This window comes from Occallatibacter riparius, from assembly GCF_025264625.1.
Taxonomy (GTDB): Bacteria; Acidobacteriota; Terriglobia; order Terriglobales; family Acidobacteriaceae; genus Telmatobacter; species Telmatobacter riparius.
Genome location: NZ_CP093313.1, coordinates 5,871,444 through 6,102,129 on the forward strand (window position 1 = coordinate 5,871,444; position 230,686 = coordinate 6,102,129).

At 59.1% G+C, this 230,686-nt stretch carries 168 protein-coding genes and 3 tRNA genes (1 of these 171 running past the window's edge); 75 read left to right on the forward strand and 96 right to left on the reverse strand.

Annotation, left to right across the window (positions count from 1 at the left end; all coding sequences use genetic code 11):
* Positions 1-121: 121 nt before the first annotated feature.
* Positions 122-1,000 (forward strand): hypothetical protein, encoded by an 879-nt coding sequence (locus tag MOP44_RS24055; protein ID WP_260792952.1) that lies wholly within the window; start codon positions 122-124, stop codon positions 998-1,000.
* Between the two features lie 1,728 nt (positions 1,001-2,728).
* Here the strand turns inward: MOP44_RS24055 and MOP44_RS24060 are convergent.
* Both MOP44_RS24060 and MOP44_RS24065 read right to left on the reverse strand, forming a co-directional pair.
* Positions 2,729-2,938 carry a hypothetical protein gene (locus tag MOP44_RS24060; protein WP_260792953.1) on the reverse strand — a complete coding sequence of 70 codons (210 nt, stop codon included), beginning with the start codon at positions 2,936-2,938 and terminating at the stop codon, positions 2,729-2,731.
* Entirely contained in the window at positions 2,935-3,231 is a 297-nt protein-coding gene (locus MOP44_RS24065; protein WP_260792954.1) for a hypothetical protein, read from the reverse strand. The genes MOP44_RS24060 and MOP44_RS24065 overlap by 4 nt, the downstream gene beginning before the upstream one ends.
* Before the next feature lie 299 nt (positions 3,232-3,530).
* Between MOP44_RS24065 and MOP44_RS24070 the strand changes: the two genes are divergently transcribed.
* Both MOP44_RS24070 and feoB read left to right on the forward strand, forming a co-directional pair.
* On the forward strand, positions 3,531-3,806 hold the full coding sequence (locus tag MOP44_RS24070; RefSeq protein ID WP_260792955.1) for a FeoA family protein: 276 nt from the start codon (positions 3,531-3,533) through the stop codon (positions 3,804-3,806).
* A complete protein-coding gene (gene feoB, locus MOP44_RS24075) occupies positions 3,803-5,722 on the forward strand; it encodes a ferrous iron transporter B (RefSeq protein WP_260792956.1) in 1,920 nt (639 codons plus the stop codon). Before MOP44_RS24070 ends, feoB begins: the two co-directional genes overlap by 4 nt.
* On the opposite strand, the gene MOP44_RS24080 is transcribed toward feoB, so the two are convergent.
* A complete protein-coding gene (locus MOP44_RS24080; protein ID WP_260792957.1) occupies positions 5,719-6,225 on the reverse strand; it encodes a PilZ domain-containing protein in 507 nt (168 codons plus the stop codon). The genes feoB and MOP44_RS24080 overlap by 4 nt on opposite strands.
* Before the next feature lie 165 nt (positions 6,226-6,390).
* Between MOP44_RS24080 and MOP44_RS24085 the strand changes: the two genes are divergently transcribed.
* The 4 genes from MOP44_RS24085 (at position 6,391) to MOP44_RS24100 (ending at position 12,716) form a co-directional block, all read left to right on the forward strand.
* Positions 6,391-6,939, forward strand: coding sequence for a glutathione peroxidase (locus MOP44_RS24085; RefSeq protein WP_260792958.1), 549 nt, complete (start codon positions 6,391-6,393; stop codon positions 6,937-6,939).
* Positions 6,940-7,834: 895 nt separating this feature from the next.
* Positions 7,835-9,295 carry a tetratricopeptide repeat protein gene (locus tag MOP44_RS24090; protein WP_260792959.1) on the forward strand — a complete coding sequence of 487 codons (1,461 nt, stop codon included), beginning with the start codon at positions 7,835-7,837 and terminating at the stop codon, positions 9,293-9,295.
* Between the two features lie 398 nt (positions 9,296-9,693).
* Positions 9,694-10,020, forward strand: coding sequence for a PadR family transcriptional regulator (locus tag MOP44_RS24095; protein ID WP_260792960.1), 327 nt, complete (start codon positions 9,694-9,696; stop codon positions 10,018-10,020).
* A gap of 8 nt (positions 10,021-10,028) precedes the next feature.
* Entirely contained in the window at positions 10,029-12,716 is a 2,688-nt protein-coding gene (locus MOP44_RS24100; protein WP_260792961.1) for an ABC transporter permease, read from the forward strand.
* Positions 12,717-12,974: 258 nt separating this feature from the next.
* Here MOP44_RS24100 and MOP44_RS24105 read toward each other — a convergent pair whose 3' ends face one another.
* Together MOP44_RS24105 and MOP44_RS24110 are read right to left on the reverse strand one after the other, a co-directional pair.
* Positions 12,975-14,360, reverse strand: a complete 1,386-nt coding sequence (locus MOP44_RS24105) for an ATP-binding protein (protein WP_260792962.1) — start codon at positions 14,358-14,360, stop codon at positions 12,975-12,977.
* On the reverse strand, positions 14,353-15,057 hold the full coding sequence (locus tag MOP44_RS24110; RefSeq protein WP_260792963.1) for a response regulator transcription factor: 705 nt from the start codon (positions 15,055-15,057) through the stop codon (positions 14,353-14,355). Before MOP44_RS24110 ends, MOP44_RS24105 begins: the two co-directional genes overlap by 8 nt.
* A 189-nt stretch (positions 15,058-15,246) precedes the next feature.
* Here MOP44_RS24110 and MOP44_RS24115 point away from each other — a divergent pair, with 189 nt between their 5' ends.
* The 5 genes from MOP44_RS24115 (at position 15,247) to MOP44_RS24135 (ending at position 22,981) form a co-directional block, all read left to right on the forward strand.
* Positions 15,247-15,672 carry a hypothetical protein gene (locus MOP44_RS24115; protein ID WP_260792964.1) on the forward strand — a complete coding sequence of 142 codons (426 nt, stop codon included), beginning with the start codon at positions 15,247-15,249 and terminating at the stop codon, positions 15,670-15,672.
* A gap of 43 nt (positions 15,673-15,715) precedes the next feature.
* Positions 15,716-16,495 (forward strand): DUF4383 domain-containing protein, encoded by a 780-nt coding sequence (locus MOP44_RS24120; protein ID WP_260792965.1) that lies wholly within the window; start codon positions 15,716-15,718, stop codon positions 16,493-16,495.
* Positions 16,496-16,862: 367 nt separating this feature from the next.
* Positions 16,863-19,868 carry an arabinofuranosidase catalytic domain-containing protein gene (locus MOP44_RS24125; RefSeq protein WP_260792966.1) on the forward strand — a complete coding sequence of 1,002 codons (3,006 nt, stop codon included), beginning with the start codon at positions 16,863-16,865 and terminating at the stop codon, positions 19,866-19,868.
* 102 nt (positions 19,869-19,970) lie between these two features.
* Entirely contained in the window at positions 19,971-20,312 is a 342-nt protein-coding gene (locus tag MOP44_RS24130; RefSeq protein ID WP_260792967.1) for a PadR family transcriptional regulator, read from the forward strand.
* Complete coding sequence (locus MOP44_RS24135; RefSeq protein WP_260792968.1) at positions 20,309-22,981, forward strand: ABC transporter permease; 2,673 nt, start codon at positions 20,309-20,311, stop codon at positions 22,979-22,981. Before MOP44_RS24130 ends, MOP44_RS24135 begins: the two co-directional genes overlap by 4 nt.
* On the opposite strand, the gene MOP44_RS24140 is transcribed toward MOP44_RS24135, so the two are convergent.
* Positions 22,921-23,922, reverse strand: coding sequence for a helix-turn-helix domain-containing protein (locus MOP44_RS24140; protein ID WP_260792969.1), 1,002 nt, complete (start codon positions 23,920-23,922; stop codon positions 22,921-22,923). The two genes, MOP44_RS24135 and MOP44_RS24140, sit on opposite strands and share 61 nt — an antisense overlap.
* A 406-nt stretch (positions 23,923-24,328) precedes the next feature.
* On the opposite strand from MOP44_RS24140, the gene MOP44_RS24145 reads away from it, so the two are divergent.
* Complete coding sequence (locus MOP44_RS24145) at positions 24,329-25,120, forward strand: alpha/beta hydrolase (protein ID WP_260792970.1); 792 nt, start codon at positions 24,329-24,331, stop codon at positions 25,118-25,120.
* A 47-nt stretch (positions 25,121-25,167) separates the two neighbouring features.
* Here the strand turns inward: MOP44_RS24145 and asnB are convergent, their stop codons facing one another.
* The 3 genes from asnB to dnaE form a co-directional block, all read right to left on the reverse strand.
* Complete coding sequence (gene asnB / locus MOP44_RS24150) at positions 25,168-27,153, reverse strand: asparagine synthase (glutamine-hydrolyzing) (RefSeq protein WP_260792971.1); 1,986 nt, start codon at positions 27,151-27,153, stop codon at positions 25,168-25,170.
* Positions 27,154-27,267: 114 nt separating this feature from the next.
* A complete protein-coding gene (locus MOP44_RS24155) occupies positions 27,268-27,831 on the reverse strand; it encodes an RNA 2'-phosphotransferase (protein WP_260792972.1) in 564 nt (187 codons plus the stop codon).
* 30 nt (positions 27,832-27,861) lie between these two features.
* The gene (dnaE, locus tag MOP44_RS24160) at positions 27,862-31,398 is read right to left on the reverse strand and encodes a DNA polymerase III subunit alpha (RefSeq protein ID WP_260792973.1); all 3,537 of its coding nucleotides are present in this window, start codon (positions 31,396-31,398) and stop codon (positions 27,862-27,864) included.
* 265 nt (positions 31,399-31,663) lie between these two features.
* Between dnaE and MOP44_RS24165 the strand changes: the two genes are divergently transcribed.
* The 4 genes from MOP44_RS24165 (at position 31,664) to MOP44_RS24180 (ending at position 37,286) form a co-directional block, all read left to right on the forward strand.
* On the forward strand, positions 31,664-32,725 hold the full coding sequence (locus MOP44_RS24165) for a lysozyme family protein (RefSeq protein ID WP_260792974.1): 1,062 nt from the start codon (positions 31,664-31,666) through the stop codon (positions 32,723-32,725).
* Positions 32,726-32,865: 140 nt separating this feature from the next.
* A complete protein-coding gene (locus tag MOP44_RS24170) occupies positions 32,866-34,083 on the forward strand; it encodes a glycoside hydrolase family 5 protein (RefSeq protein ID WP_260792975.1) in 1,218 nt (405 codons plus the stop codon).
* 86 nt (positions 34,084-34,169) lie between these two features.
* Positions 34,170-35,504 (forward strand): dipeptidase, encoded by a 1,335-nt coding sequence (locus MOP44_RS24175; RefSeq protein ID WP_260792976.1) that lies wholly within the window; start codon positions 34,170-34,172, stop codon positions 35,502-35,504.
* A 153-nt stretch (positions 35,505-35,657) separates the two neighbouring features.
* Positions 35,658-37,286 carry a S10 family peptidase gene (locus MOP44_RS24180; RefSeq protein WP_260792977.1) on the forward strand — a complete coding sequence of 543 codons (1,629 nt, stop codon included), beginning with the start codon at positions 35,658-35,660 and terminating at the stop codon, positions 37,284-37,286.
* A 39-nt stretch (positions 37,287-37,325) separates the two neighbouring features.
* Here MOP44_RS24180 and queD read toward each other — a convergent pair whose 3' ends face one another.
* Genes queD through MOP44_RS24200 form a run of 4 tightly spaced genes read right to left on the reverse strand, consistent with a single transcriptional unit; the run spans position 37,326 to position 40,111 of the window.
* Positions 37,326-37,682, reverse strand: coding sequence for a 6-carboxytetrahydropterin synthase QueD (gene queD / locus MOP44_RS24185; protein ID WP_260792978.1), 357 nt, complete (start codon positions 37,680-37,682; stop codon positions 37,326-37,328).
* Between the two features lie 8 nt (positions 37,683-37,690).
* Positions 37,691-38,329 (reverse strand): 7-carboxy-7-deazaguanine synthase, encoded by a 639-nt coding sequence (queE, locus tag MOP44_RS24190; RefSeq protein ID WP_260792979.1) that lies wholly within the window; start codon positions 38,327-38,329, stop codon positions 37,691-37,693.
* Positions 38,329-39,045 (reverse strand): 7-cyano-7-deazaguanine synthase QueC, encoded by a 717-nt coding sequence (queC, locus tag MOP44_RS24195; protein WP_260792980.1) that lies wholly within the window; start codon positions 39,043-39,045, stop codon positions 38,329-38,331. Before queC ends, queE begins: the two co-directional genes overlap by 1 nt.
* 58 nt (positions 39,046-39,103) lie before the next feature.
* Positions 39,104-40,111 carry a hypothetical protein gene (locus MOP44_RS24200; protein WP_260792981.1) on the reverse strand — a complete coding sequence of 336 codons (1,008 nt, stop codon included), beginning with the start codon at positions 40,109-40,111 and terminating at the stop codon, positions 39,104-39,106.
* Positions 40,112-40,357: 246 nt separating this feature from the next.
* Between MOP44_RS24200 and MOP44_RS24205 the strand changes: the two genes are divergently transcribed.
* The 3 genes from MOP44_RS24205 (at position 40,358) to MOP44_RS24215 (ending at position 48,199) form a co-directional block, all read left to right on the forward strand.
* Positions 40,358-41,665, forward strand: coding sequence for a glucoamylase family protein (locus MOP44_RS24205; protein WP_260792982.1), 1,308 nt, complete (start codon positions 40,358-40,360; stop codon positions 41,663-41,665).
* Between the two features lie 176 nt (positions 41,666-41,841).
* Positions 41,842-43,704 carry an ABC transporter ATP-binding protein gene (locus MOP44_RS24210; protein ID WP_260792983.1) on the forward strand — a complete coding sequence of 621 codons (1,863 nt, stop codon included), beginning with the start codon at positions 41,842-41,844 and terminating at the stop codon, positions 43,702-43,704.
* 7 nt (positions 43,705-43,711) lie between these two features.
* Positions 43,712-48,199 (forward strand): glucoamylase family protein, encoded by a 4,488-nt coding sequence (locus tag MOP44_RS24215; protein ID WP_260792984.1) that lies wholly within the window; start codon positions 43,712-43,714, stop codon positions 48,197-48,199.
* Between the two features lie 8 nt (positions 48,200-48,207).
* Here the strand turns inward: MOP44_RS24215 and MOP44_RS24220 are convergent, their stop codons facing one another.
* Positions 48,208-49,704 carry a GH39 family glycosyl hydrolase gene (locus MOP44_RS24220; protein ID WP_260792985.1) on the reverse strand — a complete coding sequence of 499 codons (1,497 nt, stop codon included), beginning with the start codon at positions 49,702-49,704 and terminating at the stop codon, positions 48,208-48,210.
* Positions 49,705-49,833: 129 nt separating this feature from the next.
* Between MOP44_RS24220 and MOP44_RS24225 the strand changes: the two genes are divergently transcribed.
* Entirely contained in the window at positions 49,834-51,051 is a 1,218-nt protein-coding gene (locus tag MOP44_RS24225) for an MFS transporter (RefSeq protein ID WP_260792986.1), read from the forward strand.
* Here the strand turns inward: MOP44_RS24225 and MOP44_RS24230 are convergent.
* Together MOP44_RS24230 and MOP44_RS24235 are read right to left on the reverse strand one after the other, a co-directional pair.
* On the reverse strand, positions 51,048-51,452 hold the full coding sequence (locus tag MOP44_RS24230) for a DUF6496 domain-containing protein (protein WP_260792987.1): 405 nt from the start codon (positions 51,450-51,452) through the stop codon (positions 51,048-51,050). The two genes, MOP44_RS24225 and MOP44_RS24230, sit on opposite strands and share 4 nt — an antisense overlap.
* 27 nt (positions 51,453-51,479) lie before the next feature.
* Positions 51,480-51,629, reverse strand: a complete 150-nt coding sequence (locus MOP44_RS24235; protein WP_260792988.1) for a hypothetical protein — start codon at positions 51,627-51,629, stop codon at positions 51,480-51,482.
* 154 nt (positions 51,630-51,783) lie between these two features.
* Here MOP44_RS24235 and MOP44_RS24240 point away from each other — a divergent pair, with 154 nt between their 5' ends.
* Together MOP44_RS24240 and MOP44_RS24245 are read left to right on the forward strand one after the other, a co-directional pair.
* Positions 51,784-52,284, forward strand: a complete 501-nt coding sequence (locus MOP44_RS24240) for a ferritin-like domain-containing protein (RefSeq protein ID WP_260792989.1) — start codon at positions 51,784-51,786, stop codon at positions 52,282-52,284.
* Between the two features lie 89 nt (positions 52,285-52,373).
* Entirely contained in the window at positions 52,374-53,087 is a 714-nt protein-coding gene (locus MOP44_RS24245; RefSeq protein ID WP_260792990.1) for an HAD family hydrolase, read from the forward strand.
* 12 nt (positions 53,088-53,099) lie between these two features.
* On the opposite strand, the gene MOP44_RS24250 is transcribed toward MOP44_RS24245, so the two are convergent.
* The gene (locus MOP44_RS24250; RefSeq protein WP_260792992.1) at positions 53,100-55,316 is read right to left on the reverse strand and encodes a GMC oxidoreductase; all 2,217 of its coding nucleotides are present in this window, start codon (positions 55,314-55,316) and stop codon (positions 53,100-53,102) included.
* A 316-nt stretch (positions 55,317-55,632) separates the two neighbouring features.
* Between MOP44_RS24250 and MOP44_RS24255 the strand changes: the two genes are divergently transcribed.
* The 6 genes from MOP44_RS24255 (at position 55,633) to MOP44_RS24280 (ending at position 62,543) form a co-directional block, all read left to right on the forward strand.
* Positions 55,633-56,730: a lipase family protein gene (locus tag MOP44_RS24255; RefSeq protein ID WP_260792993.1), complete on the forward strand. Its 1,098-nt coding sequence runs from the start codon at positions 55,633-55,635 to the stop codon at positions 56,728-56,730.
* Between the two features lie 158 nt (positions 56,731-56,888).
* Positions 56,889-59,588, forward strand: a complete 2,700-nt coding sequence (locus MOP44_RS24260; RefSeq protein WP_260792995.1) for a TonB-dependent receptor — start codon at positions 56,889-56,891, stop codon at positions 59,586-59,588.
* Between the two features lie 158 nt (positions 59,589-59,746).
* Positions 59,747-60,298: a hypothetical protein gene (locus tag MOP44_RS24265; RefSeq protein WP_260792996.1), complete on the forward strand. Its 552-nt coding sequence runs from the start codon at positions 59,747-59,749 to the stop codon at positions 60,296-60,298.
* A gap of 210 nt (positions 60,299-60,508) precedes the next feature.
* Positions 60,509-60,886: a hypothetical protein gene (locus MOP44_RS24270; RefSeq protein WP_260792998.1), complete on the forward strand. Its 378-nt coding sequence runs from the start codon at positions 60,509-60,511 to the stop codon at positions 60,884-60,886.
* A gap of 5 nt (positions 60,887-60,891) precedes the next feature.
* Entirely contained in the window at positions 60,892-61,560 is a 669-nt protein-coding gene (locus MOP44_RS24275) for a TetR/AcrR family transcriptional regulator (RefSeq protein WP_260793000.1), read from the forward strand.
* Entirely contained in the window at positions 61,560-62,543 is a 984-nt protein-coding gene (locus MOP44_RS24280; protein ID WP_260793001.1) for a TIGR01777 family oxidoreductase, read from the forward strand. The genes MOP44_RS24275 and MOP44_RS24280 overlap by 1 nt, the downstream gene beginning before the upstream one ends.
* Before the next feature lie 89 nt (positions 62,544-62,632).
* Here the strand turns inward: MOP44_RS24280 and MOP44_RS24285 are convergent, their stop codons facing one another.
* From MOP44_RS24285 to MOP44_RS24300, 4 genes are all read right to left on the reverse strand, one after another.
* A complete protein-coding gene (locus tag MOP44_RS24285) occupies positions 62,633-63,091 on the reverse strand; it encodes a hypothetical protein (RefSeq protein WP_260793003.1) in 459 nt (152 codons plus the stop codon).
* Between the two features lie 473 nt (positions 63,092-63,564).
* Positions 63,565-64,278, reverse strand: coding sequence for a Crp/Fnr family transcriptional regulator (locus tag MOP44_RS24290; RefSeq protein WP_260793005.1), 714 nt, complete (start codon positions 64,276-64,278; stop codon positions 63,565-63,567).
* Positions 64,279-64,280: 2 nt separating this feature from the next.
* Positions 64,281-64,508 carry a hypothetical protein gene (locus MOP44_RS24295; RefSeq protein ID WP_260793007.1) on the reverse strand — a complete coding sequence of 76 codons (228 nt, stop codon included), beginning with the start codon at positions 64,506-64,508 and terminating at the stop codon, positions 64,281-64,283.
* Positions 64,509-64,932: 424 nt separating this feature from the next.
* A complete protein-coding gene (locus MOP44_RS24300; protein WP_260793009.1) occupies positions 64,933-67,275 on the reverse strand; it encodes a sigma 54-interacting transcriptional regulator in 2,343 nt (780 codons plus the stop codon).
* Between the two features lie 291 nt (positions 67,276-67,566).
* On the opposite strand from MOP44_RS24300, the gene MOP44_RS24305 reads away from it, so the two are divergent.
* Positions 67,567-69,189, forward strand: a complete 1,623-nt coding sequence (locus tag MOP44_RS24305) for an AsmA family protein (RefSeq protein ID WP_260793010.1) — start codon at positions 67,567-67,569, stop codon at positions 69,187-69,189.
* 403 nt (positions 69,190-69,592) lie between these two features.
* Here MOP44_RS24305 and MOP44_RS24310 read toward each other — a convergent pair whose 3' ends face one another.
* A complete protein-coding gene (locus MOP44_RS24310) occupies positions 69,593-70,954 on the reverse strand; it encodes an aminotransferase family protein (protein WP_260793012.1) in 1,362 nt (453 codons plus the stop codon).
* A gap of 87 nt (positions 70,955-71,041) precedes the next feature.
* Here MOP44_RS24310 and MOP44_RS24315 point away from each other — a divergent pair, with 87 nt between their 5' ends.
* Positions 71,042-71,170, forward strand: a complete 129-nt coding sequence (locus tag MOP44_RS24315; protein ID WP_260793013.1) for a hypothetical protein — start codon at positions 71,042-71,044, stop codon at positions 71,168-71,170.
* 102 nt (positions 71,171-71,272) lie between these two features.
* Here the strand turns inward: MOP44_RS24315 and MOP44_RS24320 are convergent, their stop codons facing one another.
* On the reverse strand, positions 71,273-73,738 hold the full coding sequence (locus MOP44_RS24320; protein ID WP_260793014.1) for an ATP-dependent Clp protease ATP-binding subunit: 2,466 nt from the start codon (positions 73,736-73,738) through the stop codon (positions 71,273-71,275).
* A 298-nt stretch (positions 73,739-74,036) separates the two neighbouring features.
* On the reverse strand, positions 74,037-74,831 hold the full coding sequence (locus MOP44_RS24325) for an ABC transporter ATP-binding protein (RefSeq protein ID WP_260793015.1): 795 nt from the start codon (positions 74,829-74,831) through the stop codon (positions 74,037-74,039).
* A gap of 118 nt (positions 74,832-74,949) precedes the next feature.
* Between MOP44_RS24325 and nhaA the strand changes: the two genes are divergently transcribed.
* Entirely contained in the window at positions 74,950-76,314 is a 1,365-nt protein-coding gene (gene nhaA / locus MOP44_RS24330) for a Na+/H+ antiporter NhaA (RefSeq protein WP_260793017.1), read from the forward strand.
* Here the strand turns inward: nhaA and MOP44_RS24335 are convergent.
* From MOP44_RS24335 to MOP44_RS24345, 3 genes are all read right to left on the reverse strand, one after another.
* Positions 76,311-77,750 carry an NCS1 family nucleobase:cation symporter-1 gene (locus MOP44_RS24335; RefSeq protein WP_260793019.1) on the reverse strand — a complete coding sequence of 480 codons (1,440 nt, stop codon included), beginning with the start codon at positions 77,748-77,750 and terminating at the stop codon, positions 76,311-76,313. The genes nhaA and MOP44_RS24335 overlap by 4 nt on opposite strands.
* Before the next feature lie 91 nt (positions 77,751-77,841).
* A complete protein-coding gene (locus tag MOP44_RS24340) occupies positions 77,842-78,420 on the reverse strand; it encodes a nucleotidyltransferase family protein (protein WP_260793020.1) in 579 nt (192 codons plus the stop codon).
* On the reverse strand, positions 78,417-78,914 hold the full coding sequence (locus MOP44_RS24345) for a DUF2165 family protein (RefSeq protein ID WP_260793022.1): 498 nt from the start codon (positions 78,912-78,914) through the stop codon (positions 78,417-78,419). The genes MOP44_RS24340 and MOP44_RS24345 overlap by 4 nt, the downstream gene beginning before the upstream one ends.
* Positions 78,915-79,047: 133 nt before the next feature.
* Here MOP44_RS24345 and MOP44_RS24350 point away from each other — a divergent pair, with 133 nt between their 5' ends.
* Complete coding sequence (locus MOP44_RS24350) at positions 79,048-80,379, forward strand: amidase (RefSeq protein ID WP_260793023.1); 1,332 nt, start codon at positions 79,048-79,050, stop codon at positions 80,377-80,379.
* Between the two features lie 66 nt (positions 80,380-80,445).
* Here MOP44_RS24350 and MOP44_RS24355 read toward each other — a convergent pair whose 3' ends face one another.
* Positions 80,446-81,237, reverse strand: coding sequence for an NIPSNAP family protein (locus MOP44_RS24355; protein ID WP_260793024.1), 792 nt, complete (start codon positions 81,235-81,237; stop codon positions 80,446-80,448).
* Positions 81,238-81,333: 96 nt separating this feature from the next.
* Positions 81,334-81,786, reverse strand: coding sequence for a nucleoside deaminase (locus tag MOP44_RS24360; RefSeq protein ID WP_260793026.1), 453 nt, complete (start codon positions 81,784-81,786; stop codon positions 81,334-81,336).
* Between the two features lie 223 nt (positions 81,787-82,009).
* Between MOP44_RS24360 and MOP44_RS24365 the strand changes: the two genes are divergently transcribed.
* From MOP44_RS24365 to MOP44_RS24390, 6 genes are all read left to right on the forward strand, one after another.
* Positions 82,010-82,444: a MerR family transcriptional regulator gene (locus MOP44_RS24365; protein ID WP_260793028.1), complete on the forward strand. Its 435-nt coding sequence runs from the start codon at positions 82,010-82,012 to the stop codon at positions 82,442-82,444.
* 375 nt (positions 82,445-82,819) lie between these two features.
* Complete coding sequence (locus tag MOP44_RS24370) at positions 82,820-83,548, forward strand: (2Fe-2S)-binding protein (RefSeq protein ID WP_390905455.1); 729 nt, start codon at positions 82,820-82,822, stop codon at positions 83,546-83,548.
* A 22-nt stretch (positions 83,549-83,570) separates the two neighbouring features.
* Entirely contained in the window at positions 83,571-84,566 is a 996-nt protein-coding gene (locus tag MOP44_RS24375; protein WP_260793030.1) for an FAD binding domain-containing protein, read from the forward strand.
* A gap of 18 nt (positions 84,567-84,584) precedes the next feature.
* Entirely contained in the window at positions 84,585-86,885 is a 2,301-nt protein-coding gene (locus MOP44_RS24380; protein WP_260793032.1) for a xanthine dehydrogenase family protein molybdopterin-binding subunit, read from the forward strand.
* 11 nt (positions 86,886-86,896) lie between these two features.
* Positions 86,897-89,137, forward strand: coding sequence for a xanthine dehydrogenase family protein molybdopterin-binding subunit (locus MOP44_RS24385; RefSeq protein WP_260793033.1), 2,241 nt, complete (start codon positions 86,897-86,899; stop codon positions 89,135-89,137).
* A gap of 83 nt (positions 89,138-89,220) precedes the next feature.
* Complete coding sequence (locus MOP44_RS24390) at positions 89,221-90,357, forward strand: XdhC family protein (protein WP_260793035.1); 1,137 nt, start codon at positions 89,221-89,223, stop codon at positions 90,355-90,357.
* Between the two features lie 45 nt (positions 90,358-90,402).
* Here MOP44_RS24390 and MOP44_RS24395 read toward each other — a convergent pair whose 3' ends face one another.
* The gene (locus MOP44_RS24395; protein ID WP_260793037.1) at positions 90,403-90,993 is read right to left on the reverse strand and encodes a DJ-1/PfpI family protein; all 591 of its coding nucleotides are present in this window, start codon (positions 90,991-90,993) and stop codon (positions 90,403-90,405) included.
* A gap of 146 nt (positions 90,994-91,139) precedes the next feature.
* On the opposite strand from MOP44_RS24395, the gene MOP44_RS24400 reads away from it, so the two are divergent.
* The 7 genes from MOP44_RS24400 to MOP44_RS24430 all read left to right on the forward strand — a co-directional run bounded on the left by MOP44_RS24400 (position 91,140) and on the right by MOP44_RS24430 (position 101,099).
* On the forward strand, positions 91,140-91,877 hold the full coding sequence (locus tag MOP44_RS24400; protein WP_260793038.1) for a uracil-DNA glycosylase: 738 nt from the start codon (positions 91,140-91,142) through the stop codon (positions 91,875-91,877).
* Positions 91,874-92,704 carry a 5-dehydro-4-deoxy-D-glucuronate isomerase gene (gene kduI, locus MOP44_RS24405; RefSeq protein WP_260793040.1) on the forward strand — a complete coding sequence of 277 codons (831 nt, stop codon included), beginning with the start codon at positions 91,874-91,876 and terminating at the stop codon, positions 92,702-92,704. The genes MOP44_RS24400 and kduI overlap by 4 nt, the downstream gene beginning before the upstream one ends.
* A 35-nt stretch (positions 92,705-92,739) precedes the next feature.
* The gene (locus MOP44_RS24410; protein WP_260793041.1) at positions 92,740-93,216 is read left to right on the forward strand and encodes a cupin domain-containing protein; all 477 of its coding nucleotides are present in this window, start codon (positions 92,740-92,742) and stop codon (positions 93,214-93,216) included.
* Positions 93,217-93,658: 442 nt separating this feature from the next.
* Entirely contained in the window at positions 93,659-97,060 is a 3,402-nt protein-coding gene (locus tag MOP44_RS24415; RefSeq protein WP_260793042.1) for a DUF1553 domain-containing protein, read from the forward strand.
* Between the two features lie 12 nt (positions 97,061-97,072).
* Positions 97,073-98,617 (forward strand): DUF1501 domain-containing protein, encoded by a 1,545-nt coding sequence (locus tag MOP44_RS24420; RefSeq protein ID WP_260793044.1) that lies wholly within the window; start codon positions 97,073-97,075, stop codon positions 98,615-98,617.
* Positions 98,614-100,044: a c-type cytochrome domain-containing protein gene (locus MOP44_RS24425; protein WP_260793045.1), complete on the forward strand. Its 1,431-nt coding sequence runs from the start codon at positions 98,614-98,616 to the stop codon at positions 100,042-100,044. Before MOP44_RS24420 ends, MOP44_RS24425 begins: the two co-directional genes overlap by 4 nt.
* A complete protein-coding gene (locus tag MOP44_RS24430; RefSeq protein WP_260793047.1) occupies positions 100,041-101,099 on the forward strand; it encodes an NHL repeat-containing protein in 1,059 nt (352 codons plus the stop codon). Before MOP44_RS24425 ends, MOP44_RS24430 begins: the two co-directional genes overlap by 4 nt.
* Positions 101,100-101,171: 72 nt before the next feature.
* Here the strand turns inward: MOP44_RS24430 and MOP44_RS24435 are convergent, their stop codons facing one another.
* On the reverse strand, positions 101,172-102,158 hold the full coding sequence (locus tag MOP44_RS24435; protein ID WP_260793049.1) for a YncE family protein: 987 nt from the start codon (positions 102,156-102,158) through the stop codon (positions 101,172-101,174).
* A 214-nt stretch (positions 102,159-102,372) separates the two neighbouring features.
* Here MOP44_RS24435 and MOP44_RS24440 point away from each other — a divergent pair, with 214 nt between their 5' ends.
* Together MOP44_RS24440 and MOP44_RS24445 are read left to right on the forward strand one after the other, a co-directional pair.
* Positions 102,373-103,152: a ThuA domain-containing protein gene (locus MOP44_RS24440; RefSeq protein WP_260793051.1), complete on the forward strand. Its 780-nt coding sequence runs from the start codon at positions 102,373-102,375 to the stop codon at positions 103,150-103,152.
* Positions 103,149-103,934, forward strand: a complete 786-nt coding sequence (locus tag MOP44_RS24445; RefSeq protein ID WP_260793053.1) for a ThuA domain-containing protein — start codon at positions 103,149-103,151, stop codon at positions 103,932-103,934. The genes MOP44_RS24440 and MOP44_RS24445 overlap by 4 nt, the downstream gene beginning before the upstream one ends.
* A 21-nt stretch (positions 103,935-103,955) precedes the next feature.
* Here MOP44_RS24445 and MOP44_RS24450 read toward each other — a convergent pair whose 3' ends face one another.
* From MOP44_RS24450 to MOP44_RS24460, 3 genes are read right to left on the reverse strand one after another with little or no spacing between them, the layout of a single operon-like run.
* Positions 103,956-105,821, reverse strand: a complete 1,866-nt coding sequence (locus MOP44_RS24450; protein WP_260793055.1) for a glycoside hydrolase family 9 protein — start codon at positions 105,819-105,821, stop codon at positions 103,956-103,958.
* Positions 105,818-108,019 (reverse strand): glycosyl hydrolase family 18 protein, encoded by a 2,202-nt coding sequence (locus tag MOP44_RS24455; protein ID WP_260793056.1) that lies wholly within the window; start codon positions 108,017-108,019, stop codon positions 105,818-105,820. The genes MOP44_RS24450 and MOP44_RS24455 overlap by 4 nt, the downstream gene beginning before the upstream one ends.
* A gap of 32 nt (positions 108,020-108,051) precedes the next feature.
* Positions 108,052-108,774 carry a GntR family transcriptional regulator gene (locus tag MOP44_RS24460; protein ID WP_260793058.1) on the reverse strand — a complete coding sequence of 241 codons (723 nt, stop codon included), beginning with the start codon at positions 108,772-108,774 and terminating at the stop codon, positions 108,052-108,054.
* Positions 108,775-109,157: 383 nt separating this feature from the next.
* Here MOP44_RS24460 and MOP44_RS24465 point away from each other — a divergent pair, with 383 nt between their 5' ends.
* Positions 109,158-112,589 carry a TonB-dependent receptor gene (locus MOP44_RS24465; RefSeq protein ID WP_260793059.1) on the forward strand — a complete coding sequence of 1,144 codons (3,432 nt, stop codon included), beginning with the start codon at positions 109,158-109,160 and terminating at the stop codon, positions 112,587-112,589.
* 90 nt (positions 112,590-112,679) lie between these two features.
* Entirely contained in the window at positions 112,680-113,624 is a 945-nt protein-coding gene (locus MOP44_RS24470) for a tetratricopeptide repeat protein (protein ID WP_260793061.1), read from the forward strand.
* A 37-nt stretch (positions 113,625-113,661) separates the two neighbouring features.
* Here MOP44_RS24470 and MOP44_RS24475 read toward each other — a convergent pair whose 3' ends face one another.
* Both MOP44_RS24475 and MOP44_RS24480 read right to left on the reverse strand, forming a co-directional pair.
* The gene (locus MOP44_RS24475; protein WP_260793062.1) at positions 113,662-114,291 is read right to left on the reverse strand and encodes a carbohydrate-binding family 9-like protein; all 630 of its coding nucleotides are present in this window, start codon (positions 114,289-114,291) and stop codon (positions 113,662-113,664) included.
* Between the two features lie 102 nt (positions 114,292-114,393).
* Positions 114,394-117,594 (reverse strand): DUF5107 domain-containing protein, encoded by a 3,201-nt coding sequence (locus tag MOP44_RS24480; protein ID WP_260793064.1) that lies wholly within the window; start codon positions 117,592-117,594, stop codon positions 114,394-114,396.
* Positions 117,595-117,970: 376 nt separating this feature from the next.
* Here MOP44_RS24480 and MOP44_RS24485 point away from each other — a divergent pair, with 376 nt between their 5' ends.
* Positions 117,971-120,775 carry a glycoside hydrolase family 9 protein gene (locus MOP44_RS24485; protein WP_260793066.1) on the forward strand — a complete coding sequence of 935 codons (2,805 nt, stop codon included), beginning with the start codon at positions 117,971-117,973 and terminating at the stop codon, positions 120,773-120,775.
* A 299-nt stretch (positions 120,776-121,074) separates the two neighbouring features.
* The gene (locus MOP44_RS24490) at positions 121,075-122,586 is read left to right on the forward strand and encodes a CRTAC1 family protein (RefSeq protein ID WP_260793067.1); all 1,512 of its coding nucleotides are present in this window, start codon (positions 121,075-121,077) and stop codon (positions 122,584-122,586) included.
* Between the two features lie 105 nt (positions 122,587-122,691).
* Here MOP44_RS24490 and MOP44_RS24495 read toward each other — a convergent pair.
* Both MOP44_RS24495 and MOP44_RS24500 read right to left on the reverse strand, forming a co-directional pair.
* A tRNA-Gly gene (locus tag MOP44_RS24495) sits at positions 122,692-122,766 on the reverse strand.
* A 627-nt stretch (positions 122,767-123,393) separates the two neighbouring features.
* Entirely contained in the window at positions 123,394-127,305 is a 3,912-nt protein-coding gene (locus MOP44_RS24500; protein ID WP_260793069.1) for a N,N-dimethylformamidase beta subunit family domain-containing protein, read from the reverse strand.
* A 632-nt stretch (positions 127,306-127,937) separates the two neighbouring features.
* On the opposite strand from MOP44_RS24500, the gene MOP44_RS24505 reads away from it, so the two are divergent.
* On the forward strand, positions 127,938-129,311 hold the full coding sequence (locus MOP44_RS24505) for an aminotransferase family protein (protein WP_260793070.1): 1,374 nt from the start codon (positions 127,938-127,940) through the stop codon (positions 129,309-129,311).
* A 57-nt stretch (positions 129,312-129,368) separates the two neighbouring features.
* On the opposite strand, the gene metA is transcribed toward MOP44_RS24505, so the two are convergent.
* From metA to MOP44_RS24545, 8 genes are all read right to left on the reverse strand, one after another.
* Complete coding sequence (gene metA / locus MOP44_RS24510; protein ID WP_260793072.1) at positions 129,369-130,424, reverse strand: homoserine O-succinyltransferase MetA; 1,056 nt, start codon at positions 130,422-130,424, stop codon at positions 129,369-129,371.
* A gap of 60 nt (positions 130,425-130,484) precedes the next feature.
* Positions 130,485-131,810 carry an O-acetylhomoserine aminocarboxypropyltransferase/cysteine synthase family protein gene (locus MOP44_RS24515; protein WP_260793073.1) on the reverse strand — a complete coding sequence of 442 codons (1,326 nt, stop codon included), beginning with the start codon at positions 131,808-131,810 and terminating at the stop codon, positions 130,485-130,487.
* Between the two features lie 11 nt (positions 131,811-131,821).
* Complete coding sequence (locus MOP44_RS24520) at positions 131,822-133,159, reverse strand: pyridoxal phosphate-dependent decarboxylase family protein (protein WP_260793074.1); 1,338 nt, start codon at positions 133,157-133,159, stop codon at positions 131,822-131,824.
* A gap of 210 nt (positions 133,160-133,369) precedes the next feature.
* Positions 133,370-135,175 carry a long-chain-acyl-CoA synthetase gene (locus MOP44_RS24525; RefSeq protein ID WP_260793075.1) on the reverse strand — a complete coding sequence of 602 codons (1,806 nt, stop codon included), beginning with the start codon at positions 135,173-135,175 and terminating at the stop codon, positions 133,370-133,372.
* Positions 135,172-135,906 carry an SDR family NAD(P)-dependent oxidoreductase gene (locus MOP44_RS24530; RefSeq protein ID WP_260793077.1) on the reverse strand — a complete coding sequence of 245 codons (735 nt, stop codon included), beginning with the start codon at positions 135,904-135,906 and terminating at the stop codon, positions 135,172-135,174. Before MOP44_RS24530 ends, MOP44_RS24525 begins: the two co-directional genes overlap by 4 nt.
* Positions 135,899-137,095: an ANL family adenylate-forming protein gene (locus MOP44_RS24535; RefSeq protein WP_260793078.1), complete on the reverse strand. Its 1,197-nt coding sequence runs from the start codon at positions 137,093-137,095 to the stop codon at positions 135,899-135,901. The genes MOP44_RS24530 and MOP44_RS24535 overlap by 8 nt, the downstream gene beginning before the upstream one ends.
* Positions 137,096-137,358: 263 nt before the next feature.
* Positions 137,359-137,616: an acyl carrier protein gene (locus MOP44_RS24540; protein WP_260793080.1), complete on the reverse strand. Its 258-nt coding sequence runs from the start codon at positions 137,614-137,616 to the stop codon at positions 137,359-137,361.
* A 203-nt stretch (positions 137,617-137,819) separates the two neighbouring features.
* The gene (locus tag MOP44_RS24545) at positions 137,820-138,485 is read right to left on the reverse strand and encodes an iron-containing redox enzyme family protein (protein WP_260793082.1); all 666 of its coding nucleotides are present in this window, start codon (positions 138,483-138,485) and stop codon (positions 137,820-137,822) included.
* A gap of 421 nt (positions 138,486-138,906) precedes the next feature.
* On the opposite strand from MOP44_RS24545, the gene MOP44_RS24550 reads away from it, so the two are divergent.
* Positions 138,907-141,096: a glycosyl hydrolase family 18 protein gene (locus MOP44_RS24550; RefSeq protein ID WP_260793084.1), complete on the forward strand. Its 2,190-nt coding sequence runs from the start codon at positions 138,907-138,909 to the stop codon at positions 141,094-141,096.
* A 27-nt stretch (positions 141,097-141,123) separates the two neighbouring features.
* Here MOP44_RS24550 and MOP44_RS24555 read toward each other — a convergent pair whose 3' ends face one another.
* The 16 genes from MOP44_RS24555 to MOP44_RS28210 all read right to left on the reverse strand — a co-directional run bounded on the left by MOP44_RS24555 (position 141,124) and on the right by MOP44_RS28210 (position 159,644).
* Positions 141,124-142,455, reverse strand: coding sequence for a glycosyltransferase family 4 protein (locus MOP44_RS24555; protein WP_260793085.1), 1,332 nt, complete (start codon positions 142,453-142,455; stop codon positions 141,124-141,126).
* Between the two features lie 131 nt (positions 142,456-142,586).
* Entirely contained in the window at positions 142,587-143,675 is a 1,089-nt protein-coding gene (locus MOP44_RS24560) for a hypothetical protein (RefSeq protein ID WP_260793086.1), read from the reverse strand.
* A gap of 20 nt (positions 143,676-143,695) precedes the next feature.
* Positions 143,696-144,457, reverse strand: coding sequence for a polysaccharide deacetylase family protein (locus MOP44_RS24565; protein ID WP_260793088.1), 762 nt, complete (start codon positions 144,455-144,457; stop codon positions 143,696-143,698).
* 135 nt (positions 144,458-144,592) lie between these two features.
* Positions 144,593-145,489: a glycosyltransferase gene (locus MOP44_RS24570; RefSeq protein WP_260793090.1), complete on the reverse strand. Its 897-nt coding sequence runs from the start codon at positions 145,487-145,489 to the stop codon at positions 144,593-144,595.
* A 43-nt stretch (positions 145,490-145,532) separates the two neighbouring features.
* A complete protein-coding gene (locus MOP44_RS24575) occupies positions 145,533-146,138 on the reverse strand; it encodes an acyltransferase (protein ID WP_260793091.1) in 606 nt (201 codons plus the stop codon).
* A gap of 103 nt (positions 146,139-146,241) precedes the next feature.
* The gene (locus MOP44_RS24580; protein WP_260793093.1) at positions 146,242-147,480 is read right to left on the reverse strand and encodes a glycosyltransferase family 4 protein; all 1,239 of its coding nucleotides are present in this window, start codon (positions 147,478-147,480) and stop codon (positions 146,242-146,244) included.
* Positions 147,481-147,537: 57 nt separating this feature from the next.
* Positions 147,538-148,896 carry an O-antigen ligase family protein gene (locus tag MOP44_RS24585; protein WP_260793094.1) on the reverse strand — a complete coding sequence of 453 codons (1,359 nt, stop codon included), beginning with the start codon at positions 148,894-148,896 and terminating at the stop codon, positions 147,538-147,540.
* A 70-nt stretch (positions 148,897-148,966) separates the two neighbouring features.
* Positions 148,967-150,295: a lipopolysaccharide biosynthesis protein gene (locus MOP44_RS24590; protein ID WP_260793095.1), complete on the reverse strand. Its 1,329-nt coding sequence runs from the start codon at positions 150,293-150,295 to the stop codon at positions 148,967-148,969.
* 14 nt (positions 150,296-150,309) lie between these two features.
* On the reverse strand, positions 150,310-151,233 hold the full coding sequence (locus MOP44_RS24595) for a polysaccharide biosynthesis/export family protein (RefSeq protein WP_260793097.1): 924 nt from the start codon (positions 151,231-151,233) through the stop codon (positions 150,310-150,312).
* Between the two features lie 91 nt (positions 151,234-151,324).
* The gene (locus MOP44_RS24600; protein WP_313901030.1) at positions 151,325-153,643 is read right to left on the reverse strand and encodes a GumC family protein; all 2,319 of its coding nucleotides are present in this window, start codon (positions 153,641-153,643) and stop codon (positions 151,325-151,327) included.
* 21 nt (positions 153,644-153,664) lie between these two features.
* Complete coding sequence (locus MOP44_RS24605; protein WP_260793099.1) at positions 153,665-154,888, reverse strand: DegT/DnrJ/EryC1/StrS family aminotransferase; 1,224 nt, start codon at positions 154,886-154,888, stop codon at positions 153,665-153,667.
* Positions 154,881-155,393, reverse strand: a complete 513-nt coding sequence (locus tag MOP44_RS24610) for an acyltransferase (protein ID WP_313901031.1) — start codon at positions 155,391-155,393, stop codon at positions 154,881-154,883. Before MOP44_RS24610 ends, MOP44_RS24605 begins: the two co-directional genes overlap by 8 nt.
* A 73-nt stretch (positions 155,394-155,466) precedes the next feature.
* Positions 155,467-156,570 carry a Gfo/Idh/MocA family protein gene (locus tag MOP44_RS24615; protein WP_260793101.1) on the reverse strand — a complete coding sequence of 368 codons (1,104 nt, stop codon included), beginning with the start codon at positions 156,568-156,570 and terminating at the stop codon, positions 155,467-155,469.
* A gap of 100 nt (positions 156,571-156,670) precedes the next feature.
* The gene (locus MOP44_RS24620; RefSeq protein ID WP_260793102.1) at positions 156,671-157,816 is read right to left on the reverse strand and encodes a sugar transferase; all 1,146 of its coding nucleotides are present in this window, start codon (positions 157,814-157,816) and stop codon (positions 156,671-156,673) included.
* A gap of 269 nt (positions 157,817-158,085) precedes the next feature.
* On the reverse strand, positions 158,086-158,676 hold the full coding sequence (locus MOP44_RS24625) for a UpxY family transcription antiterminator (protein ID WP_260796700.1): 591 nt from the start codon (positions 158,674-158,676) through the stop codon (positions 158,086-158,088).
* A 383-nt stretch (positions 158,677-159,059) separates the two neighbouring features.
* Entirely contained in the window at positions 159,060-159,644 is a 585-nt protein-coding gene (locus MOP44_RS28210) for a PilZ domain-containing protein (RefSeq protein WP_390905456.1), read from the reverse strand.
* Positions 159,645-159,849: 205 nt separating this feature from the next.
* On the opposite strand from MOP44_RS28210, the gene MOP44_RS24630 reads away from it, so the two are divergent.
* The gene (locus tag MOP44_RS24630; protein WP_260793104.1) at positions 159,850-160,596 is read left to right on the forward strand and encodes a response regulator; all 747 of its coding nucleotides are present in this window, start codon (positions 159,850-159,852) and stop codon (positions 160,594-160,596) included.
* Between the two features lie 297 nt (positions 160,597-160,893).
* Entirely contained in the window at positions 160,894-161,475 is a 582-nt protein-coding gene (locus tag MOP44_RS24635; protein WP_260793105.1) for a hypothetical protein, read from the forward strand.
* Positions 161,476-161,564: 89 nt separating this feature from the next.
* On the opposite strand, the gene MOP44_RS24640 is transcribed toward MOP44_RS24635, so the two are convergent.
* A complete protein-coding gene (locus MOP44_RS24640; protein ID WP_260793107.1) occupies positions 161,565-166,685 on the reverse strand; it encodes a glycosyl hydrolase family 18 protein in 5,121 nt (1,706 codons plus the stop codon).
* Between the two features lie 812 nt (positions 166,686-167,497).
* Between MOP44_RS24640 and MOP44_RS24645 the strand changes: the two genes are divergently transcribed.
* Positions 167,498-168,643, forward strand: coding sequence for an aldose 1-epimerase (locus tag MOP44_RS24645; protein WP_260793109.1), 1,146 nt, complete (start codon positions 167,498-167,500; stop codon positions 168,641-168,643).
* 809 nt (positions 168,644-169,452) lie between these two features.
* Positions 169,453-170,076: a hypothetical protein gene (locus MOP44_RS24650; protein WP_260793110.1), complete on the forward strand. Its 624-nt coding sequence runs from the start codon at positions 169,453-169,455 to the stop codon at positions 170,074-170,076.
* A gap of 219 nt (positions 170,077-170,295) precedes the next feature.
* On the opposite strand, the gene MOP44_RS24655 is transcribed toward MOP44_RS24650, so the two are convergent.
* The 4 genes from MOP44_RS24655 to selD form a co-directional block, all read right to left on the reverse strand.
* Positions 170,296-171,462 (reverse strand): Gfo/Idh/MocA family protein, encoded by a 1,167-nt coding sequence (locus MOP44_RS24655; protein ID WP_260793112.1) that lies wholly within the window; start codon positions 171,460-171,462, stop codon positions 170,296-170,298.
* 104 nt (positions 171,463-171,566) lie between these two features.
* Complete coding sequence (gene selB, locus MOP44_RS24660) at positions 171,567-173,477, reverse strand: selenocysteine-specific translation elongation factor (RefSeq protein WP_260793113.1); 1,911 nt, start codon at positions 173,475-173,477, stop codon at positions 171,567-171,569.
* On the reverse strand, positions 173,474-174,892 hold the full coding sequence (gene selA, locus MOP44_RS24665) for an L-seryl-tRNA(Sec) selenium transferase (RefSeq protein WP_260793115.1): 1,419 nt from the start codon (positions 174,890-174,892) through the stop codon (positions 173,474-173,476). The genes selB and selA overlap by 4 nt, the downstream gene beginning before the upstream one ends.
* 7 nt (positions 174,893-174,899) lie before the next feature.
* Positions 174,900-175,988: a selenide, water dikinase SelD gene (gene selD, locus MOP44_RS24670; protein ID WP_260793117.1), complete on the reverse strand. Its 1,089-nt coding sequence runs from the start codon at positions 175,986-175,988 to the stop codon at positions 174,900-174,902.
* Positions 175,989-176,029: 41 nt separating this feature from the next.
* On the opposite strand from selD, the gene MOP44_RS24675 reads away from it, so the two are divergent.
* Positions 176,030-176,123, forward strand: a tRNA-Sec gene (locus MOP44_RS24675).
* Positions 176,124-176,202: 79 nt separating this feature from the next.
* Here MOP44_RS24675 and MOP44_RS24680 read toward each other — a convergent pair.
* From MOP44_RS24680 to MOP44_RS24710, 7 genes are all read right to left on the reverse strand, one after another.
* Entirely contained in the window at positions 176,203-178,446 is a 2,244-nt protein-coding gene (locus MOP44_RS24680; protein WP_260793118.1) for a polysaccharide biosynthesis protein, read from the reverse strand.
* Between the two features lie 219 nt (positions 178,447-178,665).
* Positions 178,666-178,742, reverse strand: a tRNA-Asp gene (locus tag MOP44_RS24685).
* A 161-nt stretch (positions 178,743-178,903) separates the two neighbouring features.
* Positions 178,904-179,719 carry an IclR family transcriptional regulator gene (locus tag MOP44_RS24690; protein WP_260793120.1) on the reverse strand — a complete coding sequence of 272 codons (816 nt, stop codon included), beginning with the start codon at positions 179,717-179,719 and terminating at the stop codon, positions 178,904-178,906.
* Between the two features lie 178 nt (positions 179,720-179,897).
* The gene (locus MOP44_RS24695; protein ID WP_260793121.1) at positions 179,898-181,757 is read right to left on the reverse strand and encodes an ABC transporter ATP-binding protein; all 1,860 of its coding nucleotides are present in this window, start codon (positions 181,755-181,757) and stop codon (positions 179,898-179,900) included.
* 33 nt (positions 181,758-181,790) lie between these two features.
* Positions 181,791-182,171, reverse strand: a complete 381-nt coding sequence (locus MOP44_RS24700; protein WP_260793123.1) for a hypothetical protein — start codon at positions 182,169-182,171, stop codon at positions 181,791-181,793.
* Positions 182,172-182,242: 71 nt separating this feature from the next.
* A complete protein-coding gene (locus MOP44_RS24705) occupies positions 182,243-183,325 on the reverse strand; it encodes a sugar kinase (protein ID WP_260793125.1) in 1,083 nt (360 codons plus the stop codon).
* Positions 183,326-183,385: 60 nt separating this feature from the next.
* Positions 183,386-184,285 (reverse strand): SCO family protein, encoded by a 900-nt coding sequence (locus MOP44_RS24710; RefSeq protein ID WP_260793127.1) that lies wholly within the window; start codon positions 184,283-184,285, stop codon positions 183,386-183,388.
* A 64-nt stretch (positions 184,286-184,349) separates the two neighbouring features.
* On the opposite strand from MOP44_RS24710, the gene MOP44_RS24715 reads away from it, so the two are divergent.
* Complete coding sequence (locus tag MOP44_RS24715) at positions 184,350-187,034, forward strand: PD-(D/E)XK nuclease family protein (protein WP_260793128.1); 2,685 nt, start codon at positions 184,350-184,352, stop codon at positions 187,032-187,034.
* The gene (locus MOP44_RS24720; RefSeq protein ID WP_260793130.1) at positions 187,027-190,656 is read left to right on the forward strand and encodes a UvrD-helicase domain-containing protein; all 3,630 of its coding nucleotides are present in this window, start codon (positions 187,027-187,029) and stop codon (positions 190,654-190,656) included. The genes MOP44_RS24715 and MOP44_RS24720 overlap by 8 nt, the downstream gene beginning before the upstream one ends.
* Positions 190,657-190,662: 6 nt before the next feature.
* Here the strand turns inward: MOP44_RS24720 and MOP44_RS24725 are convergent, their stop codons facing one another.
* The 5 genes from MOP44_RS24725 to pstC all read right to left on the reverse strand — a co-directional run bounded on the left by MOP44_RS24725 (position 190,663) and on the right by pstC (position 195,988).
* The gene (locus tag MOP44_RS24725) at positions 190,663-192,414 is read right to left on the reverse strand and encodes a MutS-related protein (RefSeq protein WP_260793131.1); all 1,752 of its coding nucleotides are present in this window, start codon (positions 192,412-192,414) and stop codon (positions 190,663-190,665) included.
* Positions 192,415-192,550: 136 nt separating this feature from the next.
* Positions 192,551-193,264, reverse strand: coding sequence for a phosphate signaling complex protein PhoU (phoU, locus tag MOP44_RS24730; protein WP_260793132.1), 714 nt, complete (start codon positions 193,262-193,264; stop codon positions 192,551-192,553).
* Positions 193,261-194,019, reverse strand: a complete 759-nt coding sequence (pstB, locus tag MOP44_RS24735) for a phosphate ABC transporter ATP-binding protein PstB (protein WP_260793134.1) — start codon at positions 194,017-194,019, stop codon at positions 193,261-193,263. The genes phoU and pstB overlap by 4 nt, the downstream gene beginning before the upstream one ends.
* On the reverse strand, positions 194,020-194,880 hold the full coding sequence (gene pstA / locus MOP44_RS24740) for a phosphate ABC transporter permease PstA (protein ID WP_260793135.1): 861 nt from the start codon (positions 194,878-194,880) through the stop codon (positions 194,020-194,022). It lies immediately after the preceding gene.
* Positions 194,881-194,896: 16 nt separating this feature from the next.
* Complete coding sequence (gene pstC, locus MOP44_RS24745; RefSeq protein WP_313901032.1) at positions 194,897-195,988, reverse strand: phosphate ABC transporter permease subunit PstC; 1,092 nt, start codon at positions 195,986-195,988, stop codon at positions 194,897-194,899.
* A 126-nt stretch (positions 195,989-196,114) separates the two neighbouring features.
* Between pstC and MOP44_RS24750 the strand changes: the two genes are divergently transcribed.
* Positions 196,115-198,661: an alpha-L-rhamnosidase-related protein gene (locus MOP44_RS24750; protein WP_260793139.1), complete on the forward strand. Its 2,547-nt coding sequence runs from the start codon at positions 196,115-196,117 to the stop codon at positions 198,659-198,661.
* A 106-nt stretch (positions 198,662-198,767) separates the two neighbouring features.
* Entirely contained in the window at positions 198,768-199,838 is a 1,071-nt protein-coding gene (locus MOP44_RS24755; RefSeq protein WP_260793141.1) for a LacI family DNA-binding transcriptional regulator, read from the forward strand.
* Positions 199,839-200,247: 409 nt separating this feature from the next.
* Here the strand turns inward: MOP44_RS24755 and MOP44_RS24760 are convergent, their stop codons facing one another.
* The 3 genes from MOP44_RS24760 to MOP44_RS24770 all read right to left on the reverse strand — a co-directional run bounded on the left by MOP44_RS24760 (position 200,248) and on the right by MOP44_RS24770 (position 204,759).
* Entirely contained in the window at positions 200,248-202,926 is a 2,679-nt protein-coding gene (locus MOP44_RS24760; protein ID WP_260793143.1) for a S9 family peptidase, read from the reverse strand.
* A gap of 270 nt (positions 202,927-203,196) precedes the next feature.
* A complete protein-coding gene (locus MOP44_RS24765) occupies positions 203,197-203,403 on the reverse strand; it encodes a hypothetical protein (RefSeq protein WP_260793144.1) in 207 nt (68 codons plus the stop codon).
* Between the two features lie 81 nt (positions 203,404-203,484).
* On the reverse strand, positions 203,485-204,759 hold the full coding sequence (locus MOP44_RS24770; RefSeq protein WP_260793146.1) for a homoserine dehydrogenase: 1,275 nt from the start codon (positions 204,757-204,759) through the stop codon (positions 203,485-203,487).
* Between the two features lie 114 nt (positions 204,760-204,873).
* Between MOP44_RS24770 and MOP44_RS24775 the strand changes: the two genes are divergently transcribed.
* Together MOP44_RS24775 and MOP44_RS24780 are read left to right on the forward strand one after the other, a co-directional pair.
* A complete protein-coding gene (locus MOP44_RS24775; protein WP_260793148.1) occupies positions 204,874-205,227 on the forward strand; it encodes a hypothetical protein in 354 nt (117 codons plus the stop codon).
* A gap of 92 nt (positions 205,228-205,319) precedes the next feature.
* Positions 205,320-207,620 carry a TonB-dependent receptor gene (locus MOP44_RS24780; RefSeq protein ID WP_260793149.1) on the forward strand — a complete coding sequence of 767 codons (2,301 nt, stop codon included), beginning with the start codon at positions 205,320-205,322 and terminating at the stop codon, positions 207,618-207,620.
* A gap of 48 nt (positions 207,621-207,668) precedes the next feature.
* Here MOP44_RS24780 and MOP44_RS24785 read toward each other — a convergent pair whose 3' ends face one another.
* The 5 genes from MOP44_RS24785 to MOP44_RS24805 form a co-directional block, all read right to left on the reverse strand.
* Positions 207,669-207,803, reverse strand: coding sequence for a hypothetical protein (locus tag MOP44_RS24785; RefSeq protein ID WP_260793151.1), 135 nt, complete (start codon positions 207,801-207,803; stop codon positions 207,669-207,671).
* A gap of 310 nt (positions 207,804-208,113) precedes the next feature.
* On the reverse strand, positions 208,114-208,830 hold the full coding sequence (locus tag MOP44_RS24790) for an SIR2 family NAD-dependent protein deacylase (RefSeq protein WP_260793153.1): 717 nt from the start codon (positions 208,828-208,830) through the stop codon (positions 208,114-208,116).
* A gap of 91 nt (positions 208,831-208,921) precedes the next feature.
* Positions 208,922-209,896 (reverse strand): quinone oxidoreductase family protein, encoded by a 975-nt coding sequence (locus tag MOP44_RS24795; protein ID WP_260793155.1) that lies wholly within the window; start codon positions 209,894-209,896, stop codon positions 208,922-208,924.
* A gap of 165 nt (positions 209,897-210,061) precedes the next feature.
* Entirely contained in the window at positions 210,062-211,054 is a 993-nt protein-coding gene (locus tag MOP44_RS24800) for a glycosyltransferase family 2 protein (RefSeq protein WP_260793157.1), read from the reverse strand.
* Positions 211,055-211,139: 85 nt separating this feature from the next.
* Positions 211,140-211,451 carry a tetratricopeptide repeat protein gene (locus MOP44_RS24805; RefSeq protein ID WP_260793159.1) on the reverse strand — a complete coding sequence of 104 codons (312 nt, stop codon included), beginning with the start codon at positions 211,449-211,451 and terminating at the stop codon, positions 211,140-211,142.
* Positions 211,452-211,615: 164 nt separating this feature from the next.
* Between MOP44_RS24805 and MOP44_RS24810 the strand changes: the two genes are divergently transcribed.
* The 7 genes from MOP44_RS24810 (at position 211,616) to MOP44_RS24840 (ending at position 217,366) form a co-directional block, all read left to right on the forward strand.
* The gene (locus tag MOP44_RS24810; RefSeq protein WP_260793161.1) at positions 211,616-212,155 is read left to right on the forward strand and encodes an acyl-CoA thioesterase; all 540 of its coding nucleotides are present in this window, start codon (positions 211,616-211,618) and stop codon (positions 212,153-212,155) included.
* Positions 212,156-212,295: 140 nt separating this feature from the next.
* Positions 212,296-213,126 (forward strand): Mrp/NBP35 family ATP-binding protein, encoded by an 831-nt coding sequence (locus MOP44_RS24815; protein ID WP_260793163.1) that lies wholly within the window; start codon positions 212,296-212,298, stop codon positions 213,124-213,126.
* Positions 213,127-213,132: 6 nt separating this feature from the next.
* The gene (locus MOP44_RS24820) at positions 213,133-213,585 is read left to right on the forward strand and encodes a GNAT family N-acetyltransferase (RefSeq protein ID WP_260793165.1); all 453 of its coding nucleotides are present in this window, start codon (positions 213,133-213,135) and stop codon (positions 213,583-213,585) included.
* 12 nt (positions 213,586-213,597) lie between these two features.
* On the forward strand, positions 213,598-214,278 hold the full coding sequence (locus tag MOP44_RS24825; RefSeq protein ID WP_260793166.1) for an adenine nucleotide alpha hydrolase: 681 nt from the start codon (positions 213,598-213,600) through the stop codon (positions 214,276-214,278).
* A gap of 39 nt (positions 214,279-214,317) precedes the next feature.
* Positions 214,318-214,788: a VOC family protein gene (locus tag MOP44_RS24830; protein WP_260793168.1), complete on the forward strand. Its 471-nt coding sequence runs from the start codon at positions 214,318-214,320 to the stop codon at positions 214,786-214,788.
* 99 nt (positions 214,789-214,887) lie between these two features.
* The gene (locus MOP44_RS24835) at positions 214,888-215,652 is read left to right on the forward strand and encodes an ABC transporter ATP-binding protein (RefSeq protein WP_260793170.1); all 765 of its coding nucleotides are present in this window, start codon (positions 214,888-214,890) and stop codon (positions 215,650-215,652) included.
* Between the two features lie 4 nt (positions 215,653-215,656).
* Complete coding sequence (locus tag MOP44_RS24840; RefSeq protein ID WP_260793172.1) at positions 215,657-217,366, forward strand: hypothetical protein; 1,710 nt, start codon at positions 215,657-215,659, stop codon at positions 217,364-217,366.
* Between the two features lie 10 nt (positions 217,367-217,376).
* On the opposite strand, the gene MOP44_RS24845 is transcribed toward MOP44_RS24840, so the two are convergent.
* From MOP44_RS24845 to MOP44_RS24855, 3 genes are all read right to left on the reverse strand, one after another.
* Complete coding sequence (locus tag MOP44_RS24845) at positions 217,377-218,906, reverse strand: choice-of-anchor tandem repeat GloVer-containing protein (protein ID WP_260793174.1); 1,530 nt, start codon at positions 218,904-218,906, stop codon at positions 217,377-217,379.
* A 147-nt stretch (positions 218,907-219,053) separates the two neighbouring features.
* On the reverse strand, positions 219,054-220,115 hold the full coding sequence (locus MOP44_RS24850) for a threonine aldolase family protein (RefSeq protein WP_260793176.1): 1,062 nt from the start codon (positions 220,113-220,115) through the stop codon (positions 219,054-219,056).
* Between the two features lie 105 nt (positions 220,116-220,220).
* Positions 220,221-221,234 (reverse strand): hypothetical protein, encoded by a 1,014-nt coding sequence (locus MOP44_RS24855; protein ID WP_260793178.1) that lies wholly within the window; start codon positions 221,232-221,234, stop codon positions 220,221-220,223.
* Between the two features lie 140 nt (positions 221,235-221,374).
* Between MOP44_RS24855 and MOP44_RS24860 the strand changes: the two genes are divergently transcribed.
* On the forward strand, positions 221,375-222,172 hold the full coding sequence (locus MOP44_RS24860) for a hypothetical protein (RefSeq protein WP_260793180.1): 798 nt from the start codon (positions 221,375-221,377) through the stop codon (positions 222,170-222,172).
* An 8-nt stretch (positions 222,173-222,180) separates the two neighbouring features.
* Here MOP44_RS24860 and MOP44_RS24865 read toward each other — a convergent pair whose 3' ends face one another.
* The 6 genes from MOP44_RS24865 to MOP44_RS24890 all read right to left on the reverse strand — a co-directional run bounded on the left by MOP44_RS24865 (position 222,181) and on the right by MOP44_RS24890 (position 227,155).
* Positions 222,181-223,080, reverse strand: a complete 900-nt coding sequence (locus tag MOP44_RS24865; RefSeq protein WP_260793181.1) for an inositol monophosphatase family protein — start codon at positions 223,078-223,080, stop codon at positions 222,181-222,183.
* Positions 223,077-223,385 (reverse strand): RNA chaperone Hfq, encoded by a 309-nt coding sequence (locus tag MOP44_RS24870; RefSeq protein ID WP_260793183.1) that lies wholly within the window; start codon positions 223,383-223,385, stop codon positions 223,077-223,079. The genes MOP44_RS24865 and MOP44_RS24870 overlap by 4 nt, the downstream gene beginning before the upstream one ends.
* Before the next feature lie 56 nt (positions 223,386-223,441).
* Positions 223,442-224,059 (reverse strand): protein-methionine-sulfoxide reductase heme-binding subunit MsrQ, encoded by a 618-nt coding sequence (locus MOP44_RS24875; RefSeq protein ID WP_260793184.1) that lies wholly within the window; start codon positions 224,057-224,059, stop codon positions 223,442-223,444.
* Positions 224,056-224,586, reverse strand: coding sequence for a DUF1801 domain-containing protein (locus tag MOP44_RS24880; protein ID WP_260793186.1), 531 nt, complete (start codon positions 224,584-224,586; stop codon positions 224,056-224,058). Before MOP44_RS24880 ends, MOP44_RS24875 begins: the two co-directional genes overlap by 4 nt.
* Positions 224,587-224,629: 43 nt before the next feature.
* Positions 224,630-225,616 carry a protein-methionine-sulfoxide reductase catalytic subunit MsrP gene (gene msrP / locus MOP44_RS24885; RefSeq protein ID WP_260793187.1) on the reverse strand — a complete coding sequence of 329 codons (987 nt, stop codon included), beginning with the start codon at positions 225,614-225,616 and terminating at the stop codon, positions 224,630-224,632.
* A gap of 69 nt (positions 225,617-225,685) precedes the next feature.
* Positions 225,686-227,155 carry an APC family permease gene (locus tag MOP44_RS24890; RefSeq protein WP_260793189.1) on the reverse strand — a complete coding sequence of 490 codons (1,470 nt, stop codon included), beginning with the start codon at positions 227,153-227,155 and terminating at the stop codon, positions 225,686-225,688.
* A gap of 46 nt (positions 227,156-227,201) precedes the next feature.
* Between MOP44_RS24890 and MOP44_RS24895 the strand changes: the two genes are divergently transcribed.
* Positions 227,202-230,063, forward strand: a complete 2,862-nt coding sequence (locus MOP44_RS24895) for a PIG-L family deacetylase (RefSeq protein ID WP_260793191.1) — start codon at positions 227,202-227,204, stop codon at positions 230,061-230,063.
* Between the two features lie 326 nt (positions 230,064-230,389).
* Positions 230,390-230,686, forward strand: the start of a protein-coding gene (locus MOP44_RS24900; RefSeq protein ID WP_260793193.1) for a hypothetical protein. Its footprint extends 1,491 nt past the window's final position; the window shows 297 of its 1,788 coding nt (coding positions 1-297); it begins with the start codon at positions 230,390-230,392; its stop codon lies off the right edge, out of view.

The following is a 230,686-nucleotide window of genomic DNA, read 5'->3' on the forward strand; positions in this document are numbered from 1 at the left end:
TAAGGCCTGATGTCAACAGTTAAGACTTGAACCTATCGGATTATTAGACCGTATGGAGCCTGGGGTATACCCTTAAAAGCAATCAACGATGCCTTCAAATTCTGCTCGGGAGAGCGGTTCAATGTTGCCAGATATTCATCGCAAGGTGATGTACGCCAAATACGTACTTGAGAAGGCGATCACAATGCAGACTGATAGCAATGAGATGAGCTATTCCATTTCTTTGCTGTTGATCCATGATGCGGCGGAATTGCTTATGCTCACTGTGTTGGATCACTTGAAAATCACGCCCGCAAAGAAAAGAGATTTTTTGGATTTCTGGACAGAGATCAAACCGCCAGACTATGCTACTCCACCCGACAAAATTCCACTTGATAAACTCAATCGATTGAGAGTCGCTTTGAAGCATAGCGGCGCTATACCCAATTCGCACGAGGTCAAGAACCTAACGCCACGGGTTAGGGGCTTCTTCGAAAACGTTCTAAAGATGTATTGCGGGACAGAATACCGCGATATTTCCTTGCTGGATCTTGTTCCAAATGCTGAAGTGCGATCGTTGTTAGTTAGCGCACGCACAAAATTTGCAGAAGGTGACAAGGCTCAGGCAATGACGGACCTAAAGATTGCACTTCACAAGATGGAAAATCCGTCTGACCAATATTTGCCCTTCATTGATGCTCCAGCACAGCCAAACGTGTCCGGAGATTTTGGGTTGAGAAGGTATTTGGCAGATCTTCATGCGTTTCTTGACCAATGCGCCAGCAAAATCAATGCAATGACGATTGGCATAGACCCTGTCAAGTACGCCGAATTCATGAAAGCTGGACCCGGCGTTCTGTGGAGCATGACAGGCCAACCATTTGTGTCGCACTGGAGCGTTACTTACGATCACGTAACGGAAGAGCGGTTTAGTTCATTTATAGATTTTTTGGTTGATTACGCGCTCAAAGCGAGTGATGTTTATATCCCGCGACCGTTGCGAAGCGCTCTATCGCAGTAGAGGACGCAGCGCGTTCATAGCTGCCCTTGTGCGTCTTTATTATCCTTTGGCAGGTGCCCATGGACTCGCCATGCGAAATTGCCCACCCAGGAGGGGTGCCCACGGTCCCTCGCGCTTAGGGACCGTGGAGGCCTCGACCTCAACGGCCGTAAATAAGCCTGAATTGATCGCCATCGGTAATGAAAAACGGGTATGTCGCCGGGGATGCGTGTCAATTTACGCATGGCCGCCAAATCGCGTTTTCAGTCGCCAAGTGTGCTGAAAACGTGCGTTGGGCTGTTGGCACCATTGAGATCCGGCTCGCGTAGATTCTGGGGAGCCTCAGCAGACTGCCCCGGCTGGTTCATCACCGCCCGCCGCAGCCATCGCTTTGAACTGCCCGTAGGTTTTCGCGACCGGAGGCATCCGGATTTCGATTGGGGGGGCGTCCCCTCGATAGATGCTCTCGTCGTTGTTGCCCAAGACGATTGATCGGCGCCCCATTACGATGGCGTGCATATGTCTGCTGATTCCGGCGTGCGGATGATTAGCCAAACGCTGCGAGATTCTGAAACTAAGATTCTGTGCCCAACCGTGCGGTCCAGCCACGTTCGCCTGAAGGATCGAAGCGTGCACGCTCCACTTGAAAAGTGGTTTAAGGCTCCGATGGTACTCTGAGACACGTGCCCCGCTACCGATGCTGCAAAGCTTAATCGGCTTGGTCATTATCCCCGGTCTAAAGTCTGGCTCAGAGAACCGCGTGAAGTAAAACTTAGCCCCTAGTCCAACATTCTCGGTTGGCGAAGCGGCGACCATGAGAATCCGTGCGCCGAGGCGCTGTTCAGAGCGATCGGCATTCTGGAACACGGATCTAGCGAGAGGAGCCCAATTCTCGGAAACCCAGCCGGGATCCCATCCTACAAGGTCTGGGTCGACCTCCGGAGGAAATTTCAGAAAGCTTGCCAAGCTCTCTACGAGACTGAATCCAATTCGCACAGATCCCGCGAACCCAGCCGCGATTGAGTTTGTCAGAGGAAATGCTTTCTGAACGAGGTCCTTCGTCTTGCCGTCGGAGAAGGTAACCTGTACGTCCGAATACAGCGCACACCCTCCGGTTATGCTCGAAACTGCGCAGATCCAAGTCAATAGAAGCTCTCCGCCTGGAAATCATTTTACGAAGATGTTGCTCCCCAAAACACCCAGTCACATCAGCATTGCTTACGCGCGAAAGAAATAGCTCCGGCACTTTCCAATACTCGGCTATTTCTGGAATCGCTGAGAGATACCACCAGCTATCTCAACAAGCGCAAAATCGCCTACGCACTCACACAGTAACTCGGCAGTTCCGATTGAGGTACCTCCTGTCAGGCAGGAGTTACTCGAACCTGCCCTCACACTCGCATCCGGGATTCGGTCGGCCCTCACCCGTGACCACCATCACAGACTCAGCCCTCAAATTCGCCTACCCTTCTCACGTGAGTCGTGGTGTGCCTGGGCTCCGCCCGCAACCAAAGACGTACTGCCGGGGAGTGACGAATAAGGGACTGAGTTTACTAGAAAATTAGCTACCCCTCCCCCTGTTTTTACTTCTCCGTATCTTCGCTTTTTGAAGCACTCTATTCGCGTAACTTACAAATCTAAACAGATTAAGGCCGATTCAAAAATTCATATATTTCCAAGGCGATGAAAAGGCGAATCGCTGAGAAATGTTACATCCGAGTAAACAGATTTCCCTCGCTACCAAATCGCTCAAGCCGCCTTTAGCGCCCGACGAATCGCCAGCGTCAGCATCAGGCGCGTCATCCCGTTCATCAGCAGATTGAAACCGACAAACACTCCTATGATCCACATCGCGCTGCTCGGCCAGTGCCGCCAGATCAGAAGGCCGAGCAGCAGCGTGAATAGTCCATCCAGCAGCAGCCACACGGGCTGGCAAGCACGCACAAACAATGCCGTCACTCGGCCGTCAGTCCCTCGACAAGCGCGTTCCATTCAGACTCAAGCGCAGGCCGGTAGAAGTCCTTCCCCGACCGCTTGTACCAGTACTCGGCGTTCCAGTCCGCACCCTCCTTCCGGTGCAGATAAGCATGAACCGCCATCCCATCGGGAGTCTCCAGCTCGTCCACCAGCCCATGAGCCCTGGCCCAGTCGCCCTTGGCGTCCCACCACAACGCCTCCAGCGTTGCCGGCAGTCCTGCGGGTGGTGCCTGGCCCCCTAGTGTCCTGAGAAATGCCTCTGCATTCATGCCCATTCTTGTACCACTTCCGCTCCCGGACAGCGATGAAAAATTCGCTGCAAATCGCGTGATTTGGGTCACATCCTGGAAGCTCCGACGCTGCTACAAAGGACTCAACGATTCGATAAGAACCGTGAGGGATCCGCTAGGGGAGAAGAAGGCGCCGGCACCCCACCCCCTCCCTTTTCCGGAGGTCAGTGATGTTCGGATTTGTGGTTTGCAACTCAGACCGAATCGGTCGTATACTTAAATCCGACCTGATTGGTCGCAGTTCGAAGGTGCTGCCCTTTCGGCGGCGCTGCGGAGTCCGGCGGGTGAGCGTGCTAAGCGAATTGAGTGTTGGTGAAACTGCGATGGTGGTCGCCCTTGACCTGCCCGAATCTGTGCAGAACCACCTCATGCATATGGGCTTTGTTCCTGACGCCAGTGTTACCGCGCTGCGCCGCGCTCCAGCCGGCGACCCCACTGTCTACGGTATTGACGGAATGGAGATTGCCCTCCGTCGCGAGACAGCCGATTCCATCCATGTCCGCAACGCCGCCCTCGACCTGCAAGATGAAGAGCGCGAACTCCTCGAGGCCGGTCGATGAATCCATGCTGTGAAACGCCGGCCTTCGAAGCTCCGAAGACGTCGGCCCCCGGTCAGTTGCGGACAGTCGTTCTGATTGGCCCCCCCAACGCCGGAAAATCCACCCTCTTCAATCGCCTTACCGGACTCCGCCAGAAGGTGGCAAATTATCCCGGCGTGACCGTCGAGCAGCGCATGGGACTCATGGCCGGCGTTGGTCGTGATGATCTCACGCTCGTCGATCTTCCTGGCGTCTACTCATTAACTCCGTACTCCGAAGACGCCCGCGTCGCTGTCGACGTCCTCAAGGGCAAGATGCCCGGAACCCCCAAGCCCGACGCGGTTCTGCTGGTTCTCGATTCCCTGCACCTGACTCGGCAGCTGATGCTTGCGGCCCCCGTCCTTTCGCTGGGACTGCCCACTCTGGTCCTCCTCAACATGAGCGACTTAATGGAGTCGCGCGGCGGCTCTATCGACACCCTCAAATTGGCACGTGAATTGGGAGCACCGGTCGCACAGATCAGTGCCACCCACGGCACAGGCCTCGATGCCGTACCCCTCTTCCTGAACCAGTGCGCCCTGCCGCGTACCGCGCAAAAGGCGGACCAACTGCTGACGCTGCCTGTCCTCGGGAACGCCGCCAGCACGCACAAATGGGCGGCTCAGGTCAGCCGCAAAACCGATTACAAGGCCCCCCTGTCCGCCGAGAGCAGCCGCAAGCTCGACAACATTCTGCTGCACCGCATTTGGGGACCGCTGCTCTTCCTCGTCGTCGTCATCGGCGTGTTCGAAGTGGTGTTCTCAATCGGGCAGCCTCTTTCGGATGGATTCGGTGATCTACTTGGCGATATCGGGACTTGGGTTCGCCCCCTCATCCCCCTCACCTGGTTGCAGTCGCTGCTTCTTGACGGCGTATGGAAGGGTATCTCATCTGTCCTCGTGTTCCTGCCGCAGATCCTTCTGCTGTTCCTCTTCATCGGAGTCTTGGAAGATTCCGGCTATCTGGCTCGCGCCGCGCTCATCGCCGATCGCGTGATGCGCACCGTCGGGCTGAACGGTAAGGCATTCATTCCCCTGCTCTCGGCTTACGCCTGCGCGGTACCAGCCATCATGGCCACCCGCACCATCGAGAATCGTCGCGACCGCATCGCCACCATCCTGGTGACCCCGTTCATGACGTGCTCGGCGCGTCTGCCGGTCTACATGCTCTTGATTGCGGCCTTCGTTCCAAATCGCTCATACCTGCACGGATTCCTTGGGCTGCGCGCGATGACGATGCTGGGCCTGTATCTCGCAGGATTCGTAGCGGCTATGACGACAGCGCACCTGCTCAAGAGCTCTATTCTCAAATCGAGCGAGACGCCGTTCATCCTTGAACTTCCCCAATACCGCCGGCCCACACTGCGATCGCTTGCGCTGCGGCTGCTCGACCGCGCTCGCATTTTCCTGCGCCAGGCGGGAACGGTCATCCTCGCCGTCACCATGGCTCTGTGGGTTCTGGCTCACCTTCCCATCATTCATACGGCCCAGGGCTGGACGATCCCCGAGCTCGCCGAAAGCCTCGTCGGGCGACTTGGACACTTCATTGAGCCGGTCATCGCGCCGCTCGGTTTCAACTGGAAGATCGGCATCGGCCTCATCTCCAGCGTCCTGGCCCGTGAAGTAATGGTGAGTACCATGGGCACACTTTACGGAGCCGATCCCGGAACCCAGGCGCTGAACCTTCAGACTGCGCTGCACCACGACATGACGCTGGGCGGGGCGCTGGCGCTGATGATCTTCTTCGCATTCGCGATGCAGTGCACCTCGACGATGGCCGTGGTTCGACGCGAAACGAATAGCTGGAAGTGGCCCGCACTGCAATTCAGCTACATGCTGGTTCTGGCGTACGTCTCAGCGTTCGTAGTGAATCACGTCGTGACGGCGCTTAATCTCTAGCCTCGATAGAAGCGCAGCAGCTTGTTGAACACCGGAGCATCGATATTCTGCTGCTCTCTCTGGATGTTCTCCACCAGACTTCGACTCTCACTTCCGCGCGTCGGAGGCGGCGGCGTTGGCGCGTGGGCGACCTGCTTCTGCTTGTCCAATTCAAATAATTCGCTGATTAGCAGGTCGATCTGCTCGCATTTGCGCGCCGATAATTCTACGAACTCGATTCCCGCGCGATGTCCCTTGTCGATGCGCCGGACGATGCCGGGCAGCCGCAGGTCAATTCCCTTCACCTTGAGGTGAATTTCGATGGCTGATCCCGACTGGCCAGAGAGAAGTTTGTCAGCAACAAAGAGGCAGCCGCGCTTGCTCAGATTCACCAGGCTGCCCGTTTGGTTGGTGCCTTCCGGCAGGACGCGGATGCGTGCGATGCCGGTGCATGACAGCCGCGGGTGACGGCGGTTGTCATCGCCTTGATCTTGCGCCTCCGCTTTCCGTTCCGAATCAGCCACGGTCTCCTCGTTTCGCGTGCCCGCGCAGGACCTCGCGAGACCCGGTCCATGCCTTACATTTCGGCAAGTCGATGAGAATCTTCGCGGCGCTTGTTTCGTCGGTAATTGGAGACGACTGAGGAAGCTGGCCTTTTATGATGGGAGTGAATCTGGAAAGGATCGAAGATGGCTTCCGTATACGACATTCCTGTACGCACGCTGGGGGGCGCGGACTCGTCGCTCGCGCAGTTTAACGGCAAGGTGGTTCTCATCGTCAACGTGGCTTCGAAATGCGGACTGACGCCGCAGTATGAGGGGCTCGAGGCGCTTTACAGGAAGTACAAGGATCGCGGGTTCGTGATCGCCGGGTTCCCTTCCAACGACTTCGCCGGGCAGGAGCCGGGGACGGCGGATGAGATTCAGTCGTTCTGCTCGCTCAACTACGGCGTGGATTTTCCGCTATTCGAGAAGATCCCGGTGGTGGGGCCGGAGAAGCATCCACTGTATGCGGCGCTAATTGCGGCGAAGCCGGAGGCGACAGCTACAGGCGATGTGCCGTTCGCCGACAATCTGCGGAAGTATGGGATCAATCCGAACCCAGCGCCGGAGGTGCTTTGGAACTTTGAGAAGTTCCTGCTCGACCGGAGCGGCAACGTGGTGGCCCGGTTTGCTCCCGATACCAAGCCGGATGATCCGAAACTTGTTGAGGCGATTGAGGCGGAATTGGACCGGTAAAGTCTGCAATTGCGCTAAGTTACTGATAATACATAAGGGGTACGGGGGGGGGGGGCAGATCCCGTGCCCCTTTGCCATGCCCGATTCACCTCTCACGAGGGGGAGGGGTGGGGTATGTCCCTACCCCCTTTGACGTGCGCGGATTCACCTCCCGGGCCGGGGGGTGGGGTTCCCGGGGCTGTCTTCTCCCTTGCAGAACCGCCCCGGGGGGGTGGGGGGTGGTGCCTGCTGACCTCCAGGGCTGATCCATTCTGGAGTGATCGGATCCTGGTCGGAACTCCCGGCCGCCGTAATGGGGAGGGGGGTGGGGGGGTGCCTTGCATGTCGATGGCGCAGGTTCTCCAACCTGGCGGTGAACCGCCTCTCGATGCCGGGGGGGGGTGGGGGTACTTGCCGGAGCGGTGCGCCGATTCCATTTTGGAGTGGCCCGGTCCAGTGTCGTGATCTCTGCCGATCCGCTGGAAGGGGGAGGGTGCCTGGGCGCCATTGTTCTCCGCAATCGATTCCGGTTTGAGTCTCGCCACTTTCTTCCTTGTTTGGAGGGGGTGGGGGGAGGGGTCGCCTCCGGACGGCACCTGTCTGCATAAGCCGCCCTTGCCGTTCGGGAGGGGGGTGGGGCGCCCGCTGCTCGCTCGCCGATACGATTTGGGTTGATCTCAGGCGAATGGGCATAACTCTCCCTTGCCGCCGCGGAGGGGCAGGAGAGAGATTATGGCCCAAGCTGAACTCTGGTTCCTGTGCCGGCCGTCACAGTCTATCGGCGCTAGTGGAGAGGCGATCTTCCGTCGAGGTCTGATGAGCGCACGGGCGCCGGTTACTCCATATTGATTGTTGTCGTCATTGAAGAAGGAGGGGATCCTTCATCGTAGAATCGGGAATCGAGGAAAGGGAGACGATGCGATTTCTCATTCTGTTATTCCTGGTTCCGGCCCTTGGAAGCGCCCAGGAGCATAACCACCCCGCGCCCGAAAAGCTGGGAGCCGTCTCCTTTCCCACCTCTTGTCAATCGCGCATGCAAACGGAATTCAATCGCGCGGTCGCCCTCTTGCACTCCTTCGCCTACCCGTCGGCCGAAAGCGCGTTTCGAACCGTGTCGAAACAGGATCCCCAGTGCGCTATGGCCTATTGGGGCATGGCGATGACTCATTTTCACCAGCTTTGGGACCTGCCGCCTTCGCCCTCTGATACATCCACCGCGCAGGAGGAACTCAAGCAGGCTGCGATGCTGGAAGAAGCTTCTCCGCGCGAGCGTGGCGCCATTCATGCGCTGAGCCTAGTGTTCAACAATCCTGAGAACCTCCCGTTCAGCGCGCGCGCGTTGCAATACGAAGCCGCCATGCGTGAGCTTGCAGCAGCAAATCCCGGCGATGTCGAGATCCAGGTGTTTTACGCGCTCGCTCTGATCTCCAACGCATCCCCTTCCGACAAGGAACATCGAAGGCAGAAGCAGGCCGCCGATCTGCTTGAACCGCTTTACCGCCAATATCCGAATCACCCTGGAATCGCCCACTATCTCATTCATGCCTGCGATAATCAGGAACTCGCCGCCAGGGGTCTGCCCGCTGCCAGAGCGTATGCGACGATTGCCCCCTCGGCCCCGCATGCCCTCCACATGCCTTCGCATATCTTCACAAGACTGGGTCTGTGGGACGATTCAATCGCATCGAACCTCGCCGCCAGGAGCGCCGCACAACTGCAGGGTGATACCGGCGAGCAATTGCATGCCATGGATTACCTGGTCTACGCCTACCTGCAGAGCGGACGCGACCAGGATGCCCTCCGCGTTATTGAGGATCTCAATCGAATGCAGAATCTCAACCCTGCCTCGTTCAAGGTCGGGTACGCTGCGACGGCCATGCCGGTCCGGTACATAGTCGAACGCCATCAATGGAGCGACGCCGAGAAAATCACCGATCCCGCAGATTCCGCCCCGCCACAAGTGCTCGCGATCTCGGTGTGGGCTCGCGGTCTCGGATTCGCCCGCAATAAGCGCATCCCGGAAGCCGAAAAGGAAACCGGGACTCTGCGCCAGATAGAAGAGCGGCTCCGCGCCTCCGGAAACACCTACTGGGCGAGTCAGGTCGGCATTATGAAACTCGAAGATATGGCCTGGTCGGCGCAGGCCGCGAACAAGCCCAAGGAAGCTGCAGAATTGATGCGCAAAGCCGCCGATGACGAGGATGGGATTGAGAAGTTACCGCTCACGCCGGGGCCCATCATCCCCGCGCGCGAACAACTCGGATACCTGCTACGAGAGCAAGGAGATATCAACTCGGCAACCGAGGCATTTCAGCTTGCCCTGGTAAATGCTCCCGGTCGGCGAGGAGCACTGCAGGGGGCTCAGCGCTCTCACTGAACGCAACATCGCGAAAGCGCTCAAGGAGCCAAATCTGGAATGCCGGGCGAATGGGCCGCCTCGCGCCGACTAGAGGTACCTCGATGATCGGTTTAGCCTGCGCCCGTGCGGTTTCGGGAGGGGGCACCTCTGCTTCCTCGCCGAAAGGGTATGCGGGGGGATTTCTATGCGTGTGCCGGCGGTCACAGTTCGCCGACTCATCCGGATAGGCGAGGTTTCGATGAGCTCTCGCCTGAACTCATGATTCCGGATTCCCGCACCTTCGCGTTTTTGGAGCTTGCTAATAAGCAGGTCAGCGTGGGAGTGGCTCGAATGCTGCTCGCTCTCCCCTTGACATCTAGGGTAGGCTGGCGCTAGCCTCTGTCTTACCCTTGCTGTCTAGGGTAAGACAGAGGCTTATGGCAAAGAATGACCTGCAGGGCGCGCTCGATCTCCTGATTCTCAAGACTCTCTCGCAACTTGGGTCCATGCACGGCTACGGCATCCTGATGCACATTCGGCGCGTCAGTGATGAGCTCCTCATTGTAGAGGAGGGCTCGCTCTACCCCGCACTACACCGAATGGAGCAAAACGGCTGGGTACGCGCCAGCTGGGCCATGACCGATTATGGGCGCAAAGCCAAGTGGTACGGATTGACTCGTGCGGGCCGGGAACAACTAGCCAGCCGCGAAAAGAACTGGGCGCAGGTCGTTAAAGGCGTCGATGCAGTTCTGCGTTTTGCATGAGGTGAACGATGGCACTCTTCCGACGGATCCTATCGCTGGGCAGCCGCGCACGCATCGAGGACGAAATCGATGCGGAGTTGCGGGAACACATGGCCATGTGCGTCGACGACAACGTGGCCCAGGGCATGAGCCGCGAAGATGCGGAACGCGATGCGCGACGGCGCTTCGGCAATCCCAGAGTCATGCGGGAGCGTGTCTCCGCGGAAGATGCCTCACTAGGCCTCGTGAGTCTCTGGCAGGATGTGCGGAGCGCCGCGCGGGTCTTTATCAAAAGCCCAGGATTCTCCCTCGTTGTGGTCGCTACGCTAGCGTTAGGCATTGGCGCCAACACTGCTATCTTTCAGTTGATCGACGCGGTATTGCTGCAATCGCTGCCAGTGAAGAATCCGCGGGAATTAGTGCAAGTGCGCGTCGTCAATTCGGATGAAGCGCGCGGAAACCGTACCACCGGCTATCCAGCGGTAACTAATCCCATATGGGAAAAGCTGCGCGAAGACCACCAGGGGCTCTCCGGAATCGCGGCGTGGCGGGATACCGGTTTTTCTCGTGATTCGGGCGGTGATTCCCGTTTTGTAGATGGCCTCTATGTAAGCGGCGGGTTCTTCGACGTGCTCGGGGTCAGGCCCATTGCGGGGCGGGTCTTCACAGCGGCGGACGACCAGCCGGGGTGCGGATTGCCGGGTGCGGTAATCAGCTATGGTTTCTGGCAGCAGGAGTTTGGCGGCCGCCCGGCGCTCGGTCAAAAGCTGAAACTCAACGACAAATCCGTAGAGATCATCGGCGTTACGCCGGCGAACTTCTTCGGTGTTGCCGTGGGAAACGACTTCAAGGTGGCGGTGCCCATCTGCTCGCAACCCTATCTTGAAGCGAAGAATGTTCTGAACGCGAGCACCCAGTGGTGGCTTTCCATCATTGGAAGGCTCGATCACGCGTCGTCGGTTCAGCAAGTGGCAGCGCATCTGGGGACCATCTCGTCGAGCATCTTCGCATCTACGATACGGGCAGACTATCCATCGGAAAGCATAAAAGACTATCTCGCGATGAAGCTCACCGCTGAGCCTTCGGCGGCTGGCGTTTCCATGCTGCGCACCACGTACTCCAATCCCCTGCGGTTCTTGTTGGCTATTGCAGGCGTGGTGCTGCTGATCACGTGCGCCAACCTCGCCAGCCTGATGCTGGCCCGGACCACCGCGCGCGAACGGGATATGGCGGTGCGGCTGGCCATAGGCGCGAGCCGATGGCGGCTGATCCGGCTGGTCCTAGGCGAGAGCTTGCTGCTGTCAATCGCCGGAGCTTTGGCCGGTGCAGCCCTGGCTCAAGCGTTGAGTCGCGGGCTATTGGCATATCTGAAAATTTCTCTCGACTTCAGGCTGGACTGGCGCCTCTTTGCCTTTCTGCTCGCAATCTCATTCCTTACGTGTCTGCTCTTCGGGTTGGGCGCGGCACTGCGGGCTTCGCGTACACCTCCGGGAGCGGTTATGAAAGCGGGAAGCCACGGCATGACTGCAAGCCGGGGGCGGCTAGGCTTTCGCGGAGTGCTGGTCGCGTCGCAGGTGGCTCTCTCCCTTGTCCTGCTATTCAGCGCGCTCTTGTTCACTCAGAGCCTGCGCAAACTGATGACCGAGGATCCGGGCTTCCAAGCCAAAGGTGTGCTGATTACGTGGTTGGATTTCGCGCGTTTGCAGATACCCATTGATCGGCGAGCCGCATTTCAGCGTGAGTTGCTGGATCGAATCCGATCCACAAGCGGCGTGGATAAGGCAGCCAACACCAGCATCGTGCCGCTGGGGGGCGCGGGATGGGACAACGCAGTGTGGATTGACGGCCGTGACTCACCCCAACGGCAAGACTCGAATTTCAGCAGCATCAGTCCGGACTATTTCAACACGTTACGCATTCCTATCGTCGCCGGGCGCGATTTCAATGATCACGATTCAAGCCAATCTCCTCGAGTGGCCATCGTGAACGAAGCTTTCGCCAGGAAGCTCGGGCTGGGCGCAAATCCGATTGGAGCGCGCTTCTGGCGTGAGGCAACTCCGTCACACCCTGCACAGCTAAACGAGATCGTCGGGCTGGTAGGGGATACGAAATACCACAATCTCCGCCGACCCGCCGAACCGATTGCCTATCTGGCCATCGCGCAGGATAGCGATACGGGGACTGACATGCAGGTCCTGGTCCAATCCAGGCTGCCGCTAAATACGGAGGAGCAGGCGATCCGCCATACGTTGCAGAACGTGAGCTCAGCGATAAGCTTCCAGTTCGATGGGCTGCAAGATCAGATTCAAGGCTCACTGCAGGCCGAGAGTCTGCTGGCAACGCTCTCAGGATTCTTCGGCGCGCTGGCTGTGCTGCTCACCATGACGGGGCTGTATGGCGTGATGTCTTATACGGTGGCGGAACGGACGACGGAGATTGGCATTCGCATGGCTCTCGGCGCGCAACGCGCAAGCATCACGGCTTTGATTCTCAGAAAGGCTGCATGGGTTCTGGTTGTTGGCTTGGCGCTGGGTGCGTGCATATCCCTCGCAGCAGCCAGCGCCGCCGGCTCGCTCCTCTTCGGATTGAAGCCTCGCGATCCCGCTACTCTGGCCGCCGCTGCATTGCTCCTGACGGCAGTTACGCTGCTGGCCAGTGTCGTTCCTTCCATGCGCGCGGCCAATGTGAATCCGATCGACTCCCTCCGCTCTGAGTAAGCAGGCGGAGGAAGCTGCTCAGCCGATGAAAGTGTTAATTCATGCGTAATCGCCAAAGTACTCCCCGACACCTAAGTGAGATCTTCATATCTCCGTTCGCGGTGTTCTGTGCGGCATCGCGCGCATCGATGTTCTTCGTTATTTCGGTGCTGCTCGTATCGGTGGCATTTCTGGCGTCGTGCATCCCGGCTCGGTGCGCAATGCGGGTTGAACCTGTTGAAGCACTTCGGTGCGAATGAGTTCTGTCAATCCGGAGTTTCAAGATGCTGTCGCGTTCGGCCCGGAGGACTGAGGGAGAAGGATTTCTATTCTCAAGCCGCGAGGCGTGGCGAGTTCTGCATGGATGGTTCCACCGTGCATGCGAACGACGCGGTCAGCGATGGCCAGACCTAAGCCCGTGCCGCCTGACTGCCGATCGCGGGCTGTGGCGACTCGATAGAACGGCTGAAAGATGTTGCTGAGCTCAGAGGCTGGAACGCCGGGGCCGAAGTCGCGCACGCTGAGGCGAATGCTGGGCTTGCCTGACAGAGTCTCGCACTGCAGGCGAACTTCGACGGTGGTTCCGGCGTCGGTATAACGAATCGCGTTGCGGATGACATTCTCGATGGCGCTGCGGAGCAACTCCGCGCTGCCCCACACCAGGCATTGCCCGGTGGACGTGAAGCTGATGGCTCGGTTGGATTGCCGCGACTCGAATTCGGCGTCGCGGACAATCTGCGACAGAAGATCCGTTAGATCGACTTCGGCCATTGGCTCCTGCGGCGCTCCGATGTCGAGTTTTGCGATGGTGAGCAGGCGGCCGACCATCTCATCGAGGAGCGTGATGTCGGCCTCCATCTGATCAAAGGCTGGATCGTCGCCTTTGCGCTGGCGACCCAGATCGAGAGCGACATTCAAGCGCGCCAGGGGCGATCGCAACTCGTGCGAGACATCGGAAGTAAGCTGCCGCTGGCGTGAGATCAGTTCTTCGATACGGGAAGCCATGGTATTGAAACCGCGAACGAGCTCTCCGAATTCGTCGCGGCGCTCGGAGAGCTCGGGGCCGGCGCGCACGCTGAGATCGCCAGAGGTGAGCCTCTGCGACATTTCCTGGAGCCGCAGAATGGGAGTGGTCAGGTAACGAGTGAGTAGAGAGCAGATCAATCCCGAGACGAGCAGAGCAACGCCCCACTGCAGAAGGATGGCATTGCGATTCATTCCGACCGCTGCGCGAGGACCGGCGGGAAGCTCCGTTGCGAAGATGTAGCGGCTGCCGCTTGGGCCCGAGATCATCGACGCCGCTCGCGCGATGCCGTACTTCATGCTGAAGTCGGAATCGCGGGAGACGGTCACGCGGGACACCATGTCACGAAAATCGTCACAGCGGGTTCCGGCCAGGACTTTTCCCGCGGAGTCGAAGAGGCAGGAAGCCAGGTGCGTCTGCTGCGCAATTCGATCGAGATAGGCTGATGCAGAGCCGATGCCATTCCGTTCGGCTGTCTCGACTGCGACCGTTCCTGTGTAGCGGGCCGTGTCGCTCAGAGTGGTGTGCCATCGCGAAGGGACGCTTCGCGGCTCAAGGATGAATGTGAGTAAGAGCGCAGTGCCGGTGGCAATGACAGTTACCCAAAACGCCAGAAATATTTTTAGAAAGAGGCTACGCATGATCGGCGTCCTTTGGGTGGGATCGCGGCGCAAACAGGTAGCCACTGCCCCGAACGGCCTTGATCCGTTGGCCGTCTTGCGGTACGCCCAGTTTTCTGCGCAGATTGCTCACGTGGACATCAATGACGCGATCGAAGGGGCCGAGCTTCCGGCCTAAGACGGATTCGGTGAGCCGTTCGCGTGAATGAACGCGGCCCGGTTCGCGCATGAATACGTCGAGCAAGGTGAATTCCGCGCTGGTGAGGTTCAGCGGAGAGTCCGCCAGCCAGGCTTCGCGCAGCGCAGGATCGATGCGCAGATCGCCGACAGCCAAGGGTCCGGAAGGGGCTTCGGCTCGGGCGGTGCGGCGCAGGATAGCGCGAATACGGGCGATGAGTTCGCGGGGATTGAACGGCTTGGGCACGTAGTCGTCCGCACCCATTTCCAAGCCCTGGATGCGATCTGAGTCTTCACCGCGCGCGGTGAGGATCAGGACGGGGATGGGCGAGGTTTTGCGCAGCTGCCGCAACACGTCAAGGCCACTCATGCCGGGCAACATGAGATCGAGGACCACGAGCTCGTATTCCTTGGAGAGGGCGCGTTCAAGGCCGCGTACTCCGTCGTGCACCGTGTCGATGGTGTAGCCCTCGGTTGCCAGCCGTTCAGCAAGCAGTTTGCCCAGTTGAACGTCATCGTCGACGAGGAGAACCCGGTCCATTTCCTAAACGCCTCTAACCCGGATCGTAGTTCATCCGGTAACTCAGCGGGGCGGACTTTACCTAACTTTACTTTTCTTCACCAAGCTATATCGCACGCTCCTCCAACCGCTGCTGGAATCGAAATGTGGCCGATGCATCGATTGCCGCGAGCAAGAGGCACAGCGCAATGGCCCACAGGAGGAGAACTCATGACACGGTCATTTTTCGCAAAATCGATGTTCGCGATTGCGATCGCCGGTGCGGCAATCTCACCCAGCATGCAGGCCCAGAACGATGCCGTCACTGTGACGGTTCCGTTCCAGTTCGCCATGGGCACGCAGAGCATTGCGCCGGGCACCTACCAATTCAGTCTCACATCGAGTCAGTACGTACTGTCCGTCGTCAACTTGAAGACGGGGCATGCGGAGATCTTTAACGTGCGTCCTGAGCGGCGAAGCGAAACGGAAAAGCGCGGGAATCTTATCTTCCGCAACTCCTCGGGCGGACGCGTTTTGAGCGAGGTTCACTTCCCTGGCACCGATACATTTTCAGAGGTAATCGAGCGGCGTCAGTCCGCCAGGACCGAAACAGCGCGGTCGGCGACGAGCAATTCAGGATCTGTGGGGCGGCGCTGACGGTGGAGCTGACGACTTCGACGAGTTCTGGAGAACTGACGACATGAAAATAAATTTATCCAACCTGACTCTTCCAACCAAGTTGACCATCGCGGGCCTGATCGGGTGTGCGCTTGCGATCTGGGTGCAGTGGGTGTCGGGCGATGCTTCGTATCCGAAGTTCCCACCAGGGCCGGTGTTCTTTATCGCTGTGGCAGCCATTGTGGCGTTTGCCGCGCGATGGTGGTGGACTCCGCTGATGGGTTCGCTGATTGCGCTTCTTGTCACGACAGGGTGGTTCGCACGGCTGCCGAGAAACATGCAGCATCTCACGCACCCCGGGAGCATTGGACACTTCGCTCCCGGAATCTTTCTGGGCATGCTGGCACAGATCCTCTCGCTGCTGCTTGCGGACGTGGCGGGGCTGGTTGCGACGGTGGTGAACTATCGACAGAGAGAACACGGAACCGATAGCCCGAAGATGGTGCTTCGATTCTTCGGCGCCATCTTTGTGCTGATGGGTGTGGTGGTTGTGGCAAGCCGCCTGCACAGCGATCGCTATCACAACATGATGCACATGGTTTGGGGAGCGCTGGCAGTAGGAGCGAGTTTCCTCTCTCTGAAAGCGGCGAAACTGTACTGCATCGGGTCAGGGTTCTTCTATCTGACGCTGGCAGTACTCGGATTAAGCCTTGGCGATTCCGCCGCCGGGAAGGCATGGCAGGCGGGACCAATGTTGCTGCACACTGGGGATCATATTTTCCATTTGGCACTCGGCGGCGTCTTTTTTGGCTTTGGGTTGATTTCGGGCCGAGAGCGGCGGTATCAGGAAAAACCCGCATGATTGGCGATCTTCCTCGGCTCAGCGACTCTGCTGACAGCCGAGCAACTCCGGTTTGGGCCAGCTAATTCTCTTTCGCGGGCCGAACATGTCGGACGCGCAGTTCGACTCCGACGGCCTGATTTGTGCAGCGCGATCAGAACGGACTGAAGAAGGTGCTCGAACGATAGTGCTGCATTTGGATTCGGGGTAGATGTCCGAGGCCAAACGGGATAAGTGCGGGCTGGAAGGCCTGAGTAAACGATTGCCGGTCGAAGAATGCTGATCTCGCCTTTATACTTCGTTGACAGTGGGAATTGCCGAGTAAACGCTTGCTCGTAAACTACCACTCCCTCGCTCAGAGGCACATTGGCAGACAGGTGGGATCAGCATGAATCGTTTCGTGATCGCGTTCGCATTGGCTCTGGTTGGCACGGCATGGATGAGTTCACAGCAGTCGTCAAAGGGCGCTCCGCCGCGGCCGAAGGGGCCGTGCGACATCTACGTGGCTGCCGGCGATCCGTGCGTTGCGGCGCACAGCACCACGCGAGCGCTGTATGCGTCCTACAAGGGACCGCTTTACCAAGTGCTGCGCCAGTCCGACGGCAAGACGCTCGATATCGGCGTGGTGGAACCCGTCGCGGGGGCGCACCCGGATGGCGGCGGATATGCCAATGCGGCCGCACAGGATGCGTTCTGTGCTCATACCTACTGCTGGATCACGAAGGTGTATGACCAGTCGCCCAAGCACAATGACTTGACGCAGGCGCCGCGCGGCGGATTCAGCGGGCCGGCCCTGGGCGGGTTCAACAATCTTCCCCTCGCCGACATGGCGCCGATCACCATCATGGGCCACAAGGCTTATGGCGTGTTCATTGCCCCGGGCATGGGCCTGCGGCAGGACGACCCGAAGGGGACGGCTGTCGACGACCAGGCAGAGGGCCAGTACTGGGTGATCAACGGGCTGCACTTCAACGACGGCTGCTGCTTCGACTATGGCAACGCGGAGATCGACAGCCGCGATGACGACAACGGCACCATGGAAACGACCTACTACGGTAATGCCCTGCCCTGGTTTCACGGGCAGCCTCCAGGGCCGTGGGTGATGACGGACCAGGAAAACAACCTGGTTGGCTGCGTCAACGAAGACCGGACGAAGCTTTGCAAAGACCTGCCCACTGTGACGTGGCGTTTTGTGACCGCAATGGCCAAGGGCGAGCCGCACCACTGGACATCGATGGGCGGCGATGCGCACAAGGGTGAGCTGCGAGTGATGTTCAACGGCGGCCGCGTGGATGCTACGTATGACCCGATGCGAAAGCAGGGCGCAATTCTCCTGGGCAACGGCGGCGACAACAGCAATGGATCGCAGGGCACGTTCTACGAAGGCGCGATGACGGCCGCAGGCACTTTTCCGACCGATGCGACGGATCAGGCCGTGCAGGCGAATGTAGTAGCTGCTCACTATGATGTGCCGCGTCTGATGATCGCGCCGGCTTCCAATGTTGCGAAGCCCTCGGGACTACTGACGTTCACGCCGGGGGCGACGCAGAATGTCACGGTAACCTTCACCAATACGACCGATGCGCCGGCGACTGGTCTGAAACTCGGCCTTACGACGCCGAAGCAGTGGAACGCGGTGGTTGAGGGTACCGCGGAAACAGTAAAGACGTTTCCCGATCCGATTGCGCCGGGTGGAAGCGTGAGCGCGACGTTCAAAGTTACATCAGGGGCTGCGAACTACAACGGCGACTTGCTCGGCGAGGCTGCGTGGACAGATTCGACCGGCGGTACGAAGCAAACCGAGAAGATTGCCGCCAAGGTCCGGAGCGCGAGCGCGGTGAAGATCAACGAATTTCGGATTGCGTCGGGGTCAGCGAATCCTACGGACTCGTTCATCGAGCTCTATAACGCGGGCGACAAAAGTGTCGACCTCTCCAACTGGACTCTGACCGAGCACGTCGCGCAGCAGGCCATCTTCTCCGCGATCAAGATACCCGCGGGAACGCAACTGGCGGCTCACAGCTCCTACCTTCTCGGGCTTGCGAACTCCGGGCTGGCAGTGGCTGCGCGGCCGGGTGATTCCACGATTTATGTACGGAACACGAAGGGGATTTCAGCCGGCGATACCATCGACCTGGGGATTGGCGCAGAACAGGAGACGCACAAGGTCAAGAGTGTGGGAACAGAAGCCGGCACCGCCACGACGGTGTGGCAGCCCTTGCCCGATGGCCCGGTGATCACGATTCCAGCAGGTTCAACCAATGTGCCGGTGATGAGCACGAAGGGCTTTGAGGTTGGGCAGAAGATCGCGATTGGCTACGGCGCCACGTATCCCGCAGTAGCCAGAGGAGTGGAGCACTACGAGGTGGCCACAGTGACGGCTGTCGGCAAGCCGGGCACCCAGGCCTACCTGGCCGCAGATGCGCCTGCGGGCTCGACCAGTATCAAGGTGACGTCTGTTGCGGACATCTCCGTAGGCGACAAGATCAGGCTCGATATCGACAGTAAGGGCCACGGGATTGAGACTGTGTCGGTGACTCGCGTCGGTACCCAAGCGAAACATACTAATCTGGCGGCGAATGCCAGCGCGGGCGCAACCAACATCAAGGTGCGGAACGTGAGCGATTTTGCTACGGGCGACACCATCACCATCGGCACTCCCGCAAACCATCAAACGGTCACGATTGGCTCTGTCGGCAGCCGCGGACCGAACGGAACCGGCATCGAGTTTTCTCCTGCGCTGGAGCAGGCCCATGCGAAAGACGAGGGGGTGGTGGAGCCGGGCAGCGGTCTGGAGCTCGCAGCGCCGTTGAAGTTCAGCCATGCCGCGAATCTTCCGTTCAGCGCGCGAGGGACGGGAATCACGTTCAAGCCAGCGACTGCGTTTGCGCATTCCAGCAACGAACCTGTGCGGCCGCTTGGCACCGGCATTGAGCTCGATCAGCCTGTGGCAAAGAATCATGCGATCGACACAGCAGTTCGCGATGCGCAGGTGAAGACGGCGGGATATCAGGGCAGCCCGGAGCCCAATCAGTGGTTCGGTGGGCCGGAGTTGAGCGCGACGTATGTGCGGTTCGGCCGCGTCACTCCGATCAATGAAGGCAACATGGTGCTGCGCGATGGCGCTGGCCTGGTGGTCGACAGCCTCAACTACGGCGGGCTCGTCGATCCATGGGCATCGGAGGGTTACCAAGCTACTTCGGGCGCGCACCAGGGCGGTTGCTACGTTCCATCGCCTGTGGGGACGGGCGGATCGAAGATTCCGGCGGGCATCACCAATCCCAGTGCGAGCCGTTTTCCTGACGGAGCGGACACGGACAGTAACTGCGCTGATTTCACGGTGCAGTCGGCGACGCCTGGCGCGCCGAATAGCGGTGCCGGCAAAGCGCAGTGAATAGCCGCTTCTGAAGCTGCGTCTTTCAGGGATCTGATTTTCTTCCCCTTGACAGTTTAGGAGAGTCCGCTGTACAGTCCTAAGTTATTTAGGGGTGATGGCGTGGGTGATCAGGCGCAGCTTCTTCCGGGGACTCTCGATCTGCTGATTTTGCGGGCAGTGTCGCTTGGTCCATTGCATGGATATGGCATTTTGCTGCGCATTGCGCAGATTTCAGGACAGGCCCTGATGGTGGAGCAGGGGGCGCTGTATCCGGGGCTGTTTCGGCTGGTTCGCCAGGGGCTGCTGAAGGCGGAGTGGGGCGTGTCTGAGGCAAATCGGCGGGCCAAGTTCTACGAGCTGACGGCGGCGGGACGGAAACGGCTGAAGGATGAAACGGAAAGCTGGAATCGGCTGGTGGCGGCCATTGCGAGTGCGCTTGCGGCGCAACCGGGGGAGATATGAGGGTCTTCGACAACTCGCTCTGGGATGCAATGCGGGCACGCTGGTCGGCGCTTCGGCACCGCTCGGCAATGAGGAGAGAACTGGGCGAAGAGCTGCACGCGCATATTCAGCATCGCGCGGACGATCTGGAGCGCGGCGGGATGTCGCGGGTGGAAGCGGAGCGGCAGGCGCGGGTGGAATTTGGCGGGTTCGAGCACTACCGGGAAGAATCGCATTCGGCGCAGGGATGGCACTGGGCGGAAGCGCTCTTGCGGGATGTGCGGTTTGGGCTGCGGGTCCTGATGAAGTCGCCGTCGTTTACGGCGGCCGCAGTGATTACGCTGGCGCTGGGGATTGGCGCGAATACGGCGCTGTTCACGCTGGTGCGGGGCATTCTTCTGCGGCCGTTGCCGGTGCGCGCGGGGCATCGGCTGGTGGTGGTGTGGGACAGCAATCCGGGAGTGGGGTTGAGCCGGGTAGGGCCGAGCGGGCAGGATTACCTGGACTGGAAAGAGCAGGGGCTGCACTCATTTGAGGATCTGTTTCTGTTCGAGCACGGCACGGGCACGGTGACGGGAAATGGGGATCCGGAGCAGCTGGCCGGGCTGCGCGTGACCACCAACTTTGGAGATTTCTTCGGAATTGTGCCGGTGGTGGGAAGGACGTTTCTGCCAGAGGAGAAGAGTGCGCGGCACACGCTGGCGGTGCTGAGTTATCGCTACTGGAAGAGGAAGTATCAGGGCAATGCGGCCGTTTGCGGGCAGAGCATGACGTTGAACGGCGAGAACTACACGATTATCGGAGTGCTGCCGGCGTCCTTCGATGAGATGTTTCCGGTGGATGTGGTGGTTCCGTTTGACGATGGATGGGTGCGGAGGGCCGATTCCGATCTAGGCGTTTTGGGAAGACTGCGGCCGGGGGTTACGGTAAGCCAGGCATCGGCTGAGATGAACCAGACGATGGCGCGCGTGGTGCGGCAGCGGCCGGAGCGCAAGGGGTTCGGCACGGTGATGGTGCTGCTGGAGTCGGTACGGATGGAGTACATTCGGCCGGCGCTGCTGGTGCTGCAGTGCGCGGTGGCGTTCATTCTGATCCTTGCGTGCGCGAATGTGGCGAACCTGATGCTGTCGCGCGGGACGAGCAGACGGCAGGAGATTGCTGTGCGGATTTCGCTGGGAGCCACGAGGAAGCAGATCGTGAGGCAATTCCTGGTGGAGAGTTCCCTGCTTGCAATGCTCGGAGGGATGCTGGGGCTTGGACTGGCGTGGGTCAGCATGCACTTGTGGGCGCGGTATGGGCCAGCGCAGATTCCTGTTCCGAACGCCGCGTATGAAGTGACATTGCCGGCAGTGCATCTGGGGGGAAGCGAGGTTGTGTTCGCGCTGGTTGTGTCGCTGGCGACGGGGATTCTGTTTGGGTTGATTGCGCCGCTGCGACTGTTTACGGGCAATACGCAGGATGCGCTAAAGAACGGCGGGCGCGGAACGATTGGGGCAGTGCGCGGACGTGGAACGCGCGCCGTGCTGGTGGTGGTCGAAGGAGCGCTGGCGCTGGTGCTGGTGGTAGGTGCTTCGCTGATGATCAAGAGCTTTTCGCGGTTGCTGGCGGTGAATCCCGGGTTTGATGCGAACAGGCTTTTGACGCTGCGGATCAAGTTGTCAGCGGACGCGGCGGGTTCTGCTTATCGCGATCCAGCGAAGCGAGCCGCGGCGTTCCATGATTTCCTAGAGCAGGTTCGCGGGGTGCCCGGCGTGGAGTCTGCCGCGTTCACGGAGATTGTGCCGCTGAGCCAGGACGATATGGATCGCGGGCCGTTCGTGATCGAGGAGAAGCCGATGGGGGACGTGAAGCCGTCAGCAGATTATAGGGATATCAGTCCCGGATATTTTGAGACGATGCGGATTCCTTTGCTGCAGGGGCGGAGTTTGACGGAGGAAGATGACGCACAGCATCCGCGAGTGGTGGTAATCGATCAGACACTGGCGCGGGAGTATTTCGGGACGGAGAACCCGATAGGAAAGCATGTGGTGCTACCGTACGGCTCACGTGTTCCGCGGATGGTGGTGGGGGTGGTGGGCGCGGTGCATGACTCGTCGCTGAGCGGGGCTTCAGAGGCCACGATCTACTTCCCGTATATGCAGGGTCCGAACCAGACGATGAGCATGGTGGTGCGAACAGCACAGCCGGAGGACGTTGTTCTGCCGGGAATTCGGAATGCGATTCTGTCGGTGGATAGGAATCAGCCGGTGTTCGAAGAGAGGCCGATGGCGGAGATCATGGGGAATGTGACTTCGGCTCCGCGAATGGCTTTTATTCTCCTGGACGTTCTGGCGCTGGTGGCGCTGGTTCTGGCGGCAGTGGGAATCTATGGCGTGACTTCGTATCACGTAGGACAGCGGACGCAGGAGGTTGGAGTTCGGCTCACGTTTGGGGCGACGCCCGAGGGGATTCTGCGCATGCTGGTGCGGCAGGCGACGACGCTGACGCTGGCCGGCGTGGGGGCTGGGCTGGTTTGCGCGTTGCTGATGACGCGGCTGATGTCGAGCCTCCTTTATGGAGTGAGCAGCACGGATCCGGTCATCTTCGTGGGAGGAGCGGCGCTGGTTACGCTGGTGGCGACGATCGCATGCTATCTTCCCGCACGCCGTGCTGTGCGGGTTGAGCCGCTGGCAGCGCTACGGTCAGAGTAGTCAGTCCGGGGTGACGCCGAGCCTCTTTCACGAGTCGTCGCGCGTCGCCACTGGCCGGGACTGATTCCGTGAATTCGTCTGAAGGAACGATTGAGTGCAGACTGATCGGCAAAGCCACACTGAATGGCGATGTCAGCGATGGGGAGGTGACTATTTGTCATGAGATCCTTCGCCCGGTCAATGCGGCGTTCAATCAACCACCGATGCGGTGGTTTGCGAAATGTTTCTTTGAAGGCCCGCGTATAATGACTCGTCGATAAGCCACATGCCTCCGCAAGATGCCGAAGGGGGATGTTGCCGTCGAGGTTCGCTTCGAGCAATTCTTTCGCTCGCCGCATGAGTGCCGTTGAGAGCCCACCTCTGAATTGCGCAGCAGATGTTTTCACGCCGCCATAGGAGGAGACCAGATGACAATTCAAGGCATGCAACACGTGATCCAGGAAGATCTTTGAGGCGTGACGGGGGTGCTCAAGCGAAGCACTGAGGGTCTTTGCCAGGTGATAAACAATCGGATCCGGATGCCCGTGAGTCCCACGCAATTGTTCGACTGGTGGTGAACGATGCTCATAGGCGATATCTGCCAACGCGCCGTGAGTGACATACACGATTACCGTGTCGAAGGCATGGGGGAGGAGAACTGCAGGTTCATCGCGCAGATCGATTGCGCTTACCCCGCCGGTCGGATAAGAACCACTCGAAACCTTCCGTTTGCCAAAGAATTGCTCGATGTAAGGTATAGCTGCAAGTTGTACCGGAACTATATAGCCGCTCTCACCTGTGGTCGGCCGTGCAATCTCGGGGAGGCCGCGGTCGCTTCTGAGCCGAGCAAACGAGAACGGCGCAACGTTTGAAATTCTGACTTCAGCCGTTGGCAGATGATTGAGATACATCGTGTCGGCGAGTTGGTTCCACACCGTCGGAAATTTGTGGCCCATATCCATGCGGGGATCTCCCTTTCTCAAGCCAACAGGCTCTGCTCTGCTTAGTTAGAGTACGGTCGTGCTCTCAAAGAGCCAGATTATTTCGAATCCGACCTCCGAATTTGGCTTCCGCGTTCCGGATTTGGGCAGGAATGGGCAGCTTTTGATCGTTTTCGCCTAGATGCTCCATTTATCCGAAATTATGCTGGAGTGAAATCAGCTCGGCAAATGCACGACTGCCAGCATTGTTTGGGCCCACTGCCGAAAGCAGGACTTCGGGGTCCGAGCACGCGAAGGCCGCGTTGATTGCCCCTTCGGAACTCGAAACAATTCATTTTCCGTGAACAAACCACGACAGGCCACTGGTTCTGTCCATCGCACGGGTTGATCGCTATTCCCCGGGAAGCGATGAATCCAGGAGACTTCTATGAAATCGATGATCGCGTTCCTCAGACGTGGCGCCATTCTCACGGCGCTTATTCTCGCCGCAAGCGCTCTGCAATCATCCGCGCAGAAACAAGTGCCTGCGATCAAGAACATCATTCTTGTGCATGGCGCATGGGCAGACGGATCGAGCTGGGCCAAAGTGATTCCGATTCTGCAAGAGCGAGGTTTTCAGGTTACGGCAGTACAACTCTCGCTGGCCACTCTTGACAACGACGTAGCGATCACGAAGCGTGCTATCGCGCTCGCAGATGGACCGGTGCTTCTGGTTGGCCATTCTTATGGCGGAGCGGTGATCTCCGAGGCCGGGAACGATCCGAAGGTCGCGGGACTTGTTTTTGTGGCTGCATTCGCGCCGGATACGAATGAATCATCTTTGTCTCTTCTGCAAGAGGGCCCTCCGCCTCCGATTGCGAATGAACTTCGGCCCGACAGTTCGGGCTTCGTCAAGTTAACCGAAAGGGGAGTTTTAGAGGATTTCGCACAGCAGCTTACCCCGAAGGAGAGGGAGATCCTCTTTGCCACCCAGGGACCTGCGGCGTATGCCGCATTGAACACGTCTCTCGCTGGATCTCCGGCGTGGAGAAGCAAACCGGACTGGTACATCGTGGCCGCCGACGATCGCGCCATCCCGCCAGATCTGGAGCGCACAATGGCCCAGCGCATGGGAGCAGTCACCATAACCCTTCCGTCCTGCCACGTACCTATGCTGGCGGAACCTGAAGAAGTGGCGAGATTCATTGTTCGTGCGGCTTCAGGTGATCAAGGAAAGTGAGCGGGGTGTAGGGCCTGGCATCCAGCCAGGCCCTAAGTTCTTAGTACTCAGTCTGCGGGGACGCCGACCTCCAGCGGGATTTCGGCTTGCGCTTCGGCGGCGGGGCTGGTTGCGACGCCGAGGCGGTCCTGGAGGACGCACATGCTGACGATGTGCATGAGGATCTGGTCGTTGGCGGTGCGGGCGCCTACGTCCATGCTGGGGAGGCGGTCGAGAAGGGACACGATGGCCTTCTGATCGAAGAAGGGCATGGAGCGGAGGGTTTCGCCGCGCAGCGTGTCCTGGACGAAGGTCTGGAAGGTGCCGTCAGGGTGGACCGTCGCGGGTGGGCTGAGGAACGGGTGCTTCTGGCGGCGGTAGACCGTGTCAGTGATGACGTCGCGGACCGCTTCGCGGAGGACGAACTTCTCTGTCATGCCGCGGATCTTCATGTGTACAGGCTGCGAAACGATGACGTCGACTAGCTTGTGATCGAGGAATGGGACGCGGCCTTCGATGGAGTGGGCCATCTCCATGCGGTCGCCGAGCATGGTGAGGATGTAGCCTGCCATGACGGTTTTAGACCACAGGTAGAGCGACTGGTGGATGGGGTCGCGGCCGCGAAGCTGCGTGAGGACGTTGGTGTCATCGAGGATGTTGTATTCGCCTTCGCGGTGGCCGTAGCGCTGGTGGAAGTCGGGGGCGAAGAGCGGACGGACTTTGACGGCGCGCGAGGAGAATGTCTCGATCCACGAGGGGACGTAGCCGAGGACGCGCTTGACCGCGCTGAGATCGCCGATTTCGCCGTCGGGGAGAAGGAGGCCGCGGCTGACGGTGTTGTGCTCGTCGAGCCAGCGCAGGAGTTCGTTGATGGCGGCTTCGCTCTGGCCTTCGCGGTTGTAGAGAAGCATGTCACGGCGGAAGTGCGGGTAGCCGCCGAGGATTTCGTCGGAGCCCTCGCCGGTTATGACGACCTTGTATCCGGCATCGCGGACGGCCTTGCTGAGCAGGTATTTGGCGACACCATGGGCGTTGATGCAGACGGTTTCAGTCTGGGCGATGGCGTCGGCGAAGTTGTCGGCGAGGTTGCGCTGGTTGATGGGGATGGCGTGGAACTCAGCGCCGGCAAGGGCGGCCATCTCGCGGGCAATGGGACCCTCGTCGTAGGCTGCGTCTTCAAAGGTGAGGGTGAAGGCCTTGATGGGGTCGGGATGGTGGCGGGCGGCGAGACCGAGGACCGAGCAGGAGTCGAGTCCGCCGGAGAGATAGACGCCTACGGGAACGTCCGCACGGAGGCGGATGCGCACAGCTTCATCAATGGCGTGGCGGAATTCAGCGATGTAGTCGGCGTCAGAGCGCGCGGCGAGGGCCTGGTCGCGGCGGGGATAGTTGAAGTCCCAGTACTGGTTGAGCTGGACATGCTTGTCGGTGACAAGCATGTAGTAGCCGGGCGGGACCTGGAAGACCCCGTCGTAGAGGGTGCGCATCTGGTGGCCGCCAAAGGCCACGGAATGGAAGACGCTTTCTTCATCCCAGCGCGCGGGAACGCCGGCGGCGAAGAGGGCTTTGACTTCGGATGCGAGGTAGAGCTTGTCGTTGTGCCAGGCGTAGAAGAGCGGCTTGATGCCGAAGCGGTCGCGGGCGGCGAAGAGGCGGCGGCGGTTTTCATCCCAGAGGACGAGGGCGGACTCGCCGCGCAGATGCTCGAGGCAGTGGGGGCCTAGTTCTTCGTAGAGGTGGAGGGCGATTTCGCTGTCGGCTTTGGTGGCGAGATGGTGGCCGCGCTGCTGGAGGTCGTGGCGGATGCTCTCGTAGCCGTAGAACTCGCCGTTGACGACGACGTGCGTGCGGTTGTCTTCGCTGGAGAGGGGCTGGTCACCGGTGGCGAGGTCGATGATGCTGAGGCGCGTGTGGCCGAGGCCGACCCGGCGATCAGGGGAGATCCAGTGACGCTGGCCGTCAGGTCCGCGGTGATAAAGGCTGTTGGTGGCACGCTCAAGCGCAGCGGGAGAAACGGGTTCGCGACGCGAATAGACTCCGACGATTCCGCACATCTGTATTTGTCCTTCGTTCAGGGAAGAAGCCTAGATGTAGTCTGGGGAGAACCGTCGGCCATTATTCCACTGAGAGGGGATGGGGGGCTAGAGAATTCGTGCGTTTGGGAATTCCTATCTGGTTGTCTCGGGGAATCGCAGGTACACCGGTGGCACCGCGTCGACGAGCCAGACTCCATTCGCAGCCCTGTAAAACGGCGTACCGGAGCGATGCATTTCGCCCGCACGAACTCCAAGAACGACGGGCTTGCCATGGCGCTCGCCCACCTTCAGCGCGGTCTCGTGGGTCGCAGACAAGTGAACGAACTGGCGGGACATTTTGAGCAATCCCTGTTGCTTGATGGAATCGAGGAAGCGGGTCGCGGTGCCGTGGTAAAGCACTTCGGGAGGCGTCTGCGCCTGGTAGTCGAGGTCGACGTCAAGACTGTGTCCCTGCACGGCGCGAATGCGAGCACCGTCCTCTGAGAACTGGAAGCGCTTCTTGTCGTTTTGCTCCACAACTCTCGCGAGGTCGTCGCGCGATATCTCATAGCAGTGCGATGTGCATCCTTGTAGCAACGCATCAACGGCGCACCAGCCTGCTTCATCGAGAGTGACACCTGCCGCGTCGGGCTGATGCCTCAGAACGAGGCTGAGGAACTTGCTGACGCGAACCTGCTCTGTCTTACTGATGGCCACTAAGTGGCTCTCCCATGATTTTGTCCACTGCTATCCGACTATCTGAACTGTACCGCGGCCGGTGAGGTCTTCTACGCGCTCGATCCAGCCTTTGTCGGCGGCGACGGCCATCTGATCGGGTTCGAGGATGACGGCGAACTGGCCTTTCTGTTCGAGTTGAAGCATTACCTTGCCGGGGCCGGGTGCGGCGTCCGCTGCGGACTTGAGGGTGGCGAAGATTTCCTCGGTGGCGCGATCGAGATTGATGCGGATGCGGATGCCGCCTGGGAGCTTGACCTTCATGGCATCGAGAGGCTGCACACCACTGATGGAGATCTTGGGCGCTGAGTCTTCTTCACCCATGAGTACGCCGCGGATGACGACGGGAGCTTCAGTCTTGAGCTGCTCGCCGAGGCGTTCGTAGTCGCGCGAGAAACAGATGACGTCGATTTTGCCGGAGGCGTCTTCAAGGTGGCCCATGGCGTAGATTTTGCCGTCGCGCTTGCTTTTGCGCGGGGCCATGCCGAGGAGTGTGCCGGCAACCTGGATTTCATCGGTGGGATCGCTCTGCTTGCCCCAGACACGCTCGGGCGGCTTGCGCTCTAGGGCTTCAGCTACCGAGATGATGCCGGGAAGGTTGCGGAGTTTTTCGGCGTACTTGTCGAGCGGATGGCCGGAGACGAAGAAGCCGAGGACTTCTTTCTCGTTGGCGAGGCGCTCGCCCTCTTCCCAGTCGGGGACCTTGGGCAGGTCGTCGCCGTTCTTCTGGCCGTGCGCGGGTGTGTCGTCAAAGAGGCCGAAGAGACCGTGCTGGCCTTGCTCGCGATCGCGCTGGGCTTTCTGCGCGCGCTCCATTGCTTTGTCGACTGCGCCGTACAAGGCGGCGCGCTTGCCGAGCGAGTCGAGGGCACCGGCTTTGATGAGCGACTCGATGACGCGCTTGTTCATTACGCGCAGGTCGACCTTCTCGCAGAATTGCCAGAGGCTTTCGAAGCGGCCACCCACTTCTTCGCGGGCCTTCATGATGGATTCGATGGCGTTGCCGCCGACGTTCTTGATTCCGGCGAGACCGAAGCGGATGGCGTCGCCGTGGGGCGTGAATTGCGCGCCGGAGATTTGCACGTCAGGCGGCTCGACGGCGATGCCCATCTCCTTGCACTCAGCGATGTATTTGACGACGTTCTCGGGCTTGGAGACTTCCGAGGTTAGCAGGCCGGCCATGAATTCGGTGGGGTAGTGCGTTTTGAGATAGGCGGTCTGATAGGAGACGAGACCGTAGGCGGCGGAGTGCGACTTGTTGAAGCCGTAGCCCGCGAACTTCTCCATCTGGTCGAAGAGCTCGGCGGAGATGTCTTTGGGGTGGCCGTTGGCGACTGCACCGGAGATGAAGCGATCGCGCTGCTTGGCCATTTCTTCGGGCTTCTTTTTGCCCATGGCGCGGCGGAGCAGGTCGGCTTCGCCGAGCGAGTAGCTGGCGAGGACGTTGGCGATCTGCATGACCTGTTCCTGGTAGACAATGACGCCGAGGGTCTCCTTGAGCAGGGTTTCCAGCTCGGGTAGCATGTACTCGACTTTGCGACGGCCCCACTTGCGCTCGATGAAGTCTTCCATCATGCCGCCCTGGATGGGGCCGGGGCGGAAGAGCGCTGTGAGAGCGGTGAGCTCTTCGAGCTTTTCAGGCTTGTAGCGGCGGAGCATGTCGCGCATGCCGCTTGATTCAAACTGGAATACGCCCGAGGTGAGGGCCGCCTGGAAGACTTTCTTGAATGTCTCTTCGTCATCGAGCGGGATCTTTTCGATGTCGACGTCGATGCCGCGGTTCTGCTTGATGAGCGTGAGGCAGTCCTCGATGACGGTGAGGGTGGCGAGCCCAAGAAAGTCCATCTTGAGCAGGCCCATTTTTTCGACGGCCACCATGTCGTAGGCGGTGACGATTTCGTCGTTTTTCGTTCTTGCAACGGGGACGAGTTCAGTGAGCGCGCGCGGAGCGATGACGACAGCGGAGGCGTGCACGCCCTGGCCGCGGACGAGGCCTTCGAGTTTTTTGGCAGTGTCGATGAGCTCGCGGACGGGTTGCTCGGTCTCGTAAATTTTGGCGAGGTCGGGCACTTCTTCGAGCGCCTTGTCGATGGTCATGCCGACGGTGGCGGGAATGAGCTTGGCGATGCGATCGACGTCGCCATAGGGCATGTCGAGGGCGCGGCCGCAGTCTTTGATGGAGCCCTTGGCGGCCATGGTGTTGAAGGTGATGATCTGGCTGACCTGCTCGCGGCCGTATTTGCCCACCACGTAGTTGATGACTTCGCCGCGGCGGTTCATGCAGAAGTCGACGTCGATATCAGGCATGGACACGCGCTCAGGGTTGAGGAAGCGCTCGAAGAGGAGGACGTTCTGCATGGGATCGATGTTGGTGATCTCCATGCAATAGGCGACGAGCGAACCTGCGCCCGATCCGCGGCCGGGGCCAACGGGGATGCCGTGGTCGCGCGCATATTTGATGAAGTCCCAGACGATGAGGAAGTAGCCTGAGTACTTCATCTGGTGGATAATGCCGATTTCGTAATTGAGGCGTGCCTCGTACTCGGCGAGGGACTTGCGCAACTGGCCGGTGGCCTGGAGGTGGCCGATGGCGGTGTCGCGGCGCTTCTTGAATCCCTCGCGGCATATGAGCTCGAAGTAGCTGTCGACAGTGTGGCCTTCGGGAACATCCATCTGCGGGAAGGGATTGTCGACGGGGTGCAGCTTGAAGTTGCAGCGCTCGGCGATCTCCATGGTGCGGGAGAGGAGGCTGGGATTGTCGGGGAAGAGGCGCGCCATTTCGTCGCCGGATTTGACGAAGAACTGGTCAGAGTCGAACTTGAACCGGTCGTTGTCGTGGATCTTAGCGCCGGTCTGGACGCAGAGCATCACATCGTGGGCGTGAGAGTCTTCGCCGCAGAGGTAGTGCGAGTCGTTGGTGACCAGCATGGGGATGTCGAGTTCTTTTTCGAGGCGGAAGAGATCGTTCTGGATCTTGCGCTCGGCTTCGAGGCCCTGGTCCTGAATTTCCAGATAGAAGTTGCCCTTGCCGAAGATGTCCTGGTACTGAAGGGCTGTGGCTTTGGCCTTGGCGTAGCCGGTGGCGGCGTCCCATTTGCCGTGCTCGTTGTGGAGGTACTCGCAGAGCTCGCCCGAGAGGCAGCCGGAGGTGGCGATGAGGCCCTCAGAGTGCGCGGCGAGATATTGCTTGCTGATGCGCGGCTTGCGATAGAAGCCGTAGAGGGAGGCCTCAGACGTGATGCGGATGAGGTTGCGGTAGCCCTCTTCGTTTTCCGCGAGGACGAGGAGGTGGTTGTAGTCGTCGCCCTGGGCAGGAGCGCGGTGGTCCTCGTTCTTGCACACGTAGAGCTCGCAGCCAAGGATGGGCTTGATTCCCTTCTCTTTCGCGGCGTTGAAGAAGTGTACGGCGCCATAGATGTTGCCGTGGTCGGTCATGGCGACGGACTTCTGGCCGAGCTTGGAGACGCGGTCGACTAGCTTTTTGACGTCGCAGGCGCCGTCGAGGAGGGAGTACTCGGTGTGCAGATGGAGGTGGGTAAATTCGGCCATGGTCTAGTTCGATTTTAGTTCCGGTGCGGTTCGGAGGGATGGCGGGATCGGTTGAGGAAAAGCAGGTACGGAATGTGCTGAATCCGTTCCTTTTAGGTCGGGCTTGGGTTTGTGACAGCGATGAGGCGTCAGGGTGGGCGGGCCGCGATTTGGGATTCTCTGATGACCACTTGCATTCGATGATGCTATTAGGTCATTGCCAAATCTGCCGATTTTGAGGCATGTTGATGCTACTGGGTCGTGATCTGCGGGGTTTTCGGGGGAAATGAAGAGCTCTTTCACTGTTTTGGCATTCGTGTTTCTGGCTTCACTGGCGGCTGGGGGGCAGACCGTGCAGCCGGCACTTCCGGCGCCTGCCGCGCCCGCTCAGGCGCCGATGCAGGTGGCTCCAGCGCTGCCCGGGCAGTCCGACGTTCCGGCGCCTACTACGATTCCCGGCGCAATTGTTCGGGCGAGCGAGGAAGCGGCAGCGCTTCCTGACGCGGTCAAGATTCTCACCGCCTTCCAGCCCTCGGACGTGAAGTTTGATGTCGATGACCTCATGGACCTTCTGCGGGACAAGCGGCATGAGGGCTGGGTGCTGGCCGCTTATCCCGATCCCAAGACGGCGCAGCCGCTGATCGGCGCGGGGTTCAGTCTTGATTTGCCGGAGCGGATCCATCTCCAGCACGATGGTCTCAATCCGCATCCTTTCCTGGAGCCGTCTTCGGCGGATCTGTGGCAGGCGGCCGGGCTTGAGCCGGCACGGCTAGACACGATCCTCGCGCAGTTTCACGACCGGCTGGACGCGTGGAACAAGAAGGGCTTCCGGAAGCAGATATGGTCGCTTGAGCCGCAGATTACGGAGGCCGACGCGAATGCGCTGCTGCGGATCGGCATTATTCAAGCCGCGTATAACGCGAAGGCCTACTGCCGGAACTTCGACCGCCTGAGCGCCAGCCAGCAGATGGCGATGACGCAACTGGTTTACCAGATGGGCGTGAATCTCGAACAGTTCTCGACGTTTCTTGGGCTGATCAATCGCGACAGCGTGGGTGCGGACGGTACCGCGGCGGCGCGCGCCGATGCGAAGTACTGGCATGAGGTGCAGCTCAGCCTGGTGCAGAGCCAGTGGGCGCGGCTGTATCGCGACCGTGCACGGAACGTGATTGCGATGCTCGATCCGAATTATGTGGTGAATCCGGCGGGAGCGGAGCACTCGGTGGGTAGGGTGCTGCCGGCGCGCTCGCGGCATGCGCATAGGTCTACGCTGCGGAAAGCATCGTATTCTTCGAAGCGTCATGGAGCGACGGCGCGGAAACGGGCTGCGCGGACGAGGAAAGATTAAGCGGCTGATGCGCGGAGAGGACCTTTCCCTCAGGGGCTAAAGCCCCGCCCGCCTATTCAGTCGCAGCAATCGGCACGGCTAAAGCCGTGCCCTTTCAAGACCCAATGTGGCGGGCCGGCGGGTCGTATACTCGGGTTGCTATGTCGATCCGTAAATTCTGCTCTGTTCTTTTTTGCCTTGGTCTCTCTGTGAACTCGGCCCTCTTCGCACAACGCGGGTTTGTACATACTTCGGGCGCCAATGTCGTGGACGGCAGCGGCAAGACGATCATGCTGCGCGGCACGAATCTCGGGAACTGGCTTGAGCCCGAAGGCTACATGTTTCACTTCGATGGCGGGCCGCAGTCGCCGAGCGAGATTGAAGCACTGACGCGGGAGTTGATCGGGCCATCGAAGTCGGAGGCGTTCTGGAAGCAGTGGCGCGAGACGTATATCACGCAGGCCGACATCGATCGCATTGCGAAGATGGGCTTCAACTCCGTGCGCGTGCCGTTTCACTGGAAGTTCTTTGCGACCGATAACGCGGAGGGATTCCGGTATATTGATCAGCTTGTGCAGTGGGCGCGCAAGGATCACATCTACATCGTTCTCGATTTGCACTGCGCACCGGGTGGACAGACCGGTACCAATATCGATGACAGCGAGGGGTATCCGTGGCTGTATACGGACACCGAGGCGCAGGCGCGCACCGTTGAGGTGTGGCGGCGGATTGCGAAGCACTACGCGAATGAGTCGATCGTTCTTGGCTACGACCTGTTGAATGAGCCCATACCGCACTTCCCGCAGTTGCAACGGTACAACAAAGACCTGGAGCCGCTCTTCAAACGGCTCGTCGCGGCTGTTCGGGAAGTGGACAAAAACCATATCGTGATTCTAGGCGGGGCGCAGTGGGACTCGAATTTCAAGGTGTTCGGGCAGCCGTTCGATAAGAACGTGATGTACACGTTCCACAAATACTGGACCGCGACGGATGTGAGCGTGATTCAGGAGTATCTCGATTTCCGCGACAAGTATCATGTGCCGATATGGCTGGGCGAGTCGGGCGAGAACAAGGATGAGTGGATCGCCGCGTTTACGAAGACGCTCGAGGACAATCACGTTGGCTGGTGCTTCTGGCCCTATAAGAAGATGGATGCGAATTCGAGCCCGGTGACGTTCGACCGGCCGGAACACTGGGATGCGGTGGTGAAGCTAGCCGCGATGGCTCCGGGAACTGGGAACGCGGAGAAGCGCATTGCGGCGCGGCCGTCTCCGGAAGAGGCGCAGGCCACGTTCGATGATCTGCTGAAAAAGGTGCAGTTCTCCAGCGAGCGGGTGAACGATGGGTATCTGCGTGCGCTGGGTTTGAAGCCGCAGTAAGAGGAGGACCGTGCGGGTCGGGAGACCCGCACGACAGCCGGTCTGGAGACCGGCGTTACGGGGGCGGCTATACTGACGCCAAGCCTATGAGCAACCGCCTGCTGATCGCCACGCTCGCCGTTTGCCTGCCCACGATGATGATAGGGCAGGCTCCAGCAAATCAGAAACCGGCCAAGCCTTCCCCAAAGATGACACAGAAACTTTCCCCTGAAGCTGTGCACCAGTCCTCGCTTGTGATCGATACGCATGCCGACACGACGCAGCGCTTTGTCGATGAGAACTTCGACATGGCCGATCCGCTGAAGGGCGGCAATCTGAATTTTGAATCGGCCAAGAAAGGCAACCTGGGCGCCGAGTTCTTTTCGATCTGGGTGGAGCCGGAGCTCTACAAGGGGCACTATGCGAAGCGGACGCTGGTGCTGATTGATGCGGTGAAGCAGCAGGTGGCGAAGCATCCGGACAAGATGATGCTGGCCGTGAGCCCAGAGGATATCGAGAAGGCGCACCGCGAGCACAAGCTGGCGGCGCTGATGGGTATCGAGGGCGGGCATTCGATCGAGGACTCGCTGGCGCTGCTGCGGCAGTATTACGACCTAGGCGTGCGGTACATGACGCTGACGTGGTCGAACTCGAACGGATGGGCCGATAGCTCGGGCGACATCGACGATGCGAAGGTGCAGCACACGCAGGACGGGCTGAGCGAGTTTGGCAAGGACGTGGTGTATGAGATGAACCGGCTGGGCATGATGGTGGACATCTCGCATGTCTCGGATAAGACGTTCTTCTACACAACGCGGATTACGCGGGCTCCGCTGATTGCATCGCACTCGTCGGCGCGGGCGCTCGATGATCATCCGCGGAACATGACGGATAACATGCTGCTTGCGGTGGCGCGATCGGGAGGGCCTGAGTCGAAGGGCGGCGTGGTGCAGGTGAACTACTATTCGGCGTTCCTGTCACAGGCTTATCGTGATGCGGCGAAGGCGCAGAAGCCGGAAGTGGATAAGGCTGTGCAGGAATTCAAGGACAAGGAAAAGGCCGCCGGGCGCGAGCCGAATTACGAGGAGATTTCGAAGATTCAGCGGCAGTTTGCCGATAGGATTCCGCGGCCGCCGCTGTCGCTGCTGATCGACCATATCGATCACATTGCGAAGGTCGCAGGGGTGGACCATGTCGGGCTGGGGTCTGATTTTGATGGCGTGGACGGGCAGTTGCCGGAGGGCATGGACTCGGCTGCCGACCTGCCGAAGATCACGGCGGCGTTGATGGAGCGGGGCTACTCTGCCGAGGACTGCCGGAAGATTCTGGGCGGCAATTTGCTGCGCGTGTTTCGTGAGGTGCAGCAGGTGAGCAAGCAGTTGCGGGCGGAAGAACGGCCGAAGATCTCTGACAAGCAGCCATTCGACAAACCGCAGAAGTAGGAGCCTCGGGCAGAACTTCAGAATCTGGGGCGCGATTCGTTTGGATCGCGCCCTTTGCTTTGCTCGGTGTTCGGAAACGGACACTGGCAGACGCGCGACATATACTGGCTTTTCACGGTCACCCAACAAATTACAAGTCACTGGAGTTCACGTATGCGATTTTCTGGTCGCCTGGCGCTTTGCCTGCTTTCCGCTTCCCTGCTCGCTTCGACTGTTTTCGCGCGGGCGGATGATGACAAAAAGAAGGATGAAAGCAAGCCTGCCGAAAAGCCCGCTGCAACCGAGGTCACCACGCAAGGGTCGGTGGATGTGGGCGGTCAGCATATTCTGTATAACGCGATTGCCGGCACGATTACGGTGGGCGCGACGGACGTGCAGGATGCGCAGCTTGGCCTCGACGGCAAGCCTGAGCCGGGCAGCCAGCTTGCGCTGAACGAGCCCAAGGAGGCGAAGGATGCGCCGCCGACTGCGCGCATGTCGTACTTTGCTTACTTCAAGAGGGACGCGAAGGCGGAAGATCGGCCCGTCACGTTCTTCTATAACGGCGGCCCAGGTAGTTCGACCGTGTGGCTGCACATGGGATCGCTGGGGCCGAAGCATGTTGCCACTTCCGGCGATCAGCACCTGGCCGCGGCTCCCTACAAAATGGTCGACAATGCGAACTCGCTGCTGGACGTGAGCGACCTCGTGTTCGTCGACATGCCGGGCACGGGGTTCGGACGGCTGATGGGCAAGGACCCCGAGAAGGCGTTCTGGGGCGTGGATGAGGATGCCAATGCGTTCGCGCGGTTCATCGTTCGGTTCATTACGAAGTACAGCCGCTGGAACTCGCCGAAGTACATTTTTGGGGAAAGCTATGGGACGACGCGGTCGGCGGTTCTCGCTGACGTTCTGGAGAACAACAAGAACATCGATCTGAACGGCGTGATTCTGCTGTCGCAGATTTTCAACTTCAGCACCGACATTGATTTCCCGCAAGGCAATCCGGGGGTGGACCTGCCTTATGTGCTTGCGCTGCCCACGTACGCGGCGACTGCCTGGTATCACAAGAAGCTGCCGCAACAGGCGCCGGCGCTGGAGCCGTTTCTGAAGGAGGTGGAAGACTTTGCCATGGGCGCTTACAGCCACGCGCTGGCACAGGGCACGGACATCTCGGCAGAGGAAAAGCAGGCCACGGCGGAGAAGCTGCACAACTATACGGGCCTTCCGACTACGTACATTTTGAAAGCGAATCTGCGCGTGAATGGCGGGGAATTCGAGAAGACGCTACAGGATGACCAGGACCTCACGACCGGCCGTTTGGATACGCGCTATTCCGGGCCGTCGATTGATCCACTGAGCCAGTTTGCCGATTACGATCCGCAGAGCTCGGCGATTTCGTCTGCGTACGTGTCGATCTTCAACGATTATGTGCGCAAGGATCTGAAGTACGGCGAGGGACAAACGTATCTGCCCGAGGCGCTGTTCGGCGGAGCGCAGTGGAGCTTCCTGCATCGCGGTAATCCCATCGCGCTGAATGTGGCGGTGGATCTTGCGGAGGCGATGAAGACGAATCCGCGGCTGAAGGTGATGGTGAACGGGGGCTACTACGATTTGGCCACGCCGTTCTTTGCCGCGATCTATGAAGAGAAGCACCTGCCCATTCCGCAATCACTTGCGAAGAATATCGAGTACTCGTTTTACGAGTCGGGCCACATGGTCTATGTGCGCGATGAAAGCCTGAAGCAGTTGCACGATCGAGTCGCGGCGTTCATTACCAAGACGCAGACTGACGGGAAGTAGCCAAGCAGAGCGGGCATCATGCACCGATGCCCGCTTGATTTAATCGCCCTGGTAGACGCATCCGCTGGTGCAGGTCTCGCGAACCACGATTTTGCTGAGAGCTGGAAGGTCAGCGCGCAGATGGTTCCAGATCCAGCGCGCGAGGTTCTCGCTGGTGGGATTCTCAAGGCCTTTGATGTCGTTCAGGCATCGATGATCGAGCTGATCCTCGATGGTTTGAAAGGCGGCCTTGATGTCGGCGAAGTCCATGACCCATCCGAGATGCTCGTCTACCGGGCCGGCAACGTGGACTTGGATTTGGAAGCTGTGCCCGTGCAGACGCCGGCACTTGTGCCCCTCAGGCACGTGCGGCAACCAATGCGCCGCTTCGATTGAGAACTCCTTGAAAATTTCCATGCCAATCCTTACGGAATGCCGACGATTTTGTGCGTTTGCAGGCTGAGTCGCCACTGCGGATGATCCATGCAGAACCTGACCGCCAGCTCCGTGTTTACCGCGCGATCAGGGCCGTCCATGGGCTGCAGAAAGAAGTGCCTGAAGGCGAGCCCCTCGTACTCTTGCGGAGGGATCTCCTTCTGCGGATAGACGAGCTTCAGTTCGTCGCCCGATCGTTGGACCAGCTTCGCACCGGCCTTGGGACTGACGCAGACCCAGTCCAGCTCAGGCGGGGCTGCGATTGTGCCATTGGTCTCTACCGCGACCTCAAACTCGCGAGCGTGGAATGCATCGATCAGCGCCGCGTCCAGCTGCAGCAGGGGTTCGCCGCCCGTACAGACTACATATCGCCGGCCGTGTCCATTGCTGCTGGGCCACGTTTTCGCAACTGCGTCGGCGAGTTCGTTCGCCGCTTCGAACTTGCCACCGCCGGGGCCATTCACGCCGAGGAAGTCCGTGTCGCAGAACTTGCATACGGCTGCCGCGCGATCCTTTTCAAGTCCCGACCAGAGATTGCATCCTGCGAAGCGGCAGAAGACCGCGGCCCGGCCGGACTGCGCTCCTTCGCCCTGCAGGGTGTAGAAGATCTCTTTGACGGCGTAACTCATCACTGCACCTGCGCGGGATCGCGGTATTGCAGAGGATCGGCCATGCCATTCTCCGCGAAGCCTTTTTGCCGGAGGAAGCACGAGTCGCACTGTCCGCAGGGGGTGCCGTCGGGAGAGGGGTCGTAGCAACTGCTGGTCAGGCTATAGTCGACTCCAAGCTTCATGCCTTCGCGAATAATTTCGGCCTTGGTCATCTGCATGAGGGGTGCGTGAATGGTGAGCTTGTGATGTTCTTCGGCGCCAGCTCGTGTCGCAAGGTTCGCCATCTGCTCGTAGGCGCGGATGAACTCCGGGCGGCAATCGGGATAGCCGCTGTAGTCGAGAGCGTTGACACCGATGAAGATATCGCTTGATCCCAGGACCTCAGCCCAGGCTAGCGCGAAGGAGAGGAAGATCGTGTTGCGCGCAGGCACGTACGTGACGGGAACGCCGTGGCTCATGTCTTCGGCGTCGCGTCCCTTGGGTACGGCGATGTCGTCGGTAAGCGCAGAACCGCCGAATGCACGCAGGTCGATTGTGGCAACCCGGTGCTGCGCGGCACCTCCGGCTTGGGCCACGCGGGCTGCTGCCTGCAGTTCCCAGCTATGCCGCTGGCCATAGGAAAACGACAGCGCATACGCTTCGAAGCCCTGGCTGCGCGCAATGGCCAGTACGGTAGCTGAATCGAGTCCGCCGCTCAGCAGAACGACGGCTCGCTTTTTCGCCAGTATATCCATCCTTATTCATGGTAAAGCAAACGCGAAAACGAGACGAAGGTGCGGGTATCGAAAGGACTTAGAACCGGTAGCCGGGTTTGAGTTCGCAACGGTAAACAGTGGAGCTTGCCGCGTCGTGACTGGAGCGCGAGTTGCAAGCCGCCCAGCTCAGATACATCTCCGGACCGAGTGGAAAAACGATCGGAGTGCCATCGATATCGGCCTCGATGCTCACGCCTTCCTGCGTAGCTGGGAGCACGAAGTTGAGGGTTCGGCCGAAGATGACTGGGTAGGATTCGCGCACGCTCGAATTGATGGATTTTCGAAAGACCTCGGCTTCGAGAAGGAAGGTGGCGGTGTCAGACCAGTCGAGGGCGCTGGCCGTAATCATGCGGCCGCCGTGTTCGAATCCACTCGAATCAATGCGCGTGAACGGGCAGGGGCCGGCAATGCAGGAGGCGCGGGCGTTGCGGAATTCGTTGCCGGTGCCGGCGTCGAGCGTAACCGAGTTGACAGCTGCTTTCCACTTTCCGTCGGGCGAACACGGTCCCTGGCCGTTGCAGGGCACATTGCCCTGGTTCACCACCTGGAACGTCTTGACGGCGCTGGCGATATTCTCGTCGCCCTCGGTATTTTCGGTGAAGCGGATGCGGACGTTGCTTACGACGGAGAGCTTCTTACCTGTGTTGGCTTCCTTCTCCTGGACGACCGGTTTGAGCATGGCTACGTAGACCTTGTCGCCGGCACCCCGGTAAGTCATGGGAACAGTCAGGTCGTAGTCTCTGTAGTCCGGCTTGCGAAACATCAATTGCAGCGTATGCCCGGGCCAGAGTCTCTCACGGAATTTGAGCTTGAAATACCCGGAGGCGTCTGACTCGCCGCTCGTGCTCATCATTCCATCTGTTGCCGTGACGGACACTCCCGCGACTGGCAGTTGGCGTCGCGGATCAGGGTCGTCGCGCAGGACTGCACCTTGCAACGTTATGGTTCTCGGTCTCCAGCGGTGGACGCGCGCGATCACCGCCCACGTAATGAGCGCCGCACAAGCCACCACCGCGATCCAGAGGCTAAGCTTTCTCCATCCCATTGATTCGCCTGAGAGTATTGGACGCGCTTCGGCCGGATTTCGCTGTCCGCGGAAACCCACCGGGCCGCGTTTTCTGCATCTAAACAGAGTTGGCAGCAGACATGTTCTGGTTTACACCGGCTTCCGCACGGAGAAAGTGAATTGAAGCTATTGCACGAGAGAGGTGATCTGCAGTTCCGGGATCGCCCAGGCGATTCCTCGCAACTTGATCCGCGGGCCTTGTCTCGGCGAGCGGTGTTGCGCCAGATGGCTACCCTTTCCCTTGCGGGGGCGCTGCCTTTGAGCGCTCTGGATGCGTTTGCCGGTCAGGCGCAGGCCGCGCAGCCGGCCCCGCCTATTCCCGAGCCACTCTCACCCCAAGATGACCAGTTCCTCAATGACCTGGAGCATGCCAACTTCCTCTTCTTCTGGGAACAGGCGAACCCGCAGACGGGTCTGATCAAGGACCGCTGCAACGTGCGGGAGAACGACAACAGCCTTGCCGCCAGCATTGCCTCAGTCGGGTTTGGCCTGACGGCTATCTGCATCGGCCATAAGCGTGGCTTTATCGGATATGAGGACGCGCGGCGACGGGTGGTTCAGACACTCTCGTTCATTTGGCACAAACTGCCCACGCATCGGGGATTCTTCTATCACTTCGCCAACATTAATACCGGGGAGCGCGTTTGGGACTCCGAAGTGTCTTCGGTCGATACGGCCATGATGCTTTGCGGTGCTCTCATGTGCCACCAGTACTTCGACGACAAAGACATTCGCGATATGTCCCATGCGATCTTCGATCGTGTGGAGTGGAACTGGCTGGCGGAAGACACTGCCCTGCTGTCACATGGCTGGACGCCGGAGATGGGCTTCATCCACTCGCGCTGGGACTACTACAGTGAACTGATGATGATGTACCTGCTGGGCATGGGCTCCGTTTCACATCCGCTGCCGAGTGACGCCTGGTTCGCATGGAAACGGCGAGTTTTCGAGTACGATGGCCTGCGGTATATCGGGTCTTTTGCGCCTCTGTTCGTTCACCAGTACTCGCAGGCGTGGTTCGACTTTCGCAACAAGCGGGACAAATTCGCTGACTACTTCCAGAACTCGGTTATCGCCACGGAAGTGCATCGGAGGTTCTGCATCGAGCTGAATCCACAATATTCCGACTACAGCAACGCTCTGTGGGGTATTACCGCATCGGACTCGGCCCGTGGGTATGTGGCTTGGGGCGGACCGCCGGCGATGGGTCCGATCGATGGAACGGTGGTTCCCGCTGCCGCCGGCGGATCAATTCCCTTTTTGCCGGGCGCTTGCATGAGGGTACTGCGCACCATTCACGACAGGTATCCCAACGCATGGTGCCGCTACGGGTTCGTCGACGCGTTCAACCCCCTCACGAATTGGTATGACACAGATGTGGTGGGGATTGATACTGGAATCACCATGCTAATGGCGGAGAACGCTCGGACGGGATTTGTCTGGGATGTGTTCATGAAGAACGTTGAGGCCACCCGAGGCATGGATGCGGCGGGTTTCAAGCCCTATACGCCTCCGCCCTTGCATCTTGAGTAGAGTGCCCGCACTCGGCGCATTATGGGACGCAAAAACAACAGATGGGCCGTTCCGGCGCATCGTATCCTCTAGACACGGCTCTCGTTGTAGATAGCTTCCCTTGGATTTTGAGCTTTGTCCGCGCTCGGGCGCTTACCTACATCGCACTCATAACCTAACAGGAATGTCAGAAGTCAATGCCTTCCAAGATCGACGAGAAGAAAGATTGCGGCACCAGTGTGGATGAAGCTCAGCCACGCGAAGGCGGCGCGTGGGCGGAACGCATTCGTGCGTTGAAGAACGTCCCTCCCGTCCTGCATTTTGTCTGGGAATCCGGTCCCTCCGTCGTCTTCTGGAACATCACCATCCGCATCGTGGTGGCGTTTTTGCCCGTCGGCATCGGCATCATCGGCCGTTTCATCATCGACGGGGTGAACCGCCTGCGCATGCAGCAGCCGCTGCCTGCACACTTCTGGTGGCTTGTGGGCAGCGAGATGGCGCTCGCGGTCCTGACTGGCATCCTCACGCGCTCTGTCGACTACTTTGACAACCTGCTTGCCGATCGCTACACGCATCACGTGAGCGTCGAGGTGATGCGCAAGGCTGCGGCGCTCGACGTTACGGTGTACGAAGATCCCGTGTTCTACGATCGGCTGGAGCGCGCGCGGGTTCAGGCTACCGACCGGCTTGCAATGATCCAGCAGATGGGCCGGTTGATTCAGCAGTCGGTCACTGCGATTGCGTTCTCGATCGTTCTCATCAAGTATTCGCCGTTCCTGCTCCTGCTGCTGGTCGCCGGAATTCTTCCAGCATTCCTTGGCGAAAGCCACTTTGCGTTTCTGACCTATGCGAAGAACTTCCGTCAGACTCCGCTGCGCCGCCAAATGGACTATCTGCGCCAGGTGGGCGGCAGCAAGGAAGCTGCGAAGGAACTCAAGCTTTTCAATCTGAGCGAGTACCTTACGAATCGCTTCTCCGCGCTGTCGCAGACCATATACGAGCAGAACGTGGCGCTCAACAGACGGCGGCTGTTCTGGGGTGGGATTCTCGCTATCATCGGCCAGCTTGGCTACTACGCCGCTTACGGCTATAGCATCTGGCGCACGATCCAGGGCCGCTACAGCATTGGCGACCTCACGCTCATCACCACCGCAATCATGCAGGCGATGGGTAATATTCAACAGGCTTTCTCGACAGCATCCGGCGTGGCCGACCAGGCTCTGTTCCTTACGGACCTGCTGGCGTTCTTCGAGATGAAGCCGCGGGTGCAAAACAAGGAAGGTGGCTTCAAGGTCCCGCGTCCCATCCGCCACGGATTCGAGTTCAGGAACGTGTCTTTCACTTATCCGGGCACCGAGCGCCGTATCCTCAAGAACTTCAACTTCTTCCTCGAGCCGGGCGAGCGGATTGCCCTAATTGGTGAAAATGGCCAGGGCAAGACGACTGTCGTGAAACTCATCACGCGGCTTTACGATCCCTCCGAGGGTCAGATACTGCTCGATGGCGTTGACCTTCGCGAGTATGACCTGGACGACCTGCACGCCGAGATGGGCGTGATCTTTCAGGACTTCATGCGGTACGAGATGACCGCGCGGGAAAACATTGCTGTGGGGCGTGTCGAGGTTCCTCACACGGAAGAGGAGATCCGCTACGCTGCCGAGAAGAGTCTTGCCGCCAGCGTGGTGGGCAAGCTTCATGGCGGCTATGAACAGATGCTCGGCCGGCGGTTCGAAGGCGGCGTGGACCTATCGGGCGGCGAATGGCAGCGCATCGCTCTCGCGCGCGCTTACCTCCGCGATGCGCAGCTCCTCATTCTCGATGAGCCTACTGCCGCGCTGGATGCACGGAGCGAGTTGGAAGTGTTCGAGCGCTTCGCCGAACTTACTGAAGGCAAGATGGCGCTGCTCATCTCGCATCGATTCTCGACCGTTCGCATGGCTGACCGCATTGTCGTTCTCGAAGGCGGCCGCCTGGTTGAAGAAGGAAACCACTCGCAGCTGATGGCTCTCGGCGGCCGCTATGCGGCTATGTTCGAAATGCAGGCAGCCAGTTACCGTTGAGACCCCAATGACAGATACTGTGACCATTCTCGACCCGCAGTACTCGATTCCCGCCGAAGCGCGCGAGGCCTTGATGAAGGCTGCCGGCGCGGCGGCGCGCTGGAACGTCACTCTGCGCCCCAATAAGCCCGGCTCGTTCAGACGCCGAGTTGCAGCAGCGCGGTCTGCGGTGCAGAACCTTGAACACGAGTTGGCGAAGTTGCCGGAGTCAATCAACGACAGCGATCACCGGATCATTGGGCTGCTGGATCTGCGCGGTAATCCCCGCGTACTGCGTTCGGCCGTGACCGGTGTGGAGCCCAAACCTCGCGAGCGCGATGCGCTGCCCCGCGTCACCATTACCGAGCATCAGGACGAGCCTCGGGTGGCTACTTTGTCCGCGACATATCTGCTCGCCATCAAGGGCCAACCTGATGCCGTCACCTTCCCGATCTATCTCCGCGAATTGCAGGCACACGAGCCTCTCACGCTGGATGAGATTTGGAGCATTCCGGCATACCTGCGTTTCTGCATGCTCGAAGCGATCCTCGCTGAATCCGAAACAGCACTGCGTGACCGCAGCAATGAAGCAGATGTGCGGGTGCAGCGTCTTTTCTCAGGCTTGCGGGATCTTGGAAACATCGACTGGTCCGGTGTGCTTGAACCATTGATTGTCTTCGATGCAATTCTGCGCAAGGATCCGACCGGCACGTATTCAAAGATGGACTTTGAGACGCGGGACATGTACCGCACTCGTGTCGCGTTCATGGCTCGCCACTCGGACTGCACGGAGTTACAGGTCGCGGAGAAGGCGCTCGATCTGGCCATCGAAGCTTCGCATCAGCCATACAAGGACCCCCGCATACAGCAGCGTTGCAGCCACATCGGATATCACTTGGTGAGCCGCGGCATCTCGCGGCTGGCAGAGCGCATCAACTTCCACGCGCCGCCCTCTTATCGCATTCGGTCGGCAATTCGCGCTAATGCAGATGATGTTTACATCACGGGGATCGAGCTCATCACCATCTTCTTCATTGCTGTGATGCTGTTCCCGCTGCTGCCTAGCTATCCAGTATTTCCCAAGCTGGCCATTACATTCGTGCTCATGATCATGCCGGTGATGCAGTGCGCGGTCGAGTTGATGAACAACTCCATCACGGCGATTTTTGACGCCGAGCCGCTGGCCAAAATGGACTATGCGCAGGCCATTCCCAATGAGTGCGCCACGCTGGTTGCAGTGCCAACGCTGCTGCTGAACGAGAAGCAGGTACGCGATCTTGTGGATGAGCTCGAGGTCCGATATCTTGCCAATCGCGACCCGAACCTGCATTTCGCGCTTCTAACTGACCTACCGGACTCTGTCAGCAAGCCGCACGAAAAGGATTCGAATCCTCTGGTCGATCTCGCCATTCAACTCATTAACGGCTTGAATGCGCGCTACGGCTCCGCCCACAAAGGCGGATTCCTCTTCTTGCATCGCCATCGAATCTTCAATATCCGGCAAGGCGTTTGGATGGGATGGGAGCGCAAGCGCGGCAAGCTGCTCGACCTGAATAAGCTTCTCGTCGGCGAGTATGACGCATTTCCGATCAAGGCGGGCCGCCTTGATGTGCTTAACAATATTCGCTACATCCTCACGCTCGATTCCGATACGCAACTTCCGCGCGGCACTGCGGCCAGAATGGTCGGCGCCATTGCACATCCTCTGAATCAGGCCATCATCGATCCCAAGCTGCGCATCGTGGTCGAAGGCTATGGCATCCTGCAGCCGCGCGTTGGCGTCAGCGTCAGTTCGGCTTCGCGCACGCGCCTGGCGTCGCTTTACTCGGGGCAGGCTGGATTCGATGTCTATGCGCGCGCTGTGTCCGATGCCTACCAGGATCTCTATGGTGAAGGCATCTTTACCGGCAAAGGCATCTATGAGGTCTCTGCGCTTCACGCAGTGCTGAACAAGCGGTTCCCACGCAATTCCCTGCTCAGCCATGACCTTATTGAGGGCGCATACGCGCGGGCCGGCCTGGTTACGGACGTGGAAGTTATTGACGATTATCCTTCGCATTACAGCGCCTACACGCGCCGTAAGCATCGCTGGGTTCGCGGCGATTGGCAGATTGCGCAATGGATGTTCGCGCGCGTTCCTGACGAGTCCGGCAAACTGACGGCCAGCCCGATTTCAACTGTATCGCGCTGGAAGATCTTCGATAACCTGCGGCGCTCGCTGGTAGAGCCGTTCACATTCATTTTGTTTGTGGCGGGCTGGCTGTGGCTGCCCGGTGGTCCACTTTACTGGACCATCCTGCTGTTTATGCTGTTCATGTTTCCAACGATCGTGCAGTTTGCGTTCGGAGTGGGGCGGGCAATCGTCAGCAAGCGGGAAGGTGCGGTGTCACAGGCTCTGGAAGGTTCTGGCGAGGCGACACTGCTGGCGCTTCTCAACTTGTCGTTCCTGCCGCACCAGGCGATGCTTGAGATCGACGCCGTCGTACGAGCTTTGATCCGCCGGTTTATCACCGGGGAGCGTCTGTTGGAATGGGAGACCGCGGCGGAGGCCGAGTCGCAAACGCGCAAGCTCACGCCAGTCGACCGCTATCTCGCGCTCATGCCGCTCGTCGCTTGTGTGCTGGCTGTCATTGTTTACTTCTTCGCGCATCAGCGCTTCGCGTTCCTTGTGGCCGCGCCGATGCTTCTGCTCTGGTGCATGTCTGCGGTTTTGACGGCATGGTTGAACCGGCCACCACAGGAAGCAGTGAAGATCAACGCTGCGGACCGGAGCCTTTTGTTCTGTCACGCGCTCCGCATCTGGCGTTACTTTCATGAGTTTGGAACGGAGCGACACAACTACCTCATTCCCGATAACGTAGAAGAGAACGGCTTGTTCGAAGCAGCGCGCGTGTCACCGACCAATGTTGGGCTGCTGCTCAACTCGCGGCAAGCCGCGGTTGAATTTGGCTTCCTGTGTCTGCCCGAATTCGCTCACCTCACGGAAGAGAGCCTCGCCACAATTGGTCGCCTAGAGAAACACCGCGGACACCTTTACAACTGGTACGACACTCACACGTGCGCGCCTCTGGAGGCCAACCCGTTTGTCTCTTCGGTAGATAGCGGGAACTTTGTCGCTTCACTCTACACGCTGCACACCGGAACGCTGTCGCTGCTGCGGAAGCCGCTCGTATCGCGCACGTTGTTTACCGCCTTAACACCCTATTGGGAAATGGCGCAGCACCAAGGCAAGCTTTCCGGCCCCATCGCAAAGCTCGCAATGCCCAGTTCTAATGCGAGTTTGTCGGACTGGTTGAACTGGGCGGTGAATTCACAGGAGGCGTTCCGCGCGTCCTCAGTGCTTGGGCTTAAGGATGCCTGGTGGCAGCAGGAGATGCACAAGAGGATCGATGCGATCCTGCATGTGGTCCGCAACTATGTTCCGTGGCTCGATCCTAGATTTGCGCAGCTCCGCGAGACCCCAGAATTCGGAATCACCCCTGAATCCGATCACCTCAACGTCGATGATGCGGCTGCGTTTTGCGTTAAGCTTCAGAAGACGCTGTATCAGGCGCCAGTGGCGACCAATGCGCGCCAGGTGCTCGCAGCGCAACTGCGCGAGATGCTGCCTAACACGGCCCGGAATCTGAACGATCTATCCCTAAGGCTGCGGGGAATTGCTCAGCAAGCTGAACGGTTTGCGGAAGAGACAGACTTCAGCTTTCTCATCAGCCCCGCTCGTCGCATTCTCTCGATCGGCTATGACGTGCGCAAGCAGCGTGTACATGAAGCCTGTTACGACATGCTTGCTTCAGAAGCGCGAACTGCAACCTTTCTGGCCATTGCGCGTGGCGATATCGGCCAGCAGAGTTGGTTCCGTTTAGGACGCGATTTCACATTCGCGTTTGGAACGCATGTCTTGATGTCGTGGACGGGAACGATGTTCGAGTACTTGATGCCGGCGCTGTGGATGCGACGGTACCCGAACACTCTCCTCTCCGACACAGTGACGGGCGCGGTCCGCGTGCAGCAAGCTTTTGCGCGGTCGTTGGGATTGCCGTGGGGGATCTCGGAGTCGGGCTCGTCGCGCAAAGACGACGCCGGTCACTACAGCTATCACGCGTACGGAGTGCCGCATCTCGCGCTCTCATTCGAGGCAACTGCAGGGCCCGTAGTGTCGCCCTACTCGACGTTCCTCGCGCTCGGCGTAGATCTCGAAGAATCGATACGCAACTTGCGCCGCATGGCTTCGGCAGGTTGGGTGGGCGCATTCGGTTTCTACGAGTCGGTCGACTATTCGACGGGTATCCACAATGGAGAAATTGTCCGCGAGTGGATGGCTCATCATCAGGGTATGTCGCTGCTCGCATTGCTTAATTGCCTCTGCGATGACGTCGTGCAGCACTGGTTCCATTCGAACGCGCTGGTTCAATCAGCAGAACTGCTGCTGCATGAAGTGCCACGTAGCAAGGCCGCTCTCAGAGCGATGATGAAGGACTTCGCCTTTGTTCGGCAGAAGTACGCTGACGCAGCATAGAGCTTAGTTCAGGGTCGCACTTTAATCAGTACGAGTGAGTTTGGTGAAAGGGTCAGGCTCAGCTTGCCATCGTGCAGCGTTGTCTGCTGCGGTGGGGATAGCGAAGATTCACGATTCAACTGCTCAACCTGCGCCGGAGTCGGATCCTCGGGGCTGCCCATCGCCTTGTAATAATGCAGCACATCGCCGTGTTCCTGATCGATGCGCTCAATGCTTAGGTGCGCGTTCGGTGACATATGTGCGAACGTCAGGTCGACGTTGCGTGGGCCGCCTTGCGCATCGGGATCGACGAGATTCCAGAGTGCAATGGCGAGTCCGGCGCCGGGCGTCTTCGTGGCAATCACATTTTTGGATTCATTCGCGATCCGTTGATCGCCGAGATCGTGAAGCAGTCCATACGCGTAGTAACTTGGCTTGTTGATGCCGCCCTTGGCGCGCAATCCAAACATTCCGATGAAAGGCCTGGGAATAGGACCACCCTCTTCGAATACGTCGGAGAAGGTCCACCACGACATCACGTTGACCTGGCCGTCGCACTGGCGAATCGTGTTTGCCAGTCCCGGGCCCACAAAGATGGTGTCGCGAGATTCCTTCATGCCCTGCACGTTCCACTCAGTCCAGAAGAGCGGGAGGTCGGGCGTGCTCGAGTGTTTGATCTCGTCACGGACCTTCTGTACTGCCCGGCAAACGCGCTCGTCCATCGGGATAGCGAGGTCCTTGCCGAAGAGATCGAGTGTGGTGTCATCCGCATATCCGTGAGTGGAGACGAAGTCGACCGGAATATGGTTCTCAGATGTGAACTTGAGGAAATCGCTCACCCACGCGGCTGCCGCCGTGGCCGGACCGCCCACACGTAGTCTCGGATTAACAGCCTTCAGGTCTCTTGCTGTGTGCGCGTAGAGATCGAAGTACGACCGATCTCGCGGAATGCCATTCCAGAAGTCGATGTTGGGCTCGTTCCAGACTTCGAAGTACCACTGCGCCACCTCGTCGACTCCGTAGCGGTCGACCAGGTGCTGCGCGAAGTGCTTCATGAGATCATCCCAGCGTTCCATGCTTTTCGGCGGTGACACATTCTGCTTGTACCAGAACGGATGCAGGGCATCCGGATTGAACGCCAGCTTCTTCGGCATGAAGCTGATCTCGACGAAAGGTCGAACGTCATTCTTCAGGAGGCCGTCGTAGATCTGATCGACGTAAGAGAAGTTGTAGACAGGATTGCCATGCTCGTCCTCGTTGTAAACTCCCACTTCGTCGTGCAGGATAGCGTGGAATCGAACATATTTGAAGTCGGCGACCCTTTTCACGGCGCGCAGATCGTCCCGATAGCTCTCACGAAGAGTGAGGATTGCGCGGCCGGATCCGAACATCTGCTCCCAGAAGTGCGGGAATGGAGTAGTCGCCGCCTGCGAATCGATGGTAATGCTTTCTCGTGCCTGCGCACCTATTGCTTGCGAAGGCAGGCAAAACACGAGGGTCATAACTGCAGCTCGCCAGCGCGTCATTAGGGCTTCTCCTGTTCAACACGAGTCTACTCGCTTCTACAAATGCTATCCGGACAAGCTATCTCGGCCATTTCCAACTCTATCGGCATTCTGCTAGCGTGAGAAGGTTGCGATCCGAGGGACTTAAGCATGTCCGAAAACGAAATCGAAACAACGAACCGCAGCCATCCACCCGCTGTGATCGCCGGCTTCTCCGCCTGGCTGCTCGACGCGTTCGATTTCTTTTTGGTCACGTTCTGCCTCACCGCGATGGCGCACGATTTCGGCAAGACTGTCCCACAGATGTCGTGGGTGATTGCGATGACCATGATCCTGCGGCCGGTTGGAGGAGCCCTCTTCGGCCTGCTCGCGGACAGGTATGGCCGCCGCATTCCGCTCATGATCAACATGGGCTTTTTCGCCGTCGCGGGCGTGCTTACGGGCATTGTGCCCAACTACACCGCACTCCTCATTGTGCGGGGCCTGTTCGGCATCGTTATGGGCGGCACCTGGGGCGTGGGCGCCTCGCTCGCCATGGAAGGCGCACCGACTCATCGGCGCGGTCTGCTATCAGGCCTGCTGCAAGAGGGCTACGCTGCGGGGAACGTGCTCGCCGCTGGCTTTTACTTCTTCTGCTTTCACAGCCTCGGCTGGCGCATGCTTTTCATCCTGTCGAGCGTGCCGGCAATTCCGCTTATGCTCTACGTCCTGTTCTTCGTGAAGGAATCCGCGGTCTGGAAGCATTCCAAAACGCCCCGGCTTACGTGGTCAGAGCAGCACCAGGAAGTGCTTCGCCATTGGAGGCTCTTCGTTTACCTGCTCATCTTTATGACGGCTATGCTGTTCGCGTCGCACGGCACGCAGGACTTGTACCCCACCTTCCTCGAGCGCCAGTGGCACTTTGGACCCGAGCGCAAGGCCGCGATTACGGCGATTTCGGCTGTGGGAGCGATTCTCGGTGGGCTAGTATTCGGCTGGTTCTCTGATAGAGCAGGACGCCGCCGCGCCATCATTACCGCGTTTGTGCTGGCTGCACTCGTGATTCCCATCTGGGCTTACGCGCCCAACCAGGCGCTGCTCATCACCGGCGCATTCCTCATGCAGTTCATGGTGCAGGGAGCGTGGGGAGTGATCCCAGCACACCTCTCCGAGCTCTCGCCTGACTCCGTTCGAGCATTATTGCCGGGCTTCGCGTATCAGACTGCGGGCGTCATCGCGAGCGCGGCTCCGCCCATTGAGGCGCTTTACGCGCAGAAGACCAGCTATGGCACAGCGCTCGCGCTCACCGCCATTGTTGTCTTTGTCGTTGCTTCGGTCATGGCGTGGCTCGGGAAGGAGCGCCACGGGCAGCGCTTCGGCGCGGCCTAGCTGGTCTTTCGCTTGCGCGCCGCGCTCTTCGCCTGCCGTGACAGCGCCTCGTGACTCACCGTCGACTTCGGCTCGCGCTTCAAGACCTTCTCACGCGCACGGCTCCGAGCGTTGCTCTTCTCCCTGGTTTCGGGATCTTTCTGGCCCTTCTCATAATCGCGCTCGGCTTTTTGCCGGGTCGATGCGCTCGCCTTGCCCTTCGCAGGCGGTTTCAGCGGAATCCCCGCCCGGCGCGCCTCGCTTAAACCGATGGCTATCGCCTGCTTCGCAGAGCGTGCGCCGTGCTTTCCTTCGCGCACATGCTGAATTTCCTCGTGGACAAACTCGCCCGCTGCGGTTGTGGGAGACTTCCCTTCCCGCAGATCTTCTTTCGCCCGTTCAACTGTCTCCTTCTCCGGCATGGTGTACTCCCTCCGTCGACCCTGTGGTCAATGCTTCTTGAAGTACTGGACCTCGCGTTCGTGCTGCCGCGCCTTTTCAAGGCTCGAGAACGTGCCGAGGTTACGGCGCTTGCCGGTCGAGGCGTCCTTCTTCCGGCTGTAGAGGCGATACTCTCCCGATTTGAGTTTCCTGATCATGTTCTGAGTAGATGCGGGGCCGATTTTGGAGATCGCTTCGTCTGCCGGATTCCAGCGACGCCCGGCCCATTCGCCGGCCAGGAGAGTCCATCGGCAACATGGCGCCTTCGGCGTGCATCCCACAACGCGAGGGGAACCCCTGTGGAGGAACGATATGCCGAAAGTCGACACAGTCGATAAGTTGTTCATGAACGAGTTGAAGGATCTGTATTCAGCAGAGAAGCAAATCACGCGGGCATTGCCCAAAATGGCGAAGGCCGCTACGACAGAGGAATTGCGGCAGGCATTCGAGACCCACCTGGAAGAGACGCGGGGCCATATCGAGCGCCTCGACCGGGTGTTTGAGATTCTCGGCGCCAAGGCGAGCGCCAAGACCTGCCAGGGTATGAAGGGTCTCATTGAAGAGGGCGCCGAGATGATTGAAGAGGCGGAAGAAGGCGAGGTTCGCGATGCCGGCCTCATCTCGGCTGCGCAGCGCGTCGAGCATTACGAGATGGCTGCATATGGCACCGTGCGGACGATCGCACAGCAGATGGGCCAGCAAGAAGTGGCGGACCTGCTGCAGCAGACACTGGATGAAGAAGGCAAGACGGACAAACTGCTGACCAAGATCGCCATGCGCGTCAACAAGGAGGCGCAGCGGAAGGCAGCCTGAGGGATGTGACTCGGTTTTCGGTCGTCAGCCTCAGCTGCGGCAAACAGCTGAAGGCTGATGGCTGAGCCGTCTCCTTATACACTTGCAGCATGATCCAGGTCCTTCGTCCCATCCCCGCTGAACAAATCAAGCTCATTGTCTTCGACCTGGATGGTACGCTCATTGATTCTGCGCGCGACCTCTGCAACTCCGTCAATGCTGCGCTGGAGCACATGGGCCGGCCGCACCTGGATGATCACATCATTGCAAGCTTTGTGGGCAATGGCGCCCCCATGCTGGTGAGGCGCTCACTGGCGGTCGAGAACGGCGTCGCGCCCGACGAGATCCATGACGAAGAACTCGCCACGGCATATAACTTCTTCCTCACCCACTACCGTGAGCACAAGCTCGATTTCACTTACGCGTACGAGGGCGTGCTTGATTCGCTAGCCGCGCTCGCCGCGCCGAACGGCGTCGCCAGAAAGCTTGCTGTGCTGACCAACAAGCCTGTACGCCCTGCGCGCGCCATCTGCGAGGGGCTTGGCATGAATTGCTTTTTCCGGATCTATGGCGGGGATAGTTTTCCCCTCAAGAAGCCGGATCCCCTGGGACTTCGCACCATCATGCAGGAGGCCGCCGCGGCACCACACGAGACGCTCATGATCGGGGACAGCAAGGTGGACGTGCTTACCGCGCGCAACGCCGGCGCGTGGAGCCTCGGCTGCCATTTCGGTTTCGGCCCGCAGAACCTGATGGAAGTCCCGCCCGATGTCGTGGTGGATTCGGCAGCCGAGTGGACGGCGGCGCTTGCCGCCGGACATTGAGTCAGGGATGAGCTATTCAGGCCGCAGAACCCGTCGCTCCTGACGGGGGGTCTCCTCGAAGCGCAGAGGCCCAGGTTCATCCAGGCCTTGTATCAGGCGCTCGGAGAAGATCTTCGCGAACGTGTAGATGGCCTGCATGGGGTTGGCACCTACAGATGTAGGGAAGATGCTGCTGTCCATGACGTATAGATTGGGAATCTCCTGCTGAGTCTGCACATTCCACACGCGCTGCCTTGCTGACACTACTGAAGTAGCTGCCGAGCTTCCGCTCTTATTCGAGGCTTGTAAGTGGGCCGAGGTGAGAAGCGTGCGATTCGGAATGAACTGCAGGTTCGTTTCGACCATGTCGGCCTGTTCAATGCTAGTGAGATAGACGCCGGTCATGGGATCGAAATTATCAGCGCCAAGGAAGTTCTCATTCGATGGGATGATGACCTCGTAGGCGCCCGCGAGGAACATCATGCGGATGGCAAGCGCAACGCCCGTGCGGAAGCGCTGTTTGTCTCCCTCGCTCAGCGCATAATCGAGGACCACGGAACCATCTGAATCGAGCCGCACGCGGTTATCGTCAGAGGGGGTGTCGACGAGCATCACGCCGAAGCCGGCTGACTGGTTGAACTGGGTGATGCGATTGTAGACTTGTTCCCCACTGCCAGGAATCAGCAGCGCGCCATAAGCCGGCAGTCCCGACATAGTCTCAAAGATGAAGCCAGGAGCGACTCCGAAGGCGTCGAGGAATGTTGCGCTGTCGAGGCCGTCGAGCAGGTTGATCGTTTCATTGAACCTGCCAATCAGCGGGAACGATGGGTGCATGATCAACCCGCGCCCGATGCGAGGATTGTCCACCGCGGGCGTGTTCTTCGCCGAGTTCAGGAGGATGCGCGCCGAGCCGATGGTTCCTGCCGAGAGAATCACGTTTCGCGCATTGATGGTAACGGTGAACCCCTGCGGGAGACCGAGCTGACAGGGATCGACGATGGTGTTTCCATATGTGGTCCATGGCACATTCGCCACGAGCGACACACCTGATGCACGCACGGAGCCATCGGGGCCATCTGGAGCAAACAAAACATCCTGCACACTCACGTCAGGAATCACTGCCAAGGGATTCTCTGGCACGCCCATCGCTCCAACAATCAACTGCCGCGCCGCATCGCGCTTACAGGTGACCGGCGACGGAGATAGGTCGGACTGAAATCGGTTCAGGTGGTATAGCGATGGATTTACTCCCAACCCAACCGCGCCATCCCAAAGTACGCGGTTGTCTCGATTCAGTTCACACTGGGTTACTTCGCGCGTAGCGATTGCGTTGCGGACCCACTGGTACGCCGCGGCGAGCCGTTCCTGGGTGTAGAAGCGACCATCGATCCATCCCTGGTCGATCCAGTTCGCGATGCGAGCCTGAATGGTCCCTTCGAGGGGTGAAAAGGCAAGGTCGATGTTGACCGTCGTTCCGCCGCCCATGGCCTGCCCACTCCGCACCAGGACTCCGTTGTCAGAAGTGGCAGCGATGTTGTTCTTGTACATCAGTGCGGAGTAACTCATAGTGTCCATCGATCCCCAAACCACGAAGGGCCCCTGCTCGATGAGAACCACCCTCTTGCCGGCCTTCTGTAACTCTGTCGCAACCGTGGCACCGCCGGGCCCGCTGCCGATGACGAGATAGTCGATGACTCCGTCTTTGGCGGATATAGTCTTTGTGGCCGAGTCATAAGTTAACCAGTTCGGACCGATAGCCGGATAATTGAATTTCGAGTAGATGGCAATGTCATCGACAAAGGTCTTCGGGTTGTCGATCGCCGTGAGCGGAACGGCCAGGGGCAGGTCCCAGATACCCGAAAGATAGGCTTCGCGAATCAGCATGGCGAACCTGACCGATTCCGGCCCGCACTCGCCTTCGAAGAGGTATGAGAGCACCTGCGATGCTGCCTCCACCGGCAGGCTGCCGATGCCTCCTGGAGTTGCCAGCCACTGCTGTACCGATGAATTGGTCGAATTCTGCAGACACTGATAGAAAGGGAGGCCCTGCGGCGCCGTCATCCCTTCGAGGACTCTCAGAAAGGTTGACTGGCTGAAGGCTTCCAGCATGCCCGCGCTTACCTGCGTCGCGATCGCCTGAATTTCGGGGAGTATCTGCGGCGGGATGGGAAGTTGTTCAACCGGGAACCAAAGGGTAAAGAGGACTGCATGCGTCTGCGCCACAGGCGCAGGAACTGACGACGTACCCATAAACACCTCATCGGGATAATTTGAGGGTAACAACGTCTGGGGAAAGATGCGGAAAGGAATTCAGGCGAGACTGCAACGAGCTCAAAAGTGCTGTCAGCATACCACCTGAAAGAAGAGTCGGCAATCAGCCCGGCTGTTACCTGTGAATAGAGCATGAACAAGCGGGTGAGTTAGACGTTAGTCAGAGGCCATAGATGAATTTATTTGTCCACACTGCTACGCGGTGTTATGATTCCGTTCTCCCCGGATCCGACCGTTATTCACTCACAGACTATTACTGCATGACTCAGCATTGAGCATCCGAATGGAGAATGCAATGGCTAACGCCTGGCCGGACTCTGCCATAATGATGACGCTTGCCGGAATCGCCTATTCGAGCGATATTCCAGGGCAGCTCAAGAACACCGACTACGCAACCCAGGGCGACTGGTCGGTTGTTTGGGGACCTGTCGACGACTCCTATGGGAATCTGGCGTACGTTGCAGTAAGCGCATCGACGGGGAAGTATGCGTTGGTAGTGCGTGGCAGCGAAACCAGCTTCAGCTGGGACACGCTCTACAACTGGTTCTACAACCTCTACGTGACGTGGCAAAACCCCTGGCCATATTTCCCCACCCAACCTCAGGCCATGCTCTCCTACGGCTCTTGGGTGCAGGCGACGCAACTCACCCTTGCCTCGTGGAACGGCCAAACGCTCGGCCAGTTTCTCACAGAGAGCGTGCCCAAGGACGCTGTTCTGGCTCTGACCGGACACAGCCTGGGAGGCAATCTGGTATCTGTGCTGGCCTCATGGATCTCGTCTCTTCGTGGACCTGACGGCTCGCAACCTGATCCCAACACGGAGGTCTACACCTTCGCGGCGCCGAGCGCTGGAAACGAAGCGTTTGCCATTGGTTTCAATGCGCGTTTTCCGAAGAGCTACCGCTACTGGAACACTCTGGACGCGGTTCCTCACGCGTGGGATCGGCTGCTCGATCTGCTCTCCCTCTATGACAGCATCGGGATCACCACTCCTTCTTGGATTTGGGATGCGGTGGTGGGGCTCGAGACTGCTTTGGTCGCCAGCGAGGTGTACTACGGCTCCTACTATCTGCAGCCAAATGCGAACGGCAATCCGCTCACCGGGAGCCTGATCGAGTTGAACAGTGACTACCTGGCAGAAGTCGCATATCAGCATGGTACAAACGTATACCTCGGGTTGTTGGGCGCGCCACTCCTGAAGCAAAGGATAAACATCCTGGCGGCGGCGGCATTCGAGCCCACCGCGCATCTGCCGCGGCCAAAACCAATTGAGCGCGCAGCCGTACGGGCTTCCACCGCCAAGCCGCTCGCCGGACTGCCGAACCCTGGACTGAGTGGATTCCCCGGGATCAGGACCTTTGCTGGTCATCCCCGAAACCGCTCTGGCTTCTAGCAAGTCTAAAGTCCCGATCTGGGCACAGCTGCGCGCATCCGTTTTGACGGGATGCGCGCAGTGGCGCGTTTGCAAAACTTAACATCCGGCGTAACCTGCCAATTGATAACCTTTACATTGCTGTCATGTTCTTTTGAACCTCTCGTCTGGAGCTGGTAATGCTTCGCTCTCTTGCCCTGGCACTCATCCTCGGGCCCTCGTTCGCCGCGGCACTTAATTCCTCTGCGGCACCTGCACCTGCCGCCCCGGCGCCTATCACCGGTGTTGTCGCAGACCCCTCGGGCGCCATCGTCCCCAATGCCCAGATCGACCTGGTGGAGACCAACGGCAGCGTGGCCGGCAGCTTCCACTCCTCTGGGGACGGGAGCTTCCAGATTCGCGCACCGCACGCGGGCAGCTTTACTCTCGTCGTGTCTGAGCCCGGCTTTGATACGGTGAAGACTCCGGTCGTCGTCGCGACGCCGGCAGCCGTCGCATCCGCTGCCGCGCCGGTTCGACTTAATGCCGCGCCGCTTAAAATCGTGCTACCCATCGCTGCGCTCTCGACCAACGTGCGGGTGAATGCGGACAGCGACGAGGACCTTACCGCCGGCGATGAGAATCACGACGCATCTGTGATGACTGCGGCAGACATCAAGCAGCTTCCAATTTTCGACAACGACCTGCAGGGCGCAATGAGCGCGTTTCTGGACGATTCTGCAACGGCCACGGGCGGCTCGGGTCTGATTGTGGATGGCGTTGAGGCCAATCGCGCCACAGTCTCCCCGTCGGCCGTACAGGAGGTCCGCATCAATCAGGACCCCTACTCCGCGCAGTATTACCGGCCTGGTCGCGGCCAAATGGAGATCATCACCAAGTCTGCGGCCGACGCTTACCACGGCCAGTTCAACTTCCTCTTCCGCGATGCCGCGCTGAACGCGCAGAACGCGCTGGCTCCATCCAAACCGCCGGAGCAGCGGCGCATCTACGAAGGCAGTGCCACCGGGCCGATCTTCTTTGCCCCAAAGAGCAGCTTCCTCGCGTCCTTCAACCGTGCGGAGGAGGATGTCTACTCTGTTGTAAGGGCCATCGGCGTACCCACTCCCGACAACCCTGACGGCTCGCTCGCGGCCAACATTTCGTCCCCCACACGCGATACGGAGTTCAGCGCCCGGGCCGCCCACCAGTTCACGGATCGCCACTCCGCCTACGCGCAGTACAGCTACGAAGACTGGAATGGGAAGAACCAAGGCGTCGGCGGGCTGACTCTTGGGGAAGCTGGGTACAACAACCGCTACCACGAAGATGACCTGATGTTCCACGTCGACTCGACGCTCTCGTCCGAACTGCTGAACCAAGTTTCTGTTGTGGGTGAGCACGCCTTCAGCCATAACCAGAACGTAAACAATGCACCGCGGGTTTATGTGCAGGGCTATTTCACAAGCGGCTCGGCGCAGGCTAACGCGCTCTCCACCGAGTACAATTTTCGGCTCTTCGACGTAGTGCAGTGGAACCGCGGCCGGCACTTCGTGAAGTTGGGCGCCAGCGTTCCACACTTCAGCCGCCGCGCCTATGATGACAACACCAACGAACTCGGCTCCTACACGTTCTCGCCCATTCTCGCGCCCGATGGCGTAACAGTACTGACGAGTGCGCTCTATAACTACGAGAACAACCGCCCGTCCGCTTATTCGCTGGCATCCGGGCAGGTGCACTTCATCTATCACCAGCAGGAGATGGGCGCGTTCATCCAGGATCAGATCAAGGTCTCGTCGCGGCTCTCCATCACGCCCGGGCTGCGCTACGACTGGCAGAATTTCCTGGCCGAGAAGCGGCTTGGCTTCTCGCCGCGCGTATCGTTCGCCTATGTGCTTGATGCGCAGTCGAAGACCGTGCTGCGCGGAGGCGGCGGCATCTACTACGATCGCTTTGGCTCAGGGCCGCTGCTCGATCTGGTCCGGTACGAAGGTGTTAAGCCGCGACGTCACTCTGTGGTCACCTCGCTCGATCCAGCTATGCAGCCGCCCACCGGCTGCATGCCCATCGGCAACTGCGTCAACGTACCCGGACTGCCGGTGGCACGTACAGAGTTGCAGCCGCACGCTCGCATCCCCTACCAGTACAACTACGGTCTCTCGATTGAGCGGCAGCTTGGGGAAAAGGCCACCGGCACCATCAGCACTTACTCCATGCGCGAGATAGGCGCGTTCCGCTCGCTGGATGTCAACGCGCCCACGCCTGCCTCCGGCTACACCGAGCGGCCGGATCCGAATTACGGCCGATTCCGCCAGATGCAGCCGGCGGGCTTCGTCACGGGTTCGGGGCTTGATGTCTCCTATCGCGGCCGGCTGAACAAGTGGTTCACTGGCTGGGGCCGCTACACGTGGTCGCACTACTCATCGAACACCGACGGCATCGGATTCTATCCGCAGAACCAGTACGCGCCGAACGACAACTGGTCGGACGCGAGCTGGGACCGCCGCCATCGCATCGGCATGTATGCCATGTTCCATCCGGACAGCGTCTTCAACCTGGCCACCGGCATCTTCGCCAATACGGGTCGGCCCTATACCGTCACGACGGGCACCGATCCCTACGGCGACTCGCTTTACAATGCACGCCCCGACGGGGTGGCGCGCAACAGCGAGCAGCTCCCTAGCTATGTGGACCTGGACTTGCGCTGGGGTCACGATTTCCCTATCACTGCGGACAAGAGCGACGACGCCCCGCGGGTCGGGCTTTCGGCTGGAGCGTTCAACGTGCTCAACCACCAGAATCCTTCGTGGGTAAACACGGTGGCGTCTTCGCCAGGCTTCGGTGAAGTTACCTCCGTCGCCCCGCCACGCCGGATACAGGTCGGCATGCGCTTTGAATTCTAGAAAGGCGCTTCGGCCCATCAGCGAACCCCTGCGCAGGTGATCTGCGCAGGGGTTCGCTGTCCCTGCTGCCGCGGTTGTTACACTGTCTCCGCCACTCCTGCTGCGGAATTTCGGGAACCAACGCCGCCATTTTGACGTATCAGGAGCAAGGAGGCTGAATGCGCCTACGTTTGCTCGTTCCAATACTGCTCGCTGTCGCAATCGGAGCATCCTCGCCCGCGGCCTTCGCCAACAACGACCGGGTGCAGTTTGGCAGCAACATCCATGTCGCGCCGGGCGAGACGATCCACGACGCCGTCTGCTTCTTCTGCAATGTCGAGAACCGCGGCACAGTCAGCGGCGACATCGTTGTTTTCTTCGGCAGCGTTCATATTGATGGCCAGGCCAATCACGATGTCGTCAACTTCTTCGGCAATGTGACCGCCACGGACGGCTCCAGCATCGGCCAGAATCTTGTGAAGTTTTTCGGCGGTGTGCGCCTCGGCGACAATGTCACGGTCGGCAGGGACATCGTGTGCATGTTCGCCGACTTCCGCGCCGGGGAGAACGTCACCAACGGAGGCGACCGCGTGGTTCAGCCCGCGTGGCTCTTCTGGACCCCGCTGTTCGTGCTCACCCTCATCATCGTTGTCATCGTCCGCGAGATTCGGCACTCCCGCCGGCGCCGGATGTACATGGCGGGCTACCCGATACAGCCGCCGCGGCCATAGCTCTCTTCCTTCCGCCCGGCGGCCGAGTGCCGCCGCGGACCGCCACGATTCCGCAGTTCCTCCTCTTCTTTCTGCCCGCAGAATCCGTTCCTCACTCAGACGCGTTTATCTTGCGGATTTTGAACTCGTTCAAAATATTCTTGACACTGCGGCCAATTCGGCGCATCTTAGCTTTTGAACGCGTTCAACTTCATGCCGAAGGAGAACCCCATGTACGTGGTCGCCTGTTACCTCAGCTACCTGGCACTCAGCATCTGCTTAACCATCTGGGTCGCGCGTACGCTCCACCGCAGCGGACGCATCTTCCTGCTCGACGCACTCCACGGGAACGAACCGCTTGCCGACTCCGTGAATCAGTTGCTCGTCGTTGGCTTCTATCTGATCAACATTGGTTACATCGCGCTCGCGCTGAAGACGCAGGACCCGCTTTCGAACATCCGGCAAGTCATTGAACTCGAAAGCACCAAGATCGGGGTGGTTCTGCTCATCCTTGGCGCAATGCACTTCTTCAACATGTACGTGCTGAGCAGGATGCGCCACCGGGCCTTGCTTCCGGACACTCGCACGACACAGACCGCCTCCTCATGACCGCCATGACGACTCAACCGACCAAATCGGAACAGACCCGCACCCGCATTCTCACGGCCGCGCTCAATGTCTTCCGCGAGCGCGGCTTTGAGGCGGCCACCATGCGCGACATCGCCGCCGAAGCCGGCATGGCCGTGGGTGCTGCTTATTACTATTTCGACTCGAAGGACGCGTTGGTCCTGGCTTTCTATGACCAGGCACAGCAGGAGATCGCGCCGCAGGCCGAACTCATCCTGGCGTCGGCAAAAACACTCGAGCAGCGCTTGCGCGGCATCATTGGCCTGAAGTTCGGCACTTTTGCGCCGAATCGCGAGCTGCTGCGCACTCTCTCTGCGCATGTCGATCCGACGCATCCGCTCTCGCCGTTCGGCCTGCAGACGGTGGCTATCCGGGACGCCGACATCGGCTGGTTCGCGCGCGCCGTAGATGATTCCCGCGTCCATTTGCCGCGCACGATCCTCCCCTATCTACCGCGACTGCTGTGGCTTTATCAAATGGGGCTGATTCTCTTCTGGGTCTACGACCGCTCGCCGAAGCAGTCGCGGACTGGATTGCTGTTCGACCAGTCACTGCGCCTGATCATGATTCTCATCAAACTGGCAGGTCTGCCGATCATGAAGCCGCTGCATCGCCGCGCCGCCGAACTGCTTCGCGTGATCTACGGAGAGGCCTGATGCTGCACACGCGACCACTTCGCATTGTCATCCCCGGAGGCAGCGGCCAGGTGGGCCGCCTTCTCGCATCGCATTTCCAGGAGCGCGGGCATCACGTTGTTGTGCTCACGCGCAGCCCCTTCGCCGACACTTACAACACGGTCCACTGGGACGGCGAGCATGAGGGCCAGTGGATCGAGCACCTGGAACACGCCGACGTGTGCATCAACCTGGCCGGCCGCAGCGTCAATTGCCGCTACACTGCCGAAAATCGTAAGGCAATCTACGACTCACGTATCGATACCACGAACCTGCTTGGCCGTGTGATCTCCACGCTCGCTGATCCGCCTGCACTTTGGCTTAACGCCTCCACCGCTACCATCTACCGCCATTCATACGACAAGCCGATGGACGAGTTCACGGGCGAGATTGGCGGACATCAGATGCTGAAGGAGATCAGTGACGACTCGGATCCGTGGAACTTCTCTATCAAGGTCGCGATGGATTGGGAGAGCGCCTTCTTGTCTGCCTGGACTCCCAGAACCCGTAAGATCGCGCTGCGCAGCGCCGTCGTGATGCGTGCCGCGCCCGGCAATCCCTTTTCCATTTACCTCAATCTTGTGCGCTTGAGCTTAGGTGGCACGCAGGGCAACGGTCGGCAATACGTTTCGTGGATTCACGAAGTCGACTTCGCCCGCGCAGTTGAATTCCTCATTGCGCGCGATGACATCGACGGCATCGTCAACGTTGCGAGCCCCCACCCGCTTCCCAATCGGGAATTCATGGCGGCGCTGCGGGAAGCCTACGGGATGCCTAACGGCATTCCGGCACCCGCGCCGATCCTTGAGATCGCGGCGTTCTTTCATCGCACGGAAACGGAGCTGCTTCTTAAGAGCCGTCGCGTGATCCCGGCGCGACTGCTTGCAGCCGGTTTTGATTTCGAGTTTCCCTACTGGCATGGGGCCGCGGAGGATCTCGTTCGGCGATGGCGGGAGAGAAGATGAAGGACAGGTGAGCAGGGGGACTGGTAGCCAGGTGGTCATGTGATCGGGTGATAGATCTTCACTTGAACACTTGGCCACCTAATCACAATTCACTGCCTGGGCGTAATCTCTGTCACTGGCAGATCCCAGTGCGCCAGCAGGATCTCGAAACGCCTCTGTTCTTCGCGCTTGTAGGTCGCCTGGTCCGGCCACAGTTCCTTGATGAACTGCGCTTCGTCAGGATTTGTCGTGGTGGCCACGGTCGAGTTCTTGAAGCGGATTGTCACGCGATAATCCCAACGGCCATCTTCAGTGGTGTGATAGGCCGGCTGATCGATCTTCACCGAGAGCATGCGTCCGGTGGAGACCATCTTCTTCAGCAGCGGATAGTGATTCTTGAGGAAGAGATCGAGGAACTCCTGCTGATGGCCCCACTGCACCTTGTAGTAGTACTCGACGGTGTAGGGCTGGTCTGGGGAGCCTTGCGGCGGCGCACCCTGGGCGTGCAGCGCACCGCCGGTCAGCAGAGCGGAGAACAAGAGCGGAAGAGCAAGGAGAATGCGACGCATGGAGCCTCCTGGTTAGGTGGCCCCATTGTAACGTCGGCAGATTGTCAAGAGGAGAAGAACAAACCAAAGCAGGACAACAAAAGGCAGAGAGCAAAGCAGGTTGAAAAAGTGCGGCAGACTATAGGTGCTTCTGATGATTTCTGCCTGCCGCCTGGAGGTTCTTGCTGACGGAGGAAAATTGACTGCAACCACGGGTACAACTACCACCTGGAACCTACAACAGAGCCCGGAAACATGGCCCGAACTGCATGACCCGAACTACATGGTCCGTACTACCTAGCCCGAACAAGCTGGCCCAACAACCTGGCCCGAACTACATGGATGACTCACACCGCGATGAATGGGTTGAACAAAGTTGGTTGATTTGGAACGAGTGCAGGCTATTTGCTGCTGGTTTGCTGCTCAATACTTCCGCCTGCACTCGCCCGACTTACTTCCTGCCCGCGCTTGAAACCTATGAACGATGAAGCTTGTTATGCGCCTGCGTAACTTGCCAGGGCCGTGCGATTGGGGATCTCGAGCATCGATCCGCGGAACGAGACCAGGCGGCGATGCTTGAAGGTGCTGAGCGTGCGCGTAACAGTCTCGCGCGATGCGCCGATGAATTCACCGATCTCTTCATGCGTGAGCGAGAAGCGAACGCGCCCGCAGGAACTGGTTGACAGATCGTTCTCGCTCCATTCGAGCAGGAGGCGAGCAAGCTTCTCCGGCGCCGAAGCCGACAGACCGACCGTGCGGAGCTGATGGCAGGCCATCGAAACATTGCGGCTCAACTCTTCGGTCACGTTCATGTAAATCTCGGGGTGGCGCGAGAGGAAGCCCATGAACTCGCGGCGTCCGATCAACGCAACCTTTGCCGGATACAGTGTTTCCGCAGTCACATCATACGGAGCACCTGACAACATCGAAGACAATCCGAGCACGTCGCCCTTGCGCGCAATGCGCAGGCTCAGGCGCCGGCCTTCGCTCGAGTTGATGGAGAGCCGGATTTCGCCGTCGAGCACCACATACAACCCGCGGCCCTCTTCCTTCTCAGCGAACAGTGTGTGATTCGCTGCATAGGAGTGGGGATGTTCCATCGCAGCCCAATCTTCCAGTGCTGTGTTAGACCAGTTCTTGAAGAAATCGCCTGTGTGCTGAACCTTGTTTCTGCAATTCAGTGGGGAATTCTGTGTGGTCGTTTGCATGTTCAAGCCCTCCCGTTCCTATACGCGACATTCGTGTTCTTGATTTCTTCGGCAAGATGATGTGACCAGTCGTTACTCGTGACAAACTCAGCGCTGTTTCTTACAAACATGTCCCGGAGCACCTTCTTGCCGCCGGCATCTGAGTAGGTCAGGTCACGCACATCGAGAGACAACTTCTTTTCGTCAAGTCGAGGTTCAACATCCTTCCACACCTGCTCGAGCTCAGCCACCCATGGACCTGTGAGACGGCCCACCAGCGTAAACCCGATCGACTTGTCGTTTTCCTGAATCGAAATGCGTAACGTAAGCTGGCCCGTCCTTCGCCATCGCCCTACCTATTTGCAGATGGCGTGCCAAACTCGTGCAGATGTTGAGCGCGGGACCGGTCTGCTGATTTCAAAGGGCTTACTGCAGGGTGACGAAGGGAAGTGGCTGTGACGAGGGCGAAGTGACGACGAGTGACGAAGACGACATTTCGTCACCAGACCGAATTTCGTCACTTGGATGAAGGAACAGGGACAAATGGAGAAGGGACAGAGGGACAAGTTAAAGCCCGCAAGACTCAGGGTTGAAATGCGGGGTTGAGGATCAGGTCAGAGGAAGGCCTTCTAGTTTTTCTTTTTCCCTTTTACCTCTGTCCCTTTGTCCCCGCTTTTACAAGTATTCTTTGCGCTCGATACCCAGCTTCTTGAGCTTGGAATTCAATGTCGTTCGTTTGAGGCCCAGGCGGGCGGCTGCACCTTCGGGGCCGCCGATCAGTCCTTTGCACTCGCGCAGCACCTTTAATATATGTTCGCGTTCGGCGGCGTGCAGGGTGGCAGGCTCGCCGGCTTCCTGTTCCTCGCCGTTCTCTTCGTCTTCATCTACCGGGCTCTCCAACTCGGCCAGCGGCACATAGAGGACCGTGCCACGTGTCAGGATCACCGCACGCTCCAGCATGTTCTCGAGCTCGCGAATGTTCCCCGGCCATTTCCAGTGCACCAGCGCATCCATGGTCGCATCTGGAATGGTCTCGATTAGTTTGCCCATGCGGCGGCTGTGCGTCGCCACGAAATGGCGCACCAGCATGGGGATATCGGTGCGCCTCTCCCGGAGTGGCGGCGAGAAGATTGGAAAGACTTTCAGCCTGTAATAGAGGTCGGCGCGGAACGTCTTTTCCTGAACCATTTTCGCCAAGTCGCGATTGGTGGCGGCGATGAGCCGGACGTTCACCGAGATCGCCCTGGTTCCGCCGATGCGTTCGATTTCGCGCTCCTGAAGCGCGCGGAGCAGCTTTGGTTGCAGGTCCAGGGGCATCTCGCCCACTTCATCCAGGAACAGCGTGCCCTCGTGGGCCAGTTCGAGGCGCCCCATCTTGCGCGCAATCGCGCCGGTAAAGGCGCCCTTCTCGTGGCCGAAGAGTTCGCTCTCTAGCAAGCCCGCGGGAATGGCCGCGCAGTTGAGCTTGATAAAGGTGCGATCGCCGCGGTTGCTGAGTCTGTGAATGGCGCGAGCCAGCAACTCCTTGCCAGTGCCGGTCTCGCCCTGGATCAGGACCGTCGCATCCGTGGGAGCCACAGTCTCAATCTGCCGCAGCACCTGCTTGAGGCCGCTGCTCTCACCGACTATGTCATCAAACCGGTTATCGAGGTTGATCTCCTCTTCGAGATACTGCTTCTCCTGGTTCAGGCGATCGCGCAGCTCGGCAACCTGTCTGAATGCGACGGCGTTGTTTACTGCCATCGCCATCTGATCGGCAAACTCGCTCAGCATCTCCGCGTCCTTCATGGTGAACGCGTTCTCGAGCCTGCTCGATACCGCCAGGGCTCCAATTGTCTCTCCGCGATGGACGAGCGGCACCCAGCAGCCGGAGTGCATCCCCACATTGGTCAAGTGGCGCACGCCCTCAGACCGATACGGGGAGTCCTTGAATGATTGGATGATCACCGGCTCGCGGGTGCGGAAGGTTTCGCCGGCCGGAGACCCTTCTATCGGGACCCGAGAGTCGCCCTTGCGCACGCCTCCTTCTCTGGGCCCGAGGAACTGCACGCTCATGGTGGCGCTGTCAGCGTCGTACATTCCCAGCGTTGCTGCATCGTGCGGAATGACCTCCTTGATGCTGGCAGAGAACGCTTCCAGCAGCTTGCGCATATCCATGTTCTCGAGCAGGGCGGCGCTTAACTGCAGCATCACCGCTTCTTCGGCGCGCTTGCGGTCGGTGCGATCGCCTGTGACTTTGGCAAAACCCGTCAACTCGCCGCTGGCATCGTGGATCGCCGTCAGAACACTGTGAGCCCAGAACCGCTCACCGTCTCTGCGGATCCGCCAGCCCTCTTCCTCAAATCGTCCGCGCTCCGCTGCCTGGACAAGCATCAGGTTCGGATGCCCGCGCTCGATGTCAGCCTGTGTGAAGAACCGCGAGAAGTGCTTGCCGAGGATCTCGTCTGAGGCGTACCCGTGAATGCGCTCGCCGCCCGCATTCCAAGTGGCGATGTATCCGTCGCGATCGAGCATGTAGATCGCGTAGTCGTGCACGCTCTCAATGATCGACCGCAGCTGCTGGTCCTGCCGGCGCAATTCTTCCTGGGCCGCGCGCTGTTCGGTCTGGTCGCGCACAAAGCTGAGCACTACCTGGCCGGCCGCAGTGCCAATGGGGCGCAGCATAATATCGACGGGGAATTCGCTACCATCTTTGCGTTGCGCGAAGAGATTCAGGCCCGCTCCCATCTGGCGGGTTCGCGGATGTGCGCTGAAATTGTCACGATGACTTGGGTGGCGTTCGCGGAATCGCTGCGGCACTAGCTTCTCGATCGGCATCCCGATCAGTTCCCCGCGCTCGTAGCCGAACATCTCGAGGGAACGCGGATTCGCTTCGCGAATCAGGCCCCGCGCATCGGTGACAAAGATCGCATCGGGACTGATGGCGAAGTGATTCTCAATCAGAATCTGGGCGAACTCCGCGCGATTGTGCCGCGCCTGGGCTGCCGCGTCCTGCTCCGGGGAATTTGACGGCCGCATGCTTGGGTTTCCTGAAAGCACCTTACGCCTTCGCGCGTGCCATGATCAAACTGCTAACTTGGCAAACTGCCTGGACTCCGCGCGACCTCCCGCACGGTCCTGCAGAACGATTCTAACGCGAAGAGGCTTGCGAATATCCTCTTATTCACGTTTCACTTCTGATAAACTCCTGCACGCCGGGCCAACTCCGCCGCCAATCCGGAATCCAACCGGACAGTCAGAATTTCCAGTTCCCTTTCGACCCGGGACCGGAACTAGGATGATCGCCACGATTTGCAAAGAGGCTACAACATGAAGAAACGCTGGCTCAAGATCGTCGGTGCCGTCGCTGCCGTGTTTGTTCTTCTCCTGCTGCTCATCCCGCTATTTGTGAATGGCGAGACCTTCCGCCCCACGGTGGAGAGCAAGCTTTCCGCAGCCCTGAACCGGAAAGTGGCCCTCGGCCATTTGTCGTTCTCGCTTTTCTCGGGGAGCCTGGTGGCGAACGATATCTCCATCTCTGACGATCCCGCATTCAGTCCGTCACCGTTCGTGAAGGCCAAGGACATCAAGATCGGCGTTGAAGTCGGCGCGCTGATCTTCAGCCGGCAGGTTCACGTAACCGGCATCACTCTGGACGAGCCATCGATTCAGCTTATCCAGAACCAGGCCGGCAAATGGAATTTCTCGTCGATTGGCGGTGCTTCGTCGCCGAAGTCGGCGAGTCCTCCTGGGGGCTCCTCGCCTGTCTCCGGAATTACCATAAGCAAACTGAAGATCAATGATGGGACTGCGACGCTGTCATCGATTCCGGCGACTGCGAAGCCGTTCGTTTACTCCGGGGTTGACCTGAGTGCGAAGAACGTCTCCGTGGCTTCCAGCTCCCCCTTCGACCTCTCAGCCAATCTGCCCGGCAGCGGCAAGCTCAAGCTCTCGGGTACCGTTGGTCCGCTCGCGCAGGCGGATGCCTCTGAGACGCCTTTCCGAGCCAACCTGAGTGTCTCTCACCTTGATCCGGTGGCGGCCGGCATTGTGGAGCGTGATAAGGGAATCTCGACCATCGCCGACATCGATGCGCAGCTTAACTCGAATGGCCGAAACCTGAGTACTACGGGCAAGATTAAAGCTGACAAGCTCCAGCTTTCGCGGACGGGGTCGCCGGCGCCAGAACCTGTCAACGTCGACTTCAACCTCGCCAGTGATTTGCGGGCGCGATCAGGGCGAGCAAACGATATCGCGCTCCACCTCGGCTCGGCCACCGCGCACCTTACAGGGTCGTTCCGATCGACTACGCAGGCGCCCATTCTCGATCTGCGGCTGAATGCGCCCGGGCTGTCGGTTGACCAGCTTCAGAAGTTCCTGCCGGCATTCGGGGTGCAGGTGCCGTCGGGTTCGCAGCTCAAGGGCGGAACGCTTACGGCGAACATCGCAGTGACCGGGCCGGCGTCGGCTGCCACTATCTCGGGGCCGGTTTCGATCGATAACACGACGCTTGCGGGTTTCGATCTGGGATCGAAGATTCAGGGCCTCTCGAATGCGGGCGGAACGTCGGGTGGGACGCAGATTCAACAGGTGAAAGCTAGTGTCGATTCGAATCCGAGCGGCACGCAGATCTCGAATATCTACGGCAACCTGCCGCAGCTCGGCACGGCGACTGGCTCGGGAAGTGTGTCTCCTGCGGGCGCGCTCAATTTTCATATGGTGGCGACGTTCAACAACAACAATGTGGTGGGCAACCTGGCGAATACGGCGATGAACACGGCGGCCAGCCAGGCTAGCGGCTTCCTGGGCGGGTTGCTGGGAAAGGGCGGTTCGAAGCCAGCCCCGAGCAAGAGTAATGCGGCGCGCGGGATTCCGCTCATCATTACCGGCACCGCGACTAGCCCCAGCATCCGGGCGGATGTGGGCAGCATCGCAAAGGGATTTCTGAAGTAGGCGGGGTCCGGCTGTTTACTCGTTGTATAAGCCTTGAGCGAGAGGCTCGGGCTATGTTTTCGCCTTATTTTCGTATTTTATTCGGGTTACGGGCGAAAACGGTTACTTTGCGGCCTCTTCGTAAGCCGCTCTTTATCAAGAGTTTATGTTTTGAATCGGACTGTAGCTGTCTATAAAAGCAAATTTAACTGTTATTTTTCTGGTTAACACCCTTGAAGATTTCGGTGAGGCAAAGCGGGAGAGGATGAGGCATCGCACACTTCAGCTCCGGGGTTATGATGCACCTGAATTGCCGGTCAGGCTGTGTTGACGGTCACAGGTCTGCGGCATCGGATGAGGTCCGGACGAGCCGTACCTGGATCGACAAATAGTCCGCCGAACTAGACACCCGATCGCTCGAGAATCAGCTTTGGACGGCCAGGGCGTCGGCTATGGCGAGGTGGCGGTCTAGGGCGTCGATGCCGAAGTCCAGCTCTTCTTTCGTCACGATGAGGGGCGGGGCGATGACGAAGTGGCTCACCCAGGACTGCTGCGCGACACCGTCCGCCATCATTTTGGCGGCGATCTGATCCACGACGAGCGGCTTGCCTTCGACCTTGTCGCGCATGGTGTTGAAGGGCTCTTTCGTGGTCCGGTTCTTCACCAGCTCGACTGCAAAGAAGAGGCCGATGCCGTGCACATCGCCGATAGAGACGTGCTTCGTCTTCAGGCCCTCAAGCCTCTCGCGAAGATACGGCTCCATTTCTGCGGCGCGCTCGACCAGGGCGAGCCGCTGCATCTCTTCAATTGTCGCGACTGCAGGACCGAGAGTGATGGGGTGCGCCTCGTAGGTGTGGCCGTGGGAGAAGTAACGATCCTCGAAGTAGTCGGCGAGCTTCTTTGTCGTCGCACAGAGGCCCAGCGGTACATAAGCCGAGGTGATTCCTTTGGCTGTGGTGAGAATGTCGGGCTTCACATTCCAGTGATCGACGGCAAACCATTTGCCAGTGCGGCCCCATCCGGTCATCACCTCGTCGGCGATGAGGAGTACGCTGTGGCGGTCGCAGATCTCGCGCAGCTTGGGCAGATACTCCGGGGGCGGGATGAGCACGCCGTTGGTGCCGACGATGGGCTCGACAAGGACGGCGGCAACGTCACCTTCGTTGCGGATCATGTGATCGATGTAATCGGCGCAGGCTATGTTGCAGCCGGGATAGGTATGGCCGATGGGGCACTTGTAGCAGTTTGTCTCCGGAGCGAAGACGAAGCCCATGCCCTTGCCTGCCGGTTCCATGGCCCAGCGGCGTAGATCGCCTGTGGCGGCGATGGAAGCGGCGGTCGATCCGTGGTAGGAGCGGTAACGCGAGATGATCTTGTTTTTGCCCGTAACCATGCGGGCAATTTTGAAAGCCGCTTCGTTGGCGTCGGTGCCGCTGGTGGTGAAGAAGAACTTCTCCAAGCCGGCGGGCAGCAGTTCGAGCAGCTTAGCGCTGAGCCGGGCGCGCGCGTTGGTGGCATAGGCGGGGCCCATGAAGGGCAGTTCCCTTGCCTGCTCGGCAATGGATTCGATAACCCGGGGGTTCTTGTGCCCGAGGTTGACGCACATAAGCTGCGAGGACATGTCCAGGTAGCGCTTGCCCGCATCGTCAGTGAACCAGCAGCCCTCGGCGTCGACCACGTGCAGAGGCTTCCAGCCTTTCTGGAAACGCCACGTGCCGTAGTTGGTGTCGCGCGTGAGTTCGGAGATGGATTCGGCGCTGATGGAGGAGGAGGCCGGCTGGCTCATAAAGCACCTCGGATAGTTAACCCAATGCTACGGCATCTGCGGCAGTGAATCCGCCATGCATTTATCCTGATGAATGGAGAGCCATCGATGAGCGACGGACGCGAGGAACGCCAGGAACAGGAGTGGCGCCGCGAGCAGGAGCGGCGCAAAGACCGGGAGGATCAGACGGAGCGCTATCCGGCGGATCAGTGGCAACCGGAGCGGAAGGAATCGTAAGAACGGAGCTGCGCTTCCGTTTTAGCCGTTGCCGACGCAAGGTTTATGCAAAAGAGAGCCCCCGGGAGACCGGGGGCTTCTGTGTTTGAGTTGAAACTCCGCTTATGCCGAGTAGAGGAGAATGCCAGCGGCCTTCTCTTCGCTGCCCGTGTCTTCCGGACGAACCGGACGATAGAACAACTGGTTGCTCTCGAGATAGACCTCGAGGAACGCCGGCCGGTCGGGAATGTGCCCGGCGATGAGGGCTTCCGAGAGCGGGTCTTCGACGTAGCGCTGGAGAGCGCGGCGGAGGGGGCGAGCCCCGTAGCTGCGGTCGACCAGGGTCTTATCGAGAATCCACTTCTTGGCGTCCTCGGTGACCGAGATGGTAATGGCCTTCTGCGCCAGGTTGGCGTTGAGCTGCTGCACGAGCAGTTCGACGATCTGGATCAGGTCGGCGTCGTTGAGCGACTGGAAGAGGATCACCTCGTCGAGACGGTTGAGGAACTCGGGGTTGAACGTCTTCTTGACTTCGTTCTTGACCAGTTCTTCGACCTTCTCGCTGACCAGGTCGTCGCGATCGGACTGGAACCCGAGGCCCTGCTTCTTCTGCAGATGGCGGGCGCCGATGTTGGACGTCATGATCAGGATCGTGTTCTTGAAGTCGACCGTGTTGCCGAGGCCGTCGGTCAACTGGCCGTCTTCAAACACCTGCAAGAGCAGGTTGAACACATCCGGGTGCGCCTTTTCGATTTCGTCGAGGAGGACCACCGAGTAGGGCGAGCGCTTGACACGTTCGGTCAATTGCCCGCCTTCCTCGTAGCCCACGTATCCCGGAGGCGAACCGATCAGCTTCGACACCGAGTGCTTTTCCATGAACTCCGACATATCGAAACGGATCAGCGCCTTGTCCGAACCGAAGAGGAACTGCGCCAAGGTGCGCGCCATTTCCGTCTTGCCGACGCCCGTGGGTCCGAGGAACAGGAAGCTGCCAATCGGGCGATGCGGCGACTTGAGACCAGCGCGGCTGCGGCGGATGGCACGGGCGAGGGCCGAGATGGCCTTCTCCTGCGAGATCACGCGCTTGTGGAGCTCTTCCTCCACGCGCAGCAGCTTTTGCGTTTCTTCTTCCTTGATGCTGGTGACCGGAACGCCCGTCCAGCGGCTGACGACATCTTCGATGTCTTCGCGGCCGACGATGCCGGCAGCCGAGTCATCGAGGTGATACTTGTCGCGGAGGGCGCGCAGGGTTTCGCGTTCTTTGCGTTCTTCGTCCGAGTAGAACCGGGCCTTCTCAAACTCGTGGTTGGCGATGGCCGAATCCATGCGGTGGACGATGAACTTGATCCGCTTCTGGACTTCGGTGATCTCCTCAGGCAGCGAGGTCTGGCGCAACTTGACGCGCGCACCTGCTTCGTCGATGAGGTCGATAGCCTTGTCCGGAAGGAAGCGGTCGGGGATGTAGCGGTTGGAGTGCGACACGGCAAACTCGATAGCCGCATCGGTGTAGCTGACCGCGTGGAACTTTTCGTAACGGTCCTTGATGCCCATGATGATCTTGATGGCATCGGCCTCGTTGGGAGGCGGTACCTTTACGGCCTGGAAGCGGCGCTCGAGCGAGCGGTCCTTTTCGATGGACTTGCGATATTCGCCCGGCGTGGTTGCGCCGATGCACTGAATTTCGCCGCGAGAGAGGGCGGGTTTGAGGATGTTGGCGGCGTCGAGCGAGCCCTCGGCCGATCCAGCGCCCACGAGCGTGTGCAGCTCGTCGATGAAGATGATGGAATTCTGATTCTCCATCAGCTCTTTCATGATGGTCTTGAGGCGCTCTTCAAACTGGCCGCGGTATTTGGTGCCGGCCACGATCAGCGACAGGTCGAGCGCGAGGACGCGCTTGTCCGCCAGGAACGTGGGCACTTCGCCATCAGCGATGCGCTGGGCGAGGCCCTCGACGATGGCCGTCTTGCCGACACCGGGTTCGCCGATGAGCACCGGGTTGTTCTTGGTGCGGCGGCACAGGATTTGAATGACGCGCTCCAGTTCGCCGTCGCGGCCTACCAGAGGATCAAGCTGGGCGTCCATGGCGGCCTGGGTGAGGTCGCGGCTGAACTCAGCCAGCAGGCTCGACTCGCGCTGACGCTGCTGTTGCGGCGCCTTCTCTTGCGTGACGCGGGCAAGCTCGTCGCGAATCTGCGCCAGCTTGAGGCCGCGCTCCTGCAGAATCTCTGAGGCAAAGCACTTCTCTTCCCTGAGCAGACCAAGCAGAAGATGTTCCGTGCCAATGTGCTTGTGTCCCAGCCGCTCCGCTTCTTCCGCGGCATACGCCAGAACCCGTTTGCATTCATTGGAAAGCGGCAGATCGACCGAGGTTGAAACCTTCTCGCGAATCGTCGTGTGAGCTTCGATCTGCTTGCGGATCGACTCCACCGAGGCGTGCGAGCGCAGGAAACGGTTGGTCAGCGCCTTATCTTCGCGCAGCAGACCAAGCAGCAGGTGCTCGGTTTCGATATAGGGCGAGCCGAACTGGCTGGCCTCATACCGCGCGAAGAAGATCACGCGTCGCGCCTTCTCCGTATAGCGTTCGAACATGGTGTTCTCCCTTAATCAGGCTATTCGGCTGGTGTGGTTGTCCGGTTCACTGAAGTTTATCCGGCTTCAACCCGCCCGTCGCGCCTGCCGTAAAACTATGCCTCCCGAGGCTCCGACAAATACTAGCCTGCCGCGGAACGGCCCTTTGGGATGGTTCCGGAAGGTTCTCCGATCGCCCCGAACGATTTACTGTTCCTGAGCTTCCATCCAACCAATCGGCCTGGTTGGGGATTCAAAATGCCAAGCCGTATTGCCCCATACAGTATGAGACTCATTTTGAGCCCATAACGCTGCTTTTTCAGGACCCGAATTCCGGTCCCGGGTTGCTGTGGACGTTCGATGCTGCGGAATCGTCAGCCAGCCGACCGTGTTCCAGGCGCAATACCCGCGAACATCGCCCCGCCAGTTCCATGTTGTGCGTTACCAGGATGGAAGTGAGTCCGTGACTGGTGTGAATGCGTTGAATGAGGTCAAAGACCTGCCGGGCCGTGGATTCGTCCAGGTCGCCCGTGGGCTCATCGGCCAGCAGGAGCCGGGGTTGGTTGACTAGTGCGCGTGCGAGCGCAACGCGCTGCTGCTCGCCGCCTGAAAGCTCGCCCGGCCGGTGGTCCCGGCGATCGTCGAGGCCCACTTCGCGCAGCCATCCGGCTGCAGCGTCCATCGCTTCCCGCTTCCCCTCCCCGCGCGCCAGCAATGGCATCGCCACGTTCTCCTGCGCCGTGAACTCGGGCAGAAGATAGTGGAACTGCCATACGTAGCCGATTTCGCGATTGCGGAAGGCCGAGGCCTGCCGGGGAGTGAGCGTTGCCACGTTGGTTGAGGCGCAGTATACAGTTCCCGCGGAAGGCGCATCAAGCGCCCCGAGCATGTGCAAAAGTGTGCTTTTTCCAGCGCCTGACTGGCCCATGATGGCAACCAGTTCTCCTGTCATCACTTGGAAGCTCAGGTCGCGGAAAAGCGTCAAGGAACCGCGGGCGGTCTTGTAAGTTTTTTCCAGATTTACGACTTCAACGATCGGTCCAGCAGCCCGCGAGTTCGGGTCCCGCTGAGAGCGGGTGTCCGTTGCGGCAGCCGCTGAGGAAGGTTTTGTCATCCCTTCAAGCTATTTTAACGTGCCACGCGCCGGTGGCTGCGAGCCATCGCGGCAAACTGGCACTAATGCCAGTCCGCCAACCCCTTCTGTGGCTGTAGCTTGAACCATGGAGCCACCCGTGATCGCTGCGCCTGACCGAGAAGTTCCGAGCAGCCCTATCCAGCTCATCACGAGCCCCTTCACTCGTTTCGCCAAAATGGAGGCCGCGAGCGGCATTGTTCTGCTGGCCAGCACAATAGCTGCGCTGGTCTGGTCCAACTCGCCATGGGAGCACAGCTACCACACCCTGCTTGAAACGCCGCTGACGGTCGGATTCGGGAAGTTCGTGGTGACGGAGAATCGTCATCACTGGATCAACGACGGCCTCATGTCGCTGTTCTTCTTCCTGGTTGGGCTCGAAATCAAGCGCGAGTTTCTGGTGGGCGAACTGTCGTCACTGCGAAGGGCGGCATTTCCGTTCCTCGCTGCGCTTGGGGGATTGATTGTTCCTGCGATCCTCTTCCTCTCCGTCGCCCGCGATCCTCAGCTTCATCGTGGATGGGCTATTCCGATCTCTACCGATATTGCATTCACGCTCGGCCTGCTGGCGGTGCTCGGCCGCCGGATACCTGTCGCGTTGCGCGTATTCGTCACGGCCCTGGCTATCGTCGACGACATTTTTGCCGTGGCCATCATCGCCATGTTCTACACCAGTCAGATTGACTATTTGAGCTTGGGGATGGCGATCGGCGGCGTCCTCGTGTCGCTGGTGGCCAATGTTTTAGGGGTGCGCAAGCCCACGGTATACGCCGTCATTGGCGTTGCGGTCTGGTGGGCCGTGCTGAACTCCGGCGTGCACGCGACCATTGCGGGAATTCTGCTGGCCTTTACCATTCCGGCACGCAATTTTCTCGACAAAGACCAGTTCGTGGGGCAGAGCGAGTGGCTGCTCGCGCGGCTGAAAGAGGCGCGGCCCGGGTCGTTTGAGGAGCACTCGATTCTTCACACGCTGGAGAAGAAAGCGGAGATGGCCGATTCGCCGCTGCACCGCATCGAGCACGGGCTTCAGCCCTGGATCAGCTTCCTCGTGATGCCGCTCTTCGCGCTGGCGAATGCAGGGGTGGATGTGAGGCACAACCTGAGCGCAGGCCTCACTCACCCTGTGGGAATCGGAATTATTGTGGGCCTGTTCCTGGGGAAGCCCGTAGGCATCTCGTTGTTGTCGTTTGCGGCCGCGAAGACGGGGCTCGCTCAGCCTCCTGCAAGCGTGGCGTGGCGCCAGATGTTCGGGGCGGCATGCCTTTGCGGAATCGGTTTCACGATGTCGCTGTTCGTTGCGGGCTTGGCCTTTGATGACGACGGAATGCTGAGCATCACCAAGATCGCCATCCTCGCGGCGTCGGTTCTCTCCGGAGCGGCGGGCGCCTTCATACTCGCAACGAGTAAAGCTAGTTCCACCGCAGATGAGGCGGATAACCTCGGCCATGCGGCGAAAGAAGCCTAGCGCGCGTCGGGTGGATCTGCCTCGGCGTGCTTCAATCCAGTTGCGATGCTGCCCGCCTCCGACAGGCGCATCAGACCCCAATAGATCGCACCTGCCGAGAAGAACCCGACGAACCATGCGTAGTCATAGAGGAAGCGAAGCGGGCTGACAAACAGGCCCACCAGCGCGATGACTACTCCAAGTGCCAGCGCGGCGATCGCATACAGGTTGATGCCGTTCGCGTAGTAATAGGCGCCGTCTTTGCGATAGAGCGAGTTCACGTCGAGCTCTGTTTTGCGGATCAGGAAGTAGTCGGTGACCATGATTCCGGCTACCGGCCCGAGCAGCCCCGAATACCCGACAAGCCAGCCGAATATGTACGCATCCGGCGTGGAGAGGAAATGCCACGGGCACATCGCCAGCCCCAGCAGTCCGGTGATCATGCCGCCGGTGCGAAAGCTGATCAGCCTCGGATAGAGGTTCGAAAAATCGTTGGACGGCGACACTACGTTGGCGCCGATGTTGATGTTCATCGTAGCTATCAGAATCGCGATCATGGCGATGAACGCGACCACTGGTTGATGGAACATGCCGATCAGCTCAATGGGATTCCACACTGCGTGGCCGAACAGCACCGAGGAGGCCGACGTCACGGCGATCCCGACGAATGCGTAGAGCGCCATCGCGACTGGCAATCCGAAGGCCTGTCCCCACGATTGCGCGCTCTGTGATTTCGAGTAGCGCGTGAAGTCGGGAATGTTCAGCGCCAGCGTGGCCCAGTAGCCCACCATCCCGGTCAGCGAAGGAATAAATACCGCCATAAACTCGCGCGTCGAATGAAACTGACTCGGCGTGGACAACATTTCGCCGAAGCTGCCGGCCTTCGCACGCACCCAGATCAGCATCACCGCCGCGATCACGAACATGAAGGGCGCACCGAACGCCTGCAGCCGTCGGATGGTATCCACACCGCGCCACACCACCATCATGTTCAGCAGCCAAAAGCCAATGAAGCAGAGCCACAGCGTCATCGGCGCGACCGCAACGGAAGGCGCGATGATCGCCAGCATGGCGTGGATGGCTGTGCCGCCGATCCACGACTGAATGCCGAACCATCCGCAGGCCACCACTGCGCGGAGAATCGCCGGGATGTTTGCGCCGCGCACGCCGAAGGGTGCGCGAATGAAGACCGGGAACGGAATGCCGTATTTTGCGCCGGCATGCGCATTCAGCAGCATGGGGATGAGCACGATCAGGTTGCCCAGGAGCACCGTGCCCACGGCCTGCTTCCAGTCCATGCCCTTGGCGATGAGTGATGAGGCGAGCTGATAGGTCGTGATCTCCATTGACATGGAGAACCACAGCGCGATGTAGTTGTACATCGTCCAGGTGCGCTGCGACGGCGGCACCGGCGCCAAATCGCTATTCGAAAGAGACGAGTCCGCGACGTTCGACATTGGCCTCCAAGGCGTCGTTTCCTGATCAAAGGTAGGGAAATTCAATAGATATAGGAAAGCAGTACGCGGGGCAATGATTCGTTTCGGGGATTTACCGGAGTTGGTCCAGATCCTCGGGCGCGTCAATGTCGACTTCGCCGCCATCGAACGCAACCTCCACCACCGAACGTTCGGGATTGGCTAACAGTCGCCTCGCGCCTACATCGGCTGAAAGCTTCATCAACTCGCTCCACGTGTCACGGGGAAAGATGGCCGGAACGCCACGCAGGCCAGCATAGCTTGAAGCTACGATGACTCCGTCAGCAAAAGAGTGCATCATGCGCGACAGGTGATCTGAGGTTAGACGTGGCTGATCGCAGGGCATGATCAATGCGCCGACTGCATCCGGCTCGAGTGCGTCCAACCCTGCGCGCATCGAGCTTGCGATTCCTTCGGCCCACGCATCATTCTCAACGAAGACCACTCGCTCGTCGCTGACCGCTGCGCGTACGGGATCACGCTCAGCGCCCAGCACTACGATCACCGGATCGAGCCCCGCCTCATACGCGATTCGCACTGCCCGCGCAATCAGCGTCTCGCCGTGGTATTTAACGAGTTGCTTGGGCTGCCCCAGCCGCCGGCTTGCACCCGCCGCAAGGATGATGGCTGCGATTTTCGCTGAGTGTTTCATACCTGCTCATCCGTGTCGGCGTGCATCAGGATCAGCAATACCAGACCCACGACCGCGAACATCCTGAAGGCTTCCTGCTGCCCGTTCCACGTCTGCGACTGCCACATCAGGAACCATTCGCCGCCAACGCAGAGAAACGCTACCAGCCACATCAACAGCGACAACGTCAGCGCGAGTATTGGCAAGCGCTTGGCCGCATTGAACACCGCCGCCGGCTCGCGCAAACTGCGGAGCATACGCACCGACCCGACCCACAGCAACAGAGCGATCGCCGCCTCCCACGCGATTATTCCGACATAGAACGCAACGTGAACTGCCGGCGATCCAATTGCGCGCCAGTGAGTATGGCTCGACGGGAACGTAGAATCCATCATCAGCACGTGGCGCACGAACTGGTAGTTGGAATCGAAGTCGGTGACGTTGTTGAACGCCACCAGCGTGTGGAACAGCACCAGCGCCCAGAGCAGCAGGAGCTTGGCCGTGCGGGTGATCATGTGCTGCTCTCCTGACAGGGATGCAGATGTATGCGGGTCTCGCATCGAGACTACAACATATCTCGTGATTCGATCTGCAGAAACTGCCCGGCGGCCAACCACAACTACCTGCTGAGTTTCTTAGAATGCAGCTATGACAGCTCCTCTGGGCTCGATCCGCACTCTTCGCAGCGCGCTGGCAAACAGCGTCACCACTCCGACTCGCCTGGCCGAGGCCGCACTGGCCAACGCCAACCGCAATGCCAGCGGCAACACTTATCTTTGGCACGACCCTGCCTGGACCCTGCGCGAAGCCGAACGCGCCGAGCAGATGCCGCGCGGCGAGGGTGGCCCGTTTGGAGACGGCCGCGACACGCTCTGGGGCTTGCCTATTTCTGTCAAAGACTGCTTCGATCTGGCTGGCGCGCCGACCACGTGCGGCACAACGTTCTATCGCGACAAGAACGGTGTTGCCCAGCAGGACTCATGGATGGTCGAGCGGCTGCGCGCACGCGGAGCTGTGATTACCGGCAAGACTCACCTGCATCCGCTCGCGTATGGCATCACCGGCGAGAATCCTGAATTCGGCGATTGCCTGCAGCCCGGGAAAGACGATGCACTGACGGGCGGCTCATCGTCTGGAGCGTGCGCGAGCGTGATGGAAGGCTCCGCCGTTGCTGCCATTGGAACCGATACTGGCGGCTCGGTGCGCGTGCCGGCGGCACTCTGTGGACTTGCAGGATATCGAGCCTCGCTTGGGCGCGGAGACTGGCGGGGCGGTGCGCACCTTTCGCAGTCGTTCGATACGCTGGGCTGGTTGTTTGCCGATGTGGAAGAAGCACCTCTGCTAGGCGCCTTCTACGCCGACCACGAGCCTGCGCATGACTTGCCTCATATCCGGGCTTACGGCCGCTTCGCCATCGTAGGCGAGGATTTCCTTCACGATTGCGAACCCGAGATTGTAGAGAGCTATCGGGACACGATCCGCGATCTGGAAGACCTCGGCCTCAGCTCCACGGAGATTAGCGTTGACTGGTGGGGCGACGCGCAAGACATCTTCGCGCCCATTCAGGCATGGGAGGCCGCCGGTCTGCATCGCGGCAACTTCGAGCATTTTGAAACCGCCATTCGCGAGCGCCTGGAGTGGGGCGCACGCATAACGCCTGATGAAATCGCGGACCTGCGCCAGCGCCACGAAGAGTTCAAATCCCGCATGGACGATCTCTTCGATCAACACCAACTTGTGATCCTACCGGCCGCGCCCGTCGCCACGCTCGCCGCCGGAGCAGACCACAGCAACACGCGTAAGCGCCTGCTGCGCTACACCGTGGCGATCAGCATGGCTGGCGCACCTGCGGTGACGATTCCCTGCACCGCGGGCGGAATGCAGATTGCCGCCGCACGCAATCAGGACGAGTCGCTGCTGCAACTCGTGGCTTTGCTCGGGGCGCGGAGAAAGGCTTCCGCCCCCGTGCTCAACGCCTGACTGACACTCGCCTCTGTCCCCGGCTGCAGTTCGCGCCGGAGGCGCAGTTGGCCGCACCGCAGGTGCTCAGATCTGCGAGGACGAGAGCGGGCTGAGTATCAAGTTGCTGATGTTGCTGACAATGGGCTCGAACGCATACTTCTGATCGCTCGACAGCTTCTTCCACTCCGGATTGTTGCTGAACGCAGCCCAGTGCGCATTGAGCTGCGCGAGATCCTCGAAGCTCAACATGTAAGTCAGGCTGGGCATGCGGGCGCCCACCAGCGTGTCGCCAAAGAAGACGTTGTTGAAGCCCGCGGCCTTGAACAGATCGAACTCGCCTGCGTTGAACATCTCAACCTTGCGCACGTGATCGCTGAAGCTTGGGCTCTCATAGGTCCGCAGCTGATACACGCGCTTGGCGCCTGCCGTCTTCGGCGGAGGCGTTACTCGCGGAAATCCTTCGAAAGCAGCCAGCAGCGTCGAGTCTGAGCGCACGAACGCTGATGCCGTCGCGGGCGCGCTCCAGAAAGGCTGTGCCGCTTTCATGAATGCATCGTCTTTGGCCAGGGCGAAGTCCAGCGTGGCGAGGTCCTCCACAGATTTCGACGGAATCAGCACGTAGTATGTCGGCGTCTCCGGCCCGATATCGAGCTTGAACGCGCCCACCGGCCCCATGTTCCTGCGCGCCAGTGCGGGAATCAGCGCATCGCCGATGTAGTGCTCGGTAAGTCCGCTCTGCGGGCCGTTCTCAAGAAAGTACCGGCGCAGCAGGTAGAACTCACGCCCCTGCGGGGCAGCTGCCTGCGCGTTCGCTTTTTGTCCCAACGCTACAGCCGACGCCGCCAATGATCCAGCAAGAAAATTCCGACGATCCAATGTGACCTCCGAGGTTGCAACCTGTGTCTACGGCACTGCGTGTTTACGGCACTGCGTGTTCACGGCACACTGCGAGCAAGCATATCGCAACGACCGCTACTCTTTGCCGATGTCTTCGTTCCAGACCTCGGGGTGAGCGGCGACGTAGCGCTCCAGCAGCTCGCGGCACTCGGCGCTATCGAGATCGATGATGTTGACTCCGTTCTCGCGCAGCCAGTCTGCACCGCCCCGGAACGTGCGGCTTTCGCCTACTACCACTGTGCCGATCCCGAACTGCCGCACGAGTCCGCTGCAGTACCAGCAGGGCGACAGCGTCGTTACCATGATGAGCTTGCGATAACTGCGCTGCCTGCCCGCTTTGCGAAACGCATCCGTCTCCCCGTGAATGCTGGAATCGTCTTCCTGCACGCGGCGGTTGTGACCACGGCTCACCAGCTCGCCGTCTTCAGTGAACAGCGCTGCGCCAATGGGAATGCCACCTTCCGCAAATCCCTGCCGCGCCTCTTCAAGCGCCACCTGCAGCATTGCCTCATACTTCGCCTGATCCATTCGCCGTCCTTTGGATGAGTTGTTTCCCATCATCCCATGCTTGCTAACCGGGAGCGACGCGCGCCGCTCCAATCTTAAGAAATGTAAACGGCGCTCTAAGATTTCCCCGGCGCAAGAACCATAAGTCTTACGGAGATAATAAGTTAGACATCAACTTTACGGCCCTTTTACGGCTATTGCTGTGTATTGACTTGGAGCGCGCTGCAAGGAGTACGGTGGACTTATGCGGGATGCTGGATACACGATTCGAACCATGGCACAGCGTTGCGGGATGACCGCGCACACGCTGCGCTACTACGAGCGCGTCGGCCTCATTCAACCGGTGGGCCGCGCACAGAATGGCCATCGCCGCTACTCCGATGAGGACGAGGCGTGGCTCAACTTCCTCCATTGCATGCGCGCGACAAACATGCCGATTCGCGAGATGCAGCGTTATGCTGCCCTGCGCGAGCGCGGCGAGGGCAGCTCTCTCGAGCGTCGCAAGATTCTCGAAGAGCATCGTAGCGTGATCACCGAGCAGATTGCCGCGCTGGAAAAAGCGCAGAAGCTGCTCACCCACAAGATCGATAACTACCGCGCCATTGAAGAACGCATTGGCGTGCGCAGACCCGCCGAGTACTCAACGGATCAGCTCCCCGATCTCGCTCCGGCGATGTAAGCACCCGGCTTATCAGCCGCTACGAACGCCCGCTGCATTTGACCGCATCGAAATTGCCGCAGCCCTCCAGGTCAAATGCAGCCATCGGCGCGTACCCGCGGGCCGCTCCCGCCAGGCAGAGTAGCCGGAAACCCGCTAGCGATCGCAACGCTCGCTGCTCCACTTCAATGCCCTGCCCTGATTTTTGACAATATGATTGGCCGTTCCAAACCGCTATTGAAAAGCGTTACCATAGGGCACGGCGCATCATTGTCGAACTGAAACGACGCAATCTGCGCTCCGATTCGCTTCCCTCGTTCCTGCCCGATCCACCAGGCCGGAGCGACGAGTCGGCTCGATCTACAAACTGCACTCGCCTGTCCCGAGGAGGTCGCTGTGGCAGATTCACCCAACTTGCGCTTCAAGCATCTGCGTGCCCGCTTTACGCCCACATCACAGGAAGCCGCGCCGAACGCGGACGAACGCCAGTCTATCGACCTGGAGCCGCTCGCGCCGGAAGACCCCAAGGGCCGCTTCAGCCGGCGCTCATTCCTATCCGGTCTCAGCGCGACGGGTATCCTGGCCGGCGCCGCGCCGCTCGTACAGGCAGCGCCCGCTCACGAGCCCGTTGTGGAAGAAGAAGCTGCGCCCGCCGGGATTGTCACGGCCAACGTCATGCTCCGCATCAATGGCAAGGACTATCCGCTGCGTAATCTCGACACGCGCGCCACACTCCTTGACACGCTGCGCGAGCGTATCCATCTCACCGGCACTAAGAAGGGCTGCGATCACGGCCAGTGCGGCGCATGCACAGTGCACGTCAACGGCCGCCGCGTGAATAGCTGCCTTTCGTTCGCAGTGATGCATGAAGGCGACGAGATCACCACCATTGAGGGTATCGGGCAGCCCAGCAACCTGCACCCCATGCAGGCCGCCTTTGTGGAGCACGATGGCTATCAGTGCGGCTACTGCACCAGCGGGCAGATTATGAGCGCTGTCGCGTTGCTGAAGGAGCCCATCGGCCCCACCGACGAAGACATCAAGCACGCCATGGCCGGCAACATCTGCCGCTGCGGCGCGTACTCCAACATTGTCGCGGCCGTGCGGCAAGTACGCCAAGCCTGATCATCAGGTATAAGGAGCAGCCATGCAGACCTTTCAGTACACAAAGGCCGCAAACGTCGATAAGGCTCTGGCCGCAGCGAACGGAGCGAAATTCATCGCAGGCGGCACCACGCTCGTCGACTTGATGAAGCTGCACGTTGAGCAGCCCTCGGGCCTCGTCGACATCAACCTGCTGCCGCTCGACAAGATCGAGAAGCTGCCCGACGGCGGGCTGCGCATCGGCGCCATGGTGCGGAATTCCGACTTGGCCTGGAACGATGACGTGAAGAACAACTACGCCGTTCTGTCGCAGGCCCTCCTCTCCGGCGCATCCCCGCAGCTGCGCAACATGGCCACTACCGGCGGCAATCTGCTTCAGCGTGTACGCTGCGCCTACTTCCGCGAGCCCAGCGCAGGCACACCCGGCGGCTACGGCTGCAACAAACGCACACCGGGCACAGGCTGCGCCGCGATGGAAGGCTTTAATCGCACGCACGCCGTGCTCGGCACCAGCGACGCCTGCATCGCCACGCATCCATCGGATATGTGCGTGGCCATGGCGGCACTCGAAGCAGTCATCCACGTGGAAGGCCCAAAAGGTAAGCGCACCATACCGATCTCCGACTTTCATAAGCTTCCAGGCAATACGCCGCACATCGAGAACGCGCTTGAGCCCGGTGAGTTGATCACGCATGTTGACCTGCCGAAGCCGATCGCGGGCGCAAAATCCGTCTACCTGAAGCTGCGCGACCGCGCGAGCTACGAGTTTGCGCTGGCCTCCTGCGCAGCGGTCGTAAAAGTCGAAGGCGGTCACATTCGTTACGCGCGCGTAGCTATGGGCGGAGTGGGAACGAAGCCCTGGCGATCGCATGAAGCGGAAACCGCGCTGGTGGGCAAGGCGGCGAATGCAGAGACGTTTCGTCATGCCGCGGAAGCCGCGCTCGCGGGAGCAAAGCCGCATAAGGACAATGCATTCAAAGTCGAGTTGGCCAAGCGTTGCGTGGTTCGCACGCTCAAGATGGCAACCGCAACCGCGTAGGAAGTAGAGGAGATCACAATGGCAACGGCACGCATTCCCCAAGGCGCAGACATCATTGGCGCCGCTGTGCCGCGCATTGACGGCCCGCTCAAGACCACCGGCGTCGCGCGCTACTCGCTCGATCACCACTTCCCGAACCTGGTTCACGGTGTGCCAGTGCAGGCTACGATCGGCCGTGGCCGCATCCGCTCGCTTGACGCCTCCGCCGCCGAAAAGATGCCAGGCGTGCTGCTCGTCATGCATCACGGCAAGATCGGCAACGTCTATCGCACGTTTCCGCGGCAGCAGGACGGCAGTATGGCCGAGACGCGGCCGCCCTTTGAAGACGACAAGATTTACTACTGGGGCCAGTACGTCGCTGCTGTCATCGCCGAAACGCTGGAGCAGGCCAAGGCTGCCGCCGCGGCGATCAAGATTGAATATGACGCCGAATCGCCCGACGTCCGCCACGATCTCAGCGCCGGTTATGAGGGCCCGCACGACAGCAGTTGGAAGCGCGGGGATCCCGACAAAGCGCTCTCCGAAGCTCCCGTCACGATCGACCAGACCTACGTCACGCCTGTCGAGACGCACAATCCGATGGAGATGCACGGCACCGTCGCTGTGTGGGATGGCGAGAACATTACGCTCTATGATTCGTCGCAGGGCGTGGTCAGCCATCGCACCATCATGTCGGAAGTCCTGGGCATTCCGCGGGAAAACGTCCGCACCGTCTCGCGATTCATCGGCTCCGGTTTTGGTGGCAAGCTCTCGCCCTGGCCGCAGTGCACGCTGGCAGCGGCAGCAGCACGGCAGCTCAATCGACCCGTCAAGATCAGCGTCGACCGCCGCATGATGTTTTCGAACGTGGGCCATCGTCCACGCACCCAGCAGCGGATCCGCCTCGGCGCGACCAAAGACGGCAAGCTCACCGCAATACGCCACGACTTCTATACGCAAACTTCGCAGCTCGATGACTTCGTCGAGCACTGCGGCGAGCAGACTCCGTTCCTCTATAGCTGTCCAAACCTTGAAGTGACCACGGCGCTGACGCATCGCAACGTTGGCACGCCGTGTCCCATGCGCGGGCCTGGTGCCGTGCCTGGTCTCTACGCGCTGGAGTCTGGCATCAACGAACTTGCGTGGAAGCTCAATATGGATCCCGTCGAGCTACGCCTCAAGAATGATGCCGATCACGACGAGGGGACCAACAAGCCCTTCTCTTCGCGCCACTGGAAGGAATGCCTGACCACGGGCGCGGAAAAGATCGGCTGGAGCAAGCGCACGCCCGGCATTGGTTCCATGCGCCGCGATGGCAAGATCATCGGCCTCGGCCTCGGCAGCGCCTCGTGGAGCGCGGCACGCATTCCTGCTACCGCTTCGGTCGAGCTCTGCCCCAACGGCCGCGTCTGCGTCCGCAGCGCCACGCAGGACATTGGCACCGGCACATACACGTTGTTCGCGCAGGTAGCTCACGCGAAGACAGGCGTGCCGCTCGACCGCATCGACGTCTTCCTCGGCGACACGAACCTTCCTGACGGCCCCACATCCGGCGGATCGATGGTCACCAGCGCGATTCTGCCGGCTGCAACCACGGCCGTGAACCAGGCAGTCGATCGCCTTCTCCATGTTGCCGCGCTCACTCCCGGCTCGCCCTTCCACGGATCGAAGCCTGATCACCTCACGATTGCGCAAGGTCGCGTTGTTCCCAAACCGCAGGAGCCAGGGCAGCCCAAAGTCGTTGGCGCTTCGTACAGTGCAAGCGCCGACCTGACCGCAAACGGTGTTCCGTTCGAAGAAGTTCTGCGCATGGCGAATCTCAGCAGCATCTCCGCCACCGGACGGACGTTCCCCTCTTTCGAGGACCCGAAGGCGAAGCAGTACTCGATGCACTCGTTCGGCGCGCACTTCGCTGAAGTCGAGTGGGACCCCGAGATCGTGCGCCTGCGGGTGAGCCGAATCGTCTCGGTCTTTGACTGCGGCAAGATCATCAACATGGGCCCAGCAAAGAACCAGATCCTAGGTGCTGCGATCATGGGCCTTGGCATGTCGTTGCTTGAAGAAACTGTCTATGACCCGCGCACGGGCCAGCCCATCAACGGCAGCTTCGCCGACTACCTCGTCGCCACCTGCGCCGATTTGCCCGACCTCGACGTCACCTATCTCGATTATCCCGACACCATCGTCAACGAGTACGGCGCGCGCGGCGTGGGCGAAATCGGCATGGCGGGCGTCGCTCCCGCGATCACTGAGGCCGTTTATCACGCCACCGGAGTCCGCGTGCGCGAGCTCCCCATCCGCATTGAAGACCTTCTGCAGTCGAAGATCACAGCAGTTTAAGGAATGAACGCATGAGCACGACACCCGCATCCATGGCAGCGATCATCGGCAAAGCCACTCCACGCATCGACGGCCCGCTCAAGACCACCGGCGCCGCAGAGTACTCCGCCGACTTCCACTTCGATCGCATGGTGCACGCCGTGCCCGTCTCCGCCACCATCGGCAACGGCCGCATCACAAAGTTGGATACCTCCGCGGCCGAATCCATGCCTGGCGTTCTGCTGGTTCTCCATCACGGCAACATTGGCCCGCTCTACCGCACCGTTCCCGGCGACGACAACGCCACCAACAGCGAAGTCCGCTCTGCCTTTGAAGATGAGACTATCCGCTATTTCGGCCAGTATGTGGCCGTAGTCGTCGCTGAAACCCTCGAGCAGGCCACCGCGGCAGCATCAGCAGTCAAAGCGGAGTACGCCGCAGAAACCCCCAATGTCAGCACCAAACTCGGCGACTACGACGGCAAGCGCAAATCCACGTCGAAGCGTGGAGATCCCGATGGAGCCTTCGCCTCCGCACCCGTCAAACTCGACGCGGTCTACAACACACCCGTCGAGACGCACAATCCGATAGAACTTCACGCTTCGGTCGCTGTATGGGATGGCGATAACGTCACTATGTACGAGACCTCGCAGGGCGTGGTTAATCATCGCGTGGTGATGGCGCAGACCCTGGGGCTTCCCGTCGAGAACGTTCGCGTGATCACGCGCTATCTCGGCTCGGGATTCGGCGGCAAGCTCTTCCCCTGGCCGCACGCGGCAATGACGGCAGTCGCAGCGCGCAAGCTAGGTCGGCCCGTGAAGCTTTCTGTCACGCGCCGCATGATGTTCTCCTGCGTTGGCTACCGTCCCCACACTGAGCAGCACGTGAAGATTGGCGCGACCAAAGAGGGCAAGCTCCTCGCGCTGCGCCATGACTACTTCAACAACACATCGATGCTTGACGACTTCGACGAAGGTTGCGGCGAAGCGACGCCGATCCTTTACAGCGTTGCCAATCTCGAAGTGACCTCTGCGCAGCCGCGCCGCAATATGGGCGCGCCCATGTGGATGCGCGGCCCCGGCGCAGTACCCGGCCTCTACGCGCTCGAATCCGCAATGAACGAGCTCGCCGATCAGCTCAATATGGACCCGCTGCAGCTTCGCATCCTCAACGACACGGAGAAGGACGAGAGCAACAAGGACATCCCCTTTTCTTCTCGTCATCTGCGCGAGTGCTATGAAGTCGGCGCGAAGAAATTTGGCTGGGAGCGCCGCACGACCGGCATTGGCTCCATGCGCCGAGACGGAAAGATTCTCGGCTGGGGCATGGGCGGCGCAAGCTGGGTGGCCATCCAGCTTCCCTGCACCGCCGTCGTGGAGTTCTGCGCCAACGGACGCCTCTGCGTGCGCTGCGGAACGCAGGACATCGGCACCGGCACCTATACCGTCTTCGCGCAGGTGCTGCACGAGAAGACCGGCGTGCCGCTCGAAAAGATCGACGTGATCCTGGGCGACAGTGGGCTGCCCGGCGGGCCAATGTCCGGCGGCTCCATGGTCACCGGCTCTGTGCTCGACGCGATTGCGAACGGCGCGAACGGCGCCATCAAGCGTCTGCAGCAAATCGCTGCATCCACTGACGGCTCGCCGTTGAAAGGCGCTTCGCTCGAGACGATTGCTTTGACGGGCGGCCGGTTGCATACCAAGAGCCAGGCATACACCGATGGCGCGCACTTTGCTGATATCCTCAGCGCCGCAAAGCTCGCTCGCGTCAGTGCCGAAGGCAAGACCACCCCTAGCTGGGAAAACCCCAAGTCAAAGGGCTACTCGCTGCACTCATTCGGCGCGCAGTTTGTGGAAGTGGAGTACGACCCCGAGATTGCGCGCGTGCGCGTGAGCCGGGTCGTCTCCGTGATCGACGGCGGCCGCATCATCAATCCGAAAGCGGCAACCAACCAGATCGCCGGCGCAGTCGTGATGGGCGTGGGCATGGGCCTGCTCGAGGAGACGGTGTACGACCATCGTACGGGCCAGCCGATTAATGGCAGTCTCGCCGACTACCTCGTGGCCACCTGCGCCGATGCACCCGACATCGACGTCACGTTCCTGGATCACCCGGATCCCATCATGGGCGAGTACGGCGCGCGCGGTATCGCGGAGATCGGCCTTGCCGGCGTGGCACCGGCCATCACCGCGGCGGTTTATCACGCCACGGGGGTCCGCGTGCGCGATCTGCCCGTGCGCATTGAAGATCTGCTGCAGTCGAAGGTTGTTTAGGGCTTATGCTCTTCGCGCGCGGTGGCCGTGATCACATTCGGGCCAGGCCCGCGCATGTTTTCCTGTAGACGGAATCGCGACACATGACTGATCTCGAACACATTCTGCCGCTCTGGCAAGAACTTGAACGCGCCGGGGCAGAGTACGTGCTTGCCACGGTCGTCGAAGTCCAGGGCTCCAGCTACCGCCGGCCCGGTGCGCGCATGTTGCTCGCGGCAGACGGCCGTCGTGCCGGCACCGTAAGCGGCGGATGCCTGGAAGCCGAAGTTGCAAAGAAGGCGTGGTGGCTCACGGAGCGCGGCCCTGTCATCGAGCGCTACTCCACCCTGGAAGACGACGGCGATCTGCCCTACGGCTCCGGCTGCGGCGGCGTGATCTTCATTCTCCTGGAACGCAGCGCAACGGCACGCCCCCTCCTTGAAGCTCTGCACGCCGCATGGTCTGCGCGCGAACCGCTCGCCATCGCCACGGTGCTCGAAGGCCCGCACATCGGCCCACGCGTCTTCGCTGGGAGCGCGCCCGCATTGTCTCAGCTCACATCCTGGCAAGCCAACCTCGAAGAGCTCGCCTGCGCAGCATTCGAGGAACGCAAGCCTCGAGAAGAGCGCATTGCAATCGACGGCACAGAAACCCGTATCTGGGTCGATTACCGCACCGCCCGTCCGGGTCTCTGGATCTTTGGCGCGGGCGACGATGCTAAGCCCCTGCACAATCTCGCCCGAGAGCTCGGCTGGTTTGTTGCCATCGCCGACGGCCGCACACATCTTGCCACCGCGCAGCGATTTCCCGCTGCCGACATCATCGTCCCGCTGCACATCGAAAACCTGCACCGAACTGCGCCGGCGGAACTCGATCTGCATCCCGGAGACGCTGCTGTCCTGGCTACGCACAGCTATGAGCAGGACACCCACATCCTGGCCTTCCTGCTCAGCCGCGCACTAGAGCGGCGCCCGAACTATATCGGAATACTCGGCCCGCAGCGCCGCACCCGCGAAGCCCTCGTCGACGCCGCACGCCTTCTCGGCCTCACGCCAACGACGGCTCTTGTCGACGAGTGGCTTGAGCAGATCAACGGTCCCACCGGCCTCGACCTGGGTGCGGACACCCCGGCGAGCATCGCCCTGTCCATCCTGGCGGAGATTCAGAAGTCCCTCACCGCAGCGTCGGCTCTGCCTCTCAAACAGGTCCGCGCCATGAGGCCAGTGGAATCGCAGCGCTGAACCCGGCAGCTCGGCGCTTCTGTTCCCTGATCCCTGTTCCCTGCTTTACGCCACTGGCGCCGTCAGATGCATCTCCACCACTTCGAGGAACTTTGCGAGCCACGCCGGATGCGCCGTCCACGCTGGTCCCGTCACAAGGTTTCCATCGACATGTGCCTCGCTGAACTCCAGCTTCACAAACGTTCCGCCGGCTAGCGTCACCTCCGGCGCACATGCCGGATACGCATTCAGCTTGCGCCCCTGTAACACCCCGGCAGCCGCAAGCAACTGCGGTCCATGGCACAACGCCGCTATCGGCTTGTCCTCGTGGGCAAAATGCCGCACGATATCGAGCACCTTCTCGTTCAGCCGAAGGTACTCCGGGGCACGCCCGCCCGGCACCACGAGACCGTCGTAATCATTCACGTCGATTTCATCGAATGTGGCATTCAGCGTGAAGTTGTGTCCGCGCTTCTCCGAATAGGTCTGATCTCCCTCGAAGTCATGGATCGCAGTCCGTACCTGATCACCCTTCTTCTTACCGGGGCAGACGGCATCAACGGAATGCCCTACCATTTGCAGAGCCTGAAACGGCACCATGATCTCGTAGTCCTCAACAAAATCGCCCGCCAGCAACAGCAGCTTCGCAGCTTTCATCTGTTCCTCCATGTCGATAAGCTCAAGAAAGCGAGTTACACCGCGCTCAAAGCGGCGCGGCAGACAACAACTACGGGATGCCATTCTCGCGCCATCGATTCAAGGATGCAAGGGTTCGACTGCACACTACCCACTAGAATCGAAACATGCCGTCTTCCCTCACTGCGCTCGATGACTTCAACGTCCGCATGAGTGCCTGCGAGCGCTGCAGCCGTTTGCGCGAACACTGCACCAACGTAGCCGCGGTGCGCCGCCGCGCCTACGCCACTTGGGAGTACTGGGCCCGCCCCGTTCCATCGTTCGGCGATCCGAATGCCCGCGTGCTTATTCTCGGCCTGGCCCCGGGCGCGCACGGATCCAATCGCACTGGCCGCCCCTTCACCGGCGACGGATCTGGCGACTTTCTTTACCCGGTGCTGCACGAAGCCGGCTTCGCTTCGCAGCCAAAAGCGACGTCACGCGAAGACGGGATGCGCCTCAATGACCTCTGGATCTGCTCCGTCGTCCGCTGCGCGCCGCCCGGCAACAAGCCCACGCCGGAAGAGCTGCGCAACTGCGCCCCGTGGCTCGATGAAGAGATGACGCTGCTGAAGAACCTTCGCGTGGTCGTTTGCCTCGGGCGCATCGCATTCGATGGCCTTCTCGCCTGGGCCAAACGCGCCGACGTCCTCTCGTCGCGCGGCGGCTACGACTTCGCGCACGGCGCCGAGTTCGAACTGCCCAACGGCCTGCGCGTCATCACCAGCTATCATCCTTCCTTGCAGAACACCAACACCGGCAAGCTGACGAAACCGATGTTCCTGTCAGTATTCAAGCGCGCCAGAGTTCTCGCCGAATCCGCAGCAAAGACGAAATCATCCGCAAAGAGAGCACGATCGAAATGAGACTGATCCAGGTTGCCGACGCCGTCCGTTATCCACGCATGACCACTGAAGAGCTGCGCGCCGCGTTCCTCGTCGACGGCCTCTTCAACCCCGGCCAGATCGATCTTGCCTACATCGACCTCGACCGCACCGTCGTTGGTTCGGCGGTGCCTCTCGCGTCGCCGCTCACGCTCGAAACCGATCCCGACCTGCGCGCGAACTACTTCACGGAGCGACGAGAAATCGGAATCCTGAACATTGGCGGGCGCGGCGCTATTCACGTGAACGGACAGGCTCACGTGCTCGCGCAGCGCGAAGCGCTCTACATTGGCCGCGGCAATGAACACATCAGCTTTTCCAGCAACGACGCTGCCAATCCGGCCGAGTTTTACCTCCTCAGCTATCCCGCGCACGCCGTCTATCCAGTTGCGAAGGTCGACGCCGCCTCTGCTGGCTCAACAGTTCTCGGCTCACCGGAGACCGCGAACCACCGCACCATTCGGCGCCTTATCCATCTTGAAGGCGCGCGCAGCTGTCAGCTGGTAATGGGCTTCACGGAGCTGAGCCCTGGCTCTGTGTGGAACACCATGCCGCCGCACACGCACATGCGCCGGTCCGAGGTCTACCTCTACTTCGACCTGCCCGCAAACGAGCGCGTTGTACACTTGATGGGCCCCGCGCACGAAACGCGCCACCTCGTCGTAGCCAACAAGCAGTTGATCATCTCGCCCGGATGGTCGATCCACGCCGGAGTGGGCACGGCGAGCTACACGTTCTGCTGGGGCATGGGCGGCGAAAACCAGGTCTACAGCGACATGGATCCACTCGCCATCGCAGACCTGCTCTGATTTCGACCTGCTTTGATTTCGAACCGAGGCTAACCATGTCACTCAAAAAGCTCATCCCCGCAGCCGCAATCCTGTTCACCTTAGGAGTCTCAGCGCAGACCATGAAGCTCGATCATTGGACCCCGGCCCAGCTCCTCGAGCGGGCACAGCATCTTCGCCAGCAAGCTGCGCAGGGCGATGGCTCCGCCAGCGAAACCCTTGAGAAGTATCCGCACCACTACACCATGCTTGCCTTCCGCAGCCACAGCGGCGGTGGCGAGCTGCACGAGAACTACGCTGACCTCTTCTACATCCTCGACGGCAACGCCACCGTTGTCACTGGCGGCCCGCTCGTTGACCGGCATAACTCCGGTCCTGGCGAGGTACGCGGCTCGTCGGTAAGTAGTGGCTCGCGCCAGGAGGTCAAGGGGGGCGACGTCGTGCACATCCCCGCCGGCATGACGCACCAGATGATCGTGCCAGAAGGCAGCACCGTGACCTACTTCGTCGTCAAGGTTCAGGAGAAGGAATAGCCGGGGGGCCCGCAGCGAAGAGATGGAACGGGAGACTGGGATCAACCGGCACATTCATCTCGGGAAGCGGAGCAGGTGAGTATTCGGAGCGCATACCCCACCTTCTCGCAAAACCTCGGTCCTGTAGAAACTGGGATCTGCAGGGCAGAGGAAATTTGGAGTAAATCCGGGCCAAAACTTGATCCTCACGAACAGATGCCACAACCGCCACAAAATCGGTTTGCCTCGGCCGCTTCCGGCACAATCGACTGGCGTCTCTAGACAGCATCAATTGCGGGATGAGAGACTTTTGCTCTCCGGAGAGACGAATGCCTGTTCGTTCCCCGCTCTCCCTCTGGAATTAGAACAATTCACCTTTCATGGTCCAGGGAGCACGCAGTCGGTGCCTGCATTTCTCAGTTTGCGATCGCAAGAGATTCAATCGACACTCCAAATACCAGGGGTGCGGCTCGGAAGCCTGGCCCTCGTCGCGATCCTATTAGCGGGCTGCCATAGTTCCTCAAATCAGACAGCCGGCCGCTCACTCGATTTCAACCAGGACGTTCAACCCATCCTGGCCGCTCGCTGCTTCGCCTGTCATGGGCCTGATCCGGAGATGCGCAAGGCAGGCCTGCGACTGGATTTGGCTGAGTATGCGATGAAGAAGCGGCAGGGACGGCCCGATGCGATCGTCCCGGGCCATCCTGAGAAGAGCGAGCTGATCAAGCGCATCGAGTCGCACGATCCGCATTACCTGATGCCACAGACGCAGCAAGGTGATGCCAAGCCGATGAGCGCGGGCGAGATCGCTACCCTGAAGGAGTGGATCCGCGAAGGCGCCGTCTATCGTCCGCATTGGTCGTTCGAGGTTCCCACACGGCCAGGACTGCCCAAGGCGGAATCGCACGCGGACTGGCCCCGCAATCCGATCGACAACTTCCTTCTTGCAAGGATGGAAAAGGCGGGTCTGGAGCGGTCGCCGGAGGCCGACAGAGCAACGCTGATCCGGCGTGTGACACTCGACCTTACGGGGCTGCTGCCTACGCCGGACGAGGTGCAAGCCTTCGCCAATGACAAATCGGCCGATGCTTACGAGCGTCTGGTGGACAGGCTGCTGGCGAAGCCGACGTTCGGGGAACAACGCGCGCGCTACTGGCTGGACTATGCGCGCTACGCGGATACGTATGGGCTGCACTACGACAATAGCCGGCACATCTGGCCCTATCGCGATTACGTGATCCGCTCGTTCAACGGCAACAAGCCGTTCGATCAGTTCGCCACCGAGCAGATTGCGGGCGATCTGCTGCCGGCTAAGGACCTCGATCCGCTGATTGCCAGTGGCTACGTGCGCGTGGGCGAAAGCAGCAACGAAGGTGGAACGATTCCTGAAGAGCTGCGCTTCAATATCGCGCGAGATCGTACCGAGGCGTATGGCGCCGCATTCATGGGCCTTACTGTCGGATGCGCAGTCTGCCACGATCACAAATTCGATCCGACTACGCAGAAGGATTTTTATTCACTCAGCGCGTTCTTCAACAACATTGATGAGAAGCCATTCAATAATGACCGCCCGGTATGGACGCCGGTGGTGCGGATTCCCAAACCGGAGAATCGCGAGGCATACGATCGCGTGTATGCACGTCGATCGGAGCTGCTTGCGCAACTTCGTTCAATGCGGCTGAACGAGCGGAACCTCGTCCGGGAGTGGCTGGCATCGCACAAGGACGCGCCGCAGGCAGTCTCGACTGACAAGCTGCTCATCCGGCTGCGCTTGGATGAAGGCAATGGAGATGTGCTGCACAACAGCGCTCCCAACGCGAACCCCGGAACTTTCAAGGCAACGATGGTGGCTCCGCAGTGGGGCGAGACGACGTGGCTATGGCCAGGTTTCCGCATGCAATCTAACACGCGAGTGGTGCTCGACCACTCAGGGGATTTCGAGGGGAACCAGGCATTCTCCGCGGGTGGCTGGTTCATGTTCCGCTCCGCACCGTATTTCGCAGTCGACGACAAGCCGGGCGCGATGGTGTCGAAGATGGATGCGGCACAGCATAACCGCGGGTGGGATCTGACTGTGCGCAACGGCATCATCACCGTCGAGCTGATCAACTCGTCGCCGAAGGACGCGAAGGACAAGAAGCACCCCGACGAAAAGGAAGCGTTTCATTATCCTTCGCCGCAGAATCTGACCAAGCAGGAGCTCGCGACGTACAAGCCTCCAAAGAAAGAAGAGCACAAGAAAAAAGAGGAAAAGAAGAAGGAAGAGCCAAAGGCCAAAAAGAAGGAACCACCACCGGACACGACGCCTTTGGTCGCTATCCGCGTGGCCACCGTAAAGGCGCTGCCGACCGACGGTGAATGGCGGCATATCTTCTTCACGTACGATGGATCGGGGCATGCGGCAGGCGTAAGGGTTTTCGTCGATGGCAAAGCAGCGGCGACAGAAGTGGAGACCGACACGCTGAATGGTCAATCCATTCGCACCACCGCGCCGATGCAGCTAGGCTGGCGCTCCCCGGATGCGAATCCCGCGAAGGAGCTGCGCTACCAGGACATTCGCCTTTACGGCCGGGCTCTCGAGCAGAACGAAGTGAGGCGACTTCCCTTTGAAGACTATGTTGCCGAGATTGCCGCGCGGCCCGTGTCGCAGTGGACCGAGGATCAGTGGCACGTCGCGAGCGAGTTCTATTTGAACAACATTGATCCGTCATTCCGCGCAAGCTTCACGGAGATGCACGCGCTGGATGCGCAGCTAGATCAGCTCTCTGCGGGCGGCGATGTCACGCAGGTGGCGTGGGAAAAGCCTACTCTGGCCTATGCTGCTGTGCTCGAGCGAGGCAACTACGCCGCGCGCACGGAACGCGTGGAGGCGAACACGCCGCATTATCTTCCGTCGCTGCCTGCCGATCTTCCGCACAACAGGCTTGCACTCGCGCGATGGACTGTGAACAAGGACAATCCGCTCACCGCACGCGTCACGGTGAACCGCATGTGGTATGAACTTTTCGGCACGGGCATCGTGGAGACGACCGAAGACTTCGGCATCATGGGTCAGCCGCCAACGAATCCCGAGCTTCTGGACTGGCTGGCCGTGGAGTTTCGCGAAAGCGGCTGGAACGTGAAACACATGTACAAGCTGATGGTGATGTCGGCAGCGTATCGGCAAAGCGCGAAGTCAACGCCCGCGCAGCTTGCAAAGGATCCTCGCAACCTGTTGCTCTCGCATGGCCCGCGGTTCCGCATGGACGCCGAGATGCTTCGTGATGTCGCACTCCAGTCCGGCGATCTGCTGGTGGATCGCATTGGCGGCCCGAGCGTGAAGCCTTATCAGCCGGCGAATGTCTGGGAGCAGGTAAGCTATCCCACGAGCGACACACTGGTTTACGTGCAGGACCACGGGGCAGCTCTCTACCGCCGCAGCATGTACACGTATTGGAAGCGCATGGCCTCACCACCGAGCATGGACGCGTTCGACGCACCAGTCCGCGATACGGTCTGCACGCGAAGGCAACGGACCGATACGCCTCTGCAAGCGCTGGTGACGATGAACGACGTGCAGTGGGTGGAAGCCGCGCGTGGGCTGGCGGAGCGTGTGATTCGCGAAGCCGGCCCAGGAACTGAGGCCCGCATCGACCGCATGAGCGAGATACTGCTCGCGCATGATCCACAGCCACAGGCTCTGGCCGTGCTGAAGACGTCGCTGGGCGAGATGGAGAAGCACTACGGGGCTGATCCCAAGGCTGCACACGCCCTTGTACACGAGGGCGAGAGCAAGCCTGCTGCGAACATTCCGGAACCAGAACTCGCCGCCTGGACCATGATCGCAAACGAAATGCTCAACCTGGACGAAATGTTGAACAAGTAGCCGAGGCACCCGATGAAACAGCATCCGCTGTGTAGCGATTGCGAACCTGAACTCGACATTACGCAGCTTCCAATTCCCGCCGGCCTCAAGCGCGAATGGTCTGCTGTGGAGACGCGGAGGAGATTTCTCGGCCGCTCCGGCAAAGTCTTGGGGTGGGCTGCGCTCGCCAGCCTTTTTGGCGAAGCTGCTCTGCGCGGTCACGGCGCTGACGCGAAGAATCCGGCACTTGCGACGCGCAACAACCTGGGCCTGCCGCACTTCGCACCGAAGGCTAAGCGCGCAATTTATCTATTCATGTCGGGCGGTCCGCCGCAGATGGATCTGCTCGACTACAAGCCAAATCTAGCGTCGCAATTCAACAAAGACATTCCCAATTCAGTGCGCGGGAACCAGCAACTCACCGGCATGACCGCCGGGCAATCGCGCTTCCCTATCGCGCCGTCGCATTGGGGATTCAAACAATACGGCCAGACCGGCACGTGGGTTAGCGACCTCCTGCCCTACACAGCGCGAATGATCGACGATCTCACGATCGTTAAGTCAGTGAACACAGATGCGATCAATCACGAACCCGCGATCATGTTCATCAACACAGGGAACATGAATCCCGGCAAACCGTGCCTGGGCTCGTGGCTCGCTTACGGACTGGGCAGCATGAATGACAACCTGCCGACGTTCGTCGTGCTGCAGACCAAGACAAATCCGAAAGAGAACAATCAGCCGGTCTCGTCGCGCCTGTGGAGCAGCGGGTTCCTGTCCAGTGAATATGCGGGCGTGGGGCTTCGCTCTGGCGGCGATCCTGTTCTCTATCTCGCAGATCCGGACGGGGTGGATCGCGAGGTGCGCCGCAAGATGCTGGACGCGGTGGAGCAGATCAATCGACAGACACTCGCCGATGTTGGCGATCCTGAGACGAACGCCCGCATCGCCCAGTACGAGATGGCATTTCGTATGCAGTCGTCGGTACCTGAGCTTACGGATTTGAGCAAGGAGCCGCAATCAACTTGGGATCTGTACGGGCCCGAAGCAAGGGTGCCCGGGACCTTCGCATACAACTGTCTGCTGGCGCGCCGCATGGCCGAGCGCAATGTGCGCTTCGTACAGGTGTACAAGCGTGGGTGGGATGTTCACGGCGACCTTGTGGGCACTCTGCCTATCCTTTGCCAGGAGACCGACCGCCCCTGCTACGCGCTCGTCACGGATCTCAAGCGGAGGGGCCTGCTCGACGATACGCTCGTCATCTGGGCCGGTGAATTCGGACGCACGGTCTATAGCCAGGGCGGGCTCAGCGCCGACAACTACGGCCGCGATCATCACCCGCGATGCTTCACCACCTGGATGGTGGGCGGGGGCGTGAAGCCGGGCATCACGTACGGCGAAACGGACGACTACAGCTACAACGTCGTGAAGGATCCGGTGCACGTACGCAACTTCAACGCGACGATCCTGGCGTGCCTTGGCATTGATCACAACCGGCTCACATACGATTTTCAAGGCCTTGATCAGAGACTTACTGGCCCCGCCCCCGCGTACGTGGTCAAAGGACTCCTTGCGTGATCGTTGCTGAACGAGTGACGGACGCCGCCCGAGGATTCATTCAACGAGTTCGCATTTCGACGTCCGCATGGCTGTATCCAGTGGGCGCTGCCATTCTGCTGATAGCTCTGCCGTTTGTCTTTCGACTGGACGGGCACGCGCATGCAGAGTGGTTGCAGTTCTTCGGCCGCTTTCATCCGGTGTTGCTGCACCTACCCATCGGGCTGATCGTTTTGCTTCCCGTGCTGGAGATTGCAGGTGCAAAGCGACCCGCGCTCCGCGAGGCTGCGGACTTGGTTCTTCGCGCGGCACTTGCCCTTGCGATGCCAACGCTGGCGCTCGGCTACATGCTGGCTTATGGCGCGGGGGATACGGGCACAACCGTCACCCGGCACATGTGGGGCGCCAATGTGCTTTGCATAGGGCTGATACTCTGCGTGTTTGTGCGGCCTGCATGGGCCGCTGGCCGCCAGAGGCTCGCTTATCCCACTTTGCTCACCGTAACTCTGCTTACGCTGACCTGGACCTCGCACCAGGGCGGCTCGATCACGCACGGCAGCGGCTACCTGACGCACTATATGCCCTCCGGTCTTCGTCCCATCTTCGGTGCCGACAGCGCCGAGAGCGTGAGCCCGGATTCCTTCTACGCGCGCCACATTCATCCGGTGCTCGACGCAAAATGCGTCTCCTGTCATGGAGCGAGCATGGTCAAGGGCAATCTGCGTCTGGACACCTACGACCACCTCATGCGCGGTGGCCAGGATGGAGCCGTGGTCATGCCTGGCAAGCCTGAAAATAGCATGCTTCTTGCCCGAGTAACGCTTCCCAGCGGCGACAAGCATTTCATGCCCGCTGAGGGCCGCACGCCGCTCACGTCTGATGAAATCAACTGGATTCGGGCGTGGATTCGTGCCGGCGCAACGCCGACGGCAATAAGCGTTCCGGGCGTTCGCGTCATTGAAGATCACCCGGAGCCTCCGCCGCAGCCGGTTGGCGACTACAGCCAACTTCTTCCGGAAATCCGCGCCATGCAGAACGGCGTGGGAGCAAAGCTGGTTCCGGTGTCGGCAAACCCATCAGACGGCTTGATACTTCGCACTGCGGATGTCGCGTCGTCTTTCGGAGATGCGCAGCTCGCAGCCTTTCAGAAGTTCGCGCCCTACATTGTGGAGGCGGAGCTAGCTCGTACTGCAATCACCGACGGCGGCTTCGACACGCTCCAGAAATTCACGCACCTGCGGGCGTTGCATCTTGAGGGCACATCTATCACTGGTATCGGACTCGCAAAACTCAACGCGCTGACCCAGCTCACGTACATCAATCTGAGCGGGACGAAAGTGAACGCACAATCCGTCACCGCTCTGAAAGCCATGCCGCACCTGCGCCACGTCTACCTGTTCAATACGGCCGCGCAGAGTGATGAATCCTCGGCGAAGGACCTGCAATGAAGCAAGATCGAAATCAAACCTCCCGGCGCGCATTTCTCGCCGCAATCGGAGCCACCACAATCGCCACAGCGAGTCCAGCGAACTCGCAAGCAAAGGCATCGGACATGCACGCACCACCGCAGCTTCTCGTTACCGGTAATGGTGAATGGACTTACGAAGTAGTTTCGGACTGGGGTGCGCTGCCTGCCGGCATATCGTTCGGCGGCACGCATGGCGCCATTGCGCACGATAATGCCGGCAACATTTACGTCAGCACGCAAAGCGCGACAGGCATCCTTGTCTACAGCCCCGAGGGGCGGCTGCTAAAGACGATCGCAGGCGCCTATCCTGAAGTGCACTCAATGGTGCACGCCGAAGAAAACGGAACAGAGTTCTTCTACACCACAGTGCAGAAAGGCACGCCCGAAGAGAACTGGCTGTTCGTCAAAATGAAGCTGGATGGCACGCCTGTCCTCAAGATTACGGCGCCGCGCGAAGCAGGATTCAAGGCGCCCAATGAGTGGCGGCTCACCGCTGCCGTTCCCGCGCCTGATGGCTCCATCTTCATCGCCAATGGCTATGGCGACTCGCGGATCTTTCGTTTCGATCGCAAAGGAAATTTCCTGCGAAGCTATTCGGGGAAAGGATCCGATCCGGGCCTGCTGAACTGCAGCCATGGACTGACGCTCGATACTCGTTACGACCAGCCGCTACTGCTGGTTTGCGACCGTGAGAATCGTCGTCTTTGCCACTTCGATCTGGAAGGAAAGTACGTCGACACGATCACACAACATCTTCGACGGCCTTGCCAGGTCAGTTTGCATGGCGACTATGCCATCGTGTCCGAGTTGGAAGGCCGCGTAACTGTGCTCGATCGCGATAACGTGCCGGTGGCATTTCTCGGCGACAATCCCGACAAGACGCAGTGGGCCAACTACGACCTCGCCCCGAAGACGATCGCTCGCGCCACGTTCAGCGCAGCACACGGCTGCTTCATCGACCACAATGCCAATATCTACATATCTGACTGGAATCACACTGGCCGCGTCACAAAGTGCAAGAGACGTGCTGCTTAATACATTAGAGGCTATGCCATCACGGGCTATAGAGAGTGAGCGCTGCCATGTGCAGCGCTTGTTCTGCTTGCCTCAGTAATCCTGGAGATTCACAGACCCCTTCGCCCCCAGTGCCGCTGCATGCACCTTCCGGAAAGCCGGATTCACGGTAATTACATAGGGAGCCGCACCCGCAGGTTCGGTTCTCAACATCCGGTTTGCAACTCCGTCGATCACACTGATTCTCGCGCCGCTGGTATTTGCAATGTAGACGCGATCGTGATCAGCATCGACAGTCACAGCTTCAGGTCGCGAGCCCACGGGAATTGTGGCGATAAGCTTCTTCTTGTCGCCCGATATCACGCGAATGGAGTTTCCCGAATAGTCCGCAACGTAAATCGTGTTGGTGCGCTCGTTGACAGCCAGGGCGCAAGGGATGCCGCCGGTTTCGATATAGATGGGTTGAGTTGATCCCGCCTCGATCGCGGCAAGCCGGCCTTCTCCGATCTTGGCGATGTACACGGTGCCGGTCTTCTGATTGATTGTCATGCCCCAAGCATGCATTCCGACCGAAGTCCGGGTGATTTCACGAGTGACGCCGTTCAGAATTAGAAGATCGCCCATCTCGTAACTGAGAAGGTAGACCGTGTGCGACTTCTGATCAACTACCAGCAGATCGGGCGAGCCCGCCTCGATGCTGCTCACCTGGTTAGTGGCAGCATCGATGACCATGAGTTGATTGCTGTAGGTGCGCGTTACGTAGATCCTGCCGGCAGTCGAATCGGACGCAATGGAATAGGGATGATCGCCAACTTGCTCGGTCGCTACTACTTTGTTGGTCTCCCCATCCAGAACGCTCACCGTTCCATCGCCGGCATTCACGATGTACGCGCGGCCATTCCGTGAATCGACCGCAACGGAGACAGGATGAGCGCCGACCTTCACCGATTGCGTCGTTCCGGTGCGATCGTTGCTGATCTCGACGCTACTGCCGTCACTATCGACGACGTAGCTCTTTCCAGTCGCGGGATTGAAAGCCGCGCCCGCGTTATTGATCAAGCCGCTATGCGGCGCTTCCACCAGTTGCTGAGATTCTGCCCTGAGGGAGAAACCCGCGAACGCGCCGAACAGGATGGCACACAGGCAAACAGGTGCTCTTGACTCTGAACCGGGCATTGGTCTCAAGGCTTTTCTCAGCAGACAGGTGAGATACTTCATGGTGACTCACGCAGTATCTGTCATTGCTTTGCCAAATGACAAGCCAAGCCGGGGAAACACCGAAAGGAGGAACTCGTTGTTTAAGGCAAGGTTGTGCCGATCGTACGCATTTCTTCTAGCTGCAATTCTCCTTATATCGACTGTCGGCCTGGGGCAGTCTGCTTCCGCCAAATTTCATGTTGTTGCGATCGCTGAAGCGGGCGGTATTCACAAGCCCTTTGTGGACGCCGCCAAAATCTGGCTCGCTCAGGAATCCAAGATTGACGGTTTCACCGTCGATTACATTGAGAACACCGATCTGATTGACGATGCCTTCCTCTCGCGATATCAATTGTTCATTCAGCTGAACTATCCCCCTTACGCGTGGAAACCCGCAGCCGTAGAGGCGTTCCGAAGATATATCGAACTAGGCCGCGGCGGTTGGATTGGATTTCATCACGCGACATTGCTGGGCGAGTTTGACGGGTACTCGATGTGGCCCTGGTTTTCGTCCTTCATGGGAGGCATCCGCTTCACCAACTACATTCCAGGTTTCGCCAGCGCCACGGTCAAGGTTGAAGAGCCAACGCATCCGGTGATGAAGGGAGTACCCACACAATTCCTTGTGAATGATGAGGAGTGGTACACCTGGGACAAGTCGCCGCGGCCCAACGTTCGCGTGCTCGCGAGCGTCGACGAGCACACCTACAGTCCCGACTCCGCTACGAGGATGGGCGATCATCCCGTGATCTGGAGCAATGAGCACATGAAAGCCCGCAACGTGTATATCTTCATGGGACACCATGCTGAGCTGTTCCAGAACCCGAGCTTCACGACCATTTTTCACAATGCGATTCTTTGGGCGGCGCATCGATGAAAAGTGAGATTCGGATCATCAAGAGCAAATGCAGATGGATCGCGATGCTCCTTGTTGCGCTCAGTGTGTCTGCGCCAGTGCGCGCGCAGCAGAGCACAAAACGTGTGCTGGCGTTTTACTCGGCCAACGTCGAACGGGATCACGTGATCTTCGCCGAACAGGCGGTGAAGTTCTTCGCCGCAACCGCCAAGGCACACGGGTTCGAATTTTCATCTACCACAGACTGGAACGATCTGAACGCCGAAAAGCTCCAGGGAGTGCAACTGATTCTGTGGCTCAATGACTCTCCGCATACGCCGTCGCAACGAGCGGCTTTCGAGAGCTACATGGAGCACGGCGGTGGCTGGATGGGTTTCCATGCCGCGGCGTATAACGACGAGAGCACCGGCTGGCCGTGGTTTGTAAGCTTTCTCGGGGGCGCCGTCTTCTACGGAAACAACTGGCCGCCTCTGCCGGCATTGCTTGACGTGGATAACCCGTCAAGTTCAGTCACTCGACGTATCCGTCCACATTTCATGGCGCCCGCCAACGAGTGGTATATCTGGCAGCCCAGCCCGCGTGCGAATCCTGCAGTTAAAGTGCTTGTCACTCTCGCGCGCTCGAACTATCCCATCGGCCTGAAGGACACCATCGAAGGTGGAGATGTGCCGGTGGTTTGGTCAAACACACGGTATCGAATGATCTACATGAACATGGGCCATGGAGACAAGATCTTCAACAGCGCCGAGCAGAACCGTCTCTTTGAAGACGCGCTTGAATCCCTCATCACCGACAAGCGCTGAGGATGAGCGCGCATAAAGCGCTCAATGCGAGGGAAGGCTGACCGCGTAGAGGTACCAGGCGGAGTGCGGAAGCCAGCCTTCTGTCCATCGCCAGTCTTCGTCTTTGCCTGTCACGGCGAAGCCCTGGTTGAAGGCGATTCCGTCTTCTCTGTCCGAGGAGGCCGTGATCCCGTTGACGATCACGCCGGGAGCATTGGTGTACTTGTACGACCGGAAGAACATGTATGCCGCGTCGCCGTGGCCGCTCCCAATCAGAAGACTCACATCAAATGGGTTCCGCCCGAGAATCCAGTGCAATTGATTCCACGCATAATTGCTGAGCTCCGCTTGAAACGCCGGCTTATCGGAGAACAAGGGCATCGCCATTCTCGCCGCTGCGGCCAGTGAGCTAAGCCGTGCGTCCTCCCCTTGCCACCAGGGAGCGGCCTCCGTGTCATGAGGGAAGAAGAACGCGGTCCGGGCCGTGCCGTCGCCCATACGCACAAGCTGACGCGCATAGCCGAACGGATTGTTAACCTCACCGGTGACCGTCAGTTCGAATTGCAGTGAGCGTTCGACTGCGTTGCGGATGTTCTTCTGCTCTTCTGGCGAAGCCATCTTGTAGTAATTCAGGAGGCTGATCACAGGTAAGCCCGCATCGGACGGATGGAAGAACGGTCGCGTTCTTCCATCGGCGCGCCAGTAATCATGCCACTCTTCCATCGTGGTGAGTCGTGCGATTAAGCTCGCGGCGCGAGTAGTGGCCGCGGACCGATACTCCTCGGCATGAGTGGCGCGATAAAGCTCCGTTGCCGCCATCAGGACGCAGTAGTCGTCCAGGATGTTCTCTACTCCATCATTGAGCAACTCGCGATTGTGCTGGCTGAGAAAGCTGAATGCATCCTTCGCGGCTTGCAGGTATTGTGCGCGCGGGTAATCGCCGTCCTCGGGCATGGTGGAAGCCAGCGCCAGAGCCGCGATGGCTATGCCGCCCCCGGCGCGAAAGCTCGCCTCGTAGGTGTGCGGCGCGACCGCGTCTACATGTTGTTCCGTGGAATCAGTGGTGCTGGTTTTGATCTGCGTGCGCCAATTCGGATTCCCGATTTCTCGGTCCTTCGCAAGCTTCTCTTTTCCCGGAGCCGAGAGCGACTCAAAGAACGATCCATCACGTCGCTTGATGCGCACGAGGTAATCGGCGCCATAAAGGCCTTCGTCAAGCATGCGGCGCCGATACTCCGTGAAATTGTCGTCGCCGCGTGCTTCGAGTGCGCGATAGCTAGCGAGCAGACTCCATGCCACAAGCGGCACCTGCTGCGGATTGAAATAAGAAGTCAGATTCTGGTGCGAGAGGTGGATACCGTAATCTCCGGTGGCGTCGTACCAGCCTCCGTGAGCATCCACAAACTTGCCGGGTTCATCCGGGATCGCGAGGTGCCGGTCGGCCTGGTCAAAGTCGCCGCTCGCTCGCTGGCCCTTGAAGTAGTAGAGGACATTCGAGAGAGTCTGTCTTTCCAACACTTCCGTGTCGATCGTGAACGGGCATGATTCGACCTGGCCATTCTGGGATGCAATGCGCACTTTGTAGTGTCCCGGTTCGTGCCAGGCGCTGAAATCAGCATTCCAGAACACCATGCCGCGCCAGTCGTAGACCTCACCCGCGGAGTGTAACGGCCCTTCGAGTACCGTCTTGCCGGAGTCGACGTTGATCAGGGCAAAGTTTCCCGGAGCAGGATCGCCCTTGGCGCCCTCCACCAGGGCCACCTTCGTTGCCTGCGGCTCGTATCCAACCTGGTCTACGAGAACGCGGACGGAGGCAGCGGCATGGGCTGATAGAACACTCGTTGCAAAGATTGCGGCGCCAAACGAAGACCAAAAAGCACGCGAGGAGATCTTCCAAAGAACGATCATTCCGACCCCTTGTGGCTGTTCTTCCCCTCTGAAACAACAGGGGTCTTTGCGCCAGTGGCGGGCGCCTTCGCCTGCCTCGTGGCGGTGTACTGGTGTAACTGCGGCCCGATTCGATTTGAGAACGAATAGTTCTCATTCCGATCTCCGTCGATGGTCCAGAACATGGCGCCAATCATTGCCGGATATCCCGTCGGCTTCCGCAGCTTGTACGCAGTGCGCTCTGGAGCCTGACCGGTGATCAGGTACTGCATCGCGCGGCTCACGAGTTCTGGCGTTGCAGTACCGACCAGGAATCCCGCTGCTACTTTGTCGGCGGGCACCGGTGGGAAGAGGCTGCCGTTGGGGCCGCCCACCGGAAAACCGTGCAGGACCAGCTCCGTCATTGCTGCGTCGTAGTTCACTGATCCGAGCTGATAGACCTCTCCATCGAGACCCTCGAGCGGCGGCGTGTTGTAGTCCTGGACGTCCACGAAGGACAGTATGTCGCGCACGCCCCACAGCAGCGGCAGATACGTGCCGAACTGCCCACCGTAACCCGCATAGCCCGCCGGCATCTGTGTCCCTTCAGGCACCAGGCTCAGCATGAAGCCGGGGCCGAGATGCTCGCGCAACTCACGCAGCGCGGAGATCAGATTCACAATTGACGCGGTCTTCGGATGCTGGAAGTCCGTATCTCCGGGATCCAGGTTGAGCGATGGAGTTTCAAAATCAATATCGATGCCGTCGAAGCCGTACTCGGTCACGATCTGGCTTACTGAGTTCACGAAGTTCGGAATACTCGCTGACTGCGCCAGGGTGAAATACTCGCCACCGCCGCCAAGGGAAATCAGGACCTTCTTGCCCTGGCTCTTCAACCATGCGATGTCTTCTTTGAACTGCGCCATATCCATCGGCTGCTGGCCCGGCCGCGGAGGGCGCACATGCATCTGCATGGTTCCTTCAGGCGCATGGTGATCCACGTTCGCAAAGGCCACGATGATCACGTCCCATTGCGGCGAAATATCGCGCAGGCGCAGAAGCGTTCCACCTGGACCATCTCCAGTCCAGTACCCGATGAGTTCGTGTCCGTTGTTTGCACCTGTTCGGGGAACCGCAGGGACAGAGGAGGGAGGAGCGGGATCGTTCGCACTTCTCGTCGCGGGAGCGATGGCGGGGCATGTAGCCGCCGGCGTCTGCAGCAAGCGGTCGTCTGGGAAACTGTATGGCTTCGCTCCACCGGTGTACCAACCCATCATCGCGACATTGGCTACATGCCACGAGGTAGCTCCGGTGTGCACCACTAATGCTGGCCCGGTCGGCAACTGACTGCGCTCATTCGTATCGAGCGGGTCCTGGAGGGTGTAGCGCGTGGCGGGACTGTCTCCACCGCAGCCGCGGTGCTCTTTTGCCTCGGCGGAGGGCCACTGCCACCGCGGCACCACGTTTTCCCCTGTGGGTAAGGGCGTGTGAAAGTCCAGATGGAAGAACGGATCGTGGAGCGGGTCGTTGACCCATTCCGCAAGTTGACCAGTCAGAGGCTGGATGTCGCGTTCTTCGACGAGCGGAGGTGTGGCTCCCAGGTACGAAGCCAGAACAAAAGAGTTTCCTGTCCCCGGGTCTACGCCATGCATTCCCCAGGTGCAGCACACCGTGGCATCGCCGTAGGTGTAATAGCCGGTGTTGTGCGTTACCGCGATGACCAGCTTTCCTTCCTGCCGCGGAATCTGACGAAAGATCTCCCGCTGGACGTACTCTACGTCGGCCATGCCAAGGCGTGTTCCAGTCCGTTTCGACGAGAGCATATAGCCGTATCCGGGCGGTATCTCCACCGTGATCGCATGTACCTGCGGAGTCCCCAGCAACGTGTGATATCCGGATGCTGCACTCATTGTGGTGCGCAGCATGGCATCCAGATACTGTGTAGTTTCCCCAGCTCGCAACGTGGCCTTCGAGAACACCGGCGAGTGCAGCAACCGCGGGACATCGACCGCAGGATCCAGGGTCGCCGGAGCGTTTTCCGCGGAGGGAGCAAGAAAATGGAGCCGCACCGGCACCAGCACGGTGGGGATTACGGTTGTTGCGCCCTGGCTGGGATCGCGACCCGGCATTGTGACGACACCGTTGGGTGTGCTGTATCGGAAGGTCGGCACCGTGCCCTGTCCGAACGCCAACTCACTCGCGAGCACCAGGAGAAAAATCAGAAGGCGAGCAGTCTTCACCCCATTCATCCTTTCATTTGTGGCCAGCCCGTCTACCGAAACCTGCGGATGAATAGAGAGTGGCGATCCGATCGATATAGGCCGAGCACGTACAATCCCGGCTTGCCCGATGTGGAGTAAATCTTTTGACGAATCCGCAGAACTGCGGCACCTGAGGAGATGTCCAGAAGCCGAGCTGTGTGCGCATCTGCTGTAGTCGCATCTATTTCCTCATCTGCATGCGCAATCTGAATCCCATAGTCGCGCTCCAGGATGGAGAACAGCGAGAGCCGGTCGAGGCGCGCTTTGGTAATGCCCGCAAACTCATCGGCAGAGAAGTAGCAGGTCTCGATGGCACATGGCTCGTCGCCACTGAGCCTCAGGCGTTCGAGCTTGACGAGCGGACTTGTGGCAGGCAACGCGAGTCGGGCAGCGATTTCCTGTTCCGTATGAGTGATGCTGAGCGAAAGAACCTTTGAAGAGACAGCCAGGCCGCGGCCCGACATTTGCTCCGTGTAACTCATCAACTTGTTGAAATGAATCTTTGGCGGAGCAACAAAAGTCCCGGAGCCGCGGCGCCGAACGACCATGCCCTCGCGCTCCAACGCAATCAGCGCATGCCGCGCAGTCATCAGGCTCACTCCGTGAATTCGCGCCAACTCCCGCTCCGAATCCACGAGGTCCCCCGGCTTCAGGGAGCCCTTCTCCACACGTCTCATGATCGTGCTCTGGATCTGCTTATAGGCGGGCAGCCCGTTCTTTCGGACTTGTGCCATTGCGAAACGCTCCTGCGCACGTGCACATTACTACAAAGTGCTCTAGTTCTCCAACACTAATCGTAAACAGGCATCCTCAGCTTTCCTTTGGAGAGACACGCGCTAATCGGATCACTTGAGCATCGCTCAGGTCCTGGGCCATCTAAAAAGGAAGCGCGCCTTGAGCACGCGCCACTCCACACAAAACAGACCACTTATGTCCATTTTAGAGTAACAAAACAGCGGAAAAGCGAACCTTCGGCGCCGTCTAGCCGAGTCGTGAGGATACTTAATCGCTTTAGTCGGTTTTGCGATCCAGCGCGACAGTTTTTACTTGACTCTAAGACTCATTCCGCTATATAGCATCGCCTATGAACTTTTGTTGAAATTCAGGAGGCAATGTCATGAGGAGTTTTTCTGCGGTCTCGCGTTCACTCCTTCTATTTGCGGCTCTAGCCGGAATCTGTCCTTACGGCTGGAGCCAGGAGGTAACAGCTTCCATCACCGGCACGGTAACGGACCCGAGGGGCGCGGCAGTGCCTGGGGCGCAGGTGACGGCAACCTCTCAGGAGCGCGGACAAACGTACAACGTCCTGACGAACGACACCGGCCTCTATCGAATTTCTCAACTGCCGGTTGGGTCCTATACCCTTAAGGTCGAAAAAAGCGGATTCTCTTCGGCCTCCTACCCCGCGTTCGTGCTGACGTTGAACCAGGTAGCCCGTATCGATGTGGCAATGAAAGTCGGTCAGACAAGTGAGACGGTGGAAGTGAGCGCAGCCGCTCCTGTGCTTGCGACAGAGACGACGCAGGTCGACACCATCATGAACTCCGTGACCAACGACAACCTTCCACTTGCCTCGCGCAATTACGTGCAACTGACTCTGCTTGCGCCGGGCGCAGTTTCGACCGATCCGAGCAGTTTCAATAACGGGAACAACACGGGTGGTTATGGTGGCCGCCCTCTCATCAACGGCAATCGCGAGCAGGCAAACAACTTCATGCTCGACGGTATGGACAACAATCAGGTTTCGGACAATTTGCTGGGCTATACGCCGGCGCCGGACGCGATTCAGGAGTTCAACCTGATTACAAGTAACGCCCCAGCGGAATTCGGCAATTTCGAGGGCGGGATCGTCAACGCGACGATCAAGTCGGGCACGAATTCCTTCCATGGCGATATCTGGGAGTTTTTCCGCAACGACGTTCTTAACGCACACAATTGGGCGGATAAGCTGGTGACCCCCGCGCTTGATAAGGCTAAAGTGCGCTGGAACATGTTCGGCGGCACGGTCGGAGGGCCGATCATCAAGAACAGGCTGTTCTTCTTCGCCGACTATCAGGGTCAGCGGTTTGATATCCCAAGCTCGCAGACGCAAAACACGGTTTTCACCGCTGCTGAACGAGGCGGTGATTTTGGCGCGCTTTGTCAGGGTGGATTTGTGAACGGAGTCTGCCAAGGGGCAGGCCAGCTCTACAATCCGTGTGCATCTTTTACCGCGCCCTGCACTCCCTCTTCAACTCCAGCTGCGGTACGCAAACCCTTTCCGAACAACATCATTCCGGCTGTCATGATCAGCCCGGTAGCGGCCAACTTGTTCAAGTCGAACCTGTATCCTGCTCCCGTCAATACCCAGACGCAAAACAACGCTGTGAACACGGTTAATTCGGCCCAAAATGTGGATCAAGGCGATCTCAAGATCGACTTCAGGGCGAGTCAAAAAGACAACATTTCTTATCGTTTCACCAGGGCCTATCAGAACAACCCGTCCGTCAATTCGCAGGTGCTTTTGTCCAACGGCTATTCAACGACGCCGATTTACAACACAGTAGGCGACTGGACTCGTACGATTGGTGTCAATCTGGTGAATGACGCTCGCATCGGATGGAGCCATGTCACGCTGAATAGCGGCAATAGTTGGGCATCCAGCGTCGGCCAATTCGGCAACACGCTCGGAATTGGGAACGGCAATCCAGCAAGTCTCGACGGCTTGCTTGCACTCAACTTCACCCATACAGCCGTCAGCAACCTGGGAGCCGCCGAGCAGACCCAGAGCTTCGATGACCACGTCTGGCAGTTTGAGGATGGCTTGAGCTGGAGCCACGGCCGGCACAACTTCAAGTTCGGTGGCCAATTGTGGAACCAGAACATCAAGACCTTTTATGCCGGTAACAATGGTCAGCTCGGTCTCATGGACTTCGACGGAAGATTCACCAGTCCCGCTGTCGGATCTTCTGGCGGCGACGGTGGCGCCGACTTTGTTCTGGGCCTCGATTACCAATACGGTCGCGGTGTAAGCAGCGGGAAGACCTGGCAGCAAGTCAGCAACGTAATTGGGGCTTATGTGCAGGACACGTGGCGCATCACGGACCAGTTAACCCTGAATCTCGGCCTGCGCTATGATGCTCACACTCCCTGGACGGAGAGCAACGATCAGCAGGCGAACTACAACATCGCCACCGGCAATATCGACCTCGCCGGTAAGAACGGCGCCAGCCGTGCCCTTTACAACGGCTTCTATGGAGGCAGAGACTTCCAGCCTCGCATAGGTTTCGCGTGGACCCCGACTGCGTTGGGCGGCCACACGGTGTTCCGCGGCGCCTTCACCATTTCGTCTTATCTCGAAGGTACCGGCACGAACCTTCGCTTGACACTCAATCCGCCATTCACTCCGGCAGAGATCAACGCCGTCTATAACAACGTTGCGCTGCCTCTAACGAATTCATCGGATGGCATCGTAGGCTCGGGATCCTCGGCTTCTTGCGCCGCCCCCGCTTATGCCTGCTATGCCCAGTCGTTCCTCCGGGTTTGGGATCCCAATGTGCAGCCGGCGATCGCAGATCAATGGAACGCGACAGTCCAACATCAGTTTGCCGGCAATACAACGGTCCAGGTCGGATATGTAGGGCAGAAGGGGACGCACCTGATGGTGCCCTTCGACTTCGCGCAGAGAGTACTGTTATCGGATGGGACCACGGCGCCCAGCCCCTATTTCGCAAAGAACCCGACCCTCTACGCCGTCCTGGGCAATCCTGCTGAGGGTGGCGAAGGTGCGACTGTTTCCGGCACGAAGTCCAATGGCAACATGACGTATAACGCGTTACAAGCTGTGCTGCAGCAACAAGCCAGCCACGGTTTGCAATACCAGGTCTCGTACACCTTCTCCAAGTGCATGTCTGACAGCACCGGCTACTATGGCGCGTGGAACAACGCGCTGAGTGCTTCAGCCTATTGGCAGAATGTCTACGATCAACGTTCGGAATGGGCGCCCTGCTACTACGACGCGACCCACGTACTTTCATCGTATGCGGTCTACGACCTGCCGTTTGGGCGCGGAAAGATGGTGGCGAGCAACATCAACAAAGCGGTCGATCAGGTAATCGGAGGATGGGCGGTTAGCCCAATCGTCTCTTTCCGTACTGGCTGGCCCTTACCGGTTTATGGAGCCCAGGATAACTCCGGTACGTTCGGTCGCGGCGCGCGAGCGAACTGCAATGGCCTGCCGTCGATTACCAAGACTTCGATTCCCGGGGTCGGGGTTCAGTGGTTCACCAACTCTGGACAATTCACCCAGCCGGCGCCTGGAACCTTCGGCAACTGCTCACCTCAGCTCGATGGATTGCGCTCGCCCCGGTACACCGACGTGGATATGAGCGTGCACAAAAACTTCCCAATCACCGAGAGGTTCAAATTGCAGTTCCGAACCGACTTCATCAACGCGTTCAACCATACGCAATTCAACGCACCCAACATGGGCCTTGGACCCACGATGGGACAGATCACCGGCGCTCAACCCCCAAGGAACATACAGTTGGCGCTAAAACTCTACTACTGAAAATTGCGCACGTATAATGATGCAGGCGAAGACCTCGCCTGCATCATTTGCGTTATAGCGTGGCGAAGGACGTTCGAAATTCACTCCCACATGAGTAGACACCTGGCGCAGGCAGCGGCGATTCTCACCTTGCTCAGTTGGCACGGGTCGATGCCGCTGGCTCAGCAATCCTCGGCTCCCAGTCCGCGACCCGCTCTACCTCCCGAGAAAGCAATCAGCCTGGCGGAGCAGGGACGCTGCGCCGAAAGCATCTCTGCTCTGAAGCATGCAATGGCGGGCACCGTTCCCGCTGATGTGCGGAAACAGGCTGGCGTCCTCGGCGTTCGCTGTTCCCTCGCCATGGACGACCGTGACTCCACCAATGAGTTCATCCGGTTGTTAAGCAAGCAATTTCGCAGCGATCCGGACGTGCTCTTCGTAATCGTTCACGCCTATTCCGACCTGTCATCGAGAGCGGCGATGGATCTTGGCCGCGAAGCTCCGCAGTCCATTGCCGCGCATAAATTGAACGCTGAAGCGCTGGAGATGCAGGGTAAGTGGGAGCCTGCGCAGCATGAGTACGAACTGATTCTCCAAAAAGACCCGAACGCTCGTGGCATCCACTTCTTGCTGGGCAGGCTCCTGCTCTCGAGGCCGGATGCCGGTGCCGATGCCGCTGAACGCGCGCGGCAAGAGTTCCTCAAAGAGATTGCGATCGATCCTGCGAATGCCGGCGCACACTACATCCTGGGAGAACTTTCGCGCAGGGACGAGAAATGCGAGGATGCACTTCCGCAATTCTCCGAGGCGGTCAAGTACAATCCCAGTTTTGCTGAGGCCTATCTGGGCCAGGGGCTTTGCCTCGTAAGTCAGAAAAAGTATGAAGAGGCAGTTCCCCCACTGCGAACTGCGGCGCGCCTCACGCCTGGGAATCCTGAGATTCACCACGCGCTGGCCACGGCACTCCAGAGATCCGGCCATCCTGAGGAAGCTCAAAAGGAATTCGCCATCCAGAGCAGTCTCATGTCCGGGCAGGGCTCTCAAAGCCCTCAATAAGACGGAGCGAACATACTCGCGGCGGTGTGCTGCACATCTACTTCTTCACGAGTCTAAGCAATCCAAATCGTTCCGGCACGTGAAAGCTGTCGCTCATCGTGGGCTGCCACGCAATCTGATGCAGAGCCGATGCCGGCCCCTGGCTTCGATACAGGTTGACCCGGAGCATGTTGCCGGGCGCCGCCTCTCGAGCATCGATTGCTGAATAGGGTATCTTCATTGCCCCGTACCAGACATGGGCAGCCTTATCGATGCGCGCCGCCATCTCAAACCCGGAGCTCCACTTCCAACCATCCTCGTGATGCGGCTTGTTGAGATCAATGTCTAAATCAACCCACTCGCCCTGTGGCGAGATCTCGAATTCCTTGTAACGCCGAATGTCAGTGAAATCAGATCCGATGAAGACTTCCGCCACATCCCAGTTCCAAAGCTCGTTCGTCTCGGCCGACCGGTTTGGGTTGGGTTTCAGGTTGAGCTCTTCGTACGGAGAAACAAACAGGAAGTACAGATTCTTTGCCGTCCACCGTGTTCGAACTTCCGTACGATACTTCGGATCAGGCTTGCCATGGGCATCCGCGTCCATATACGTCGGTAAGGAATCTCGCCAGAATGGTGACGCGGGATTCGTATCGAGACTTGGATCCGAATCAGCCCAGATGCTCTGCATGATCCGATCCTCTGTTAGTCCTTTACCGCTGGGAGTGAAGAGCATCGTCGAAAGCCAAATGAACCCGATTATGGGGATTTTCAATGCCAACATTTTGATACCCTAGGGAGCGCTCGACATTGCAAGCCGCGTCAGGTGATAAGCCATCAGGCGGTCAGGCGCCAGCAGCGCTTCTCGAAATTCCTTCTGAGCCTGCTGATCATTACCCGCAGCACTATCGAGCACCGCCCGGTTGTAGAGCCACCAGGAACTTCTCTCGCTATCGCCATTCGATCGTTCAAGAATGCCGTTGAGCTTCTGTCTGGCCGCGCGTTCATCGAAATCAGGGAGTTCTCTCGACGCTTTCCACGACCAGACTGCGTTTTCAAAGCCGGATTGTTGAGTACTGCGTTCAAAGCTGGCGCGGGCTTTTTGACGCTCGCCGCAGTCCTTGTAGACATTCCCAACAAGATAGCTGAATCTGGCGGAGCGCAGGAACGGCTCGAGACCGTCGCGCGTAAAGGGCAGATCTGGCTTAGGCTTCGCGACATCATCAACTTGTCGAAGCGCCTCGGTGCATCCTCCACTTCGTGCGAGTGAGGTGGCGCGTTGTACCTCCAGTTCGAGCCATACTTCTCGCACATTGAGGCCGCCTTCTTCGCGGGGAAAGAATCGATTGTGGAACAACGCTTCTGCCTTCTCGAACTCTCCCGCCTCGACCAGATTTAGAATCAGTTCATATACGAGATTGGAAGGAATGTTGGCATGATCGGGATATCTTTCCAGGGCCGCCACACGTTCCTGAGGAGGGCGTCTCAGGATGCTCAACGCCTGATCCATCCCCGTGTAGAGTTCGATATTTGCCGGATCCGCGTGCAGGCCTTCCTGAAACACGCTCAGCGCCTTTTCGGGATTGTCATCTTCATGAAGTAATGCGCGCCCCAAGCTGGCATGCAGAACCGGGATTTGCTGATTGAGCCTGCGGGCCTGCTCCCATTCAGAAAGAGCCTCGCTTGTCAGGTCGCGCGAAAAATACAGCGTGCCTAGCAAATAGTGCGCGGTCGCATCCTGCGAATTGAGGCGAACAGCGGTCTGCAGGGCTTCCAGATCTTCCGCGCGGCTGGGAAATACATAGTTCGTTGGAAGCTGCGCGGCAGCGTTCAAATCCGTTGAGGAAGGTCTCCCGAGCTTGTCGCGGCAATCTGCGCGGAAGTAGGCGACCATTGGATGCTTGCCGGGTGCGAGCACTCCCGGTTCAGCTTGATCAGGTACGGCCGCGGGATAATTGCGCGACAAAACATCAAGGGCCCGGGAATACATGCCGAGACGCATGTATTCGGACGCGACATTCAATACACGCTCAGCGTCATCACCAAGGTGTTGCAGATCAGGTTTGCCGATTTGCTCTAGCAGAAAAGCGCGCTGCGGAAATCGCGTTAGCCATTCCCTGGCGAGGCTCTGAGCCTCTACGGTCTTCCCTTCAGCCGCCAGCACCGCGGACAACTCCTCAGCCGCACGCGGATCATCAGGAGCGGAGCGACTTGCCGATCGCAAATAGAATTCTGCTTGCTGCAGATTGCCATCGCGGGCTGAAAGTTCGGCCAAACGCACTCCCGCTGCTGCGCGAAATGCCGGTAGCCGCTCGGCTGATTCATAAGCTTCGCGCGCTTTTCGGTTCTGCCCCAAACCGTCGTATGCGATCCCGAGATAGTAGGAAACCTCCGCATCAGTGGTGTCTCGAGCCGCCACGGGCTGCAGAAGGGTCCTGGCTTCCTCGTATCGCAGCAAACTGGCGCACAGGCGTCCTGCGGCTTTGCGCAATTGCACGCTCTCCGGGAATCTCGCAAGGGCATCGCGATAAGTGCGCAGGGCCGACAGGAGCTCACCGTTGAGTTCCTCTTCATTCCCTAGCTGGAGCCAGTCATCCTCCGTGCGATGCTCCCGGTCTGGCATGTTGACGGAAGGCTGGGGACCGGTTCGTATTTGTTCCGCCGGTGTCCAATCGTATCCGCCCTCAGTCTGCTGCAGAAGCAAAGCATCTTTGCTGTCGCGGAGCTCGAACGTGTATTTCTGCTGCGCCTCGGCCTTTTCGATTCGATGCGACCAGGTGTGATGCGGACTGAGGTCAGCCTTCTCTTGGTAAACCTCATGATCCCCGGCCAGAATGCGAAGCGTTGCCCCGGAGATTTCCCGGTTTACATTCAGTCCGGCAACAAGCGCCTGTTGCTGCCTCTCCAGGTGAACCACCCCGGTTAGGTTCGCCCTCGAGATTCCACCAATATCGCGAACCGGCATCCAGAACTCAGAGAATCGGATCGTCTGTCGCGGCTCGAGAAACGCATACGTTTCCTGATTGCGAAACAGCCCTGCCTGGACTTCCATGTACGCACTGTTGTTGTCCGAGAGAGCCGTCCGCCAGTCCAATCCATCCGGATCGGTGCCCCATGACCAGATCTTCTTTGCAGGGAGCTGCGAATAGTCGGCATAGTGAACAACGCCTGTGTGGGTGTGCGGATTCCAAATGCCCATGAAGGGCTCCCGGCTTCCATGCACGAATAGAGAGACTGGTCCACTCGTCTGATTCTTCACAACGCTCAGGTCGGTGCCGTCCTTCTGGATCGGCCAGGGCTCGACGTCACGAAAACCGTGGCTCGCCGTGAAACGCATCGGATACTGAATCCGCGAGTCATCCCAAACCTGCACGCCCGCATTGTTCCACCAGTAGAAGCGATGCCGAACATCGCTGCGATTGTTCAGGGTGACTCTCTCTTCGAGGACCGTCGAATGAGGCTGGAGAACGAGTTCCACCGACCACTGCATTCCGTACACGCGGTCGATGTTGCCGACCTGAACGAATGCGCTACCGTCTTCCCTGCTCCCGAAAGCGAAGTCGACAGGAGAGAGACTCACCCAATTGTGGGAGACCGGGAAATTGAACTCGATGCCAAACGCTGCCCAAGCGCCCCTGTACGATATGGCGGCCTTCTTTATCGAAGGGTTCGCGTAAAACATGGGCTGGCCGCTGATCTTATCAGTGCACGTGTAAAGATGGCCTCCGAGGTCGGGCAGCACTGAGCACTTCAGGTACTCATTCTCCAGAAAAACGGCACGCCAGGCATGATCGGTCCGCTGGTTGGTCAGATTCGTGCGAAGCGTATACGGATAGTTGAATCGGTCGTTCGCATATTGATCAAACGGCGGATTGGGATCGGGAGCAGCTTCCTCGTACGTGGGCAGCGTCAGAGTGCCTTGCCACACGCGGACTTGTGCCGTTGCCTGACATAAGGAGAAGAGCACGAATGCGGAGAGTAAGCTTGAGCGCATAATCATGGCTGAGTCTGCTTGAAACCACCCCGCCATTATCTACGCCCAACAACAGTCGGGACAGATTTAATTGGGAGGGACGAAGAATGTTCGACCGATTCGATCCTTTCGATGCTTCTTCGCGGAGCTGCGGGCAGGCGCTGTAGGACTATGAGGCAATTTCGTCGCACGGAGTGGGCGCAACCCTTGTAGAGTTTAGGTATCTTTTTTTGGGGCGGCTGCGGCTATTTGCGGCCAATCAGAAACAGGGACGTTCATGCCAATCGGATCCCGATGGTTCTCCGGCCGAACCTGGATACTACACGTCAGCTTGGGCACAATGCTGCTCTCGCTCTGTCTAGTTCGAGCTTTAGAGGCTCAAGAGACGGAGCCCCTGATGCCCATGCAAGCTCGCTCCGAGGACGGCGCCGAATTTCGCTGGCTCCACAAGAAGGTGCTGGATTCCCGCGTGCTCGATAGCATGGAGGATCTTTCCTCGTGGTCTTTCGTGGGCGATGGCGAAATGACGCTAGCCACGGATCGAGCCAGATACGGAGAGCACGCCCTGCGCATCAGCTCAACCACGAATGTTGCGCAAGCCGGCGGCGATAAGGAATGGGAAGACCTGGTGGCCACGCGGAAGTTCGCAAATGAGGACTGGTCCCGGTTCAATCGGATTTCTCTCTGGGTTTATCCCGACGTAGTCGGCGCTCCCGCAATCTCCTGCACGCTGGTGCTCAATAACGACGGCAAGCACAAACTTCCCGACAGCTATAACGAAGGCCGTCACGAATCGATTCCTCTCAAGAACCATGAGTGGAATCAAATCGTGTGGGAGATCGCCCCTCTCTCACGCGACCATGTCACGGCCGTGGATTTCGCTTATAGCCTTCCCAAGAAAATCCCTGATCCCGGAGATCGCACGGTCCTCTACATAGATCAACTCGAGTTGCAGACTGTGGTGCCCGATCACGTAGAAGGATGGGACGTAGCCGCAGGCAAAATCGCTTTCAGCCACAGCGGGTACACAGCCGGTTCCCAAAAGAGTGCCATAGCCAGCGATCTGGCTGCCCACGAATTCTCCCTCATCGATCAACAAACGGGCCGGGTGGTATTCACGAGGCCGGTCGAAGCGGCGACAACTCCCCTCGGAAAGTATCAGACTCTGGATTTTTCCCACTTTCGCCAGCCCGGCACATATGCGATCAAGGCCGGAGACACGCTGACCCGCTCTTTCCGCATTGGCGACGACGCATGGCGCAGCAGTATCTGGAAAGCCATCAACTTCATGTACAGCGAGCGTTGCGGAACAAACATTCCGGGGATCCATAACCGCTGCCACCAGGATATCTACACGACGCATGGAGACCAGCGAATCGTAGTCAACGGCGGATACCACGACGCCGGCGACCTGAGCGCCACCGGTCACACGCCAGCCATGGCATATGCGTTGCTCTCTCTGGCTGAATCGCTAAGGAGCCAGGGCGAAGACTCCGCTCTGACGGCTCGCCTGCTCAACGAAGCGCGTTGGGGCTTGAACTGGGTTTTGAAAACCCGCTTTGGCAATGGCTATCGCAGCACTGGGCAGCTCGTGAGCTATTGGACTGACGGTGTCATGGGAACGGCAGATGATCGCTTCGGAGAGGCGGTCAACAATCCGGAATGGAATTTCCGGGTGGCCGCCGTCGAAGCTTTGGCGGCGCGGATGTTCAAAGGCAGCGACCCGGACCTGGCAGCCCGGAGCCTGGCAACTGCGGAAGAAGATTGGAAGTATGCGGTGGACGGTTTGAAGACTGCAGCGCCACTTCCGGAGGTGTACGGCGCCTCCGACGAACTGGAGAGAATCTCGTACGGCGTCGTGGCATCGATCGAACTTTACCGGGCCACGGGCGAGCAACGATACGCCGATGAAGCTGTCGCACTGGGCGACCAGGTGCTGGCCTCACAGGAACGTCGGCTGCAGCCATGGAGCATTCCCTTAACCGGATACTTCTATACCAGCCCCAAACGTGAGAACCTGTTTCACCGCTTTCATGTCGGACAGGAACAGGAGCCGATCATCGCTCTCGTCCGACTCTGCGAAGCCTTGCCCAACCACGACAAATGGATGAAGTGGTACTCAGCAGTTGTACTGCACTCGCAGTATTACTTGAAGGCCGCGTCAGCCGTCGATGAGCCATTCGGAGTGTTGCCGGCGGCGGTCTATCGCGACAGTGAAGTGCGTCTTATTCCGGAATCCAAAACCTGGACCCCCTTGCGCGCTGCCGACCGCGATGCTTACTTCCAGGAAGTCCACAAAGGAATTCCGCTCGGCGGCGAATATTATCTGCGCAGATTTCCGGTCTGGTTTGATTTTCGTGGCAATTCCAGCGTTCTGCTATCGCAGGCCAAGGCACTGTCAGCCGCCGGGCGGCTGCGCGGCGATCTGGACGCAGAAGATCTCGCGCAGAAGCAAGCGCAATGGCTGGTCGGTCGCAATCCTTTCTCAACGAGCCTGATGTACGGCGAAGGATATGATTGGACGCCGCTCTACAGCGTGCGTTCCGGCCAAATGGTGGGCGCGCTTCCGGTTGGAATCGAAACCAGGGGTATGGAGGATGCCCCCTATTGGCCAACACAAATCTGCTGGACCTACAAAGAAGTCTGGACGCAACCGGTTGGGCAGTGGCTATGGCTTATGCAGGACATCGCCGTGCCCGCCACCGTCAAGGGGATGGCTGACCCGTCTAATCACCGACCTGTGGAGTTCCGTGAGCAGGAAAGCGGCCAGCTACTGACGGCGACGCCAAGTCCGATGGATGGCACCTTCAGCCTTCACTTGCCGGAAGGACACTATGATGTTCGGCAAGGCTCAGCCCATACCGATCTTACGGTGTTGCCCGGCACATCCAATTCTATCGATCTACGCCCAGACCGTCTCCTCGATTTCAAAGTCTCCTTTCAGGAGATCCCTGGCCAAAGTGAAATCCTGATTCAAGTGTCTGCTGAAGGTGCCGGCCCTCACGTCTTCGCGATTCGAAGCGATAATCTTGCCGTGCAAGAGCAAGCCGCCATCAAGGTTGATTTGACACCCGGCAAGGTTCAACAGATCGTATGGCACGCCCATGTTCTTTCTACAGATACGCCGTGGGTGGCGGTCGTGGTTCCTGACGACGCACTGGCTAATCGTCGCGAGGTCACAGGCGCTGAAGCGCGTCACTGAGCGAGAAACCGCGCCACATCGGACAAAGGTGGAATACTATTTTGAAGCACTGGACTTCGGAAACATCTCGGCGCAATCGTTCCCTGCCCCTCTTACTCACCATGCGTTTCTCAACCGCGATACTTGCCGTCATTCTGGTCACCACGATCGCGTACGCTCCTGCTTCGGCTCAATCGAGTGCCTCGGCACAAGCATCGGCAACTTCGGGGACAATTCGGTTCGAGGATATTGCCGCTAAAGCTGGCTTACATTTCACGACTCAAAACTCCCCCACTCCAAATAAAAATCAGATCGAAACCATGGTTGCCGGAGTAGCGCTGATCGACTATGACGGAGATGGCTGGCCCGATATCTACCTGGTGAACGGCGCGGCCATACCCTCGCTGCAAAAGGAATCGCCCGCCTACTGGAACCGTCTGTATCGAAACAATCACGACGGCACGTTTACCGACGTTACCGAACGCGCCGGGGTCGCGGGCGCGGGCTACGGAATGGGCGTTGCCGTGGGCGACTGTGACAACGATGGGAAGCCGGACATCTTTCTCGCGAACGTCACCGGCAATCAGCTATTTCACAACAACGGAGATGGCACCTTCACGGACGTGACCGCCAAGGCTGGAGTGAGCGGCGGAGAGATGAGCGGCAAGAAGATGTGGTCCGTCGGGGCTGGATGGTTCGACTACAACAATGACGGCTTGCTCGACCTGTTTGTGGTGAATTATTGCGGCTGGGAGGTCAACAAAGATCCCGTATGCCTTCTGAAGGACGGAGTACGAGCCTACTGCCACCCCAAGAACTACAGTTCTCTTCACAACACCCTCTACCGCAACAATGGTGACGGGACCTTCACGGACGTTTCGCAGGAGACCGGAATCGCGGCGCACATGGGCAAGGGCATGAGTGTCTCCTTTGCAGACTACGACGGCGATGGATTTCTTGACGCTTTCGTCGCAAACGATACGACTCCTGCATTTCTCTTCCATAACCTTCATGGTAAGAAATTTGAAGAGGTTGGTGCGGCGGCGGGCGTGGCATACTCCCCCGAGGGTTTTACGCTCTCCGGGATGGGGTCGGATTTCCGGGATGTAAACAACGACGGGCTGCCCGATGTTTGGTACACGGCAGTCGAGCACCAGATGTTCCCCCTCCTGGTGAACGCCGGCGGCGGAGTCTTCGATGATGCAACTCACAAGAGCGGACTGCAATCCACCAACGAGATGTCGGGCTGGGGCAATGGCATCTTCGACTTCGATAATGATGAATGGAAGGACCTCTTTGTAGCCAGAGCCAATGTGCTCGATAACGTCAGCGTGCTCACGCCGAGTCGAAAATATCCCGAACCCAACTCGGTCTTCCGTAACCTGGGCAACGGCAAGTTCGCTGATGTCGCAAGCACGGCTGGACCCGATCTCCAACTCACGGCACCCCATCGTGGGGTTGCATTTGGCGATCTATTCAATGATGGACACATCGATGCGGTGGTGACAGTGCTCAATGGACCAGTCAAGCTTCTTCGCAACATTTCCGAGACTGGCAATCACTGGATCCTTCTCAAACTCGTCGGCGCCAAAAGCAATCGCATGGGAATCGGAGCGCAGATTCACATTACGAGTGATGATGGACGGCAGCAGTGGGACGAGGTGACGACTGCGGTGGGCTACGCGTCCTCGAGCGACAGCCGTGTGCACTTTGGACTTGGGGCAAACAAGCGAATCAAGGATTTGGAAGTCCGTTGGCCCAGCGGAATCCATCAGGTCTTGCACGACGTTGCCGCTGATCAAATTCTCACGATCGAGGAACCGCAGCATTAGCCATTCAGCGTGACCATCTGGGGGCGATCCGGTGCCCTCGGCTGATCAGAGTGGACCCAATCTGGACCAGACTTCAGAATTGAGTCCGCACCAGGTTGATTGATTTGGAGCGGGAGACCGGGATCGAACCGGCGACATTCAGCTTGGGAAGCTGACGTTCTACCACTGAACTACTCCCGCCACTCGAAACATTATAAAGCCATTCCCCTGGGAGTCGCCCCCGCCCACAACTGGGCTTCGAAATGGGCCGGAAAACACGAACGCGCAACCAGCCGGTAAGACTGGTTGCGCGTTCGTGGTTATGAGTTGTTTTTCAGCTGACCGGCGAGCCAGGTTCGACAGGCCGAGCCAAGATCTTTACTACCATCTGTCGAGATCGATCAGGAAACCGCGATCATCTTAATTCCGCCCATATTCGGCGCCCGAATACCTGCTTGAGGATGGCGAATCTGCCGAGACGGTCAGCTTTCCTAACAACACCATTGCGCCAAAGAATGGAAGCAATAGCAACAGGATCACTTCGGTCGTGGCTAGAGCCGCTACTCGTCTCAGGGACGGATTCTCGAATCGTTCCGCAATGACGAGTTGAGGGCGTTCATTGAATCGCATTTCTTTACGACCCTCCCCAAGGCGAGATAGCGGCTCTCGTTGTGCTCATCCCGCGGCACTGTCATTTAGATCCTGACCGCACAGTGAGTGAGCGGCGTTGATGATGGCGGCGTTGAAATCCTCCAACACCGCCGTTCTCGATGACGCGAAGGTTCCAACCTTCGCAGGCATCTACCACCTAGAAATTGAAGTTGATGATCACTGGTACACGTTCGCCACCGACACATCGTCGAAGTAGAACGTGCCCACAACCTGGTCGAAGAGCAGCAGCCGAGCCATAGGATTGGGGTTGGATAGATCGGCATTCACAGCTCCGATCAACGATCCGTTCAGCCAGACTTCCGCCTGTCCATTCGTTGTTTGGTTGTCCTGGATCTCGATGCTGTACCAGGTGTTTGCTGTGATCACCTGGCTTGCCGAGGAGATGGAATATACGCTACCCGACGAAGTCCAGAAGTAGAAATCTAGACCGTGAGTGTAGCCGTTGTAGTCCACTTCCCAGGTGTTGCCGCCATTGGCATTGCGGCCCTCGGCCAGAATGGTGCTCGTGCCAATATTGGTTGTCTGGAAGTAGAACCGGGTGAACGTTTGAGTCTGCGGACCGCCCGTCAGGGCCGTGTAGAGATACGCATACTGTCCATTCGCAATGTTGATCGCTGCAGCAGAACTGCCACTGTGTTTGACCGTGGTTTGTACGCTCAGCTGGCCATTGCTGTCACCGTTTGGCAGGTTCCACTGGCTGAAATCCCCAGTCTCGAAGCCATCATTGAAGTAAAGGGTGGCCGTGTAACCGGTGCCGCTCAGTGGAATCGTCTGTGGGCTGTCGGCCGCGTTGTCCACGATCGTGATGCTCCCGTCTCGTGAGCCATTCGCGCTCGGATTGAAGGTGACGGTGATCGTGCAAGATGAATTCACCGCCAGACTCGTCGACCCAGTCGGACAATTGTCTTGTTCAGTGAAGTCGCTCTGGCCTGCGCCGCTGACTAAGATGCTGCTGATGCTGAGCGGCGAGGTCCCATCGCTTGTCAGGGTGATGGTCTGAGAGTTGGTGGTGGAGAGCATCTGCGATCCGAAATTCAGGCTCGCAGGCGCCACCGCAGCTGCAGGACCAGGATTGATGCCTGTACCACTTAACTGGACAGTCTGTGGGCTGGTCGGATCGTTATCGGTAATGACCAGGTTAGCGCTTCGGCTTCCAAGCGCGCTCGGGTTGAAGGTTACGGTGAGCAGGCACGTCGCATTCGGCGCGAGAGCTCCGCTGCACTGCCCCACAGAAAAGTCGGAAGCGTTCGCACCGCTGACCGTAAAGCTTCCGAAATTGAGCGGAGCATTCCCCTTATTCAGAATTGTGAGCGTCTGCGAGTCCTGAGCTGGATCGTCGGTGTTTCCCTCGCCTGCCCCGTTCACTCCCCACGTTCCGAAATTGAGGCTAGCCGGGTTCACGCTGATCACGGGCGCTGGCTGTGCCGGGCCGTTATACACGTTCGATATCACTACATCATCGAAATAGAACGTGCCCACGGCTCCGTTCATCAACAATAGCCGGGCCATTGGATTGGAGTTGGAGAGGTTGGCAGCGACTGACCCGACTGACGCCCCATTAATCCAGACTTCGGCCTGGCCCGAAGTAGTTTGGGTGTCTTGTAGCTCCACGGAATACCAAGTATTGGCAACGATGCCGTTCACTGGGGAGAAAAGGCTGTAGACCCCACCTGAGCTGTTCCAGAAATAGATGTCCAAGCCATGGCGATTCGCGTCGTAGTCCACTTCCCACGTATTGCCGCCGTTGGCATTCCGAGCGAGAGCCAACATCGTGCTCGTGCCAACATTGGTCGCCTGGAAGTAGAAGCGTGTGAACGTTTGGCTCTGCGGACCACCCGGCAGAGCGGTGTAGATGTAGGAGTACTGGCCGCTGGCATTTGTGAAAGCCGCAGCGTACTGGCCGTTGTTGACGAGAGTCGTCTCCACCTTTCGCTGACCTGAGCTGTCACCACTCGCCAGGGTCCACTGGCTCAAATCGCCCGATTCGAAGCCATCTTTGAAGAAAACGATCGGGGTGATCGAGGATCCCGCAACTGATATGGTTTCCGGGCTATCTGGAGCATTGTCAGTGATCACGATGCTTGCCGTTCGAGAACCGGCCTGCGTCGGTGAAAACTGCACATTGAGGCTGCACGAAGAGCCCACGGGCAGGCTACCTGTCCCCTGAGGGCAGGTGCCGTTGGTGATGAAATCGCCGGCAGCAGAGCCCGACGCAACGATACTGCTGATGTTCAATGGTGCGGAGCCAATGTTGGTGAGCGTAATCGCTTGTGCTGCGCTCGTCGTACCCACATTCTGGAATCCGAAATTGATTGCCGTGGGGCTCAGCGAGACCACTGGCCCCGAGGTCGTCTGTCCTAGGCCGGACAGCGGAACGCTGTGCGGACTTCCAGTTGTATTGTCGGCGATAAGCAGAGTCCCCGTCCGGTTTCCTGTGGCGCCCGGTCTGAACCTTATCTGCACCGTACAGGACGTGCCGGTAGTCATCGTCGCTGGACAATTGTTCGTCTGGGAGAAATCGCTCGCGTTCGTGCCTCCAATCGAAATGCCACTAAGGCTCAGTGTTGTCGATCCTGTGCTGGTTATCGTGACGGTCTGAGCCTGGCTCGTCGCTCCAACCACGCCCCCATAGAAGTTGACACTGCTCGGACTAAACGTCGCGAACGGAGTGCCCGTGAGGAAATTGTTCAGGATATTCGCGGTCGCCTTCTGAATACCTGCGTTCGCGAATGTTGTCGTATTGATGTTTGCGAGGCCCAGGCTCCATTCAATCGTGCCCGAAGCAAACACGCGTGCACCACTTGGAGCGGTATAGATTGTCGAATTGGAATTGGAATGCAGTCCGGATCCATCGACCACGGGCGATTGGGAAAGAATCGTCAGGCCCGCTGGGCTGAAGCCGTTGTTCCAGACCTTGTCGTATTCATATCCGACAATGCCTGGTACCTTCGATCCATCGGCCAATCCAGTGTTGGCGTAAACCCAGTTGGAAGCGTTCTGCACAACATAACTTCCGTCCGCCGCACTCTCGAACATCACGCCGATCAGTGCGTTTTCGGGCTGATTAACCAGCGGATCGCGCCAATTAGTTGTGAGGATCGTATTATCCACCTGCCACTCAGGGTCCGGTCCCGGGGAGTTAGGAGAATACGCAAATTCCTTGTAACCAACCTGCACGCGGCGGGGAACGCCGTTCACGTTAGGCTCAAAGCGAATTTGCCAATACATCGTATTGGCCGAAAAGAATCCGACGTTGACACCCCCCGCAATCGCGCTCTCCACGTTGGTGCGCATCGCGCGGGTCCAGTATTCGTCATGGCCGACAGAAAGGAAAGCTTTGTGATTGGTCAGAGGGTTGACCGCGGTGTCGGTGTCCACGTCCGTGGTGTACGACACGTTGTATCCCTGCTTCTCGATCCAGTAGACAAAGTATTGTTCGTAGGAGAAGTACTGCCCGGCGCCATTGCTACCCTGTGGATTGAACGGGCGATCAAAGCTGACCTTGGTCGCATGAGCATAGGGATAAATACTCTTATTTGTTTCGTTCACGTACAGACTGGTGCCGCCCCAATCGTTGTAGGCCTCGTACGTTGTCACGCTGGTCTGGAAAAGAATGTCCTCATGCCCAGTATCGTTGCGCACAACGAAGAAGATGAAACTTGAGCGCCCAACTGAGTCGGTCAGCTTCGCAAGATAAACTCCAGACACCCACGTCGCAGGCACTTGCAGCGTCGTGGATTTCACCCAATTAGTGCAGGCCACCATACCCGTGACCGGGTCAGGAGAAGGAATTGCTTGGTGGCGGCCTTGGAAGCTTCCCATTGACTGGATGAGCCGTGCGCCGATGCCTTGGTAATAGCCGGTCCTGTAAATGTCAACGCTGAAATTGGCCGCCGTGGTGGTGACGTAGAAGTCGATTGAACCACCCCGATTCACGCTGGTTGCCGATGCGAATCCTGACAGCGCATCCGGAGCGTCCGGCGCAGTGAAATCATTCCAGCCGGCCGTGCCTGGCAAGCTGTTCTCCTGCTGAATGGCATTTTGGCCAGCGGCGATTTGAGTTGACATTGCGAACACGATGCTGGCAAGCAGCATGATCGCGCGAAACGATCCGTTTCTCCCGAGCAGAAGAAACGGCCGAAGGCAACTTTGTTGCGATGTGGTTCCGCAACAATCATGGGAAGAAGCACCTGCAATCACGAGAAACCTCACTTTCCATTTTCTTTTCTTGAGTGCGCTCAGCTAACGATCCCGGCACCCTGGTTGCATGCTGATCGAGTTCGATCATCCCAACATGACATCCGGAGCGCTCCGCGGGGATCGGAACCAGCCGCCCGCACAACCGCGCATCCCAGCCAAAAGGATGATTAAGCACGAGTCTCCCCGGTGCGTGTAAGCGAAGCGCCATGACACTTGCGCTCGTGGTGAGTAGCGAGCATGAAAGTGAAAGTTACTTCCATTACACGCCCAACTTGGCCCTGACCGGAATGCCCTGGATCTAGCTTTTCTCGTGTAGTTCGGAAATAAAGTATTTGGACGTTATTCCGGTCACAACTTCACGGTGGCCGAACCCAGAGGATCGCCTGCATCCGCGCACCGCATCGCTGACTTCTTTTAGGAAATACCACCAATAGTGCAGGAGCGGGCTTGCGGGTTTAGGGTACGATCATTGTGTCCAACAACAGGAGGATGACTGCAGAATGCTCCCTAGCGAACTTGTGACTGCTGATAGAAAGTACCAAATTCACTCGCTGCACCACCCTGTCGATGAGCAGGACGCACTGATCTTCACCAGCGGGCACGGAATTCGAATCCGCGATACAGACAACCGTGAATACATCGACGGCTTGTCAGGTCTGTGGAACGTCAACATTGGCCATGGCCGCGTCGATATGGCTGACGCCGTTGCGGAACAAATGAAGACCCTGGCCTACTTCTCTGGATATGCCGGCTCTTCTACGATTCCTTCCATTCAATTGGCAGAACGCCTCATCGCCTTGGCGCCCGGCATGGCCGCAATCTTCTTCACTTCGGGTGGCGCCGAGTCCAACGAATCCGCCTTCAAGACTGCGCGGTATCACTGGAGAGCGCTCGGAAAGCCCGGGAAGACCAAGATTATCTCCAGAATCCATGGCTATCACGGCGTCACACTCCAGGCAATGAGCGCCACTGGAATCTCCGCTTATTGGAAAATGTTCGAACCCCGTGTACCGGGATTTCTTCACATTCCCACCTGCTACCCATATCGCTTTCAGGCGGCGAATCCTTCCGAGACGCCCGGCCAGGCGGCAGCTGCCGAGTTGGAGAAGGCGATCCTGCGCGAAGGTCCGGAGACCGTCGCAGCCTTTATCGGCGAACCGATCCACGGCGCCGGTGGGGTCATTTATCCAACTGAAGACTACTGGCAGCAGATCCGCGCCATTTGCGACCGTTACGAGGTCCTTCTAATCGCGGACGAAATCATTACTGGCTTCGGTCGTACCGGTCGCTGGTTCGGCCTCGAGCACTGGAACGTTACGCCTGACATTCTCTCCTTTGCGAAGGGCGTCAGTTCGGGTTACCTGCCACTGGGCGGAATTATGATCACTCAGGCAATTCGCGATGTGTTGGATTCCGTGGAGCCGGCGAACCGCTGGATGCACGGGTTCACCAACTCCGGCCACCCTGCTTGCTGTGCAGCGGCTCTTCGAAATATCCAAATCATTGAAGAGGAGAACCTGGTCGACAATTCCAGAAAGATGGGAGACCTGCTCTTCCACGCTTTGCAGCAGACATTCTCAGATCATCCGAACGTGGGAGACATCCGCGGCGGCAAGGGCCTGCTAGCTGCTCTCGAGTTCGTAGAGGATCGCGGCACCAAAAAGAACTTCGTGATCGAAAAGGACTTTGGGAATCGCCTGCGCAGGGAAATGCGCTCTCGAGGAGTCATCACCCGCACGCGATCCGCAGCGGGTGAGCATCCGGCTCCCGGAGATCAGGTGCTGTTTGCTCCGCCGCTCGTCATCCAGGAAAGCGACATACACGAGCTGGTAGCAGTCACGAAGGACGCGATCGAAACAGTGCTCGCGAGTTGAGGCTTATGCCGTGCCTGAAATCATGAGCGCCACGCGCTTTCCGGCACGGCATAAACTCTATAACCCTGCCTCGAACGCTTCTGCTTGCAGGCCCCGCAATGGCTCAGGCACGAAACTCCCGCGATCTGATGCCGCATTCATGGTCTGTGCCAGCGCGCTCTTCTTCGCGTGAATCTCCGTGAGCCAATTCGTGTATAACATTAGAGCGGAACTGCCCCAGCTCTTCTCTTTTGCGATGAAAGGCGCCACTGATTCGATGAATCCAAGAGCTTCTCGATGCGACGCTATATCGCCCTTGGCCTGGAGCTCCAGTAGGACGCGTTCAGTTCCCGCATCAAAATAGCCTCTCGGCATCGACGGATAGGACGCTGCTTCCCCGTTCAGAAACCTGTTGATGTCCCGCCGGTATTCCCGCAGCAGCGTGTCGGAATCGTACTCTGGATGTCCTTGGAAGTATACGAACAGGCTGGAATCCTGCTTGATGAAACAATCGACATCAGCGTCCTCAGCCCGCGTGAGAACCTGATAGCCATTCCGAATCAAATCGGCTTCAGGTAAGCCGTTCCAGCGAGAGTGCGGCAGCCGAAGCGTCCTGGGAAGGTGCCTCAGCATGGGATGCTGCGACACCCGAACACAATCAAACACGCCGCAGCGCTTCTGCTCGCTTCTTTGCCGTTGAATCCCATCCATGTGCAGGACAGCCGCGTGGGCAGCAAGACATGACCATACTGTCGAGAGCGTGTTCGTCCGAGCCCATTCATGCACCCTGCCAAAGCTGTTCCAATAGGGCTCATCGCGCAGACTCGGAAAGAGTGGTTCCCTCCCCGTCACGATCAGGCCATCCAGCTTCGTTTCCCATAGAGACTCGATCGTATGGTAGCGCCCCTCCATGTAATGCTTCGCTGCATCGCTTCGGGGCACCTCCGGAAAGTGGTAAAACGAGACCTCGATGCGCAAATCTGTACCAGCTGCAGTGAGGAGATTCACGAACTGCCTCTCCGTCGCCTCCAGCGCGCCATCCGACATGTTATTCAGCAGTCCGATGGTAATCGCGCCAGAGCGCTCATTGCGCTCCGGCAGTCTGTTCGCCCATTCGTGACGGGCGGCCGACATGTGCGTCCTGCTCTGGGGAAAGTTCAGTGCTATGGACATAGTGTTTACGCTCTGACCTCGTTATCTGGCGCCACTCGCCATTGCAAGCGCCTGGCCCAAATCCGCGAGAATGTCATCAATGTGCTCAATGCCGATACTGAGCCGGATCATCTCCGGGAAGACACCGGCGGCGCGTTGTTCCTGCTCCGTCATCTGACGGTGTGTCGTAGAAGCTGGATGGCAGGCAAGTGACTTCGCATCTCCCAGGTTGACCAGGCGCAAAATCAGGCCGAGAGCATCGTAGAACTTGACCGCCGCGGGAAATCCGCCCTCGATGCCAAAAGCCATCAGTGAGCATGCACGACCGCGCAGATACTTTTGCGCCATATCGTGATAGGGGCTGTCGGCAAACCCGGCATAATTTACCCACTTAACCATCGGATGGCTGCGAAGGAATTCGGCGACGGCCTTCGCGTTTGCAACATGCCTCTCCACGCGCAATGCCACAGTCTCAATCCCCTGCAGCAACAGGAACGAGCTTAGAGGCGAAAGCACTGCGCCCGTCGTGCGCTGATACACGCTGCGGCAGCGGCCCAGGAACGCAGCCTTGCCATAATGCTCGGTGTAAACAAGCCCGTGGTAAGACGCATCAGGCTGACTGAACATCGGAAATCTGTCGGCGTGGTCGCTCCAGGGAAAGTTGCCACTATCCACGATTGCCCCGCCCATCGTCGTTCCATGACCGCCCATGAACTTGGTAAGCGAATGAACAACAATGTCCGCGCCAAAGTCGATTGGCCGAAACAACACTGGGCTGGCCACGGTGTTATCTACGATCAGCGGCACTCCATGCCTGTGAGCTGCGCTCGCCAGCGCCTCAATATCGCAGATGTTCCCTGCGGGATTGCCAACGCTTTCGCAATAGACGGCGCGCGTGTCTTCATCGATCAGCGCCTCAATATCAGCCGCGCGATCCGACTCCGCGAAACGAACCGACACTCCCTGGCTCGGCAGCAAATGAGCAAACAACGTATGCGTTGTCCCATAGAGCTGCGGCACGCAGACAACATTGCATCCAAGGCTCGTGACATTCTGGACCGCATACGAAACTGCAGCCTGTCCGCTGGCCACGCACAGGGCCCCAACGCCGCCCTCAAGCGCAGCAACGCGCCGCTCGAGTACATCCGTCGTTGGGTTCGAAATCCGTGTATAGCGATAACCGTCGGCCTCCAGATTGAAGAGTGCCGACGCGTGCTCGGTACTATCAAACGCATACGAAACGGTCTGATAGATGGGGACCGCCGCGGATCGCGTTGTCGGGTCGATCTGATAGCCGCCGTGAATTGCAACCGTTTCAGGTTTCAAGGTCGAAGTCCCCAGGCTCTGTTCAGCACATTTATGGGCCATAGATTGTCTCTTTAGTTCATCTCGTACGGAGCAGTTTCGAGCTGCGCGTCAATCTCGTCGGCGAGGTCTGTAATCTCGCGGACCACATCGAATATGTCGTCCGCCGTTGTCTTGAAACTCGTGATGCAAGCTCTCACGACCGGCGTTCCGGCAATAGAGGTCTCTGACATCCACGCGATCTGCTGTCGCTTGAGTTCCTGGAGGAAGGCCGGCACATCCAGGCCGTCGCGTGTAAAGCAAATCACCGGAAGAGGCGTTCTATTAACCACCCTCCACCCCGCCGCTGTAAGCGATTGCCGCAGCAGATCGCCCATTCGGGCCTGGTGTTCGATCATCGTCGCCTGCCCATTTTCACCGCGCTCCGCCAAGCTGAGAAACAGCTTCAGGCCGATGAATCTGCGCGACCACTGCACCGATGTCATATAAGGGTCAGATGTGGTCGGGTTAGCGCTGCTCGGCATATAGCCAGCGTCCGTGCTGAACGCTTTCCGAACCACCTCAGGATGCCGGCAGAAGAACATGCCGCACGCCATCGCGACTGAGAGCCACTTATGAGCATCGCAAGTGATCGAATCGGCGCTCTCAATTCCTGCCAGATGGCGTCGCAGCGACGGTGAGACAATGGCAGCCCCGCCCCACGCCGCGTCCACATGGAACCACATTCTTTTTTCCCGGCAGATGTCTGCAAGCACAGGCAGCGGATCGATCACTCCCGCTGCGGTTGTTCCCGCTGTACCAACCACCATGAGCGGAACGAATCCTCTCTCGCGGTCATTAGCGATCTTCGCGACTAGCTGCTGCGGGTCCATCTTCAAGTCGGAATCAACCGGAACCACTCGCAGCGCGCTTCTGCCAAGGCCCGTCATGCACGCTATCTTGTCGAACGAATGGTGGGCCTCAGAGGAAAGGTAGATCGCCGGCCGTTCAGGTAAACGATGCAGCCCTTCATCGCTATAGCGTGGGAAAGCGGATGCAAGCGCGCTAACGACCGCCGACAGATTTGCTTCTGCTCCACCGCTCGTAAACGTCGCAGCCGAATCGGCAGGAAGCCCGAACAATCCTGCAAACCAGGCAAGCGTATGGCGCTCAATCTCATTTGCTGCCGGCGATGTGCGCCAGCTAGCAAGCTGCGGGTTATAAGTCGCAACCAGCGTGTCAGCAACAACGGATGAGAGCGTCACGCTTGGGTTATACAGCCCGAAATATCTGGGATGCGTAACCTGCACCTGCCACTGGCGAAGCATGCGTTCCGCATCCGCCGCCACCTCTTCAAGCTGCATCGGCCGTTTGAAATCGTATCTCGACGTGAGATAACTCCGGATCTCCTCCGCCGAAACACTGGGGTACATTGGACCGTTATCAATTGCAGCGGTCGCTGCCTCAAACGTGGCTCGGATTTGTTGAATGAACATATCTCAGTAGGACCTGGATCAATGTGTCTCGTTTGCGCGCACTACGGCACAATCGATGCGCGGGTTCGCACGAACACGCCTCTGGCTCGCATGCGCAATGACTGCATGCACTGTGGCCAGGCCGGCGATGACGAGGAGCTGCTCGATTTAGAAGCGGATCTCACCTGCATGAATGCGGGCGTACCAGTTCCGATCCAGCGGTTGTAGAGTCTGCGTCTGCGGGTTGTCGAAATAGATGGCATCCGAGGTACCTTCCGGATCGTAGCTTTGTTTCACCAGGTCTGATTTCGAGTATTTGAAGGTTCCGGTGATTGCAAAATCGTTCGCGATCCTGATAAACGCCGGCCGCGCGTAGGTTGGGAGGCGTCGGACCAGGTGCTCGCGAAGCGCGGAGAGGTTGAGCTCTCCCTCTGGGCTGATCGCTGCCATTCCTACTCTGCCCTCAGCGCCGGCCACTCTCACCCCATACACAATCGCGTGCTGCACACCCGGAAAAGACGAAATGACATTCGCGACTTCGGTAGTTGCGACGTTTTCACCCTTCCAGCGGAAGGTTTCCCCGACGCGGTCCACAAAGTAGTAGAACCCCCGCCCGTCCCTTCGCATCAAGTCACCGGTTCGCACCCAGACGTCGCCTGTCTTGAAGACATCTCGTAACAACTTGCCGTCCGTTGCCTGCGAGTCGCTATATCCTTCGAAGCGAGTCCCAGCCTGGGATGGATCCTGGAGCATCGGTGCCAGTGCCTCGCCGGGTTCGTCTGGTAAGCACTTGATGCAGAACCCTTCTTCATTGCGGATCGGCTCGCCCTTCTCGGGGTCGAACTTCACAATCGCCGGCGCCACTCGATGGGCCAGATAAGGAGGAACCCGCCCTATCGATCCAACTTCTCCCTCAGCGTTGAATAACGAGAGGCCGCCCTCCGTGGAAGCGTAGAACTCGAAAATCTTCGGTATCTGAAACCGCTCCTGGAATGGCCTCCAAACGTCGGGAGACAGTCCATTGCCGCACGCAACCCGGATGCGATGCGCACGCTCATCTTGCGAAGGCGCAGTGTGATAAAGATACCGGCAGAACTCACCGATGTATTGGAACATCGTGCAATCCCACTGCACGACATCGTTCCAGAATCGGCCTGCAGAAAAGCGATCGCGGACAACGACGCTACCACCCGAAACCAGAGTCGCCGCCGGCGCCAGTACGCCTCCAATGCTGTGATACATGGGGAGGCAATCGTACATCCTGTCCTCCCCACGTATATCAAGCATGCCCGCGAACCAATATGCCCACTGAAGAATCCTGCCGTGGCTCAGTCGCGCCGCTTTTGGCAACCCCGAGGTGCCCGAAGTGTAGATGTAGAGCGCCAGATCTTCAAACGACAGCCGTGGACGCTCCATCGAATCCGAGATCGGCGCCAGACTCTCCAGGCAAGTATCTATCCGCCGAAACGGTGCAACATCAGCACCGTGAATCCATATTTCTGTCTCGCCACTCACTTCCGGAAGCGCGGTCCCAAACGACTCCGCAAATTCATCCTCGACAATGATGTGCTTCGGCCGAACAACATTGATGCAGTGAGCCAGGGAGGCGCCCACAAGATTCGTGTTCAGCAAGGCCACGATTCCGCCCGCTGCTGTAATTCCAACCCACAGTGCGAAGTATTCCGGCCTGTTCGTCATCAGCAGGCCGACAACTTCGCCCCGCCCAATTCCCTGTTCAAGCGCCCAACAGCAATAGAGGCTCGCACGCTTGTAAAGTCCGCGGAAGTCGAAGCACTCCCTGTCCGAAAGCAGCGCAGCGGCATCGCCGCACCGAGAAGCAAGTTCTTCAATCACGTCGAACAACAGCCGATGAGGCGTTCGCGCGCTCGCTGCCGTGAGTTCCAGAGCTCTGAGCCATGCATGACCCGGCTTTGCCGCGGCAACCTGCTGTGGCGCATCCATTAGTTTCGTCACGCTGTGCTCCCGGCATCCACAGTGATCACGGTCCCCGTGATGTTCTTCGCCTTGTCGCTCAAGAGATACTCCACTGCATTTGCAACGTCGTCCACTTCCGCAAAACGGCGAAGAGCGCTCCTGCGCTTGATTCGGTCGCGTTCTTCTGCGTCCAGCCCTTCTGTCAACTGCGTCTCGATAAACCCCGGCGCGACCGAGTTCACGGTGATGCCGTTACGGCCCACCTCCCTCGCCAGTGAACGCGTGAAACCAATGAGCGAAGACTTGGTCGCCCCATAAACGCTCAGACCGCTGAACCCAGTAAATGCCATGATGGACGAGACGTTAACGATGCGGCCGCTTCCATCGCTCATCATCCCTCGAGCTACGTATTTCGTGAGCACGATCGGAGCAAGTACATTCACGCGAACAAGTTTTTCTATCTGGGCCATTGGCATCATGGCCAGAGTTCCCTCATGGCTGATCCCCGCGTTATTCACCAGTCCATAGATAGGGCCATATTCTTTCCGCACCTGAGATACAAAGCCAGCTATCTTCTCGATTTCAGCAAGGTCGAGCATGCTGAAAACCAGTGACCCAGGATGCGTCGCCTCGATCTCGTTCTGCGCTTCGCGAAATTGCTCGCTTTCTCCGCGAGCAATGGCAATAACACGATATCCGGCGGCAGTCAGTTTTCGAACGATGCCGAGCCCCAGACCCCGACTGCCTCCCGTTACCAGCACGTTACGCATACTGCCGCATCACCTTGCCCGATTCGGTAATCGGCAGCTCGGAAACAAGCTTGATTGCGGCGGGGACCTTGTGCGGCGGAAGCGTTTCGCGGCAAAGCTGTAGAATGTCGCGTTCCAACCTGTGCATCTCTCCGTCGCTCGGCATTGACGATCGACTCGGGACCACATTCGCAACCACGAGCGCACCTGTAATCGGGCTCTTCTTTGCATGCACCAAGCAGGCCTGCACTTCCGGGTGACGTTGGATCACAGACTCCACCTCTTCGGGGTGGACCTTCAATCCCCCTACATTGATGACCCCATCCCGTCTGCCTGCGAAATAGTACCTGCCGTCGCGCAGCTCAACTCTGTCTCCCGCATCCACGTAGCCAGCCTGATCTTTCAACACAGGCGCGTCGGGGCCGATATAGCCCTTTGAGTTTCCCGCAGAGCGGATGCGCAGGGTGCCATCCTCAACTTTCATGTCGATCAGCGGGTTTTCATTCAACGCAGAAGCGGGAAAGCCAGCCAACTCGTCATTCACTTCAAAAGCAACTCCCGCCTCGGTGGAAGCAAAGGCATGAACAATCCGGGCAGCCGGGAAAGTCGACCGGAGGCGGTTGAGAATCCCTTGATCGGGAGCCTCACCGGACAGACGAATGTACTTAGGATTCAAAAGAGTTACAGAAGGACTCATCAACGCGCGCCGCCAATGAGAAGGCGTGCCGGAGATGTGAGTCACTCCCGCACGAGCTAGCCGCGTCAGGAAATCTGCAAGCGGCTCCTCTTTGCTGGAGAGTACGAGTGACGCGCCTGTAAGAGCGGCGCGCAGCAGAATCTGAAGGCCTCCATAGCGCCGGATGTCATAGAAGGTTCCCCAGATGACTTCTTCATCTCGATTCAAGCGCGGCTGAATCGCAGCAGTGAGACTTGCAAGCGTGTGAGCTACCAGCTTGGGCCGACCCGTGGTGCCGGAGGTCATCAGAATCCATTCCGTTTCTTGGACCGGCCCTTCTTTGGCCGCGACGGAAATCAGGTTGCGGCTGCAAGGCCAATAGCACATCCGGCCGTGCGACCCGCTGGCAATCATCGCATGGTCTGAAATGATGCAGTCCACCTCGGCCGCACTCATGACGTAGGAAAGATGCTCGAGAGGGAGATCCGGTGGCCAAAGTATGATCCGGCGAGCCACGCCATCCAGCTCCAGCACTGCAGAAGCCGTCGTGATCTGCTCCTGCGTGGCAATGAGGATAGACCTCCCCTCAAGTTCCTCACCTCGCCCGTAAAGCGACGACCCACACGCAAACTCGTCGCATGCGATCCGGCGCGTGGCGTCCTCCAGGAATCGGCATCCAGACATGCCGGACTCCCTCATGCTGATCGCAAGACTCGTGTGAGAGAGCTGTGGAAGCTTCTCCGCCCGGCAGCAGAGAGAGTCGGTTGAGTGACAGTTTGTACAAGCAGTCGTCTGATTCATGACCTCACCTGCTCTTCCATGCACGCTTCGTAAAGATGAACAAATTCTCCAAAAGTGACTGGGAAGACCGTTGCATCAGCGCTGAAGGGATCAACGCCCAGGCTGTCTTCCAGTCGAGTCACTATGACGGCGAAGCAGAGAGAGTCTAACCCCGACTCCAGAAGGTCGGTCTCGTCCGTGAGAGGGGGAAGCTCTTTTCCGTTCTCGCGCGCTACATCAGTGAAGTGGTCAATAATCTTAGCCCGCGTGGTCATTTGATAATCTCTCCGGTCTTAGTGCCTCGCGTGGACAGCAAGGCTCTGGGGAAGTTAAACATCAGTAGATGGATGGATCACGATCCGTGCGCTCAACCTCCGTACATGTCGCGCACACGGATTCATGACCGGAGTTCTCCCTCGGTTGATTCCATCCATATATGGCAGCTCACGCGTTGCACTCGCCAGGGGCGATCAGGCCGCTAATTCTGCTCGATCGTGTTGATGCGCTCCAGGACGGCGCAGAGCATAGTCACGCCTTCGAAGATATCCATTTCGGACCCGATCGGATTGATCGCCTGCTCAAGGGCAAGTGCGCGATAGAGTCCGGCCGTATGTTCGATGTCGCAGACACCGTGAACATCCGTGTACTCCATCTCTGTCGAGCCTTCTTCCGCCGCGAGGGCCGCCAGGAACGCCATGTACTTCTGGATGTAACCTTCGAAGAAGGCCATGGACAGAAGCGACTGCACAGCAACAAGCTTTCCCAGGAACAGCCTCATTTGCGTGACTTCTTCGTGCACAGCCAGGGCGTCCTTATCGGTCGGAAACGCATTTGCGGCCATGGCGAACTTGCGCATCATGTGCGGATGCGCATCGCGCGTTTCCTCGTAGAGGTTATCCAGCAGAATCGAGCGTGCCGCTTCCGCCTTCGTCGCAATGAGGGTGGCCGTCATCCAATAGATGAAGTTCCCTTCCAGTACCGAGCTGTAGCGCGCGATAATTCCGCGGCGCTCCACGCTGGATAGGTCCTTGGGATCAGGCAAACGCCCGATCATATCGTCGATCATCTGGGTGATGGTCTGTTGAAGCGTCGAGTCCACCGTGGTGGTCTCAGGTTCGTGGAGAAGAGTTGTCTGCGTGGTCATCCGAGGGTTTCCTTTCCCAACTGATTTCAGGTTGTACGCGAAATCCCTTTGGGGGATTTGCACGAGCGTTGCTCCTATAGCACGGGCGTTAGCGGACCCCCAATATCAATACCCGTGTTCTGAACTGACAGGCGAAAATGCTGCTCTCGCTCGCCGACTTCCAACTCTGTCCCAGTGGGTTCGTCAGGCGAACGGTGTGCCACGCGCTACAATTGTGGCGACCCTTGCATGGAGGCTTCACACCTTTGCTGTGCGGCTTCCGTTCATTGCGTCACTCCGGCTCGATTCAGGTTGAATGTGCCTGAATCGCCTCCGGAAATTCACCGACATGGTCAATCTCTCAGGCAGAACACCGGCGATGGCATGCTTCTGGACTAGAGCACGTGATTGCAATGAGTTCTGTCGAAGCCGGGAGCGCGTCTTGAGAAATGCTTTGATCGCGGCCGCATTGATGTTGCTTGCAGTGGGCTCAGCAACAGCGGCTAACAAATGGGTCACTGCCTACTACACAGATTGGCAGGAAGTCGTGTATCCCGCGAAGCGAATCGACTACAGCGCGGTCACCCACATTACCCTCGCGCACTGGATGACAAATGCGGACGGAACGATTCACACATCCGAATGGGACTCTACCTGCACCGGCATCGTCGCGCCTGCCCATGTCGCAGGGGTAAAGGTCCTCATGATGCTTGGCGGCTCCGATGATAAGCACTTCGCATCTGCGGCCTCTCCGGCACACCTGGCCACGTTGCTCAGATCGATCCAAGCTAAGGTCAGCGCTTGCCACTTGGACGGCGTCGATCTCGATTGGGAAGCTGGTGTCGACACAGCCAACTTCACCTCTCTTGCTCAGAGGCTTCGTGGGGCCGCATCTAAATATGTCATTACGGCCCCGGTCGATGCTTCTGTTCAGCCCCCCTCCCTTGCTGCCGGCCTCGCCGTCTACTGCGATCAGGTCAACATGATGACATACGGCAACTCGAATATCGGCACAGGATGGGATTCGTGGTACTTCTCGGCACTCGCTGGAGATGGCTCTAATCACCCCATGTCTGTGGCCAAGTATGTTGCTGCCTGGGAAAAAGCGGGCACACCACCCGGAAAGATCGGAGTCGGTATCGGTTTCTACATGAACGGATGGACCGCGCCGGTTACAGCCGCTTTGCAATCTACTTCAGGATCATCGGTCCCCGTGCAGGAGTTTCCGTATGGGTGGCCACTGGCAAACGGCGGCGGATTACTTAGCTGTTACTACAACAAGCCCCGTGGCACCTACCGGTACGACGCTTCGCCAGTGTTGAACTCTGTGCCTTCCGCGCATCCCGAACAGCCATCCATCAGCTTCCCAGGAGGCTTTACTGCACCACCTCCGTGCCCATCCAAAGCCATCACATGGGCAACTTACGAAGATGAGGCATCAGTCGCCGCCAAGGCCAGGTACATAGTAGAAAACAGGCTCGGTGGCGCGATTGTCTGGACGATACAGGAAGGCGCTCTCGATCCCGCTACAGGACGCAACCCGCTGCTTGACACGCTGAAGCTGAACCTTAATGGCGGAGGCCCGGCACCCATGCCGCAACTTGCCTCTTCCGGCCCAACATCCGTCGCGGGCCCAACAACAATCATGATCACCAAACTGCCCAGCAAACTCGGCCTTGTCGATATTGCGTGGCGGAACTACACCAGCGCCGCCGCATGGGATAGCTCATCAGATCCTGGCTTCCGCACCTACGGTCAGCCATCGGCTTATACCATCCAGGGCAGCACCAACGGAACTACGTGGAACACTCTGTCCTGCACCCCGAGCTGCAATGTAACTGGTGAGCACTACACTGGCCGTCAGTTCGTTGCCGATCTTACAGGAACCGGCTACACGCAAATTCGGATGAAGATTTCGAGCATCGTAGGCACCAACGCCGGGTACGATGTTTTGACTGTCAATGGGCGCGCCGGAACCAACGACGCGAATGATACCTACCTGATGTTGGGTGACTCCATCACCGCCAACTGCTGGGGAGCTGCTCCCAACACAGGCCCCGTTGAACAGCTTGGCCTCCAGGTACACACGGCTCGTCCAACCCACTACCCTGTCAGCACCGTCGCTGGTCAGTCCGGATGGCTTAGCGCCACTGCTCTTGACGCGTCCACATACAGAATCCCGAACATCGAAAAGTTCCTGCAGGATATGCCTGCTGTTAAATTCGTTGGACTGACCTTCGGGACCAACGACGCGATTGGGAATGTCCCTGCCCAAACCTACTGCAGCAATATGCAGAAGATCGTGCAGTACATCATTGCCGCCGGCAAAACGCCGATCATTCCCACTATCGTCGCCTCGCCATCCTCAGCGGTCCAGGCTAACGCGCCCGCGATGAATGCTTGCCTCGCCAAGCTTGAGAAGAACTACCCCTCCATCATCGTTGGCCCTGATTTGTGGACTTTGTTTAAGGGCCACTCCAAGAGCGACGGCTGGTTCTTCGACGACCTTCATCCTTCGCTGGAGACCGGCTGCAAAGCCCTGCAGGGCGCCTGGACCAACACGTTGTTGTCGACCATCTATCCTGCCGGGCCCGCTCAGCCGGCCCCATCCACGACTTCGCGAGCAAAGTGAACTGAGCGAGTCAGTACGGCTGCACCCTCAACGTTCATTTACTGCTGCAACGGCTCGATCCCTGGAACCATAACTCTCGACCAGGTGCCCCGTCTGCATCTTTGCCTCACCCTCGGCGATCCCCTCAGTTGCTGCAATGGGCTCGTCTGACGCCAGGCTTCTCAATAGAGCTCTGTAGCGATCCGCCATGAGCTCCCATCTGAATCGGTGATAGTCGCTCCATGCCTCCGCCACCATTTGCGCTCGCTTCGCAGGGTTTTGGTATAGCTCTATGATTGCTTCCGCGAAGCTATCTACGTCCGATGTCTTGCACAATCTCAACGAGTCAGGCCGGAACATCGATCGAATCGCAGTGGTGCTGGAGGCGATGATCGGACGCCGCATCCATGAGTACTCGTAGATCTTGGTCGGTAACACCAGATCCATGAATCCATCTGACGGGTAGCACACAATCCCGATATCCCCGTGGACCACGAAATCTGCCACTTCCTCCAGCGGCCCGTAACCCGTGAATACAAGGTGCTCGGATACCCCCAACACGTCCGCGAGCTGTTTCAGCTGTGGAATAGCCTCTCCTTGTCCCCGAATATGAAAGACCAGGTGCGGAGCGACTTCCCTAGCTTTCGCAAAAGCGATGATCGCTGTGTCAAGCCCATTCCGAGCGGCACATGTGCCGTGATACATCAAAATCAGCGGACGATCCTCTGTCGGCTCTCCCAGAAACGGCTCGGTACGCTTGCTCGGCATGAAGATCTTCGGGTCTGCGCTGTTCAGAATGCTGCTCAACTTATGGGGATGAACTCCGCGCTCCAGCAAGGGCTTCTCGAAAGGCCAGCCAACGGTCACCACATGGTCTGCAAACGCGGTGCAAACGCGTTCCTGGACCTTCGTCAGCGCGACCATCAAGCGACGGAATCTACCCTTAGCTTTGACAGCTACTAACTCGGGCATAACATCCTGGATGTGCAGGATAACGCGTGCGCCAAACAGTTTCGGAAACAGAGCGGCAAACACCAGGAAGTCGGGAAGATTGTGCGCATGGACCACGTCAAACTTGTGCTTCATGTGCAACCGCGCCAGGCGGAAAAATGCCTTGATGGCGAAAATCATCCAATAGAAGAGCATTGCGCCGTGCCCCATTGCCGTGATGCGCCCAATGGGTCGCCCATTCTTCCCGCGCACCGCAATCCTGTGAATATGCACGCCATTAAACACTTCGTCTGCTGCCTGGCCTTCCCCCAGCGAGCAGACGACGTGATACTCGCAGCTCTCGCTAACCGCTGCTTCTGCGGTCCGCCTTACTAGCGGATCTTCTGGATAGCGGTCACAAGTTATAGCACAAACGCGGAGTGCGTCCATTTCGCGTATTCTCCTTTATGGTTCAATGCCGATCAGAACGTTCTGCTGGCACTGGCGCGTGTTGCATGTCAATAGAGGCAGACGGCGAGTGCCATCAGCTGCCTAATAAGCCTTCTTTTCCGTGTCGAGATCTAAAATCCGCTGTCGCCATCAGAAGCGACAAGATCCAGTGCGGAAGCCGGCACTTCCTTCTGACCGGCGCGAACGTAGCACGTCGGCCCTTCGAGCCGGCGACGGAGGAGCATGCGGCTGCAGCGGGTATAGTCCACCCCTAGCCGCGGATGCAGGAAGAGCGCGTCGGCTGACCGGACTCTCGGACGATCGACAATCGCCGCTAGAACCTGCTGAAATTCAATCCGTTCCCGTGGCCAAACGGCATCCAGAACCAGGACGCCCTGAATCTGGCCGTGTCGTCCGCGCCTAGTATTCACAAGCGAGAACCATCCCTCATTCCCGCGCCGGTCGCGAAACACACAAACCTCAGCCGACCTGTCTGGCGAACTAGATCCATATCGCCAGCGAAGGAATGACACTGACCTATCGGCCGTCAGATACTTAGGCGCTCGATGCCGATAGGATAGGTCCGAGAGCTTATCCCAATCCCTGCAGCGCTCGGTGGACAGATCCGACCGCATTCGCTGGAATGGCCTGATCAGTGGTCGGAGCACTCTTCCCGTAACTTCTGCGACCTTCAGCGCCCCTTGCGCCAATCCCCTGCCCTCCAGGAAAGCCGGCAGCATCACGCCGGAGTTGATCGGCAGGATATATTCAAACTCCGAGTTAGGAACCGACGCCGCGCCGAGTTTGCTCCAGAGAGCCCCCGACTGCGTATTGCACGTGGTTGAGAAGAAAAAATCGCGCGATGCGTTCGCCAGATACTTGCGAAAAAGAAGAAAGCCTGACATGCGGGCTTCCCGCTCTACGAAGAATGAACCTGAGCAGAGTCCTACGAAGCGACGATCCTCGCCAATGAAAGCGTTTGGAAAGCACAAAACCAGGCCCATCATCGCGCCAGAGGTAGCACCCTGGACGTGGTATCCCAGCGGCCCATCTCCCACGAGCGGGTTCTCGTAGATGAGCCAGCGAAGCCGGTGCTCCGTGGAAGGCTGTCCTCGCCTCTGCGGGGCTGCACCGGCGGGCGGCGCACTCCAGCGAGCAACATACTCTGCTGCGCGCGGAATGTCCGTCTCGAGTAGCGGCCTTATTTCAAATCGTTCCATAGTTATCCTGTGTATCGCCCTTACCTCTTCACTGCTTCCGCGGAGATTATCGAATTGGCCTTTTGAGCCGCGGAGGTGCCAGAGCCATCTACAAGTCCAGTGATCATACGTTTCAACCGGAACGCCCAGGGAAGCCAGCGATAACATCCAGCTACCTTGAGGCGAAACTCCAGATCCCAGTCCCATGGCTCCGCATCAACGCGTCCAATTACGAAATCACTCTTTACCACTAAGTCGGGCAGCGTCGAAAACAGGTGCTCATAGCCGGCCGCCATGCAACACTCGATCACATGCGCATTGAACGCTCCGTACGGCACACAGATCCAGTTGATTGGACAGCCGAGCAGACTCTCAAGTTCGCGGCGAGACCCCTCCACTTCCCGTCGCACATCATCAGCGGGGATTTCAGTCAACATCGGGTGCGTGATGGTTTGCGAAGCGAAGATGACCTTGCTCGAAAGCTCCCTGAGCTGCTCTGCCGTCAGCAGGTTCTCCTTGGGAAGTTCGTCTCGGAAATTGCAGGCCCAATCGGCTCTGCATCCAAGCTTCCCGCTCACAACAAACAAGGTCGGTACAATGCCACGCTTTTCCATCTCCGGCAAAGCATTCGTCGCGAAGCTTGCGAAGCCATCATCAAACGTGACCATCACTTCGCGCCGATGCATTCCGGCTGTAGCGGCTGTGGGGTCCGCAACCGGCGTTGCCGTCCGGCACACAATGTCCATTTGACGCGCGAATGCCGTGCGCTGGTGATCCGGAATGTCGTGATAAAGAAGGATCACACACTGTGTCCTCCTTTTTCCCAGTAGATACAGGCCCCCGTCGCGCACCTGATCGCAGAGAAAGACGATAGCAGAAACAAACAGCTTCACTGTCCTTTTAATCATTAGGCCACCCTGACTTACTTGAATGCCCAGCTATATGCCTTGGTGCAGCAATGTACCCAGTACGCCCATCCGAGACAGCTGCTCGCGGCGCAGGAACGCAACAAAGTCATCGCTTACAGCACGGCGCTTGGACACATGTGCTACGAGGAAGCCAAGAAGTCGCGCACCACCGCCTAGCACATACGGGCGCCACATCATCCTTCTCGTCACCTTAATCACTTCGAACGCAGGATGGCTTCCAAGGCAATAATCCGTAACTCCTTGATGAAAACAGTACCGCAGCTTATTACTCGCTGTTCCTGTCACACGCAAATGGCGAACCACCACTTCTGGGAATGATTGAACTCGCCATCCAGCCTTGCGCGCCATCACCTCGGCGTACCAATCCTCACCGCCGTACTCGATGGGCAAAAGCCCCCCGATCTCCTCGTAGCACGAGCGGCGGAATACCTGCATGCATCCCGGCACAGAGTCAATACTGCTTCCAGGAACCACGCTGAACGAGCCGTTCACCTTTTCCGCATACCACCCCCCGGCAATCCCGAGGCGCGGATCCTTGTGACATCTGGCTATCACATCCTCGAAATAGGACGGACAGAGAACTATGTCCGCATCCAGGTGGGCGATAAACTCGGTCTCAATATCGCCAAGGTGCTCCAGCCCGGCACGGATTGCAAACACCTTCGAAGCGAAGCCGCGGTTCGCGTCTTTTTCACGCCGCAGCAGTTGAATGAACGGATTCTTCGCCGAGTAACGTAGTACGATCTCGTCCGTCCTGTCTGTCGAACCATCACTGACAATCAGCCACACTTTCGGACGCAGTGTCTGCAGCAATACCGACTGGATGGTCTCCTCAATGTAATCCTGCTCGTTATAAGCAGCAGTGATGAGCGTATAGGTCCACTGCATGTCAGCTGGGCTGGGCATTAAGTCTCCACCATTTTGGCTAAGGCTTGTCATCGCGAAACACTCATTCAAACCACGGCCGAAACGACAGCCGGTAATCCAGTTGGCTGCGGCGTGTGCCAATCACCTTCGCAGGCACTCCACCCACAATCGCCATGGGAGGCACATCTTTGGTCACCACCGCGTTGCAGGCCACCACTGCGCCTCTCCCGATACGAACTCCCGGCAGAATCGTCACCCGCGAAGCGATCCAAACGTGATCCTCGATGACGACATTGCCGCCTTGATCTGCGTGTGTGTCACTGTGAACATCGTGTTGCAACGTCCAGATATTTGTTTCCTGAGCAATATCTACGTCGTCGCCGATGATCAGTTGACCACCCCGCCCGTCGAGCAGGACGCCTTTATTGATCACCACTCGGTCGCCGATGAACACGTTGCGTCCTTTGCGCAACTCCACGCCAATAAGAAGCCCCACACCCTCTCCCAACTTGGCTACCCTCATGCGGAGCAGAGCCCGCCGGATGGCGCCGTTGGGGATGTGCATCAGGAACCTGTTGAACACGTACGAGAAGAGCGCAGACCCGACAGACCGGACTCCCTCAAAGCGCTTCGGGCACCGCGTCTCCGCGGCAGAAGTTGCCGCTTCCGTCACAAGGCTAGTTTCCATATTCAGATTCTCAATAGAAATGATTGACAGCCCTCTTATGTCGCGCGAAGCGGGCCCCTCGCAAGCCGGCTTGGAGTCCCCAGGTCCGGTGCGGCCGCTGAGGCTAAGAGGCCGAGAGGCATCGACCTCTGTCCCCTAAGGTCTGACCTCCGGGCAAGGAATTCGCATCATGCTGCAATAACTCCAAACCGTCGGCTAGTTGACTAATGTTCTTAGCTGCGTCATACCGCGTCAGGAGGTGGTCGTAGGCTCGCTCGGCTTGCACTTCCCGTAGTGAGCGGTCGTTCAACAGCTTCCTAATCGCAGACGTGAATTCCTCTGCAGTGTCGGCAATCTTCAGGTGCTCGCCACTCTGGAAGCCGGTGCCCTCATTACCCACCGATGTGGAGACCACCGGAATGCGGCGCTCTATCGCGTGGATACTCTTCATCTTCACTCCCGCTCCCGCCTGCATCGGATTGACGAAGATGGTGCAGTCGTCATACAACTCCGTCGGATCGGGCATATCCATGTGAACCACGCAGCGCTCGAAGCTCTTCAAGTGATCCGCAAACCGGCTGGCCACTTCGCGGCCGTGCGTACTACCCGCGATTATGAACTCGTAACCCGGAATATTAAGAAGCACAGGATGCACGTGCTCCAGATACCATCTGAGTGCGTCACGGTTCAGCGAGGTATACAGGTTGCCAACGAAGAGCACCCGCTTATTGTCAGGATCGATCCGTCGGTGGGTCTGGCTTATCTGCAGTGATGGCGGCAGCCAGGCCGTTTTGTGCTTCAGGTCAGGATGGCTTGTTGCAAACGCCTGCCATTCAAACTCGGAAATGAACCACAACTGGTCCACTCTTTGGTGTACGTGCCGGACGAATGGTTTGAGGCGGGCTAGCTCTAGCCGGAGAATCTGCTTTCTGAGCGTACTCTCCTCCAGTTTCATCGCTTCCCGGAGCCACGCGATCTCGTCGTTGTGCACCCGAACTACCGTTCGTTTGGTTCGGAGTGTTGGATTCTGGGTAATCGCGAAGGTATGTTCCGCTTCCATGAGAGTAACGTCATACTCCGACGTAAGTCGATGCTCAATAAGAGATGCGCTTCTAGCGATATAGGTCGGAAGCCGCGTCACGATGCACTTATACCGTGGTTTAGGCTCAATAAAGTGCAAGGAGTCAACAACGTCGCGCACCGCCGATATCTGCTCAGGCGAAGGCGTTCGCTTTTGAGCCATGACCAGAACGTCGACAGAGTAGCCCAACGACTTCATAGCGACTAAGCGGGACCACACATCAGCACGGGCGCCGTTGTCGGGCGGGAAAGGGAAATCCGGAATCACGTGGAGAATCTTCATATGCGGCATATCACTCGTTTAGGGGCTTTAGTTCACTTCAGCAGGAGACGTGCCAAACTAGTCGATTGAATTACTTCCATATACACGCACCGGAATCCGGCCGACGGAATGCACACCCGGATGATACGAGGCATCCACAGGCAGCCGTCTTACCAAGCTGGCACTCCGATCGTTTGCGTAAGCACTGGGCACTTCTGCCGGCGCCTGATGATTGACCGCTAGGGATACAGCCGTGGCCATAAAGAGAAGATCGGGAAGTCCACCTCTCGCCAGCAACGTGCTTTCAGAGAGGTTATGCAGCACGTAAAACGCCATGTACGTGATCGGCCATACCGCGAATGGCCGCTGCTCGAGCTGCAGATACGTCATCGCCTTCTTGAACGAAAAGAACCACAGACACAGGAGGAGAATCACTCCGACTCCTCCCAGGCCGAGCATGAAATCGAGGTAGCCGTTGTCCGACCGTTGTGCCATCCACCCGATTCCCATCCGCACTTCCAGCGCTTCTCCAAGTCCCGCCCAGAATGTGTCGTAACCGTACCCCAGTACCGGCCGCTTTAGAGCGGCTGCCCACACATAGGCCCACAAATCGCTGCGGCCGCTCATGTTTGAATTGCGACCCAACGCCTCGAAGACTCGGCCGGCGTGTGTCATGAAGACGTAAACGCCCGTGAACATCGCAACCGCGATACCAGTGAAAACGGGTAAGCGCTGCTTCCCCGATATGCGAGTCGATCGCCACAGCGGGATCAAAGGCAACATCAACAGGAAGCACAACACTGACGCCGCTGACTGAGCGAACAGCAGCATGGCCAGCGCCGCAGCCAGGAACACGTAGCGCGCCCACTGCATCTTTTTGAAGCGCGACACAATAAACAACAGAGCTGCCGTCCCCATGTATTGGCCGAAAGCATTCTTGTAGCCCGACAGCCCCTTCCACGCGCCTGGGTGAGACACATAATCGACTACATAACCCGACGCCGCCACCCTCAGTATCAAAATCGCGACGATCATCACGCAGAACGTCAGAGAGATGAGCCGCACCTGCTCCTCAATCGAGAACCGTTCTCCTATGTACACCGCCAGCAGCATCGATACGAACAACAGAGAACTTCGCCGGAAGGTCAGATCTGGCCGTGAACTCCACGCCGTTGACATCACCGCGAAACTAACCAGAGCCAGCAACGGCCACGTCGTCCGCAGAGCCTTCATGATCTGCCGGCCGCGGCTAATAACCAGCCCTGCACCCCACAGCTGTATAACAGCCTGGATAACAACATCGGTAACATGCACCGGTGCAGCAATTGCTGATGGATCTGTCTCGGCCTCATAGGGCCGCATGAGTGCAATGAGCACACCCATGTTGTAGAGCAGGAACACCACAACAAACAGCCGCTCTATCAAGCGTGGCTGCACTTTTGGACCTCACCGTTGAAACAAGAGTTTGACTTCATAGCGCGTAGTTGGAACAGCGAATCGCAGGTTCTTAGCTGTTCGTAAGTCCGAGTTCGGCAACAGTAGCCGGTGCTGGAGGATTCCGGCGTTCTCGCCCAAGGTGCCAGCGAATGATGAGGTACAGCAGCACAATCAGCAATCCGTCTGTCATCAGACTCGACCACGCTGCACCTCTCCAGGCGAAGGCTCGAATAATCCAGAGATTCACCAGGATGTTGAACACACAAACCGAAAGCTGTGCCGATGAGGTTTGCCACTGGAAGTTGGCGCCTGTCAACGCATCCGAAAGGAATATGTGGACGCACTTGAATGCCGGCAGCAGGCAAAGCCAGCGTAATGCGATCGTACTCTCCGCGTACGCCTGTCCCAGCACAAGGGGGATCAGCGAAGCCCCCAGGAACAGACCGACCGCCATCGCAATCCCGTACAGAGTGGAGCGGCGAAGGATGCTGATCGCCAGGTTCAGCGTCTCTCTCACTCCCCTTTCTCCGCGGCGGAAGAACTCTGGAAAACTCGCAGCACCCAGTGACCTGATTGGAAGGATCGCCGGTTCAATGAATCTATATGCGACGGCGTAGATGGCAGCCGCAGCCGGCGAAGCGATCCGTGCCAGCATCGTCTTGTCGATGTCGTTGTAAATGGACTGCGAACTGAGAGCAGTCGCAAAATGAATCCCTTCCTTCACTGCGGGAACCACGCTGCGAAACTCGAACTTGGGAAGCCCGCACAACATGCAAATTGTGATCAGGCCGATCGTGGCGGCCACAGCCGCCGATAGCGCATACAAGTAGGCCCAATGGGTCGCCGTCGGAGTCACTACCAGCAGGACCAACGCCGCCAGCAGACGCACCCCTGTCGTAACTGTCGCCAGGTAGGAATAGCGCCTTCCCTGCTCGAGAGCCAGGAACGCGTACATGCATAGTCCGATCACCTCATTTGCGAACACATCCGCAATGACGATCGCAATGACCATACCCACGGTGGCGGTCGGTGGAAGCACAAACGCCCGAAGAGCAAGAAGAAGAAGGGTCAACAACAAACCACAGAACACCGTCGTCAGTAGGGTGGTTCCGAAATACCTCCGCAATACTCCGCTGTCCTTGGCCACATACTTGATCAACACATTTCCGGTGCCGCATGAAGCGAAGGGTGCTACCGTCGCAGCCAGCGCCGTACACGCAACAAAGGTGCCATACGCGGTGGGCCCAAGCGCCCGGGCGATGATGACGAAGTACCCCATCCGGCCGACGAGCTGCACGCCTTGTCCGCACAACATCCAGCTCGCGTTCTTCATGATGCGCGAACTGAACGCCCGGTTGAGATACTTACGAATTGGGTTCTGCACGTTGCTATCTGTCATAGTCTTTCGTACATCTAGTTCAACATGCTATAGATCGCTGCAGACGAAATGGTATTCACGATGCTTCCGGTAGTCCGGAACGCACTCTTCACTCGGCTGTTGGGCACGAACAGAATGTCGCTCGCCTGCAGTTCAACATCTGACTCACGACCACTGGTTATCTTTCCCAGGTCGAGTGTCGCAAAAACCGCATAGTTCCCATTGTCCTTGCGCAGCACCCTCACATGACTCGCCTGCGCGGTAGGAAGCACGCCTCCAGCTTGAGCCATCACCTGAAGCAGAGAGATCTTGCCGCTGTTCTGCATCACGAATCCGCCTGGCCGGCCCACGTCTCCGAGAACATACACCATGCCCGCCCGAGGCACCACCACGGAGTCTCCCGGGTAAACAACGGCGTCCACAGACGACAATTTCCCTGACTCCACTCCCTGTAGCGCAACCGTAACCGTTTCTCCGGAGTGCCTCTTTATATTGAGGTGCGCATCAGCAGTTAGTGTCAGCCCACCCGCCAGCGACAATACATCAAGCAGGGGGCGTGATCCCGAGATCGGAAAAGTACCAGGATGCTGCACTTCGCCAATTACCGATACGTTCTGAGTGGCCGATTCTTGAATTGCTACGGTCACGCTTGGGCGGACGAGAACATTACGATCACGAAGTTGCCCCTCAAGCAGCGCCGCTGCTTCTGTCTCCGTCACCCCGCCCAGGGCCACCTCTCCCAGCAAAGAGAGGTGCGCTTTGCCGTCGTTTCCCACCCGAACCTGCTGCGACAACTCCGGATGCCCGAACACCGCAATCTGCACCAGATCGCCCGGTGAGATCGTCTGCAGACTTGCCCCGCCTGCAGGCGCCTCAGCATGAGCATCCGGAGTTGTAGCTGGCGTTTGGGCCCAGAGAGAAGCAATGCAAAGTACGAGCGGACAAAACATCTTCAACATAAGTTTCAAGCTCGAGGATATAGAGCGCATGAATGATCTCCATTCGCAGATGGATCTGACGATTGAGCGGCGCGAAACCAGAATCACTGCGTTATCGCGCCGTAGCCTCGTAGCGCCCGTAGAACTGCGTGTACTCCTGCGAGCGGGTTTCAACATCATTTGCTAAGACACTGTAGGTAACGCCCGCGTTCTTCAGCAGGCGGATGGCCCGTGAAATCGAGGCCCGCTGGGTAAACGCGGATCTCGCTACAACAATCACGCTGTCCACGCGCCGCGAAAGCACAAGCGCATCAACAACGGGCAGCAACGGCGGCGTGTCGATAACCACGTAGTTGAAATCACGGCGCCATTCCTCCAAAAGCCTGAGCATCTTCGTCGATGAGAGTAGCTCCGCTGGCGACTTCAAGATCGCTCCCGCGGGCAGGAACGTCAACCCGGCGATCGATTCGATCTGCACCATGGGAGAGCCAACAGTAACTCCCCGCAGCGTCTCACTTAGACCGATCTCAGATTCTCGGTTCAGAATCCTGCTGAGGTTTGCGCGCCGAAGATCGGCATCGACCAGCAGCACCTTATTGCGATTCTCGGTAAGAACGCCGGCAAGGTTTAAGGCGGTAAAGCTCTTTCCCTCGTTCGCGCTCGCACTCGCGATCATCAGCGTCCGCGGAATACCACCCCCGCCACGCATCACCAGCGACGTACGCACCCAGCGGAACGCCTCCGCTATATCATGTGCTTCCTCCTCAGGCTCATCCACGGCAGCCGGCAGCAGGCGCGTAGCACTGCTCGTTCCGTACGCCTTCAGCACTCGACTGGCTTGAGAAGCCCGTGATAGTTGATCCTGAGGAATAACGCCCAGAAGAGGACCCTGCGCTGCAGTTTCGATTTCCAGCAGAGTACGAAGTCTGTGGTCGGTCGACTCCAGCAGAAAGGCCAGGAGAATACCGATGACGATCCCGCCTGCTAAACCCCCTGCCATAAAGACGCGGAGTGCGGGCTTGGCAGGACTCCCGGGTACAGCGGCTGGATCCACCACGTTCAAGCCGCTTGAACGCAAGCCTGCCAGCACTTCAGCTTCCTTGAGCTTCTGCAGAAGAGCCTCATAAAGCGTTCGGCTCGAGTCTGCTTCATTCTTGGCGATGTTGTAAGCAATGGCCCGATCGTTCATCTGCGAAGCGAGCGCTTCTTGCTCAACCATCTTTCTTCTCGTAGCCTGTTCCTGAGAAAGGGCAAGCTCGTAGTCGCTCTTGGCGCTCTTGGTGATATTTGCAAGTTCCGACTGAATCGTTGCCTCCAGAGCCTGCTTCTTCTCCTTTAGCTCAATCAGCTTCGGGTGCGCCGATCCGTATTCAGTAGCCGCCTGCGCATACTGCACATTCAAATCGTCCATCTGTTGCTTGAGATGTGTGATCAACGGAGTCCAGTTCTGCGGCTGCTGAGCACCACCACCTACCCCAGACGTCCCCACCAGGTTGGCCATGGCTTCCACGTCACCTGTGCGCGCCATGTTATAGATTGCCTGCTTTGTGACACGGTTCCCTTCCGCCGTGATCACGTCTTTGTTCAGCTGCTCCAGCCCGCTCTCAACGATGGTCTGGCCTTTATCCGCGCTGAACATTCCAGATTCTTTCTGGAGATCGACGACCCGCTGCTGCGATGTTTCCACCTCAGACTTCAGTTCAACCAACTGACGGCGGAGAAATGTTGTAGCTCTGATCGTTGCGTCGTAGCGGCCCCGGATATCGTAATCGACGAAGTCATTAACCAGCTTGTTTACGATTGCGGCCGCCATCTCCGGATTCGAACTCGAATAGCTCACGGAGATCAGGCGAGCGCCCGGCAGAATGTCGACTTTCAAACCCTTTTTGTACTTGGCCAGAATTTCGGCTCGCTTCAGAGGCGACTGCTCCAGCGGCAGTGCCATCTGCCTCCGCGCTTCCGCCGTGTTCAGCCGAGGCTTGAAGGCAAACTCTTTTGTGTCCGCAAGGTTCAGCTCCTTTATAACCTGCAGCGCAAGCGAGTCCGACTCCATAAGGGTGACGTCTGTTTGGAGCGTCGCAAAGGAGTCGAACACCGCTGCATTAGCCGACGTTGGATCGCCAACTGACAGCTGCCCTGTCTGTTGGGTCACCAACTGAAGTCTGGATGTCGCCGTGTATTTGGCAGGCATCAAGAATGAGGTGGCAACCGCCAGGATGAAAACAGCTGGAATCGATATATAGAGACACAGCCTCCGCCTCCAGATGACCCGGAGCGGTTCGAAGATATCAAAAGACGCGGCAGCTTTAGGCTCTTCGCTTGCAGCGAAGGTCGCTGGTGATAGGCCAACCTGCTGAGGCAACAGTCGGCTTGCCGGCGGCATGGGTTCCTCCGGCAGCACGTTTCCCCTCGGTTCGTGAATGCGGCTCATGAGCTCCTCTAATCCAAATCACTAGCTGACTGCGACAGGCTGCAGAGTTTCGACCGCCGCGCTTCCTTCCAGTACAGAGGCGGCATGGTTTACAACGGCCCTAATCTGAGCCTCCGTAATGTGTGGGAACATCGGCAGCGATACGATCTCCGCGGAAACGGCTTCAGTGATCGGGAAATCGCCAACGCTGTACCCCAGATGTTTGTACGCCTTCTGCAGATGCAGTGGAACGGGATAGTGGATCGCGGTTCCTACCTTTGCCTCAGCCATCCGCTCCCGGAACTCATCGCGATTGCGCACACGAATGACGTACAGATGGTAAACAGCCTTCGAGTGCACCAGCTCGAAGGGCAGCACCACGTCAGCGTTCGTCTCGGCAAGAAGTTCGTTGTACCGCTTCGCCGCCGCACGCCGTTGCAGATTCCCCTGCGCCAGGTTCCTTAGCTTCACACGCAGAAATCCCGCCTGGATCGCATCGAGTCGACCGTTGTAGCCCTCGACGTCGTGGTAGTACTTCTGCGCTTGCCCGTGGTCCCGGATGATCCGAATCTTGCGCGCAACATCCTCGCTGTTGGTGGTTACGGCTCCCGCCTCTCCACACGCTCCGAGATTCTTCCCCGGATAGAAGCTAAAGGCCGCCGCGTGCCCGATTGAGCCAGCGCGCAGCCATGCGTTCTGCTTCACCGAGAAATACTCGGCGCCGTGCGCCTGACATGCATCCTCAACCACAAGGAGTCCAAACTCTTCGGCAACCGCCAGGATCGGATCCATGTCAGCCATTTGTCCGTACAAGTGAACCGGAATAACAGCCTTCACGCGCAAACCTAGATCCGAGGTCACTACATTCCCAGAAGCGTCACGGTGGCACTTCGTCGTGATAAACTCCCTCACCTTGGCCGCGGACATGTTGTACGTGCGCTCGTCAATATCGACAAAATACGGGCGCGCACCGGACTGCGAAATCGCTTCCGCAGTCGCAATAAAGGTGTTGGCCACCGTGATGACTGCGTCGCCCGCTTGCACACCCAATGCCATTAGAGCGAACCGCAGTGCGTCCGTTCCGTTCGCCACTCCGACGCAATTCGTCGCCCCTGTGAACGTCGCGAACTCCCGCTCGAACGCCTCCAGTTCAGTCCCGCCAATGAATGCCGCCGAATTGAGCGCCTTGCGCAGAACCTCAACGAACTCTTCCTGCAGTTCGCGATGTGGCGTTACTAGATCAAGAAACGGAATCTCTCTATTCATTTGTGCCCCCTGGCGCCTCAGCGCGGCGAAGATATCGACGAACTCTTGCTGGATTTCCGGCGACGATCGTGTCGGCCGGCACATCTCTCGTAACCACACTGCCTGCCCCTACAATCGCGTTCTCTCCTATGGTGACCTTTGAGAGAATCGTCGCACCCGATCCGATCGAGGCCCCTTCCTTCACGATCGTTGGTTCCACTTTCCAGTCGGCTTCCGTCTGAAGCTTGCCGTCAGTCGTGGAGCGGGGATAGGAATCGTTGATGAAGACGACTCCGTGACCGATGAACACGCCATCCTCAATCGTCACGCCCTCGCAAATAAAGCTATGACTCGAGATCTTGCAGCGTTTCCCGACCGTTGCGTTCTTTTGAATCTCCACGAACGCGCCGACCTTTGTCTCGTCACCGATCTCGCATCCGTAGAGGTTGATAAACTTCGAAAGCTTGACATCGCGCCCGAGTTTCACATCGGGAGCTATGCAGAGATATTGATCTATAACATTCATGCGGCCCCTCTGAATTAGCTTCTCTGCTGAACAGCAGTGGATCAGCCTTCCTCCACTGCAGCCCGGCCTGCCTTTACGAGATGACTGGAACGATCCCTGGAGCAACCGCGCTCGCCACCGTGTCGACCATACCGATCGGGCCCAGGTTGGCCGGCGTTGGGAATTGCCCTGTCCGATTGAAGCGCACGATGCTGCCGCGCTCCTTCAATGACATCGCAGCAGACTCCAGAAGCTTGACTACCCGAAGGCCGGCAATGCCATCATTGATCGGTGTGACATTGTTGTTGATGCAGTCCACGAAATACTCGACTTCGGACCTCAGCGCCTCGGTCTGATCGATCTTCGGGCACCACATATCACCCGACCTGTAGCTAACCAGGAGGTCATACACGCCGCTGCCGTTCGTGATAGCCACGCCCTTGTCATAGACCTTTATCTTCTCGTCTGCATCCAGATCGTTCCACACCAGCATCTTCTTTTCTCCGCCAAGAAGCGTAGTGCGAACCTTAACCGGCGACAGCCAGTTAACGTTGATATGCGCAATGACGTTCTCAGGGAAATAAATGGTAATGTATGCAACGTCGGCGTGGCCGTTCAGATGACGTTCGCCTGTGGCAACAAGAGCTTCGGGCTCTTTCTGAATCAGATAATCCATGATCGACAAGTCATGGGGAGCCAGATCCCAGATCACATCGATGTCATGGCGGAACAGTCCCAGATTCACTCGGGTCGAATCGTAGTAATACAGTTTCCCCAACGTTCCGTCATCCACCAGCTGCCGCATCTTCTTCACTGCGCCAGTGAAGAGGAACGTGTGATCCACCATGATCTGAAGGTTGCGGGAGCTGGCGAGGCTGATCAGTTCCTCTGCTTCGGCAACAGACGCAGTGAAAGGCTTTTCGACGAACACGTGCTTGCCGTTCATCAAGGCTGCCTTCGCGATCTCATAATGCGTCCAGACCGGCGTAACAATGGCGACGGCGTCGATGCCAGGAGCATTCAGCACGTCGTTGTAGTCGGTGCTCAGCTGAACATGTGGATGAGCCTGGCTCGCCCTCTTCAGGCTGGCTGAGCTGCGATCGCTGATCGCAACGAGTTCACACTTGTCGGGTATGTGACAGTTGCGAGCCACGTTGGGGCCCCAATATCCATAGCCTATTACGCCAAACTTGATCACGGTTTTGCCACCTCATTTAGATTTGCCCTGTTTCCAGCAGGGCTGATAGCTGGGGAATGTTTGATTTGTCTTGCCGGGGACCAGAACGTGAATCGCGCGATTAGTACGCGCCTTTAACCACGGCCCTGGGCGTTTGCATCAGAATCTTGAAGTCCAGCCACGGAGACCAATCCTCCGCGTACCGCAGGTCCAAACGAACCATCTCGTCGAATCCCACCTGGCTTCGCGCGGTAACTTGCCACAAGCCCGTAATTCCCGGCTTAACCTGCAGAATGCGGCGGCGATGCCACGGCTTGTACGCGGCCACCTCGTACGCAATCCCGGGACGTGGCCCAACCAGCGACATATCGCCCTTCAGCACGTTCAGAAACTGCGGCAGCTCATCCATGCTTGTCTTGCGCAGGATCTTGCCGATGGGAGTGATCCGGTTGTCGTTGGCTAGCTTGTATACACCAGCCTTGCCGTCAGCGGGCACCTTCTCAGCGACTCCCGCGATAAGCTTCGCCATATATTCCCGATGCTGGCTCGAATCGTTATTCGCCCGCATGGTCCGAAACTTGTATAGGGTGAACTCCCGCCCATCCCTTCCCACCCGCTTCTGGCGGAAGAAGATCGGGCCTTCCGACGTCATGCGGATTGCCACGGCAATAATGGCAAACATCGGGGCGCTCACAAGCAGTGCAAAGCAACTGCCCAGCATGTCCATGGCGCGCTTCACACGAAGATGCCCCCGCCGCGTCTTTTCCCTCGTAGTGAGATCGGGATAGAACCGCGGATTCTTGTCGTGTCCAAGCCTGTTCTCGTCCCATTCATCGGGAAACAGATAGAACGAGATGCTAATCTGGCTGACCTGCTCAAAGGTCAGTTGCTCAGCTAGAGCGCCGTTCACCCGCTGCAGAATGCTCGAGATCGCCGTATTCCGAAGCGTGCGATCGATCTCCGTGAGGAGCATCCCAACGACAGAGCCCTCCTCGTACCAGCCGATCACGTCTGTGTCTCTCAGCGTTGGCAGCATCGCCTCGATGATCTGGTCAGATACGCGCATCCCTCCCTTGGACCCATGGTCCGCGCGCTTTCCGGCGTCGATCAGGACGAGCAGGACCCCTTCCTTCGAACGCTCGCTGCGCTTCCGTTCCACCACAATCCGGCGACGGAAAGAATGCTGCGTAAGCACCTCGGCCTCTGTTGCCATCGTCAGCTCGGGCTGAAACTCAACGAGAGCCGAATTCTCACTTCGTCTTGACATCGCGATGATTCCTTTCAGGGAATTTAGGCGACACCGGATACATCGTTCCGGTTTGCTGGGCCCATGCAGGGAGAAGACACGTCTCATGCAGACCCGTGCGCCGGGTCGCAAGGCTTATCGAACAAACAAGGAGGAGTTTGAAGAAGGTTTTGAAAAGCGGCTGCCAGATCAGCCGGCGCGCCCTTCGCTCCCGCTCGTCAACACATCCCGAGCGGCTGACGCCGAGTCGCCTGGTGAGGAAGCATTTAGTTCCGCGTGAGTTCACGCGCTCAGTACATCGCCCTCGAAGCGGCCATGATGGGGTTCGCGTGGAGCGGAGTGGAAAACTGCGAAGCGCTTGCAGGTTCGACGTCGCTTGCAGGAAGCTCCACCGCAACGGACTGAGACAGCATCTCCACCGATACGATGAGGCGGTAAGTGTTCTTCTTCCGCAACAGGATGCCTTCCAGCCCTTTCAGCGACCCGCGTGTTACTCGCACTCGTTCGCCACAGTTTAGGAATGGGTGTGGCTCCACCTGCAGCGGGCCTTCCACGCACCTGCGGATCGCATCAATCTCAGGATTCGTAATCAGCGCATCCTGTCCGCCTCGGGTCAGAATCATGTGAACACCGGGCGTTGATACCACCTGGAGCCTGCGATTCATAGCCGGCTTCACGAATACGTAGCAAGGAAACAGGGGAAGAGAGATCACCTTTTTCCTGTCCTTCCACTGGCGCAGGGTGTCATACAAGGGCAGAAACACCTCCAGCCCCTTGCTGAGCAGCATGTCCGCCACGGTCTTTTCGTGCTGGTGCTTCGTGTACAGCGCCCACCAGCCCGACGCTTCATATGTATCGAGTTCTGGTCTGCTCAGATTCATCTCTGTCACTTACTCTCTCCACCTTCACCGGCGGCCGCGTCCGAAACTGCGCATAGCTTCGCCCTGTGAGTTACAGGATCTTTCCCGTGCCCAAAAGCTTTGCTTGGTTGAAATCCGACTAAGCTCCCGTAGCCCCCGCTCCGGTGCTTGTCAGTGGAGCGCATGGGGTTGCGCTCTTTTAAATACCAGCAAGACGTGATGCGCTTGCTATGGCTTCGCCCTGTGAGTCACAAGACCCGCCTTTAACAAAAAGTCAAACTAGTTCAGCCGGCCCGCTCAATTTACGTGCGATAAGTTGCCGTTTGAACTTTAGTGGTGCAAGCACTCCATTCATGACAATTCCGACTACTCTACTCGTGAAACTTGAGCCCTTAAGAGAAAGATCAACGCCTAAGCAATCGTGATGCCGAGATCTTAGCCCCAAGAAGTCCCAGTTCTGCGACCCGAACGATCACTCCGTGGCAGCTGACGCAGGTGCTGGTCACCTTTTCCGTTTGCATCGGCAAAGAGAACTGCATCTCGATCCGCGAGCCAGGCTTTATCGCCGAATCCGCACGGAATAGAACCCCGGTTGTGCTGATGTTGATCAACATGCCTTCGCGCCACTCCTTTGACCCGCGGAAGCGGTAGCGAAGGACTGTACTGATCGACAACCGCGACGCACGAGGTTTTTGCGGCATACTGTCCTTTTCGGGCATAGGCGCTAAACTCTGCGTTTTTGGAGCAAGGTGCATTTCTTTGCGAGGTCCTTGTCTCAGAATTGCGCAAACTGATGTTGAGTGAACTGCCTTGGGGGAACTTCGGGGGAACGAATTCAACGTTAGCTTTTGTCTGACCCGCGTGCAATGGCCCTCGCGTCCTTTTTTCAGGTAGCACCTGAGTGCCACTTTTTTGGCACCCCATGGGCTATTCCATAGAACTCCAAAAAGCCGTTTGGCCGGCCATGGTCCACCCGGGAGGCACGCCATTTTTTCCCTAAAACAGGCGAAAACGCCCGTTTCTATGCCATGGTAACCATCAGGTAAATCGATTCATGACCCGAAAAGACTAGCCCAATAGAACTTTTGTACTTGGCCTTTGACCAGCAAGTGGTTGACTTCCCCCGGGGCCCCATTGCATAGTTCTATCTACCGCTCTCCCCCCTACCATGCCCCTGCGGGAGGACCCTAAACTATGAACGCTCAGGCCGCTCCTATGGCCGCCCTTTTATCCCCAGACCGTGCGAAGTCTCAACTGAAGGTGATGCCCAAGCGAAAGCTTGGTAAAACAATTCGAGTCGTCATAGCAGATGAAGTAGCAATTTTCCGCGACAGCCTGGGCGCACTGCTGCACACGCGCCCCGAGTTCCGGGTCGTGGGTGTCGCAGCTGACACTACCAGCTTGTTGTCGATGGTTCGCAGCCGAAAACCAGATGTCGTGGTGCTCGACGTCGCCATGGACAGCATGGGCGGTATGGAAGCTTTGCGGGAGATTGGAAAATCCCCTGCAGGCCCCCAGGTCGTGGTGCTGTCGGCGCCTCTTGGCAAGGCACATACCGTCCGGGCCATCAAACTAGGAGCTCGCGCTGTTCTCCTTAAGGATTCTCAGGGAGACGTGCTCCTCGACGCCATCAAGAAAGTCAGGCAGGGTGGGTTCTGGATGACAGAGCACAGCCTGACCAGTCTGATTGACTCCGCGACCGAGAACCCGACAGGGCAGCCGATCTTTCGAAACAAGTACGGCTTAACCCGGCGGGAAGGCGAGATCATGACCGCTGTTATTGACGGCTACTCCAACGCCGAAATCGCTGAAAAATGCCGGCTGAGCGAGCAAACCGTCAAGCATCACCTCTCGCGCGTCTTCGACAAACTAGGAGTACACAACCGTCTCGAGATGGCTCTCTTCGCGGTCAGACATAAAGTATGTGACGACGCCAATTGATTTCCTGGGCCTGCGCGGCCGTTTTTCTGTCTGATCAACTGGGTCTCTTGCTGAGCCACAACTGCTCGAACGCACCCATCCTTGTTGGGGGGTGAATGCGAGTTGTTTGTGGCCGGCGAAGTTTGATCACCAGAGAATGTGCTCGATCAGCCTTCCGCGAGAGTGAGACACCCGGTGGTCACCGGATCGTTGCAAACCACAGCAACATTGAGCGAGAATACCGCTTGCCTATCAGCTTCATCGTCTTTTCCCGCTTCACTGCATCAGCAGGAGAGGGGAACGGCAGGGAGATGAACTATGGATCCGATCCTTGTGCTAATCGCCGCTTCTACGCTGGTCACTGCGGCAATTGGAATCTTCGCTGTGACACGCACGAACAGGCTTCGCACGCAATTGGAGGATCGCGTCCTTATGCTCGAAATGGAACTCTCTACCGTTCGACGCGATTTGCTTGATGCTTCCGCCCGTGAAGCAGCTTCTGAAGCCGCCGCTACGAACGGCGCTCGAATCAACGGCTTCATCCATGAGCCGCGAAATGTCGAGATCCTCGCAGCCTCAATCGACGCGGATTCCGAGCCGATATCGACCAACCATCCGTCAACATCAACTGCTCTTGCAGTAGCGGAGCCAGTTGTAATCAATTCCATCGCCGAAATGGTTCCCGATGGGAACGACATCGTCGCGGTGCCTCCGCCGCTCCATCCACAGCATCCGCGATCATGGGAACCTCCCCCGGTCACGGAACTCGCCGTGCGATCGGGACCGTTTGATGAACAGGTGGCAATGAACTCGCTTGCCAAAGTCGGAGTCGCGCTGCTGGTTCTCGGCGTCGCCTCTTTGCCGTGGCGCCCTTCCAACCGGCTGAACCCCACGCGATAATCTGCTTTAAACGAACTACGCCAGATTTGGTGGCTCCCTTTTTTGAAGGAAGCCCCCAAACCTGGCGCAGGCTATCTTACCCAGGCAACTCAGTGGAATCCCAGGATTCCAATCGTTGCGTTAGACGTGCTGACGTTGAATTTCCAGCTGGCTGTGGTAATGCCCGCTGACGCTTGCGCGGTATCTCCGTCCACAATCGGGAACGTGTTGTTGAAGTCGTGTACGGCGAAGGGACTGGCAACAGTCATATGCGAACCGCCGTTCCCTGCCGCATCAATCGCCCATGAGAAAACGTAATCAGGCGTCGTCGTTGTAGCGGTTGCGGACGCAGTCTGCGCCGCTCCCACGCTGAAATTCTGATTCCATGCATGGAAATCAGGGCTGCTTGGCGTTATTTCTTCCACGACAAGGGTTGTAGCCCAACCGGTTGATGTCTTCGCCGTCACAGTGCATGTTCCTGCACTGCCCGTCGAATACCCTTGCGCAACGGCGTTGTTCGAGCTGTTGCTCTTATCGAGCAACGTGTACGCCCCGCCGCAGTTGTCAGAGAATGCCAGCGGAGTCGTTCCAGCCTGGAGCGAAGCCGCGCCGATAACGATGATGTCTCCGGCAGTCACGCCCGTGAGCGTGCAGGAGGCTGTTCCTGTACCCGATTCTGCCGAACATCCTCTCACGCGCTGAGGCGTTACACCGCTTGAAACTGGCGTTGTGGCATTCACGGTTCCCGACTTCGCCGAAGTGTTCCCTGCGGGATCAGACGCCGAAACCGAGTAGCCGTAGGTGGTGTTCGCCAGCAAGCCGCTATCCGAATACTTCGTAGCGCCCGCTGGAGTCGTTCCGACTTTCACGCCATTCCGATAGACGTTGTAGGTGATTTGTGAAGCGGTGTTATTGGTGTCGGTGCTCGCCGTCCAGGAGAGATTGACCTGGCTGGACGATGCCACGACAGCCGTAAGACCAGCAGGAACGCTGGGCGCTGTCGTATCCGATGTTGTAGTCGTTGCTGCCGCAATCGAGAATGCGAGCGTCGCGCTCCCCGTGCCGCTGCTGTTCGTTGCAGAGATGGTTGAGCTTACCGAGCCCGACGTGGTCGGAGTTCCTGTGATCATGCCGGTCGTCGAGGAGACCGCAAGACCCGCAGGAAGATTCTTTGCACTATAGCTCGTTGGGCTGCCCGTAGCTGTGATCTGGTACGTGAGAGTGGAACCAACCTTGCCCGAGTCCGTAAGCGCGCTCGAGATTACCGGAGCGGTAGCCAGCCCCGAGAATGCCATTGCGCCAATCGTGCCAACGCTGTTCGAAGCAAACGTCCACGTTGAAGCGACGGTCCCCGCGCCAGTAGTTGTCCTGTCCGCGTCGTAAATCGGGAAAGCCACGTTCACATTCTCCGCTGAGAATGGAGTTGCAACTTTCAGACTTCCGCCATAACCCAGGACATCCGTTGCCCAGGTGAAGACATAGTCCGGGTGGTTAACGTTCAGGTTGAAGGTGGTCGCTCCACCTGCGGTCGTCGTAGCATCCGGAAGCCAGCCGTAGGTATCCAGCTTGCCTGCCGTGATGTCGTCAGCCACAATCTCTGCTGGGCCGCCACCCGATGAGCTCGTTGCGGAAATCGTGCAAGTTCCCGCACTGCCCACTCCGTATCCCTGTCCTTCCACAACATATCCCGCCATGTTCACTACAGATGTGCTCTGAACGGCATGTTGATTAAGGACGGTGTACTTTCCGCCGCAGTTATCGCTGAGCGTGATCGTCGCATTCGACGCGCTATATTGCGTCAGGAAACCGACGAGGATCACGTCACCGCTCTGCACCCCGGAAATCGTACAGGTCGTGGGAAGCGAACTTGCATTCGTGGCGCATCCGCCACGGCGCGTAGGCGCCGCGCCGACTGCCGCCGGTGCCGGTGTTGTTACGCTGACGGCAGCCGATTGCGCTGAAGTATTTCCAGCAGGATTCGACGCCGCAACAGTGTAGGAATAAGTTGTGCTTGCCACAACCGCGGTGTCTGAGTACGAAACCGCTCCGGCAGCTGTAGTCGCCACAAGCGCTCCGCCGCGATAGACCTTGTAGGTCAACTGCGACGCAGTGTAGTTAGGATCCGTGCTCGCAGTCCAGCTTACCTTTACCTGCGTGCTCGATATTGCCGCCGCCGCAACTCCCGTCGGTACGCTCGGCGCCGTAGTATTCTTCGGCGTCGTAATGCTGACGGCGGTTGATTGCGCTGAAGTATTTCCAGCAGGATCAGCCGCGGCAACCGTATAGGAGTAAGTGGTGCTTGCCACAACCGAGTTGTCGGAATACGAAACCGCTCCGGCAGCCGTCGTCGCAACCAGCGTTCCATTGCGGTAGACCTTGTAGGTCAGTACCGACGAAGCGTAGTTAGGATCGGTGCTCGCAGTCCAGCTTACGTTCACCTGGTTGAACTTCGGCGCAGTCGCCGCAACTCCCGTCGGAACGGTAGGCGGTGTGCTCGCCGGCGTCTTCACGCTGACGGCCGTCGATTGCGCTGAAGTATTTCCAGCAGGATTGGCCGCAGCCACCGTGTACGAATACGTGGTGCTTGCCGCAACCGTTGTATCGGAATACGACGTCGCGCCCGCAGCCGTTGTCGCCACCAGCACTCCGCCGCGATAGACCTTGTAGGTCAACTGCGACGCAGTGTAGTTAGGATCGGTGCTCGCGGTCCAGCTCACCATCACCTGCGTGCTCTTGGGAGCAGTCGCGGCCACGTTAGCGGGAACGCTCGGAGGTGTCGTGTTCGCCGGCGTTGTGATTTTCGCAGCCGTCGATTGCGCTGAAGTGTTTCCAGCAGGATCAACTGCGGCGACCGTGTACGTATAGGCGGTGCTTGGCGAAAGGCCAGTGTTGGAGTACGACGTTGCCCCAGCCGCTGTCGTGGCCACATGGCTACCATTGCGATAAATCGCATAGGTTAGCGTCGAAGTGGCGTAGCTGGCATCCGTGCTTGCCGTCCAGGTCAGGTTCACCTGTGTGCTCTTCGGTGCAGTCGCTGCAAGGTTCGTCGGAACAGTCGGCGGCGTTGTCGACCCCCCGCTCGTCGGATAGACGGCCGACAGCAGATTGCTGGCCCATGCGTTCTGGTAGGCCGTGCAGCCGGTCCCAAGTGAAGGATGAAGGTCATCGAGGAACCATCCATCGCTAATCGAGTGGCCCTTGAACAAGGTCCACAGATCCGGCCCCACGATAACCGACGGGAAATTCTGTTCCAGCGTCGCCAGGCAGGCATTCATCGCCGGTGCATTCGCCTGCACAGCTGACGACGGCGAAGCGACGATCGTTGAAATAACCGGCGTCTTTCCCGCGGCAATAATATACTGCACAATCTTCTGCATATTGCTGCAGTAGGTTGCTGCGGAAATACCGCCATTCGCATCGTTGGTTCCAAGGCTCAAACCGACATACTTCACCGCAGGCATATCCTGCATGAACTTCTGTATGTTCGGCATTCCATAAGTGGACGTATCGAGCGCGGTCGAGCTAAGCCAGCCCGATTGACCACCTACCGTGCTGGCCGGGAACTGTGCCGAACGCGCGGCATGTATCTGCGTGCCAAGCTGTTCCGTTGGTCCGGTGTTCGAAGCAGCTCCCCAGCAATTCGCTGTAATCGAGTCGCCCAGCATCAGGTAGGAATCATTGATATCGTTGGTTCCCGCCTTGCCGTTGACCGTCAAGGTATCGACTCCGGCATTTGACCCCACGATCCCGGAGATATTCATCCGGATTTGCGTGTAGCCCGTGCCCGTAAGATCAGCAACAAATTGACGTCCGGTATAGTGCTCTCCCGTCACCGTGCACGAAGGAGAACAGTTGCTCAACGTTGTCCACGTTGATCCGTTCGTGCTGCCCTGGATCGTGTACGCGGAAGGCTGTCCGTAGGTCGTAAAACCTTTGTCGCTCGAGGAATCCCACGCAACGCTGCTGGTGTAGTTCCACCACTTGATATCCACCAGGCCTAAGTTGCTCGGGAGTCCCGTTACCGTGAGTGTCGTCGGACCACCAACCGATACTGCGCCGCTGGTACCAAGCTGCGGCATCGGCGCCGGGCTTCCGTTATTCAGATTCAACTTCAGAGCATCAAGCAACGGATTACGTCCGGTGGCCGGGTCCGTAGCGCCCTCCTGCACCGTCCAGATAATCGCGCCGCCAAGGTTGTTGTCGACGATATACTTCGCTTTCGCCGCAACCGATGCTTCGTCCTCATAAGTTACCCACGTCACCTTATTCGTCGGGCATCCGGAAGCCGGCGTGAAGCCGCTCGGAAAACTAATCGACGGCTGCTCCGGCGGAGTAGAAGGCTCCGTACTCAAAGCCGGTGAAGGATCGTACTTGTACGTGCCTCCAGACTTGTTGTAGTAGCAACTAAGTACTCCGCCGCCATCCGCGACCGCCCCCCCATATGGCAGTTCCTGCACCGGAACTGACGACCCTGACGTGGATTGCAATGCTCCGGTGACCGGCGAACTCCATGCATTCATATAGAAGCCGATACCGACGCCTATCTTGCCTGCTGGCGTGCCCGCCGATTCCCAGGCATTAACAAACCTCGCGATGGAATCTGGATGGTCCGTTCCATCTCCAGCAAGCGCGGAGAAGTACCATGAAACCCACCCGTTGCCCATGTTCGCATTGCCATACGACATCATGTTGACTTGGTCGCAATAGTTGGAGAGGCTTGCGGCCAGAGAGCCGGGCTGCACAGTGGCATCAACCGGCGCCGTAATGATGTAGCCGGAATTAGCCGCGCGCAGATTCTTCGCGAGACTTATGAAGTTTGTTGTGTTGACGCTGACTTCCCAGTCGAGGTCAACTCCGTCAAGGCCGCAGGCGCTGACCTTATTTTGAATCGAGCTGATCAGAGTGGCTTGGTTGGTGGGAGACGCGGCCGTCGGAAAATTCAGATCGTCCGATCCGCCTAGCATCATCAACACTTTTACCCCTGCCGCATGGGCAGGTTTAACGACGGAACTGCAGGTGGAATCCCACCCCGAACTCTGAATTGTGCCGTTTGAGTTGGTCAACCAGTGCGCAAGTACTACGTGCGTCACTGCGGTGTAATCAATTCGATTGATGGGGTACGCGCTTGTCTGCCAATCCGTGTAATAAGCTGTTACCCACTTATCTGCCGCCTGAGCGGAATTTGCAGCGAGCAAAAACAGGGCTGCAACAACCCAAAGAAGGTTCTTCACAGTGCACTCCTAACTTCGCCGTGGCCTTTCATGCGGGTAAATATCCGCGAACCTCGACGAACAGTTCCGTCCGTGACATAGGGGACGGAAGCAAAATACGGCTAGTGCCCCTCCGGATAGAGAGGCAGGATTTTGTGCGAAGTGTCTGCCAAGGCGGAGAAAATCCTTCATCGAAATCGGCTTCCGCGTGTTTGACAGCCTCGGTACGCGTGCTCAGTTGTCAGAGGTAACAACTTGAACTCCGCGTCCGGCGGAAAATCCTGAGGAAAATTCTCACGAAAAACGGGTTAAAAAAATAACCCAAAAGGTCGCTGGGCGACCGAAACCAATGCTCTCATCATGCAGGGGCCCGTTGAACGTGTATGTGAGGAAGGTCACACAAAAACGATTGAGTACCATCTTTGTAAATACAAGTACTCACTATGACCGACCAAAGGGGGAGAATGTTTTGGAGTCCACTGTTTTCGTGGATCCCGCTTATAGCGTTCCGGGGGACATCCCTGGGCCTTGGTACCAGTGGAGCAGCGTGCAACGAACTCTAAGGTGGCGTGGCGCCACGGTTGCGCTCGACGATTTGAACCTAATTCATCTCCAAAAGTTGCGTCAATCCGTCAAATTTTTTGTATCCACTTAGTCAACCATAACAAAACCGGCAAGAATTCCGCTACACCTGAATGCGCACAGCACCGTCAGCACCACCAACTACGCGTCACCTGTTTGGACTAATCGGTACGCATCCGGTAAACGTTCTCCAGCACGCTGAATTACAATGGCTGCGCTTGCAAAACTCCTTGATTCAAGGACGGAGAACCATGAAGCTTACCCTTGGCGCAGTCCTCCTTCTGGCCCTTATGGCACCCTATTCAAGCATTTCCCACGCACAGTCGGCCACCGAAATCGGCGGCGAAAAAATTATCACCCTTACCCGCAAAGCCGTCAGCACAACGCGCCCCGAGTTCACCAGCGTCAGCATTCTCCCCGGCCGCGGCATGGAATTGCTTCAGGTCAAGGCCAACTTCCCCGGCAAAGGCGAAGTCGACGTACTGGCCTCTCCTGATGAAGCCACTGCCAAGCAGATGCTTGATCAGAAGGACACCGACTTCGGCGACCTCGGCTATCGTCTCGGCGCTGCATTCCTCGTTCCTTACCCCAACCGCATCCGCGGCAAACTCTCCGCTGACGGCAAAACCCTCACCACTGAGTGGAACGGCCACACCATCACGCTTCCCGCAAACAACATCGGCAAGAACCCCGGCGCTGAACGCCACGCCATGCACGGCCTCATCCTGAAGGCGAAAGCAGAAAACCTCAAGGTCACGGGCATCGCTGGCGGACAGGAGCTCACAGGCATCATCCACGCCGGCGACTTCGGCGGCCACTGGCCCTCCAAAACGGATCTGAACTTCACCATCGCGCTTCACGCTGACGCAGTCGACGCCACCGTCGTCGCGCAGAATGTCGGCAAAGAGGCCACCCCCATCTCCATCGGATGGCACCCCTACTTCAACCTTCCCTCCGGCGATCGCACCCAGGTCCGCATCCACATTCCCGGTGAGCAGCTCGCTGAAGTCGACAACTACGACAACGTCTTCCCTACCGGCAAGCTCAAGCCCGTCACCGGCACGCAATACGATCTCCGCGATCCCAACGGCGTGCCCCTCGCCAAGAACTTCTATGACGACAACTGGAGCAAGCTCGACTGGAAGAACAACGCCGTCACCGTCAAGGTGATCGATCCCGCCGCCAAGTACGGCGTCGCCATCGAAGGCCTCTCGCCGCAGATCAAAACCATCCAGATGTACGCCCCGCCCACTCAGAAATTCGTCGCCATCGAACACCAGTTCAACTTCGCCGATCCCTTCGGCAAAGAGTGGAACGGCATGGACACTGGCATGATCACCCTCAAGCCCGGCCAGAGCACCAAGTGGCACGTCCGCTTGAAAGTCTTCGTCCCGTAACCACTCGCTTTTAACTCCACCAACCCCTCCGCCCCACCCTGTCGACTTTCTTCTGTCGACAGGGTGGGAAACCACCCCCGCCCCGCCGCTCCCTCCCCGACAAATCTGTCATTCTGACCCTGAGTGCAATGAAGGGGAAGAACCCGCTTTTGCACTCCTTTTCTTTCTGTCATTCCCGAAGGGGACTCTGCCGGTCACACCGTCTTTCGGCACAGGCCCCCAAGCGACTTCTTTCTGTCGCGAGGCATGCGGGGGGATCACCCCACCGCAGCCGAGAATGGCGCCGAAGCCGCAGTGGTCCCACCGCAGGTGGCCAGAGAATGGCGGCGAAGCCGCGGTCAGCCGCACCGCAGGTGCCCAGCCGAGAATGGCGGCGAAGCCGCAGTGGCCCCACCGCAGGTGGTGTGGAAATCTTGTCAAGGGGTATTTCGAAAAATAGTTTGTAAGTAGATGGAATATCAGTCACATACAAATCGAAAATAATTGCCGATTTACCTTCGCAATCTGAAACAATTGAATTAACCAGAAAAACACCGCCCGCCGGCGCCAAAACTGGCGGGCTTTTCTTTGCCCGAAGCCCATCCGGGTGCCCCATCCAAGCTCTGCTTGGGTGGGAGGGAACTCCGCGCGCCGGGTGCCCCCGGTTCCTCGCATTTGGGGAACGGGGAGGGATTCTCCACTCACCACCTACTAACCGTCCCCATCCTGTCGCCTTTTTCCTGGCGACAGGTTGGGAAACCACCGACCCCATACAGCCCTGCAGTTGGCCGCACCGCAGCTGCCTCAACCACTAAGAAAGGAACCAAACCATGACCACTCCAGAACAAGCCGTACAACACTGCCTCGACGCCTACAACAAAGCCTGCGCCGAAGACGATGCCCGCAACGACCACAGTCCTGAATCCCTCGCCCGTGTCAACCGCGCCTACCGCCGCGCCATGCCCTTCCTCACCCCGGCCACCATCGACGCATTCCTGGCCTGCGTCACCCACGGCCTCGTCCTCGAGATCTTCACCACCGCCGAGGCCGCAAAACTCCTCTACGCCACCCAGATCGCCGTAGGCTCCCGCCGCACCGCTCAACAGCAATCCAAAGCACCGCAGCCCCAACCGGTGCCCACCCCCACCCCCCTAGGCACGAAGGGCGCTGAAGGCGCAGTGGCCCCACCGCAGGTGGCGCAGGTGCCCACCCCCCTCCCCCCAGGCAAGAATGGCGCCGCAGGCGCAGTGGCCCCACCGCAGGTGGCAAACGACAAGGAGAAAGCCCACGTGCAGGCCATGCTCGAGCAGATCCTCTCTGGCAAAACCATCCCTGAAGCCCCTCTGGCTCCCTGGAGGAAGGCACCCCCCCCCCCCCCCCCCCACAAAGTCCGGCTTCGCCCTCCCCACAGCCAGCTGACCGCTGACTTGCTGACGCGCCGGCCCGCTAACTAGCCAAAGGAGCCCTCTGACCCACCCATCCCTCTGTCGAGCCACCCCACGCCAACGAGCACCACAGGACATCCCTGCTCAAAAATGCCCAATGGCGCCGCAGGCGCAGTCAGCCGCACCGCAGGTGCCACAGGATATCCCTGCCCAAAATCCGCCAACTGTCCCTTTGTCCCTGCTTTTCTACTGCCTACTCCCTATTCCCTACTCCCTAGTTCCGCCCTCTCAATGGTGATACGACCCGCTCCCCAGCCGCACCGCCTGCCCCGTCCGCGCTGACTGCTTCGCCGCATCCAGAATCTGCACCACCTTCACATTCGTCTCCAGCGAGCTCAGATCCTCCTTCGGATCAAGCTTCCCCTTCAGCACGCTCGCCAAATAGCTCAGCGAATCCCGCTCATTCGACGGCAGCCCCGGTGCCTGGTCCCCCCGCTCGCTGCTGTCATGCTCATGCCGCACCCGCAGACCGTTCTGCTCCACGGTTATGACGTATCCCTTCGCCCCATACACTTCCATGTCCTTGCGTCCGAACGGCCAGTTCCACGACGCCATAATCACCGCCTGCGCATGCGGATACTTGAGCACCACCGTCGCATCGTCATCCACCGCGCGATACACATCAGGCTTGTCGTGATTCAGCACCGCCGTCACCGTCTCCGGCATCTCCCCATGCATCAGCCACGTCGCCAGGTCCACGCCATAGCATCCAAAGTCGAACAGCGCGCCCGCCCCGTTCTGCGCCGGATCCGTCAGCCAGTTCAGAAACTCCGGAGGCACCCCGATCTCCTTCGGCCCCTCGTGCCCGTCATGCACCACTAGCTTGCGAAGCGGCCCCAGCTGCCCGCCCTGCAGTTGGTCATACGCGGCGTGGTTCGACGCATACCAGGTCGTCTCATAATTCGTCAGCACGCGGATATGCGACTTCTTCGCCACATCCTGAATATGCAGCGCGTCCTCATACGACACGGCCAGCGGCTTCTCAACCATCACCGACACGCCATACTGCGCCGCTACATCAATCGCCGGCCGATGCTGCGCGATCGACGTATACACCAGCACCGCATCCGGCTTGCGCACTTCGATCATGTTCGCCTCGCTCTTGAAGAACAGAGACGCGTCAAGGTTGTACTTCTTCTGATACTTCGCAATCAGGTCCGAATCGGCATCCGCAATGCCCACCAGCTGCACATCCGGGTGCTGCCCAATCGATCTGAGGAACCCCTCCACGTGCCCATGCTCCAGCCCCACAACAGCCACGCGCAGCGGCTGCGGCGCCCCGCCCGTATATGAAGGCAGTTGCGTCCGCGGCGACGGCGCATTGCTTTGAGCAACCAGGGAAACAGCGCCAAGCAAACTCAGCGCAGACACAAATGAGATACGCGCAAACAGCATGAGCATTCCTCCAGCCAATCGATTCTACCGGCTCCGCGAGAACGAACTTAGAGTCTGATGAAGCAATGAAAGGACGTCGCAGCGGTCATCAACGCGCATCTGGCTTAGAGCACAACTCTCGTGCCGCCGTTATTCCGCGTAACGCGCGCTTGGTCCAGATGCTCCAGCAGCGGAATAGCATGCTTACGTGTCAGCCCAGTGAACGACTTGAACCGCCCCACATCGAAGCTCTCTCCGCGATGCTTCCGCAGATCCGCATAGAGCTTCGCCAGCGCATCCGGATGCACAAACGCATCATCCGCTCCCATGCGAACAAGCCTTTTGGAACGCATGAGAAGAACCATGAGCTCGCGCATCGCTGTCGGCGCAACGCTCATCCGCGACATGACTTCACTCAACAGCGGCGCAGCAAGCCCCGCATCGGCGTAGATCTTCTCGATCGACTGCATCTGTCGCCGCTTGCTCTCCGGCAATTCGTCCTCTTGCCCGCTGAGCCGCACCGATTCACCGGACACCATCAACTTGCCCGACGCCGTGAGCCGCTCAACAACCAGCGCAAACACCGCAGTATTGAGCCGCGCTCTCGATCGCAGTTCCGCCTTCGACAGCGGTCCAGACTCACCTAGCACCCGAAGCACCGCCTGCATCGCGAGATTCAACGACTCCGCCGAGATCCAGCAGGACTCTGCCCCATGCGCAGCCGCAATCGTTCCAGCGGAAAGCAGCGGGCTGGCGCGTCTCTGCAACGCCTCCGCCGTCAGGCCCGTCTCAACCGTAAGTGCAGAAATCGTGATTCCATCAAAACCACGCCGTGCGATGCGCAGCCGCAACTGCTCGTCATCATCCGCCGCGCGCAGCAATTTCAGCCACGCCAGCGCAGCCGCTTTGCGCGCGCCCGCCGGCGCAGACGCATCCAGCACCCGCGCTCCGCCAATTGTCACTTCCGGCGAGCACCGCCGCAGAACAATGCGGTCCCCCGGAACAAGCAGCAGCGGCTTCATAAGCCGCAGCCTAACGAGCGCATTCGGCCCCGCATCCCTCTGATCGAAGCGCAGCACCTTCGCCAGCGTGTCCGAGGTGAACGCGTGCACCCGCACCCGCGCGCCGTGCTTCAACGCAGGCGCGCCGGACAACATCGTGATCTCGACATCAACGTTCATCGCCGGTCCCAGCGTTCCCGGAATACTCAGCGTGTCCCCGCGAGCCATGTCGGCAACCTGCACTCCGGCCAGATTCAGCGCAACCCGGCATGGCGCGTGCGCCGCGTCAGCATCGCTGCCATGCACCTGCATCCCGCGCACGCGCAACTGCTTCCCGCCCGGATGCTGCTCGAGAACCTGTCCTGCGCGCAGCACGCCCGAGTGCAAGGTTCCCGTAACAACCGTCCCAAAGCCTTTGATCGAAAACGACCGGTCGAGTGGAAGTCTCGCAACAAAGTCATCGTTGCGTACCGGAATTTCCCGCACGACCTTCACCAGCGCGCTCTTCAATTCATCAATGCCCTCGCGCTTCAACGCGGAAACTGGCACAATGGGCGCACCCTCGAGAAATGTGCCTTCAAGGAAACGCCGCGCGCTCGCGCGGGTCTCCGCCAGCTTCTCCAACGAAACAGCATCAGCCTTCGTCAGAGCCACAACACCGCGCTGAATGCCCAGAAGGCTGCATATTGCGAGGTGTTCTTCTGTCTGCGCCTTCACGCCTTCATCGGCCGCAATCACCAGCATCACGCAGTCGATACCGCCTGTACCGGCCAGCATGTTGCGTATGAATGCATCGTGCCCCGGAACATCGATGAGGCTCAGATGAAGCGCGCCGCCCTCGCCATTCTCCAGATCCAGGGCGGCAAAACCAAGATCGATCGTTATGCCGCGCTGCTTCTCTTCAGGCAAACGATCTGTATCGGTCCCGGTAAGAGCATAAACAAGCGCAGTTTTTCCGTGATCGATGTGCCCTGCTGTTCCCACTACGACATAACGTGGCTGCTCGCCAGAAACAACGGTGCCAAGGCTCTTCACTCCACGGCTCCATCAAGCGTCGCGCGCAGCATCACGACAAGAGCATCATCCGCAGCTGGATCGACGGTCCGCAGATCGAGCAGCACAGCATCCTCATGAATCCGCCCAATCACCGGCGGCTGAAGATGTCTCAGCTGCGCGGCAAGAGCCTCCGCACTCATCTGGGGAGACTGAAGCATCACCGCAAAACTGGCCATCGTAGCTCCCGGAGTCGTGCCTCCACCCACCACACTGTCCGTCGGAACCACCGTCGCGCGAACACTGGCTGTACTCAACGCTGCAGCCCATTGCCCGCAGCGTGATCGAATCATCTCTGCCGGCATCCTCAGCATGCGTGCCACCGGCACCGAATCCGGTTGCCCTGAGAGATAAGCCAGCAGCGTGGCTTCCAGCGCGGCAATCGTCAGCTTGTCCACGCGGAACGCGCGATACAGCGGATTCCGCCGCAGCTTCCGAATCACACTTTGCTGCCCAACAACCACACCGGCCTGCGGACCGCCCAGCAGTTTGTCTCCGCTTGCGCAAACCAGCGCGGCCCCGCTCTTCACCGCCTCAAGAAAGGACGACTGCCTGCCCAACCCGTACTCATGCAACGGCAGAATGCAACCCGTTCCCTGGTCCACCATCACCGGCACGCCTGCGTCCGCTCCCAGTTGCACAAGTTCGCGAAGTTCCGCCTGCTCCGTAAAACCAGTGATTTCAAAATTCGATCGATGCACCCGCAGAATCAGCCGCGTCTCCGGCGTGACCGCGTCTGCATAGTCCTGAATGCGTGTCCGATTGGTCGTGCCCACCTCAACCAGCCGCGCTCCCGACTTGCGCAGAATGTCTGGCACACGGAAACCGCCACCAATCTCGACAAGCTCGCCCCGCGACACAATCACCTCTCCGCCTTCGGCCAGTGAGTTCAGCGCAAGAAACGTCGCAGCCGCGCAGTTGTTGACCACCAGACCTGCAGATTCCGCCGCATCGCATTCGGCAATCTGCACCAGGAGTTCTTCCACGCGCGCGCCTCTGTGGCCGCGCTTGCCTGAATCCAGATCGAATTCAAGATTGCAGTATCCTCGCGCCACAGCCGCAACGCTTTCAATCGCAGCGTCGCTCAGAGGAGCCCGGCCCAGATTTGTCTGCAAGATCACGCCAGTCGCATTGATCACGGGCTGCAACGCTCGATGCTCACGAACGCCGAGGCCCGCAGCCACGCGCCGCGGTAGTCCCTCGATCTCCATCGCCAGTACGCTTTCGGTAACCGAGCCACGCGCGATTTCATTCCGTAACTCCGCGATCGCCTCGCGTACCGCTTCCAGCACAATAGGCCGCGGATGCCGGCGGAGCAGTTCCTGGCCCGCGGCGCTCGCCAGGAACTCGCCCACCTGCGGCAATTGCTGATAGAGACTGTTCTTTTCTGCTCGCACGTTTCGCCTATCGCAGGATAATCTTTGCGTCGCCTTTACGAACCTGACCAATCTCCGCCGCGGCATAACCGGCCCGCCGCAACTGCTCAACAAGAGCGGACACATCCCCTTCAGCTACCGCGATCAACAACCCGCCCGACGTCTGCGGATCAAAGAGCAGGGTCCGCACAACACCATCAATCTTCGCCCCCGCATCGTCCTCCACAATGCACTCTGCAAATTCGCGATTCGCAATCAGCCCCGCCGGAATGCATCCCGCTTCCGCTGCCTCAACCGCTCCAGGCAGCAACGGTACACGTCCAGTATCAATCACAAGCTGCACACCGCTTCCGATCGCAACTTCGCGCGCATGCCCCATCAATCCGAATCCTGTCACGTCAGTCATCGCGTGCACCTCGAACGATGCAGCAACCTCTGATGCGGCACGATTCAGCTTCGTCATCGATTCAACGGCAGCATCCACCCAGGACTCCTGCGTGCGCCCCTGCTTCAACGCCGTGGTGATCACGCCGGTTCCGATCGCCTTCGCAAGCACCAAACGATCTCCCGGCACCGCAGTGCAATTCTTCTTCACTCGATCCGGATGAATTAGGCCCGTAACCGCGTAACCGAACTTGATCTCTGTGTCACGTACGCTGTGTCCCCCCACCACCACGCAGCGTGCTTCCTGCATCACGCTCAAGCCGCCGCGCATAATCTCCCCCAGCAGATTCGGATCTTCCTGCTGAGGAAAGCACACAACGGTGAGCGCGGTGAGCGGCTGCCCGCCCATGGCATACACGTCGCTCAGCGCATTTGTGGCGGCAATCCGGCCAAACGTATGCGGATCATCCACCATGGGCGTGAAGAAGTCTACGGTCTGCACCAGGGCCTGCTCATCATTGATCCGATAGATGCCCGCATCATCGGCGGTCGAAAACCCCACCAGCAGATTCTCGTCGTGCTGCTGCGGCAGTCCCGCCAGAACCTGGTTCAACACGCCGGGTGCAAGCTTGCTCGCACACCCTCCGGCTTTCACCTGCTGCGTAAGCCGCACGGCCGTGGTTGCAGCTCCTGCGTCAGCTGTCGTACTGTCGGGATGTGCCGGAAAATTCATAGATACACTCGACCTGAGAACCTGAATTTCTTGTAATGCGGGGAAGCGCCTAGGATCCGGTGATCCTCCCGGTCTTCAAAACCGGCGGTCGTCCTTTTGGGCAACGGTGTGTTCGACTCACACGCGCTTCCGCCAATCCCATTGGGATAATATCAGCGAGTCACCTCACGCGGGATCAACCGGTTTGGGGGCACGGATGCCTCGCGGCAGCCGGTCAACTGAACCGCAGCAGCTCGCCACTCGGCGAATATTCCGGAACAATCTCGCTCAACACCTGAACCAACCCTGAAGCGTCACGCCTGTTGCAGATGCTACGCAGGGCGTCGATTCGTCCGTTGAGTTCCTCGTGGTTAACGGCAAGCGTATTCAGCACGCGGATATTCTCATACGTTGTAGATTCTGTGTCTTCCAGGTAGGACGCCATCTCCTCGCTGAGTTTCTCACCCGGCCGCCTGCCCGTGAATTCAATCGCGATGTCCTTGCCCGGCGTGAAACCCGCCTTGCGTATCATCTGGATCGCCAGATCGACGATCCTGACAGCTTGTCCAATTTCGAGCACGCATATCTGGCCCGCTCCCGCGGTCGCCCCCGCCTGAAGAACCAGACGTCCGGCCTCAGCGACAGTCATAAAGAATCGCGTCATCTCGGGATCCGTCACGGTGACCGGTCCCCCTCGCGCGATCTGCCTGCGGAAGATCGGCATCACGCTGCCTGTCGAGTCCATCACATTCCCGAAGCGCACCGCTACAAACTTCGTCGTTCCGCTCTGCATGTTCAGCAGTACCAGCTCAGCAATCCGCTTCGTCACCCCCATGACGCTCGTGGGGCGCACCGCCTTATCTGACGAGATCAGCACGAAGTTCTCCACTCCGTGCGCCATCGCCGCAAGACCGAGACTATAGGTCCCGAAAACATTGTTTTCGACGGCTTCAAACGGATGGCTCTCCATCAGCGGAACGTGCTTGTATGCTGCAGCGTGATAGACAGCCGCGGGTCTGTAGCGGTTCATCAGCTCATCCAGCCTTGCGGCATTCTGGACGCTGCCGATCTCCGCATGGAACGTGATCGCCGGGAACGCTTCGCGCATCTGCAACTCAAGCTCGAACAGGCCAGACTCGGCAATATCGAAGCCGACGATTGCTGCAGGGGCAAACTGCGCAATTTGCCGGCACAGCTCCGATCCAATGGAGCCCGCAGCTCCGGTCACAAGTACCACGCGTCCGCAAACGCTGCGGAGTACCGAATTGTCCTCGGCCGATGTGATGTTGTTCTTCGAGGCGCCTTCGTCAGACAGATCGACAGGACTCGTCTTTGCGCCAGCAGTCTCCCAGGCAGCCGCTCCCGCAGCATCACGAATCACGCTGATCACGTAGAGCTGATCATCGAGAGAAAGACTGCTCGAGCTGGGCAGGCATATTCCGCGCCGAAACAGGTCCTCAGCGACAGCCCCTCCGAATCGCTCGCAATCAGAGTGAAAGGGCTGCATGTGCATTGGTCTCCACACCGGCCGCGCTTCAACATTCGCTGCATCTAGCCTGGCAATCAGTTCGTCGCGCGAGCACCCGAAGTCGGGGTCAATCAGAAAGCAGCTAAGCCAGTTCGTATGAATCCCGTTGGGACCCTGCGGCATGAAGCTCATGCCAGGCAGATCAGCAAATGCGTCGCGATAGCGAAACGCGATCGCCCGGCGCTGCTTAATCCGCTCATCCAGCACCTGCAACTGCCCGCGCCCAATCGCCGCAAGCACATTGCTCATGCGATAATTGAATCCGATCTCCGAGTGCTGGTAGGCACGCCGAGCATCGCGCGACTGCTGCGACCAATAGCGCGCCTTGTCTACCCACTCCCGACTGGAAGAGACCAGCATGCCACCACCCGCCGTTGTGATGATCTTGTTTCCATTGAACGAGAAGACGCCTGCCGCGCCCATCGTCCCCGCGGCGTGGCCCTTATAAGTTCCTCCCAGGGCCTGCGCCGCATCTTCAAGTACCGGAATCTCGTATCGGCCGCACAGTTCCAGGATCGGGTCCATATCCGCGCACTGGCCATACTGATGAACAACAATCACAGCGCGGGGCAGCTTCCCTGCCCTCGCCTTCTCCTTGAGCGCCTCCTCCAGAACATTCGGATCAAGATTCCACGTGGTTCGCTCGCTATCGAGAAACACCGGAAGTGCCCCCAGGTGCCACACCGGATTACACGTAGCGGCAAACGTCAGGGTCGGGCAGAACACCTCATCTCCCGCCTGCACTCCCATCAATCGCAAGCCGAGATGCAGCGCGGCCGTCCCGCTAGAAAGGGCAACGGTCGGCACATCGATCCGCTGCTCCATTTCCTTCTCAAAGGCATCTACGTCCGGTCCGACGGTCGAAAGCCAGTTGGTCACGAACGCTCCGGCCACATAGGCAAGTTCTCGGCCGCCCATATGGGGAACCGATAGCAGAATGCGTGGTCTCATCTGTTTATATTTTGCGTGATCCTGGCGCAATTCGGCCGGTCTTGCCACGCCGGCAAATCAAACATGACTCGGTCAGAATGGAAGATGCCACGTTAACAAGTTCCGGACTCGCGTACGAGAACGCAAGCGAAAGACGTCACCTATGACTCGCCAAGATAATCAGGATGGATCATGGGAGAAATGTCACTTGCCATAAGCCCACTAGAATTGGGGCTTGAATGGCGGGGACGACGGGGCTCGAACCCGCGACCTCTGCCGTGACAGGGCAGCGCTCTGACCAACTGAGCTACGTCCCCTTGCACCGCCGGATGATGCTCTTAAGCGACTTCCGGTTTCTGCTGCAACATGTTTGAGTGTAACAGAAACCGGCGCTCTGAGTCTCGGAGCCTGTGGCAAAATCCAAACCGTGAAACATCACAGATCTAAGGGCGAAAGCAGCCGCCTTCACCATGTTTCTTCAGGCCGTCCATGCGGCCGGGCGAACGGCGCGGTTGGTAGAGATGAAGCCCATATCGGCGGAAATTCCACGTACACACTGCAGCAGGTGGTTGGCGATGGACGGAAGCTTCTGCGCCGTTACCCGGAACGACGGCCCAGATATGCTCACGGCGGCCACAGGCTGTCGCTGGGCATCGAGCACCGGCACGGCGATGCAGCGCAGCCCCTCTTCCAACTCCTCATCATCCACAGCGTATCCACGGCGTCGGGTCTTTTCGATCTCCGCCCGCAGGGCCTCAGCAGTGGCGATTGTGCGGTGGGTAAAGCGCTCGAAGCGGGTGCGGCGGATGATGTCGGCGGTTCGGTCTTCCGGTAGGAACGCCAGGATAGCCTTGCCTACGGAAGTACAGTGCACTGGATTGCTGGCGCCGATGCGCGTAATCATACGCACAGACCGCGCAGGCTCGATTTTGTCGATGTAAATGACCCGCGCCTGCTCGAGGATGCAGAGGTGGGCGGTCTCTTCGGTCTCTGCAACTAGCCGGCGCAGGTGGGGCTGTGCGCGCTCCCGGAGGTCATACTGCTCAATCGCCTTGTTGCCGAAGTCAAAGAGACGCAGACCGAGGCGGAATTTTCCACTGCTGGTACGCTCGACCATGTGGTGGCGCTCCAGAACCATCAGGAATCTATGGGCAGTGCTCTTATGGAGTTGCAACGAAGAAGCTACCTGCGCGAGTCCGAGTGGTGTATCGCTTTCGCCAAGAAGATCAAGGACGGCAAATGCCCGATCAAGGGCTTGAACTTTATAAGTACCTGTGGGGGCAGAGTCTCGCATAGTGGTTCTCCGTTTCGCTAATTGAGTAAAGACCAGTTTTTCAAAATATGGACGAGCATGTCAACTGCTGGGACGCCCATCTCCCCTCTACGTAATTGCAATCCTGACGCACTATCTAACGGATTACTTTGCGGCTCCGCGTGCCGACACCGAGGCCGGACAGGTGTCGTGGCAAATTTCAGGCCGGGACTGTGTCGCCCTCGCCGGGGGCAAGGAACAGATTCGCCTCGAGCCCATGCTGTCGGGTGTACAGGTCGTAGTAACGGCCACCGAGCGCAAACAGCTCGGCATGGTTTCCGCGCTCCACGATCCTGCCCTGCTCCACGACTAGGATTTGCTCGGCCCTGCGAATCGTGGAAAGCCGGTGCGCGATGACAAATGTGGTCCGGCCCTGCATGAGCTGGTTCAAGCCCGCCTGGATCATGGCTTCGGACTCGGAATCGAGCGAACTCGTCGCTTCATCCAGTATAAGGATTCTCGGCGCCGCTAGAAGCGCGCGCGCAATCGACAGGCGTTGGCGCTGACCACCAGAGAGCTTCACCCCGCGCTCGCCCACAATGGTGTCATAGGCCTCGGGGAAGCGTTCGGCAAACTCGTCAACTCGCGCCGTACGGCATGCGGAAAGAAATTGCTCCTCGGTGGCGTCGGGCCGGGAGAACATGATGTTTTCGCGGATGCTTCCGTCGAAGAGAAACGAATCCTGCAAAACGACGCCGAGCTGTGATCGATACGAATTGAGATCGACCTGCGCCAGATCCGTATCGTCGACAACTACGCGCCCCTTCGTCGGGGTATGGAATGCGCAAAGCAGGCTGATGATGGTGGACTTGCCTGAACCCGAGGATCCCACCAGGGCCGTCACGGTGCCAGGCTCCGCGCGGAAGCTGATGCCGTGGAGCACTGGCTTTTCAGGCTCGTAGGCGAATTCGACGTCTTCAAAGCGCACGCGGCCGTCGATTGGCAGCATCTTGGTGGTGCGCCCGGGGACCTGGTTCTCTTCAAGTTCCGCGAGGATCTCGTTGGTGCGGTCAAGACCTGCGAACGCCTCAGTTAACTGCGTACCGATATTCACGATCTGGAAAAGCGGCGCGATCATGAACGCGAGGAAGATGTTGTATTGGAAGTAGTCGCCCAGGGTCCAGTGGCCGGTCAGGACACTGTGGCCGCCAAGCCACATCACAATGCCGGAGACCAGACCCAGCACAGTTGTGGAAGCCGATCCAAGCACGCTTGTCATCGTCAGCGACTTCATCACGTTCTGAAGAAGGCGCTCGACACCGCCGGAGAAGACGGTGGCCTCTCGATCCTCGGCGTTGTAGCCCTTGATTACGCGCACGCCGCCCAGCGATTCGGTGAGGCGGCCAGTGACCTCGGCATTGATTTTGCCGCGCTCGCGAAAGATGGGGCGAATGGTTTTGAACGCGTATTGCAGCACGAACACAAACGCGCCGACCACTGCAAACACAGTGAGCGTAACTGTAGTGCTACGAAGCAGAAGATAGACGAAGACGAGGCTGGCGGTAACCAGGCCACCGACGAACTCCACGAGGCCGGTACCGACGAGGTTGCGCACGCCCTCTACGTCGGTCATGATGCGCGCCACGAGGGTACCGGTTCTGTTCTCGTCGTAGTACGCCACCGGTAGGAGGCCTACGTGCTTTTGCACCTGGCGTCGCATCTCGGCAATCAGACGCTGACCTGCCTTCGAAAGTAGTTGCGTGAGCGAGAACGACGTAATCGCCTGCACCACTGTCGCCAGCACTACAATCTCGATGATGCGGCGCAGGAACCTGGGATCGGGATGCGCTAGGTTGAGCGCCTTATCGAGCAGTTGCTTACTGTAGTAAGGCATGGCCAGGCCGGCCACTCGATTGATGCCCATGAGAATAAGCCCCAGGAACAGCAGGCCTTTGCGCGGCGCAACCAGTAACTTGATCTGCGGCCACAGCTTTTTAAACTCTGGTTTGCGCTTTGGTAGATCAGCATTGCCAACGCGGGCGCCGCGCCCCTGAGCACTGCGCTCGGCGCGCATGCCCATTCCCATTCCTCCGCCACGCATTGTAGCCATACGTTAGACCGTCCGGTTTCGGCGCGCGTCGATGAACGATTTTACGCACATCAACACGTAGATGAGCAGCAGGCCGGCCATCGCGCCCTGCGCCCCCAGAGCAATTTTGTCGGGATCGATGCCTTCCGAACGCGCGTGTCCGTATGAACTCACGGCACGCCACGCGGCGCCAATGAACCCGATCAGCCCTATGGTGACGTTGATGTGCATGAACAACTTGCGGCGGCTCTCGCCGGGGCTGATGGCGAGAAAGCCGAAGACGCCCAGCGCAATTCCAAACCAGGTAGGGATCAGTGCCGTGGGGTGCAGGCTGCCGGTTCCGAAGTAGCTGACCAGTCCAAGGATGATCAATAGGACTGCAAACACTAACGTGATTTTTGCCATGCGCGACCTCTCCGTGTGCTCACGGTCAGCATACCAGTTGAGATGTTGCACAAACCCCGGCGATTCAGGAACTAACGTTGAATACGAGCCGATCCACCTTTGGCGACTGAGCGGACCTGGTCGAGAGTGGCCATGGTTGTGTCTCCGGGGAATGTCGTAAGGAGCGCTCCGTGCGCCCATCCGAGCCTTACGGCCTCTTCCGGTGCTTCTCCGGTGAGCAGTCCGTAGATGAGCCCCGCGGCAAATCCATCACCGCCGCCGACGCGGTCGTACACGTCAAGTTCAGCAGTGGGCGCAGTGTAGGTCTTCCCCTCTAACCAGGCAACGGCGCTCCAGCTGTGCCGATTGGTAGAGTGCACTTCCCTGAGCGTCGTGGCAACCGCCTTCACCTTTGGCAGCTTCTTCGACACGTTCTCCATCATGCCGAAAAACACGCTCGCGTCGAGCTTGGATTTGTGCCCAACTTCCGGACCTGGAATTCCCAGGCCCTTCTGGAGGTCTTCCTCGTTGCCTACGAGTACATCAACGTGCTCGACGATCTTGTGGATAGTCTCGACGGCACGGCTCTCGCCGCCAGCCACCTTCCAGAGCTTCTCGCGGAAATTCAGATCGAATGATGTCACGGCGCCGGCGTCCTTGGCCGCCTTCATCATCTCCGCCGCAAGCTCGGCCGTAGTCGGCGAGAGAGCGGCAAAGATCCCGCCGCTGTGCACCCAGCGCACTCCGCCCGTGAAGATTCCTTTCCAATCGAAGTCGCCGGGCTTGAGCTGCGCAGCAGCTTCATTCGCACGGTTATAGAACACAACCGGCGGACGAACCCCAAAGCCGCGGTCGCTATAGACAGTGGCCATGTTGGGACCATTCACGCCATTGTGCTTGAAATGCTTGTAGATCGCCCTCACGCCCATCGCCCTGACTCGTTCAGCAATGAGGTCACCCACTGGGTAGTCCGACATCGCACTCACGACGGCTGTCTTCATCCCGAAGCAGTCGGCCAGGTTCGCAGCCACGTTGAACTCGCCGCCACTGACGTGAATTGCACACTGCCCAGCCTTGCGGAAAGGAATGATTCCCGGATCAAGCCGGTGCACGAGGGCACCCAGGGAAAGAAAATCAAGCTCCGCGTCCTTCCGAATCTGCAAGCCACTGCTCATGCGCTACGCTCCTCGTTTGCGTTGGATGTTCGTTCTGATTACCGAGAGATTTTCAGGTTCTCAAGCACCTGCCGCGTGTTTTACATCGCCAAGGACCTGATCCACCGTCCAGTCGTTTCCCGGATAAAACTGGACGACCTTTCCATCCGCACCGACCAGCGTGGTGGAAAGGGTGTGCGTAATTGAATCGCCGTCGCGGGTCAGCCCTACGTCAAAATATTGCGCCATTTTGTCCACTGTTGCTTCGTCGGGAACAGCGAAGTCCCAATGCGAAAAGGCGCTCTTGGAGTCGCTGCCCATGTAGGTCGCCCCGTAGGCACGTAAACGCTCCGGCGTGTCGTTTGCGGGATCGAAGCTGACGCACAGTAGATGGGTCTTGTTGTACAGAGACGGATCCGCCTGCAATTGCCGATTGATCTGCGCGAACTCGCGCGTCACGCGTGGGCAGAAATCAGGCAGCGGACAACGCGTGTAGATGAAGGTGATCAGCAGTTGCTTGCCCCGAAACTGGCTGAGCGATATGGCCCGGCCATCCTGGTTGCGCAGCTTGAAATCCGGAACCTGGTCGCCCGGCGCCGGCACGTGGTATTGCACCTTCGGCTTGTAATCGGGCTTTCCCTGCCCAACCACCACAATGTGATCGAGCAGCACATCGGCATCTGGATCCTGTGATACGAGCACGTCCGCCGTGATGACGTCCCCGCCGTGAAGCTCGGTCACCACATTCGGGTCCTTCACCTTGTAGGGCATCGTCATTGCTTCCATGAAACCAGGAATGGCTTCGTGGTTGACCGTAACTTCGCTCTTCGCCACATTGACCGACATGACTTTGCCCCGCATCTTGTACACCTTGAAACGCGGGTCAGTTGCAGCGGACGGGGCATCGGGCCGCGGCGTGCTATGGCAGCCGGAAAGGATGGCAGCAGCCAGAAAACTGGAAGTGAGCAATCGGCGAATCACCCCTCAGTTTACAGCCCGGGGCGGTTGGATGGCGTTGCGGTGCGAGACGGCGTATAACGCTGGAATGGGTTCATTTGCGGCGGTAGATCTGGACGCCCATTTGTGTGCGGGCGGTACTGTCGTTGCGGCCAGTGATCGAGCTGCGCGCGCTGTCCGTGCAGCCTTCAATCGCGCGCGCCGAGCAGAGGGCCGGGAAGCCTGGAGCACTCCGCGAATCTACGACTGGCAAACGTTCGTCCGGCTGGCTTGGGAAGAACTCACCGAGGACAGCCGGCTACTCTTGAATCCGCTTCAGGAGCTGTCCCTCTGGGAAAGCATCATAGCCGGGAGGGAACACCCCGCTGCAACGCTCGCGGGACCACGCCGTAGCCTGTCGACGATGGCCATGTTAGGGCACGCGCTCTTGTGCTCACATGCGCCGGAATTCCTTGACTCGAAGTCTCGGCGGGGCTGGACGCAGGATTCTGAGGCTTTCGGCGACTGGCTTTCTTCCTTCGACGAAGCCTGCAGACAACAAGGCGCGCTAAGCTCGAGCCGTCTGCCGCTGGAACTCCTGCGCGATGTCCAACTACATAATGGAGACCGGCCGAAATTGCTGCTCGTTGGATTCGATCGCGTGCTGCCCACGCACAAAACTCTGCTTGATGTGTGGGGCAAGTGGGAACTCGCGGATTCCAGGGGGAAGGCCAGCACGGTGCAATCGTTTTTCGCGGCGGATCAAGCAGAAGAGTTGTCAGCTTGCGCCGAGTGGTGCAGCCAGCAACTCAAGGCCGCGCCTGAAGGTCGCATGCTGATTATCACGCAGGACGTTCAGAAGCGCCGTGGCGAATTCGAACGGGCGCTTCTGCATCAACGGGAAATAGATTCTGCGTTCCGGTTCGAATTCACCCTCGGCGTGCCGCTCGCGCAGACCGCTCCAGTCCGCTGTGCGCACATGCTTCTGCGCTGGCTGGATGGCGAACTTGCAGAGCATGAACTTGATTGGCTCATCGCGTCGCCCCATGCAGCCAACGCATCGGAATCCGCGGCTCTGCAGGCCCGAATGCGCGGGTTGCGCGAGCGCGGACTGCAACGCACACACTGGAAGTTGACGACTTTCCTCGATTTGCGCCTTGCCTCAGCTCCCCTGCCCGACTTGTGGGCACAGAGAATCAAAGCGACGCTCGCGCAATTGCAAAGAGTGTCACAACGCGAAATGAGCCCCATCGAGTGGGCGGACACAGTACCGCAACTCCTCGAGACCATGAACTGGCCAGGTGCGCACACGCTGACCAGCACGGAATTCCAGGTGATACGCCGCTGGCGACAGGTCCTGGATTCATGTGGCTCGCTCGGGTTCAATGGGAGGCGCATGAAGTGGCAGGAGTTTTTGGCGGAACTGCTGCATGCCGCCGGCGAGACTCTGTTTGCCCCCGAGTCTGAAGAAGCGCCGATTTTGATCGCCGGGCCTGCCGAGTCAGCCGGCTTGACCGCCGATGCGATCTGGTTCCTCGGCGCGCATGAAGACGCATGGCCAGCGCGGGGCGAGATGCATCCACTGATTCCTGTTGATGTACAGCGTCGGGCACAGATGCCGCATTCCACTCCACAATTGGACTGGGATCTCGCGCAGTCGATCACGCAGCGTCTGGTCGCTTCAGCTCACGAAGTCAACTTCAGCTTCGCTCGACAGGCCGAGGGAGTAGACTTGCGTGCTTCAAAAATTGTCACCGCGTTCGCGGGGCTCGCATGCGGCCTTCCCTCCCGACTCCTGGCGAGGGATGAAACTCGGGAGATGGCGGTTCCTGTTGAAGATGTCGCTGCCGTCCCGCACCGCAGAGCTTCGGCAGGTGTTGAGATCCCCCTGCGCGGCGGAGCGGCGTTACTTACAGCCCAGTCCGTATGCGCGTTCAAGGCATTCGCGACGGGCCGCCTGCGCGCAGCCACTTGGGAAGCGGCAGAGAGAGGGCTCACAGCGGCCGAACGAGGAAAGCTCCTGCATGACGCACTGCATTCGGTGTGGGCCGGCCCTCCTGACGGCATTCGTTCATCGCGGGAATTACAGAGCATCGCGGATCTACCCGGGTTCGTGCGCAAGCATGTGCAAGCCGCTATTCCAGGCAAGGTTCCCTTACGCATTCGCGACGACATGCCCCCGCAATATCTCGCACTCGAAGCCGCCCGCCTCACGCGGCTCATATCGGAATGGCTTGCGTACGAGCAGACACGAGTGGAATTCGAAGTGGTCGGCACTGAGATCGAGAAGACCCTCAACATTGCGGGATTAGCGCTCGATCTTCGTCTCGATCGGCTGGATCGACTGAACGACAGATCACAGTTGGTGATCGATTACAAGACTGGCGACGTCTCGCCGAAGTCGTGGGAGTCCGATCGTCCCGAGGACGTTCAGCTACCCCTCTACGCGGGGTTCGGAATTGATCAGGGCGAAGGCCTCGGGGGCCTTGTGTTCGCAAAGGTCAGGCCCGGCAACATGTGCTTCGAGGGAAAAGTCGGAGACGCGTCCGCGGCACTAGACCGCAGTCTCAAGGGCACGTCCGCTCTGGTGAAATACCCGCTGGAACTCGATCAACTGCTCGAGTGGCGCGAAACAATCGAAAGGCTTGCCCATGATTTTCTTTCCGGCCGTGCAGATGTGAATCCGCTCGACCTGTTGAAGAGTTGCGAGCGCTGCGGCCTGCAAACGCTCTGCCGCATCAATGAGCGACCTGATCTGATCGACGATGAGGATGTGGAGGCGCTGGATGACTAGGCGGCCCAACCCTCCGGATCAGGATCAACGCAAGCGCGCCCTCGATCCCACGCGTTCGATCATCGTGCAGGCACCGGCGGGATCTGGCAAGACCGACCTACTCACCAGGCGTTTTTTGCGCCTTCTAACGGAAGTCGACGACCCTTCACAGATCGTTGCCATCACGTTCACGAAGGCCGCTGCAGCGGAAATGCGGCACCGCATCCTGAGCGAGTTGGAGAAGGCGGCCGTTCTCCCTTCGAGTATGGACGCAGACGACCTCTCGATGGAGGTGCTTGCCGCAAGGGCACGGGAGCACGCGAACAGGATGGGTTGGAACCTGGTTGAAATTCCTGGTCAACTCCGCATCTCGACGATTGACTCGTTCTGCCGCGAGATCGCCATTCAGCGCCCGCTCCTGACCACGCTGGGCGGGAGCCTCGATGTAAGCGAAGATCTGGAGGATCTCTATCGGCGAGCAGCGCGCAACACTCTCATGGAACTCGGACGCAGTTCTCCCGATTCGATGGCGGTGCGTGAAGCGATTGAAGCTCTGCTCGAGTGGCGCGATAACAACTGGCAGGAGCTTGAGACTCATTTGGTTGCCATGCTGCGCCAGCGCGACCGTTGGATGCAGGAGTTCTGGCTGCGCGACTTCAATGAGCAGGACGAAACTAGCTGGCAACGTCTTCGCGAATACCTGGAACGGCCTTTTGGGCGAGCGGTCGCATCCGGGCTGGCCTCTGTGAGCAGCCTTTTGACAACGGTGGCCGGAGCGGCAGAGGAGGTGCATGACCTGGCCCGCTTCGCGTGCGGGCAACTTGGGAACACGCGCTTCACTGAACTGGCGGAGATGGTGGACTTTCCTGTCGTTGATTCTTGCCTTGCTTGCGACCTTGAGCAGACACGCCTCGCATACTGCTGCCTGGCGGACATGCTCTTGACTGCCACCGAGGGTACATTTCGAAAAACCGTCGACAAGAGACTCGGATTTCCGGCGGACCGCAAGCGTGAAAAGCATCGACACGAACAGCTGATTCGGAATTTGTCGGTCATCCCAGAATTGGAATCTGCGCTCGATTCCGTTCGCGACCTGCCTCCCGCTCGATATTCCGATGAAGAGTGGCGCATCGTCCGTGCGGGCTTCACTCTGCTGCGCCGCGCTGCCGCAGAGCTGCAAATCGAATTCGCTGAGGCCGGTGCCGTCGATTTCATCGAGATTGCGCAAATTGCTCAACGCATCCTCGAAGACGATGATGGGCAACCCAGCGACGCCGCCATTACCATCGCCGATGGAATCCGCCATCTGCTCGTCGACGAGTTCCAGGACACCAGCCGTCGCCAGCACAGGCTGGTAGCCTCTCTCGTATCCGCGTGGCCTGACACCTCGAATCGTTCGCTGTTCGTTGTTGGCGATCCGATGCAGTCTATCTATTTCTTCCGCGCCGCGGATGCGGAACTGTTTCCACGAGTGCAGCAGGCCGGCCTCGAACTTCCAGATCGCGATTCTCTGCCGCTCGAGATTGTCAAGCTCGCATCCAACTTCCGTACGCAACCTGCGCTGGTGCATCAACTCAACGACGCTTTTAGCGCAGTTTTCGGAATCAACGATGGCAGCAACGTGCGGTTCAGTTCGTCCGAACCCGCCCGAAGTTCGGCTAGTGCGGGGGCCATTTTTGATCTGCATCTGGAGTTCGCTCCCGAGATGCCGCGTACGAGCCCGAGTGATCCGGATGCTGCGCGAAAGAAAGAGCAAGCTCGCGAAGACCGGGATGCGACCCTCAAGAGGCAAACTGATGAGATCGTAGCGTTGATAAAGGACCGGCTCGGCGCAATGGAGCAGGCGCGCTTCCGTGGAGAGAAGTATCGCATCGCAATTTTGGGTCGCGCACGGGCTGCATTGGCGCCCATTACACAGGCGCTGCGTGACGTGTCGATTCCTTTCCGTGCCGTTGAGCTGGAGCCTCTCGCAGACCGGCCTGAGGTCCTGGATGCTCTGGCACTAGCGCGTGCACTGCTGAATCCCGAGGACCGCGTGGCGTGGCTCGGAATGTTAAGAGCACCGTGGTGTGCCCTTCCCCTTGACGATCTGCACGCACTGACCAGCGCTGACGATCCCGACGTTCAAACTCGCCCGGTTCCCGAGCTTCTGCGAGAGCGCAAGGCTATGCTCGGCCAAGGAGCACGGGGCGCACTAGACCGCGTGCTGCAGGCCTATGAGGATTCGTTTGCGATCCGCGCGACAATGCCGCATATGTCCAGCGGTACATGGCTCCAGCAAGTCTGGTTGCGGCTCGGCGGGGACAAGTGTGTCGATGCCACTGGACGCGCGAACCTCGATCTGCTGTGGCGATCCCTTGACAAGCTGCCGAATGGCGACGCTGACCTCACAAGCCCCGCGCTGAACGCGGCACTTGAAAAGCTAATGGCACAGCCGGATCCCGCTTCTGACGGGAATTGGGGCGTGCACGTCATGACCATTCACAAATCGAAAGGCCTGGAGTTCGAAGTTGTGATCGTTCCGGAATTGCAAGCCCGAGGTGCAAATACGCGTTCTGCGATGTTTTCGTGGCTTGAACGCGGACTTGAAACGCCGGAAGCAACAGGCGAAATCACGGAGTTCCTCATCGCGCCATTCCAGACGAAGGGCGCGGATGGCGGGGCGGCAAAGAAATGGGTCGATCGCGAGTACCGCGCCAAGGAATCCCAGGAGATGCGCCGGATCTTGTACGTAGCTGCCACTCGCGCGCGCGAAGAATTGCACTTGTTTGCGCGCCCGTCCTACAAGTGGGAGCAAGATGACCCCGTGCTGTGCGAGCCTCACGAAAGCTTGCTTTCAAAGGCATGGCCAGCACTTGAAGATCAGGTCCGGACCCAATTCGAGGCGTGGAAATCTAAAGCCCAGGCGGCGCAGATCTCTAGCTTGGCAGCCGGTGTAAGTAACGTTATCGTAATGCCTTGTCCACCCCGGCCCGCATTCCTCCGCCGCCTTCCTTTGGATTTCGTCCCATCTCACCTATCGCATTTCCGGGAAGATAGAGGCACTTCCACAGGAGTCGAGCCAACCGATACATATCAAAGGCATGAAGGCAGCATCGATTCGCGAATCCTCGGGACCGCCGTGCATCTTGGATTGCAAATTCTGGCGCAACTACTATCGACGCTCGACGGCGATGCAGCGCGCTCGAGGCTCGCCACATCCATTGAGCGCATCTCAGCGCACATACGGGCGGCCGGTATGAGTCGCGACCATGCAGCCAAAATTGCTGCGCGTGCGCTCGAGATTGTAACGCGGTCCTCGAACGACCCTGCTGGAGCATGGATTCTCGCGCCACACGCTGACGCAGCGTCAGAGGTGCGGTGGACCGGCGCCGTGAGCGGCGGGCTTCGTACTGTTCAGGCCGACCGCGTGTTCCGCGCAGGATCAACGCCGCTTTCTGAGGGATCGGAGGCCTGGTGGATCATCGACTACAAGACCGCGGACGGCAATTCTAATGACGCTCTTCCGAAGCTGCGGGAGATGTTCGCGCCACAACTTGAGCTTTATGCGAACGTTCTCCGCAAGCTACACGGGCCGGATGCACAGATTCGGGCCGGCCTCTACTACCCGCGCATGCTGCAGTTCGACTGGTGGGAACCATAAACTGCTCTACTCGGATACACCGAGACCTATGGCCCGCATGAGCTTCAGTGCATTGCTCGTTTGCACAACGCCAGGCTTCAACTTGTAATCGAACACCAATGCCTCACCGTCGATTCGATCTTCAAAGTGCGCATTGAACCCGCGGCCGTTCATGGTTTCGGGAATACGCGTCAACGCAAGGTCGTGGGTGCTTACAATACCGATGCCGTGATGTTCAACGAGTGCACGCAGCACGAACTCCGTGCCGATCAGCCGATCGTGCGAGTTCGTCCCCGATAACAGCTCATCCAGGAGAAACAATACAGGTGTCGTATCCTGCGCCAGGTCCGTGATCATCTTCACACGCCCGATCTCCGCGTAGAACCGCGACACCCCACCGCTCAGCGAGTCGAGGATGCAAATGGATGCCGCGACTTGGAGCGGCGAAATTGTCAATTTCCGCGCACGAACCGGGGCGCCGCATTGCGCGAGCACCGCATTCACACCGATCGCACGGATAAAGGTGCTCTTGCCTGCCATGTTGGGCCCGCTCAGCACCATCAACTGGCGTTGAGCATCAAGACAGAAGTCATTCTCAACAGCCTTGCCTATGGGCAGCAGCGGGTGCGCGAGACACTCGGCATCGAACTGCGGGCCGATCTCCACGAGTTGCGGAAACGCATAGTCCGGGTGCTCGAAGGCGAAGCCCGAGAGCGACGACAGTGCTTCCAACTCCCCCACGGTATCTAACCAAACGCGAAGTTGCGGGCCGAAGATGTGTTGCCAGCGTTCGGCGAGAAAGACCAGTTGCGCACTCCAGAATGTCACCAGGTCTAACGGTCGCGCAAACAGGCTGTGCCGTGATTCGATCAGATCCGCCAGCCGCGCAAGCTTGCGAATCGCCTCCGATGGGCAGATCCCGTCACACCGCAGTGCGATCTGCAGATCAACCAATCTCGGAGCTGTGAACTGCTCGCTTTCAAGCAGCGCAAGAACGGCCGCCAAGAGTTCGAGATCACCGGCCGCACGTTCAATTCCACCGACGGCCTTGTCGAGGCGGGCTGCGATGCGGTGCGAGTAGCCGAAATTAAACAGGCTCATCACCAGCGCAGGAAGGGGCGAACTCCACCAGATCCAGGCGACGATGCTCAGAAGCCACAGAAGCGCCAACCCTGAGCTCGCCACACGCGTGGCAGTAGTCGTGAGGATGGGCGTCGCCCGCCCCCACAAAGACAGTACGTCAGGATGAACGCCACTGCGCACCGATTCACCCGCCGAAGCAATCCCCTCTCGGAGTTGAAGTCGCGGAGCTAGATCGCGCACAGCAGCCTGACGCGCCATGACGTCGTCCATTGGAGCCGCCGTCAAAAGCCAGTTCGCGAGTGTTTGCTCCCCGGCCCGGGTGCGAGCTGTGGAGAGATATTGAAAGACCGATGTAGTGCCAAAAATATCGAGATCGCGAGCGTACGGATGTGCCGGATCGAGAAACCGGTCGCCGGTCTCTCCGCGGCCGCGCCAATTATCGTTGAGACGCGCCAGGCCATCCTCATAGAAGCGAATAGCTCTTGCGCGATAACGCATACGCTCTAGCGTCTTCTCATGAAGCACGACCAGAACGAGGAAGATGGCGGTGGGAACCGTCAGCATAAGAAGGCCGGACAGTACGTGGATTAAGAATCCGGCGGCAGCCAGGGTGAGAACCGCAATAACAAGCTTGCTGATTCCGTATACCCGGCTGCGGCGCGCCGCCGCCGTCTGCAGACGCCCGAGCGACTGCACTTGGAATTCGTACTCGGCTGAGGCCGATCGTGTTGTCCCGTTTATATCCGCTTGTGGGGCAGGGTTCATAACCTGCACTCAAGACTATCGCGTCGCGGCAGCGGGGCTGCAGGTCTTGCGGCTAATGCTCGTTCTATCAGTCTGCAGATGACGAAGAAGGCGCGGCCTGCTGAGACTTCTCGCGCGCCATTACGCTCTTATGATGACGCACATCCGCGCCCTGCACCCAGAAGATCACGTCCTCGGCAATGTTCGTCGCATGGTCGGCAACGCGCTCGAGATTGCGGCTGATCATCAAGGCATTCAGGGCCTGCGGAGCCAAATGGGGCTGCTCTTCCATCACTTTCGTCAGTGTCTTGTAAGCCGTGCGATTCATCGCGTCCACAGCGTCGTCCATGGTGAGTACCGATCGCGCGAGTTCAGCGTTGGCATCAATGAACGATTGGAGACTCTTGCGAACCATGTCCGATGCAAGAGTTGCCATGCGCGGAATATCCACAGGCAATTCAGCGCTCGGCAACTGCTCCATCTGCCGCACGCGATCGCTGATGCTCTTGGCCGAATCGCCTACCCTCTCCAGGTCGGCATTGATCTTGATGACGCTGAGGATGAAGCGCAAATCGGTGGCCATCGGCTGCTCCATCGCGAGCAGGTCCAGCGCGGTCTGATCGACGTCCCGCTCCATGCGATTGATGGCTATCTCGCTACGACTCACCAAATCGCAGATGGAGAGATCGCGCGTGCGATACGCCTCGATTGCACGCTGAATCGCCTGTTCTGCAAGGCCCGCCATCACCAGCAGATTTTCTTTCAGGTCTTCGAGGCTCTGCTGAAACTTTATGCGTGTCATCCGAACCTGCCCGTGATGTAGTCTTCCGTGCGCTTATCGCTGGGATTGGTGAAGATCTTATGCGTCGAGTCGAACTCCACAAGGCGGCCGTTTAGAAAGAAACCAGTCTTCTCGGCAACACGCGCGGCCTGCTGCATGTTGTGCGTCACGATCACAATAGTGTACAGCGATTTCAGCTCGAAGATCAGGTCCTCAATCTTCGATGTCGAAACCGGGTCGAGCGCCGACGCCGGTTCATCCATCAACAGGACTTCGGGATCAACAGCCAGCGCACGCGCGATGCAAAGGCGCTGCTGCTGACCGCCAGAAAGGCTTGCGCCCGACTTCTTCTTTAAGTCGTCCTTGACCTCGTCCCAGAGCGCCGATTTCTTCAGCGACCGCTCGACAGTCTCATCGAGCACGCGGCGATTCCGGTAGCCGTTCAGTTTAAGGCCAGAGGCAACGTTGTCGTAGATCGACATGGTCGGGAACGGATTCGGTCGCTGGAAGACCATGCCAACTCGGCGGCGGATCTGCACCGGCTTCGAATCGGCATAAACATCTATGTCACCCATCTTCACCGTGCCCGTAACGCGAGCGATCGGATTCGTCTCGTGCATACGGTTTAGGCAGCGCACAAAGGTGCTCTTGCCGCAGCCCGACGGCCCGATCAGCGCTGTCGCCTGATTCGCCGGAATATGCAGGTTGATGTCCTGCAGCGTGTGATTCGTGCCGTACCACGCGTTCAGGTTGGTTACTTCAATTCCGACGCCCACTTAGCTTGCCCCCTTCAAAACCCCGCGGCTGGTGACGTACCGAACCAGCGAAACCGCGAGCACGATCAGAATTATCAAAACCAGAGCACCGCCCCATGCCATCCGGTGCCAGTCATCGTATGGTCCCTGTGCGTATACGTAGATCTGCAGCGGCAGCGCGGCAATTTCGCGGTTCAGGTTGGTGCTCCAGAACGAATTGCCCAGCGCTGTAAACAGCAGGGGAGCGGTTTCTCCCGCCACGCGCGAAAACGCGAGCATACAGCCGGTGATGATACCGGGCGAGGCAGTCCGCACCGTAATAGACAACACCGATCGCCAGTTCGGCACGCCCAGTCCCAGAGCCGCCTCGCGCACCGAGTTCGGCACCATCAGCAACATCTCTTCTGTGGTGCGCGTAATCGTCGGAATCATCATGATGCCGAGCGTCACTCCACCGGCGAATGCGGAAAAATGCCCGGTCGGCACCACGACCAGCGCATAGCCGGCAATCCCCATCACGATCGATGGCACACCGTTCAACACGTCCGCGGTGAATCGCACCGCATTGGCTAGCTTGGTGCCGCGCCCGAACTCGGCCAGGAAGATTCCCGCACCTATGCCGATAGGTACACCGATCAGGCTTGCAACGCCTAAAAGTACTCCCGAGCCCACGATCGCATTGGCCATGCCGCCGCCCAGTTCTCCGGGGGGCTTCTGCATCTTCGTGAAGAAATCCAGGTTCAAGGAGGAGGCGCCTTTGAAGACCAGATACACAAAGATAGCCAGCAGGGGCGCGATCACAAGGATCGTAGCGAGGATCGCCAACCCGGTCACCAGGTGGTCCGTGGCGGTGCGCAACCGTGAGTTGAATGAATTCGTCACCTGCACTTGCCGCTCCTCAATGCGCCCGCGCCGGCGCGCCGCGCGTCACAGCCCACACCAGCAGCCGCGCCAGCGTATTCACGATGATGGTCACGATAAACAGCGCCAGGCCGATCTCTGTTAATGCGCTTCGATGCAGGTCGTTCGCCGCCTCGGCATATTCGCTCGCGATGACGGCTGCCATCGAGGTTCCATTGGCCAGCAGCGATCTGCTGATCTCGGGCGTGTTGCCGATCACCATCTGGACAGCCATGGTTTCGCCCAGTGCACGGCCAAGACCGAGGATAATCGCACCCACAATGCCGATTCTGGCGTTGCGCAGCACGCCGGTCCGGATCATCTCCCAGCGAGTGGCACCCAAAGCAAGCACCGCCTCGCGCTGCGAATGCGGAACCGCCGACATGACTTCGCGGGTTAGAGAAGAGATGATCGGGAGGATCATGATCGCCAAGATCACCGATGAGGCGAAATAGCCCAACCCGGTGGGGTTGGTATCGGTAAAGAATCCTGTCCACCCCAGCGCCTTGTTAAGCCCGGGATTTACATATTGCCTCAGAATCGGCACCAGGATGAATATGGCCCACAAACCGTAAATGACGCTTGGGATCGCCGCGAGCAGTTCCGTTACGAATGCAAGTCCTCCACGCAGGGACTTGGGACACATCTCCGTGAGGAAGATCGCAACACCCACCGCCAGCGGAACCGCCAGAACCAATGCCATCAAGGATGTAACCAGTGTCCCGTAAACGAATGGGAGCGCGCTGAAGTGGCCATTGACGGGATCCCAGTACCACGGGAGATTTGTGGAGGGGTCGATGTCCGCCTTGAAAAAGAATTTCAGACCAAAAGCATGCCACGCTTCCTGCGATTGGCGGATGAGCTCAGTGGCAATGAGCACGACAATGCCGAAGATGCTGAAGGCGCAGAGCACCATCAGCCATTGAAATCCCCGGTCTGCTACGGCCGAGTTTCCCCGGGAGAGCAGGAACTTGCGAATCTCAGATTCCGGAACCGAGCCGGTTGGCCTGGGAGCTTCCTGGGAAGGAGATCCTGATGCAGACGGGGATTGAGTTTGGGCAATTCGAATCTCGGGCACTTGTCCGATCACCAGCCTCAAGGCTAATCGGCCAATGTGAATGTCAGGTTACAGTCCAGCAAAATCAAATGCATACGGGCGGCAAAAATGGGGTTGGGTCGGCTAATCTTGATCCCTGTACAACTCCGAGGGACTCCGATGCGCCGTATTCTCTTGCTTCTGCTATTCGTTGCCGGTTCCATTGGCTTGACCGCACAATCCGCCGAGCAACTGGATCCGCCGAGCCGTGCCTGGAAGGCCTCGTGGATCACGCACCCGACGGCGCCGCTCCGCGATCCCATCGTGCTGCACTTCCGCCGCAGCGTCGATCTGCCGGCGGTGCCGACGAGCTATATCGTCCGCGCCAGCGCCGATAACCGGTTCATCCTCTATGTAAATGGCAAACGCGTGGGCGACGGCCCAGCGCGCGGCGACCTGACCCACTGGCGCTACGAGAAGTTTGACCTGGCTCCTCTGCTTCACGCCGGCGCCAACCTTATTACGGCGACGGTATGGAACTTCGGCGTCTACGCTCCCCTCGCTCAGATGAGCGACCGGACGGCGTTCCTGCTCGAATCGGAGGCGACCGGCGACGCCAGCATCTCAACGCCGAATGGCTGGCAGGTCGAGGTTGAACCCGGGCAGACGCCGCTGCCGCGTTCGACGCTGAGCTACATCACCTATTACGCATCTGGGCCGGGCGAGCAGTTGGATGCTTCCCAATATGACTGGAAATGGCAAGAGGGGGACAAAGGGACAGAGGGACAAAGGGACAAAGGAGCCGCTACTGGGCAATGGGTGAAGCCCGGCGACCCGATGCGGGACAGTGCGTTTCCGGGGACGAATAAGGCACATTCTGCTGATGTAACCGGCGACAATCCATGGGGGCTGGTGCCGGATGAGCTGCCGCATATGGAGTATGCGACGACGGATCCTGCGAAGGTTGTGCGCGCCACGGTAAGCAAGGGCGAATCCGTTCCCGGCAAGCCGGGTCAGATCAGCGCATCCGTAACTGCTGCTCACTCGCAGTTCGAGGGCTTTCCGTCTGAATCCGGAACGGTGCCGCCGCATTCCCATGTTGCATTGATGCTCGACCGAAAAGCCCTCACCACCGCTTACCCTCAGCTCACGGTTTCCGGAGGGAAAGGCGCGAAGATTCGGCTCACGTACTCGGAAGCGCTGTTCGATGATAAGTTCCACAAAGCCGATCGCGACGCGCTTGACTACACGGATGCGCAAGGCAAAAAGCACGACCGCAAGGCGGCCGGCTTGAATGACCTGTTTCTGCCGGATGGCGGGCAACATCGGACGTTTGAGCCGCTGTGGTGGAGGACTTGGCGGTATCTCGATCTGGACATCACAACCGGCGATGAGCCGCTCACGCTTGAATCGCTGAAGGCGCAGTTCACCGCGTATCCCTTTGAAGAACGCGCCAAGCTGACGACTGGGCAGGCAGATCTCGACAAGATATGGGAAGTCTCATGGAGGACGGCGCGGCTGGATGCGCATGAGACCTATATGGATACGCCCTACTACGAGCAGTTGCAGTACATCGGAGACACGCGGATTCAGGCGCTGATTTCTTACACCGTTGGCGGCGACGACCGGCTCGGTAGGCAGGCGCTGGAGGCATTCAACACCTCGCGTATTCCGGAGGGCATTACCCGGTCGCGCTATCCCAGTTCCCTGCCCCAGAACATCCCGACGTTCTCGCTGCTGTGGATCGGTATGCTGCACGACTGGTGGATGTACCGGCCCGATCCAACACCGGTGAAGGAGTCGCTGGAAGGCACGCGCTCGGTGCTGAACTGGTATGCGCAGTACGAGCAGCCGGACGGCCTTTTGAAGAAGACGCCGTGGTGGTCGTTTATTGACTGGATCATCAAAGGCGAGCTCGCGAGCTACAGCGCCAATGGCGAATCGTGCGTCACGACCCTGGAATATCTCGGCGCTCTGGAGCAGGCCGCTGATCTTGAGCAGGCCTTCGGCGATCCGCACATCGCTCAGCAGCATCGCGAACGGGCCGGGCACGTCCGTTCAGGGTTGACGTCGCAGTGCTGGAGCGCGGACCGCAAGCTGCTCGCCGATAATCCCGATCGCAAGGACTTCTCCGAGCAGGCCAACATCCTCGGCGTGCTGTACGATGTGATTCCCAAAGACCAGCAAGCCGATGTGCTCCAGCGCATGCTCCCAATTCAGCCGGGAGAGACGCCGAATGGCATGCAGAGCGCCTCCCACTACTTCCGGTTCTATCTCGCGCGCGCGCTTGACCATGCCGGCATGGGCGATCAGTATCTGAAGTCGCTCGACGCCTGGCGCTCGCTGCTGCCTCTGCACTTCAGCACGTGGCCGGAACAGCCCGGCGACACGCGCTCCGACTCGCATGCATGGACGGCACACCCGATCTACGATCTGCTGACGCTGGTCGCCGGGATCGAGCCGGCCAGCCCGGGATTCAAAAGCGTTCGAATCGCTCCGCATCTGGGCGACCTGCGATCCCTGACAGCGTCCTTTCCACATCCAGATGGAGACATCCGCGTCGAGTATGGCTGGACTCCGGAAAAGCCCGACTCCCAAATAAAAGGCGGATCCACGTTTCATGCCACTATCACCTTGCCGAGGTCCCTCAGCGGCACCTTTGAGTTCGATGGCACGAGTCGCGAACTCAAGCCCGGGGTCAATCGGATTGAGGTACCTATGAAGTAGCCGCTAGCCGCCGCGAAGTAGTCCACTTCGGGCGGGAATCCGATAAGACACCGGCGGAGACAGAGTATCGTTCCCCGCCCCGGGTAAATCGTGTTACAACTGCGTCATGCCAAAGGGAAAGAGTTCCACGCCTCCGGGCCACGTGAACCTGCGAATGCTGGCCGAACACCTCGATCTCTCGCAGACGACCGTGTCGCTGGTGCTGAACAACTCGCCCTCGGCAAAGTCGATTCCGCAAGAGACGCGGCAGCGCGTAATGGAGGCGGCGCAGCGGCTCAATTATCGCCCCAACTACTTTGCCCGCTCGCTGCGTCAGAGCCGCTCGATGAGCGTTGGCGTGCTGGCTCCCGACCTGAGCGAGGGCTACTTCACGCGCGTGATGAACGGCGTGGTGCAGGAGCTGACCGCCGCGCACTATTTCTACTTCACTGCCTGCCACGACTGGCGCAAAGAGCTCATCGAGCAGTATCCGCGCATGCTGGTGGAGCGCGCGGTGGACGGGTTTCTGATGCTGAACACGCCGGCCGATCAGATCCAGGTGCCGGTTCCTGTGGTCGCCATCTCCGCGCACAGTCAGAGTGAGAACGTCACCAACATCGTGCTCGATCACCACGCGGCCGTAGAGATGGCGCTCAAGCACCTCTACGATCTCGGCCACCGCCGCATTGCGTTTATGCGCGGTCCGAAGGCCATTCCCGACTCCGAATACAGGTGGGAAGCGATTCAGGAAGTTTCACGCGAGATGGGTCTCAAGATCGATCCGGCCAACGTGATCCGCATCGACAGTGAAGGCTGGTCGATGAAGACCGGTCACCATCCGATGGCTCCCGAGATCGGCTACAAGCCGATGAAGGCGCTGCTTGAAAAGCATCGCAACTTCACGGCGATCTTCTGCTTCAACGACATTGCGGCTATCGGCGCGATTCGCGCGCTGAGGGACTCGGGCTGCCTGGTTCCGCAGGATGTTTCGGTGGTTGGCTTTGACGATATTCTGTCGGCGGCCTATTCCACTCCTTCGCTCACCACGGTGCGCCAGCCGCTGCATGAGATGGGCAAGCGCGGCGCCGAGGTGCTGCTCGACCGCATCGCGAATCGCGACAAGGTATATCCGCCGGAGATCACGATGGTTCCGGAGCTGATTGTGCGCGAGTCGACTGCTGCTGCTCCCAAAGCCTAGAGAATCGAATTCCGCTGGCCTTGGCCGGTTGAAGAGCTGGTTGAGAGCTTCTGCCGGTCGATTTCTATATTTACTAGTAAGTAAGCTATGTTGATTTTTTCCACAGACAAGGCCTATGGAATTCTGTAACCAGTCATCTTTAATTTATTCAGATACTTAGCTAGAAATCTCGCCCAAAAAGCGAAGATTAGGAGAAGTAAAAACAGGGGGAGGGGTAGCTAATTTTCTAGTAAACTCGCCCCGAAATTCCACAGGGCTGTGCTCAGTGGAATTGAGCACAGCCCTTCATGGAAAGTAGCTTGCTTGCGGACCGGCGTCGGTGACGGCTATCACGGTCCCTCGCATCCAGCTCCAGGCCGCAGACGGTCTGGAAACCTGCGGTTGCTGAACTCCGCTTTGGGTGCCAGGGTTAGTCCACCAGTTCCGACGTCATCGTCGCTCCGCCCATCGAGGGGAGCACCGCGGTCGTCTTCACCGGCTTGCGCGTGGTCTTCTCGATCCAGACCGTCTTCTTGTCGCTGCCCCCGTCCGCTGAGGTCACCTCAACCCGATAGGTATCGAAGGTGCCCGCAGGAACCGTCACTTTCTCACTGCCGGCCACGCTAGCCTGCAACAGCTTTACCTTCTGAGTCTGCACGTCGAAATTGCGATAGCTGGTTGAATAGCCCTCGGCGAGCGGCAGGCACGCCAGCACGTCGTCGGCGCCTGCTGCGTCGGCAAATACTGGCCCGCCAAGATCGGCCGCAATCGGCTTCTCCTGCCCGTTCATGCTGATCTTGCCTGTTGCCTTGTCATCCGCATAGCTCACATCAATCGCCACCGGCCCCTGCTTTATGACCTGTTTCTTCACCAGCAGGCTCTGTTTGGCGATGCTCGTTTCATCGCTCATTGTGCCTTGTGGCGTCTCCGCCTGCTCCATCGCCGTCCACGCCTCACCGGCATCCGTGATGGTGGAGGCGACCTTCATCTTCATCTCCTGGCCGCCCATGGAGATGGTTACGTTGTAGTGATGCGTCCCCGGTTGCAGATCGCTGACAGGCTTGGGCGCCCCGATATTCTTGGCGTCGACCATTTTGGCGACCACTACCGTCTTTGGATCGACGGTGAGTTGTGCGAGCCGCGTGGTTTCTTCCGGACCGCCGCCTTCCTGGTAGCGTCCGCCGAGGTGCTTGGCAAGAAACTTCTCGGACGCCATGAACATGGCCAGGTTGTTCACCGGCCGCGCAAAGCCATGGCCTTCGTCATCGGCCAGAAGATACTCGACCGGGAAGCCCCTGTCGCGCAGCGCGACGACGATCTGCTCTGCCTCGCGCCGGTTCACGCGCGGGTCATTGGCGCCCTGAACAACAAGCAGCGGTGTGCGAATCTTGTCGGCTGAATTCAGTGGCGAAGCAGCAGCCAGCAGCGCCTTGCCTTCCTTCGTGCTGACGTCGCCCATGCGCACGGCGAATGTCTTGCGCGCTGCCTCCCAGTAGGGCGGGATCGACTCCATGAGGGTGATCAGGTTTGAGGGCCCGACGATGTCCACTGCGGCCGCGTACACATCGGGCGTGAACGCCACGCCGGCAAGCGTTGCGTAGCCGCCGTACGAGCCGCCCATAATGCCCACGCGTTTGGGATCGGCTATGCCTTCGGCAACCAGATACTTGACGCCCCACGTGAGGTCGTCCTGCATCTTCTTGCCCCATTCCATATTGCCGCCGTCGAGGAATTTGCGGCCGTATCCCGTGGAGCCGCGGAAATTGGGCGTAAGCACAGCGTATCCGCGGTTCGCCAGAAATTGCACCATGGGGTTATAGCCCCAGTTATCGCGTCCCCAGGGACCGCCGTGCGGCAGGATAATGGCCGGCAGATTCTTTGCGGGCACGCCTTTGGGCAGAGTGAGATATGCAGGAATCTCCAGCCCGTCAGAGGACTTGAACGTCACCGCCTTCATCTCCGCAAGGCTCTCGCGCGGAATCTTGTCATAGATGCGGTACTGCGGCGTGATTTTGCGCGTCTTGCGATCGAAGAGGATCTCGATGCCGGGCTCGCGATCGCTGTGCAGGCTTACGAGCCACCTCTGCTCATCGCGCGTGCTGGAATTGACCGCGATATCCTTATCGGCATATTGCTTTTCAAGCCAACGGTAATCCGCGCCGTACGCCTTGTCCTTGAAGTAGGTCTTCACCTTCGCCGCGATATACCAGGTCTCGATCAACTCATCGTTGGCCTGGGAGAACAATGCGCCGCCAAGGTCCACCTTCCCAAGCGGATCGCTCTCCACCATTTCGGTCTTGCCCGTCTGCGGGTCCAGCAGCATCAGGGAGATGAGGTCGCTGCCCTTGTTGCTCTCGATGTAGACACGGCTGTTGTCAGGCAGGAAGTGCAGCGGATTGCAAGTCTCAAATACGGAGCAGGAGTAGATGGGCGTGAACTTGTCAGCGTCCACGCGCAGAATTTCGGTGTCGCCATTCTCCGCGTTGCGGGTGGCAAGCCGCAGTTGATCCTTGTTGTCGAACTGCCATCCGGTTACTCGGTCGGTGTTCTTGCGGAGAAGCGTCTTTTCGCCGGTCGAAATACTCAGCTTGTAGAGGTCGTGCCAGGCCTTGTCGCGATCGTTCAACCCGATGTAGACCACGTCGGGCTCGCTCTTGGGCACCTCATACAGCATGATGCGAATGCCCTTCAGCCCCGTCAGATCGCGGGAGGCCGGCGCGTCTTTTCCTGCGTCGGGCTTGCCTGCAGGATCGACGGCGTAGAGGTTGAAGTTTTCATCGCCGTCGTGGTCCTTGACGTACAGGATCATCTTGATGTCGCGCGACCACAGGTATCCGGCCACGGGCCGATGCGTTTCGGTAGTCAGCAGGCGCGCCGCTTCGAAAGGCTCGTCGACGCGCTTCACATAGATGTTGCGCGTGTCCTTCCACGGCTTCAGGAACGCCAGATACTGGCCGTCCGGCGAAAGCTGAGCCCCCGCAATTTCGGGGTTGCCAAAGAACAGGCTGCGATCAATCAGAGGCGGAAGACCTGCTGTCTGCTTCTGCTCAGCATTAGCCGCGCCGGACAGCAGCACGACTCCCAACATTCCATAGACGAGGCTTCTCATCGAGAGATCCTTTCGGCGAAACGTTACGCATCAATCTTTGACTTAGCGGAAAGACAACGACATTTTCCTCCTGCGGGAGAGGAATGGCAAGATGTCGCTGGAGACGCGGCTGGGCGGGACTGTTGCAATGGGGGGATGAGAGGAGAGGAAGATGGGCCTTGGATTCCGGGGAGATTAGCGGAATCCGGCTGAGGCGACGGATTAGATCGTCCTGGCTGCGCGGGGCAGCCGGACCTCAGCTTGAGGGAGAGGTGTGGATAGGAAGCACGATCAACCGCAGAAGGTCTGGAACCAGCGGCTGATGTAAACCTGAGCATGCGCTTCGCCGCAGTAGTGGCGTGCATTCGGCGCGTCGGCGGTCTCCTTTGTCCAGCGGTGAATCGCAAGTTGCGCATCGCCGCAATGAATCACGAACCACCGCACTGGCTGCTGGCTCTCTTCACCGCAAATTTCACATCGATAGGTTGTTTCGATCATTCGAGCCAAGCCTCCAAATACAGTTGTCAGTGATCAGTTGTCAGTGGTCAGTTGTGAACACCCGTTTGCATGGTCCGTGGCCTACTCGAGCATCTGCAGATCGAGGGGCGGCTCGAGCAGGCAATCCATTGTACGTATCGACGCGAGGGCGCGCTGCAGCGCCGAGGATTTGCACGGTTCCACGGTGACGACGAAGGGCAGCGCATTCGCCGGATAGCCCGCCTTCTGGACGATGGCGCGAATGTTGATGCTCTCGCGCGCCAGCGCACCAGTGATCTCGTGGACGATGCCGGGCCGGTCATTCACCAGGAAGCGGATGTAATGCGGTACGTCGAACTCGGCTTCCACCTTGGCTTTCTGCGACGGGATCTCTACGCGCCGGGATCCGTGGGCCAGAGCGACCAGGTCGCTGACGACGGCGACCGCGGTGGGGTGCCCGCCGGCGCCGTGGCCGGAGAAAACGACATCGCCGCCGTAGTGGCCGCTGAGAATGACCATGTTCTCGGTGCCGCGCGACCACGCCATGGGCGAGTGCAGATCGATCAGCGTAGGGCCGACTGTAGCCGCCACATTGCCATTGGTCTTCTGCGCACGGGCGACCTGGCGGATGGTGCAGCCAAGATCTCTGGCGTAGCTGAAGTCCACGGCAGTGACCTCGGTGATGGGTCGCGGAACAATTTCGTCAGGATCGACCTCCACGCGCATGGCCAAGCGCATCAGGATCGCGAGTTTGGCGCGGGCATCGAATCCGCCCACGTCTTCGGTCGGGTCGGCTTCCGCATAGCCTTTGGCCTGCGCCTCGGCAAGGACGGGCGCGTATTCCGCACCGGCATCCATCTTGCTGAGGATGAAGTTGCAAGTGCCGTTGAGAATGCCCTCGATCTTCTCGATGCGATCACCGGCCAGACCCTGCTCAACGCCGGGGATGACCGGAATTCCGCCTGCTACGGCAGCGCCATATTTCAGGTGGCCGCCGTGCCTGGCGGCGAGCCGCTCCAGTTCAACTCCGTGAAAGGCGATGAGCTTTTTGTTGGCGGTGACGACGCTCTTGCCGGCTTCCAACGCACGGCGGATGAAACCGCCAGCAGGGTCAAGGCCGCCCATCAGCTCGACGATCACGTCGGCATCCGAGGCGAGGACGGCGTCGGCGTCTTCGCTCCACACAACCGACGGGCCGGCCCAATCGGCGCGTTTGCGGGCCACGTTGCGATTGAAGACGTGCGTCAGTTGCAGGCCCTCGGGCTTACATTCGGCCACGATGCGCGCTACGGAACTGCCCACCGTACCGAATCCGAAGATGGCGATACGCAGCGGGCGGAGTCCGCGGGACTCCAGCGCGGGGTCTGACTGAACCATTCCTTGAGACACAGGCACTCCCTTGATCGAACGCGGTTGAAAAGCGGTGATGTGCCGATGATACCTGAGTCGTCAAGGCCAAGGCAGGCGCTTTCGTTGTAGGATCAAGGGAAGATGCGGCGTTTTGTATCCATCGTGATCCTCCTGTTGTGCAGCCTGGGGCCGCTGAACGCCCTGCTGCCGGGCAGCGAGGAGTCGCAGTTGCCGGCGTGCTGCCGGCGGCATGGAATGCATCACTGCATGATGGCGCTGGCCGAGCAGGCCGGTAACGGGCACGTGGTTTCTGCACCCTCGCGCTGCCCGCAGTATCATCGCGGCTCTGTGGCAAGGGTCGGGGTGTACACGCCTTCGACCGGCATTGGAGTTGCGCAGCCGATCGAAAGCGCCGGGATACCTGCTGAGTCTCAGACTGTTACGCTGCGGCGTGCCTGGACCGAGGGCAATCGCGGACCTCCCACTCTCCTCTAATCCTCCGTCACTTCCCCTTTGAGAATGCTTTTTCGACGCGGTGGCGTGATGCTGCGCGCGTTTTCGCTTTCATCAGTGAGGTCGGGTTCCAGGTGAAACGTCTTCCCCTTGTTCTTATCTTTATCTTTTGTCTGCTGCTGGCAGCGGGATCGCCGGCGTTCGCTACGGTGTTCGCTACGATCAACGGCATCGTTCACGATCCGCAGCACAGGCCTGTTGCGGGCGCTGCTGTTGCGCTGAAAGCGTCCGAATCTGATTTCAATTTGTCAGCTGTCACGGGGTCCGATGGCGGCTTTGTGTTCGCAAACGTGCCGATTGGAACCTACCAGTTGGAAGTGACGGCTGCGGGATTCGCGACCGTCTCACAGAGGATTATGGTGGCGTCGGGGACCAACCCCGTTGTGCACATTCCGCTGGAGGTGGAAGGTTCCACGCAGACGGTGGAGGTGCATGCGTCGGACTCGATTGCGACTGACACCGTGACTCCGACGACGCTTATTTCGCGGGAGCAGATCGAGACGACGCCGGGGGCAGGACGCACGCTCGGCATGCAGATGATTACGGATTACGTGCCGGGCTCGTATATGACGCACGACATGCTGCACATCCGCGGGGGACACCAGACGAGCTGGCTGATCGACGGCATTTCGATTCCGAACACGAAGATTGCTTCGAATCTGGGGCCTCAGATCGATCCCAAGGATATCGATCAGCTTGAGGTGCAACGCGGCAGCTATGCGGCGGACGTGGGCGATCGCACGTACGGCGTGTTTGACGTGCTGCCGCGTAACGGATTCGAGTTCGATCATCAGGGCGAGCTTCTGCTGACCGGCGGCAACTTCAAGACGGGCGAGGCGCAACTTTCGTTCGGCGATCACAGCGCGAAGACCGCCTGGTACGCCAGCGCGACCGGATCGCGGTCTGATTATGGGCTGCAGACGCCGGTGCCCGAAGTGCTGCATGACGCGACCAACTCCGGCAGCGGATTCCTTACGCTGATTCGGAACCAGACGAGCAGCGATCAGCTTCGGCTCACAGCACAGTATCGGCAGGACTTCTTCCAGGTGCCGTACGATCCGAATCCCGACGACTGGCAGCAGACGGGCTATTACTCCTCTTATGGGCTGCGGGATGTGCAGAAGGAGCGCGACTCGTTCGTGATCGCTAACTGGGTGCACACGCTCTCGTCGAAGGCGCTGTTTGAGGTGGCTCCGTTCTGGCACTTCAACCAGGCAAATTACGACTCGGAGGCGACGGATCTTCCGGTGGCAACGACGTGGCATCAGCAGTCGAACTACGCCGGCGCGCAGGCGGATGTGCGTGTGAATGCGGGGCCGAACAATTTCTCCGGCGGACTGTATTCTTTCGCGCAGTGGGAGAACGATTTGTATGGGCTGAAGGTGAACGATGGGTCAGGTGCGAGCGAGCCGAATACGCCGGCGAGCACCACGGCCGGCATTGTTGAATTGCATGCTTCCGATCATTTGCACATTGGGAAATATGTGACGCTGCTGGGCGGGCTGCGCGTGTCCAACTACCATGCGGGGCTGGATGAGAATGCGGTGTATCCGCGGGTTGGGGCAACGGTGGAGATTCCGCATCTGCACTGGGTCTTGCGCGGGTTCTACGGGCGATTCTTTCAGCCTGCGCCGGTCCTGACGGTTTCGAGTTCGATGCTCAATTACGTGCAGGGCCAGCCCGATGGGGCCAACACGTTTGTGCCGGTGCCGTCAGAGCGCGATGAGGAGCACCAGTTCGGCGTCCTGATTCCGTGGCACGGCTGGTCGCTCGATGTGGACACATTCCACAACCGCATCAACAACTTTCTGGATCACGCCAGCCTGGGTGAGTCGAACCTGTACTTCCCTATCTCTGTCGACGGAGCGCTGGTGCGCGCGTGGGAGATGGCGCTGCGCTCGCCGCAGATCGCGCACCGCGGGCAGTTTCACCTTGCCTACTCTAACCAGATCGCCGAGCAGCGCGGTCCTGTTACTGGCGGATACACTTGCACGCTGCCCAACGATCCCGCCTGCAGTGATGGGCCGGATTACGAGCCTGTGGATCACGACCAGAGGCACACACTGAACACGGGCATCAATCTTGCGCTGCCCGCGCGCACGTGGTTCGCTTCGAATGTGTATTACGGGTCGGGGTTTGTGAACGGGCTGGCCGGGTCAGGCGTGGGACCTTACCAGGGCGCGTATCTGCCGGCGCATACGACGTTCGATGTTTCGGGTGGATGGAATGTGGGCGAGAACTGGAAGCTGTCGGCAAGCATGATGAACGTGACGAACCATCGCGTGCTGCTGGATAACTCGGTGACGGTGGGTGGGTTTCATTACAACGATCCGCGGATGGTGACGGGAGAGGTGAGGTACAGGTTTAGGTTCTGAGGGGGCAAGGAAAGACTAAGGATGCACGGATGGCGGCCCTTGACGCGATTACGATTTCGGACCGTCTTCATTCCAGAGGAACAGCGGCGGCGTAAGCACCAGATCTTTCAATTTCGATCCGCAATTCAGGAATTCATTGATCACATGGAATTCGCCACTGCGCAGAGCAATCGTATGCACCATCTCCGCGCGCTCCGCAGTTCGAAGCCAAGTGCGCGCAAGTTCAGCACATGCGATGAAGACGCTCTCCTTCTTCAGCAATCCTCTGATCCGCGTATCCTGTTCGCGCCCACGTTCAAAGAACTCCGAGAACGTAACGCCAGAATCCCTAAGCCACGCTCGGGTACACGCTATTGGAAGGAATTCGACTATGCGCGCTGCAGTATCCCGGCCGAACTCCTCCGATACCAACCGCTGAAAGAGCACGACGTCGTCTTCCTCTGGGTGTTGAAGAATGATGTGAGCGGCTCGCTCTACCGAACGGCGAATAGTCCTATTCCACATGGAACAATCCCGGCATGACTTCGCCCGCCTTGCCCTCGACGATTGTCGTGAAGGCCTGCGCGTTCAGCGGGCGCTCGGGGCCGATGTAGATGGTGCGCGCGCCGTTGTGGCGAGCCCAGTTGACGAAGTTGGCTGCGGGATAGACGGAACCTGAGGTGCCGATGACGACCATCACTGTCGCGCGGTCGATCTCGCGCTGGATGCGGTCCATCTCGAGAGGGATCTCGCCAAAGAAGACGATGTGGGGGCGGAGTCGCGCGCCGCAAGCGCAGCGCGGAACTTCGTCGAGACTTTTGTAGACGGCGGTGTCGGGGACGGGAGGGCGGCCGCAGTCGTCCTCGCAGCGCGACTTGGCCAGCTCTCCATGCATATGGACCAGACGCTGCGAACCGGCGCGCTCGTGCAGGTCGTCTACATTCTGCGTGCAGAGAAAGAATCGGTCGCCGAGCTTCGCTTCAAGCTGAGCCAGCGCCACGTGCGCCGGATTTGGGTTCGCCGTTGAACCCTGCGCACGGCGCTGCGAATAGAACTCCCAAACCAGCGCGGGATTCTCCGAGAGCGCCTCGGGCGTGCAGACATCCTCAACGCGGTGCCCGGCCCAGAGTCCGTCCGAAGCGCGAAACGTAGGCAGGCCGCTCTCGGCGGAGATGCCGGCGCCGGTGAGGACGAATACGTGGTCAGTGGGAGAGAGGGAGATGGAGGACATGTTGGAGCCTGCAGCCGGTAGCTCGGAGCCGGTAGCTCGTCGGTTGCACAGATGAAGCTGCGGCTACCGGCTGCGAGCTACCGGCAGTCGTTCACGGTTCGAGCAGGATCTTGCCCGTCGTGCGGCGATTCTCCATGTCGGACTGCGCCTGGCCCGCTTCTGTCAGTGGATACATGTGCTCCATGCGCAGCTTGAGGTCGCCGGACTTGACCCAGTTGAGAACGTCGCCGGCGCGCTTCTCCAATTCGTCGCGCGTTGAGATGTAGTGCCAAAGCGTAGGCCGCGTGAGGAAGAGCGAACCTTTGCCGCTGAGCTGGATGAGATCGAAGGGCGGCACCGCGCCGCTCGACCCGCCGAACAGCGCCATCAAGCCACGCGGCCGGAGGCAGTTCAGGCTGCCATCGAACGTCGTCTTGCCCACGGAGTCATAGACCACGTCCACGCCCTTGTTGTTTGTCAGGCGCTTCACTTCGGCGACGAAATCCTGCTGCGAATAGACGATGACGTCGCTGGCGCCGGCTTCGCGCGAGAGTTCCGCCTTCTCCTCCGTGGAGACCGTGGTGATGACGCGTGCGCCGATCTTTGCGGCCATCTGGGTGAGCAACAGGCCGACACCTCCGGCTCCTGCGTGGATGAGGCACGTCTCGCCGGACTTCAGCGGCCAAGTCGAATAGGCGAGATAGTGCGCGGTCATGCCTTGCAACATCGCGGCGGCGGCCTGCTCGGGCGTCACGCCGTCTGGCACCTTGATGAGCTGCGCTGCCGGAACCAAAGCGTATTCGGCGTAGCTGCCCAGCACGCCGACGGCAGCCACCGTGTCGCCGGGCTTGAAGCCGCAGCCGTTGACGCCGGGGCCGCACTCCTCCACGGTGCCCGCCGCTTCACTGCCCGGAGTCATGGGCAGGGTCGCCTTGTACTGGCCTTTGCGGAAGTAGATTTCGATGAAGTTCATCCCGACGGACTCGACGCGGATCAGCACCTGTCCGGGCCCGGGCACGGGGATGGGAAGATCAACCAGCTGGAGGACTTCGGGCCCTCCCGTTTCACGAATCTGGATGGCTTTCATAACACGGCAAGGATAACGCACAAAACAGGGACAAAGGGACAGAGGGACAAGGGACAAAAGGACAAAGCGAAAGAACGGCAGAGTGGCGAAGGCAGAAACAGAAAGGCCCGCTCAGAATTCCGAGCGGGCCTTGTTTTCTGATCCCTGTTGCCTGTCCCTTGCTTCTTAGTCCCTGTCGCTGAGGATGCTGGGCTCTTCGGGGGCGCGGAGCCGCACCAGGCGGTCGATCGCGTAGGGCGTGTTGTGCTGCGAGCTGTAGTAGTGCCGCACCTGGAGTTCGCCCAGCAGTCCGAGCGCGAGAAGCTGGACGCCTGCGAGGATGAGCACGCCGGCGATAACGAACAGCGGCGCGTGCTGATCCATGATGTTGGCGTGCGGATTGAAGATCTTCATGCCCAGCAGCGTGGCTGAAAAGATGGTGCCCAGCAGGATGCTGATGGCGCCGAACGAGCCGAAGAAGTGCAGCGGCCGGCTCATGTACTTGATCAGGAACCGGATGGTCAGCAGATCGAAGAACACGCGGAAGGTGCGGCCGATGCCGTAATGGCTCTTGCCGCGCAGGCGGTTCACGTTCTTGATCGGAATCTCGCAGATCGACGCGCCGTACCAGGCGGCCAGCGCCGGGATGAACCGGTGCATTTCGCCGTAGAGCGGGATGTTGTGGATGACCTCGCGGCGATATGCCTTGAAGGTGGTGCCGAAGTCGTGAATGTCGACGCCCGAAAGCTTGGCCATTAGCCAGTTGGCGATCTTTGAAGGGATGCGGCGCATGACGAAGTTGTCAATGCGCTTCTCGCGCCAGCCGGAGACGACGTCGTAGCCCTCCTCGAGCTTTTCGAGGAAGTTGGGGATCTCGTCGGGATCGTGCTGCAAGTCGCCGTCCATGGAGAGGATGAACTCGCCCGAAGCGTGGTCGAATCCGGCGGCAAGGCCGGCAGTCTGGCCGAAGTTGCGGCGCAGCTTGACAACCAGGACCCGGCTGTCGACCGCGGCAATCTCTTCAAGAAGCTTGTAGGTGCGGTCGCTGGAGCCGTCGTCCACAAAGACGAGCTCGAAGGAGTCGCCAACCTGCTCCATCACCTGCTTGAGGCGATCGTAAAGCGCGGTGACGTTCTCTTCTTCGTTGTGGAAGGGCACTACGATGGAATACTTCGGCATATCAATAGTATAGACGCGCGTCAAATTCAAAGGATTTACCGAAATTTAGAGGGAGAAGGGCCGGTTGGCACCGGCCGCGGGAGATTTAGCCTTGCAGTTCGTCGAGCATCGCTTGCATCTCACTCAGAGCATGGCGGTTGCCGGTCCGGGCGGCGCAACTGATGCCGTCCTTGAGTCGGGCAATGGCTTCGTGGGTACGCCCCGCCTTTGAGAGCGTCTGGGCCGCCATGAAGTAGCCGGCTGTGTAGTCGGGGTCCTTCTGGAGCAGTTGATCGAACTCGGCCATGGCCGCGTCCGTTTCGCCGCGATTGGCCAACTCCACGGCTATTCCGTAGCGCGCGAAGCTGTTCTTGGGATCCAGGGCAAGAATCTCTTTTAGACCTGCAATTTTGTCCATAGTGCTCATTTAGAAAGCTCGGCCACCTGTGAGATTTGCGTTATAGAAGGGCGATTGCCGACACTGGAACTAAAGTGGCCCCGCTGATCGGCTCCCGTGGTTCCATTGTAGCTGGACTGAGGGTTTCCGGGTTGGCCGCCGCTAAAGATTGGAGCCGGCACAAGATGAGTTCGACGGAAAGCATTCCCACAATGGCGCGTAGCGTCGCCGAATCGCAGTCGGAGATGAACGAGATCGTTCTACCGAACGATGCCAATGTTCTTGGAAATCTGCTTGGCGGCCGGCTCATGCACTTCATCGATCTGGTTGGAGCCATGGCGGCCTATCGTCATTCGCGTACTCACGTGGTTACGGCGGCCATGGATCATATCGACTTCATCCAGCCGGTGCACGTGGGCGACCTGCTCACGCTCAAGTCGAGCGTGAACCGCGCGTTTTCCACATCGATGGAAGTGGGCGTGAAGGTGTGGGTGGAAAACACCCAGACACAGGTGATGCTGCACGTGGCGAGCGCCTATCTGGTGTTTGTAGCGGTGGATCAGAACGGACGGCGTGTGCGCGTGCCGGAACTGAAGCCCGTGACCGCCCACGAGGAGCGCCGGTGGCATGATGCCCTGCTTCGCCGCGAACACCGCGAAAGCGAACATGCCCGACGGAAAGCGGCGAGGAAGGTATCGGCGGCCGCGGACCAGGCCGGCAGCTAGTCGCGCGATCGGGACGGAAGAGTCGCGCGGTCCTGTAGACTTTGAGTAGATCCTTTCGCGCAGTTTGCGCGGAGAGACGCTCGTCTCTGATCGATCGAATTCCCGCACGAAAGTGGAATTCCCAAAGGAGTACCAAGCTTATGGCGCATGGACATGCCATGCCTCAGCCCGTGGCTTTGCCGGGCGTTTCCAAGATCATCGCAGTGGGTTCGGGCAAGGGCGGCGTGGGCAAAACCACCGTGGCCGTCAACCTCGCTATTGCTCTGTCGAAGCTGGGCCAGCGCGTTGGTCTGATCGATGCAGACATCTACGGGCCCAACGTGCCGCTGATGATGGGTTCGAGCCAGTCGCCCAAAGTGGGCGCCGGCAACATTATTGAGCCGAACGAGACGCACGGGCTCAAGACGATCTCCATCGGCTACATTTCGCCAGGCGACAAGCCGCTGGTGATGCGCGGCCCCATGCTGCACCAGATCATCCGCCAGTTTCTGCAGCAGGTGAACTGGGGCGAGCTCGATTACCTCATCGTCGATCTGCCCCCGGGCACTGGCGACGTGGTGATCTCGCTTGTACAGACGGTTCCGCTCACCGGCGCGGTGGTTGTCTCGACGCCCAGCGACGTGAGCCTGCAGGACGCTCGCAAGGCTCTGGAGATGTTTGCGCAGGTCAACGTGGAAGTGCTCGGCATCGTCGAGAACATGAGCCACTTCACCTGCCCGCATTGCCATGAAGTGATCGACATCTTTTCGAAGGGCGGAGCGGAGAGGACGGCAAAGCAGTTCAACATTCCTTTCCTGGGATCGATTGAGCTGATCCCCGCCATTCGCGAAGGCGGCGACAAGGGTTTGCCGGTCGCGCTGGCTGGTCCCAAGAGCCCGCAGGCCACGGGGTTCTATGATGCTGCGCAGAAGTTGATGGAACGCGCCGAAGCCGCAGCAGCATCCGCCAGGGACGTGTTCGAAATCAGCTGAGGACGCATGCTCAACATCCGCTCCGTGGTACCCGCTGATTATGACCAGTGGAAGCCGTTGTGGGATGGCTACAACACGTTTTATGGCCGCCACGGGGCGACGGCTCTGCCCGATCGCATCACGCTGCAAACCTGGTCTCGGTTCTTCGATGCGTTGGAGCCCATGCATGCGCTGGTAGCAGAGCAAGACGACAAGCTGGTTGGTCTTGCTCACTATCTCTTTCACCGCAGCACTATCTCGATCGCACCCAACTGCTATCTGCAGGACCTGTTCACGCTCGACTCGGCGCGCGGCCAAGGCGTTGGCGCCGCGCTCATCGCAGAGGTCTACCGCCATGCCGACCACGCCGGCTGTCCGCGCGTGTACTGGCATACTCACGAAACCAACGCCACCGCAATGCGCCTGTACGACAAAGTCGCCGAGAAGAGCGGCTTTGTCGTCTATCGCAAAATGTTCTGAGATCATCTCCGCATGAAACGCGTTCTTCTCTCGTGGAGCAGTGGCAAAGACTGTGCGTGGGCGCTGCACGTTCTGCGCCAGGCGAGTGGCGTAGAAGTTGTCGGCCTGCTCACCACGATCAACACTCAGTTCGATCGCGTGGCGATGCATGGCACCCGCCGCGCGGTACTGGAAGCACAGGCAGAAGCCGCGGGTGTGCCGCTCTGGACAGTGCCGCTGCCCTGGCCCTGCCCTAATGAAATTTATGAAGCGCGGATGGCGGAAGCTTGCGCGCGTGCGAGGCGCGAGCAAATCGACGCTGTCGCTTTCGGCGACCTCTTTCTCCCGGATGTGCGCGCCTATCGAGAGCGCCAGTTGGCCGGTACCGGCCTGGAGCCGCTATTTCCGTTATGGCAGATCCCCACCGGCGAGTTGGCCCGGGCAATGATTGATGAGGGGCTGCGCGCAAAGCTCGTTTGCGTGGATTCGCGGCAATTATCAGCTGCGTTCGCAGGACGCGATTTCGATGCAGCATTGCTGTCGGACCTGCCTCCGGAGATTGATCCCTGCGGCGAGCGAGGTGAGTTCCACACCTGCGCGTATGACGGGCCGATGTTCGCCAGGGCCCTGGAGCTCGAGCCAGGCGAAATCGTCCATCGTGATGGATTCGTCTTCGCCGACTTTTTACCGTTGCAGGAAGCCGTCATCGGGTAATCTTTTTGGGAATCAAAATTCGTTATCCGAAGGTTCCCCATGAGTAATTTTGCCGCTCCCATCACGCCATTCCTCTGGTTCGATCAGAACGCTGAAGAGGCTGCCAAGTTCTATGTCTCCATCTTTCCCAATTCCCGCATAGTCGACGAACTGCGCAACCCAGGCGAGGCTCCTGGACCGAAGGGCGGCGTTCTCACCATCTCGTTCGAGCTCAATGGCCAGCGGTTCATCGGGCTCAACGGCGGCCCGGCCCATCAGTTCAATGAGGCGGTCTCGTTTGTGGTGAACTGCGACAACCAGGAGCAGATCGATTACTACTGGTCGAAGCTCCTTGAGGGCGGCGGCAGCGAGATCGCCTGCGGCTGGCTCAAAGACAGGTTCGGTCTCCGCTGGCAGGTGACGCCCGCCAAGATCGGCCAGCTCATCAAGCACCCCAAGGCGATGCAGGCGATGATGCAGATGACCAAATTCAACATTGCCGAACTGGAGCGCGCTGCCGCCGAATCCTGAGCCGCTCCCGCCCCGTCCGGCTCTCACGGCGAACGGGCATCTTGACAATCCGTATGTTGAATGCTACATAGGTAGGGCTGGAAATACGAGGCCCTACCCATGCTTGAACTACGGCGTGTCTCCAAGCACTTTGCAGGAATTCCTGCGGTCGATGACGTCAGCTTCTGCGCCCGACCGGGCGAGGTGACCGGCTACCTCGGTCCGAACGGCTCCGGTAAATCGACAACCATGAAGATGATCACCGCTCTGATTGAGCGAACCGCGGGACACATCCTCTTCGACGGCAAACCCATTGACGACGACCTCATCGGCTATAAGCGGCGGATGGGATACGTGCCGGAGGAGCCGCACCTCTACGTGCATCTCTCCGGAGTCGAGTACCTGCTGATGGTGGCGCAACTGCGCGATCTTCCGCCGCGCCAGTCCTCGGAGCGCATCGACGGTATGCTACGCCTGCTTTCGCTGTATGACGATCGCCACGCTTCCATCTCTGGATACTCGAAGGGCATGCGGCAGAAGATCCTCATCGCCGCCGCCCTGCTGCACAATCCCGACCTCGTGCTGCTGGACGAGCCGTTCAGCGGCCTTGATGTAGCGTCGGCGCTGGTCCTTCGCAGCCTCATCCAGCAGCTCGCCGCGCGCGGCAAAACCGTGCTGTTCAGCTCGCACGAGCTCGACACCGTGGAGCGCATCAGCAACCGCGTGGTTATCCTTCATCGCGGCAGGCTCGTCGCCGATGACTCTATTGAGCACCTGCGTTCTCTGATGGAACTGCCCACGCTTGAGGCGATCTTTTCGCAGCTCGCCGTTGAGCAGGATTCCACCGCACTGGCGCGCAATTTCGCAGATCTGATCGAGGCATAGCGCGATGCGTAAGCTCATTGCGGCACTTCTGCACCGACTAGGCGAGCACATGCCGTTGCAGTTCCGCGTGCTGCACCGTCAGTTCCTGCTGCGCGTCATTGATCTTGAGGCCCTGTCGATCGAAGCGGACATTCCACGCTTTCTCGGCCAGTTCGTGGGCGTGCTGATGATGCTCAGCTTCCTCCACGCCTTCGCCGTCTATGTGGCCATTGCGCAGTATCCTCTGGCGCTGGAGCACTACCTCATATCGACCATGATGCTGGTCGCGGGACTGATCACGGTCGTAAGCTGGGATGCTATCTTCCCTGACCGGCGCGATGCCATGGTGCTGGGTCCTCTTCCCGTGCGGCCGCACATGATTCTTGGTGCGAAGGTCTGCGCCTGCGCGTCGCTGCTCGCGATCGCTCTGCTGGCGCTGAATACGGCGCCTGGGTTCGTGGCTGCGCTCATATTGGGCCAGATTCACGACTCCATCTTCGGATTCCCTCAGGTGCTGGCGGCGTACTCCATCACCATGGTCGCGGCGACTCTGTTCCTCTATTGCGCGGTGCTCGCCATGCAGGGCCTGATGGCTTTACTGCTGCCGCGACGGCTGTTCCTGCGCATTTCAGCCGCGCTGCAACTCGGATGCTTCGGGCTGTTCATTTCTGTCTATTTCCTCGAGCCATCGTTCACCACGCCTGCGTTGCTCACGGATGCGCGGAATCACGCAACACTAGCCGCGTTGCCGCAGTACTGGTTTTTGGCAGTGTTCAACCAGATCAACGGCACGTTGCCGCGGGAACTGTTCTGGCTTGCCTGGCGCAGCTGGATAGGCCTTGCACTCGTGATCTTCGGCGCGGCCGTCTCTCTAGTGCTTTGCTACATGCGCACGATGCGAAAGACCGTCGAAGCTCCGGACCTGCTTCCGGGGACCGGCGGATTGCACTGGACGCCGCGCTTCGGCGGCCTGCGCACCACCATCGCGATCTTCTCGTTGCGTTCACTGATACGCAGCCGGCACCATCGGGTGGTCTTCGCGTTCTTCATGGCGATTATTGCAGCGATTGGCGTAACCTGCCTGCGGCGGGAGATCTTTGCGCCTGCGCCCGAAGCCATCCACAAGGATTTCCTGATTTCGACGCTCATGATGATGAGCCTTTCGGTGCTGGGCTTGCGCGCGGTTTTCGCTCTTCCCATCTCGCTCAACGCAAACTGGATGCTACGCACCACGCAACTGCGGCCCACTAGACGATACATTGCGGCCACGCGTACCACGCTGCTGGCCGGTTCTGTCATTCCCATGCTGTGCGTCGCGGCTGCGCTCGCTCTGAACTACCGATCAGCTCTGCAAGTCGTTGGACATCTCGCAATGCTTGCACTGTTCGGGATTCTTTTCGTCGAGTTGGCCCTCATCAAATTCGACAAGGTGCCGTTTACATGCTCGTATCTGCCAGGGAAGGCGAACGTGCAGATCATCTTCTGGGGCGCGGTGTTCGTGTGGATCATCCTGGGCGTTCTCGCCGGCACCTTCGAGATGCGCGCGCTGCACGATGGCACGAGGTTCGCCGAAATGGCAGCAGTGCTGGTCGGGTTGATCGCCGCGGTGGGTGGATACAATCGCGTGCACGCAGCCTCTGCCGAACTCTATTTCGAAGAAGTCGAGCCTGAGATCGTGACGAAACTTGGTCTCATGCACATTCCGTCGCGCGCAAGCGAGCTCTCGGCGAAGTGAGCGCTTATGTCTATTGCGGGCCGGCGCACTGGCCGCTGCAGGCGATCTTGAACCTGTAGAGGGTGTGGTAGGCCGCGGTTGGAGTGTATACGCGGAGAATGCCGGTTCTGGCTCCAGGCGGCACCACCACCTCCATGTAGGTGTCGCTCAGGGATTTGACGGTTGCTGGGGACGCGGCAATACCGCCGAAGGTGACACCTGTTACGGTCGAAAGTCCCTGGCCGATGATGCCGATGCGATCGTTGACGTTCGCCGAGCGTCTGCCTACCACCGAGATGATCGGGCCGGACCCGGACGGGATGCTGAACAACTCTCCTCCGTCGTCGTAAGCCCCGTAAGTGATCGAGCCCCAAAGGGACGTCCCTCCATGCGAGGTGAGCCCGTAGATCCTGCCGTTGGTGTGCAGCATGGGGGTAGACAAAGGCGCGCTCCCTGGGCCGACGCCATTCGACCCGGATGCGCGATAGAAGTTGAAGATTGTGAGGAAGTTGATACCCCCTACATCCATCCTGAATATCGTTCCGGCAGCCACCTGCACTCCCTGAGCCGTGCCACCGCCAGAGCACAGGCCGAAGAGGTACCCGCTATCTCCTTCGACAAGTCCACTCTCGGAGTCGACGCCATCGGCGGTCTGGAAATTATGCAGGATTGTGAACCCCGAGCCGTCAAGCTGAACCCTGTAGACCGTGCCCCCGTTGTACTGGCCGGCATCGCTTGCGGTTCCGTAGAGCGCGCCATCGCTGGCCTGCATCACGGGCCCCCAGGGCTGGCCGCCATCGCCGTGGCCGCCGTTGGAGTTGGGATTCAGCGGATTGATGTTGTAGATGCCGGTGAGTACACCGCCCGGAGTGACGCGAAAAATGCCACCACCATTGTCATTCGAGGGCGCTACGCCGTTGATGGGCAGGCCGCCATGGGGGAAGGTGCCGTAGAAATTGCCGTCGTCCGCGATAATCAGAGGCGCCTTGGTGCCTGAAGGCAGCGCGTGAGACCACACGAGCGTGCCGGCACTTGGATCGACTTTGTAGACGACACCGGCTGTCGAGCCATCGTAGGTGGTGCCGTAGAGATAACCGTCCGGGCCTTGAATGGGAGCGGACGCGGGATAGGTACCCGAACCTGTCCCGGTGAAGAAATACACCGGGATCAGAGACGTGCCCCTGAGTTTGAACAGGGTCCCGTACGCGCCGTTGCCAAGGCCCCCGTGTTCCGTGGATCCGTAGAAATTTCCGTCGATTCCCAGCGTTAGGCCGGAATTGGGCGTCACGGGGCCTCCGGTCAGGAAGCCACGGATCAAGGGGATCCCGTTGGGTGGAAACACGAACCAACTTCCGTTTCCGACAACGTTGCCGACGCCCTGGGGCATGGTGCTGTAGAGATTGCCGTCACGGCCCTGCGCAATGAGATTCGACCACACCGGGCAGCAGGCGTCATAGGGCGAGTTGAAGGTGTAGATCAGGTTGATCTGGGCTTGTTCCAACGCGGGGCAGGCAAGCACGGCGAGCGCGATCAGCAGAATGCGGACCTTGATTTTCTCCATGGCTTACTCTCTTTTGGGGAAATGGGAAACCCGAAAAAGAGCCCACGCGCGGTGGGGAGGCCGCGCGAACAACGCATGGGGAGGATAGTCCAAATGCAGGCGAGATGCAATGATCAGTTTCGCCCGGATCAGCGGCTCGGTTTGATGTTAGGCGGTCGCAGTATGCGCCGCTTCGATCTCCTCGGTGAGGATCTCGCAGGCGCGCATGCAGTCGCCCCGGCCCACATCGCGATGCGTGACCAGCCGGACGAGCTGCGGCCCAACTGAACTCGCCAGAACGCCACGCGCCTTCAGCCGGGCGACCAGCTCCTTTTCGGTAATCGCATTAGAGACCCGGAAGATGACGATGTTGGTTTCTACCGTTTCGGGGTCGATTTCGACGCCCTCGGTATTGTTGAGTGCCTCGGCGAGCAGCCGCGCGTTGGCGTGGTCTTCCTGCAGGCGCTTCGGCATCTCTTCCAGCGCGATCAGGCCCGCGGCGGCCAGAACTCCGGCCTGGCGCATGCCGCCCCCAAGCGACTTGCGGAAGATGCGTGCCTTCGCCATGGCATCCGCCGAGCCCACGAGCATCGATCCAACCGGCGCGCACAGTCCCTTCGACAGGCAGAACATCACGGTGTCGAAGCCGCGGGTGAGCGTCTTCACGTCTATACCGAGAGCGACCGCCGCGTTGAAGATGCGCGCACCGTCAAGGTGCACCGGGAGCTTGTGCTCTTTTGCTCCCGCCCAGATTTCTTCCAGAACTGGAAGCGGCGTAATGCGGCCGCCCGCCATGTTGTGCGTGTTTTCGATCTCGATGGCGCCGGTGGCGGCGCGGAATCCGCCCCACTTGTAGATGACCGGCTCGATGTCGTTCCACGTCAGAATTCCGTCCTGCGTGGGAACGGCGCGGACCAGGCATCCGGAAAACGCGGCGGCTGTGGCCATCTCCCAGTCGAGAATGTGCGCCTTGCCGTCGCAGATGATTTCCTGGCCCGGCTGCGTGTGCAGGCGCAGCGCGATCTGGTTCCCCATGGTGCCCGTAGGCACAAAGAGCGCGTCTTCTCTGCCGAAGATTTCGGCAGCGCGCTTTTCAAGCAGATTGATCGTGGGGTCCTCGCGGTAGACGTCGTCGCCCACCTCGGCTGCCGCCATGGCGGCTCGCATCTCGAGCGTGGGGCGTGTTACGGTATCGCTTCTCAGATCGATGAAATCAACTGCTTCGGGCACTACAATTCCTCTCTTCAGTTCTTAGTTCGTAGTTCATAGTTCGCAGTTGCTGATGTCAGACTCCAGTCTTCAGTTCGGCTGAGAACTACCCACTACGAACTGCTTTTACGGTATTTGGTTCATCGGCAGCTCCATCACCGGAGTCACCTTGCCGTTGTTGAGCGCGTAAGCCCACAGACCGTGGAAGCTCTGCCGCAGAGCTGGCTGTGCCTTGAGGAATGCGCTCATCACCGCGGTTGCTTCGGTGCGCTGCGCTGCCGGATCGCTCACGCCGGTTGATTCGTAGTTGATTCCGAGATCGGCTTCGCGCAGGGAGGCGTCAAAGTGCACGTTGTCGATCTTGAATGTGCGATCGCCGGCGGTCACGGAGTAAGGAAACGCCGGCGCACTTTTGATTTGCGAGATTTCCTGGTCGAGACGCTCGAGGTTGGGGGACGCCATGAAGTCCACGGGCAGCAGCAAGTAGCGAGCAGCCTGATATGCGTAGTAAGCGGCCCAAGGTGAATCCGACTTCGCCAGTTCCCGCGCGCGCTGCCAATACCAAACTCCATCGTGGCCGCCAAGCATGGCCGGGCGGATGAACACGCCGCCGAGTTTCCAGGCATTGCCATCGAGTCCGAGGATGAACGTGATCTGCGCGATGATTCCGGGATTTGCACCGCCGGGGGCCGTTCCGGTGACATAACTCTGGACGACGCCGAACTTGCCCGGCGGTAGATTGCCGAGGGTGATGGTCACGGTCATCGAGCCGTCGGCATTGGAGCAGAAAAACTGTGCGTCGGCGGGAGCGGTGTTTGAGGTCGCATCGAGCAGATACATGGTGTTGATCTGCGCCTGGCCGCCTTTCACCGAGGGGCCGCCCGCCTCCACGGCTTCACGGATCGAGTCCGCCTGCGAAGCGACAGCGGGTAGCAACGCCGACAGAACGGTCTGCGAATCCTGCTGCACCACGGCAACGTTCAGGCGCTGGGCGGCACTGGCCAGAGCGTCGCGATCGGGGCCATGCATCTCGGCCTGGGACGTGCAAGTGGTGGCGTGGCTCGCCACCGGAGCGACAAAGAGACCGCAAATCAAACCGCGTGAAATCAGGGTCGTAGCCCAGTGTTTCGAGAGCCGCATCGACATTCTCTCCGCCCCGCCGAGACGGGGCCATGTTCAACAAAAGCAAGGCCTGTTGTGAACGTTTACGGGCCACTGCTAGTCTAGTACATGTAGAGACGCTCGTTCCGGCCGGGCGGAGAGCCGAGGACGGCCAAAATATGGTGCAGCGCACAACCAACGCGAACAAGGCAGTCCGATCCGGGCTGCGCCGCCTGACTACAGCTGCGGCAACAGTTGCGCTGGCCTCGGTGGTTTGGGCGCAGGCAGCGCAGACTCCCGCCGCACCCAAAGCGCACCGAGCCCACAAGCCGCATGCTGGACAGTTTGCCCAGGCCCAGCAGCCTCCCGTCGATCAGACTCCGCCCCAGCCCGAGATGCCGAAGTGGCCCGCGAACGAATCTCCCAAGCAGCCCACGGTCACCTGGAACAGCCAGGGCCTCAGCATCGAGGCTTCGAACTCGAGCCTGAGCCAGATTCTCAATGCTGTCGGGACGAAGACGGGCGCGAAGATTGAGGGTGTCAGCGGAGACGAGCGCGTCTTCGGCGAGTACGGCCCAGGGCCCGCGCGCGATGTCCTGACGCAGCTTCTGCGCGGATCGGCCTACGACTTTCTGATGCTGGGCGACCAGGGGGAGGGCACCCCACGGCAGGTCATCCTCACCGCTCGCCGCGGTGGCGCACCTGCTCCGAATCGTCCTAACGTCAATCCGCAGCAGCCGCAAGACTCGGACGACGAGGCAGTTCCGGAACCCGAGCAGGAGGACCCGACCCAGCCGCAGTTCCAGCCTCCGCCTCCGCAGCCACAAGAGTCGCCTCAGTCTCAGCCGCAGCCACAGGGGGAACCCATGAGCCCCCAGCAGCGCATGCAGATGATGCAGCAGCAGCGACTGCAGCAAATGCAACAGCTCCAGCAGCAATATCAGCAGCAGCAACAGCAGCAACCACAGCCGCAGTAGCGATCAGCTCACTTTTGTGTTGCGGCCTCTCGGGCGGCCCGGCGTTCTGCGTATTCGCGCGGTGTGGGAATCGGCGTCAGATCGCGCCCGGCGAACAAGTCTTTGAAGAATCCGATCAGCTCATCGTGAATGTGCCCGTTTGAGGCGAGCACTTCCCTGCTGTTGAGCTGAAACGGCCCACCCGAAAAATTGCTGATACGCCCGCCGGCTTCCTCCACCAGCAGAAATCCGGCGGAGGTATCCCACGGATTCAGGTGGAACTCCCAGAACGACTCGAATCGTCCGCACGCCACATACGCAAGATCGAGCGCGGCCGAGCCTGCGCGCCGCACGCCATGCGAGCGCAGCGTGAACTCCTGGTAGAAATGGATGTTCGGGCTGTCATGCCGCTTGCGGCTGGGGAAGCCTGTCGCCACCAGCGCCTCGCCGAGATCGGGCACGGCCGAGACATGGATCGGACGGCCGTTGAGCCATACGCCCTTGCCCCGCTCCGCAGTGAAAAGCTCGTCGAGCATGGGGTTGTAAATCACGCCCGCAACGATCTTCCCATCCTGATCGGCAGCTAGCTCCGGCGATCTCTGCTCCAGGCCCATGGAGACGCAGAAGTGCGGAATTCCATGCGCGAAGTTTGTTGTTCCGTCGAGCGGGTCTACGTACCAGCGGTATTGCTGATCGAGCCGCTCGCGCGTGCCTTCTTCGCCGTAGATGCCGTGGTCCGGGAACACCTCGCCCAGGCGCGTGCGGATGAACATCTCCACGGTGCGATCGGCAACCGTGACCAGATCAACGTCGCCCTTGTACTCGGTCTCGACGCCCTGCGCCAGGAACTCGCGCAGTTGTCCCCCGGCCTCACGAGCGATCTCAGATGCTTTGGGAACCCACTCTAGCTGGGTTGCGGAATCGCTCACAGGCCGTGTCCACCTGTGGCCGCTCCGCTCGAAGCCGTCTCGAAGGGGCCTCGCCGCTTCGCAGCTTCCGTAATCGAGCGGATCTGGTGCTTGTAGATGAACAGGTTCGGCTTGCCTTCGCGCGTGAGGCGAAGCATGCCGTCATCGAAGTATTCGATCCAGCCCTTCACCACTTCACCGTCGCGCAGCTTTACGCTGACGGGGATTTTGCGCTCGCTGAGGGACTTGAGGTAGAGAGCTTCCTGCCCGGTTTCGCCAGGCGGAGGAGTCTTGGAACGTCGGCGGTTCGGCAGAGGAGGCGTCATAGTGCCATTTTAGATGCGCGGTCAGGGTTAATAGAGGCATTGCCATTTATTAACCGTCAAACCGTGACCGGTCGGGCCTTGCGCCGCTGCCGCCAGTTCAGCACAGGCCGCGCCAGCAGCAGAACCGTTACCGCTACCGTGAACGGAAGCGGCAACAGCACACCCGTCTTCACCTGCCACCAGTAATGAATGATGCCGCAGACCGTCGCCACATAGGCGAGCTTGTGAAGGCGGTTCCAGTTCTTGCCGCCCAGCTTGCGGATCGCCCAGTTCGTCGATGTCAGAGCCAGCGGAACCAGTAATAGGTACGCCGTCACACCCATCGTGATGAAACGCCGCTTGGCGATATCGTCGAGCATCGCCTGGACGCTGAATCCCGCATAGAGCCCGACATACGCGAGCATGTGTACTGTCGCGTAAAAGAACGCGAAAAGTCCGAGCAGGCGGCGGAACTTGATCAGCCAGCTCAGGCTAGGCAAGAGCCGGCGCACCGGCGTGATGGCGAGCGTAATGGTCAGCAGCATCAGCGTTGTGTAGCCGGTGGTGAGCTCGATGTGCGCTGTCGGGTCGGCGCCGAGCGTATTGTTCACAGCTCCCCACGCCAGCACCGCGAACGGCCACAGGCAGGCAATCCAAGTCAGCGACTTCAACACGATCAGAGTCGATTTCTTCATTGACTGGCACCTATCCTGGTCGCTGCGCCTGTGCTGCGGGGTGCTTTGACTGCGACTTTTGATTTTTCCGCGGGCCGCCGCGGACGCTGCTTCTCCGACACCGACTTGATGATCAGCCGATGTGCTCCATCAGCTGCGAACGGGACCTTCGCGCCCTGCACGGCTTCCTGCATCAACGCGCGCACAGACGGATGCTCAAGGTCATCGGCTGTCCGCAGCACAACATGCTTCACTACCGTTCCCGAACCCTTCAGGATGCGGTCCGGATCGGGGAGCCCCTTCGCCTGTAGAAAGAACAGGCTGACCCACCGGGGATACAGCGCGATGGAGAAGATCGCTTCCGATGTCTTTTCGCCGGGAGCGTAGCCAATCGCCAGAGCGTTGTAGTTGTCGTAGACCAGTTCGAGCGCGCTCGGATACTTTGCCCGCATTCTGGCGCGAATTTCCAATGCGAGCGCGGCTATCTCCGGCGTGTATTTGGCAATGAACGATGCAAGCTGCCGTTCCGCGTCGTTGCCGGCTTTCATGCAAACCTCCGCGTTAACTGGAAGAGTGTTTCCGTCGCTCAGGTCAGTAGTAGCGTCGCAGATCCATGCCGTTGTACATTGAGGCCACCTGCTCGCCGTACCCATTGAACATGAGCGTGGTGCGGCGCTGCGCATAGAACGGCAGGCCGATGCGCCGCTCGGTCTTCTGGCTCCAGCGCGGGTGGTCGACGCTGGGATTCACATTCGAGTAGAAGCCGTACTCGTGCGCATTCTGTTGCTGCCACGTTGTCTCAGGCTGCTTGTCGACGAAGCGCACTTTGACGATCGACTTGGCCGACTTGAAGCCGTACTTCCACGGCACCACGATGCGCACAGGCGCGCCATTTTGATTCGGCAGCACGTCGCCGTAAAGGCCGAACGTAAGCAGCGTCAGCGGGTTCATCGCCTCGTCCATGCGCAGCCCTTCGGAGTAAGGCCAGAAGATGGATGTTTCCGAGGTCCCCCACTTGTCGATCTTCTTGTCGTAGAACGTGAGGAACTGCACGTATTTCGCGGTGCTCAGCGGCTCGCAATCCTTGATGAACTCCGAGAGGGAGTAGCCTACCCACGGAATCACCATGCTCCACGCCTCGACGCAACGGTGACGGTAGACGCGGTCTTCCAGGGGGCGGAACTTCAGCAGCGCGTCGATGTCGTAGGTCTTCGGCTTTTTTACCAGCCCATCCACTGACACGGTCCACGGCCGGGTGGGCAGCACTCCGGCGTTTTTGGCCGGCATGTCCTTCTCCACGCCAAACTCGTAGTAGTTGTTGTAGTGGGTAATGTCTTCAAGACTGGTGAGTTGCTCGCCGGTGGTGCTGAGAGGGCTCTTCACCGTCTGCAGCTTGGTATCCGCAAAGGCGTGCACGCTGGGCGAAACCATTTCGCTGAGGCGGTCCCAGCCCGTCAGTGCCGCGCCGGCAGCAACTCCCCCGACCACAGCGCCCCGCAGAAAACGGCGGCGATTCATGTATTGATCTTTCGGCGTAATCAGGGAAGAAGGAATTTCAGACGGTTTGCCGATGAGCATGGATGACCTCGTGGGGAAGTTCCGTTCCTATTAGATACCTACGCACCAGATTTCGTTACGGATTTGTCCTCAGCGCAGATTTTCGGTTTTGATCCGGTCCTGTTTTCCGGCGCCCGTTTGCAGTTGGAAAGGCCACTCTCTCAACCGTTTTGCGCGGACCAGGTAGATGCACGTCCCAGACAGCCCAATGCCCGCAGCGACTGCGAACCCCATCAATGCGTTGGGCCGATAGATCAGCAGGTAGATGAAGCCGGCCATTGCCGCCAGCGGCGGCAGCGGATACAGCGGGATCCGAAACGGCCTCGGCAGTTCCGGCCGCTGCACACGCAGCAGCATCACGCCAACCTGCTGCAGCAGGAACTGGAGCAGAATGCGCGTGATCACCAGCATCGTGATCACCTGCGATAGCGACAGGAAGCAGAAACACGCCGCTACCGCTCCCAGCGCAACCAGCGACCGGTGCGGAATGTGATGCTTTGGATGCACCGCGTCGAGGAACTTGAAGTAGTTGCCGTCGCGGGCCGCCGCATACGGCACGCGCGAGTAGCCCAGCAGCAGCGAGAATACCGAGGCAAAGGCGGTCCACATCACCAGAGCGGCGACCAGTGCGCCGGCCCATTGCCCGAATGCCGACTTGGCGATGTCGGCGACAAGCTGAAGGCGCGAGCCAGTCTTCGCGAGGGATTGTGCGGCCTGCGAAGCCGCATCGTGCACCGCCGGAAGGGCTGCCAGGTTCATCACCACATACAGAACGGAAACGAAAAGCACCGAGAGCAGAATCGCTCGCGGTATCGTCTTCTCCGGCTGTCGGACTTCGCTGCCGAGGAAGGTGATGTTGTAGTAGCCCCAGTAGTCATAGGTGGTGATGAGCGTGGCCTGCGCAAGTCCGCTGGCCGCCAGCGCCGCAGACATGCTCGGCGAAGCGGGCATGTGCCATCCGCCATGCATGCTCGCGTGAACGAAGCCCGACACGATGACACCCGCCAGCGCTGCGATCACTCCGCCAAACAAAATCCACGCGAGCCCGGTGACGATGCTCAGCCGGCGATAGAGCATCCAGGTCACCAGCAGGCACGCCGCGGCAGCGGCGAAGCTCCCGTAGTGCAGTTGCGGCAGAGCGGCAATTGGCGCGTGATCGAAGCCCGGCCAGAACCACGCCAGGAAGCTCGATAGCCCGATGCAGCCCGACGCAATGGACAGGGGCGCCGAGAAGCTCAATTGCCACACGTAGAGGAAGCTGAGCCAGTTCCCTGCCCGATCCGGCCCGTAGATTTCGCGCAGAAAGGCATACGATCCGCCGGCGCGCGGAAATGCGGCTCCCAGTTCGGCCCACACCACACCGTCGGCAAGGGCGATGCCCGCGCCCAGCAGCCACGCCCACATCGACAGCCGATATCCCGCGGCAGCAATCACCAGCGGCAGCGTGATGAACGGGCCCACGCCGATCATCTCCAGCATGTTGAACAGCACCGCCGAGCGCAGCCCGATGCGCCGCTCGAGATGTGCTGTGTTGTCCTGCGTCGATGAGGTTGTGTGCACGCCTGATTCCTAGGGTACTCTGGCGGATTGTACACTGAGCCCAGCTATGTTCATGGGCGCGAAGGCAGACAACTCTGCACACTCACTGATCTCTTCTGGTCTCGTTACAGCGGTTCTTCTTGGCACACTCGTCGGCGCCGGGGCGCTTGCGCAGGCACCCGACCCCTCTGCGGTCGCGCCGTCCGAGCCGACATCGATCGCGTTGCCCTTGCCTGAAGACCGAGGCGCGAGTGCGCTCGAACAAGCGCTTCGCCGCCTGCACACGACTGCCAGTGTGATGATGATCGTCGCCCACCCCGACGACGAAGACGGGCCTCTGCTCACCTACCTGAGCCGCGGCCTCGGCGCGCGCTGCACGCTCTTCACGCTCACGCGCGGCGAAGGCGGCCAGAACGTCATGTCGGCCGACACTTACGATGCGCTCGGCCTCATCCGCACCAATGAACTGCTCGAAGCCGACCGCTACTACGGCGTGAAGCAGCTCTGGGGCACCGAAGCCGACTTCGGCTTTTCGAAGACGCAGCAGGAAGCCTTTTCGCGCTGGGGACACGACCGCGTTCTCTACGACGCAGTCCTCGCGGTCCGTCGCGAACGCCCGCAGGTCATCGTCGCGACATTCGTCGGCGCAGTCAGCGACGGCCACGGTCAGCACCAGGTCTCCGGCGAAATCGCGCAGGAAGTATTTAAAGCTGCCGGCGATCCCAAGGTTTTCCCCGAGCAGTTGAAGGACGGCCTGCAGCCGTGGCAGCCGCTGGCCGTCTACGGCATGGTGCCCTTCGCGCCCATCAATGAGAAAGGCATGATGTTCGATTATGCCACCGGCAAGTGGGCACCCGCGGAGTTCAAGAACTACGTGACAGGCGAGACCCTTAAGGGGGCGCCGTCCACTGACGCCACCATCGCAGTAGGCAACCGCGACTCACTGCTAGGCCGCAGCTACACGCAAATTGCCCGGCAGGGCTGGGGCGAGCAGCGGTCGCAGAACGGCGGAGCGAACCCTACGCTCAGCGACCCCGGCACCGCGAACTATCATTTGTGGGCTGTTGCGCCGGCAGCAGCGTCGGGAGCGATCAAAGGCTCGGGAGACCTGTTCCACAATTCGAAGGTCAGCATCGATACGACGGTAGCCGCGCTCGCGCACTTGGCCGGTCCCAATCCACCTTCGTGGCTCTCTGCCGACCTCCAGAAGCTCAGTGCCAGCCTCGCAAAGTTCGATTCCGATCGAAACGGCAAAACTGGCAGTGAATCCGGGCATCTACTTGCGCCCATCTACGGCGCAACGATCCAGCTGCGGAAGCGCGTCCAGGACGACACAGCAATCCGCGCGGAAGCGAAAGCCAGCCTTCTGTTCGAACTCGACGCCAAGCTCGTTGACTTCCAGGCCGCCCTCAAAGAACTCCTCGGCATTGACGTCGTAGCCTTCCGCACCAAGGAGTCCCGCGTTCAGGGCGGTGGGTTCCGTGGCAACTCCGCCGATGAAATGTCCGACAGTGTCTCTCCCGGTGAAGACTTCAACGTCCGCGTTCACACGGCCGCAAGCTCATCCGAAGTGCGCGTCTCCAAAATCTCATTCGAAATGGAGTCTGGCTCCACGTGGCAGCAGGGCGAAGCGCTCAGCACCTCGGGCACCGCTCCCTATTCCGACGCTATTTTCAAGCTGAAAGTGCCGGACAGCGCACAACCCACGCAGCCGTTCTTCACCCGGCCCTCGATCGAGCAGCCCTACTACAACGTCAGCAACGAGGCATGGCGCGAGCGTTCGTTTGCTCCCTGGCCCGTGAGTGCCGGTGTTGAGTTCACTTTCGATGGCGTGCCCATCCGCGTTGCCGAAACGGTTCAGACCCTGCAGCGCGTCACTGGCCACGGCGGGTACTACCAGCCGCTCATCGTCTCCCCGGCGATTGGCGTCAGTGTCACTCCCGAAGCGCGCATCCTTCCCCTCGACGGCGGCGCGCTTCCCGTCAAGGTCACCGTACACACACAGGCCGCGGCCAGCGGCACCGTCACACTCTCGCTCCCCAGAGACTGGCAAGCCGATCCCGCCGAAGCTAAGTTCAATCGCACTGCGGCAGGCGACACCGAGCCCATCGTCTTCTCTGTGCGCCCAATCGACGGACACGCCAACGCCGACGGCACCTTCGACGTGAAGGCGATCGCACACTCCGGCGGTCACGATTACGAAAGCGGCTGGCGCAGTGTGGGCTACCCGGGACTGCGGCCTTACAACATGTATCGCGGTGCTGATTTCAGAACGCGCCGTGTCGATGTGAAACTCGCGCCCGGTCTCCGGATCGGCTACGTCATGGGCCCGGGCGACCTGGTGCCTGAAGCCATCGAGGCCATGGGCATCATGCCGCACCTGCTCAGTACCGCGGAACTGACCTCCGCCGACCTCTCCGCCTGGAATGTCATTGTCGTCGGCATCCGTGCCTACTCCACCGTGCCCGAATTGACAGCAGCCCAGCCGCGCCTGGATGAGTATGTCCGCAACGGCGGAACGCTGATTGTCCAGTACCAGAGCGCGACCTTCCCTGCACCGCTCCCGCTTTCGCTCGGCCGCATTGCCGAGCGTGTGGTCAGCGAGGATTCGCCGGTCAAGCTTCTGAACCAAACCGATCCCATTCTCACCTCTCCCAACGCGATCACGCCCGCCGACTTCAGTGGATGGGTGGAGGAGCGCGGCCACTCCTTTATGAGCACCTGGGATCCGGGATACACGCCGCTCACCGAGACGGCGGATGAAGGCCAGGACCCACAGCGCGGCGGACTCCTCGTTGCGCATCCTGGCAAGGGCACATACATCTATGTCGCCTACGCTCTTTACCGGCAATTACCGGAGCTTGTGCCCGGCGCCTACCGGCTGCTCGCGAACCTGCTCAGCGCTGGAGCCGCATCCTCCTCTAGATAGTCGCCATCTTTCTCCAACGCTTTCGACCCGCACGCGAAGTGTGAACGGCGCGTGAATTGTTGGTTTCAGTGCGCCTAAGTCCACTTAAGTTCTGTATTTGCATACTTTAAAAATATGTGAATTCGTCAAATATTCATCTGCCTCTGAGAAGCTTTATTTCGGAACCGGCCAGGAATCACTGCGCTCCACAAGCAGATTTCCAGGCACCAGGTCTGCCTGTGTCTGGGCTTCGTGTCGCGATAGCGGCGCGCCCAGGCTTTGAAATGGTTGCGCCCGCGCTAAGAGCAGGCGCATTGAAACTACAGAAATGACGGAGAAGAGGCCAAATGAACTCACGTCTCAAGGCAGCTGCCACGCTCGTATTGGCAGCCTGCGTTGCCAGTACGTCGTTCGCGAGCGATGCCACACCGCCCGCCAAGAAATCTCACAAGAAGGCTGCTGCTACTAAAGGGCCTAGCGTTGAAGATCAGATCCAGCAGCTGCGCCAGGATATGCAGGGCCAGATCAATCAACTGAAAGAAGACCTGGCTAACAAGGACGCGCAGTTGAAGCAAGCTCAGCAGCAGGCAGCCGATGCACAGGCTGCCGCAGCAAAGGCGCAGCAGGCAACTTCCGATCAGGAA

Bases quoted from the DNA above. Each gene is read 5' to 3' on its own strand.
- phoU (WP_260793132.1), bottom strand. From the start codon at position 193,264: ATGACACGCATAAAGTTTCAGCAGAGCCTCGAAGACCTGAAAGAAAAT.
- MOP44_RS24610 (WP_313901031.1), bottom strand. From the start codon at position 155,393: ATGAATGTTATAGATCAATATCTCTGCATAGCTCCCGATGTGAAACTC.
- MOP44_RS24430 (WP_260793047.1), top strand. From the start codon at position 100,041: ATGAAGCAAGATCGAAATCAAACCTCCCGGCGCGCATTTCTCGCCGCA.
- MOP44_RS24520 (WP_260793074.1), bottom strand. From the start codon at position 133,159: ATGTACCCCAGTGTTTCGGCGGAGGAGATCCGGAGTTATCTCACGTCG.
- MOP44_RS24280 (WP_260793001.1), top strand. From the start codon at position 61,560: ATGCTGCACACGCGACCACTTCGCATTGTCATCCCCGGAGGCAGCGGC.
- MOP44_RS24420 (WP_260793044.1), top strand. From the start codon at position 97,073: ATGAAACAGCATCCGCTGTGTAGCGATTGCGAACCTGAACTCGACATT.
- MOP44_RS24270 (WP_260792998.1), top strand. From the start codon at position 60,509: ATGTACGTGGTCGCCTGTTACCTCAGCTACCTGGCACTCAGCATCTGC.
- queE (WP_260792979.1), bottom strand. From the start codon at position 38,329: ATGAGTTACGCCGTCAAAGAGATCTTCTACACCCTGCAGGGCGAAGGA.
- MOP44_RS24220 (WP_260792985.1), bottom strand. From the start codon at position 49,704: ATGACGCGCTGGCGAGCTGCAGTTATGACCCTCGTGTTTTGCCTGCCT.
- queC (WP_260792980.1), bottom strand. From the start codon at position 39,045: ATGGATATACTGGCGAAAAAGCGAGCCGTCGTTCTGCTGAGCGGCGGA.
- MOP44_RS24515 (WP_260793073.1), bottom strand. From the start codon at position 131,810: ATGGCCCATAAATGTGCTGAACAGAGCCTGGGGACTTCGACCTTGAAA.
- MOP44_RS24380 (WP_260793032.1), top strand. From the start codon at position 84,585: ATGGCAACGGCACGCATTCCCCAAGGCGCAGACATCATTGGCGCCGCT.
- MOP44_RS24765 (WP_260793144.1), bottom strand. From the start codon at position 203,403: ATGATCGAAACAACCTATCGATGTGAAATTTGCGGTGAAGAGAGCCAG.
- MOP44_RS24480 (WP_260793064.1), bottom strand. From the start codon at position 117,594: ATGCGCTCAAGCTTACTCTCCGCATTCGTGCTCTTCTCCTTATGTCAG.
- MOP44_RS24345 (WP_260793022.1), bottom strand. From the start codon at position 78,914: ATGATCACCCGCACGGCCAAGCTCCTGCTGCTCTGGGCGCTGGTGCTG.
- MOP44_RS24335 (WP_260793019.1), bottom strand. From the start codon at position 77,750: ATGTCGAACGTCGCGGACTCGTCTCTTTCGAATAGCGATTTGGCGCCG.
- MOP44_RS24625 (WP_260796700.1), bottom strand. From the start codon at position 158,676: ATGAATCTGAGCAGACCAGAACTCGATACATATGAAGCGTCGGGCTGG.
- MOP44_RS24145 (WP_260792970.1), top strand. From the start codon at position 24,329: ATGAAATCGATGATCGCGTTCCTCAGACGTGGCGCCATTCTCACGGCG.
- MOP44_RS24350 (WP_260793023.1), top strand. From the start codon at position 79,048: ATGACAGCTCCTCTGGGCTCGATCCGCACTCTTCGCAGCGCGCTGGCA.
- MOP44_RS24340 (WP_260793020.1), bottom strand. From the start codon at position 78,420: ATGAAACACTCAGCGAAAATCGCAGCCATCATCCTTGCGGCGGGTGCA.
- MOP44_RS24410 (WP_260793041.1), top strand. From the start codon at position 92,740: ATGTCACTCAAAAAGCTCATCCCCGCAGCCGCAATCCTGTTCACCTTA.
- MOP44_RS24500 (WP_260793069.1), bottom strand. From the start codon at position 127,305: ATGTCAACTCAAATCGCCGCTGGCCAAAATGCCATTCAGCAGGAGAAC.
- MOP44_RS24530 (WP_260793077.1), bottom strand. From the start codon at position 135,906: ATGCGTAACGTGCTGGTAACGGGAGGCAGTCGGGGTCTGGGGCTCGGC.
- MOP44_RS24605 (WP_260793099.1), bottom strand. From the start codon at position 154,888: ATGAATAGAGAGATTCCGTTTCTTGATCTAGTAACGCCACATCGCGAA.
- MOP44_RS24860 (WP_260793180.1), top strand. From the start codon at position 221,375: ATGGTGCAGCGCACAACCAACGCGAACAAGGCAGTCCGATCCGGGCTG.
- MOP44_RS24785 (WP_260793151.1), bottom strand. From the start codon at position 207,803: ATGGTGCATACGATTGCTCTGCGCAGTGGCGAATTCCATGTGATCAAT.
- MOP44_RS24755 (WP_260793141.1), top strand. From the start codon at position 198,768: ATGCCAAAGGGAAAGAGTTCCACGCCTCCGGGCCACGTGAACCTGCGA.
- MOP44_RS24475 (WP_260793062.1), bottom strand. From the start codon at position 114,291: ATGCAGAGCATCTGGGCTGATTCGGATCCAAGTCTCGATACGAATCCC.
- MOP44_RS24845 (WP_260793174.1), bottom strand. From the start codon at position 218,906: ATGGAGAAAATCAAGGTCCGCATTCTGCTGATCGCGCTCGCCGTGCTT.
- MOP44_RS24125 (WP_260792966.1), top strand. From the start codon at position 16,863: ATGAATCGTTTCGTGATCGCGTTCGCATTGGCTCTGGTTGGCACGGCA.
- MOP44_RS24115 (WP_260792964.1), top strand. From the start codon at position 15,247: ATGACACGGTCATTTTTCGCAAAATCGATGTTCGCGATTGCGATCGCC.
- kduI (WP_260793040.1), top strand. From the start codon at position 91,874: ATGAGACTGATCCAGGTTGCCGACGCCGTCCGTTATCCACGCATGACC.
- MOP44_RS24055 (WP_260792952.1), top strand. From the start codon at position 122: ATGTTGCCAGATATTCATCGCAAGGTGATGTACGCCAAATACGTACTT.
- MOP44_RS24835 (WP_260793170.1), top strand. From the start codon at position 214,888: ATGCTTGAACTACGGCGTGTCTCCAAGCACTTTGCAGGAATTCCTGCG.
- MOP44_RS24375 (WP_260793030.1), top strand. From the start codon at position 83,571: ATGCAGACCTTTCAGTACACAAAGGCCGCAAACGTCGATAAGGCTCTG.
- MOP44_RS24445 (WP_260793053.1), top strand. From the start codon at position 103,149: ATGAAAAGTGAGATTCGGATCATCAAGAGCAAATGCAGATGGATCGCG.
- MOP44_RS24680 (WP_260793118.1), bottom strand. From the start codon at position 178,446: ATGAGACCACGCATTCTGCTATCGGTTCCCCATATGGGCGGCCGAGAA.
- MOP44_RS24815 (WP_260793163.1), top strand. From the start codon at position 212,296: ATGGCGCATGGACATGCCATGCCTCAGCCCGTGGCTTTGCCGGGCGTT.
- MOP44_RS24225 (WP_260792986.1), top strand. From the start codon at position 49,834: ATGTCCGAAAACGAAATCGAAACAACGAACCGCAGCCATCCACCCGCT.
- MOP44_RS24065 (WP_260792954.1), bottom strand. From the start codon at position 3,231: ATGGGCATGAATGCAGAGGCATTTCTCAGGACACTAGGGGGCCAGGCA.
- MOP44_RS24775 (WP_260793148.1), top strand. From the start codon at position 204,874: ATGCGGCGTTTTGTATCCATCGTGATCCTCCTGTTGTGCAGCCTGGGG.
- MOP44_RS24235 (WP_260792988.1), bottom strand. From the start codon at position 51,629: ATGATCAGGAAACTCAAATCGGGAGAGTATCGCCTCTACAGCCGGAAG.
- MOP44_RS24705 (WP_260793125.1), bottom strand. From the start codon at position 183,325: ATGAGCAGTGGCTTGCAGATTCGGAAGGACGCGGAGCTTGATTTTCTT.
- MOP44_RS24465 (WP_260793059.1), top strand. From the start codon at position 109,158: ATGAGGAGTTTTTCTGCGGTCTCGCGTTCACTCCTTCTATTTGCGGCT.
- MOP44_RS24140 (WP_260792969.1), bottom strand. From the start codon at position 23,922: ATGGATATGGGCCACAAATTTCCGACGGTGTGGAACCAACTCGCCGAC.
- MOP44_RS24580 (WP_260793093.1), bottom strand. From the start codon at position 147,480: ATGAAGATTCTCCACGTGATTCCGGATTTCCCTTTCCCGCCCGACAAC.
- MOP44_RS24165 (WP_260792974.1), top strand. From the start codon at position 31,664: ATGAAGAGCTCTTTCACTGTTTTGGCATTCGTGTTTCTGGCTTCACTG.
- MOP44_RS24570 (WP_260793090.1), bottom strand. From the start codon at position 145,489: ATGCCCAGCCCAGCTGACATGCAGTGGACCTATACGCTCATCACTGCT.
- MOP44_RS24305 (WP_260793010.1), top strand. From the start codon at position 67,567: ATGAAGAAACGCTGGCTCAAGATCGTCGGTGCCGTCGCTGCCGTGTTT.
- MOP44_RS24100 (WP_260792961.1), top strand. From the start codon at position 10,029: ATGGCACTCTTCCGACGGATCCTATCGCTGGGCAGCCGCGCACGCATC.
- MOP44_RS24260 (WP_260792995.1), top strand. From the start codon at position 56,889: ATGCTTCGCTCTCTTGCCCTGGCACTCATCCTCGGGCCCTCGTTCGCC.
- MOP44_RS24400 (WP_260793038.1), top strand. From the start codon at position 91,140: ATGCCGTCTTCCCTCACTGCGCTCGATGACTTCAACGTCCGCATGAGT.
- MOP44_RS24505 (WP_260793070.1), top strand. From the start codon at position 127,938: ATGCTCCCTAGCGAACTTGTGACTGCTGATAGAAAGTACCAAATTCAC.
- MOP44_RS24655 (WP_260793112.1), bottom strand. From the start codon at position 171,462: ATGCTGTTTGCGCGTATCTCATTTGTGTCTGCGCTGAGTTTGCTTGGC.
- MOP44_RS24795 (WP_260793155.1), bottom strand. From the start codon at position 209,896: ATGAAAGCCATCCAGATTCGTGAAACGGGAGGGCCCGAAGTCCTCCAG.
- MOP44_RS24490 (WP_260793067.1), top strand. From the start codon at position 121,075: ATGGTTGCCGGAGTAGCGCTGATCGACTATGACGGAGATGGCTGGCCC.
- dnaE (WP_260792973.1), bottom strand. From the start codon at position 31,398: ATGGCCGAATTTACCCACCTCCATCTGCACACCGAGTACTCCCTCCTC.
- MOP44_RS24630 (WP_260793104.1), top strand. From the start codon at position 159,850: ATGAACGCTCAGGCCGCTCCTATGGCCGCCCTTTTATCCCCAGACCGT.
- asnB (WP_260792971.1), bottom strand. From the start codon at position 27,153: ATGTGCGGAATCGTCGGAGTCTATTCGCGTCGCGAACCCGTTTCTCCC.
- MOP44_RS24470 (WP_260793061.1), top strand. From the start codon at position 112,680: ATGAGTAGACACCTGGCGCAGGCAGCGGCGATTCTCACCTTGCTCAGT.
- MOP44_RS24110 (WP_260792963.1), bottom strand. From the start codon at position 15,057: ATGGACCGGGTTCTCCTCGTCGACGATGACGTTCAACTGGGCAAACTG.
- queD (WP_260792978.1), bottom strand. From the start codon at position 37,682: ATGGAAATTTTCAAGGAGTTCTCAATCGAAGCGGCGCATTGGTTGCCG.
- MOP44_RS24715 (WP_260793128.1), top strand. From the start codon at position 184,350: ATGGGTTCATTTGCGGCGGTAGATCTGGACGCCCATTTGTGTGCGGGC.
- msrP (WP_260793187.1), bottom strand. From the start codon at position 225,616: ATGCTCATCGGCAAACCGTCTGAAATTCCTTCTTCCCTGATTACGCCG.
- MOP44_RS24250 (WP_260792992.1), bottom strand. From the start codon at position 55,316: ATGGGTACGTCGTCAGTTCCTGCGCCTGTGGCGCAGACGCATGCAGTC.
- MOP44_RS24590 (WP_260793095.1), bottom strand. From the start codon at position 150,295: ATGACAGATAGCAACGTGCAGAACCCAATTCGTAAGTATCTCAACCGG.
- MOP44_RS24085 (WP_260792958.1), top strand. From the start codon at position 6,391: ATGGCTTCCGTATACGACATTCCTGTACGCACGCTGGGGGGCGCGGAC.
- MOP44_RS24485 (WP_260793066.1), top strand. From the start codon at position 117,971: ATGCCCATGCAAGCTCGCTCCGAGGACGGCGCCGAATTTCGCTGGCTC.
- MOP44_RS24120 (WP_260792965.1), top strand. From the start codon at position 15,716: ATGAAAATAAATTTATCCAACCTGACTCTTCCAACCAAGTTGACCATC.
- MOP44_RS24555 (WP_260793085.1), bottom strand. From the start codon at position 142,455: ATGGACGCACTCCGCGTTTGTGCTATAACTTGTGACCGCTATCCAGAA.
- MOP44_RS24390 (WP_260793035.1), top strand. From the start codon at position 89,221: ATGACTGATCTCGAACACATTCTGCCGCTCTGGCAAGAACTTGAACGC.
- MOP44_RS24690 (WP_260793120.1), bottom strand. From the start codon at position 179,719: ATGCGAGACTCTGCCCCCACAGGTACTTATAAAGTTCAAGCCCTTGAT.
- MOP44_RS24310 (WP_260793012.1), bottom strand. From the start codon at position 70,954: ATGAGCCAGCCGGCCTCCTCCTCCATCAGCGCCGAATCCATCTCCGAA.
- MOP44_RS24770 (WP_260793146.1), bottom strand. From the start codon at position 204,759: ATGGTTCAGTCAGACCCCGCGCTGGAGTCCCGCGGACTCCGCCCGCTG.
- MOP44_RS24300 (WP_260793009.1), bottom strand. From the start codon at position 67,275: ATGCGGCCGTCAAATTCCCCGGAGCAGGACGCGGCAGCCCAGGCGCGG.
- MOP44_RS24240 (WP_260792989.1), top strand. From the start codon at position 51,784: ATGCCGAAAGTCGACACAGTCGATAAGTTGTTCATGAACGAGTTGAAG.
- MOP44_RS24460 (WP_260793058.1), bottom strand. From the start codon at position 108,774: ATGGCACAAGTCCGAAAGAACGGGCTGCCCGCCTATAAGCAGATCCAG.
- MOP44_RS24545 (WP_260793082.1), bottom strand. From the start codon at position 138,485: ATGACCACGCAGACAACTCTTCTCCACGAACCTGAGACCACCACGGTG.
- MOP44_RS24175 (WP_260792976.1), top strand. From the start codon at position 34,170: ATGAGCAACCGCCTGCTGATCGCCACGCTCGCCGTTTGCCTGCCCACG.
- MOP44_RS24170 (WP_260792975.1), top strand. From the start codon at position 32,866: ATGTCGATCCGTAAATTCTGCTCTGTTCTTTTTTGCCTTGGTCTCTCT.
- metA (WP_260793072.1), bottom strand. From the start codon at position 130,424: ATGTCGGCCGCCCGTCACGAATGGGCGAACAGACTGCCGGAGCGCAAT.
- MOP44_RS28210 (WP_390905456.1), bottom strand. From the start codon at position 159,644: ATGGCGTGCCTCCCGGGTGGACCATGGCCGGCCAAACGGCTTTTTGGA.
- MOP44_RS24830 (WP_260793168.1), top strand. From the start codon at position 214,318: ATGAGTAATTTTGCCGCTCCCATCACGCCATTCCTCTGGTTCGATCAG.
- MOP44_RS24645 (WP_260793109.1), top strand. From the start codon at position 167,498: ATGAAGCTTACCCTTGGCGCAGTCCTCCTTCTGGCCCTTATGGCACCC.
- MOP44_RS24895 (WP_260793191.1), top strand. From the start codon at position 227,202: ATGTTCATGGGCGCGAAGGCAGACAACTCTGCACACTCACTGATCTCT.
- MOP44_RS24360 (WP_260793026.1), bottom strand. From the start codon at position 81,786: ATGGATCAGGCGAAGTATGAGGCAATGCTGCAGGTGGCGCTTGAAGAG.
- MOP44_RS24825 (WP_260793166.1), top strand. From the start codon at position 213,598: ATGAAACGCGTTCTTCTCTCGTGGAGCAGTGGCAAAGACTGTGCGTGG.
- MOP44_RS24595 (WP_260793097.1), bottom strand. From the start codon at position 151,233: ATGTTGAAGATGTTTTGTCCGCTCGTACTTTGCATTGCTTCTCTCTGG.
- MOP44_RS24105 (WP_260792962.1), bottom strand. From the start codon at position 14,360: ATGCGTAGCCTCTTTCTAAAAATATTTCTGGCGTTTTGGGTAACTGTC.
- MOP44_RS24395 (WP_260793037.1), bottom strand. From the start codon at position 90,993: ATGAAAGCTGCGAAGCTGCTGTTGCTGGCGGGCGATTTTGTTGAGGAC.
- MOP44_RS24210 (WP_260792983.1), top strand. From the start codon at position 41,842: ATGCCTTCCAAGATCGACGAGAAGAAAGATTGCGGCACCAGTGTGGAT.
- MOP44_RS24315 (WP_260793013.1), top strand. From the start codon at position 71,042: ATGAGCGACGGACGCGAGGAACGCCAGGAACAGGAGTGGCGCCGCGAG.
- MOP44_RS24650 (WP_260793110.1), top strand. From the start codon at position 169,453: ATGACCACTCCAGAACAAGCCGTACAACACTGCCTCGACGCCTACAAC.
- MOP44_RS24385 (WP_260793033.1), top strand. From the start codon at position 86,897: ATGAGCACGACACCCGCATCCATGGCAGCGATCATCGGCAAAGCCACT.
- MOP44_RS24265 (WP_260792996.1), top strand. From the start codon at position 59,747: ATGCGCCTACGTTTGCTCGTTCCAATACTGCTCGCTGTCGCAATCGGA.
- MOP44_RS24840 (WP_260793172.1), top strand. From the start codon at position 215,657: ATGCGTAAGCTCATTGCGGCACTTCTGCACCGACTAGGCGAGCACATG.
- MOP44_RS24855 (WP_260793178.1), bottom strand. From the start codon at position 221,234: ATGCGGCTCTCGAAACACTGGGCTACGACCCTGATTTCACGCGGTTTG.
- MOP44_RS24760 (WP_260793143.1), bottom strand. From the start codon at position 202,926: ATGAGAAGCCTCGTCTATGGAATGTTGGGAGTCGTGCTGCTGTCCGGC.
- MOP44_RS24805 (WP_260793159.1), bottom strand. From the start codon at position 211,451: ATGGACAAAATTGCAGGTCTAAAAGAGATTCTTGCCCTGGATCCCAAG.
- MOP44_RS24875 (WP_260793184.1), bottom strand. From the start codon at position 224,059: ATGAAGAAATCGACTCTGATCGTGTTGAAGTCGCTGACTTGGATTGCC.
- MOP44_RS24230 (WP_260792987.1), bottom strand. From the start codon at position 51,452: ATGCCGGAGAAGGAGACAGTTGAACGGGCGAAAGAAGATCTGCGGGAA.
- MOP44_RS24365 (WP_260793028.1), top strand. From the start codon at position 82,010: ATGCGGGATGCTGGATACACGATTCGAACCATGGCACAGCGTTGCGGG.
- MOP44_RS24245 (WP_260792990.1), top strand. From the start codon at position 52,374: ATGATCCAGGTCCTTCGTCCCATCCCCGCTGAACAAATCAAGCTCATT.
- MOP44_RS24215 (WP_260792984.1), top strand. From the start codon at position 43,712: ATGACAGATACTGTGACCATTCTCGACCCGCAGTACTCGATTCCCGCC.
- MOP44_RS24095 (WP_260792960.1), top strand. From the start codon at position 9,694: ATGGCAAAGAATGACCTGCAGGGCGCGCTCGATCTCCTGATTCTCAAG.
- MOP44_RS24600 (WP_313901030.1), bottom strand. From the start codon at position 153,643: ATGAGCCGCATTCACGAACCGAGGGGAAACGTGCTGCCGGAGGAACCC.
- MOP44_RS24325 (WP_260793015.1), bottom strand. From the start codon at position 74,831: ATGACAAAACCTTCCTCAGCGGCTGCCGCAACGGACACCCGCTCTCAG.
- MOP44_RS24200 (WP_260792981.1), bottom strand. From the start codon at position 40,111: ATGGGATGGAGAAAGCTTAGCCTCTGGATCGCGGTGGTGGCTTGTGCG.
- MOP44_RS24560 (WP_260793086.1), bottom strand. From the start codon at position 143,675: ATGGAACGATTTGAAATAAGGCCGCTACTCGAGACGGACATTCCGCGC.
- MOP44_RS24820 (WP_260793165.1), top strand. From the start codon at position 213,133: ATGCTCAACATCCGCTCCGTGGTACCCGCTGATTATGACCAGTGGAAG.
- MOP44_RS24450 (WP_260793055.1), bottom strand. From the start codon at position 105,821: ATGATCGTTCTTTGGAAGATCTCCTCGCGTGCTTTTTGGTCTTCGTTT.
- MOP44_RS24205 (WP_260792982.1), top strand. From the start codon at position 40,358: ATGGCTACCCTTTCCCTTGCGGGGGCGCTGCCTTTGAGCGCTCTGGAT.
- MOP44_RS24290 (WP_260793005.1), bottom strand. From the start codon at position 64,278: ATGCAAACGACCACACAGAATTCCCCACTGAATTGCAGAAACAAGGTT.
- MOP44_RS24720 (WP_260793130.1), top strand. From the start codon at position 187,027: ATGACTAGGCGGCCCAACCCTCCGGATCAGGATCAACGCAAGCGCGCC.
- MOP44_RS24810 (WP_260793161.1), top strand. From the start codon at position 211,616: ATGAGTTCGACGGAAAGCATTCCCACAATGGCGCGTAGCGTCGCCGAA.
- MOP44_RS24180 (WP_260792977.1), top strand. From the start codon at position 35,658: ATGCGATTTTCTGGTCGCCTGGCGCTTTGCCTGCTTTCCGCTTCCCTG.
- MOP44_RS24540 (WP_260793080.1), bottom strand. From the start codon at position 137,616: ATGACCACGCGGGCTAAGATTATTGACCACTTCACTGATGTAGCGCGC.
- MOP44_RS24700 (WP_260793123.1), bottom strand. From the start codon at position 182,171: ATGGCAAAAATCACGTTAGTGTTTGCAGTCCTATTGATCATCCTTGGA.
- MOP44_RS24880 (WP_260793186.1), bottom strand. From the start codon at position 224,586: ATGAAAGCCGGCAACGACGCGGAACGGCAGCTTGCATCGTTCATTGCC.
- MOP44_RS24275 (WP_260793000.1), top strand. From the start codon at position 60,892: ATGACGACTCAACCGACCAAATCGGAACAGACCCGCACCCGCATTCTC.
- MOP44_RS24750 (WP_260793139.1), top strand. From the start codon at position 196,115: ATGCGCCGTATTCTCTTGCTTCTGCTATTCGTTGCCGGTTCCATTGGC.
- MOP44_RS24575 (WP_260793091.1), bottom strand. From the start codon at position 146,138: ATGGAAACTAGCCTTGTGACGGAAGCGGCAACTTCTGCCGCGGAGACG.
- MOP44_RS24320 (WP_260793014.1), bottom strand. From the start codon at position 73,738: ATGTTCGAACGCTATACGGAGAAGGCGCGACGCGTGATCTTCTTCGCG.
- MOP44_RS24285 (WP_260793003.1), bottom strand. From the start codon at position 63,091: ATGCGTCGCATTCTCCTTGCTCTTCCGCTCTTGTTCTCCGCTCTGCTG.
- MOP44_RS24800 (WP_260793157.1), bottom strand. From the start codon at position 211,054: ATGCCGAAGTATTCCATCGTAGTGCCCTTCCACAACGAAGAAGAGAAC.
- selD (WP_260793117.1), bottom strand. From the start codon at position 175,988: ATGAATTTTCCGGCACATCCCGACAGTACGACAGCTGACGCAGGAGCT.
- MOP44_RS24135 (WP_260792968.1), top strand. From the start codon at position 20,309: ATGAGGGTCTTCGACAACTCGCTCTGGGATGCAATGCGGGCACGCTGG.
- MOP44_RS24635 (WP_260793105.1), top strand. From the start codon at position 160,894: ATGGATCCGATCCTTGTGCTAATCGCCGCTTCTACGCTGGTCACTGCG.
- MOP44_RS24790 (WP_260793153.1), bottom strand. From the start codon at position 208,830: ATGTCCTCCATCTCCCTCTCTCCCACTGACCACGTATTCGTCCTCACC.
- MOP44_RS24695 (WP_260793121.1), bottom strand. From the start codon at position 181,757: ATGGGCATGCGCGCCGAGCGCAGTGCTCAGGGGCGCGGCGCCCGCGTT.
- MOP44_RS24620 (WP_260793102.1), bottom strand. From the start codon at position 157,816: ATGTCAAGACGAAGTGAGAATTCGGCTCTCGTTGAGTTTCAGCCCGAG.
- MOP44_RS24255 (WP_260792993.1), top strand. From the start codon at position 55,633: ATGGCTAACGCCTGGCCGGACTCTGCCATAATGATGACGCTTGCCGGA.
- MOP44_RS24870 (WP_260793183.1), bottom strand. From the start codon at position 223,385: ATGACGCCTCCTCTGCCGAACCGCCGACGTTCCAAGACTCCTCCGCCT.
- feoB (WP_260792956.1), top strand. From the start codon at position 3,803: ATGAATCCATGCTGTGAAACGCCGGCCTTCGAAGCTCCGAAGACGTCG.
- MOP44_RS24090 (WP_260792959.1), top strand. From the start codon at position 7,835: ATGCGATTTCTCATTCTGTTATTCCTGGTTCCGGCCCTTGGAAGCGCC.